General features: G+C 41.9%; 228 protein-coding genes, 10 tRNA genes, 1 pseudogene and 1 riboswitch (2 of these 240 only partly in view). Of the genes and pseudogenes, 143 read left to right on the plus strand and 96 right to left on the minus strand.

The window, feature by feature from the left end:
• From feoB to ftsW, 4 genes are all read left to right on the plus strand, one after another.
• Positions 1-271, plus strand: partial view of a ferrous iron transport protein B gene (gene feoB / locus AC25JC_RS02160; protein ID WP_180093144.1) — the end only. 1,592 nt of this gene lie to the left of the window's left edge; 271 of the gene's 1,863 nt are visible here — the last part of the coding sequence; its start codon lies beyond the left edge, outside the window; the stop codon is at positions 269-271.
• Positions 272-310: 39 nt separating this feature from the next.
• Positions 311-562 (plus strand): DUF6587 family protein, encoded by a 252-nt coding sequence (locus AC25JC_RS02165; protein WP_180039944.1) that lies wholly within the window; start codon positions 311-313, stop codon positions 560-562.
• A gap of 159 nt (positions 563-721) precedes the next feature.
• The gene (gene murD, locus AC25JC_RS02170) at positions 722-2,068 is read left to right on the plus strand and encodes a UDP-N-acetylmuramoyl-L-alanine--D-glutamate ligase (RefSeq protein ID WP_486923377.1); all 1,347 of its coding nucleotides are present in this window, start codon (positions 722-724) and stop codon (positions 2,066-2,068) included.
• A gap of 21 nt (positions 2,069-2,089) precedes the next feature.
• The gene (gene ftsW, locus AC25JC_RS02175) at positions 2,090-3,286 is read left to right on the plus strand and encodes a putative lipid II flippase FtsW (RefSeq protein WP_486923378.1); all 1,197 of its coding nucleotides are present in this window, start codon (positions 2,090-2,092) and stop codon (positions 3,284-3,286) included.
• Here the strand turns inward: ftsW and AC25JC_RS02180 are convergent.
• The 7 genes from AC25JC_RS02180 to AC25JC_RS02210 form a co-directional block, all read right to left on the minus strand.
• Positions 3,275-3,535 carry a zinc-ribbon domain-containing protein gene (locus AC25JC_RS02180; RefSeq protein ID WP_078189439.1) on the minus strand — a complete coding sequence of 87 codons (261 nt, stop codon included), beginning with the start codon at positions 3,533-3,535 and terminating at the stop codon, positions 3,275-3,277. The genes ftsW and AC25JC_RS02180 overlap by 12 nt on opposite strands.
• Positions 3,536-3,620: 85 nt before the next feature.
• A complete protein-coding gene (gene gluQRS, locus AC25JC_RS02185; RefSeq protein ID WP_486923379.1) occupies positions 3,621-4,538 on the minus strand; it encodes a tRNA glutamyl-Q(34) synthetase GluQRS in 918 nt (305 codons plus the stop codon).
• Between the two features lie 4 nt (positions 4,539-4,542).
• Positions 4,543-5,070 (minus strand): RNA polymerase-binding protein DksA, encoded by a 528-nt coding sequence (gene dksA, locus AC25JC_RS02190; protein ID WP_078189438.1) that lies wholly within the window; start codon positions 5,068-5,070, stop codon positions 4,543-4,545.
• A 209-nt stretch (positions 5,071-5,279) separates the two neighbouring features.
• Positions 5,280-6,083, minus strand: coding sequence for a 3',5'-cyclic-AMP phosphodiesterase (gene cpdA / locus AC25JC_RS02195; protein WP_078192576.1), 804 nt, complete (start codon positions 6,081-6,083; stop codon positions 5,280-5,282).
• Between the two features lie 10 nt (positions 6,084-6,093).
• On the minus strand, positions 6,094-6,714 hold the full coding sequence (locus AC25JC_RS02200; protein WP_180156699.1) for an NUDIX domain-containing protein: 621 nt from the start codon (positions 6,712-6,714) through the stop codon (positions 6,094-6,096).
• A gap of 76 nt (positions 6,715-6,790) precedes the next feature.
• Positions 6,791-8,686 (minus strand): phosphomethylpyrimidine synthase ThiC, encoded by a 1,896-nt coding sequence (thiC, locus tag AC25JC_RS02205; RefSeq protein WP_486923380.1) that lies wholly within the window; start codon positions 8,684-8,686, stop codon positions 6,791-6,793.
• A 116-nt stretch (positions 8,687-8,802) separates the two neighbouring features.
• Positions 8,803-8,929: riboswitch (TPP riboswitch) on the minus strand.
• Between the two features lie 102 nt (positions 8,930-9,031).
• Positions 9,032-10,018, minus strand: coding sequence for a hypothetical protein (locus AC25JC_RS02210; RefSeq protein ID WP_486923449.1), 987 nt, complete (start codon positions 10,016-10,018; stop codon positions 9,032-9,034).
• A gap of 314 nt (positions 10,019-10,332) precedes the next feature.
• Here AC25JC_RS02210 and abuO point away from each other — a divergent pair, with 314 nt between their 5' ends.
• The gene (abuO, locus tag AC25JC_RS02215; RefSeq protein ID WP_180116046.1) at positions 10,333-11,688 is read left to right on the plus strand and encodes a multidrug efflux outer membrane protein AbuO; all 1,356 of its coding nucleotides are present in this window, start codon (positions 10,333-10,335) and stop codon (positions 11,686-11,688) included.
• Between the two features lie 83 nt (positions 11,689-11,771).
• The gene (phoU, locus tag AC25JC_RS02220) at positions 11,772-12,488 is read left to right on the plus strand and encodes a phosphate signaling complex protein PhoU (protein ID WP_078189433.1); all 717 of its coding nucleotides are present in this window, start codon (positions 11,772-11,774) and stop codon (positions 12,486-12,488) included.
• 58 nt (positions 12,489-12,546) lie between these two features.
• Here the strand turns inward: phoU and AC25JC_RS02225 are convergent, their stop codons facing one another.
• Positions 12,547-14,343 (minus strand): ABC transporter ATP-binding protein, encoded by a 1,797-nt coding sequence (locus AC25JC_RS02225; protein ID WP_078189432.1) that lies wholly within the window; start codon positions 14,341-14,343, stop codon positions 12,547-12,549.
• Positions 14,344-14,515: 172 nt separating this feature from the next.
• Here AC25JC_RS02225 and AC25JC_RS02230 point away from each other — a divergent pair, with 172 nt between their 5' ends.
• A complete protein-coding gene (locus AC25JC_RS02230; RefSeq protein WP_249680000.1) occupies positions 14,516-15,142 on the plus strand; it encodes an alpha-ketoglutarate-dependent dioxygenase AlkB family protein in 627 nt (208 codons plus the stop codon).
• Between the two features lie 230 nt (positions 15,143-15,372).
• On the opposite strand, the gene AC25JC_RS02235 is transcribed toward AC25JC_RS02230, so the two are convergent.
• Positions 15,373-16,149, minus strand: a complete 777-nt coding sequence (locus tag AC25JC_RS02235; protein ID WP_180062785.1) for an IclR family transcriptional regulator — start codon at positions 16,147-16,149, stop codon at positions 15,373-15,375.
• A 464-nt stretch (positions 16,150-16,613) separates the two neighbouring features.
• Here AC25JC_RS02235 and AC25JC_RS02240 point away from each other — a divergent pair, with 464 nt between their 5' ends.
• Genes AC25JC_RS02240 through AC25JC_RS02250 form a run of 3 tightly spaced genes read left to right on the plus strand, consistent with a single transcriptional unit; the run spans position 16,614 to position 19,950 of the window.
• Positions 16,614-18,713, plus strand: coding sequence for an FUSC family protein (locus AC25JC_RS02240; protein WP_486923381.1), 2,100 nt, complete (start codon positions 16,614-16,616; stop codon positions 18,711-18,713).
• A complete protein-coding gene (locus AC25JC_RS02245) occupies positions 18,706-18,912 on the plus strand; it encodes a DUF1656 domain-containing protein (RefSeq protein ID WP_078189428.1) in 207 nt (68 codons plus the stop codon). Before AC25JC_RS02240 ends, AC25JC_RS02245 begins: the two co-directional genes overlap by 8 nt.
• A gap of 33 nt (positions 18,913-18,945) precedes the next feature.
• Positions 18,946-19,950, plus strand: coding sequence for an HlyD family secretion protein (locus AC25JC_RS02250; protein ID WP_486923382.1), 1,005 nt, complete (start codon positions 18,946-18,948; stop codon positions 19,948-19,950).
• 105 nt (positions 19,951-20,055) lie between these two features.
• Here the strand turns inward: AC25JC_RS02250 and ruvX are convergent, their stop codons facing one another.
• On the minus strand, positions 20,056-20,499 hold the full coding sequence (ruvX, locus tag AC25JC_RS02255; RefSeq protein WP_180049834.1) for a Holliday junction resolvase RuvX: 444 nt from the start codon (positions 20,497-20,499) through the stop codon (positions 20,056-20,058).
• Positions 20,492-21,046, minus strand: a complete 555-nt coding sequence (locus AC25JC_RS02260; RefSeq protein WP_180022050.1) for a YqgE/AlgH family protein — start codon at positions 21,044-21,046, stop codon at positions 20,492-20,494. The genes ruvX and AC25JC_RS02260 overlap by 8 nt, the downstream gene beginning before the upstream one ends.
• A 308-nt stretch (positions 21,047-21,354) precedes the next feature.
• On the opposite strand from AC25JC_RS02260, the gene AC25JC_RS02265 reads away from it, so the two are divergent.
• Positions 21,355-22,080, plus strand: coding sequence for a hypothetical protein (locus AC25JC_RS02265; protein ID WP_486923383.1), 726 nt, complete (start codon positions 21,355-21,357; stop codon positions 22,078-22,080).
• Positions 22,081-22,174: 94 nt separating this feature from the next.
• Here AC25JC_RS02265 and recN read toward each other — a convergent pair whose 3' ends face one another.
• On the minus strand, positions 22,175-23,836 hold the full coding sequence (recN, locus tag AC25JC_RS02270; protein WP_180133251.1) for a DNA repair protein RecN: 1,662 nt from the start codon (positions 23,834-23,836) through the stop codon (positions 22,175-22,177).
• A 599-nt stretch (positions 23,837-24,435) separates the two neighbouring features.
• Between recN and ppnP the strand changes: the two genes are divergently transcribed.
• The 3 genes from ppnP to AC25JC_RS02285 all read left to right on the plus strand — a co-directional run bounded on the left by ppnP (position 24,436) and on the right by AC25JC_RS02285 (position 26,622).
• Entirely contained in the window at positions 24,436-24,759 is a 324-nt protein-coding gene (ppnP, locus tag AC25JC_RS02275; protein WP_067763086.1) for a pyrimidine/purine nucleoside phosphorylase, read from the plus strand.
• Positions 24,760-24,934: 175 nt separating this feature from the next.
• Positions 24,935-25,693, plus strand: a complete 759-nt coding sequence (rlmB, locus tag AC25JC_RS02280; protein WP_111884878.1) for a 23S rRNA (guanosine(2251)-2'-O)-methyltransferase RlmB — start codon at positions 24,935-24,937, stop codon at positions 25,691-25,693.
• Between the two features lie 8 nt (positions 25,694-25,701).
• Positions 25,702-26,622, plus strand: a complete 921-nt coding sequence (locus AC25JC_RS02285) for a DMT family transporter (protein ID WP_486923450.1) — start codon at positions 25,702-25,704, stop codon at positions 26,620-26,622.
• Positions 26,623-26,636: 14 nt separating this feature from the next.
• Here AC25JC_RS02285 and coaE read toward each other — a convergent pair whose 3' ends face one another.
• From coaE to pilB, 4 genes are all read right to left on the minus strand, one after another.
• On the minus strand, positions 26,637-27,239 hold the full coding sequence (gene coaE, locus AC25JC_RS02290) for a dephospho-CoA kinase (protein ID WP_486923384.1): 603 nt from the start codon (positions 27,237-27,239) through the stop codon (positions 26,637-26,639).
• Between the two features lie 9 nt (positions 27,240-27,248).
• The gene (locus tag AC25JC_RS02295) at positions 27,249-28,067 is read right to left on the minus strand and encodes a prepilin peptidase (protein ID WP_180116089.1); all 819 of its coding nucleotides are present in this window, start codon (positions 28,065-28,067) and stop codon (positions 27,249-27,251) included.
• 65 nt (positions 28,068-28,132) lie between these two features.
• A complete protein-coding gene (locus AC25JC_RS02300) occupies positions 28,133-29,362 on the minus strand; it encodes a type II secretion system F family protein (RefSeq protein ID WP_078189420.1) in 1,230 nt (409 codons plus the stop codon).
• 32 nt (positions 29,363-29,394) lie between these two features.
• Positions 29,395-31,104, minus strand: a complete 1,710-nt coding sequence (gene pilB, locus AC25JC_RS02305) for a type IV-A pilus assembly ATPase PilB (protein ID WP_180116037.1) — start codon at positions 31,102-31,104, stop codon at positions 29,395-29,397.
• A 275-nt stretch (positions 31,105-31,379) separates the two neighbouring features.
• Between pilB and tpiA the strand changes: the two genes are divergently transcribed.
• The 12 genes from tpiA to AC25JC_RS02365 all read left to right on the plus strand — a co-directional run bounded on the left by tpiA (position 31,380) and on the right by AC25JC_RS02365 (position 39,653).
• Positions 31,380-32,171, plus strand: coding sequence for a triose-phosphate isomerase (gene tpiA / locus AC25JC_RS02310; protein WP_078192561.1), 792 nt, complete (start codon positions 31,380-31,382; stop codon positions 32,169-32,171).
• A 13-nt stretch (positions 32,172-32,184) separates the two neighbouring features.
• Positions 32,185-32,514, plus strand: a complete 330-nt coding sequence (gene secG, locus AC25JC_RS02315) for a preprotein translocase subunit SecG (protein ID WP_180156717.1) — start codon at positions 32,185-32,187, stop codon at positions 32,512-32,514.
• 52 nt (positions 32,515-32,566) lie between these two features.
• Positions 32,567-32,651, plus strand: a tRNA-Leu gene (locus AC25JC_RS02320).
• A gap of 48 nt (positions 32,652-32,699) precedes the next feature.
• A tRNA-Met gene (locus tag AC25JC_RS02325) sits at positions 32,700-32,776 on the plus strand.
• A 73-nt stretch (positions 32,777-32,849) separates the two neighbouring features.
• A tRNA-Met gene (locus AC25JC_RS02330) sits at positions 32,850-32,926 on the plus strand.
• A 58-nt stretch (positions 32,927-32,984) separates the two neighbouring features.
• Positions 32,985-33,061, plus strand: a tRNA-Met gene (locus AC25JC_RS02335).
• 90 nt (positions 33,062-33,151) lie between these two features.
• A tRNA-Met gene (locus AC25JC_RS02340) sits at positions 33,152-33,228 on the plus strand.
• Between the two features lie 216 nt (positions 33,229-33,444).
• Positions 33,445-33,969, plus strand: a complete 525-nt coding sequence (gene rimP, locus AC25JC_RS02345; protein WP_078192559.1) for a ribosome maturation factor RimP — start codon at positions 33,445-33,447, stop codon at positions 33,967-33,969.
• A 35-nt stretch (positions 33,970-34,004) separates the two neighbouring features.
• A complete protein-coding gene (nusA, locus tag AC25JC_RS02350) occupies positions 34,005-35,489 on the plus strand; it encodes a transcription termination factor NusA (RefSeq protein WP_078192558.1) in 1,485 nt (494 codons plus the stop codon).
• Positions 35,490-35,499: 10 nt separating this feature from the next.
• The gene (infB, locus tag AC25JC_RS02355) at positions 35,500-38,193 is read left to right on the plus strand and encodes a translation initiation factor IF-2 (RefSeq protein WP_078192557.1); all 2,694 of its coding nucleotides are present in this window, start codon (positions 35,500-35,502) and stop codon (positions 38,191-38,193) included.
• Positions 38,193-38,600, plus strand: a complete 408-nt coding sequence (locus AC25JC_RS02360) for a ribosome-binding factor A (RefSeq protein ID WP_078189413.1) — start codon at positions 38,193-38,195, stop codon at positions 38,598-38,600. The genes infB and AC25JC_RS02360 overlap by 1 nt, the downstream gene beginning before the upstream one ends.
• A 93-nt stretch (positions 38,601-38,693) precedes the next feature.
• Positions 38,694-39,653 (plus strand): tetratricopeptide repeat protein, encoded by a 960-nt coding sequence (locus AC25JC_RS02365; RefSeq protein ID WP_486923385.1) that lies wholly within the window; start codon positions 38,694-38,696, stop codon positions 39,651-39,653.
• On the opposite strand, the gene AC25JC_RS02370 is transcribed toward AC25JC_RS02365, so the two are convergent.
• The 12 genes from AC25JC_RS02370 to AC25JC_RS02425 form a co-directional block, all read right to left on the minus strand.
• A complete protein-coding gene (locus AC25JC_RS02370) occupies positions 39,619-40,020 on the minus strand; it encodes a Na+/H+ antiporter subunit G (protein ID WP_111884120.1) in 402 nt (133 codons plus the stop codon). The genes AC25JC_RS02365 and AC25JC_RS02370 overlap by 35 nt on opposite strands.
• Positions 40,021-40,032: 12 nt before the next feature.
• Complete coding sequence (locus AC25JC_RS02375) at positions 40,033-40,308, minus strand: monovalent cation/H+ antiporter subunit F (protein WP_078192553.1); 276 nt, start codon at positions 40,306-40,308, stop codon at positions 40,033-40,035.
• A complete protein-coding gene (locus tag AC25JC_RS02380; protein WP_180084543.1) occupies positions 40,305-40,826 on the minus strand; it encodes a Na+/H+ antiporter subunit E in 522 nt (173 codons plus the stop codon). Before AC25JC_RS02380 ends, AC25JC_RS02375 begins: the two co-directional genes overlap by 4 nt.
• A 1-nt stretch (position 40,827) precedes the next feature.
• Complete coding sequence (locus AC25JC_RS02385; RefSeq protein WP_180093109.1) at positions 40,828-42,636, minus strand: monovalent cation/H+ antiporter subunit D; 1,809 nt, start codon at positions 42,634-42,636, stop codon at positions 40,828-40,830.
• Complete coding sequence (locus AC25JC_RS02390; RefSeq protein ID WP_078189407.1) at positions 42,636-43,001, minus strand: Na+/H+ antiporter subunit C; 366 nt, start codon at positions 42,999-43,001, stop codon at positions 42,636-42,638. The genes AC25JC_RS02385 and AC25JC_RS02390 overlap by 1 nt, the downstream gene beginning before the upstream one ends.
• Before the next feature lies 1 nt (position 43,002).
• Positions 43,003-45,843 carry a monovalent cation/H+ antiporter subunit A gene (locus tag AC25JC_RS02395; protein ID WP_486923451.1) on the minus strand — a complete coding sequence of 947 codons (2,841 nt, stop codon included), beginning with the start codon at positions 45,841-45,843 and terminating at the stop codon, positions 43,003-43,005.
• Positions 45,844-46,186: 343 nt separating this feature from the next.
• Positions 46,187-47,590, minus strand: coding sequence for an ATP-binding protein (locus tag AC25JC_RS02400; RefSeq protein ID WP_486923386.1), 1,404 nt, complete (start codon positions 47,588-47,590; stop codon positions 46,187-46,189).
• Positions 47,591-47,636: 46 nt separating this feature from the next.
• A complete protein-coding gene (locus AC25JC_RS02405; RefSeq protein WP_111884125.1) occupies positions 47,637-49,139 on the minus strand; it encodes a UvrD-helicase domain-containing protein in 1,503 nt (500 codons plus the stop codon).
• A gap of 9 nt (positions 49,140-49,148) precedes the next feature.
• Positions 49,149-49,931 carry a bifunctional phosphoribosyl-AMP cyclohydrolase/phosphoribosyl-ATP diphosphatase HisIE gene (gene hisIE / locus AC25JC_RS02410; protein ID WP_078189402.1) on the minus strand — a complete coding sequence of 261 codons (783 nt, stop codon included), beginning with the start codon at positions 49,929-49,931 and terminating at the stop codon, positions 49,149-49,151.
• 96 nt (positions 49,932-50,027) lie between these two features.
• A complete protein-coding gene (locus tag AC25JC_RS02415) occupies positions 50,028-51,329 on the minus strand; it encodes an FAD-dependent oxidoreductase (protein WP_486923387.1) in 1,302 nt (433 codons plus the stop codon).
• A gap of 103 nt (positions 51,330-51,432) precedes the next feature.
• Positions 51,433-52,320: an SDR family NAD(P)-dependent oxidoreductase gene (locus tag AC25JC_RS02420; protein WP_180024275.1), complete on the minus strand. Its 888-nt coding sequence runs from the start codon at positions 52,318-52,320 to the stop codon at positions 51,433-51,435.
• Between the two features lie 401 nt (positions 52,321-52,721).
• Complete coding sequence (locus tag AC25JC_RS02425; RefSeq protein WP_486923388.1) at positions 52,722-53,999, minus strand: O-acetylhomoserine aminocarboxypropyltransferase/cysteine synthase family protein; 1,278 nt, start codon at positions 53,997-53,999, stop codon at positions 52,722-52,724.
• A 319-nt stretch (positions 54,000-54,318) separates the two neighbouring features.
• Between AC25JC_RS02425 and ettA the strand changes: the two genes are divergently transcribed.
• Complete coding sequence (gene ettA, locus AC25JC_RS02430; protein WP_078192544.1) at positions 54,319-55,980, plus strand: energy-dependent translational throttle protein EttA; 1,662 nt, start codon at positions 54,319-54,321, stop codon at positions 55,978-55,980.
• A gap of 64 nt (positions 55,981-56,044) precedes the next feature.
• Here ettA and AC25JC_RS02435 read toward each other — a convergent pair whose 3' ends face one another.
• Positions 56,045-56,455 carry an SEL1-like repeat protein gene (locus tag AC25JC_RS02435; protein WP_180026118.1) on the minus strand — a complete coding sequence of 137 codons (411 nt, stop codon included), beginning with the start codon at positions 56,453-56,455 and terminating at the stop codon, positions 56,045-56,047.
• Between the two features lie 355 nt (positions 56,456-56,810).
• On the opposite strand from AC25JC_RS02435, the gene AC25JC_RS02440 reads away from it, so the two are divergent.
• Positions 56,811-57,782, plus strand: coding sequence for a cation diffusion facilitator family transporter (locus AC25JC_RS02440; protein ID WP_486923389.1), 972 nt, complete (start codon positions 56,811-56,813; stop codon positions 57,780-57,782).
• 25 nt (positions 57,783-57,807) lie between these two features.
• Here the strand turns inward: AC25JC_RS02440 and AC25JC_RS02445 are convergent, their stop codons facing one another.
• From AC25JC_RS02445 to AC25JC_RS02460, 4 genes are all read right to left on the minus strand, one after another.
• Positions 57,808-58,149 (minus strand): zinc-ribbon domain-containing protein, encoded by a 342-nt coding sequence (locus AC25JC_RS02445; protein ID WP_078189395.1) that lies wholly within the window; start codon positions 58,147-58,149, stop codon positions 57,808-57,810.
• Positions 58,150-58,303: 154 nt separating this feature from the next.
• Positions 58,304-58,379: transfer RNA gene (locus AC25JC_RS02450), tRNA-Glu, on the minus strand.
• Positions 58,380-58,470: 91 nt separating this feature from the next.
• Positions 58,471-59,979, minus strand: coding sequence for a glutamate--tRNA ligase (gene gltX, locus AC25JC_RS02455; RefSeq protein ID WP_168378189.1), 1,509 nt, complete (start codon positions 59,977-59,979; stop codon positions 58,471-58,473).
• A 168-nt stretch (positions 59,980-60,147) separates the two neighbouring features.
• Entirely contained in the window at positions 60,148-60,441 is a 294-nt protein-coding gene (locus AC25JC_RS02460) for a hypothetical protein (RefSeq protein ID WP_486923390.1), read from the minus strand.
• A 381-nt stretch (positions 60,442-60,822) separates the two neighbouring features.
• On the opposite strand from AC25JC_RS02460, the gene AC25JC_RS02465 reads away from it, so the two are divergent.
• The 9 genes from AC25JC_RS02465 to AC25JC_RS02505 all read left to right on the plus strand — a co-directional run bounded on the left by AC25JC_RS02465 (position 60,823) and on the right by AC25JC_RS02505 (position 71,300).
• On the plus strand, positions 60,823-61,830 hold the full coding sequence (locus AC25JC_RS02465; protein ID WP_078189392.1) for a sulfate ABC transporter substrate-binding protein: 1,008 nt from the start codon (positions 60,823-60,825) through the stop codon (positions 61,828-61,830).
• 248 nt (positions 61,831-62,078) lie between these two features.
• Entirely contained in the window at positions 62,079-63,095 is a 1,017-nt protein-coding gene (locus tag AC25JC_RS02470; protein WP_486923391.1) for a sulfate ABC transporter substrate-binding protein, read from the plus strand.
• A gap of 186 nt (positions 63,096-63,281) precedes the next feature.
• Complete coding sequence (rsmH, locus tag AC25JC_RS02475) at positions 63,282-64,193, plus strand: 16S rRNA (cytosine(1402)-N(4))-methyltransferase RsmH (protein WP_180011304.1); 912 nt, start codon at positions 63,282-63,284, stop codon at positions 64,191-64,193.
• A gap of 10 nt (positions 64,194-64,203) precedes the next feature.
• Complete coding sequence (gene ftsL, locus AC25JC_RS02480; RefSeq protein ID WP_078189390.1) at positions 64,204-64,536, plus strand: cell division protein FtsL; 333 nt, start codon at positions 64,204-64,206, stop codon at positions 64,534-64,536.
• Between the two features lie 12 nt (positions 64,537-64,548).
• Positions 64,549-66,375: a penicillin-binding protein PBP3 gene (gene ftsI / locus AC25JC_RS02485; RefSeq protein WP_486923392.1), complete on the plus strand. Its 1,827-nt coding sequence runs from the start codon at positions 64,549-64,551 to the stop codon at positions 66,373-66,375.
• Between the two features lie 10 nt (positions 66,376-66,385).
• Complete coding sequence (locus AC25JC_RS02490) at positions 66,386-67,882, plus strand: UDP-N-acetylmuramoyl-L-alanyl-D-glutamate--2,6-diaminopimelate ligase (protein ID WP_486923393.1); 1,497 nt, start codon at positions 66,386-66,388, stop codon at positions 67,880-67,882.
• A gap of 9 nt (positions 67,883-67,891) precedes the next feature.
• Positions 67,892-69,301: a UDP-N-acetylmuramoyl-tripeptide--D-alanyl-D-alanine ligase gene (locus AC25JC_RS02495; protein ID WP_486923394.1), complete on the plus strand. Its 1,410-nt coding sequence runs from the start codon at positions 67,892-67,894 to the stop codon at positions 69,299-69,301.
• Positions 69,301-70,419: a phospho-N-acetylmuramoyl-pentapeptide-transferase gene (gene mraY / locus AC25JC_RS02500; RefSeq protein ID WP_180024283.1), complete on the plus strand. Its 1,119-nt coding sequence runs from the start codon at positions 69,301-69,303 to the stop codon at positions 70,417-70,419. The genes AC25JC_RS02495 and mraY overlap by 1 nt, the downstream gene beginning before the upstream one ends.
• Before the next feature lie 77 nt (positions 70,420-70,496).
• The gene (locus tag AC25JC_RS02505; protein ID WP_486923452.1) at positions 70,497-71,300 is read left to right on the plus strand and encodes a putative RNA methyltransferase; all 804 of its coding nucleotides are present in this window, start codon (positions 70,497-70,499) and stop codon (positions 71,298-71,300) included.
• A gap of 56 nt (positions 71,301-71,356) precedes the next feature.
• Here the strand turns inward: AC25JC_RS02505 and ponA are convergent, their stop codons facing one another.
• Positions 71,357-73,897 carry a penicillin-binding protein PBP1a gene (ponA, locus tag AC25JC_RS02510; protein WP_486923395.1) on the minus strand — a complete coding sequence of 847 codons (2,541 nt, stop codon included), beginning with the start codon at positions 73,895-73,897 and terminating at the stop codon, positions 71,357-71,359.
• A 165-nt stretch (positions 73,898-74,062) separates the two neighbouring features.
• On the opposite strand from ponA, the gene AC25JC_RS02515 reads away from it, so the two are divergent.
• The 18 genes from AC25JC_RS02515 (at position 74,063) to AC25JC_RS02600 (ending at position 96,289) form a co-directional block, all read left to right on the plus strand.
• The gene (locus AC25JC_RS02515) at positions 74,063-75,121 is read left to right on the plus strand and encodes a pilus assembly protein PilM (protein ID WP_078192532.1); all 1,059 of its coding nucleotides are present in this window, start codon (positions 74,063-74,065) and stop codon (positions 75,119-75,121) included.
• A complete protein-coding gene (locus AC25JC_RS02520; protein ID WP_180093087.1) occupies positions 75,121-75,807 on the plus strand; it encodes a PilN domain-containing protein in 687 nt (228 codons plus the stop codon). Before AC25JC_RS02515 ends, AC25JC_RS02520 begins: the two co-directional genes overlap by 1 nt.
• On the plus strand, positions 75,804-76,577 hold the full coding sequence (locus AC25JC_RS02525; protein WP_486923396.1) for a type IV pilus inner membrane component PilO: 774 nt from the start codon (positions 75,804-75,806) through the stop codon (positions 76,575-76,577). The genes AC25JC_RS02520 and AC25JC_RS02525 overlap by 4 nt, the downstream gene beginning before the upstream one ends.
• Entirely contained in the window at positions 76,577-77,104 is a 528-nt protein-coding gene (locus tag AC25JC_RS02530) for a pilus assembly protein PilP (protein WP_111884140.1), read from the plus strand. Before AC25JC_RS02525 ends, AC25JC_RS02530 begins: the two co-directional genes overlap by 1 nt.
• Before the next feature lie 61 nt (positions 77,105-77,165).
• The gene (locus AC25JC_RS02535) at positions 77,166-79,280 is read left to right on the plus strand and encodes a type IV pilus secretin PilQ (RefSeq protein ID WP_180116088.1); all 2,115 of its coding nucleotides are present in this window, start codon (positions 77,166-77,168) and stop codon (positions 79,278-79,280) included.
• A 36-nt stretch (positions 79,281-79,316) separates the two neighbouring features.
• Positions 79,317-79,862, plus strand: a complete 546-nt coding sequence (gene aroK / locus AC25JC_RS02540) for a shikimate kinase AroK (RefSeq protein ID WP_078189378.1) — start codon at positions 79,317-79,319, stop codon at positions 79,860-79,862.
• A gap of 14 nt (positions 79,863-79,876) precedes the next feature.
• Positions 79,877-80,959 (plus strand): 3-dehydroquinate synthase, encoded by a 1,083-nt coding sequence (gene aroB, locus AC25JC_RS02545; RefSeq protein WP_078192528.1) that lies wholly within the window; start codon positions 79,877-79,879, stop codon positions 80,957-80,959.
• A 7-nt stretch (positions 80,960-80,966) separates the two neighbouring features.
• Positions 80,967-81,806, plus strand: a complete 840-nt coding sequence (locus AC25JC_RS02550; RefSeq protein ID WP_486923397.1) for a hypothetical protein — start codon at positions 80,967-80,969, stop codon at positions 81,804-81,806.
• A 445-nt stretch (positions 81,807-82,251) separates the two neighbouring features.
• A complete protein-coding gene (gene gltB / locus AC25JC_RS02555; protein WP_486923453.1) occupies positions 82,252-86,727 on the plus strand; it encodes a glutamate synthase large subunit in 4,476 nt (1,491 codons plus the stop codon).
• Positions 86,728-86,796: 69 nt separating this feature from the next.
• Positions 86,797-88,218 carry an FAD-dependent oxidoreductase gene (locus AC25JC_RS02560; RefSeq protein WP_486923398.1) on the plus strand — a complete coding sequence of 474 codons (1,422 nt, stop codon included), beginning with the start codon at positions 86,797-86,799 and terminating at the stop codon, positions 88,216-88,218.
• 240 nt (positions 88,219-88,458) lie between these two features.
• Entirely contained in the window at positions 88,459-89,343 is an 885-nt protein-coding gene (locus tag AC25JC_RS02565) for a metal-dependent hydrolase (RefSeq protein ID WP_486923399.1), read from the plus strand.
• A 162-nt stretch (positions 89,344-89,505) separates the two neighbouring features.
• Positions 89,506-90,096: a LemA family protein gene (locus tag AC25JC_RS02570; protein WP_078189372.1), complete on the plus strand. Its 591-nt coding sequence runs from the start codon at positions 89,506-89,508 to the stop codon at positions 90,094-90,096.
• Between the two features lie 29 nt (positions 90,097-90,125).
• Positions 90,126-91,193 (plus strand): TPM domain-containing protein, encoded by a 1,068-nt coding sequence (locus AC25JC_RS02575; RefSeq protein ID WP_486923400.1) that lies wholly within the window; start codon positions 90,126-90,128, stop codon positions 91,191-91,193.
• The gene (locus tag AC25JC_RS02580) at positions 91,187-91,747 is read left to right on the plus strand and encodes a TPM domain-containing protein (RefSeq protein WP_486923401.1); all 561 of its coding nucleotides are present in this window, start codon (positions 91,187-91,189) and stop codon (positions 91,745-91,747) included. The genes AC25JC_RS02575 and AC25JC_RS02580 overlap by 7 nt, the downstream gene beginning before the upstream one ends.
• Before the next feature lie 204 nt (positions 91,748-91,951).
• A complete protein-coding gene (locus tag AC25JC_RS02585; RefSeq protein ID WP_180116019.1) occupies positions 91,952-92,461 on the plus strand; it encodes a pilin in 510 nt (169 codons plus the stop codon).
• A gap of 40 nt (positions 92,462-92,501) precedes the next feature.
• Positions 92,502-93,851 (plus strand): sulfatase-like hydrolase/transferase, encoded by a 1,350-nt coding sequence (locus AC25JC_RS02590; RefSeq protein WP_180116018.1) that lies wholly within the window; start codon positions 92,502-92,504, stop codon positions 93,849-93,851.
• Between the two features lie 16 nt (positions 93,852-93,867).
• Positions 93,868-94,578 carry a TfpX/TfpZ family type IV pilin accessory protein gene (gene tfpZ, locus AC25JC_RS02595; RefSeq protein WP_180116017.1) on the plus strand — a complete coding sequence of 237 codons (711 nt, stop codon included), beginning with the start codon at positions 93,868-93,870 and terminating at the stop codon, positions 94,576-94,578.
• A gap of 73 nt (positions 94,579-94,651) precedes the next feature.
• Positions 94,652-96,289, plus strand: a complete 1,638-nt coding sequence (locus tag AC25JC_RS02600; protein ID WP_486923402.1) for a PglL family O-oligosaccharyltransferase — start codon at positions 94,652-94,654, stop codon at positions 96,287-96,289.
• 108 nt (positions 96,290-96,397) lie between these two features.
• Here AC25JC_RS02600 and bfr read toward each other — a convergent pair whose 3' ends face one another.
• The 6 genes from bfr to gmk form a co-directional block, all read right to left on the minus strand.
• On the minus strand, positions 96,398-96,862 hold the full coding sequence (gene bfr / locus AC25JC_RS02605) for a heteropolymeric bacterioferritin subunit Bfr (RefSeq protein WP_180116015.1): 465 nt from the start codon (positions 96,860-96,862) through the stop codon (positions 96,398-96,400).
• Between the two features lie 257 nt (positions 96,863-97,119).
• A complete protein-coding gene (locus AC25JC_RS02610; protein ID WP_078192519.1) occupies positions 97,120-97,314 on the minus strand; it encodes a bacterioferritin-associated ferredoxin in 195 nt (64 codons plus the stop codon).
• A 218-nt stretch (positions 97,315-97,532) separates the two neighbouring features.
• The gene (locus tag AC25JC_RS02615) at positions 97,533-97,916 is read right to left on the minus strand and encodes a RidA family protein (protein ID WP_180024298.1); all 384 of its coding nucleotides are present in this window, start codon (positions 97,914-97,916) and stop codon (positions 97,533-97,535) included.
• A 54-nt stretch (positions 97,917-97,970) separates the two neighbouring features.
• Positions 97,971-100,076 carry a RelA/SpoT family protein gene (locus AC25JC_RS02620; protein WP_180116014.1) on the minus strand — a complete coding sequence of 702 codons (2,106 nt, stop codon included), beginning with the start codon at positions 100,074-100,076 and terminating at the stop codon, positions 97,971-97,973.
• 218 nt (positions 100,077-100,294) lie between these two features.
• Complete coding sequence (rpoZ, locus tag AC25JC_RS02625) at positions 100,295-100,576, minus strand: DNA-directed RNA polymerase subunit omega (protein WP_067762989.1); 282 nt, start codon at positions 100,574-100,576, stop codon at positions 100,295-100,297.
• A 76-nt stretch (positions 100,577-100,652) separates the two neighbouring features.
• Positions 100,653-101,276: a guanylate kinase gene (gene gmk, locus AC25JC_RS02630; RefSeq protein WP_078192517.1), complete on the minus strand. Its 624-nt coding sequence runs from the start codon at positions 101,274-101,276 to the stop codon at positions 100,653-100,655.
• A 133-nt stretch (positions 101,277-101,409) separates the two neighbouring features.
• Between gmk and ispH the strand changes: the two genes are divergently transcribed.
• The 12 genes from ispH (at position 101,410) to rplS (ending at position 112,528) form a co-directional block, all read left to right on the plus strand.
• Complete coding sequence (gene ispH, locus AC25JC_RS02635; protein ID WP_180116013.1) at positions 101,410-102,360, plus strand: 4-hydroxy-3-methylbut-2-enyl diphosphate reductase; 951 nt, start codon at positions 101,410-101,412, stop codon at positions 102,358-102,360.
• Between the two features lie 164 nt (positions 102,361-102,524).
• Positions 102,525-103,013: a GspH/FimT family pseudopilin gene (locus AC25JC_RS02640; protein WP_180116012.1), complete on the plus strand. Its 489-nt coding sequence runs from the start codon at positions 102,525-102,527 to the stop codon at positions 103,011-103,013.
• The gene (pilV, locus tag AC25JC_RS02645) at positions 103,013-103,519 is read left to right on the plus strand and encodes a type IV pilus modification protein PilV (protein WP_180116011.1); all 507 of its coding nucleotides are present in this window, start codon (positions 103,013-103,015) and stop codon (positions 103,517-103,519) included. The genes AC25JC_RS02640 and pilV overlap by 1 nt, the downstream gene beginning before the upstream one ends.
• Before the next feature lie 2 nt (positions 103,520-103,521).
• A complete protein-coding gene (locus AC25JC_RS02650; RefSeq protein ID WP_180116010.1) occupies positions 103,522-104,535 on the plus strand; it encodes a PilW family protein in 1,014 nt (337 codons plus the stop codon).
• A complete protein-coding gene (locus AC25JC_RS02655) occupies positions 104,532-105,293 on the plus strand; it encodes a pilus assembly PilX family protein (protein ID WP_180102362.1) in 762 nt (253 codons plus the stop codon). The genes AC25JC_RS02650 and AC25JC_RS02655 overlap by 4 nt, the downstream gene beginning before the upstream one ends.
• Positions 105,294-105,311: 18 nt before the next feature.
• Positions 105,312-109,313 (plus strand): pilus assembly protein, encoded by a 4,002-nt coding sequence (locus AC25JC_RS02660; RefSeq protein ID WP_257223772.1) that lies wholly within the window; start codon positions 105,312-105,314, stop codon positions 109,311-109,313.
• Positions 109,314-109,322: 9 nt separating this feature from the next.
• Positions 109,323-109,784 (plus strand): type IV pilin protein, encoded by a 462-nt coding sequence (locus AC25JC_RS02665; RefSeq protein ID WP_286396274.1) that lies wholly within the window; start codon positions 109,323-109,325, stop codon positions 109,782-109,784.
• Positions 109,778-110,266, plus strand: a complete 489-nt coding sequence (locus AC25JC_RS02670; protein WP_180116009.1) for a type IV pilin protein — start codon at positions 109,778-109,780, stop codon at positions 110,264-110,266. Before AC25JC_RS02665 ends, AC25JC_RS02670 begins: the two co-directional genes overlap by 7 nt.
• Positions 110,267-110,410: 144 nt before the next feature.
• The gene (rpsP, locus tag AC25JC_RS02675; RefSeq protein ID WP_078189354.1) at positions 110,411-110,668 is read left to right on the plus strand and encodes a 30S ribosomal protein S16; all 258 of its coding nucleotides are present in this window, start codon (positions 110,411-110,413) and stop codon (positions 110,666-110,668) included.
• A gap of 17 nt (positions 110,669-110,685) precedes the next feature.
• A complete protein-coding gene (rimM, locus tag AC25JC_RS02680) occupies positions 110,686-111,234 on the plus strand; it encodes a ribosome maturation factor RimM (RefSeq protein WP_078189353.1) in 549 nt (182 codons plus the stop codon).
• A gap of 42 nt (positions 111,235-111,276) precedes the next feature.
• Entirely contained in the window at positions 111,277-112,017 is a 741-nt protein-coding gene (trmD, locus tag AC25JC_RS02685; protein ID WP_180024307.1) for a tRNA (guanosine(37)-N1)-methyltransferase TrmD, read from the plus strand.
• A gap of 139 nt (positions 112,018-112,156) precedes the next feature.
• Positions 112,157-112,528, plus strand: a complete 372-nt coding sequence (rplS, locus tag AC25JC_RS02690) for a 50S ribosomal protein L19 (protein WP_078189351.1) — start codon at positions 112,157-112,159, stop codon at positions 112,526-112,528.
• Positions 112,529-112,591: 63 nt separating this feature from the next.
• Here rplS and AC25JC_RS02695 read toward each other — a convergent pair whose 3' ends face one another.
• From AC25JC_RS02695 to AC25JC_RS02715, 5 genes are all read right to left on the minus strand, one after another.
• On the minus strand, positions 112,592-113,551 hold the full coding sequence (locus tag AC25JC_RS02695; RefSeq protein WP_486923403.1) for an esterase/lipase family protein: 960 nt from the start codon (positions 113,549-113,551) through the stop codon (positions 112,592-112,594).
• A 224-nt stretch (positions 113,552-113,775) separates the two neighbouring features.
• The gene (locus AC25JC_RS02700; protein ID WP_486923404.1) at positions 113,776-114,741 is read right to left on the minus strand and encodes an esterase/lipase family protein; all 966 of its coding nucleotides are present in this window, start codon (positions 114,739-114,741) and stop codon (positions 113,776-113,778) included.
• Between the two features lie 202 nt (positions 114,742-114,943).
• Entirely contained in the window at positions 114,944-115,954 is a 1,011-nt protein-coding gene (locus tag AC25JC_RS02705; RefSeq protein WP_486923405.1) for a lipase family alpha/beta hydrolase, read from the minus strand.
• 366 nt (positions 115,955-116,320) lie between these two features.
• On the minus strand, positions 116,321-117,301 hold the full coding sequence (locus tag AC25JC_RS02710) for a lipase family alpha/beta hydrolase (RefSeq protein ID WP_373685868.1): 981 nt from the start codon (positions 117,299-117,301) through the stop codon (positions 116,321-116,323).
• 42 nt (positions 117,302-117,343) lie between these two features.
• Positions 117,344-118,372: a lipase secretion chaperone gene (locus AC25JC_RS02715; protein WP_486923406.1), complete on the minus strand. Its 1,029-nt coding sequence runs from the start codon at positions 118,370-118,372 to the stop codon at positions 117,344-117,346.
• A gap of 153 nt (positions 118,373-118,525) precedes the next feature.
• On the opposite strand from AC25JC_RS02715, the gene truB reads away from it, so the two are divergent.
• The 3 genes from truB (at position 118,526) to AC25JC_RS02730 (ending at position 120,831) form a co-directional block, all read left to right on the plus strand.
• Positions 118,526-119,434, plus strand: coding sequence for a tRNA pseudouridine(55) synthase TruB (gene truB / locus AC25JC_RS02720; protein WP_486923407.1), 909 nt, complete (start codon positions 118,526-118,528; stop codon positions 119,432-119,434).
• Between the two features lie 26 nt (positions 119,435-119,460).
• Complete coding sequence (locus AC25JC_RS02725) at positions 119,461-120,234, plus strand: sulfite exporter TauE/SafE family protein (protein WP_180111790.1); 774 nt, start codon at positions 119,461-119,463, stop codon at positions 120,232-120,234.
• A gap of 135 nt (positions 120,235-120,369) precedes the next feature.
• Positions 120,370-120,831, plus strand: a complete 462-nt coding sequence (locus tag AC25JC_RS02730) for a hemerythrin domain-containing protein (protein WP_078192502.1) — start codon at positions 120,370-120,372, stop codon at positions 120,829-120,831.
• A gap of 82 nt (positions 120,832-120,913) precedes the next feature.
• On the opposite strand, the gene AC25JC_RS02735 is transcribed toward AC25JC_RS02730, so the two are convergent.
• The 3 genes from AC25JC_RS02735 to serA all read right to left on the minus strand — a co-directional run bounded on the left by AC25JC_RS02735 (position 120,914) and on the right by serA (position 124,129).
• Positions 120,914-121,792: an EamA family transporter gene (locus AC25JC_RS02735; RefSeq protein WP_486923408.1), complete on the minus strand. Its 879-nt coding sequence runs from the start codon at positions 121,790-121,792 to the stop codon at positions 120,914-120,916.
• Positions 121,793-121,909: 117 nt separating this feature from the next.
• The gene (locus AC25JC_RS02740) at positions 121,910-122,779 is read right to left on the minus strand and encodes an EamA family transporter (protein ID WP_486923409.1); all 870 of its coding nucleotides are present in this window, start codon (positions 122,777-122,779) and stop codon (positions 121,910-121,912) included.
• 117 nt (positions 122,780-122,896) lie between these two features.
• Positions 122,897-124,129 carry a phosphoglycerate dehydrogenase gene (gene serA / locus AC25JC_RS02745; protein ID WP_078192852.1) on the minus strand — a complete coding sequence of 411 codons (1,233 nt, stop codon included), beginning with the start codon at positions 124,127-124,129 and terminating at the stop codon, positions 122,897-122,899.
• 373 nt (positions 124,130-124,502) lie between these two features.
• Here serA and AC25JC_RS02750 point away from each other — a divergent pair, with 373 nt between their 5' ends.
• The 4 genes from AC25JC_RS02750 (at position 124,503) to craA (ending at position 129,180) form a co-directional block, all read left to right on the plus strand.
• On the plus strand, positions 124,503-125,912 hold the full coding sequence (locus AC25JC_RS02750; protein ID WP_067762968.1) for an FAD-binding oxidoreductase: 1,410 nt from the start codon (positions 124,503-124,505) through the stop codon (positions 125,910-125,912).
• Positions 125,913-126,102: 190 nt separating this feature from the next.
• Positions 126,103-126,474, plus strand: coding sequence for a hypothetical protein (locus AC25JC_RS02755; RefSeq protein ID WP_180004761.1), 372 nt, complete (start codon positions 126,103-126,105; stop codon positions 126,472-126,474).
• Positions 126,475-126,818: 344 nt separating this feature from the next.
• Positions 126,819-127,700: a pirin family protein gene (locus tag AC25JC_RS02760; protein WP_486923454.1), complete on the plus strand. Its 882-nt coding sequence runs from the start codon at positions 126,819-126,821 to the stop codon at positions 127,698-127,700.
• Between the two features lie 250 nt (positions 127,701-127,950).
• Positions 127,951-129,180 (plus strand): chloramphenicol efflux MFS transporter CraA, encoded by a 1,230-nt coding sequence (gene craA, locus AC25JC_RS02765; RefSeq protein WP_486923410.1) that lies wholly within the window; start codon positions 127,951-127,953, stop codon positions 129,178-129,180.
• A 79-nt stretch (positions 129,181-129,259) separates the two neighbouring features.
• Here craA and AC25JC_RS02770 read toward each other — a convergent pair whose 3' ends face one another.
• From AC25JC_RS02770 to AC25JC_RS02795, 6 genes are all read right to left on the minus strand, one after another.
• On the minus strand, positions 129,260-129,559 hold the full coding sequence (locus AC25JC_RS02770; RefSeq protein ID WP_078189335.1) for a DUF3817 domain-containing protein: 300 nt from the start codon (positions 129,557-129,559) through the stop codon (positions 129,260-129,262).
• 142 nt (positions 129,560-129,701) lie between these two features.
• Positions 129,702-130,271, minus strand: coding sequence for a hypothetical protein (locus tag AC25JC_RS02775; protein WP_486923411.1), 570 nt, complete (start codon positions 130,269-130,271; stop codon positions 129,702-129,704).
• A 15-nt stretch (positions 130,272-130,286) separates the two neighbouring features.
• Positions 130,287-132,437 carry a YccS family putative transporter gene (gene yccS, locus AC25JC_RS02780; protein WP_486923412.1) on the minus strand — a complete coding sequence of 717 codons (2,151 nt, stop codon included), beginning with the start codon at positions 132,435-132,437 and terminating at the stop codon, positions 130,287-130,289.
• A gap of 124 nt (positions 132,438-132,561) precedes the next feature.
• A complete protein-coding gene (gene sodC / locus AC25JC_RS02785) occupies positions 132,562-133,110 on the minus strand; it encodes a superoxide dismutase [Cu-Zn] SodC (protein WP_486923413.1) in 549 nt (182 codons plus the stop codon).
• 116 nt (positions 133,111-133,226) lie between these two features.
• Positions 133,227-134,348 carry an AI-2E family transporter gene (locus AC25JC_RS02790; protein ID WP_180162909.1) on the minus strand — a complete coding sequence of 374 codons (1,122 nt, stop codon included), beginning with the start codon at positions 134,346-134,348 and terminating at the stop codon, positions 133,227-133,229.
• Positions 134,349-134,498: 150 nt separating this feature from the next.
• Positions 134,499-135,143 carry a ParA family protein gene (locus AC25JC_RS02795; RefSeq protein WP_180035641.1) on the minus strand — a complete coding sequence of 215 codons (645 nt, stop codon included), beginning with the start codon at positions 135,141-135,143 and terminating at the stop codon, positions 134,499-134,501.
• 132 nt (positions 135,144-135,275) lie between these two features.
• Between AC25JC_RS02795 and AC25JC_RS02800 the strand changes: the two genes are divergently transcribed.
• Both AC25JC_RS02800 and AC25JC_RS02805 read left to right on the plus strand, forming a co-directional pair.
• Positions 135,276-135,746, plus strand: coding sequence for a Holliday junction resolvase-like protein (locus AC25JC_RS02800; protein ID WP_078192492.1), 471 nt, complete (start codon positions 135,276-135,278; stop codon positions 135,744-135,746).
• 55 nt (positions 135,747-135,801) lie between these two features.
• Positions 135,802-136,395, plus strand: a complete 594-nt coding sequence (locus AC25JC_RS02805) for a hypothetical protein (RefSeq protein WP_486923414.1) — start codon at positions 135,802-135,804, stop codon at positions 136,393-136,395.
• A gap of 47 nt (positions 136,396-136,442) precedes the next feature.
• Here the strand turns inward: AC25JC_RS02805 and AC25JC_RS02810 are convergent, their stop codons facing one another.
• A complete protein-coding gene (locus AC25JC_RS02810) occupies positions 136,443-137,069 on the minus strand; it encodes a class I SAM-dependent methyltransferase (protein ID WP_486923415.1) in 627 nt (208 codons plus the stop codon).
• 304 nt (positions 137,070-137,373) lie between these two features.
• Between AC25JC_RS02810 and AC25JC_RS02815 the strand changes: the two genes are divergently transcribed.
• Both AC25JC_RS02815 and AC25JC_RS02820 read left to right on the plus strand, forming a co-directional pair.
• Positions 137,374-137,934, plus strand: a complete 561-nt coding sequence (locus AC25JC_RS02815) for a hypothetical protein (RefSeq protein WP_111884184.1) — start codon at positions 137,374-137,376, stop codon at positions 137,932-137,934.
• 72 nt (positions 137,935-138,006) lie between these two features.
• Positions 138,007-138,432: a protease inhibitor I42 family protein gene (locus AC25JC_RS02820; RefSeq protein WP_257225876.1), complete on the plus strand. Its 426-nt coding sequence runs from the start codon at positions 138,007-138,009 to the stop codon at positions 138,430-138,432.
• 89 nt (positions 138,433-138,521) lie between these two features.
• On the opposite strand, the gene AC25JC_RS02825 is transcribed toward AC25JC_RS02820, so the two are convergent.
• Entirely contained in the window at positions 138,522-138,854 is a 333-nt protein-coding gene (locus AC25JC_RS02825; RefSeq protein WP_078192490.1) for a HopJ type III effector protein, read from the minus strand.
• A 168-nt stretch (positions 138,855-139,022) separates the two neighbouring features.
• Here AC25JC_RS02825 and crcB point away from each other — a divergent pair, with 168 nt between their 5' ends.
• Positions 139,023-139,406, plus strand: a complete 384-nt coding sequence (crcB, locus tag AC25JC_RS02830; RefSeq protein WP_078192489.1) for a fluoride efflux transporter CrcB — start codon at positions 139,023-139,025, stop codon at positions 139,404-139,406.
• 121 nt (positions 139,407-139,527) lie between these two features.
• On the opposite strand, the gene AC25JC_RS02835 is transcribed toward crcB, so the two are convergent.
• Together AC25JC_RS02835 and AC25JC_RS02840 are read right to left on the minus strand one after the other, a co-directional pair.
• Positions 139,528-139,782 carry a type B 50S ribosomal protein L31 gene (locus tag AC25JC_RS02835; RefSeq protein WP_486923416.1) on the minus strand — a complete coding sequence of 85 codons (255 nt, stop codon included), beginning with the start codon at positions 139,780-139,782 and terminating at the stop codon, positions 139,528-139,530.
• A 107-nt stretch (positions 139,783-139,889) separates the two neighbouring features.
• On the minus strand, positions 139,890-141,188 hold the full coding sequence (locus tag AC25JC_RS02840) for an ABC1 kinase family protein (protein WP_111884186.1): 1,299 nt from the start codon (positions 141,186-141,188) through the stop codon (positions 139,890-139,892).
• Between the two features lie 201 nt (positions 141,189-141,389).
• Here AC25JC_RS02840 and AC25JC_RS02845 point away from each other — a divergent pair, with 201 nt between their 5' ends.
• Positions 141,390-141,602 (plus strand): DUF1737 domain-containing protein, encoded by a 213-nt coding sequence (locus AC25JC_RS02845; protein WP_180024326.1) that lies wholly within the window; start codon positions 141,390-141,392, stop codon positions 141,600-141,602.
• A 361-nt stretch (positions 141,603-141,963) separates the two neighbouring features.
• Here the strand turns inward: AC25JC_RS02845 and AC25JC_RS02850 are convergent, their stop codons facing one another.
• From AC25JC_RS02850 to AC25JC_RS02860, 3 genes are all read right to left on the minus strand, one after another.
• Entirely contained in the window at positions 141,964-142,389 is a 426-nt protein-coding gene (locus tag AC25JC_RS02850) for a hypothetical protein (RefSeq protein WP_486923417.1), read from the minus strand.
• Between the two features lie 124 nt (positions 142,390-142,513).
• A complete protein-coding gene (locus tag AC25JC_RS02855; RefSeq protein WP_486923418.1) occupies positions 142,514-143,872 on the minus strand; it encodes an MATE family efflux transporter in 1,359 nt (452 codons plus the stop codon).
• Positions 143,873-143,913: 41 nt separating this feature from the next.
• Entirely contained in the window at positions 143,914-144,372 is a 459-nt protein-coding gene (locus tag AC25JC_RS02860; RefSeq protein WP_180084595.1) for a DMT family transporter, read from the minus strand.
• 124 nt (positions 144,373-144,496) lie between these two features.
• On the opposite strand from AC25JC_RS02860, the gene hemW reads away from it, so the two are divergent.
• A complete protein-coding gene (hemW, locus tag AC25JC_RS02865) occupies positions 144,497-145,651 on the plus strand; it encodes a radical SAM family heme chaperone HemW (protein WP_180115996.1) in 1,155 nt (384 codons plus the stop codon).
• A 135-nt stretch (positions 145,652-145,786) separates the two neighbouring features.
• A complete protein-coding gene (locus AC25JC_RS02870) occupies positions 145,787-146,194 on the plus strand; it encodes a hypothetical protein (protein ID WP_180115995.1) in 408 nt (135 codons plus the stop codon).
• A gap of 43 nt (positions 146,195-146,237) precedes the next feature.
• Here the strand turns inward: AC25JC_RS02870 and AC25JC_RS02875 are convergent, their stop codons facing one another.
• The gene (locus tag AC25JC_RS02875) at positions 146,238-146,540 is read right to left on the minus strand and encodes a hypothetical protein (protein WP_180115994.1); all 303 of its coding nucleotides are present in this window, start codon (positions 146,538-146,540) and stop codon (positions 146,238-146,240) included.
• Positions 146,541-146,882: 342 nt separating this feature from the next.
• Positions 146,883-148,706, minus strand: coding sequence for an acyl-CoA dehydrogenase C-terminal domain-containing protein (locus AC25JC_RS02880; RefSeq protein ID WP_486923419.1), 1,824 nt, complete (start codon positions 148,704-148,706; stop codon positions 146,883-146,885).
• Between the two features lie 230 nt (positions 148,707-148,936).
• Here AC25JC_RS02880 and AC25JC_RS02885 point away from each other — a divergent pair, with 230 nt between their 5' ends.
• Positions 148,937-151,447, plus strand: a complete 2,511-nt coding sequence (locus tag AC25JC_RS02885) for a hypothetical protein (RefSeq protein ID WP_180115992.1) — start codon at positions 148,937-148,939, stop codon at positions 151,445-151,447.
• Positions 151,448-151,533: 86 nt separating this feature from the next.
• Here the strand turns inward: AC25JC_RS02885 and aroE are convergent, their stop codons facing one another.
• The 3 genes from aroE to hemF all read right to left on the minus strand — a co-directional run bounded on the left by aroE (position 151,534) and on the right by hemF (position 153,819).
• Positions 151,534-152,322, minus strand: coding sequence for a shikimate dehydrogenase (gene aroE / locus AC25JC_RS02890; protein WP_180115991.1), 789 nt, complete (start codon positions 152,320-152,322; stop codon positions 151,534-151,536).
• 102 nt (positions 152,323-152,424) lie between these two features.
• Positions 152,425-152,646: a hypothetical protein gene (locus AC25JC_RS02895; RefSeq protein ID WP_078189308.1), complete on the minus strand. Its 222-nt coding sequence runs from the start codon at positions 152,644-152,646 to the stop codon at positions 152,425-152,427.
• Positions 152,647-152,877: 231 nt separating this feature from the next.
• Positions 152,878-153,819 (minus strand): oxygen-dependent coproporphyrinogen oxidase, encoded by a 942-nt coding sequence (gene hemF, locus AC25JC_RS02900; RefSeq protein ID WP_180115990.1) that lies wholly within the window; start codon positions 153,817-153,819, stop codon positions 152,878-152,880.
• A gap of 277 nt (positions 153,820-154,096) precedes the next feature.
• On the opposite strand from hemF, the gene hemN reads away from it, so the two are divergent.
• On the plus strand, positions 154,097-155,470 hold the full coding sequence (hemN, locus tag AC25JC_RS02905; protein WP_180115989.1) for an oxygen-independent coproporphyrinogen III oxidase: 1,374 nt from the start codon (positions 154,097-154,099) through the stop codon (positions 155,468-155,470).
• A 95-nt stretch (positions 155,471-155,565) separates the two neighbouring features.
• Here hemN and ribA read toward each other — a convergent pair whose 3' ends face one another.
• Positions 155,566-156,168: a GTP cyclohydrolase II gene (ribA, locus tag AC25JC_RS02910; protein ID WP_168379100.1), complete on the minus strand. Its 603-nt coding sequence runs from the start codon at positions 156,166-156,168 to the stop codon at positions 155,566-155,568.
• 311 nt (positions 156,169-156,479) lie between these two features.
• Between ribA and dxs the strand changes: the two genes are divergently transcribed.
• From dxs to AC25JC_RS02950, 8 genes are all read left to right on the plus strand, one after another.
• Positions 156,480-158,390, plus strand: a complete 1,911-nt coding sequence (gene dxs / locus AC25JC_RS02915; protein WP_486923420.1) for a 1-deoxy-D-xylulose-5-phosphate synthase — start codon at positions 156,480-156,482, stop codon at positions 158,388-158,390.
• Between the two features lie 112 nt (positions 158,391-158,502).
• Positions 158,503-159,333: an inositol monophosphatase family protein gene (locus AC25JC_RS02920; protein WP_078189303.1), complete on the plus strand. Its 831-nt coding sequence runs from the start codon at positions 158,503-158,505 to the stop codon at positions 159,331-159,333.
• A 457-nt stretch (positions 159,334-159,790) separates the two neighbouring features.
• On the plus strand, positions 159,791-161,602 hold the full coding sequence (locus AC25JC_RS02925; RefSeq protein ID WP_078189302.1) for a DEAD/DEAH box helicase: 1,812 nt from the start codon (positions 159,791-159,793) through the stop codon (positions 161,600-161,602).
• Between the two features lie 407 nt (positions 161,603-162,009).
• Positions 162,010-162,828, plus strand: a complete 819-nt coding sequence (locus AC25JC_RS02930) for an ABC transporter ATP-binding protein (protein ID WP_078192847.1) — start codon at positions 162,010-162,012, stop codon at positions 162,826-162,828.
• On the plus strand, positions 162,825-163,604 hold the full coding sequence (gene mlaE, locus AC25JC_RS02935; protein WP_078189301.1) for a lipid asymmetry maintenance ABC transporter permease subunit MlaE: 780 nt from the start codon (positions 162,825-162,827) through the stop codon (positions 163,602-163,604). Before AC25JC_RS02930 ends, mlaE begins: the two co-directional genes overlap by 4 nt.
• Entirely contained in the window at positions 163,604-164,284 is a 681-nt protein-coding gene (gene mlaD / locus AC25JC_RS02940; protein ID WP_180093012.1) for an outer membrane lipid asymmetry maintenance protein MlaD, read from the plus strand. Before mlaE ends, mlaD begins: the two co-directional genes overlap by 1 nt.
• A gap of 17 nt (positions 164,285-164,301) precedes the next feature.
• Positions 164,302-164,937: an MlaC/ttg2D family ABC transporter substrate-binding protein gene (locus AC25JC_RS02945; protein WP_078189299.1), complete on the plus strand. Its 636-nt coding sequence runs from the start codon at positions 164,302-164,304 to the stop codon at positions 164,935-164,937.
• A 39-nt stretch (positions 164,938-164,976) separates the two neighbouring features.
• A complete protein-coding gene (locus tag AC25JC_RS02950) occupies positions 164,977-165,237 on the plus strand; it encodes an STAS domain-containing protein (RefSeq protein WP_218945760.1) in 261 nt (86 codons plus the stop codon).
• A 78-nt stretch (positions 165,238-165,315) separates the two neighbouring features.
• On the opposite strand, the gene AC25JC_RS02955 is transcribed toward AC25JC_RS02950, so the two are convergent.
• Complete coding sequence (locus tag AC25JC_RS02955; protein ID WP_078189297.1) at positions 165,316-166,329, minus strand: CorA family divalent cation transporter; 1,014 nt, start codon at positions 166,327-166,329, stop codon at positions 165,316-165,318.
• Positions 166,330-166,484: 155 nt separating this feature from the next.
• Between AC25JC_RS02955 and AC25JC_RS02960 the strand changes: the two genes are divergently transcribed.
• Together AC25JC_RS02960 and AC25JC_RS02965 are read left to right on the plus strand one after the other, a co-directional pair.
• Positions 166,485-167,093: an LOG family protein gene (locus AC25JC_RS02960; protein WP_180035650.1), complete on the plus strand. Its 609-nt coding sequence runs from the start codon at positions 166,485-166,487 to the stop codon at positions 167,091-167,093.
• Positions 167,090-167,497 carry an NUDIX hydrolase gene (locus AC25JC_RS02965; protein WP_180173244.1) on the plus strand — a complete coding sequence of 136 codons (408 nt, stop codon included), beginning with the start codon at positions 167,090-167,092 and terminating at the stop codon, positions 167,495-167,497. The genes AC25JC_RS02960 and AC25JC_RS02965 overlap by 4 nt, the downstream gene beginning before the upstream one ends.
• Positions 167,498-167,540: 43 nt before the next feature.
• Here the strand turns inward: AC25JC_RS02965 and AC25JC_RS02970 are convergent, their stop codons facing one another.
• Together AC25JC_RS02970 and recG are read right to left on the minus strand one after the other, a co-directional pair.
• A complete protein-coding gene (locus AC25JC_RS02970) occupies positions 167,541-168,173 on the minus strand; it encodes a ComF family protein (protein ID WP_486923421.1) in 633 nt (210 codons plus the stop codon).
• 146 nt (positions 168,174-168,319) lie between these two features.
• On the minus strand, positions 168,320-170,365 hold the full coding sequence (gene recG, locus AC25JC_RS02975; RefSeq protein WP_486923422.1) for an ATP-dependent DNA helicase RecG: 2,046 nt from the start codon (positions 170,363-170,365) through the stop codon (positions 168,320-168,322).
• Between the two features lie 59 nt (positions 170,366-170,424).
• On the opposite strand from recG, the gene AC25JC_RS02980 reads away from it, so the two are divergent.
• Positions 170,425-171,204, plus strand: a complete 780-nt coding sequence (locus tag AC25JC_RS02980; protein ID WP_486923423.1) for an NAD-dependent epimerase/dehydratase family protein — start codon at positions 170,425-170,427, stop codon at positions 171,202-171,204.
• A gap of 215 nt (positions 171,205-171,419) precedes the next feature.
• Positions 171,420-171,764: a class I SAM-dependent methyltransferase gene (locus AC25JC_RS02985; protein WP_486923424.1), complete on the plus strand. Its 345-nt coding sequence runs from the start codon at positions 171,420-171,422 to the stop codon at positions 171,762-171,764.
• A 275-nt stretch (positions 171,765-172,039) separates the two neighbouring features.
• Here AC25JC_RS02985 and plsB read toward each other — a convergent pair whose 3' ends face one another.
• Complete coding sequence (plsB, locus tag AC25JC_RS02990; protein WP_078192465.1) at positions 172,040-174,613, minus strand: glycerol-3-phosphate 1-O-acyltransferase PlsB; 2,574 nt, start codon at positions 174,611-174,613, stop codon at positions 172,040-172,042.
• 287 nt (positions 174,614-174,900) lie between these two features.
• On the opposite strand from plsB, the gene AC25JC_RS02995 reads away from it, so the two are divergent.
• On the plus strand, positions 174,901-175,773 hold the full coding sequence (locus tag AC25JC_RS02995; protein WP_486923425.1) for an acyl-CoA thioesterase: 873 nt from the start codon (positions 174,901-174,903) through the stop codon (positions 175,771-175,773).
• A gap of 250 nt (positions 175,774-176,023) precedes the next feature.
• Entirely contained in the window at positions 176,024-177,283 is a 1,260-nt protein-coding gene (locus tag AC25JC_RS03000) for a dicarboxylate/amino acid:cation symporter (RefSeq protein ID WP_171525930.1), read from the plus strand.
• Here the strand turns inward: AC25JC_RS03000 and AC25JC_RS03005 are convergent.
• The 7 genes from AC25JC_RS03005 to AC25JC_RS03035 form a co-directional block, all read right to left on the minus strand.
• Positions 177,280-177,705: a VOC family protein gene (locus tag AC25JC_RS03005; protein ID WP_486923455.1), complete on the minus strand. Its 426-nt coding sequence runs from the start codon at positions 177,703-177,705 to the stop codon at positions 177,280-177,282. The two genes, AC25JC_RS03000 and AC25JC_RS03005, sit on opposite strands and share 4 nt — an antisense overlap.
• Before the next feature lie 220 nt (positions 177,706-177,925).
• Positions 177,926-178,870 (minus strand): metal-dependent hydrolase, encoded by a 945-nt coding sequence (locus tag AC25JC_RS03010; RefSeq protein WP_486923426.1) that lies wholly within the window; start codon positions 178,868-178,870, stop codon positions 177,926-177,928.
• A 157-nt stretch (positions 178,871-179,027) separates the two neighbouring features.
• Positions 179,028-179,888 (minus strand): ribosome biogenesis GTP-binding protein YihA/YsxC, encoded by an 861-nt coding sequence (yihA, locus tag AC25JC_RS03015; protein ID WP_180084610.1) that lies wholly within the window; start codon positions 179,886-179,888, stop codon positions 179,028-179,030.
• Positions 179,889-179,973: 85 nt separating this feature from the next.
• Complete coding sequence (locus tag AC25JC_RS03020; protein ID WP_486923427.1) at positions 179,974-180,417, minus strand: RrF2 family transcriptional regulator; 444 nt, start codon at positions 180,415-180,417, stop codon at positions 179,974-179,976.
• Between the two features lie 86 nt (positions 180,418-180,503).
• A complete protein-coding gene (gene hmpA / locus AC25JC_RS03025) occupies positions 180,504-181,712 on the minus strand; it encodes an NO-inducible flavohemoprotein (protein WP_486923428.1) in 1,209 nt (402 codons plus the stop codon).
• A 150-nt stretch (positions 181,713-181,862) separates the two neighbouring features.
• Positions 181,863-183,446 carry a helicase HerA-like domain-containing protein gene (locus AC25JC_RS03030; protein WP_486923429.1) on the minus strand — a complete coding sequence of 528 codons (1,584 nt, stop codon included), beginning with the start codon at positions 183,444-183,446 and terminating at the stop codon, positions 181,863-181,865.
• Positions 183,447-183,460: 14 nt separating this feature from the next.
• Positions 183,461-184,663: a PLP-dependent transferase gene (locus AC25JC_RS03035; RefSeq protein ID WP_486923430.1), complete on the minus strand. Its 1,203-nt coding sequence runs from the start codon at positions 184,661-184,663 to the stop codon at positions 183,461-183,463.
• A gap of 158 nt (positions 184,664-184,821) precedes the next feature.
• Between AC25JC_RS03035 and AC25JC_RS03040 the strand changes: the two genes are divergently transcribed.
• The 31 genes and pseudogenes from AC25JC_RS03040 to AC25JC_RS03190 all read left to right on the plus strand — a co-directional run bounded on the left by AC25JC_RS03040 (position 184,822) and on the right by AC25JC_RS03190 (position 202,019).
• Entirely contained in the window at positions 184,822-185,559 is a 738-nt protein-coding gene (locus AC25JC_RS03040) for a type 1 glutamine amidotransferase (RefSeq protein WP_486923431.1), read from the plus strand.
• A 268-nt stretch (positions 185,560-185,827) separates the two neighbouring features.
• A complete protein-coding gene (rpsJ, locus tag AC25JC_RS03045) occupies positions 185,828-186,139 on the plus strand; it encodes a 30S ribosomal protein S10 (protein ID WP_000070912.1) in 312 nt (103 codons plus the stop codon).
• Between the two features lie 59 nt (positions 186,140-186,198).
• On the plus strand, positions 186,199-186,837 hold the full coding sequence (gene rplC, locus AC25JC_RS03050) for a 50S ribosomal protein L3 (protein WP_486923432.1): 639 nt from the start codon (positions 186,199-186,201) through the stop codon (positions 186,835-186,837).
• Positions 186,838-186,848: 11 nt separating this feature from the next.
• On the plus strand, positions 186,849-187,451 hold the full coding sequence (gene rplD, locus AC25JC_RS03055; protein WP_078189279.1) for a 50S ribosomal protein L4: 603 nt from the start codon (positions 186,849-186,851) through the stop codon (positions 187,449-187,451).
• Positions 187,448-187,768 carry a 50S ribosomal protein L23 gene (gene rplW / locus AC25JC_RS03060; protein WP_005012992.1) on the plus strand — a complete coding sequence of 107 codons (321 nt, stop codon included), beginning with the start codon at positions 187,448-187,450 and terminating at the stop codon, positions 187,766-187,768. The genes rplD and rplW overlap by 4 nt, the downstream gene beginning before the upstream one ends.
• 11 nt (positions 187,769-187,779) lie before the next feature.
• Entirely contained in the window at positions 187,780-188,604 is an 825-nt protein-coding gene (gene rplB, locus AC25JC_RS03065; protein ID WP_078189278.1) for a 50S ribosomal protein L2, read from the plus strand.
• Between the two features lie 19 nt (positions 188,605-188,623).
• Entirely contained in the window at positions 188,624-188,899 is a 276-nt protein-coding gene (rpsS, locus tag AC25JC_RS03070) for a 30S ribosomal protein S19 (protein ID WP_004281508.1), read from the plus strand.
• A gap of 11 nt (positions 188,900-188,910) precedes the next feature.
• Positions 188,911-189,240: a 50S ribosomal protein L22 gene (gene rplV, locus AC25JC_RS03075; protein ID WP_035265103.1), complete on the plus strand. Its 330-nt coding sequence runs from the start codon at positions 188,911-188,913 to the stop codon at positions 189,238-189,240.
• A gap of 1 nt (position 189,241) precedes the next feature.
• Positions 189,242-190,058, plus strand: a pseudogene (rpsC, locus tag AC25JC_RS03080) (30S ribosomal protein S3).
• Positions 189,998-190,411, plus strand: a complete 414-nt coding sequence (gene rplP, locus AC25JC_RS03085) for a 50S ribosomal protein L16 (RefSeq protein WP_068909575.1) — start codon at positions 189,998-190,000, stop codon at positions 190,409-190,411. Before rpsC ends, rplP begins: the two are co-directional and overlap by 61 nt.
• A complete protein-coding gene (rpmC, locus tag AC25JC_RS03090; protein ID WP_005012982.1) occupies positions 190,411-190,608 on the plus strand; it encodes a 50S ribosomal protein L29 in 198 nt (65 codons plus the stop codon). The genes rplP and rpmC overlap by 1 nt, the downstream gene beginning before the upstream one ends.
• Positions 190,605-190,862, plus strand: coding sequence for a 30S ribosomal protein S17 (rpsQ, locus tag AC25JC_RS03095; RefSeq protein WP_078192456.1), 258 nt, complete (start codon positions 190,605-190,607; stop codon positions 190,860-190,862). Before rpmC ends, rpsQ begins: the two co-directional genes overlap by 4 nt.
• Positions 190,863-190,951: 89 nt before the next feature.
• Positions 190,952-191,320, plus strand: coding sequence for a 50S ribosomal protein L14 (gene rplN, locus AC25JC_RS03100; protein WP_005012978.1), 369 nt, complete (start codon positions 190,952-190,954; stop codon positions 191,318-191,320).
• A 9-nt stretch (positions 191,321-191,329) separates the two neighbouring features.
• Positions 191,330-191,647, plus strand: coding sequence for a 50S ribosomal protein L24 (rplX, locus tag AC25JC_RS03105; RefSeq protein ID WP_078189274.1), 318 nt, complete (start codon positions 191,330-191,332; stop codon positions 191,645-191,647).
• Between the two features lie 15 nt (positions 191,648-191,662).
• A complete protein-coding gene (rplE, locus tag AC25JC_RS03110) occupies positions 191,663-192,199 on the plus strand; it encodes a 50S ribosomal protein L5 (protein ID WP_067762907.1) in 537 nt (178 codons plus the stop codon).
• Positions 192,200-192,208: 9 nt separating this feature from the next.
• The gene (gene rpsN, locus AC25JC_RS03115) at positions 192,209-192,514 is read left to right on the plus strand and encodes a 30S ribosomal protein S14 (protein ID WP_067762906.1); all 306 of its coding nucleotides are present in this window, start codon (positions 192,209-192,211) and stop codon (positions 192,512-192,514) included.
• A gap of 12 nt (positions 192,515-192,526) precedes the next feature.
• A complete protein-coding gene (gene rpsH, locus AC25JC_RS03120; protein WP_078189273.1) occupies positions 192,527-192,922 on the plus strand; it encodes a 30S ribosomal protein S8 in 396 nt (131 codons plus the stop codon).
• 13 nt (positions 192,923-192,935) lie between these two features.
• The gene (gene rplF / locus AC25JC_RS03125; RefSeq protein WP_078189272.1) at positions 192,936-193,469 is read left to right on the plus strand and encodes a 50S ribosomal protein L6; all 534 of its coding nucleotides are present in this window, start codon (positions 192,936-192,938) and stop codon (positions 193,467-193,469) included.
• Between the two features lie 14 nt (positions 193,470-193,483).
• On the plus strand, positions 193,484-193,834 hold the full coding sequence (gene rplR / locus AC25JC_RS03130; protein WP_067762903.1) for a 50S ribosomal protein L18: 351 nt from the start codon (positions 193,484-193,486) through the stop codon (positions 193,832-193,834).
• A gap of 2 nt (positions 193,835-193,836) precedes the next feature.
• Complete coding sequence (gene rpsE, locus AC25JC_RS03135) at positions 193,837-194,334, plus strand: 30S ribosomal protein S5 (protein WP_067762902.1); 498 nt, start codon at positions 193,837-193,839, stop codon at positions 194,332-194,334.
• Between the two features lie 6 nt (positions 194,335-194,340).
• Entirely contained in the window at positions 194,341-194,517 is a 177-nt protein-coding gene (gene rpmD / locus AC25JC_RS03140) for a 50S ribosomal protein L30 (protein ID WP_005012961.1), read from the plus strand.
• Between the two features lie 3 nt (positions 194,518-194,520).
• Positions 194,521-194,961 carry a 50S ribosomal protein L15 gene (rplO, locus tag AC25JC_RS03145; RefSeq protein WP_078189271.1) on the plus strand — a complete coding sequence of 147 codons (441 nt, stop codon included), beginning with the start codon at positions 194,521-194,523 and terminating at the stop codon, positions 194,959-194,961.
• Positions 194,962-195,006: 45 nt separating this feature from the next.
• Positions 195,007-196,326: a preprotein translocase subunit SecY gene (gene secY, locus AC25JC_RS03150; protein ID WP_171263746.1), complete on the plus strand. Its 1,320-nt coding sequence runs from the start codon at positions 195,007-195,009 to the stop codon at positions 196,324-196,326.
• Between the two features lie 20 nt (positions 196,327-196,346).
• Positions 196,347-196,463, plus strand: coding sequence for a 50S ribosomal protein L36 (rpmJ, locus tag AC25JC_RS03155; protein ID WP_000867907.1), 117 nt, complete (start codon positions 196,347-196,349; stop codon positions 196,461-196,463).
• A 107-nt stretch (positions 196,464-196,570) separates the two neighbouring features.
• The gene (rpsM, locus tag AC25JC_RS03160; RefSeq protein ID WP_078189269.1) at positions 196,571-196,927 is read left to right on the plus strand and encodes a 30S ribosomal protein S13; all 357 of its coding nucleotides are present in this window, start codon (positions 196,571-196,573) and stop codon (positions 196,925-196,927) included.
• A 19-nt stretch (positions 196,928-196,946) separates the two neighbouring features.
• Positions 196,947-197,333 (plus strand): 30S ribosomal protein S11, encoded by a 387-nt coding sequence (rpsK, locus tag AC25JC_RS03165; RefSeq protein WP_001040166.1) that lies wholly within the window; start codon positions 196,947-196,949, stop codon positions 197,331-197,333.
• 12 nt (positions 197,334-197,345) lie between these two features.
• On the plus strand, positions 197,346-197,972 hold the full coding sequence (gene rpsD, locus AC25JC_RS03170; protein ID WP_078192454.1) for a 30S ribosomal protein S4: 627 nt from the start codon (positions 197,346-197,348) through the stop codon (positions 197,970-197,972).
• A 17-nt stretch (positions 197,973-197,989) separates the two neighbouring features.
• Positions 197,990-198,997: a DNA-directed RNA polymerase subunit alpha gene (locus AC25JC_RS03175; protein WP_004650465.1), complete on the plus strand. Its 1,008-nt coding sequence runs from the start codon at positions 197,990-197,992 to the stop codon at positions 198,995-198,997.
• A gap of 18 nt (positions 198,998-199,015) precedes the next feature.
• Complete coding sequence (gene rplQ, locus AC25JC_RS03180) at positions 199,016-199,381, plus strand: 50S ribosomal protein L17 (protein ID WP_005012953.1); 366 nt, start codon at positions 199,016-199,018, stop codon at positions 199,379-199,381.
• Between the two features lie 214 nt (positions 199,382-199,595).
• Complete coding sequence (locus tag AC25JC_RS03185; protein ID WP_486923433.1) at positions 199,596-201,086, plus strand: flavin-containing monooxygenase; 1,491 nt, start codon at positions 199,596-199,598, stop codon at positions 201,084-201,086.
• Between the two features lie 135 nt (positions 201,087-201,221).
• Positions 201,222-202,019 carry an alpha/beta fold hydrolase gene (locus AC25JC_RS03190; RefSeq protein ID WP_486923434.1) on the plus strand — a complete coding sequence of 266 codons (798 nt, stop codon included), beginning with the start codon at positions 201,222-201,224 and terminating at the stop codon, positions 202,017-202,019.
• A gap of 44 nt (positions 202,020-202,063) precedes the next feature.
• On the opposite strand, the gene AC25JC_RS03195 is transcribed toward AC25JC_RS03190, so the two are convergent.
• The gene (locus AC25JC_RS03195; RefSeq protein ID WP_486923435.1) at positions 202,064-203,236 is read right to left on the minus strand and encodes an acyl-CoA dehydrogenase family protein; all 1,173 of its coding nucleotides are present in this window, start codon (positions 203,234-203,236) and stop codon (positions 202,064-202,066) included.
• 181 nt (positions 203,237-203,417) lie between these two features.
• On the opposite strand from AC25JC_RS03195, the gene AC25JC_RS03200 reads away from it, so the two are divergent.
• From AC25JC_RS03200 to AC25JC_RS03220, 5 genes are all read left to right on the plus strand, one after another.
• On the plus strand, positions 203,418-203,675 hold the full coding sequence (locus tag AC25JC_RS03200) for an FAD assembly factor SdhE (protein ID WP_078189264.1): 258 nt from the start codon (positions 203,418-203,420) through the stop codon (positions 203,673-203,675).
• Positions 203,668-204,054 carry a hypothetical protein gene (locus AC25JC_RS03205; protein WP_111885419.1) on the plus strand — a complete coding sequence of 129 codons (387 nt, stop codon included), beginning with the start codon at positions 203,668-203,670 and terminating at the stop codon, positions 204,052-204,054. Before AC25JC_RS03200 ends, AC25JC_RS03205 begins: the two co-directional genes overlap by 8 nt.
• A gap of 519 nt (positions 204,055-204,573) precedes the next feature.
• Positions 204,574-205,656, plus strand: coding sequence for a hypothetical protein (locus AC25JC_RS03210; protein WP_180123908.1), 1,083 nt, complete (start codon positions 204,574-204,576; stop codon positions 205,654-205,656).
• Between the two features lie 41 nt (positions 205,657-205,697).
• Positions 205,698-206,270, plus strand: coding sequence for a rhombosortase (gene rrtA, locus AC25JC_RS03215; protein WP_078189261.1), 573 nt, complete (start codon positions 205,698-205,700; stop codon positions 206,268-206,270).
• Between the two features lie 191 nt (positions 206,271-206,461).
• Positions 206,462-208,663, plus strand: coding sequence for a TRAP transporter large permease subunit (locus AC25JC_RS03220; protein WP_486923436.1), 2,202 nt, complete (start codon positions 206,462-206,464; stop codon positions 208,661-208,663).
• A gap of 86 nt (positions 208,664-208,749) precedes the next feature.
• Here AC25JC_RS03220 and AC25JC_RS03225 read toward each other — a convergent pair whose 3' ends face one another.
• The 5 genes from AC25JC_RS03225 to rnr form a co-directional block, all read right to left on the minus strand.
• A complete protein-coding gene (locus tag AC25JC_RS03225) occupies positions 208,750-209,625 on the minus strand; it encodes a DMT family transporter (protein WP_180024356.1) in 876 nt (291 codons plus the stop codon).
• Positions 209,626-209,691: 66 nt separating this feature from the next.
• Positions 209,692-210,129 (minus strand): hypothetical protein, encoded by a 438-nt coding sequence (locus tag AC25JC_RS03230; protein WP_486923437.1) that lies wholly within the window; start codon positions 210,127-210,129, stop codon positions 209,692-209,694.
• A 16-nt stretch (positions 210,130-210,145) separates the two neighbouring features.
• Complete coding sequence (locus tag AC25JC_RS03235; protein WP_486923456.1) at positions 210,146-210,355, minus strand: YheV family putative zinc ribbon protein; 210 nt, start codon at positions 210,353-210,355, stop codon at positions 210,146-210,148.
• Positions 210,356-210,395: 40 nt separating this feature from the next.
• Positions 210,396-212,435, minus strand: a complete 2,040-nt coding sequence (locus AC25JC_RS03240; protein WP_486923438.1) for a M3 family metallopeptidase — start codon at positions 212,433-212,435, stop codon at positions 210,396-210,398.
• Between the two features lie 160 nt (positions 212,436-212,595).
• Entirely contained in the window at positions 212,596-215,016 is a 2,421-nt protein-coding gene (rnr, locus tag AC25JC_RS03245; RefSeq protein WP_486923457.1) for a ribonuclease R, read from the minus strand.
• Positions 215,017-215,282: 266 nt separating this feature from the next.
• Here rnr and AC25JC_RS03250 point away from each other — a divergent pair.
• The 4 genes from AC25JC_RS03250 (at position 215,283) to AC25JC_RS03265 (ending at position 216,205) form a co-directional block, all read left to right on the plus strand.
• Positions 215,283-215,372: transfer RNA gene (locus AC25JC_RS03250), tRNA-Ser, on the plus strand.
• A 15-nt stretch (positions 215,373-215,387) separates the two neighbouring features.
• Positions 215,388-215,464, plus strand: a tRNA-Arg gene (locus tag AC25JC_RS03255).
• A 45-nt stretch (positions 215,465-215,509) separates the two neighbouring features.
• Positions 215,510-215,586 (plus strand) — tRNA-Arg (locus AC25JC_RS03260).
• A gap of 542 nt (positions 215,587-216,128) precedes the next feature.
• Positions 216,129-216,205, plus strand: a tRNA-Arg gene (locus AC25JC_RS03265).
• A 93-nt stretch (positions 216,206-216,298) separates the two neighbouring features.
• Here AC25JC_RS03265 and AC25JC_RS03270 read toward each other — a convergent pair.
• Positions 216,299-217,603, minus strand: coding sequence for an SRPBCC family protein (locus AC25JC_RS03270; RefSeq protein ID WP_486923439.1), 1,305 nt, complete (start codon positions 217,601-217,603; stop codon positions 216,299-216,301).
• A gap of 163 nt (positions 217,604-217,766) precedes the next feature.
• Here AC25JC_RS03270 and AC25JC_RS03275 point away from each other — a divergent pair, with 163 nt between their 5' ends.
• The gene (locus AC25JC_RS03275) at positions 217,767-218,264 is read left to right on the plus strand and encodes a YcxB family protein (protein ID WP_180024361.1); all 498 of its coding nucleotides are present in this window, start codon (positions 217,767-217,769) and stop codon (positions 218,262-218,264) included.
• Positions 218,265-218,296: 32 nt separating this feature from the next.
• Entirely contained in the window at positions 218,297-218,938 is a 642-nt protein-coding gene (locus AC25JC_RS03280; protein ID WP_486923440.1) for a fumarylacetoacetate hydrolase family protein, read from the plus strand.
• Between the two features lie 53 nt (positions 218,939-218,991).
• Here AC25JC_RS03280 and AC25JC_RS03285 read toward each other — a convergent pair whose 3' ends face one another.
• On the minus strand, positions 218,992-219,765 hold the full coding sequence (locus AC25JC_RS03285) for a tetratricopeptide repeat protein (protein WP_486923441.1): 774 nt from the start codon (positions 219,763-219,765) through the stop codon (positions 218,992-218,994).
• A gap of 95 nt (positions 219,766-219,860) precedes the next feature.
• A complete protein-coding gene (locus AC25JC_RS03290) occupies positions 219,861-220,676 on the minus strand; it encodes a helix-turn-helix domain-containing protein (protein WP_486923442.1) in 816 nt (271 codons plus the stop codon).
• A 103-nt stretch (positions 220,677-220,779) separates the two neighbouring features.
• Here AC25JC_RS03290 and AC25JC_RS03295 point away from each other — a divergent pair, with 103 nt between their 5' ends.
• Positions 220,780-221,709: a DMT family transporter gene (locus tag AC25JC_RS03295; protein ID WP_249680097.1), complete on the plus strand. Its 930-nt coding sequence runs from the start codon at positions 220,780-220,782 to the stop codon at positions 221,707-221,709.
• A 51-nt stretch (positions 221,710-221,760) separates the two neighbouring features.
• Here the strand turns inward: AC25JC_RS03295 and AC25JC_RS03300 are convergent, their stop codons facing one another.
• Positions 221,761-223,008: a YihY family inner membrane protein gene (locus AC25JC_RS03300; RefSeq protein ID WP_180131864.1), complete on the minus strand. Its 1,248-nt coding sequence runs from the start codon at positions 223,006-223,008 to the stop codon at positions 221,761-221,763.
• 112 nt (positions 223,009-223,120) lie between these two features.
• Between AC25JC_RS03300 and wrbA the strand changes: the two genes are divergently transcribed.
• The gene (gene wrbA / locus AC25JC_RS03305; protein WP_180115965.1) at positions 223,121-223,714 is read left to right on the plus strand and encodes an NAD(P)H:quinone oxidoreductase; all 594 of its coding nucleotides are present in this window, start codon (positions 223,121-223,123) and stop codon (positions 223,712-223,714) included.
• A gap of 611 nt (positions 223,715-224,325) precedes the next feature.
• On the opposite strand, the gene AC25JC_RS03310 is transcribed toward wrbA, so the two are convergent.
• The 4 genes from AC25JC_RS03310 to AC25JC_RS03325 form a co-directional block, all read right to left on the minus strand.
• Positions 224,326-224,724, minus strand: coding sequence for a hypothetical protein (locus AC25JC_RS03310; protein ID WP_143221573.1), 399 nt, complete (start codon positions 224,722-224,724; stop codon positions 224,326-224,328).
• A 269-nt stretch (positions 224,725-224,993) separates the two neighbouring features.
• On the minus strand, positions 224,994-225,569 hold the full coding sequence (locus AC25JC_RS03315) for a xanthine phosphoribosyltransferase (protein ID WP_078189246.1): 576 nt from the start codon (positions 225,567-225,569) through the stop codon (positions 224,994-224,996).
• 91 nt (positions 225,570-225,660) lie between these two features.
• Positions 225,661-226,374: a DUF3108 domain-containing protein gene (locus AC25JC_RS03320; RefSeq protein WP_486923443.1), complete on the minus strand. Its 714-nt coding sequence runs from the start codon at positions 226,372-226,374 to the stop codon at positions 225,661-225,663.
• Between the two features lie 157 nt (positions 226,375-226,531).
• Positions 226,532-227,215 (minus strand): hypothetical protein, encoded by a 684-nt coding sequence (locus AC25JC_RS03325; RefSeq protein ID WP_486923444.1) that lies wholly within the window; start codon positions 227,213-227,215, stop codon positions 226,532-226,534.
• A gap of 258 nt (positions 227,216-227,473) precedes the next feature.
• Here AC25JC_RS03325 and AC25JC_RS03330 point away from each other — a divergent pair, with 258 nt between their 5' ends.
• On the plus strand, positions 227,474-228,331 hold the full coding sequence (locus tag AC25JC_RS03330; protein ID WP_213032932.1) for an energy transducer TonB: 858 nt from the start codon (positions 227,474-227,476) through the stop codon (positions 228,329-228,331).
• Here the strand turns inward: AC25JC_RS03330 and AC25JC_RS03335 are convergent, their stop codons facing one another.
• The 4 genes from AC25JC_RS03335 to miaB form a co-directional block, all read right to left on the minus strand.
• A complete protein-coding gene (locus AC25JC_RS03335) occupies positions 228,332-228,622 on the minus strand; it encodes an antibiotic biosynthesis monooxygenase family protein (RefSeq protein WP_180152950.1) in 291 nt (96 codons plus the stop codon).
• 63 nt (positions 228,623-228,685) lie between these two features.
• Entirely contained in the window at positions 228,686-229,168 is a 483-nt protein-coding gene (gene ybeY / locus AC25JC_RS03340) for an rRNA maturation RNase YbeY (RefSeq protein ID WP_078192431.1), read from the minus strand.
• 9 nt (positions 229,169-229,177) lie between these two features.
• Entirely contained in the window at positions 229,178-230,269 is a 1,092-nt protein-coding gene (locus AC25JC_RS03345) for a PhoH family protein (RefSeq protein WP_111885944.1), read from the minus strand.
• A 38-nt stretch (positions 230,270-230,307) separates the two neighbouring features.
• Positions 230,308-230,686: the 3' portion of a tRNA (N6-isopentenyl adenosine(37)-C2)-methylthiotransferase MiaB gene (miaB, locus tag AC25JC_RS03350; RefSeq protein WP_180106954.1), read on the minus strand. The gene runs 1,079 nt beyond the window's last position; only the last 379 of its 1,458 coding nucleotides appear in the window; its start codon lies beyond the right edge, outside the window; its stop codon occupies positions 230,308-230,310.

Consider the following 230,686-nt stretch of genomic DNA (forward strand, 5'->3'; position numbering starts at 1 on the left):
GTATGCCTTGTCTGCAACAGATGAAGATGCCATGTCTCAAGGTCTGGCAAATTTAATTAGTAGCGATGGGTCATTGGGTTGGTCATTGGCAACCGGTCTATCATTATTGGTGTGGTTTATTTATGCGCCACATTGCTTGGCGACACTGGCGACAGTTAAACGTGAAACTGGCTCCTTGAAGACGGTGAGTTTCATGACCATCTATTTATTTGGTTTGGCTTATTTAATGGCATTCATCACGTATCAAATTGCAACACGCTATTTTGGATAGTGAATCTTGAATGGCAAAAGCTGAACAAAGGAGAGAGACATGCTTGAATCAATAATTATTGCGGTATTGGTGATTTGGAGTGCTGTCGTGGTGTTTAAGAAGGTATTTCCAAAAACATCAAACTCAGTCTTCACAACTTTATCTGAGCACTGTGCAAACCGTGGTTGGAACAGTTTAGCCAAATGGTTAAAGCCCAAAATGGTCGCAGGCTGTGCGGGCGGTTGTGGATGTTCAGCTTCGGATAATCCATCTGCAAAAAAAGCTGAAGTACAAGCGGTGAAATGGAAATAAACTCACCGTCAATTGCTTGAAGAAACCGCCCAAGATGGGCGGTTTTTTTACGAGCGGACACAAAAAAACTGCGAGAAAGTGAAAACATAAAAAGCATTCAAAACAGCAAAGTGCTAACATTTTGTCAGATTTAAAAACCGACCAAAAAATGGGGCGAAAATGTTAATACAGCGTGGTGGATTGAAGGTTGTTGCCGGATTAGGGATTTCTGGTGTTTCTGCAGTGAATTTCTTACATAGCCATGGCTACCGCGTTGCAGTCACCGATTCACGAGCAGTCCCACCGGGTCATGATCAAATTCCAAGTGATGTACAAACCAGTTTTGGTCAGTTGGATCAAGATTTATTACTCCAAGCAGAAGAAATTATTATCAGCCCGGGGCTAGATCCAAAATTACCGCAAATTCAGGCGGCCATTGCAGCCAACATTCCTGTGGTTTCAGAAATTCAAATTTTACGTCGTGCGACAGATAAGCCGATTGTCGCAATTACAGGTTCGAATGCGAAAAGTACCGTAACAACTTTATTTGGTCTTATGGCAGCAGATGCAGGCAAAAAAGTGGCAGTGGGTGGCAACTTGGGTCGTCCAGCTTTGGATCTCACCAAAGATGATCCTGAGCTTTATGTTTTAGAGCTTTCAAGTTTTCAATTAGAAACCACGTCGAACTTGGCAGCAGAAGTGGCTGTGGTGTTGAACATGAGTGAAGACCATTTGGACCGTCATGGCGATATGATGGGCTATCACACTGCGAAGCATCGTATTTTCCAAGCGGTGAAAAAAGTGGTGTATAACCGTGATGATTCATTAACACGTCCATTGGTTCCAGATGTCACCCCAATGCAAAGCTTTGGCTTAAATGCACCCGATATAAATCAATTCGGTATTTTACGCGATACTGATGGCACAATTTGGTTGGCACGTGGTCGTGAGCGTTTACTGAAAAGTGCAGACATGTATATTCAAGGGACACATAATGTGGCAAACGCCTTGGCATGTTTAGCTTTGGGTGAAGCGATTGGTTTGCCACTAGAGGGCATGTTGGAAACTTTGAAAACATTTAAAGGTTTAGAGCACCGCTGTGAATTTGTCAAAGAAGTGCATGGTGTTCGTTATTATAATGACTCTAAAGGCACCAATATTGGTGCGACTTTAGCTGCGATTGATGGTCTAGGTGCTGCGATTGAAGCCAAAGGCGGTAAAGTGGCGATTATTTTAGGTGGTCAAGGCAAAGGGCAGGACTTTACTGCGCTGCGTGATTCACTTTCAAAATATGCCAAAGTTGCGGTATTGATTGGTGAAGATCGTCCAATTATTGAAAAAGCGATTGAAGGGACAACCACGCTGATTCATGCTGAAAGTTTGAAACAAGCGGTTGAGCTGTGCCAACAAAATGCGGTAGCCAATGATGTGGTGTTATTGTCTCCAGCGTGCGCAAGTTTTGATATGTTTAAAGGCTACAGTGAGCGTGGACACCAATTTGTTGATTGTGTGAATGCACTCGTTTAAAAGAACGATAAGGAAAGTTGTATGGCTGGGTTGGCTCAGACGACCATAAATAGAATAAATGAAGTTGTAGAGCGTTGGCTTCCTCGGTTATCTGCCGAGGTCAACGTGCGCAATGTTCTGGTGTTCTGTGTTTTGGCATTGTTGTGTATTGGTTCGATCATGGTGGCATCTGCATCGATGCCTTATGCAGAACGCATGCATGAAAATGCCTTTCATTACATTTCACGACACGGTATTTCGATTGCCGCCGCCGCCGCCGCCGCCTATATCGCCTATAAAGTGCCGTTGAATGTTTGGTTTAATAACACTTTCTTTTTATGGATTATCACGATTATCTTACTGGCTGCTGTATTGGCTGTCGGGACAGAAGTCAATGGTTCTAAACGTTGGATTCGGATCGCTGGTTTCACCTTACAGGCTTCGGAAGTTGCCAAAGTCATGATGGCGATATTTACCGCAGACTATGTGGTACGGCGTGCCGAAGAAGTCCGTAATAACATCAAAGGCTTGGTGCGTTTGGCAGTGATTATGGCTGCAACTGTCGGTTTGGTCATGGCTGAGCCCGATTTAGGGGCGACGGTGGTGATTGCCTTAACTATGCTAGGGGTATTCTTCCTCGCAGGAGCACCGTTGATTCAGTTCGCGATTGCTTTTGGTGCCATTATCATGGCTTTTGTGTTCTTGATTTTATTCGAACCTTACCGTTTAGAACGTTTGATGTCATTCTCTAATCCATGGAATGATCCATTGGGAGCGGGCTATCAGTTATCCAATGCCTTAATGGCTTTTGGTCGCGGTGAATGGTTTGGTGTCGGCTTGGGTCATAGTATTCAAAAAATGTCGTATTTACCTGAGGCCCATACCGACTTCATGTTGGCGGTTTTGGGTGAAGAATTTGGCTTCTTTGGGATTTTGACCGTATTGACGCTGTCATTTGTGATGTTGATCTGCTGTATTCGCATTGGTCATCGTGCTTTACGTCATCAATACTTACGTGCAGGCTACTTGGCTTATGGCATTAGTATTATCTTCTTGCTGCAAATTTTGGTGAATGCCGGCATGAACATGGGCATGCTTCCTACCAAGGGTTTGACCTTACCGTTTATTAGTTATGGGGGGTCTTCTCTGATTATCTGTGCGGTTATGGTGAGTCTGATCTTAAAGATCGATGCGACGACCAAAGAAGTAAACCCAAGTAAAGAAGAATCAAGCTTCTAAATTAGTATCTCGTTGCGGATCGGGAGATGCATGGTGGAGGACACTGGCTGGCATCTCCGTTCCACAATGGAGACATTTGACCAAGCTCGCCTTGGCTTTAGAAAGGGGAATCAATGGGATAAAAAATAAAGAAAAATAATTACGTTGCTGTTTTAACTCATACTGAGTTCTGCTTCGGCAGACAGGGCAAGTAAATTGGCTCTTTTCAATGACTTTGGTTTTCGGACCAACTCCAAAAATAAAAAACATTAGGCTCTCCAATGGTCGATTGATCACTTTATTAAAGCATAATTCAATTGAAAATCGAGTGATTGGCTTAGATCAATATTTGGGTTTATTGATAGATTTGAGGCAATGCTGTGCCATGGGGAATTTGTTGAATATCCCACTGCGCAATCGCCTGTTGTAGCATAATACGTGGCGTATCCAAGTCGACTGGCGGTTGGTGTAGGGCTTGCAATGCTTGTTGTAATAAAGGTGCCGCTTGGCTTAAATCAAGAGCTTGAGCCATATTCTGTTTTGACAGTTTTTGTCCCTGATTATTCATTGCCAATGGCAAGTGCATGTATTCAAGGCGCGGATAGCCCAAAACCTGTCCGAGCCAAATTTGACGTTCGGTATTGTCCAAAAGATCAGCCCCACGTACAACATGGGTCATCCCTTGTCGGTAGTCATCCACCACGACAGCAAGTTGATAATTGATAATGCCATCACGGCGTTTTAAGACAAAGTCACCCAAATCCTGTTGCAGATTGGAGCAATGCATCCCTTGTAAGCGGTCGGTAAAACAAATGTTCTGTGCATCGACTTTGATTCGAATAGCCTGATCCTGAAGAGGAAGGCCAAGATTACGACATGTACCTTGATAGATATGATTCGAACCAAGCATTTTTCGGGTGCATTGACAGGCATAGACCAAGCCTTGTGCATGCAAATGCGTAATGACTTGCTCATAAATTTCGAGGCGGTCTTTTTGGAAAATGATCTCGGCATCTGGTTCGAATTGAAATGCATCAATACAACGTAAGATGTGTTCTTCGCTGCCGGGAAATATACGTGGAATGTCGGTATCTTCGATACGAACGACCCATTGCCCCTGATGGGCACGGGCATCGCAGTAGCTTGCGACTGCTGTAATTAAAGAGCCAAAATGCAAAGGGCCGGTTGGCGATGGCGCAAACCGACCCACGTAATGCTCTGCAGCTTTCCCTCCCTTATCTAAAGGGAGGGCTAGAGAGGAATTACTCAACACAGAATTAACCGTTATTTTGCTTCTCTTTGATCTCTGCAAGTGTTTTGCAGTCGATACATAAAGTCGCTGTTGGACGCGCTTCTAGGCGACGTAAGCCAATTTCGATACCACACGTTTCACAGAAGCCGTAGTCATCATTTTTGATCGCTTCAATTGATTGTTCAATTTTACGGATCAGTTTACGTTCACGGTCACGTGTACGAAGTTCAATCGCAAATTCTTCTTCTTGCGTTGCACGGTCGTTCACATCTGGAAGCGCAGTATTTTCGTCTTGCATGGTATTCAAAGTACGATCTACTTCAGACATTAACTCAGCTTTCCACGCCAATAGGATGTGACGGAAATGCTCAAGTTGCCCTTCAGACATGTATTCTTCATTCTTTTTAGGCTGATAAGGTTCAATACCAAATAAGCTTGCAGTAGAACCACCTTCAGTCGCCTTTGGCTTTGATTTGCGCACGCGTTTGGTAGACTTTTCGTCTACTACATCAGTTTGTTCGTCTAAGACTTGATTTTGGTTGTCATTCGCCATGTAGGGCATTCCTCATCATATGCATATATCTATACGCAAAAAATATGGTGATATGCAAGTTTTTTATCCACCCAACACAGAGTTTCCTTCTGTGGGGGTCGTCATCATATAGACTTTTTCTGCTTATTGATAGTCTTTGATGTTTGGATTCTAACTATCACTTTTCCTTTAGAAGCCATAAAGTAAAGCAAAAAAATCAAATTGAAAAGTTAATAACCTGAAATTTCAACATTAATTTGAGGTTGTTTCAATTTGACCCGAACAACTTCAGTTTTAAATTCACCATTATCATTCAGATAGAGTGCACGATACCCTGGTAAAGCCTCATCTAAGGCAAAATTTTCACTATGTGGTTTGAACTGAACACTGGTCGAAGGCGTCGATAAAAACTGAATATTGCGCCATTGATTAGACGAGTCTTGATGTACGTGTCCGCATAGTACAATTTTGACATTGTCATGGCGTGAAAGCACATCTATGAGATGTTCAGCGTTCTTTAGTTTATGCTGATCTATCCAATGCGATTGCATGGCAAAAGGGTGGTGGTGGCATGCCACAATGATGTGTTGCTGTGGGTGTGCTGTGAGTAACTGATCTAATTGTTCCAACTGCTGTTGTGATACCCAACCATCCACTTTTCCTTTAACCGCACTGTTCAGTAAAATCAGACACCAATTGCCTAATGCGATGCAGTGAGCACGATCTTCCTGTTGATGAAATGGGAAGCAAGACGCTTCGTCATGGTTCCCCGGAATCTGATAAAACGGAAACGGCTGCTGTTGCATATATTCGAGATAACGCGCATAGGTACGCTCTACCGGCACTTGTGCAAGATCGCCAGTATGGACAAGCGTATCGATGTGATGATGGTTCAACTGAATTTGTTGAATCACATCGTGAAAACTCTGCTCTGGATTCATGCGGACAAATTCAAGATCTTCCTGATCCATTAAATGTGTGTCCGAGATCTGGATCAGTGTCCAGTCGTATTGTGGTGTATCCCTTAAAGTCATGTCCTTCCCCTTAGACATTCCTTGTAGTATGTATTTGTTGTTGTAACCATTGCAAGGCCATAATGACAGGTGCGTTTTTTAGCCGACCATTGGTTAATAATTCAGGAATATCAGTATAGTTTAAGATATGCAATTGAATATTCTCTCCTTCATCAGGCATGCCAAAGACTCCTCCATGTTCAGGCAGTTCTGCTTCAGCACTATAAAGGTGGAATAATTCCGCGCAGGCACCCGCAGAGGGATAAAAACTAAATAAATGCTGTAGTGCATCTAATTCACAGCCTGATTCTTCCAAACTTTCACGGCGGATGCAGCTTTCAGCAGATTCATCACCATCGAGCACGCCGGCAATAATCTCTAGTTGCCATGGCGAAGTTTCATCATCAATCGCCCCAATGCGGAATTGTTCAATTAAGGCAAATTTTTGTTGTTGATGACTATAGATCAGCACACCTGCTGCTTCAGGACGATGAATCAATTCACGCTGAATGGTTGGAATCATGCTGTCTTGATGGAATAAGCGGTGTCGAAGCTGAACTTTTTCAACTTGAATAAAGCCTTTATAAAGATGTTCACGCCCTTCAATGCTGTAATCTTTTTTGTTATATGTGGCCTGTTTAATAATATTCATAAGCGCTAATTAGGATGAAATCTTCCATTTCATCCTAACCGAGATTTTGTTGAATACAAAAGATTTTTTTTAAGCTTTACACTTTGTGGTACAACTTTTGACCATGTTCATGATAGGCCGCTTTCATGCTTTGTAAACCCGTTTCAATTTCAGGATTAGATTCTGAAGAAAGCTGCATATCTTGCTGATTTTTTGCATAATCTCTCACATTTTGTGTGATTTTCATCGAGCAAAATTTAGGTCCACACATTGAACAAAAATGGGCCGATTTATGTGCTTCTTTCGGCATAGTTTCATCATGCATGCTACGCGCTGTATCAGGGTCTAAGCTCAGATTAAATTGGTCTTCCCAGCGGAATTCAAAGCGTGCTTTCGATAATGCATTATCACGAGCCTGCGCACCGGGATGACCTTTGGCAAGGTCCGCGGCATGGGCTGCAATTTTGTAGGTGATAATGCCGTCTTTGACGTCTTTTTTATCTGGTAGACCAAGATGCTCTTTCGGGGTCACATAACACAGCATGGCGGTGCCATACCAACCAATCATTGCCGCACCAATGGCAGAGGTAATGTGGTCATAGCCCGGGGCAATATCGGTGGTGAGTGGTCCAAGGGTATAGAAAGGTGCTTCTTTGCAAACCGCGAGTTGCAGATCCATATTTTCTTTGATCATGTGCATTGGTACATGGCCTGGGCCTTCAATCATGACTTGTACATCATGCTCCCATGCCCGGTGAGTCAATTCACCTAAGGTGCGTAATTCACTAAATTGAGCTTCATCGTTAGCATCTTGAATACACCCTGGACGTAAACCATCACCTAAACTGAATGACACATCATAGGCTTTCATGATTTCGCAGATTTCATCAAAATGCGTATACAGGAAGTTTTCTTCATGATGCGCTAAGCACCACTGCGCCATGATGGATCCGCCACGTGACACAATCCCTGTTAAACGGTTGGCGGTGAGTGGAACATAACGAAGCAACACGCCTGCGTGAATCGTAAAGTAATCGACACCTTGCTCGGCTTGTTCAATCAGTGTGTCTTTGAAAATTTCCCAGGTTAAGTCCTCTGCGACACCATCAACTTTTTCTAAAGCTTGGTAAATTGGCACGGTGCCAATCGGTACAGGGGAGTTGCGAATAATCCATTCGCGGGTTTCATGGATATTTTTACCTGTCGATAAATCCATGATGGTGTCAGCGCCCCAACGAGTTGCCCAAGTCATTTTTGCCACTTCTTCATCGATGCTTGAACCAAGTGCTGAGTTACCAATGTTGGCATTGATTTTCACCAAAAAGTTACGACCAATAATCATCGGTTCACATTCAGGGTGGTTAATGTTGGCAGGGATAATGGCACGACCTTCAGCCACTTCTTGACGTACAAATTCTGGGGTGATTTCAGTTAAATTGCGTGCGCCAAAATTTTGACCGGCATGTTGGCGCATATCAACACCTTCACGCTGGCGCTGATTTTCACGAATCGCAATGTATTCCATTTCAGGGGTGATGATGCCTTGTTTGGCATAGTGCATTTGAGACACATTGTGTCCACGACGAGCGCGACGGGGTTTTGAAATATGTGCAAAACGAATCTCTGCAGTACGAATATCTCGAAGACGCTCTTGTCCAAATTTTGAAGTTAAGGTATCGAGTATTTCCGTATCATTTCGAGACTCAATCCAAGATTCACGGACATTAGGTAGACCTTGATTCAGGTCAATTTGAATATTGGGGTCGGTATAAGCACCAGAGGTGTCATAGACCATAATCGGTAGATTTTTTTCTCCACCCAGACCTGTAGGCGTATCTGTAAGACTGATTTCACGCATTGGTACGCGAATATCTGGACGTGAGCCTTGGATATAGACTTTTTTTGACGCGGGGAGAATACGGGTGAGATCTTTAGCATCTTGTTCATGCTGAGCAGCGCGATCTGAAGCGGTGAGATTCGTTAATTGGTTCATTGCAATGATCCTTATGAATGACATCAACGAATCAAGCACGACCAAAAACGTGGCAGTTTATCTGATGGATTCACCTGAAAATAAAGGCGTAAAACCAAGAGATAAGAAGGGCTTAAGTTTTTAGATGGCTTGATTCCTACGCAGGTATTAACCTGATCAGGTTCAACGGTACTCATCCTTAAATTTAGCGAACTAAATTTAGATGATCTCAGCAGGAAATTACCTGCGCTCCGTCAAGCTTTGTGCGGATATTAGCATGAAGGCTGTTTTAAAACAGTGTTATTTTTCATCGATTTTGCAGTGCAGAATTTTGGCTAGGCCCATGTGCAATTGAACTTGCATTGGCTAAGTAGAGGACTGATTTACACAGATGGCGTCACTAAAACAGTCTTTCTTATAATGTGGATCAGGATTGCGGACACCAATGAAATTTAACAGCTGCGCTTCTGATCGCTGATTAGATGCAGCAGTATTTTGATCTAATAATTTTAAAAATAAACGCGCCTGATCTGCCAATTTGGAGTTTTTTAGTTGAGCCAAGCGTTCAATTTCTTCTAAAGAACTGGCTTGAATACTGAGGCGGTCTGAAAAATCATTAGAAACGGGACTATGCGCTGAACCAATAAACAGCAACTGGCTGTATTGGTACAGCAATTGTTGTGCATCTTTTTTGTAGGGGCTATCTGGATATTGTTTCAGATAGTCTTCCCAAAAAATGGCACGTGTCGCAATCTCTTGTGGCTCAATGGCTAAACTTTTTTGTAGCAAGGCGGGTTGTGCATTTTGTTCAGCCAGTTTTTCAATAAAGACTTGCTCAGATTCTTCCATATAAGGCGCAAAAATTTTGGCTAAATATTCAGGACTACGGCGATAGCGTAACTGTCCTTCACCTGCATCGAACAATTCCACATAGGCTTGGCCTTTATGTTTCAGTAAGTATTGATCTCGGGCAGTGAGCTGCTCATAATGATTTTGTTGAATGGTGGGATGCTGAGCCATATCAAAGGCAAATTGTTCGAACGCCATTTGCTGTTGAGCTGTACGTTCAACATGTAAAAAGTTGCGATACATTTGATTGGACAAACGCAGTAATTTTTTTTGTTCGTCCGCTTTTAATAGCGGTAAGCAGACTTTGAGATCTTGGTTGATTTGTTCTAAAGCGAAAGTTGTTCGTTGATCGTCTATTTCCAGCATGTTTTTTTCAAGTTTTTTGCACAGCAAAGACAAATCGACTGCTTCTTTTTGAACAGTCTTATTGTTGGGAAACTCTGGTGCAGGTTGAGGTTCAGGCTGTTGTTGGCATCCATTCAACATACTGAAACATAAAAACATTGCACTAAACTTTGCAGGCAGCTGAAAAAATTTTGACACAGGAACTCGATGCGCTATAGAAGTGGTATTGTCCGATGGAATGTCGACTATTTTATAGATGAAACACGTGCAATATGTGTACTATTGTACAGTTCTTTGTTATAGCGTTGTGAGTAGTGTCCGAAAACGACTGAAATTATCCGGTTTTGTCGCATTTGATATAAAAAATTAATAAAAATCATACGGAAATTTGCAAGGATATGATTAGTATCTGCTTAGTTTTAGGCTTGAATATTCAATCTCGGGCATTTGAATATTAGGAATTTACAAAAAAAATGAACAAAAAAGTTGTGGTGGGTCTTTGTTTGCTTTTCACGAGTCAATGGGCGTGTGCGCTAGATCTTGTGCAAGCTTATGAACGTGCAAAACAAGAAGACCCCAATTGGCAAGCCAATAAACTACAATATGAAGCAGATAAATTGAATTTGGGGATTGCCAATGGGAACTTACTCCCGACGGTAACAATCTCCGGAAATGTGACTCGAAAAAATCAAAATTCCAACCAAAGCGGCGCTCAAGCCGGGCTGATCATGCCAGACAGCACCACAACAAGACAAATTGCGCTCACTGCTCGTCAGCCCATTTTTCGTTGGGATGCATGGGAAGGGCTTAAGCAAGTCAAGACCTCGATTAATTTAAGTGAAATCAATCTGCGGATTCAAAAACAAGATCATATTTTAAATGTCTCTGAAGCTTATTTTAATGTCCTACGCCAACAGGCATTAACGGTTGCCAACCTACAAGAAGAACAGGCGCTATCGGAACAGCTGCGCATGATGAATGCTAAATTAAAAGAAGGTTTGGTGGCAAAAAGTGATGTCAGCGAAGCCAATGCTCAATATCAAAATGCACGGGCAAACCGTATGGCGACTAATGTTCAATTGGTTTTGGCGCAGGAACAATTACAACAGTTGATTGGGCCATATCGAGAAAATTTGGCGGTGTTACGTGAAGATTTTCAGTTTGAAAAACCGATTCCAAACAATGTACAAGCGTGGGAAGAACTGGCTCAGGAGCAGAACCTAGGCATTTTACAAGCGCGTATGCAACAACGTTATGCGGAAGATGGCAAACGCGTCGAAAAAGCTGCCTTATATCCTCAGATTGAAGCGGTAGGGACCTATGGGTATAACAAGCAAAGTCCACAATCCATCATGTCGCAAGATGGTCAATTTGATCAGGTGGGGATTGAAATGAACTGGAATGTGTTTAATGGTGGACGGACACAGAAATCCATTAAGCAAGCGGCGATCAATGTTGAAAAAAGCCAAGCACAGGTGGATGCAGCGATTCGAAAAGCACAAACCGATGTAAAAAAATCATATATGCAAGTCGAAACGGATCAAAGTAAATTACAGGCACGTAAAGCCGCGATGGATTCTTCCGCGCAAGTGTCTTTGGCCTCACAAGCCCAGTACCAAGAAGGTCTGAAAACTATGGTTGATGTGCTACTGGCACAGCGTAATGCCTTTTCAGCCCGTCAAGATTATCTGAATTCTAAGTACGATTATTTAATACATGTACTGCAACTCAAAGCCTCCGTTGGGAAATTAACGGAAGCTGATTTAGTGGAAATGAATGCATGGTTGGTCGATCAGAAAAATCAGCCATCGATCCTACTAAAGAAATAGGCCATGGTCATAAAAGTTTCACAATCAATATGCTTTAATATGGCACTAAAATCTGCCGATTCACGTTGTAGTGGAGACTCGCTTTGCCTAATAATCCTGTTTTAAACCATCATATTTCTTCGCAATTCAATGAAGAATTGCAGGATGTGCATACCAAATTTATGACCATGGGTGGTTTGGTGGAGCAGCAGGTTGCAAATGCCATTCATGCCTTATTGGATACGGATGCAACGATGGCGATCGATGTTCAATTTCAAGACAATACGGTGAACCGTATGGAAACTGAAATTGATGAAGCGCTTACCCTAATTTTGGCGCGCCGTCATCCTGCTGCGATTGATCTACGCATGGTGATTGCGATGTCGAAAGCCAACACCGATTTAGAACGGATTGGTGATGAAGCGGCAAAAATTGCCCGTATTGCACAAAGCTTGTGTGAAGAGGGTGGTTCACCGCGTGGTTATATGGAAACACGGCATATTGGCAACCAAGTCCGGGTGATGATTCATGATGCGCTCGATGCCTTTGCACGTTTGGATGTAGATCAGGCTTTACGTGTCCTTTTGGCCGATGCTGATATTGACCGCGAGTACCAATCGGCAACCCGTACCCTCATGACGTATATGATAGAAGATCCACGGCACATTACTCGGGTCATGAATGTACTTTGGGTGCTGCGTTCACTTGAACGTATTGGTGACCATGCTCGAAATATCTCTGAACAAGTGATTTATATGGTGAAAGGTCTAGATGTCCGTCACACCAGTGTTGAAGAAATTGAGCAAAAAGTTCAGCGTTAATTGAATAAAACAAATATGAACGAAGCCCATCAAACGATGGGCTTTTTTCGGTCTAAAATTAACTATGTGTTTCTTCGTCTTCCTCAAAAGTCCGGGCAATTTTGTCAATATTTAAACTTTTCGCCATCGCATCGAAGATTTGCTTATAAGCACCTTCTTGATGGTACAAATCATGATGCTCCCCGTGTTCTACGATTTGTCCGTCTTTCATCACATAGGTGTAATCGGCATCGATAATTTGCGACAAACTATGTGAAATCATGATGACGGTACGCCCTTGTTTAATTTGATCCAGACTATTTTTAATTTGTTCAGCAGCGATCGCATCTAAACTTGCAGTCGGTTCGTCCAAGAAAATAATCGGCGGATTTTTCAGGAACATACGTGCCAAGGCAATACGCTGTTGCTGTCCACCTGAGAGCAGCAAGGCATCGGCTTCATAGGCATGCGGCAGTTTTAAGATCTGATCATGGATCGAGGCTTTCCGTGCTGCATCGAAGACTTCTTGCTCTGTAGCTGTACTTTTTCCATAGCGAATATTTTCAAAAATTGAACCTGGGAAAATATGATTTTTTTGCAATACCAAACCAATATTTTCACGTAAATACTGTGTATCAATCTGTTCTAAATCGATGCCATCGAGTTTGATATTGCCCGCTTGAGGATGATAAAACTTATCCAGTAAGCTAATTAATGTCGATTTACCAGCCCCAGATAAACCAACCAAGGCGGTGATTTTGTTCGGTTGGATGGTCATGTTGATGCGGTGCAATGCCTGAAAGCCATTGGGATAGCTAAAGTCGACATTGCTCAATTCAAATTGACCTTGAATCGGAGGCTGGGCAGTGCCACTGGTTTCAATTTCATGATCCGCTTCTAAGATGTTAAAGAAGCTTTCTGAATAAATCATCGCAGAGTTAATTTCATCATAGATACGATGTAGCGAGCGAATCGGGGCAGAGACATTATTAAATAACAACACGTGATACATAATCATCCCGATACTCATTTGCCCATCCAAAACAAAATAGGCTGTCAGAATGATGATCAGTACCACACCGACCTGTTCAATAAAGGTTTTGAGTCCGTCAAAGATATAACTGGTTTGCCGTGTCTGCATCTGGTTTTCAGTCAGCGACTTTTGCAGATTTAATTGTTTTTTCGATTCGACGGCTTCTTTGTTAAAAGATTTAATGACCGTTATCGAGTTGATAATACTCAGAATACCCTGATTTTTCTTTTCAAAATTATCGCGTAGGGCACGGCGTTTGCCTGCCAGTTTTTGTGATTGTTTGAAAGTTAGCCAAAAATAAATCGGCACAATAATTGTGGCCACCACGCCAACCCAAACATTGGCATAATACATTAAGCCCAGTGCAATAATAGCACTGGTAAATAACGGTAAAATATCAATAAAAAAGATTTGAACCAGTCGTGTGAGCGAGCTAACCCCCCGATCAATTCGAGTTTGGAGTTTGCCTGCTTGGTTGTCTTGTTGATCGAAGAATGCCAATCGATAGGTGATAAATTTTTCAATAATGCCTTGGGACAAATCCTGAGAAATTAAAATACGTAACTTTTCACCAAACGATTTTTGTCCAAATTGCACGATGGCATTGATGACTTCTTTTCCCAATAAGACTACGGTGATGGTGATTAATATATGCCAACCATTGGCTAGACCGAGGCCTTGTTGTAAAAGCTGATTGATGCTGTCTACGGCATATTTGAGTGTCAGGGCATTCACCTGTGCCGTGAGTGAGCCAATTAAGGTCAAGATCAGCGTCACGACCACCAGCCAGCGGTATGGCTGTACAAATGGACGTAATTTTTGGAAAAGCTGCCACAGGTTCATAAGCAATTATTTTTATTGTGAATATGAGCTTTAGTCTAAGACTGAAAATTCTATGCGACAAGTAATGACAATGTTTTGATTTGTGACGAGAGTTTTTCGGCTAAGATATTTTTTAAATGTGCTCACGACATCAGCATTACGCTGCTGTGCCAAACAGTGTTGAGTTGAACCGATGAATTTTGAATTATTTACGCCTGAACCGCATGCAAATCTGTTGCCCTATGATGGTGAAGTTGAAGATTATGGATTGATCTTCAATGCTGAAGACAGTGAAAAATATTTACACTATTTCCTCACGCAGTTGGCTTGGCAGCATGATGAAGTCATTTTGCATGGACAGTATTTTCAAACGGAACGAAAAGTGGTTTGGTATGGAGATGCTCATTATGAGTATCACTATTCAGGCATGCAAAAGCAGGCATTGATCTGGAATCCAGCTTTACTGCGCTTAAAGAAATATATTGAGCAACGGGTGGGTCAGACGTTTAATTCCTGTTTGGCCAATTTATACGAAAATGGTACGCAAGCGGTGGGGTGGCATAGTGATGATGAGCCATCTTTGCTTTCACCCACACAGCAGGTGGTGATCGCATCTTTGAGTTTTGGTGCAAGCCGAAAGTTTTGCTTTAAACATAAAAGCACTCAAGAGAAAGTACAGCTTTTACTGCAAAGTGGACAGTTGATTGTGATGCGTGGGAAAACCCAACGGTATTGGAAACATGCCCTAATGAAGTCGATGAAAGTGACCGAGCCGAGGGTGAATTTAACCTTTCGTTATTTCTATGATCAACAGCCGTAAAAAAAGCCCATATCTAGATGAGCTTTTTTCTTTCTCTGAGGAAGAGTATAGCGACAATCAACTGAAATCATGGAACACATGGTTGAGATGACTGCTAAAGAACAATAATCATATTATGATAATTTATCCAATATTTATAATTAATAAATTCAATTAATAATATGGGTTTATCAGATTAATTAAATATCATCTTTACAACATCGCATCAGTTGTGCGCAATCTGATCAGATTTAAATGGCGTCCGATTCTTCCATCATACTACTGTATTTTTTCTCAATACGCGCTGTACAGTCTTGCATCATTTCTACGACTTTTTGAAAATTCATAAATTCAAAACGATTTTTAGACGCCAATAGGGTCAAAGCAAGCGGGGGTTCTTTACTGGAAAATTTAATCGGAATCGATAGGCTCGACATATTCGGGTCAACTTCACCATTGGAAAAATAATAACCCTGCTTTTTAATCTTTTTCATTTGCAGCATAAATTCTTCTTCATTATGCGCAAAACCAACTTGAGATAACTCGTCAGCAAAACGGTGGTAATAATCTAAAATCCGTTGCTTGGGTAACTGGGACAAAATCACTTTAGATGATGAGCCTTTATACATCGGACGCGGGCTACCTCGACCATAAGCCAAGGCAGTATAGTCTTTGTAAAGTTCATGATGCACATCAATACAAGAGTCGATATTCAGATGCGTCAATAAGCAACAAGACTCTGTGCGTTCCACAATTTCTTTCATGAAGGGAATGCTAATTTGCACCAATGGATCGGTGGTGCGAGAAATAAAATCAAGCACAGCAATTTTTGAACCCAGTGTGTAATCGCCAGAAGTCCCACTGAGGCGCTGCAATAATTCAGCAGAAACCAGTTCTTTTAAATAGCGATAGCTCGTTGGTTTAGATAAGCCTAATTCTTCACTAATAATGTCGACATTGATGATGGGACGAGCAACTGAAAATAAGTCGAGTACGGTGAGAATTTTACCAAAACTGGAAAGCGCCATAAGAACCTGCTTGGTCACAATAAAAAATGAATCGTTAAGTTACTTTATAACAAATTGCTCGGCCTGATGTTGCGATTTTCTACACTGGAAATGAAACAAATCTGAAATATCACAGGGTTTCTTGGGTCATCCTGATAAAAGCATAGTAAAAACCTGAAATACTCATTTAAAATATAGTTGAATTATCAAAATAAGATATTTTTATTGACTTCGGTTTGTTTTTTTAGCAAAATTGCTATGAAAATATCCTATATTGAATAAATATTGCCCATCTGTTCGATGCGCAGGCAATGTTGCACATTACTTTTTGTATTCAAATGGTTTGAAATACGATTTGAATCGCTTCTTTACTTATTGAAATTTCTAGTCATTCCTGTGCCGTGATACAGGTTGTGCTGTCGAATGTTTAAGCATTCGATACGAGGTCGTTTTCACTAAAAAGAAGCAAACCACCGAGATCCATCATGCTGCTGACGAAACAAATACTCGCTTTTCGGCCCAATAAAATGGACTGGATTTTTGCGACCAAAACGTTCATCGCGGGCATGTTGGCATTGTATGTGGCCTTTGTACTGAATTTGGCTTATCCGATTTGGGCGATTGGCACCGTTTTCGTGATCGCGAATCCATATTCAGGGATGACGTCTTCAAAAAGTTTGTATCGTGTATTAGGGACGTTCTTAGGGGCGGCCGTGTCGGTGGTGGCACTGCCACATCTCATTCACATGCCTGTACTGTTTACGGTGTTTTTAGCGGTTTGGGTTGGGTTTTGCCTGTATTTGTCACTGCTAGACCGTACGCCTCGTAGTTATGTTTCCATGTTGGCGGGTTATACCACGGTCATTATCTGTTTTAACGTGGTGTATTTTATTGATACCGCTTCGATCTTCGATATGGCCTTGGGGCGTTTTCTGGAAATTACGGTGGGTGTGGTCTGTAGTGCCATCGTGACCACGACATTATTTCCAATGCATATTGGCCCTGCCGTCGAAACACGGGTGAGCAAAACCTTTGCCGATACCAAAGAAATTTTTGATCAGATTTTATTAGAGCCTGCCGAGCTAAAAAATTATTCTAAAAATCTCGGCAATATTGCACGAGATATCGCCGATATACATGTCATGGCGGTGCATTTGTCTTATGAAAAATCCACCTTAAAAGGCATGACACGTCCGTTGCAGGAAATCTTGCATCAGTTGAGTTTGTTGGTCAGCAACTTGGTGGCCATGTCTGAACGGATGAAACAATTAGACGGTTTAGACACACATTATCGGACGGCACTCAAGCAAGCCCATGAACATATTGCCGCGTTTTTATTAGATCAACATCAGATTGAGGAAAGTGAACTCAATCAATTGCCTGAACAGTTTGAGCAAGATTTTCAACACATTCAGGCACAGGCATTGCCATCACAACAGGTGATTTTAGGTAGTCTAAAAATGGATATTCAGCATTTTATTCAGAATATTCGTGCGATTCGCTTGCTTTGGCAGCGGGTACAGCAAGGCGACTCCACTTTACCTGCCACACTGACCGCCTTGGGCAATAGTCATTATCCGACTTTGCATCGAGATGCGGGGGTTGCCATTCGTGGCGGAGTGTCTGCGTGTTTGATTATCTTAATTTCCACGGGGTTTTGGATTGTCAGTGGTTGGAAAGCTGGATTTATGATGGCCGAAATGGCTGCGATCAGTGCTTGTATTTTAACTGCGATGGATAACCCCGTTCCTGCATTGAAAATGTTTATTCGCGCCAATATGTATGCGGCGTTCATGGTGTTTATCTACGCCTATGGCATTTTCCCGCATGTGACCGCTTTTTGGCAGTTGATCGTGGTGTTAGCACCATTTGTGATGTTCTGTTTGATGCTGTTTTTACATCCGCCTTTGATTGGGATCAGCTTGCCGCTTTTGATGGGCACCATCATGGGACTGAATTTTCAAAACCGCTTTAGCCTCGATCAGGTGTTTTTCTTTGATGCATCGATTGGGACGGTTTTGGGACCCATTATTTCAGTGTTTATTATTCATTTAGTGCGTGCAATGTCACCAGATATGACGGCCCAACGCATACTTTCACAGCACTATAAGGCACTGCGTCAGGCTTTATATCTGCCGTATGGCTTACCGTTTCGGGTGCATTTACGCAGTATGTTGGACCGAATCGGCATCCTAAACAGCAAAATGGTGCAATCAGGGAACTTGAAACAACAGATCGAGTGGGCTTTGGTGGAAGCCAGTGCGGTGATTGATTTGACCCGCTTGCAAGAACTCATGAATAAACTCGATCCGAATGAAGCACTGGTCAGCGAACTCGAAGAGTTACAACAGGATTTAGATGACTATTTTCGGGCCATGGAACAAGGGCAAAAAAATGGGTTTATGAGCTTGAAACAGCAAATTGTAGAGCGAATTCAACGATTGAATCAGGCCGTTCAGGGTGTTGAAAACGACGATGTTATGCATCGAATTCAGTATTCACTGAACAATATTCAAAGCAGTTTGTGTCATGTCCTAACACAGCAGATTCCAAATCATTTACAGGTCGAGGCACAACATGGGTGAGCTAAATGTATATGGCGTCTATGTGCCCATTCTATTGATTCAAGCGGTATTGGCCTATCTGTTATTGCGGGTCATCATGCGTTTGCTTGACCGATGGATGGCGCCAGATTGGGTGCCGATGCCCAATATTTTTTATTTGGGTGTATTTGTGATGTTGCTTTGGCTGGTGCATGAAATCTTTATTTTTTGCCAGTTCTAAGCCCCTAAAAAATGAAATGATTGAGGTAATCGTATGACCAATTTGAATGTCCGAAAATATGTTCGGCCTGTATTGTTGATAATCGTGCTATGTGGTGCATTACTTGCGCTAAAACATATTTGGGACTATTACAATTCGGAACCTTGGACGCGTGATGGGCGGGTACGTGGTGACGTGATTCAAGTGTCATCGGATGTTTCAGGTTTGGTCACAGACGTTTTAGTTCAAGACAACCAACAAGTGAAAAAAGGCCAAGTGTTATTTCGTATAGATGCGGCACGTCAAGCGTTGGATGTTGAGCAAGCCAAATCTGACTTGGCGAAAGCCAAAGCAGGATTAGCAGGGGCTGAAGCACAGCTTGCTGAAGCCAAAGCGAATTTAGTGAAGTCGCAAGCCAATATTAATCTTGCAGATAAAAATGCAAATCGTTATGCAAGTTTGATGGACGGTGCGATTTCAAAACAAGAACAAGATCAAATGTTTGCAGTACGTGATCAATCACATGCAGAGCATGAGCAAACTCAGGCAGCGATTGAACAAGCCAAAGCCAGTGTGGTGCAGCAAAAAGCCCTAATTGAAGCGGCCAATAGCAGTTTACATTTGGCAGAATTGAATTTAAAACGTTCGGAAGTGGTTGCACCGACTGATGGAACATTGTCTAACTTTGAACTCAAAGCAGGGAATTACGTCAAAGTAGGCCAAGCCGTAGCGGCCTTAATTGACCGTCAACAATTGTATGTTGTGGGATATTTTGAAGAAACCAAACTAGATAAAATCTATGTTGGCGCACCTGCAACAATCCAACTGATGGGAAGTTCTGAAGTTTATAAAGGCCATGTACAAGGCGTTGCAACAGGGATTGAAGACCGTGAACGTACCTCGACTGATGGCTTACTGGCCAATGTCAATCCAACCTTTAGTTGGGTCCGTTTAGCACAGCGTGTACCAGTGAAAATTGTACTGGATGAAGTGCCGCATGATCAGTTGGCTTTTGTCGCGGGTCGAACCACCACGATTCATATTGTGGATAAAAACTAAGTTATCCCCAATCATTTCATTTGCGCAGCATTGAGTGATCAATCTTGCGCATAAAAAAGCATCCTCTTTTGGATGCTTTTTTATTTGCCTGTTTGTTGAAAGCGCTTAAGGTTTTAGCCCGACTGGATTTCGATACCAACTTTCAATAAACAATGCTGCAGCAAGGCTGTCGGCAGAAAGATTCTTCGCACGGCCTTGGGATTGATAGTGATCTAATTCATCACGCGCTTCACGTGTCGTTAATCGTTCATCGACCATCAAAGTTTCAATATTGGTTTGGTGGCGAAGGCGTCGTGCAAATTTACGCGCACGTGTGGAGAGTTCAGATTCGCTATCATCCATATTGAGCGGTAGACCCACGATGAACAAATCCGGCTGATACTGTTTCACAATCTTGAGTAGATTATCCCAATTGGGAATGCCATCTTTCATGGGAAAGAGTGGCAGGGGATTTGCACTTTCAATCAGGGCTTGTCCCACAGCCATTCCTGTTTTTTGTGTGCCAAAGTCAAAGGCCATAATCATTTGATATTGTGGTAAATCAGGCATGTCCAATCTCAGATGATAACCACGTGCGGTCTACGCCCATTTTTTTATAGGCAGCATCCCAGCGGTCGTCATAAGGTAAGTTAAATATTAAATCCATGTCTGAGTCACAAATGAGCCAATCACCCCGAGCAATTTCTTCTTCTAATTGGCTTTTACCCCAACTGGCATAGCCTAGAGCCACCTGATAACGACCCACACCTTCATTGTGTGCAATCGCATCTAAAATATCTTTAGACGTGGTAATGCAGACATTTTCACCTACAGCAATAGACGAATGCCATGTCGGTTGACCGGTATGAAGAACAAAACCTGCCTCTGGGCGCAAAGGACCACCTTGCAACACTTCATGAGGATGCACATTATCTGCCTCAATTTCCAAATCATTCAATAGTTCTTTGATCTGCAAGCCAGAAGGACGATTAATAATGATGCCTTGAGCGCCATCTTCATCATGTCGCGCTAAATAAATCACCGTATTGGCAAAGAATTCATCGTTCATTTCGGGTGGAGCAATCAGGCAGCGGTGTGTGAGGTATTGTTTAGTCACCTAATGGCTTCTCCTTATTGGGGTAAGTTTCATTCTTGGGGTGAATTGCATTCGAATAACGTTGTATTTATCAACATACTAGACTCACAAGTTTTCAACAATGAGTTTTTCTGCAAATTCAATATTTGTCATACACGACCGGTGAGGGGCATGATAAATATCTTCATCGTGCAGGCAGGTCTACAATACGGTGAATTGTAAAGCGATGACAGGTGATTTGAACAACAGCAGTACAAAAGCGAGGAGAAGATACACGTGATTGATGATAAGGATTGCTTAAAATAGCAGGATAAACTGAGGGTAAAACAATGACACATTATTCAAAAATAATAGGGGTGGCACTCTGTGTAAGCCTACCTATTTCGGGCTTTGCAGGAATTGCTGACTTACAAAAACATGAATCTCAAGTAATTAAAAAATATAAAAACTTAAATTTTTATGAGGTCAATGGTGATATAGAAAGTGCAGTTGTAGACATTATTTCAGCTGATCAGAGCAGTTTTAATTATGATTTTCCTCTGTTGACCGAGCAAGGCTATGTACGTATCCAATATTCGCCTGACAAAAAACTGAAGTTTTATACATTTGATGTTTCGGGTGGCGGCACTATGGGGGAGTGGGATAGCTATGTGCAATATGCAACGGGAAAAACGCAACATTTAGATCAATTTGACTCAGGCTATATCAATCAAATTTTGCCGGTCAACATCCAAAATAAAACCGTATATTTGGTGAAGAGTTATTATAAAGGTGATAATTGCAGTGGACTACATCATCTAAGAGCTGTTGAAGTTGGACCAAAACAGTTACTTAAATATTATGTATTTCAAACTAAGCAAAAGAAACTAGATCAAATCTCGGTAGATTATGACTGCCATTATGAAACCGATCGTCGTAGCGGTAATGAATATCTCAAAATCAGTCCGAAACACGTGGATGTTATGTTACTCAATCAACAACATCAGCCGCAGTATAAATATTTACGCTATAGCTTGGGCTCAAAAGGCTTTGTCTATCAAGGCATTATTAAATAGAAGTCGTAATTAAATAGAAGTTGTATCACAAGTGATAAAAAAAGCCTTAGTCAAAGTGAACTAAGGCTTTTTTATTTAAGACATTTACGGTGATTTAGCTGTGCTGAAACTTTAATTGTCGTAATTGTTTTGCGTGTTGTAAGGTCGTTTGACTAATCTCCACACCACCAGTCATTCGAGCCAGCTCTTGAATCCGATCATCTTCTTCTAATTCGATAATGGTACTACTTGCAGGATCCGTTTGACGTTTTTTCACCAACAAGTGCTGATCGGATTGTGCTGCAACTTGCGCTTGATGCGTGATACATAGAATTTGAACATGCTGCGCCAAATCAGCCAACAAACGCCCCACAATTTCTGCCGTTCCGCCACTGATCCCGACATCAATTTCATCAAAGACTAACACTTCGGATTCGGTTTTTTCAGCATTCATCACTTGCATGACTAAGGCGATACGTGACAATTCACCCCCCGATGCCACGCGTGCTAGAGGCTGAGCAGGAATCCCTTTGTTTGCGGTGAACAGCAGTTGAATAAAGCTCAAACCTTCACTTGAAGCTTGTTCTAGAGGCTCAAATTTAAATTCAAAATGAGCCTCTGGGAGCGCGAGCTGTTTCACTTGTTCAGTCAACTGCTTCGCCAATGGGGTAGACGCTTCACGACGAATATCATCCAAATGCTGTGCTTTAGTTAAAAAGTCTTGATGAGACACTTCCACTTGTTCAGCTAAGGTTTCAGGATCCTCAAGCTGATGCAGTTGCTCTAACTCAAGTTGCCACGCTTCGTATTCTTGTTTTAAATCTTCAGGCTGAGTACGATATTTACGCGCTAAGCGATGAAAAACTTCCAGTTTGGTATTTAATTCGTCCATACGTTCAGGATCGAAACTTTGACGATCAATAAACTGACGTAAATTTGCGGTGGCATCTTCAATTTCACTTTGAGCGTTCAGTAGCGACGTATAAATTTCAGAAAGTTGTTCACTACGTCCTGCATGCGATTCAATTCGACGAATGATCGCGCCCATTTCTTGATTGATATTTTGCTCGGCGTCATCGAGGGCATTTAGACCATAGCTACAATCCTGCATGATATGTTCATGATGACTGAGACGGTCAAATTCTTGCTCGATTTCTTTGTAGTCCGTTTGCACAAGGTCTTCAAGTTCTTCCAATTGAAGTTCAAGCGTTTCTATCCGTTGCTTACGTGTGGCTTGGGCGTCGAGTGCTGCTTGGTGCTGTCGAATGTCCTTTTGCCACTTGCTATAGGCATCACGAACGGCTTGAGCCGGCTGATAAAAATTGTAATAGCGATCTAGCCAATGTTTTGGATAGGGCGGTTCTAAGAGTTGTTGTTGGCTGTGTTGGCTATAGAGTTGTACCAATAAGCGGCCAATTTCTTTTAACTCAGATAAGCTGCTCGGACGTCCATTAATCCATGCTTTGCTGCGACCTGTTGCAAAAATCACGCGACGTAAATGAATTTCTCCAGACTCATCATCCAGCTCATGTTCTTTGAGCCACAGTGCTTCAGGACTGTACTCTTGGTAGCTAAAGGTCGCTGTCACATCGGCTTTGTCTGATCCATAGCGCACATAGTTGGTGTCTGTTCGTTCACCTAAGCAAGCTGATAGTGCGTCTAGCAGCAAAGATTTACCAGCACCTGTTTCACCCGTCAGGACGTTAAAGCCTTGTTCAATGTCGATGGCTAAATGGTCGGCTAATGCAAAATTGATCAGAGTTAAATGTGTCAGCATAAACGCATCCGAGCTGCGAAAAGTTCTAGTTAAAGATAATTAAGTTTTGTTTTGGTCACAAGATAAGTTTTATTTTAAGATGACGAAAAACCTCATAATTCTATCCTAAATTTCAGTTTAATAAGAAATTAGTTTCGTATCTGCCGTAAGCACGCAGTGTAGTGATGCAAAGAGTAAATGATCTTGCATAACGTGAGCTTAAACCATCCAACATTTTGCTAAGTTCTCACAAAACACGTTTGTGTATGTATTCTTGTATCTAATCTAAAGTGTTATTGCCTTAAAACGTCATGATTTGGTCTCTTAAATCCGTCCATATAATTCATTATCCATGTATATCTGTGAAATGATTTTGCAGCGTTTCTATAGACCCTAACTAGGACTTTAGTGGATGAAATAAAAAAAGTATTTTGTACAAAAGTACAGTTTGTTTTAGATTCTTAATGTCAAGATAGTGGGATGGTATTGGGACATATCCACTTCTCAGATTTTTGTAATTATCTATCTCAAAGTTTTCAACACTGATTGATTAGTTTTTGCAGCACAATTAAACTACTTCGATCAAAATATTATAAATATGCTTTATCTGGAGAAAACGCATGTCAGCACAGTTTGATCATGTATCAGTCATCAAAAAATCAAATGTTTATTTTGGCGGTCTATGTATCAGCCACACTGTGCAATTTGAAGATGGAACCAAGAAAACACTGGGTGTGTTGCTTCCAACTGAACAAGCGCTGACTTTTGAAACTCATGTACCTGAACGTATGGAAATTATTTCAGGTGAATGTCGTGTTCAAATTGCTGATAGCGAAGAAAGCGAACTATTCCGTGCGGGTCAATCGTTCTACGTGCCAGGTAATAGCCGATTTAAAATTGAAACAGATGAAGTCTTGGATTATGTGTGCCACTTAGAAGGCTAATAATTCAATCCATTTAGGCACAGTTTTTTAACTTCAAATCGGTTAAACTATGTGTCATAGCATAAATCCTGTAAAGCTTGCTTTGCAGGATTTTTCTTTTTGATAACCTAAGCTGTGCGCTGGGTGATCATACCCTGTTTAAAAGTTTTCGAAGTTTGCAAATTAGAGGTCGTTCATGGCGAAACCGGAATATTATTATGGCGTTCATTCAGTGGAGTCATTACTGGAACTTGAGCCAGAACGCGTATTAACTTTATTTGCGTTAAAAGGACGTGATGATCAGCGTTTAAAACGTATTTTTGAGTTGGCAGAACCGTTTGGTGTCAGCATTCAAAAAGCTAGCCGTGATAGTTTGGAAAAACTTGCGGGACAACCGTTCCATCAAGGTGTGGTCGCGGCTGTACGCCCCCATCCAATCTTAAACGAAAAAGATTTAGAGGCTTTATTACAAGCCAATCCCAATGCGTTGCTATTGGCTTTAGATCATATTACAGACCCACATAACCTTGGTGCATGTATCCGTACAGCGGCAGCTATGGGCGTTGAAGCCGTGATTGCACCGCGTGATCGTTCAGCGACGCTTACCCCAACAGCCCGCAAAGTTGCTGCTGGTGGTGCTGAAAAAGTGAAGTTTATTCAGGTGACCAACTTAGCACGTACATTGGCTCAAATCAAAGAAGATTTTAACGTGCGTGTGGTCGGCACCATGCTAGATGAAAAAGCTTTGCCGATTCAAAAATTTGACTTTACTGGTACGGGTGTATGTGTGGTGATGGGCGCTGAAGATACAGGTTTGCGTCCTATTACGCAGGCGCAATGTGATCAAACTGTTTACATCCCAATGGCTGGTAACTTGCAAAGCTTAAATGTCAGTGTCGCAACCGGTATGGCATTGTATGAAGCATGTCGTCAACGTAATAATGAATTGAAATAGAAGTGATGATGTCTCCCCAAAAGCAAGGTTATTTATATGTCTTCATTACCATGTGTATTTGGGGCGGATTCACCTTAACAGCACGTTTAAGCGCCAATTGGGGAATCAGTGCTTGGGACATTACCGCACTTCGGTTTGCTTTGGCATTTTGTATATTAATGCCAATTTTGATTTATAAAAAAGATACGGCTTTTTTATGGAAGAAAGAGCCTTTTATCCTTGCCATGCTCGGCGGGGTGACCTATTGCTTAACGGCCTATAGTGCGTTTCATTATGCTCCTGCGGCCCATGCTGCAATTTTTCTCAATGGTTGTATTCCCTTATGTACAGCCATAGCCGCGTTTCTGATCTTCAAACAGCCGATCGATAAGCATACGTGGATCAGTGTGGTGATTATGGTCTCTGCCATTAGCTTAATGAGCTATTTAATGTACGTCGAGACTGGTGTGGCATTTGGTTTAGGTGATTTGCTATTTTTTATCAGTGCCATTTGGTGGGGGATATTTACGGTATTGCTTAAGCAATGGAGGCTCTCTGCTTGGCATGCCATGGCGGGGGTTGCGGTTTGGTCTGCCGTGGTATTCGTGCCTATTTATCTACTATTTTTCCCTAAATATTGGTCTGACCCAGAGCCATTGCAACTCATTGGACAAGTTATCTTTCACGGTATTTTTGTGGTGATTATTGCGACTTTAACGTATGTAGAGGCGATCAAGCGTCTGGGTGCATTTAAAGCCGGAAGTATCGTAACTTTGGCACCTTTTATTGCTGCAATTTTAGCGGTACCGCTGCTGAATGAACCCTTAAGTTTTGCAATTGTGTGTGGATTGGTCGGGATGGGGATTGGAGCGATTCAACCGTGGAAATGGTTGGGACGAAAGGACAGTCTAGAGCAGCAACTCGAACAACAAAAAAAGCAGTCTGAGTAAGACTGCTTTTTTATTTAGCTTTTTTCAGCGTGCGCTAAGTACTTGAGATGCAACGGCCGAAGCTGTGCATAAAGATGATCTAAATGACCATCATTCAGCACGATATCATCTGCAATTTTTTGCTTTTCCTGACGCGACATTTGCACTTGAATGATTTTTTGGATTTGCTCGATATTTTGACCATCGCGCTGTGATGCACGCTGAATTTGCAATTGTTCCGTGGCATCAATCAGCAAGGTGTGATTGGTCAATTCATGTTGATTGGTTTCAAATAACAGTGGTGAAACCAAGATGACATAGGGGCTAGTGGCTTCGTTTAATTGTTGGATAATGGACTGGCGTATTGCAGGATGGGTAATGGCTTCAAGTGTTTGACGTGCTGTAGGATCTTTAAAGATATGCTCACGTAATGCACGCCGATTTAACTCACCATTCGCAAGTAAAACCCAATCACCAAATTGTTGTTGAATCTGAATCAGTGCGGGTTGCCCCGGTTCGACAACCTCGCGAGCAACGATATCAGCATCGACGACTTGAATGCCTTGGAGTTCAAACCAATTGCTTGCAGCAGATTTACCGCTACCAATACCACCTGTTAAACCCAAGACAAATGTCATACAACGACCTTACTGACCCAAATAAATTTTCATAATTTGATCACCCCATAAAAAGGCGATCCATCCAGCGATGGCAATATAGGGACCAAATGCAAAAGGTTGGTTTTCTTTACGAACTTTGAGCAAAATAATGCCAATGATTGCACCTACCAGTGAAGAGAGTAATACAATCAGTGGGAGCAGGAAAGGGCCCATCCATGCACCCAACGCAGCTAAAAGTTTAAAGTCACCATAGCCCATGCCTTCTTTGCCAGTGATGATTTTAAATAAATAGTAAACAATCCATAGGCATAAGAACCCGATGATATACCCCCAAATGGCTGAGGTTGCAGAGGTATAAATGGCATAGCTATTCACGCCAAGCCCGAGTGCAGCCAAAGGAAGGGTATAGCGGTCAGGTAAAAGTTGGGTGTCAAAATCAATAAATGTTAAGGCAATCAATACATAAGTCAGCACCAAACCAAACAGCATCTGGATGGTTGGACCAAAAACTGCAACAACAATCAGCGCACAGATCATGGTGAGTAATTCGATCAGTGGATAACGGCTACTGATCGGGTTTTTGCAACTTCCACATTTTCCGCGTAACACGATCCAACTGATGACTGGAATGTTTTGATACCAACGAATTGGCGTTTTACATTTTGGACAGGTTGAAGCAGGGGTACTTAGGGTAATCTTTGTTTCATCAATAATCGGTTGGTCTGGATGTAAAAACAGTTGGCAATCCGTGCGCCATTCTTGTTCCATCATCTTCGGCGTGCGGTAAATCGCCACATTCAAAAAACTGCCGATGCAAAGACTAAAAATCCCAACTGCGATATACATCGCAGTTGGGTTGTTGATTAAGTAGCTAAAAAAATCAGTAAACAAAATATTTCCCTTTCTTGGTTTTAACCAACCACTGAACCCATTTGGAAGATTGGGAGGTACATTGCGACAACAAGCCCCCCTACTAAAATCCCGAGAATAGCCATAATTAAGGGTTCCATCATCGAGGTTAAGCCATCAACGGCATTATCTACTTCATTCTCATAATGTGTCGCCACTTTATCTAGCATGGCATCTAAAGCGCCAGACTCTTCACCAATAGCGACCATTTGGACTGCCATAGGTGGAAATTTATCGGTAACACGCATGGCGAATTGCAATTGCTGACCAGTCGCGACATCTTCACGAATTTTCATGACCGCTGTTTCATAGACCACGTTGTTGGTTGCACCTGCAGTTGATTCTAGTGCATCGATTAAAGGTACACCTGCGGCAAAGGTGGTTGCCAAGGTGCGGCTATAGCGGGCAATAATCGCTTTATAAACCAAATCACCAAAAATTGGTGCTTTTAGTGCAGCTTTGTCTAAGAAGTCTCGGAAAGCTTTGCTACGTTTTTTTGCTTCTAGAAACCCACCAATTAATATTGCAATAACCACAAGCATGATAAACCAATAATCTTTAGTCCAATTTGACATATTGACAACCATCTTAGTAAAAGCTGGCAGTTCTGCACCAAATGAACTGAAAAGGCCTTCAAATACGGGTACAACTTTCACCATCAAAATAATGGTCACAATTATCGCGACCACAATAACTGTGGCTGGGTACTTCATGGCCTTTTTGATTTTTTGCTTAAGCAATTCACTTTTTTCTTTATAAATGGCAACACGATCCAGCATGGTTTCAAGTGCACCCGATTGTTCGCCTGATTCAACCAAAGAGCAAAATAGGTTGTCGAAATACTGCGGATATTTACGGAGTGCACCTGCAAAGGTATTGCCGCCTTCAACTTCACCTTTAATCCCCAAAACCACTTCACGCATGGCTGGGTTTTCTAAGCCTTCTGCCACGATCTCAAAGCCCTGAACGAGCGGTACCCCGGCTTTCATCATGGTTGCAAGTTGGCGCGTGAATACCGTGATATCCAAAGTGGATACTTTCTTTTTCATCAAGCCTTCGAGAATGTTTTTACGTTTTTCTCGAATGGTTCGGATGGTAATGCCTTGCTTACGTAAAGTGACTTTGGCTAAAGCCATATTACGCGAAGGCATTTCCCCTTTGATTTTCGCCCCTTTGCGATCCACGCCTTCATAACTGAAGGTTGGCATCATCTGCGCTTTTTTTACAGCCATGAATTTATCCTTATTTTTAAATACTAATTCACTTACTCACTGGTCACACGATTGACTTCTTGAAGTGAAGTCACCCCCTGCATGACCTTAATTAAGCCTGAACGGCGTAAATTGTTAAAACCTGCTTGATTGGAAGCTTCGGCAATTTGTAAGGCATTGCCGTCTTCCATAATAATTCTTGAAATTTCAGGTGTCACTTTCATGACTTCGTAAATACCCACACGACCTTTATAGCCTTCACGGCATTCGGCACAACCCACAGGCTGGTATATTTGGAATTCTGGTGTATTTAAATCATCTTCGGTAAAACCAAGCTCCAATAGACTTTGTTTTGGTACGTCTACTGTTTCTTTACATTGTGAACATAGGCGACGTGCAAGTCGCTGCGCAATGACAAGGTTCACGGATGTCGCGATGTTAAATGAAGGCACGCCCATATTGCGTAAGCGTGTCAGTGTTTCAGGTGCACTATTGGTATGCAGTGTAGACATCACCATGTGACCTGTTTGAGCCGCTTTAATGGCAATTTCAGCCGTTTCTAAATCTCGAATCTCACCGACCATCACAATATCAGGGTCTTGACGTAAGAATGATTTTAAGGCTGCAGAGAAGGTGAGGCCGACTTTATTATTTACGTTGACCTGATTGATCCCTTCTAAGTTAATTTCCACAGGGTCTTCGGCCGTTGAAATATTGGTATCTTCACGGTTGAGAATATTTAAACCTGTATATAAAGATACGGTTTTACCGGAACCCGTTGGGCCGGTAATGAGCAGCATGCCTTGTGGTTTTTCTAAAGCCTGCATGAACAGTTCTTTTTGATCCGGTTCATAACCCAACGCATCAATCCCTAGCATCGCACTAGATGGATCAAGGATACGCAGTACAAGTTTTTCACCAAACAAGGTCGGTAAAGAGTTCACACGGAAGTCGATAGCTTTGTTCTTTGACAGCTTTAACTTGATACGACCGTCTTGAGGTATACGTTTTTCCGAGATGTCCATTTGTGACATGACTTTTAAACGCGAAGCAAGTCGAGTCGCGAGCTGCAATGGCGGATTAGTAATTGTTCTTAACACGCCATCGACACGGTAGCGGACACGGTAAGACTTTTCATAGGGTTCGAAATGTAAGTCGGATGCACCCATGCGAATGGCGTCGACTAGCAGCTTATTGATGTACTTAACAATCGGTGCTTCATCACCCGTTGCCTCATCTTCATCTTCTTGAGATGGATCAGGTGTTTCACTATCTAAATCAAGATCAAAGTCATCATCAAAGTCAAAAGTACTTTCTTCAGCAAAGTTCTGTTCAATTAACTTTTCAAGTTTGTCATGTTCAACAATAATTGTTTCAGTATTCAGCTTACTACCAAATCGAATGGCATCCACTGCTTCAATATTGGTGGGATTACTGATCGCAACGAATAATAAATTGCCACGTTTAAAAATAGGCAAAATACGATGCTTGGTAATGAGTTTATCTTCAAATTCATCACGTATAATTAAAGACGTATCATAAGTTGAAATATCAAAAACCGGTTCACCGAACTCTATCGAGATGGTTTCTGCGATCAGGCGTGCTGAAAGGTGATATTCCTGAATCAAATGCGGCACGATATCTTGATGAGCCTTTTTTGAATTTTGCAGCGCTGCTTGCATTTTTTCGGCAGACAGATGCCCTTCGTCAACTAAGCGACGAATAAACCCCGTAAATCTTGAAGAACCTTGAACTGCTGTCATGCTTTTACTTGCCTATGCTTCAGTCTGTTTATAATTGGTATAGCAAAATTATACTTTTGTTGCACAAAAATACCATATCTTAAAGTGTTGTCACTAGCTAAGAATTGGTAAAAAGCATGAACCAGTCCTTAAATCTGCTTAATTTTTTTACAGAAAAGTGAAGATCTTGGAATGACTGGTGTGCTTCGAAGATGCAAATGTGTTGAAATTTATCTTCAAAATTATGAATTACGTGTAGAATGTGCCCGATTTCATCTTTGTCATGTGGGATAAATATGTCGGGTTCGACGATTACGCCTTGGGTAGTGGGTAACTGGAAAATGAACCCATTGCAAGCCGATGCTGGCGCACTTCTTAAGAATTTTAAGCAATTATTAGATGAACAAAATATTGCTGAAGCGGCATGTCATATTGGGGTTGCACCAACAGCTATTGCTCTGACCACGGTGCAAAATGAATTAACACAAGCTAGCCGTAACATCATAACCGTTGCACAAGACGTTTCTCGCGTTGCAGGTACAGGTGCATATACGGGTGAACTCAGTGCTGAGCTATTAAAAGATTATGGTGTTGAATTTGTACTGATTGGTCATTCGGAACGCCGTGAAATATTCGCTGATCAACCGCATATCATTAATGAAAAAGTAAAAAATGCATTAAACGCAGGTTTGACTGTGATTTATTGTGTGGGTGAAAGCTTAGAACAACGTGAAAGCGGCCAAGCAGAACAGATTGTGTTACAACAAATATGTGATATTGCTGCTGTTGTACAAGCAGAGCAGTGGAAACAAATTGTGGTAGCTTATGAGCCAATTTGGGCTATTGGCACAGGTAAAACAGCGTCACCTGAAGATGCGCAAGCGATGCACGCTAAAATTCGTGAAGGTTTAAGCCAAATCACCCCAATGGGACTTCATACTGCGATTCTTTATGGTGGTAGTGTAAAACCTGAAAATGCAGTAGAGTTGGCAGCCTGTCCGGATATCAATGGTGCGCTGGTCGGTGGTGCATCATTAAATGCAGAGTCGTTTTATAAAATTGCTCAAGCATTTGCAAATACAAAATAATTAGGAGTTCAGCATGCATACGTTTGTGCTGGTGGTACATATTATCTTAGCGATTTTAATGATCGTGCTGATTTTAGTTCAGCATGGTAAAGGCGCAGATGCGGGTGCATCTTTTGGTGGCGGCGGTGCTGCAACTGTATTTGGTGCATCGGGTTCGGGTAACTTTATGACCCGTTTGACTGCGATTTTAACGGCTTTGTTCTTCGTTACGAGCTTGACACTTGCTGTGTTTGCAAAGAAACAAACGACAGATGTTTATAGTCTGAATGCGATTTCTTCAGTACCGACTGCGCCTGCAAAATCGGCTGAAACTTCGCCAACTGCACCAAAAAGCGCTGAATAATTTATTTAGCACTTTCTTTTTTGACGTGTTGCGACTAGAATGCGTCACAGCTGCGGTGGTGGTGGAATTGGTAGACACGCTACCTTGAGGTGGTAGTGCTTTCGGGCGTGGGGGTTCAAGTCCCCCCTTCCGCACCAACTTATAATCCAGAACATAAGTTGGTGTATGCAGCAAAACTCTGTTGATGCGGGATGGAGCAGTCTGGTAGCTCGTCGGGCTCATAACCCGAAGGTCGTTGGTTCAAATCCAGCTCCCGCTACCAATCAATTCTATTTTTAAGATGCAAACTTTTAAATGGACAGCTTTTAAAGCTGAGAAAACTATTTGCATATTGATGCGGGGTGGAGCAGTCTGGTAGCTCGTCGGGCTCATAACCCGAAGGTCGTTGGTTCAAATCCAGCCCCCGCTACCAATCTTATATAGCACACAATCTATATAAGCAGTTTATCTGAAAGTCATTGTGATGTTGATGCGGGATGGAGCAGTCTGGTAGCTCGTCGGGCTCATAACCCGAAGGTCGTTGGTTCAAATCCAGCTCCCGCTACCAATCCTCTGAGATGCAACTCAGTAGGGCAATTCTTCAGGTTGTTTTAGATTGAAAATGACCAAGAAATTGTATATAATTTTTGCATGTTGATGCGGGATGGAGCAGTCTGGTAGCTCGTCGGGCTCATAACCCGAAGGTCGTTGGTTCAAATCCAGCTCCCGCTACCAAGTTTCTAAAAGAGGCTCACAACTAGGTGGGCCTTTTTGCACAGTGGACTATGGTTTTCTGTGTAATAATGGGGCGATTTACGCCCTTTTTTATTGGCTATCGTGTAGTGTCGACAGTATTTTGGTCAAACCGTCATGTTTCACTACTACTATAGTTTCGCATTGGTCTGTAGTGGTCATTTCGACCATCGAATCGCACAAATTTGACGAGAGTAAATGAAGCTATCAAATAAAACTCAAGCACTTCAGGACTTAATTGCCCCAGCGGTGCAAGCATGTGATGTAGAACTTTGGGGGATTGATTTCCAACCTCAAGGAAAACGTTCACTGTTACGTATTTATATCGACCGTGAAGTTGATGAAAATGCAGAACCTGTCATCAATGAAGATGGCGAAGTTGAGCAAGGCCGTGGTATCGGCGTGCAGGACTGTGTTCGTGTCACTCAGCAAGTGGGTGCGATGTTGGATGTACATGATCCAATTTCAGGCGAATATGCATTAGAAGTGTCATCTCCAGGTTGGGATCGTCAGTTCTTTAAATTGGAACAAATGACGGCATACATTGGTCAGCAAGTCGCTTTGCGTTTGATCAGTGCTGTAGATAATCGTCGTAAATTCCAAGCCAAACTTGTAAACGTAGACCTTGAGAACGAAATGATTCAGGTTGAAGTTGAAAAGCAACAAGTGTTGGATATTGACAGCCACAATATTGATAAAGCAAATCTGGTTTTCCAAGATTAATTTAATAAATAAGAATCTGAACGAATAGGTGACTTATGGCTCGTGAAATTCTTACCGTAGTAGAAACGGTTAGTAACGAAAAAGGTGTAAGTCGTGATGCAATTTTTGAAGCGCTTGAACAAGCTTTAGTTGCAGCGACTAAGAAGAAATTCTACGAGGGAACTCACTCGGAAGAAGCTCGTCTACGTGTAGAAATCGACCGTCGTACTGGTGATTACCGTACTTTCCGTCAATGGGAAGTGGTTGCCGACGAAGATCACGAAATGCCAGCATGCCAAGATGCGATCTCTGATGTAGATCCTGCAAAATGGGCAATTGGTGATATTCGTGAACTTGAAGTTGAATCGATTGATTTCGGTCGTATTGCGGCACAAATTGCGAAACAAGTGATTGTTCAAAAAATTCGTGAAGCAGAGCGAGCGCTAATTGCAGATGCTTACGAATCTAAAGTTGGTGAACTCATCTACGGTGAAGTGAAAAAACAAACCAAAGATGGCTTTATCATTGATTTAGGTGACAATGCAGAAGCATATCTTGCGCGTGAAGAAATGATCGCTAAAGAAATTCTACGTCCTAAACAACGTGTAAACGCGATTTTGTTTAACGTAAATCGTGAAGGCCGTGGTGCTCAGTTATTACTTTCTCGTTCTAAACCAGAAATGCTCATTGCATTGATGAAGAAAGAAATTCCTGAAATTGCTGAAGAAATCATTGAGATTAAGGCTGCTGCACGTCAACCTGGCGTTCGTGCTAAAATCGCTGTGAAAACAAACGATCACCGTATTGATCCTGTAGGTGCATGTATTGGTATGCGTGGTACACGTATCCAAGCAGTTCAATCAGAGTTAAATGGTGAGCGTATTGATGTAGTCGTTTGGTCTGATGACGCGGCACAGTACATTGCAAGTGCTCTAGAGCCTGCTGATGTATCAGGTATCGTGATTGATGAAGAAGAACGTACTGCAGATATTATTTTTGCAACGAGTGATCAGTTAGCACGTGCAATTGGCTCTCAAGGTCAAAACGTACGCTTAGCATCTGAATTGACGGGTTACAAGCTCAATATGATGCTTGAAGAAGAATATCACGCACGCCAACAAAACGAAGCGCAACAATATTTAGATATGTTTGTTACACGTCTAGATATTGATGAAGACTTAGCGATGGCGTTAGTTGAAATGGGTTTCACATCATTAGAAGAAATCGCGTATGTTCCTGCGGAAACATTCGATGAGATCGAACTTGATGCTGAAACTGTTGAAATGCTACAAGGTCGTGCAAAAGAAATCGCATTGGCTGATGCATTGAAGCAACAAGAAAACATCCAAGAGCCAAGCGAAGAGCTTGCTGCAATGGAAGGCGTGACTAAAGAAATCGCATATGCGCTTGCCGCTCGCGGTGTGGTAACTGTAGATGATCTTGCGGATCAAGCCACTGACGATATCTCTGATATCGAAGGTTTAGGTGCTGAAAAAGCAGGTCAACTTATTATGAAAGCGCGCGAATCATGGTTTAACTAGGAGGTAATATATGACGGACAAGTCGATTAAGGAGTTAGCTCTCAGCGTGGGTCGTCCAGTTGAGAAGCTGCTGGAACAGGTTCGTGATGCGGGTTTACCACAAACTAAACCTGACGATATTATCTCCACTGAACAACAAAATGCCCTCGTTAACCATTTGAAAAAAGTTCATGGTCAGGATGCGGGCAATGCAGGACAAATCACGTTGAAACGTAAAACTACCAGTACTGCTAAAGTGGCGAGTACATCGGGCAAGGCAAAAACGATTAATGTAGAAGTTCGTAAGAAACATACATTTGTTAAACCGGATCCTGAGCAAATTAAAGCTGAAGCATTAGCGAAAGCACAAGCTGACCAACAAGCACGTAAACAGGAACCTAAGGTTGAAGCGAAAGCTGAAGAACCGAAGCAACAACCAGTATCTAAAGCGAAACAAGCTTTAGAAGCAATGCGCGCTGCTGCGAAGCAAGAACATGCGAAGCAAGAAACACCGAAAGCTGCGGTTGTTGTAAAACGTAAGTCAAACAACAAGCCAATTACAAAACCTGTTGAAACTCTAGAACAGAAAAAAGCACGTGAAGCTCAAGCAGCACAATTGAAAGCTGTAGAAGAAGCGGCGCGTCGTAAAGCCGCTGAAGAAGCGCAACAACGTACGCTTGAGCAAATGCGTCAAATGGCGTCTAAGTATTCTAACGAAGACACTACTGCGACCATTCGTGTTGTAGATGATTCTCCGCTTGCTGCCGGCCTTGTAGGTCAGGCATATGAAGATTCATTTGCGAAAGAAGACCGTGAAATTAAACGTGGTACCAATACCAACAATTCACGTTCACCTAAAAAAGGTGGTCGTCGTGGCGAAGAGCAATCTTTCCGTGATAACTCACATAAACGTGGTTTAAAAACAAGTCAAGCGAACAAGCATGGCTTTGAAAAACCAGTTAAAAAACAAGTTTATGATGTTGAAATTGGTGAAACGATTGTTGTTGCTGACTTGGCTGCGAAAATGGCGGTTAAAGTTCGCGAAGTTATCAAATCACTCATGAAAATGGGGGAATTGGTTACTCAAAACCAAGCGATTGATCAAGAAATTGCAGCACTTGTTGTTGAAGAAATGGGTCACAATCCAGTACTTGTTTCGGATACACAAGCAGAAGACAACTTACTTGAAGCAGCTGAAGAAGCGCGTGGTGTCCAAACCACTCGTCCGCCAGTTGTGACAATTATGGGTCACGTTGACCATGGTAAAACATCACTTCTTGACCGTATTCGTCGCTCTAAAGTGGCTGCAGGTGAAGCAGGTGGTATCACACAGCATATTGGTGCTTACCATGTGAAAACTGAAAAAGGTATTATTACTTTCTTAGATACACCGGGACACGCAGCATTTACTGCAATGCGTTCACGTGGTGCGAAATCTACAGATATCGTAGTGTTGGTTGTTGCAGCAGATGATGGTGTTATGCCACAAACTGCGGAAGCGATTGACCATGCACGTGCAGCAGGTACGCCAATTATTGTTGCTATCAACAAAATGGATAAAGAGTCTGCTGATCCAGATCGCGTATTGAATGAGTTGACGACGAAAGAAATTGTACCTGAGCAATGGGGCGGTGACGTTCCAGTGGCAATGGTTTCTGCGCACACCGGTGCAGGTATCGACGAACTTCTTGACTTGATCTCAATTCAAGCCGAACTTCTTGAGCTTAAAGCATCTGAAGAGGGTGCGGCACAAGGTGTTGTAATTGAAGCACGTGTAGACAAAGGGCGTGGTGCGGTAACATCGATTCTTGTTCAAAACGGTACATTGAAAGTGGGTGACCTTGTTCTTGCAGGTTCGTCATACGGTCGTGTACGTGCAATGACAGATGAAAATGGTCAACGTATTAAATCTGCTGGTCCTTCGATTCCTGTGGAAATCTTGGGTCTACCAGAAGCGCCAATGGCGGGTGATGAAGTTCTTGTTGTAAATGACGAGAAAAAAGCACGTGAAGTTGCTGATGCGCGTATGGATCGTGAACGTCAAAAACGTCTTGAGCGTCAATCTGCGATGCGTCTTGAAAATATCATGGCGTCTATGGGTAAGAAAGATGTGCCTATTGTCAACGTGGTATTGAAAACAGACGTACGTGGTACTTTAGAAGCATTACACGTTGCACTTGCTGAACTTGCAACTGATGAAGTGAAAGTACGTATTATTGGTTCAGGTGTTGGTGCGATCACTGAGTCTGACGTAACACTTGCTGAATCATCAGAAGCGGTTCTTCTCGGCTTTAACGTACGTGCTGATAATACTGCACGTCAAAAAGCTGATGCTGATGGTATCGACATTCGTTACTACTCGATCATCTATCAATTAATTGATGATGTGAAAGATGCGATGAGCGGTAAATTGGCGCCTGAACACCGTGAAACAATTCTGGGTGTTGCTGAAGTACGTGAAGTGTTCCACTCAAGTAAATTCGGTGCTGCTGCAGGTTGTATGGTACTTGAAGGTACATTACACCGTAATAAACCGATTCGCGTATTACGTGATGACGTGGTGGTATTCCAAGGTGAGCTTGAATCTCTTCGTCGCTACAAAGATGTGGTTGAAGAAGTTCGTGCCGGTATGGAATGTGGTCTTGCGGTGAAAGGTTATAAAGACATCAAAGCACAAGATAAGATTGAAGTGTACGATGTTCAATTAATTAAACGGAGTCTTTAATGGCGGGTAGTCAACGTCTGAAGCGTATGGCGGATACAGTACAACGTGAGTTGTCAGAACTGATCCGTCAGGAGCTGAAAGATCCACGCTTAGGTGGTCTCGTGACCATCTCTGCCGTGAAGGTGAGCCCAGACTTAGGATATGCCGAAGTTTATGTGACTGTAATGGGTCGTGAGCTAGGCGATGAGCAAAGTGAAGCCGCAAATAAAGAGACTTTAGATGTCTTGAATAAAGCATCTGGTTTCTTGCGTCATGAACTAAGCCGTCGTATCAAAACACGTATTACGCCACGTTTGCGTTTCCATTACGACAAAACAAATGCTTATGGCAACTATATGTTTGGTCTAATTGCGGAAGCGGTCAAGGACTTACCTCCTACTGACGAAGCAAAAAAAGATGATGAATAATTCAGTTCGCTGAATGAAAAAAGCCACCTTTGGGTGGCTTTTTTATGTTTGAATAACGGTAATTTAAAAACTCAATCACTTTAAAATTATAATATGCCAATGAAAGACAGGTCGAACATGATATTTAATCCGCCAATCTGTAAAAATAATGAATTGAAAAAAATAATCCTTTTGAGTAGCGCATTATTTATTACTATGCCAAGTTGGGCATGTTTAAATACCTATGTAGAAGATTTTTATACATCTGATTCACAAAAAGAAAGTCAACGCGAAGAACATCATGACGAGAAATTGAATAACTTTGTATCAAGGCATCCTAGCCCAATAGACTATCAGGCAGAAAATGATTATGCCGTACATCAGATTTATGCAGGTAAATACGATTTAGCCATTATGGTTTTAAATGAAATTGAAAAAGAGCATCCAGGTTTACCAAAGACTGCAGTGAATTTAGGTACTGCATATGAGTTGATTGGCAATATTCCACAGGCCAAAAGATGGATTGCTGAAGGTATGAAACGTGATCCAACGATTCACCTTGGAAGTGAATGGATTCATCTGAATATTTTAGAAGCCAAAACCAAGCGCGCGACACCAAAATATTTTCATGAATATCCATTGTTAAATGTACATTATGGAACAGGCTATGTTCCTGATGGACATTGGAGTGATCAGCGCAAACCCACAACAGCGGAATACAATGCCATACGAGAACAGGTCAGCTTACAAATCAGTGAGCGGAAGAATTTTGTTTCAAGACAGGATGCCGTGATGGCACAGCTGTTTTATGAATTGGCGAATCTTGAGATGAGCCAGAATCAGCCTGGCTGGTATAACAATTTTCAAAGTAGTTTTGAGACTAACTTACTGATTGATTTAGCTAGGCAGTATGGTTTAAAAAAAACACCTTATAACCAAAAACGTTTGCAATATATGGCTCAAGGGAATGTAATTGAGAAATTATGGATGAAAATTAAAGACTTTTGGGCTATAAGGGATAATCAAACTGGATCTAGATTTAATCCAGATCCTCCGGTTTTGAATGGCGTTTAGAGTGAAATGCACGGCGCCGAGTTCGCTGCCAAGGAAGAGGGCGATTAAGCGCTTCTGGTGCATCACCACTCATCGAGCGCAGTCGTAAATGTAATGCCGCTTGTGCCATGAGGTTTGCAGAAACCGGTGCAGTAATAAAAGCAAAAAGCGTGATCAGGATTTCTGCAAATCCAAAACGGCCTTGAAATGCTGCATAAATAATTGCAGCAATTAGAAAACTTCCTAAACCTAAGGTGCTTGATTTAGTCGGTGCGTGCAGTCGCATAAATAAGTCAGGTAGGCGAACCATGCCAATACCGCCGACCAACATGAAAAAAGCGCCAATCACCAAAAAAATCGAGACCAAAATTTCCATGACTAATTGCATATTAAAGGACTCCTAGTCGATGACGTGGCCAGTAGTGAAATAACGCGCTAAAGCAGCTGTAGATACAAACCCCAGCATGGCAACCAATAAAGCCCCTTCAAACATTGATGTACTTGCCCAATAAATACCTAAAATGACGATTAAGCAGGTGGCATTTAAGAACAAAGTATCTAAAGCAAGTAATCGGTCCACAACTGAGGGTCCCATCACCAAGCGGATGAGGCACAGTAACATTGAGATCGTCACCGCAACTAAACAAATGCCAAGCGCATAAGGTAAAATTGTCATGCAGACTCTCCTGTATCAGCGCCAAAAATAAGGATGAGAGGGCGCTCATAGCGCTCTTTAATGGTTTGAATTTCTGCTTCAGGATCATCCGTGCTCAGCGCATGGACCAAAATATCACCACGGTCTTGGTCAATCCCAGCAGACACCGTACCGGGTGTCGTGGTGATGATCATCGCAAGCAGAGAATTGACTTCTTCATGCTGTGTATCGAGAGGAACACGGAACCATTTCGGATGCAATTTATGTGTCGGACCAAGGACTAGTTTTGCAACATGGATATTACTGACAATAATATCCCATAACACCACAAAGAATAATTTACATGCTGCCAGCCAGTTGATATTCGGTGTTCGATCAATAAAAGGGCGAACCAATCGCGGAATAACAATGGCTAAAACCAAGGCCATGCATAGTGTGGCCGCATCTAAACTGTGCGCTAACATCACCCAGCTCAGACCAACCATGACTGATACCAATGGATGCGGAAACCAGCGATTAAATAAAGATAGTGTCGCCATGTTAAGGTACCTCCATCGGTTTCAGCTGGGTCTCTTCAGGCAATTTTTCTTCTTGTTGCTGTCCCTGAATTTGGCGTCGCTTATATTCAGAAATATGTTCGCCATTTAGGGTTTCAGGCGCAATCAATGCAGGGATGAGGTGTGCATTTGGATCCGCTGATTCGCCACCATATTTGGTTTCAGGTAAATTTTCAGGATCATAAGGTTGAACACTGATAATTTGACCTTCTTTATCCTTTTTCAATAGCAACGATTCATATAATGGGTTGTCTTGAATTTGCTGCGCAGTCTTGTAGGTATAGTCATAGATTGGTGCAGCAAAGACCATATATCCCACAAGCGCTGTTAATAGTAGATAAATGGTCTTGTCATTGCGTAGCGGAGCCTTATTCGGCAAAGCCTGATAACGTTGATATTCTTCAGTATCAATATCATCTTCTGGACGAGATGAACGCCAGAAAAGTACAAAACCAGCGCGGGTAAATGCCATGATACTGAGTAAACTCACCAACAAAACAATTAAAATAATCATGATTTGGTAAGGTGAATTGGCTGTTGCTTGTAAGATAAATACTTTACCCAAAAAGCCGCTAAATGGTGGTAGACCAGCCATCATCAACGCAATGATGAAATAGCAGACAGCAACTGTATTATGCTGTTTCATGCGGGGCGCAATTTTAAAATGATCTTTAAATTCGCCGCGTTGTGAGGTAATCCAACCCGATAGAATATAAAAAGCTGCACCAATAATGGTACTGTGAATCAGGTAATAAAGTCCTGCAGCCCATGCATCCGTATTAAAGAGTGAAATCGCAACCAATATTGTACCGATAGAAGACAAAATCATAAAACCGACAAAACGACGTAAACGATCCGTTCCGATTGCACCATAAGCACCATAGAGCGACGTCACTAAACCAATCGGTAATAGCCACTGCTGTAAGATTTCACGGCTAATCCCATCGTCAAACACAGTGCCATTAACACGGAGAATGGCATAGATGCCGACCTTGGTCATAATGGTGAACAAGGCTGCGACAGGAGTGGTTGCCACAGCATAGGTCTTTGGTAACCAGAACCCTACAGGCAGCATTGCTGCCTTGATGCCAAAGACGGTAAACAGTAACAATGCACCAGCTACAGCAATACGATGTTGATCCGCTTCAAGCAAAGGCATAAGTCGTGCAACATCTGCCATATTTAAGCTACCTACACTGCCATAAATCATCCCGAGTCCGATCAGGAAGAGAGCAGAGGCAAATAGGTTAATGGTGACGTAATGAATACCCAATTGAAAACGTGCTTTGCCTTGGCCGTGTAAGAGCAAAACGTACGATGCCATCAACAGGATTTCAAAGAAGACAAATAGGTTAAATAAATCGCCTGTTAGGAATGCACCACACAAACCCATCAGTAAGAAATGGCACATGGCATGGAAATAACGACCACGCTCATCCCATTCTTTGCTGGCAAACCACATCACTGGCACAGCAAGACCATAAGTCAGCACCAACATGAATGCTGAGAGTCGATCTAGAACTAAGACAATACCAAACGGTGCGGCCCATTCACTCAGGTTATAAACCAAGACTTGGCCAGAGCTGGCGATCATCAAATAACTGATAGATGTGATCAGCCCAAGGATGCCAGAAACATAGCTGATTCCACGACGCCAAGGTTGTCGCCAGTCATGTGCCAACGAGCCAGAGCCGGGGTTGCCCAACAGAACTAAAATAAATGCAGTAATTGCTGGAATTAAAATACTGAAAATCGGGCTATGCGTAGTCCAAAATTGGATGAAGTCATGCATTATGGCTCATCCTCCCGCGGGTCAATTTGCGGTATTTCTTCTTTGGAGTCCACATGATCTGTTCCGGTTTCATAGCGGCTACGCAGAGCCAATTGTACGATAAACGCAGTGGTCGCAAAGCCAATCACAATGGCGGTTAGGACCAAGGCTTGTGGTAAAGGATCGGTCGCTTTGGTTGTTTCCGTTAACACAGCCGGTGCGTTGACATGAATACGTCCCATGACAAATAAAAATAAGTTCACAGCATAGCCAATCATGGCTAAACCCAGCACGACAGGAAAGGTACGTGCCCGCAAAATCAGGTATACCCCTGTTGCGGTCAGTAAGCCAATGGCTGAAGCGAGTAAAAATTCTAAACTAATCATCTTATTCGCCTCTTGGAACTGGACCAGACATACTCGAGTGACGCGAGTCGCCTAAGACGGAAATCATTAACATCGTCGCACCCACAACAGTGATGTAGACACCTGTGTCGAAGAGGGCAGCGGAGGCAAGGTGCATTTCACCTAAAATGGGTGGTGAGACATAGATATGAGCACTGGTCAGGAATGGGCGGCCCCATAGCCAAGCAGCGATCCCTGTCAAACCCGCAATGGTTAAACCAATACCAATCCACACTTCATATAAGCGACCTGATTTTGCACCAATCAATTGTTCAGCACGGTCTTGACCGAGCGCGATATATTGAATCACTAAGGCTAAAGAGGTAATTAAACCTGCAATAAAGCCACCGCCAGGTAAGTTATGACCCCGTAGGAAAATATACAGACTGATCACCAAGGCCAAAGGCAAAATCCAAGATGAGGTAATACGGAACATCAGTGGCGACGGATTAAAACGATAGGTCAGACCTTGCGTAATGGTGGTGCCATGAGCACGCATACCATCCATCATGCATAGCGTACCAATTGCAGCAATTCCCAGTACGGTAATTTCACCAAAGGTATCGAAACCACGGAAGTCCACCAAGATCACGTTGACCACATTGGTACCACCACCAAGTGGGATAGACTGCTGCATGAAGAACCATGAAATGGAGTTATGATCACGGGTCATGATCAACCATGAAATCCATGCGATCCCTAGACCTGCAATAATCGCAATCAATGCATCTCGCCAACGACGTGACACACTCGACTCATAAGGGGTGAGCTGTGGTAATAACGATAAGCTCATAAGTAAGAGCACGGTGGTCACCACGTCAACAGTAATCTGTGTTAACGCCAAATCGGGAGCGGAGAAACAGATAAACACCATGGTCACAACCAGACCGACTGCACCACTGATGAGGACGGCTTTAATCCGTTCATGGTGGAACCAAAGCATCATCCAACATGCAGAGAATAATAATAGCCACAGAACGATCGCGATGACCGGTGCATGTACCAGTTCACGACTGCCTGTGCCGATGCCTTGCAGCCAAAATGGAACGATGACGATGGCTACACTAAAGATTAAAATCCACAATACATAGCTTTGTAATTTGCCGTTTTCAGTAAAGCGACGAAATTTTCTTGAGCTGAGTAAAAGATATTTTAAAAATAAGTCGAACAGCACTTTACCTTGCAAACGACCCAAAAATGGATCTAAGTCGATCCGGCGTAATTTGCCGCCCTTTGCCAATGCGAAGTAGAAAATTAAACCACCCAAGAGTGCTATTACACTCATCAAAAGCGGTGCATTTAAACCATGCCAAATCGCTAAATGTGCACCTTCAAACGTTAGGTTTTGAATACTCGCACGTGCTGTGCTGTTGACTATATGCTCAACTAATAGGGCAGGGAATAATCCAACTAAAATACATAAAGCAGCCAGTAATGTTGCTGGTGCGCGCATACCAAACGGTGGTTCATGTGCTTCTTTATTGGGAATTTCTTTCCCCAGTGGACCATCAAAAAACACCCCGTGAACTAAACGTACTGAATACGCGACAGCAAAGATACCGGCAAAGGTGGCAATGATGGCTGATACGATCATCACAGGCCCAGTCAGATTGGCTAAAAGCTCAGTAAAGAACATCTCTTTAGAGAGGAAACCATTGGTTAATGGGACACCTGCCATAGAGGCCGCAGTGATCATGGTTAGCGTTGCGGTAAACGGAAGTAATTGCCATAAACCAGAGAGTTTTCGTAAATCGCGTGTACCTGATTCGTGGTCAATAATCCCTGCGATCATAAACAAGGCTGCTTTGAAGGTTGCATGGTTAATGATATGGAAAATGGCAGCCGCAACTGCGAGGGGAGATCCGATCCCGAGTAGGCAAACAATCAGACCTAAATGGCTGATGGTGGAATAGGCCAAAAGCCCTTTTAAATCTTCTTTGAAAATGGCAAAAAAGGCCGCCATACATAAGGTAAATAAGCCAATAAAGGTGACCAAGTTGTGATATAACGCAGCGCCTGCAAAAATCGGTAATAAGCGTGCAAGCAGAAAAATTCCGGCTTTCACCATCGTGGCAGAGTGTAAATAAGCCGAGACGGGGGTCGGTGCCGCCATAGCATTTGGCAACCAAAAATGGAAAGGGAACTGCGCACTTTTAGTAAATGCTCCCATTAATATTAATAGCAGTGTGGGTACAAAAAGCGAGTGCTGCTGAATTTGGCTACTCATCGTTAGGATTTGATCAATCTGATAGGTGCCCGTGATTTGCGCCAACAGAACAAAACCACCCAGCATACATAAACCACCCATACCTGTAATGGTCAAAGCCATTCGAGAGCCACGCTGAGCTGCGTCGTAATTGCTCCAATAACCAACCAAAAGGAAAGATGAAATGCTGGTAAGTTCCCAGAAAATAAGCAATAAAATTAAATTATTAGACAATGAAATGCCGAGCATGGCAGCCATGAACAGCATCAATAAAACATACAGTTTACTGAGCGAATTCTTTGGACTTAAATAATAGTAGGCATAGATATAAATTAAGGTGCCGATCCCGGTAATGAGCAGGGAAAACAATAAGCCCAGTGCATCGAGGCGGAAACTGAAATCAATGCCAACTTGAGTGAGCCATGGCCATGTTTGAATGACGGTTTTGCCATTAAATACATTTTGAGCCTGACTCAATAATAAAACTAAACTGCTGAGGCTGACGCCAATCGCCCCTAAAGCTGTTACCCCGCGAGAGAATTGCTTCAACCACGAGACAAGTGTTGTGCCTAGTATTAACGGTAACAATATAATAATCGGTAGCACACTCGTATCCATTGTCATGATTAGGCGGTGAAACCTAGGTGTATTTCATCTTTCAAGGATTACAGGACAGCAAAGAGCAGTCCAAAAATTCAATCTTGAAAGCCATGTGTGTCAAAAAAAATTAAAAACAAGCTGTGTTGCGCAACTCGTGAAGCGATAGCAATTTCCGATGTTACTATGAAAATTGCAAATAAAACCGATCATATTACATGCGTAAAACAACATCAATCTTTTTTATGAACCACTTACATATTATACGCCTGACGAAACTGTCTAGACATCTATTGCGGCCTTGTTGCTGAATATTTAAACATCGAGTCGGTGTATTATACTCAGCCAATCAGCCTCAGTATTTTTAACTCAGTGGTTGGATTGTAACGTCCTGATCACCTCGCTGTGATAAAGCCCTAACCAATTCTTGTTGCTGTTGCTCGGTCAGTTGTGTCTGAATTAATTGCAACATGTGCTGGATGGTATCCGGATGGCTCAGCGGCTCATTTAATTCAGTCTCTTCAGTTTTAGGTGGAAGCGATGGTTTAGATCCGAGTTGCAACTGCTGATAAATTTGATCATAGGTTTCTTGTAGTTTTTCAGGCTGAATCTCACTGAGCTTTTTATTCTGTAATTGTAAGCACTGAAAACGAGAAGCTTGTTCCATCAGTTCAGGACGGTTGCCGCTGGCAATGATTTGGAGTCGTGGAAACGCTTGATTTAAACGGGTCAAAATCACTTGAGTCATGTTTTGATCGAGTTGGTGGTCTATGGCGTCGATCAATAAAATCCCGTCACCTTCTTGGCAAGGATATAAGCTATGAGGATTGAGTAGACACAGGCGACGCACAATATCACCAATTAAGGCCACAAGGTTGCGTACACTATTTGATAGCTGTTGGAACAACATATCTTTGCCTTGATAGCAGACCATTAACTGTAATTTGGGGTGATATTGCAGATAAATATTGGTCACATCGGGCAACACGGTCTCTAAGGCTTGTTTTAATGATCTGAGTGACGGCGCGTGTAGATCGGCCTGAGCTTGCGCCAGTTTTTGTCCAAAAAGTGGCGTGTCAGATGCGTTGGGTATATCGGCTTGGGTTTTAGGATGTAATAAATTTTGAATTAATTCGGCACTTTGCGCATTTTCAATGTCGGATATTTCTCGAAACCACTCAAAAAAACGAATAAACGTGGTAAAGGGAATGGCCGATATTTCATAAGCATACGAAGGCTGAAAAATAGCAGGATTATTTTTATTGAGAATATTCACATCGTTGACGAAACGTTCAGCAGGGTAATAGGCAATGAGTGGCAACCCTTGTAACGGATCGGCTTTGAGGGCTTTTTGATACAGCGCAACCATCGATTCTAATTGCTGTGTTTCGGCCTTACTGAGGCCGACGCCTTGACTGTTTAAGGTTTTGTACAATTGCCATGAACAACATTGTGGGTCTTGGTCTTGTTGATCACTTGAAAGCTGAAATGAGCCAATGTCTTCGGGAAAACTGACTTGAATATCAAGTTTCGATTGCAGGCGATTTAACATGATGTCTTGATCGAGCATCACCACGCCTGCGGTGCGTAAATCTTTATAACGTGCAGCGAACCAAGTGAGGGCCTGATAACTAAAGCGTAGTAGGGAGGTTTTTCCAGAACTTTGATCACCCAAAATTAAGGTGATCGGCAGATCGTGGTAATTAAAATTGAGGGTGATATCAGTAAAATGAAGGGTGTGCTTGAGTTGGATCGATTGTAATTTCATGGTGCACCTTTTACTGATTTATTGTTTATTCACCTTTTTCATCATACTAGCTGACCGCTTGTGCCAAAGATTTGGGCATTTGACGTTTTAAGTGCTGCATCAAGTCATAAATATGATGGATATTTAAACTTACTTTAGCACGTGTGCAAGCCACGTAAAGTAACCGTAACTCTTCGTCACTAATTTTATAATCTTTATCGTTGAGCTTAAATTGGTAGTCATCTTCAATATGTACCCGATCCCATTCTAAACCTTTGGCTTTATGGGCGGTCGAGATGATGTAGTCGGCTTGATCAATTGGGGTGATTTTCGCCAGCGCCTTTTTCAGTGGGTCAGTACCGTGGTCATCGACCAACTTCACTAGCGGTTTAATATCGCTGCCGTCATTGGTTTCACAATATTCATGCACATCATGCCATGAGTTAAACCACGCAAGCTCTGGGACATCGACTACGCGCTTGCCTTGCTTGAGCATGGCTGCAGCATCGACAAAACGATTGAGTCGCGCATGATCTGCTTGCAGGCTAACTTTTTCGCCCTTAACCAAACCCGCCAATAACAGTTCCATCGCACGTGCATTGGTACGACATAAAATGGCATCCCGCATCTTAGTATGTGGCTTATTGACCACTTTAGAGTTGAGCTGCGGATTACCCAATAAAGGCACGGTTTCGTTCAATGCGCCCAGTAGAGCATTGGCGTTCAAGGCAATTTCTTCACCAAAACGGAAAGACGTGGTTAAACGGGATTCGGGTAAAGGGAGTTGCTGCATGGCATTGACTGCGCCACGCCATGCATAAATTTGTTGATGCGCATCGCCAACATAGATGACTTGGGTATTCCGCTGTTTCAGTAAAATCCCTAGCATTAGCGGGTCAGCATCTTGAGCTTCATCGAACAGCACATAATCCGCAGGAATATTCGGTTCAGACAAAGCCCAAAGTTTTAAATAAATATCGTGTCCAATCCCTGCTGCATGGTTCGGATCAATCGACTCTAACCAACGACGTTCAATGGCAGGATACAAATGCTTTTGTAAGCTTTCGATATCGTCCGGATGCAGCCAACTCGGTGCTTGTAGATGTCGTGGGGCAGGGTACTGTGAACTGGTCGAACAGAAATAACTGACAGCGTTTGCCACCAGACTTGCCAAACGCGAAGGCATGAGTACATATTTTTCATAACGACCGCCCATCATACGACGTAAGGTGATCGGTTCTAGTCGATATTCTTTGGCAATAAAACTCGGACTTAAACGTGGTAGACGCAGTTTGTCAGTCACTCCACGTGGAACACTACGATAAGCCAATGAGTGGAAGGTTCGACAGTCGACATTTTGATGAAAACGATTCTGTGCTTCGGTGGCAATGGCTTTGTTAAAGGCCAAGTACATGCCACGCCGCTGAGGCATGGCATCACTGATCATTTGCAGTGTGGTTGTTTTACCTGTGCCAGCATAGGCAATCACTTTAAATGATTTACCAAGACGTGCGTTATCTATGGCGGTGGCCTGCTCATAGGTCGCGGTCGGTTTTTTAAGATCTGGCACGGTTGCGTCTTAGTGCTGACGGTTGGCTTTTTCAACCAAACCGGAAAGGCCTTGACGACGAGCGAGTTCGTTAAGTACCAATTGAGGATCAATATCGAAATAACCCAACATCACAATGGTATGGAACCAAAGGTCTGCTACTTCGTAAATCAAATCGTTTTTGTTGTCTTCATTGGCTTCGATTTTGAAATCTTTAGCGGCAATGATGGTTTCAACACTTTCTTCACCGATTTTTTCTAAAATTTTGTTGAGGCCTTTATGGTAAAGCTTTGCCACATAAGAGGACTCAGGATCAGCTTGTTTGCGTTCAGCCATCATTTTACCTAAGTAGTCGAGTACTTCGACTTGCTCAGATTGCGCATTGGATGCATTCATCGCAAGAGTATGTGGATTTGCTGATTTTGCACCATAAATTGCAGCCGGATCTTTTAATTGCGCATCGACAATTTCCCAGCCATTGGCAGTAAGCTTGCGGTAGAAGCATGACTCACGGCCGGTATGGCAGGCAATGCCGCCATGCTGTTCAATTTGTAGCACAATCACGTCAGCATCACAGTCCAAACGGATTTCATGTACGGTTTGGAAATGGCCAGATTCTTCACCTTTGTGCCATAGCTTATTGCGTGAACGTGAAAAGTACACCGCCTGATTTTTTTCTGCAGTTTGCGCCAACGCTTCACGGTTCATCCATGCCACCATCAATACGCGCCCGCTTTGATGATGCTGTGCAATAGCAGGCACTAAGCCTTGTTCGTTAAATTTTACTTCATCGAGCCATTGCAGGTTGTTCATGAGGATTTCACCAATTCAAAAATCAAAAAATAAATGCCGCAGCATTTGAGCAGCACTATAGTGTAAGCCATCAAGAGAATGATGGGGAGTTAATTCTTAATCAAATTTTAAATTGCGCAGTTCAGCCGCAGAATCATCTGCAGGCTTTCGGGCAATGTCAGCATAATTCATGTGCCCAAATGCACCCGTTTTTAAGCCGGAAATCGTAATCGCCATTTCTTTGCGGAAAAACGGCAGCTGATACATAGCACGAAATGAAAAATCACGGAGCGGTGCTGTCCAGCGATGATGTGATTGATAAAAAGGAGTCAGCAAGCGACTAAAAAATTGGTAAAATCGCACGGAGGACAACCGTAGCTGATGATACTCCTGCCAGAGGTTTTGCAGTGAGGAGTCCTGTTGATATTGAAGCAGAGCTTGACTGATGGCCCATGCATCGAGCAAAGCCATGTTGGCGCCTTGTCCAAGCTGTGGACTCATGGCATGAGCAGCATCGCCTAATATGCCGATACGACCTTCACCAAGTTTGCTCAGCACCACATCACGATAATTGGCAGATAGCCATTGCTGCGGATCATCTGGATGTGGAATCACATGCGCTAACCATTCTGCAATACTCGGCCAGCGTTTTGAAACTTCAAGCAACCATTGCTGCTGTGCGTTCTTTGTTTTTAAGAATTCCTCTAAATCTTCTGTGGGCAAACTCCAGAAAATGCTCGAAAGGCGCTGTTCAGGCTGTGTTGGAATTGCTCCCGTAGGCATCACACCCATCATGATGTTGGAGCGGTCATAGAATTGGTGCAAGATTTGTGGATTGAGCACTTCGCATTCAGGCACGATGATCCACTTTGCACCCCAAGGATAGGCTTGGTTGAGCTTTTCCCACGCTTTAGGGCGTAAATGGCTGCGTGCGCCATTGGCGATCAACACGAGATCAAACTGACGTTGAAAAGATTGATCTGCGGACTGCCCAATCACGTTTATACCCTCACTGGACTCTTGAAGTTCATGTACCTCATGCGCCATGCACCACTCAACGTGTTGAGGATATTCACGGACTTTGGATGCGAGGACATGACAGAGCGCGGCACGGTGAATGCCGAGTGCATATGAACGTTCATCAGCTTGTCGATAATGACTGTTAATCAGCAAGTCGCCGCCAGCCAGTTGACCTTCCAGACCTGTTACCACAGCACCTAGGCTTAAGGCATGTTCCAAAATGCCTAAATGTTCGAAAACCGCAAGCCCGGCGGGTTGTAATAATAATCCTGCGCCCACAGGTTCAAGTTGTGAGACTTTTTCATATAAGCTGATTTGATGGCCTTGATTAGCAAGCATTGCTGCAGCAGCCAATCCTGCCGTACCTGCACCGACGATGGCAATGTTTTGAGTTTTCATTGTTATAAAAGTTGATTTTATCTCAGCCCAATGTAGCAAAATTGCCGCATAAAACCCAATAAAAAAAGCCCTCAAAAGGGCTTTTTAAAGGGTGAGTCAGGTCTTACCAATGTTCACCAGGGAATAGGCGAGCATATGCTTTTTGTACCCAATTGAGTTTTTCTTGCTTACCAATAGACGCTGAAGAGCTTGGGAACAGGTTATAACCAATCGACATGAGTTTATTGTTAATGTCAGGAGCAATGGAGTAGGTGATCGAAGCCAAACGGCCCAAATTGGTTGCGACTTTCTTCGGACGTTTCACGATGGCATAGGCAATCAGGTCAGTTGCTTGTTCTGGAGAAAGCGTTGGAACATATTTATAAATTTTGGTTGGGGCGATCATTGGCGTGCGCACCAATGGCATGTAGACCGACGTGATGGCAATATTATGCGAGTGAACTTCAGCACTTAGGCAACGGCTGAAAGCATCTAATGCGGCTTTAGATGCAACATACGCAGAGAAGCGCGTTGCATTGGCCAATACACCAATCGAACTGATGTTAATGATATGACCTTCACGGCGAATCATCATTTTCGGCAGTAAATTCATCACCAAACGTACCGCGCCAAAATAGTTCAACTGCATAGTACGTTCAAAATCATGGAAACGATCAGTTGATTCATGCACGGCACGGCGAATAGAACGGCCAGCGTTATTAATTAAAATGTCAATATGATCGACGGAAGCGAGAATTTGTTGTGCCACAGCATCAATGGATTCCATATCATTGAGGTCACATGGGAAAACATCAGCTTTACCGCCAGTGGCTTCAATTTCAGCTTTTACGGCATCAAGCGTTTCTTTGGTACGTGCAACCAATAGAACATGTGCGCCTGCGTTGGCAAGGCGATGCGCTGTGGTTAAACCGATACCACTTGATGCACCGGTGATTAAAATGGTCTTGCCGTTGACACGGTCAACGAAACGTTTCTCAAGTCTTGAATTCACGATGAGGTTCCCTGTTAAATCAGTTTTATTGTATTCATTTATCGGCCCGACAATGCTATGTGCAGGGCTGTTTTAAGTCAGCGGTATGATAGCGTTTTATTAAAAAAAAGCCATATGATAAGTAATTGATAATAAAATAATATTTAGAGTTTTTACTCTAAATTAAAATCCCTATTTACTCATTTTTTAACACATAAATATGTGAAAGAGAAGTGCTTTTATCCACATCGTTGCAACGTAAAAAAGTCGATTTTCAAAATAAATAAAATTGTAAATAAATATAGAAACAGGGCCATAGATGCGCAAAATTGAAAGGCGGATAATGTGGGGGTGGTTATTTAAATGAAATGGAAATAAAAACAGGCCTTAAAAATAAGACCTGTGGATTGTGCACTTGTGGTTTAAACAGCAGCTAAGGCTTGCTCTAAGTCGGCAATCAAGTCATCTGCATGCTCGATTCCAATCGATAAACGAACCATATCAATGCTGACACCGGCTGCTTTGAGTTCATCTTCATTGAGCTGACGATGTGTCGTGGTCGCAGGATGGCAAGCTAAACTTTTGGCATCACCAATATTCACAAGGCGAGTAAATAACTGCAACGCATCGATGAAACGTGTGCCACCTGCAAGGCCGTCTTGAACCCCAAAGGAAAGAATCGCAGATGGTTTGCCTTTGACATATTTTTGCGCCAAAGCATGCTGAGGATGGTCTTTTAGGCCAGCGTAGTTGACCCATTTTACTTTTGGATGCGCTTGTAAATATTCCGCCACTTTTTGCGCATTTTCAGTATGACGCTCCATGCGCAGGCTTAAGGTTTCCAAACCTTGTAAGATTAAGAATACACTATGCGGGCTGATCGCAGCGCCTGTATTACGCAGAGGGACCACGCGCGCACGGGCAATGTAGGCTGCGTCACCTAAGGCTTCGACATAATTGACCCCGTGGTAGCTTGGATCAGGGGTGTTGAGTGATTTAAAGCGTTCAGGGTATTTGCCCCAAGGAAATTTGCCGCTATCGACGATGATGCCACCGATCGAATTACCATGACCGCCAATATATTTTGTGAGTGAGTGCACCACGATGTCGGCACCAAATTCAAATGATTTTTGCAGAACAGGTGTGGCCACAGTATTGTCTACGACTACAGGTATGCCAAATTCATGCGCAATTTTCGAAATTGCTTCGAGGTCAATAATATTGCCCAATGGGTTACCAATAGATTCGACAAAGACCAACTTGGTCCTGTCATCGATGAGGCTGCGCAGCGCTTCGGGGTTTTGATAATCAAAGAAGCGAACTTCAATGCCTTGTTTCGGCAGGGTGTGGGCAAACAGATTATATGTGCCGCCATATAGGGTCGAAACGGAAGCGATATTGTCGCCCGCTTCAGCAATGGTTTGAATCGCATATGTAATGGCAGCCATACCAGAGGCTAAGGCCAAAGCGCCTATACCGCCTTCGAGCGCTGCAACACGCTGTTCAAGTACCGCCGTGGTTGGATTCATAATGCGGGTATAAATATTACCTTGAACTTTTAAGTCAAATAAATCAGCACCATGCTGCGTGTTATCAAACGAATATGATGTTGTTTGATAGATCGGAACTGCAACAGCTTTGGTGGTTGCTTCCGGGGTATACCCCGCGTGAATTGCTAAAGTTTCGTCTTTATATGTCATGATTACATCATCTAAGTGAGCTAATTTTTTAAATAGTCTATCATTTATATATATGAATAAAAGTGCTTTATTTATAAAATGAATATCATAATTATTCATATTGTTGAAAAATTTTCAGCTAAAGATGAGCGAAATCATGCTTAAAAACGCATGTTTAAATTTTGTTCGCCATTAAACTTGTAACAATGCATTGAAGGCGTGTGCGAAACCTTATTTTTTCACGACTTTATGCGTATAATAGCCGATTATTTTTTCGCTCAATTGAGCAGGGACAACTTTGTGTTGTTCCTTATATGTTTTGACTATTGAGGAGTCCTAAGTGGCCCAATATATTTACACGATGAACCGTGTGTCGAAGATGGTTCCGCCTAAGCGCGAAATCCTGAAAGACATCTCTTTATCATTTTTCCCAGGCGCAAAAATTGGTGTGCTTGGTCTAAACGGTGCAGGTAAATCTACCTTGCTTCGTATTATGGCGGGCGTAGATAAAGATTTCTCAGGTGAAGCACGTGCTCAACCGGGTATCAAAATTGGTTACCTTGAACAAGAGCCGCCATTGGATGAAAGCAAAGACGTTCGTGGTAACGTTGAAGACGGTTTACGTGAGCCGTTAGATGCTTTGGCGCGTCTTGATGAAGTGTTTGCAGAATATGCAGCAGAAGATGCTGACTTTGACGCACTTGCAAAAGAACAAGAGAAGTTAGAAGCCATTATTCATTCATGGGATGCACATAATATTGTGAACCAAATGGATCAGGCTGCTGCAGCGTTGAACCTTCCAGCTTGGGATGCAGATGTATCTAAGTTGTCTGGTGGTGAGCGCCGTCGTGTTGCACTTTGCCGTTTGTTATTGTCTAAACCAGACATGTTACTTCTAGATGAACCAACGAACCATTTGGATGCTTCATCAGTATCATGGTTGGAACGTTTCTTGAAAGACTTCCCAGGTACGATCGTTGCGATTACCCATGACCGTTACTTCTTGGATAACGTGGCAGAGTGGATTCTTGAGCTTGACCGCGGCATGGGTATTCCATACCAAGGCAACTACTCTTCTTGGTTAGAGCAGAAAAATGCCCGTTTAGAGCAAGAGCAGAAGCAAGAAGAATCTTTTGCTAAAGCATTGAAAAAAGAACTTGAATGGGTTCGTTCAAATGCCAAAGGTCAGCAAAAGAAAAACAAAGCGCGTATGGAGCGTTTTGAAGAGCTTAACTCACGCGAATTCCAACAGCGTAATGAAACGTCTGAAATCTATATTCCACCTGGTCCACGTCTAGGTAATAAAGTTGTAGAAGTTGAAGGTATTAGTAAATCCTTTGGTGACCGTACACTTTATAAAGATTTATCGTTCGTTGTACCACCTGCTGCAATTGTAGGTATCGTGGGCGAAAACGGTGCGGGTAAAACCACATTATTCCGTATGATGACAGGCGAACAACAACCAGATACAGGTACAATTACACTCGGTGAGTCTGTTAAAGTGGCTTATGTTGGTCAGATTCGTGACACCTTAGATGACAACAAAACTGTTTGGGAAGAAGTTTCTGGCGGTTTAGATATCTTGAAAATTGGTGAATACGAAATCGCATCTCGTGCGTATATCGGTCGCTTTAACTTCAAAGGTCAAGATCAGCAAAAACGTGTAGGTCAATTGTCAGGTGGTGAACGTAACCGTTTACAACTTGCGAAAATCCTGCAAATGGGTGCAAACGTCATCTTACTCGATGAACCGTCAAACGACTTGGATATTGAAACTTTACGTGCGCTTGAAGATGCCATTTTAGTATTCCCGGGTACTGTAATGGTGATCTCGCATGACCGTTGGTTCCTCGACCGTATTGCAACGCACATCTTGTCATTTGAAGGTGAAACCCCTGAATTCTTCACGGGTAACTACCATGAATTTGAAGAATACCGTCGTAAACGTGATGGTGATGACCTTGTTGCAAAGCGTCAAAAATACCGCAAAATTGGCAACTAAGTTCCAGTTTTAAAATAAAAAAACCAGCCTGCGGGCTGGTTTTTTATTACTTAGGATGCAATGACTATACGATAATGTCTTCATAGGCATGATGTAAGACGTAGTCTGCTTGTTCATGGCCTTGTGCAGCCGCTTTACTGAGCCAAAGCTCTGCAAGTTCATAATTGCGGTCTAAGCCGAGTTCTCCACGTAAATAACCGAGACCTAAGCGATATTGGGCATCTTTATGACCTTTTAATGCGGCACTTAAAAAATTCCACATGGCATTGCGATAGTCAGTAGGGGATTGGTCTGCTGAATCCATAGTATGGTGACTGAGAAAGTCTTGATGGTGTTGAGCCGCAAGAATTTCAAAATAAGTCCCTTGGGCGTAATCACCTTCGGCTTCTGGAATCGAAAGGTGCATTCCTTGCAACTTTGGATTCATCTGTTGTGACAACAGTGCATAGATTTTTTTCAGAGCTTGTATCATCATTGTTAAACTCCTTGTTTCTAAATATAACCACTTGATTAATAAAAATATTAATTGCAGTCATTCGTGCGCTGCGATGAATGATTTAATTGTTTTAAACAGATCACACTTAAGATGAAAATTAGCATGCTTGTCATGATATGTGAATAGGTATTGAAAAATATTTATAAGTAATTTCAGTCATCTAGATCGCGAAAAATTATTTTTAATAAATTGAAAGTAGATGCTGAAAAAAGTAGTTTTAAAGTTTGAAGGTAAAACGTAGTACTGAAGGTTGAATCATGTAATTTTATTACGTTTACTGCACCTGTTAAGCTTCAAGACTTAAGAACATATAATTTATAAAGGTCAGAAAATAATGAGTGAGCATCATGGGCATGACCACAGCCATGCCGTTGTGACGGAAGGGAATGTCAAAAAATTAAGTTTTGCCTTAGCACTGACCACGACGTTTTTGATTATTGAAGTCATTGCTGGATTTGTGACACAAAGTTTGGCGTTATTGTCAGATGCGGCACATATGTTCACCGATGCTGCAGCCCTTGCCATAGCATTGGTCGCGATCAAAATTGGCAAGCTTCCTGCTGACAACAAACGCACCTTTGGCTATCAGCGTTTTGAGATTTTAGCTGCCTTGTTTAATGCCTTGATGTTATTTGTAGTTGCAATATATATCTTGTATGAGGCCTATCAGCGCTTTTCAACGCCGCCGGAAATTCAAAGTATGGGCATGATGATTGTCGCCGTTATTGGTTTGATCATTAACTTAATCTCGATGCGTATTTTATTTTCCAGTTCACAAGAAAGCTTGAATGTGAAGGGGGCGTATCTAGAAGTGTTGAGTGATGCCCTAGGTTCTGTTGGTGTAATTATTGGTGCAGCGATTATTTATTTTACGGGCTGGATGTGGGTCGATACACTAATTGCGGTGCTCATTGGCTTTTGGGTTTTACCAAGGACTTGGATTTTACTCAAACAAAGTATCAATATTTTATTAGAAGGCGTGCCTGAAGAAATTGACATAGAAAAGTTACGCAATGATTTATTGGCACTCAATGGGGTAGAGAGTATTCACCAGTTAAAGGTCTGGGCAATAACATCAAAGAATGTGCAGTTGACAGTTCATCTCTTTGCACCTGAAGCCGATCGTAATGCCTTGTATTTTGAGGCGATTGAAATGTTGCAACATGAACATGGAATCACGGAGATGACATTACAAATCGAAGAAGATGAATGTGTGGTACACCAACATACCCAAAATTCTGATTATGCACATGGGCATCATCAAGATGATCACGCGCATTCTCATGATGAATCACATCAGCACTAATGCTGATGTAATTTAAATGGTCGGCTTAGATTTCCCACTCATGATTACATTCGCGGCATTTCCATTTTTTCTGTGATTGCATAAAACCTTGCATTGAAATTTTGAAATCTGGCAGGTCGCGATAGAACATGAAGCCAGCAATCAAGCAAGCAATAAATACAACAACAGTTGCAGTTTGTAATGTAGTGCCTGCACCGTCACCAAAAATCCACATTGCGATGCTGATAATCACCAACAGTAAAAGAATAAATACCGCAGGGATGAGGATAATCAGGCTTTTAGGCACGACAGGACGAGCAACAGGCTGGCCTGCTTGCGCAAGAGGCATAATTTTAGGGCTTTGACATTTAGGACAACGGTATTGCATTGCAACTCCATAATTTTAATCTATGGTTTATTTTAATCAGAATGACGCAGAAAGCAAAAATACCGTAAATTTAAATCAGATAAAATTTAGGCAATAAAAAACCCAAGTCATAATGCTTGGGTTTTTTATAAGATGATTTGCATCACCTTGAATATGGCGTCCCTACGGGGATTCGAACCCCGGTTACCGCCGTGAAAGGGCGATGTCCTAGGCCTCTAGACGATAGGGACAATTTGAGGCAACTTAGAGTTGGTTGACACCATCTCTCGGTATGGGCGCTATATTAGGGGGATAACGCCCATCCGTCAACTAAAAAATCAATTAAGCTTCATCAACTGCATCATTTTTCGGCAGTTTTAAGCTTTCATTGAGCTTTTCCCATGCTTTTGTTTCTTTTTTACTCGGGCCGCCCACAATTTCAAGTGCATGACGTAAGCGAGCAAAGGTTAAATCAGGACCAATGGTTACCATCGATTGCATAACCGGTGTCGAAGATGTCGAACCAGCAATAGCAATAAAGAAGGTTGGCATGAAGTCACGAAGTTTAATGTCCATTTGGTTCGCCAAATCCATAAGCGTTTGGCTGACGGTGTCATTGTTCCAAGTGAACATGCTTTCTAGACGCCAAATGGCAAATTGAAGGCTTTGACGCACTTGTTCTTCAGTCAATTTTTTGCTTTCAAACTGTTCTTTGCTGAGTGTTGGGAATTGGTTGAAATAAAAACCTGCCCAATTCACTGCTTCAGATAATAAATTAATACGCGGTTGAATCGCAGCAGCAATTTCTTCCAAGGTATTACGATCTGATTTCCAAGCCAGCAGGGTGTCGAGCAATTGACCTGGTGTTAAACCTTTAATCCATTGACCATTTAACCAGTTTAGCTTTTCAACATCAAAGATCGGACCGCCTAGTGATACACGTTGAATGTCAAAGTGTTCAATCATTTCAGCCAAAGTGAATTTTTCACTTTCATCTGGCATTGACCAGCCCATACGGCCTAAGTAGTTCAATAATGCTTCAGGTAAAACGCCGATGTCTTTGTAGTAGTTAATTGACGTTGGGTTTTTACGTTTAGACAGTTTTGATTTATCTGGGTTACGTAACAGCGGCATGTGGCAAAGTACAGGCATGTCCCAACCAAAATATTTGTACAATAATTGGTGTTTAGGCGCAGATGGAATCCATTCTTCACCACGAATCACGTGAGTGATTTCCATTAAATGGTCATCAACCACGTTTGCCAAGTGATACGTCGGTAAACCATCGGTTTTCAGTAGAATTTGCATGTCGACTTGCGCCCAAGGAATTTCGACTTCACCACGTAGTAAGTCGTTAAATTTACAAATCCCTTCTTCAGGTACTTTCATACGAATGACATGCGGTTCACCAGCAGCCAAACGCTGTGCCACTTCTTCTGCAGTGTGTTTTAAGCCACGACCGTCATAACGCGGTGATTCACCACGTGCTTGTTGTTCCGCACGCATTTGATCGAGTTCTTCTGCTGTTGCGAAGCAGTAGAATGCATGACCTTTTTCAACCAGTTCCAAAGCATATTGTTTATAAATGTCCATACGTTCAGATTGGCGGTATGGCGCATGAGGGCCACCCACATCTGGACCTTCTGACCAGTTCAAACCTAACCAACGCAATGAATCTAAAATCATTTTTTCAGATTCTGGGGTAGAGCGAAGTTGGTCTGTATCTTCAATACGAAGAATAAATTCACCGCCATGTTGCTTCGCAAAACATAAGTTAAACAATGCAATATAAGCAGTCCCAACATGCGGGAAACCAGTAGGAGAAGGTGCGATACGAGTACGAACAGTCATAATCAGCTTTTAATCAGAATGTAAATTGGGATCTATTATAACGAAAAAGCCTGATCACTTAATGCTTAATTCAACATTGAATGATCAGGCGTTTTTAGTGTTTTTTAGACGACAGTGGGGGAACTGGTCTAAAACAATAGCTTGGGCAGCATCAATATACTGATGGCGTTATGAGTTGCTACCAGAGAAAATGGCTTGAACAAAACGAGAAAAACTTTGGTTTTGTGATGCAAAGAAACTTTGAGTCGGTGCAGCTTTAATAGATGTAAGTACTTTTAAATTATCGTCTGTACGGCCTTTGCCTTCAGATTTTTGCTGATTAATCGCTTTTTCGATCAATGAGGTACGTTCAGCAGGCATCGTAAGTTTGTTATTCGATGCGGTGCTGGTTGCAGCACAAAAAGCAGTCTGTGTAGTCACGCTTAAACTTAAGCCTAGGCATAGTGCGTATGAAAATTTCATGTCCAAATCTCCCCCTAGTTTTGGTGATGGAACTTTTTATTTGCAAAATAGTTTTAATATTTAGACTACGATTTAACCATCTTTCGTAATTAAAAAGTAGAACTACGTCACAATTTTTACAAAAAAACTAAAAAAGTCTGTACTAGGATTACCTAAATAGACTGTTTTCTCCAGATTTTCGGATGTTTTAGCAAATAACTATGAAGATAGCATGGAGATTGCTTCTGATTGTTGCTGTATTAGCAGAATTAAAGCTTTAAATACGTTATTTTTAGATATCTTTAAAAAAGAAATAGATTTGAATTTATATTATAGATAGCTGATTGTTAAAGTTATTTTTGATTTATATAGTGCTCTCAAGATCAATTTGAGTTTGAGCAGATGAAAAAAATAATAGCATCGGGCATTTTCGCTTTGTTGGGTGGAGTGGCGGTACAGGTGTATGCCGCAAAAGATTTCTTAAATGTCTCATATGACCCAACACGTGAGTTTTATCAGGAATATAACCAAGAATTTGGACAATATTGGAAAAAACGTACAGGACAAGAGATTAATTTTAAACAATCTCACGGTGGTTCTGGCAAACAAGCTCGTGCAGTAGCAACGGGTTTACAAGCAGACGTTGTCACTTTGGCATTGGCCAACGATATTGATGAAATTGTGGCGACCGGACAAATCAATAAAAATTGGCAAAAACAATTTCCACATAATTCTGCTCCGTATACCTCAACCATCGTATTTTTGGTGCGTAAGGGCAACCCGAAAAAAATTAAAGATTGGAATGACCTGACCAAACCGGGCGTTGAAATTATTACGCCAAATCCAAAAACAGGTGGGGCACCGCGTTGGATCTATTTATCAGCTTGGGGATATGCTTTAAAACAACCGGGTGGAAATGATGCCAAAGCCAAAGAATTGGTGAAAAAACTCTATAGCAATGTCAAAGTATTGGATTCTGGTGCACGTGGTTCACTCACGACCTTTGCTGAGCGTGGCATTGGAGATGTCTTACTATCTTGGGAAAATGAGGCACTATTAGCGACTCAGGGCCTAGGCAAAGATAAATATGACATTGTTTATCCTTCTATTTCGATTTTAGCTGAACCTTCGGTGGCTGTGGTAGATAAAACCGTCGATAAAAATGGTAATCGAAATTTAGCGAAGGGTTATTTAAACTATCTATATTCACCTAAGGGCCAAGAGCTAGCAGGTAAATATTTCTTCCGCCCTCGCGATGCAAAAGCCACTGCAAAATATGCTGCTCAGTTCCCGAAAGTTCAAACCTTTACCATTGATAAAGTGTTTGGCGGTTGGGCCAAAGCGCAAAAGACACATTTTGTGAATGGTGCGATTTTTGATCAAATTTATAGTGAAAAGAATAAAGAGTAAAACGACCCACTATAATGTGCGCTGTAAAAACGGATAATCTGGATTATCCGTTTTTCGCATATGTAATGCATAAAAATCTATATATAGAGAGTAAGTAGATTGTTTTTGTGTATTTTAATATGAAAAACAAACAATTAAATTCGCTGCGTTAGCTGTATCCAGCAAGACGTTTAAACACGCTGCAATTGCGATTTATGACTTTATTTCATATATTTAGCAGTATTGAATATAACTTTATGCTGGCTGTTATGAAAACTCAATTTAAGGCGTGGCTTAGTGCTGCGTTGCTTGCCACTGGTGTTGCTTTCTCAGCGTCTGCTCAGGCCGCTGATCGTGAATTTTTAAACGTTTCTTATGATGCAACGCGTGAATTTTATGACGAATTTAATAAGTCATTTGGTGCATATTGGAAAGAGCGTACCGGTAAAACGGTTGCATTTAAACAATCACATGGTGGTTCAGGTAAGCAAGCCCGTTCCGTGGTTGATGGTTTAAAAGGTGATGTCGTGACTTTGGCCTTGGCCAATGATATCGAAGAAATTGTGAAGTCTGGTCAGATTCAGCCGGGTTGGCAAAAAGAGTTTCCATATAACTCAGCGCCATATACGTCAACGATTGTCTTCATGGTGCGTAAGGGCAACCCGAAACATATTAAAGATTGGTCTGATTTAACCAAACCGGGCGTACAAATTATTACCCCGAACCCGAAAACAGGCGGTCTCCCACGTTGGGTTTACTTGTCAGCTTGGGGTTATGCTTTGAAACAGCCGGGTGGTAATGAAGCGAAAGCCAAAGATTTTGTGGGTAAGATGTACCATAACGTAAAAGTAATGGACTCTGCGGCACGTGCATCAATGACTACATTTGCAGAACGTGGTATTGGTGATGTGTTATTGACTTGGGAAAACGAAGCTTTAGTTACTCAAAAAACTTTGGGTAAAAATAAATTTGATATCGTGTATCCATCGATGTCGATTTTGACTGAGCCTTCAGTGGCGATCGTGGACAAAACTGTCGAAAAAAATGGTAATAAATGGTTAGCTCAAGGCTATATCAATTATCTTTATTCTCCATTAGGTCAAGAGATGGCTGCTCGTCATTTCTATCGTCCACGTAATGCAGCAGTTTTAGCAAAATATAAATCACAGTTCCCGCCATTAAAAACCTTTACCATCGATGAAGTGTTTGGTGGTTGGGCAAAAGCTCAACAAACACATTTTGTGAATGGTGCGATCTTCGATCAGATCTACAATAATAAGCGTTAATACATCGAAATCTATGATTTGAGATGTTCAGAGACCTCCTTCGGGAGGTTTTTTAATGGATGGCAAAAAAATAAAAACGGTTTTCTCTATGGAAAGTAATATTTCTGTACAAAAAGACGTTTGGAGCTTTGCTAAAACAAGGTAATAATGTGCAGTTACATTTTTAGCTGTGTTGAACGAACCCTTATGTCGCATATTTCTGTATTACTTCATGAAACTGTTGATGCTTTACTGGCAGATCGCAATACAGGAATTTTCGTAGATGGCACATTTGGGCGTGGTGGTCATACGCGTTTATTACTGTCTAAATTAGATGAAAACGCACGTGTTTATGCCTTTGATAAAGATCCGCAAGCGTTGGCTGTTGCAGCAGAATTAGAACAAGAAGATGCGCGTTTTAAAATTATTCACGCTAGTTTTGCCGATTTAAAAGAGGAACTGCGTAGTCGTGGTATCGACTTGGTAGACGGTATTATGGCGGATTTAGGGGTGTCATCTCCGCAGCTAGACCAAGCAGAGCGTGGCTTTAGCTTTATGAAAGATGGCCCACTTGATATGCGTATGGACAATTCACAAGGTCCAACAGCCGCAGAGTGGTTGGTTGATATTGAAGAAGAAGATTTGGCCAATATTATTTTTAAATATGGTGAAGAGCGTTATAGCCGCCGTATTGCCAAAGCGATTAAAGCGGCAGGGTATATTGAAACCACAGCTCAATTGGCCGAAATCGTGAAAGTTGCCCACCCGAAATGGGAAAAAAATAAACATGCAGCGACACGAACTTTCCAAGCAATTCGTATTGCTATTAACAAAGAACTCGACGATATTGATATCTTCTTACCTCAAGCGGTGGAGATGCTGAAACCTGAAGGCACTCTGGCAGTGATCAGTTTCCACTCTTTAGAGGATCGTTTAATTAAACAATTTATTCAAAAAGAATCTACACTTGCAGAAGACACAGGCTGGGGTTTACCACAAAAACGCGAAGATACCCGCCGCTTAAAAAAAGTGTCACGAATTAAAGCAAGTGAAGAAGAAGTTAAAGCCAATCCACGATCTCGTAGTGCTTGGCTTCGTGTGGCAGAGCGTTTAGCTTAAAAGGCAAAGAATGAAAACCGAAGCAATCGAAAAAAACTCTGATCAATCGCAGTCAAAGAAAATCATTACATACGGCATTTTATTGCTCTTGGTTTTTGTGAGTGCGATTATGGTGGTGTTTCAAGTCTTTGAATATCGCCAAGATTATCGTCAATTGAGTACCTATATGCGTGAAAGGGATGACCTCAATGCAGAATGGGGACGTTTGCTGATCGAACAACAAACTTTTGGTGCAACAGCCCAAATTGGGACACGTGCAGTTACCCAATTACGGATGTATTCGCCTCCTATTGCACAAACCGTTGTTATTTCATTGCCACAAACTCCAGAACAGAAAAAATAGGCTGCCGGTCACATGGTTGAAAAGAGAAACAAACAAACTCCGCGTAAAAAACAGCAGTCTGTTACTGGTCGTACAGCCATTTCGGTGGAGATGTGGCGCTATCACTTGATGTGGGCGGTGGTTTTACTGTGCTTTATTGCATTGGTCGGGCGGGCTTTTTATGTACAAATCATCAATAAAGACTTTTTACAAAATAAAGCCAATGCCAAAATTTTAAGAACTGAAACCTTAAAAGCCATGCGCGGTGTAATCTATGACCGTCACGGCGTTCCTTTAGCCATTAGTACTCCGATCATGAAAATCGTGATCGATCCACGTGATTATTTTGACAATAAAAAACTCTTTGAAGAAATTACGGCCGAATTGGCTAAAGATCCAAACAACCGTAAGTTAAAACGTCAATTACCGGATAAAAATCTGAATTTAGATGAACTTGCTGATGCTGTAGGGATGGATCGTACTGAACTGAGACGCAAAATGAATGAGCGTCCACGTTCTCGTTATTTAGTTTTAAAGAAAGAAGTGCCACCACAACAAGCTGAATTGATCATGAAACGTGACTTTCAGGGAGTGTATACAGAGAAAAACTATAAGCGCTACTATCCACAGCCTCAGCCAAACTCACAAATTATTGGTTTAACCAATAGTGAGGGTATGGGCATCGAAGGTTTAGAGATGCAATTGAATGAACGTCTTGCAGGCGTAGATGGTGCGCAGCAAATTGTCCGTGATAAAAAGGGCAACCGCGTTAAAGACCCTGAGATCGTGAAAGAAGTTGAGTCGGGTGAAAATATCACGCTGAGTATTGATTCACGTTTGCAATACATTATGTATCGTGAGTTGACTGCAGCCGGCGTAGCCAATAACGCACGTTCTGCCACAGCGATTGCTGTCGATGTCAAAACGGGTGAAATTTTAGCGATGACCTCTTGGCCGTCTTACAACCCAAATGATAAAAAAGGTGTCTTAAATAAAGATGCCATGCGTAACCGTGGTGCAATTGACTCATTTGAGCCGGGTTCAACTATGAAGCCATTGACCGTGGCAATGGCATTGGAAAGCGGTAAATACACGGCAAATACCGTTGTAAATACCACACCCGGTTCTATGCGTGTAGGGAATCATACTATCCGAGATACGCATAACTATGGCCCTCTGACTTTGGGCGGCATTATTCAAAAATCGTCTAACGTCGGTGTGGCAAAAATCGCTTTATCTCTCCCTTATGAAACATTGCCGACCTTCTATCAACGTCTTGGCTTTGGTCAACGTTCAGCGGTGAAATTCCCCGGTGAAAGTGCTGGTCTGATTTTGCCGAAGAGCAAATGGAATGTGTCTGAAGTAGCAACCATGGCGTATGGTTATGGTTTGAACGCTACAGTGCTCCAACTGGCTGATGCATATGCCATGATTGCCAATAAGGGCGTCAAAATGCCACTGAGCTTGTACAAGCTTGAGGAAAAGCCGAAAGGTGAGCAGATGGTTGACCCTAAAATTGCTGATCAAGTGCTTTTAATGATGGAAGCGGTGACCTTACCGGGTGGTACGGCACGTCAAGCCAATATTCCGGGTTATCGCGTGGCGGGTAAAACTGGTACAGCACATAAATTACGTGCAGACCGTAAAGGCTATTCGACTTCAGAATATCGTGCACTCTTTGCTGGTGTCGCACCAGTGAGTGATCCACGTTTGGCCATGATTGTTGTGGTGGAAAACCCAACAGGCCAGTATTACGGTGGTCTGGTGGCTGCACCCGTTTTTGCTCGTGTAATGCAAGAATCTTTACGTTTAATGAACGTACCTTTAGATAAACCTTTAGACACTCCTAAGATCCAGTAATAGGTGATGAATGAAAATTACGTTTCAAGATCTATACACCGTTGAACAGCCCGCTGAATGGATGTCGCAATCCTTTCAGGGCTTCAATCTGGATAGTCGCAAAGTTACAGCAGGGCAAATATTTATTGCCCTGACTTCGTTTTCGCAACCTGAAAAAACAGCACAATTTGCACGTGCAGCGTTAGAGAATGGCGCGTTGGCTGTCATTTCAGAAACTGATTTGGGCTTGGATCAAAGTGTCGTGATCGCGGATGTGCGTCAATTGATGGGGCAGTGGCAAAAGCAATATTTACAGGCGACTCAACCAGCTCAAGCTGTACGGATTTTGGCTGTGACGGGTACCAATGGTAAAACCACGATCTCACGCTTAATCGCTGAATTACTCATGCTGCAAGGCAAAAAATGTGCAGTGATGGGAACCACTGGAAACGGGATTTTACCGAATTTAGAAGCCTCTTCTCACACCACTTTAGATGCGTTACATATGCAAAATGCGTTGCATACCTATGCACTTGAAGGTGCAGAGTTTGCTGCCATTGAGGCAAGTTCGCATGGCTTAGAACAAGGTCGATTAAATGGCTGTGCAATTGAAATTGCCGCTTATAGCAATTTAAGTCGTGACCATTTGGATTATCATAAAACCCTTGAAGCCTATGCTGAAGCGAAATCACGTTTGTTTCAGTTTCCATCGCTCAAAGTTGCAGTCATCAATCTCGATGATGAACATGCAGAAGTGATGCTGAATGCTGCACGTCAAAATCCGGCTCAGCCTAAAATTTTGACCTATTCAACGCGTCAGGCTGCGGATTATCAAGTGACCGATATTCAATACAGCTTAACGGGCGCACAATTTAAATTGCGTACTGCTCAAGCTGAATTTGTGGTGCAAAGTCCATTATTGGGGCACTTCAATATTGAAAATATTGTGGCGAGCTTAATTTCAGCGGAGCAAGCAGGTTTTGACTTATCTGCCTTGATCGCAACTGCGCCCGAGTTAAAAGGTGCACCGGGTCGTATGCAAGTGATTCGTGATGATGAACGCCTGTTTGTGGTGGATTATGCACATACACCAGATGCTTTAGTTCAAGTGTTACAGACCTTAAAACGTCATGTATCGCAACAGTTATGGGCAGTGTTTGGCTGTGGTGGTGATCGTGACCGTGGTAAGCGTCCATTGATGACACAAGCGGCATTAAACCATGCAGATGTTGCGTTGATTACCTCGGATAATCCACGTACTGAAAACCCAGAACAAATTTTTGCAGATATGAAGGCTGGTATTGATTTTACTGGAAAAACTGTCCATGAAATCCATGACCGCCGTGAAGCGATTAAATTTGCAGTCAACCATGCGCAAGCGGGTGATATTGTGGTGATTGCTGGTAAAGGCCATGAAAACTATCAAGAAATTGATGGTGTTCGACATTGGTTTGATGATGTGGTGGAAGTGAAATCAGCAATTGATTCACAGCATCACAACACTGACTCTGCTTATCCAGCGCAATAGGAAACAGATATGCATACTTCAACGACCAGTACGGTTCCGTTAGAACCATGGACTGCCGAACAGTTGGTTCAAGCGACACAAGGTCACTGGCATAACAATCAAGCGCCGACAGGTTCTGTAAAACGAATTTTGACCGACTCACGTCATGCAGAGCAAGGTGACGCTTTTCTTGCCCTGAAAGGTGAACGCTTTGATGCGCATGACTTCCTTGCTCAAGTGGCTGAAAAGGGTTGTGAAATTGCCATTGTGAGTCATCCGGTCGATGTGGATATTTGTCAGTTGGTGGTTGCAGATACACGTTTGGCGCTTGGACATTTGGGTGCATTTCGTCGTGCCCAAAACCCAGCTTTAAAAGTCATTGCCTTGACAGGAAGCAGTGGTAAAACCACAACCAAAGAGATGCTCGGGAGTATCCTTTCTCGTCTTGCACCAACATTAATTACGCGCGGTAATTTAAATAATGACCTTGGCGTACCGATGATGTTACTTGAGTTGCGTCCAGAACATCAGTATGCCGTGATGGAGCTTGGTGCCAGTCATAAGGGTGAAATTGATTACACCTCAAATTTGGTACAGCCTCAGGTTGCCGGTATTTTAAATATTGGCACTGCTCATATGGGTGAATTTGGTGGGCGTGATGGCATTTGTCGTGCCAAGTCTGAAATTTATGCACATATAGCGAAAACAGGAACTTCGATTGTGCCTGCGGCAGATGATTTTACAGATGCCATTCGTCAAGCTGTGCAAACTGAGCAATTAATGAGTTTTGGTCAGGGCGGGGATGTCTTTGCGACTGAGACGGAGCTTCAGGCTCAATCTTCACGTTTTATCTTAAATACGCCACAAGGTGCACGTCCTGTTCAACTGCCATTTGCTGGTGAACATAATGTGCAAAATGCCACTGCAGCCGCAGCTTTCGCGTTGTCGATTGGTGTGAGTTTAGATGATATCGTTGTGGGGCTTGAACATGCGACAGGTGCCAAAGGCCGTCTAAACTTTATTCAATATAAAGATTATTTGTTTATTGATGATACTTACAATGCAAATCCAACCTCAATGCGTGCTGCTGCTGATGTACTTGCGCAGCAAGATGGCATCAAAGTCATGGTCATTGGGGATATTGGTGAGTTAGGTTCATCTGCTGCACAGCAGCACTACATGTTGGGACGTGACCTTGTGTCACACTCCGGTCTTCAATTTGTTGTTGCTGTCGGTGAGTTTTCACCTGCTGTGCAAGAAGGCGCGCGCAGTACCCAATATGGTAAAAAATTACAGGCCTTTCTATCTCAAGAACAGGCCTTACCGTTATTAATTAGTCTAGTCAAAACACATCAGCCTCAGTCCATGAGTTTCCTGTTTAAAGGTTCTCGTTATACCCACATGGAAACTTTGATGGCTGAATTGATGGAGAAACTTTAATGCTGTTATGGTTATTTGAGCAGCTTGCGGGTTATCACAGCTCGTTTCAGGTTGTTCGTTATTTAACGCTTCGTTCGCTACTCAGTGTCTTAACGGCATTGGCCATTGGTCTGTTGCTTGGACCTGTGATGATCCGCAAATTGCAAGCTCTCAAATATGGTCAGGCAGTCAGTTCATTTGCACCTGAAAATCATGCCAAAAAAATGGGCACACCGACTATGGGCGGTGTGTTGATTTTACTGTCTATTGGGATTTCAACCTTACTTTGGGCCGATCTTTCAAACCCTTATGTATGGATTGTACTTGGCGTGATGGTGATCTTTGGTGCTGTGGGTTGGGCAGATGACTGGATTAAAATCCGTTATAAAGACAATGCCGGTCTGCCTGCGAAGAAGAAATTCTTTTGGACTTCTGTGGCATCGTTAGGCGCCGGTATTGCGCTCTATGTGATTGCGACACAGCAAGCAAACCCAGTACATACCTCAAATATGTTGGATCTGCTGATTCCATTCTTTAAAGAAATTAGCATTCCGTTGTCTATTATTCCACTCGGTATTGGCTTTATTGTCTTTACTTATTTGGTGATTAACGGTGCATCTAATGCGGTGAACTTAACCGATGGTTTAGATGGTCTGGCGATTATGCCGATCGTTTTGGTTGCCGCAGGTTTAGGTGTATTTGCTTATCTGGCTGGTGATGTTCGTTTTGCCGATTATTTACATATTCCTTATGTGAAATATGCATCTGAACTGGTCGTGATCTGTGCGGCAATAATCGGTGCTGGTTTGGCATTCTTATGGTTTAATGCGCATCCTGCTCAAGTGTTTATGGGTGATGTCGGTGCCTTATCTCTAGGTGCGATGCTCGGTACGATCGCAGTCATGGTTCGTCAAGAAATCGTTTTTGCCATTATGGGCGGTGTCTTTGTGGTTGAAGCTATTTCTGTTTTCTTGCAAATTGGCTCACTGCGTATGCGGAACAAGCGTGTATTCTTAATGGCACCGCTGCACCATCACTATGAGAAAAAGGGATGGCGTGAAACTCAGGTGGTGATTCGTTTTTGGATTATCACAATTATGCTGGTAGTTTTGGGTCTAATGACTTTAAAATTACGTTAAGCAAATAAATAAACGAAACCGGCATTTGCTCCCACAGATGCCGGTTTTTTTATTTCAAAAATATAGTGGAGTAAATGATGAACCTGTTGATGTGTCCTGTATGCCGTGAAGCATTGAAACTCACAGAGCGGACATGGCGCTGTGAAAATAATCATAGCTATGATGTTGCAAAACAAGGCTATGTCAATTTACATGTGGTTCAACATAAACACAGTAAAAACCCGGGTGATACGCCTGAATCTGTACAGGCGCGTCGAGCATTTTTAAGTGCAGGTCACTATGCACCTTTGCAACAGACAGTAGTGGCTTTGATTCAAAAGTTACGTGTTGAAAACTTATTGGATATTGGCTGTGGTGAAGGCTATTACACCAATGCGATGCAAGCTGAAGTATTACAGTGTGTGGGTGTCGATATCGCTAAAAATGCAGTACAAGTGGCCGCTAAACAGAATAAAGAGGTGACTTGGGTGGTTGGGACAGGGGCAACCTTACCTGTATTAGATCATTCGATTGACTTGTGTACGAGTTTATTTAGTCCTATTCCTCAAGAAGAAATCCTTCGTGTGTTAAAGCCTGAGGGGCACTTGATGGTGGTTACACCTGCGCCAGAGCATCTTTATGCAATGCGTGAAGCCCTGTTTGAAGAAGTAAAACTACATGAACCGCATAAATTTGTGGAACAACTGGCGAATGATTTTGAATTGGAAAGTGAGCAAGTGGTACAAGCGAAAATGTCACTTTCTCAGCAGGATCTCAAAAACTTAATTGCAATGACGCCTTATGCCTATAAAGTGAAAGCTGAGCGTCGAGAAGCTCTAGAAAAAAATGAACAATTTGAGTTGCAAGCGCAGTATCAAATTTATCTCTTTAAAAAGAAATAATGCATTGGAAGTGATAAAAAAAGCCCTCGTTTGAGGGCTTTTTTTATGCAGCTTATTTACTGAACTTGATCGATGAGATGATCAAGTGCGTCAGTTTTATGCTCTGTACCTTGTGGTTTAGGCTGCATTGGTGGTGGCGCAGTCCGAGTAGGTGCAAGATTGGTTTCAGCAGCCCCTGGAAGATCTTCAAAATCATTTTGCGTAGCCTGTGGTTTTGGTACAACAGGAGCAGGACGATACAGCGGTTGAGCCATCGGCGGCGTTGCTGCACGATCTTGTTCAGGTTGACCTTGAGTCGCTTTAGCTGAATTGCGATTGATTGGATTTTTGGCATGAGTGTCTAAACGCACCCAAGCTTCAGGTGTGCCTTTAAGTGATTTCGCCATAAAATCTGACCAAATCGGCAGAGCTGCAACACCACCATATTCACGACGACCTAAGGTAGAGGGTTGGTCAAAACCGACCCAAGCCACAGTGACTAATTTTCCATTAAATCCAGCAAACCACGCGTCTTTTGCATCATTGGTTGTACCGGTTTTACCACCTAAATCACCGCGACCAATTTTTAATGCCGCACGACCTGTACCGTGTTGGATCACGTCACGCAAGATGTTCGCCATATCAAAGGCCGAACTTGACTTCAAAATTCGCTGAGCTTGTTTATAGTTTGCTGCTTCAGTATCTGAAATTTTCGATTCAGCAGGTTTATTATCCTGATTAGTGACTTCAATCACTTCATCATCCGGCGTGGTCGGATCTGCAGATTCAACTTCGTCCTTTTGATTGATACATTGAATACATGCATATTCAGGATTGGCTTGATAGATCACTTTGCCATAAGCATCTTCAATACGACTAATAAAGTGCGGTTGAATACGATATCCACCGTTGGCAAAAGTCGCATAACCTGTCGCCATTTGAATCGGCAACACCTGTGGGGTACCTAAAGCAATGGTGTAGTTACGTGGAATTTGGTTTTCTTGTAAGCCAAAATCCATAAATAATTGGCGAGTACGTTCAATTCCGACGACTTGTAATAAGCGAACAGAGACCGTGTTACGTGATAAATATAGGGCACGGCGTAGAGGAATCATCCCTAAATACCGACCGTCAGAATTTTTAGGCGTCCACTTGCCAATCGTAATTGGATTGTCATTGACCATGGAGTATGGAGTCATACCGCGTTCAAGTGCTAAAGCATAAACAAAGGGTTTAATGGTTGAACCCGGCTGACGCCAGCCTTGTAGAGCACGGTTAAATTTAGATTGATAAAAATTATAACCACCGACAATGGCTTCAATGCCACCATTATTGGGGTTGAGTGCGATTAATTGACCTTGCGCTTTTGGAATTTGCACCAAAGCCCATGAGCTTTTATCAGCATTCGGACGTAGGCGAATAATATCTTTTACTTTAACAATTTGTGAGGCTTTGCTTGGCGCATTGCCTACACTATTGGCATTGCGATAGGGACGTGCCCAAGACAGACCTGACCATGGAACAGTCACACTACTGCCGTCTTGCATCAACACTTCGATACTGGTGTTGTTGACTTTAGTGACTTCGGCAGGATAAGTGTTAGCATATGGGATAAAGTTTTTTAATGGCTCATCATGTGCTTCTGCACCACGCCAACCATGTCGTCTATCGTAAGCTTCAAGACCATCTTGCACAGCTTGCTCAGCATAGGCTTGGCGTTGGCTGTTGATGGTGGTATAGACTTTATAGCCAGAATCTGTCGCTTGTTCGCCAAACTTTTCTACAAGCTCAGAGCGAACCATTTCCCCGACATAGGGGAATTTGTTGCTGACTCCGCGGTCAGGCATATCGAGATTAATCGGTTCAGCAATTGCTTTTTGATATTCCGATTGATTGATATAACCCAATTGCAACATACGTCCTAAAATCCAATTACGACGCTCTAAAGCACGTTTTGGATTGGCTACAGGATTATATTTTGATGGTGCTTTGGGTAAGCCTGAAATCATTGCCATTTGAGCCAAGCTCAAATCTTGCAAGCTCTTGTTATAATAAATTTTTGCTGCTGCTGCGATCCCGTATGCATTTTTGCCCAAAAAGATTTTGTTAACATACAGCGTTAAAATTTCTTCCTTACTTAGATTTTGTTCAATTTTTCGAGCAAGGAAAACTTCGGTTAGTTTACGTTTTAAAGTACGCTCTGGAGTCAGATAATAGTTTTTTGCAACCTGCATGGTAATGGTTGAACCACCCGTTTGCACATCTGAGCCCGTAATACTTTCACTGACGGCACGCCCCAATCCTTTGAAACTAATTCCGCTGTGTTCAAAGAACGAAGAATCTTCCGCAGCTAAAAAGCCATGAATGAAATGAGACGGGATTTGGTCGTACTCTACAGGAACCGAAAGTTTGCCACCATATTCTGCAATCAGCTCATTATCAGCACTATAAACTTGCAATGGTTTTAATAATGGAGCCTTTTTTAAGATGGACATTTCAGGCAAAGACGGGGCAATATAGAGATACATGCCATAGAAACCCATTGGAATTGCGACCAAAACAATAATAATGGCCAAAAAAAATGGATGAACAAGGCCTGAACAAGATAGCTTTTTCATAACAAGTAAGTTTTAATAAGAGCTAATGGCAAACTAATTGGTGGTCAGTATATCCTTTCGATATACGGATTGTTAGATGAGTTATTGTATCTGTATAAAATTATAGACCAATGCTAATTAGTGGGTTAATTTTTTTGGGGATAAAAAAATAATAGGAATTATATTGTGCTCAGGTTATATCGTAAGCCAAATAAGGGGTTAATAGGAGTAGATATTAGTTCGACTTCTGTTAAGGTTTTGGAACTTTCTGTAAAGAGTGGGCGGTATTGGGTAGAAAGCTATGCTTTGGTGCCATTACCAGAAGGAAGTGTTGTTGAAAAGAACATATTGAATCCGGAAGCTGTCGGTGACTGTTTAGAGCGCGCAATTAATTTGGCCAATACGCAGACCACTAATGCAGCTTTGGCGGTTCCAACGTCGATGGTGATTACAAAAATCATCGAAATGGACGCAGATATGAACGATGATGAACGTGAAATTCAGATTCGTGATGATGCTGAGCAATACATTCCGTTCCCACTTGATGAAGCGAGCCTTGATTTTGAGGTCTTGCCAGATCGTCTGTCCAACCCAAATCGTGTCAATGTTTTGCTTGTCGCTACGCGTATTGAAAATGTCGAAGCGCGTGCGGAAGTCATTCAGCTTGCTGGTCTTACACCAAAAATTGGTGATGTAGAAAGCTTTGCAATTGAAAATGCATTTAAAGTTTTCTCAGATACTTTGCCAATGGGTGTGAATACCGTGGGTATTTTAGATATTGGTCATAGTATGACGACCTTATCTGTCATGCAGAATAACAAAGTGATTTATACCCGTGAGCAAGTGTTTGGTGGCAAACAATTGACACAGGAAATTCAAAATCGCTATGCATTGTCTTTCGAAGAAGCAGGTCGAGCGAAAAAAACACGTGCCTTGCCAGATGATTATGATATCGAAGTCTTAGAACCCTTCTTAGAAGCTGTCGTTCAACAAGCAGCACGTTCTTTACAGTTCTTTTTCTCATCTTCACAGTTCAACGAAATTGACCATATTTTATTGGCAGGGGGGAATGCCAATATTCCGGGGCTTGCAAAATTACTTCAACAAAAATTGGGTTACCGCGTCACGATTGCCAATCCATTCTTACAAATGGGTTTTTCACCTCAAATTGATATTAAAAAAATTGAAAATGATGCCTCATCACTCATGGTGGCATGCGGTCTAGCATTGAGGAGTTTTGATTAATGGCAAAAATTAACTTGCTCCCTTGGCGTGATGAGCTAAGAGAGAAACGAAAAAAAGAATTTATTGCACTTTGTATTGGGGCTTTCTTAATTGGGGTAATTGGGGTTGGTTTAACATGGTTGTACTTTGATCACAAATTAAAAGATCAAGAACAAGCGAACCAATTGATTATCAGTCATAACCAAAACTTAGATGTTCAATTAAAGTCTTTGGATGGTTTACAAGAACAGCGTAATGCCATTATTGAACGAATGAAGTTGATTCAAGGCTTACAAGGTCAACGTCCAATCGCTGTACATCTTGTAGATGAATTGGTTCGTGTGACACCTGCCAATATGTACATCACAAAATTTGAACGTAATGGCGACAAATTTATGATCGAAGGGCGTGCGGAAAGTCCAAACACTGTTGCAGATCTACTGCGTAATTTGGAAGCATCACCTTGGTATCGTAATGCCTTCATGAGCTCATTCCTCGTGGCGGAAGAGAAAAAAGACAAAGCGCCGACGTCAGTGGTTCCTCGCGTAGAAGAATCTTATGGTGCATTTACTGTGACTGCTGATTTGGAGCAAATTGCGCAGCCGACCATTAATGATCCAGCAGCAAATGCAGGACAGTTAGCTTCATCGGCGCAAACATCTGACGCACAAACTGCAGCAACACCAACTCCGGAGGCTGCAAAATGAGTCGTGATGAATTTGAACAATTGAATCAAGATGCTGTGGTCATTCCGAAAAAGAAAATGACTTTTGATAAGTTTGTACAGCAGTTCAATACGCTAGATCCGAATAACTATGGTAGTTGGCCAATTTCAGTCAAAATTACATGTTGGATTTTTATCATTATCCTTGTGGCAATTTTGGGCTATTTCTTGGCGATTAAAGGCAAGATTGAAGCTATTTCAAGTGCCAATGCACAAGAACAAAATTTGTTAAATGAGTTTCGTGAAAAAGATTCAAAACTACGTAATTTGCAACAATATCAATTGCAGTTGCAGGATATGGAAGCACGTTTTAATCAACAGTTAGAACAATTGCCGAAAGAAACTGAAATTCCAGGTTTGGTTGAAGATATCAACTTAACAGGCGTGAATTCTGGATTGAAATTTAAAATTATTCGTCTTGAGCCTGAAGTGAAGCAAGAATTCTTTACGGAACAGCCAATTCGTATTGAAGCAACAGGTGATTACCATGCCTTTGGTTCATTTGTAAGTGGTATTGCAGGGCTTTCACGGATTGTGACATTGCATAATTTAACGATTACAGCAACTGAAAATAAAGAAAAGAACTCAGATATTCCAAAAATTGACTATGTTATTTCTGCAAAAACATATCGTTATGAAGGGAATGCTGAGCAGTCATCTAATACTGAAGCAAATAGCACCGATGGGAAAGGCACTCAGGATAGTAAAAATAAATCTATGAATAATTCAAAGAAAAGTAAGGGGGCTAAGTAATGAAAATAACTAAGTTTACATTTGCTTCTCTTGCTGTTTTCTTTTTAGCAGGTTGTGAATCACGTATCGATGTAGTCAATCAAGAGATGGCAAATATACGCAATCAAGCTCCACTAGCGATTGAACCTGCGCCAGATTTTGTACCTGTCGAAACTTTTAATTATGCGGCGCATTCTTTAAAAAGTCCGTTCTTGCCAAGTTCCTTGGCAGCAGAACTTAAAATCATGGCAGGCAAGCGTGTTTATCCAAACTTGAGTCGTCAGCCTCAACCTTTGGAGAGTTATGCACTCGAAACCCTGAATATGAAGGGTAGTATGCGTAACCAATCTGGGCAAATATTAGCCTTGATTCAGACACCTGATGGTGAAGTTGAGCGTATTCAACGTGGAAGTTATATGGGGCTCAATCATGGTCGAGTGGTAAATATTACCCCGACTCAAATTGATTTGATTGAGATTATTCCGGATGGGCGAGAAGGATATGTAGAGCGTCCTAGAAGTCTCATATTAATTGGACCAGCACCTTAAGCTTAAAGGAATAAAAATGAAGAATAGTGTACAAGATTTTATTTTTGGGGATGGCAATACAATGAATCATGTGTTTCGTCAGTTTTCGATGGGGGCTGTTGCAATGGCGATGATGCAAGTTGCCAATGCTCAGGTGAGTGTAACCAATGTGGTACCAATGCAAATTCCAGGTCAAGGGACTGAAATTCGCGTGATGTTTAATGGCTTGCCGCCGCAACCACAAGCTTATCAACTCGATCAACCATCACGATTGGTTTTAGACTTTGATAAAGCACAACAAAATTTAAAACAAAGTTCAATTCCTGTTGCAACGGCTGAAGCGAGCACTGTGGATGTGAGTTCGGATGCACAACGTGCGCGCTTAACTGTGAATTTAGCCAATGCTGGCGCTTTTACCACGCGTGTTGAAGGTAATACCTTTATTTTAAAAATCAACTCTGCACAAGCTGCAAATTATGTACAGCCTGTAGCACAACGTCAGCAACAGGGCATCTCAAATATTGGTTTCCACCGTGGTTCTAATGGTGAAGGTCAAGTTGTTGTTGATTTACTCGGTGGAAATACTCCCGTTGATGTTCAACAGCAAGGCAGTAAAGTGGTGATCCGTACTTTAGGCAATAAAGTACCTGCACATTTGACTCGCCGTTTAAATGTCAATGATTTTGCAACACCTGTTGCAACGGTAGATGCACATAATGATGGCGGTAATGGTGTGATTACCATTCAGTCGACGGGCAGCTATGAATATATGGCGTACCAAACTGATAATAAATTAACGGTAAGTTTGAAACGTCCGGAAGATAAGAATCCATTACGTCCTAAAGCTGCCAATCATTATACCGGTAAGAAGATTTCATTAGACTTCCAAGATATTGAAGTACGTCGTGTGCTGCAACTTTTGGCTGATTTCACTGAAATCAATATGGTTGCTGCTGATACGGTTCAAGGAAATATTACACTTCGCTTAAAAGATGTGCCTTGGGATCAAGCACTAGATATCGTATTGAAAACCAAGAATTTGGACAAACGTCGTAATGGTAATGTGATTTGGATTGCGCCTGTGTCTGAGTTGATTAAAGCGGAAGAAGAAGAAGCAAAAGCCTTACGTCAAAGTATGAAGTTGGCACCATTACAGACTGAATATTTAACGTTAAGCTATGCAAAAGCTGCTGAGATAGAGAAGCTGATTACGCAGTCTAAAACTGCGGGTAATAGCGGTTCGTCAAATAATAGTAATAATGCTGATGATGATCGGGGTAATTTGTTAAGTCCACGCGGAACGATTTCTGCAGATACGCGTACAAATACACTGATTATTAATGATACCGCGCAAAACATTGATCAGATTCGTAAGATGGTGGATTTGCTTGATGTATCAGTCAAGCAGGTCATGGTCGAAGCACGTATTGTAAAAGCTTCTACCGACTTTACCAAAGAAATGGGTGTGAAATGGGGTCTCTTGTCTCAAGGGATTAACCAAAATGACCATTTATTGGTGGGTGGTAGTGATACTACGCTTTGGGACTTAAAAACACCGGATGATGATGGTAAATATACGATTCAACGTCCAAGTAACTTAAACGTGGACTTAGGTGTGACTACTGCAGGTGCCAGTCGAATTGCGTTCGGCTTAATTAGTCTTTCTGATTTTATGTTGGATTTAGAGCTTTCTGCTTTACAAGCGGATGGTTATGGTGAAGTCATTTCTACACCTAAGGTACTGACAGCGGATAAACAACCTGCCAAAGTTGCATCAGGTCAAGAAATTCCGTATCAAACCACAACGGGTACAGGTTCAAATGCAACTTCTTCTACCGAGTTTAAAGAAGCTTTATTAAGTTTGGATGTCACGCCTAGCATTACTCCAGATGGTAAAGTGCAAATGAAGCTGAATATCAAGAGCGACTCACCAGCAGGATATGCACAAAATGGTGAAATTATCCTGAATAAAAATGAAATTAATACCGATGTCTTAGTCAACAATGGTGAAACTGTTGTGCTCGGCGGTATTTTTAATCAGGAAACACAAAGTAAGCAAATTAAAGTACCGTTCTTAGGTGATATTCCTTATGTAGGTCGCTTATTCCGTAAAGATTTGAAAAGCGATGCAAAAAATGAGTTACTGATTTTTGTTACTCCGCGAATTGTTAATGACAGTGTTACCAGAAATCATTAATATATTTTCAATTTAACAAAAGAAATAGGTGACTCCTTGCCAAGCAAAGAGTTTGAAACCCTACCAAATATCTATTTGGTAGGGCCGATGGGGGCAGGAAAAACAACCGTAGGGCGACATTTAGCAGAATTGTTAGGACGTGAATTTCTAGACAGTGATCATGAAATTGAACGTAAAACAGGTGCGACTATTCCTTGGATTTTTGAAAAGGAAGGGGAAAAAGGCTTTAGAAGTCGTGAAACGAATGTCATTGATGAGTTAACTGCAAAGAAACAACTGGTCTTGGCGACTGGCGGTGGTGCTGTGACTCAGCCCCCAAATCGTGAATTTTTAAAACAACGTGGTATTGTTGTTTATCTATATACTCCGGTGGAAATTCAGTTACAACGAACCTACCGCGACAAAAATCGCCCACTTCTTCAAGTGGAAAATCCAGAGCAAAAGCTACGAGATTTATTGGCTGCCCGTGATCCTCTTTATCGTGAAGTCGCGCACTATATTATTGAAACCAATCAAGGTGCCGCGAGAGATCTTGCGCAAAAAATTTTTAATTTAATTGTTTCACAAAATATATCTCGTTAAAAAAGGTTAAATTCATGCAAACCTTACATGTTGAACTTGGTGATCGTCGCTACCCTATTTTTATTGGTAGTGACCTTAATCCACAAACTTTACTTGAGCCTTATGTTCAGGGTAAACAAGTGATGATTGTCTCTAATACCACAGTTGCACCGCTCTATTTAAAACATTATGTAGAAGCAATTGAGGCATTAGGGAAAACTGTTGCGACATGTATTTTGCCTGATGGTGAAAAGTATAAAAATTTAGACCATTTGAATTTAATTTTTGATGCCTTGCTTGAAGCAGGCTTTAACCGCGATTGTACGGTTTTGGCATTAGGTGGTGGTGTTATTGGAGATATGACCGGTTTTGCCTCTGCATGCTATCAACGCGGTGTGTATTTTATTCAAGTGCCGACGACTTTACTTTCTCAAGTGGATTCAAGTGTTGGTGGCAAAACAGGGATTAACCATCCACTAGGTAAAAACATGATTGGTGCCTTTCAGCAACCCCAAGTGGTCCTTGCGGATATGGCGCAATTAAAAACTTTGCCAGCGCGTGAACTTTCTGCAGGTTTGGCTGAAGTGATCAAATATGCGTTGTTGGGTGATGTTGAATTCTTAACTTGGCTTGAACAGCATATGGATGCTTTAGTTGCAGGTGATGCAACTTTGTTGGCTGAAGCGGTTTATCGTTCATGTGCCCATAAAGCGCGTATTGTGGCCAATGATGAAAAAGAACAAGGTGAGCGTGCGTTATTAAACTTGGGTCATACCTTTGGCCATGCGATTGAATCGTACTTGGGGTATGGTGAATGGTTACATGGCGAAGCCGTTGCAACAGGGATGGTGATGGCTGCAGATTTGTCCCATCGTATGGGCTGGATCACAGTTGAAGATTTAGAGCGTACAAAAAAAATCATTTTACGTGCACAATTACCGATAGTTTGTCCTAAAATTCCGCTAGAGGAATTTTTGGCGTATATGTCCCATGATAAAAAAGTATTGAATGGGCAATTACGACTTATTTTACTGAAATCATTAGGTCAGGCCATCATCACCAAAGAGTTTGATGTCGAATTAATGAAACAGGCAATTTTGGCAAATCAGGCAGAGTAGGTACATCATGGCAGCGCGGCAGTCTCAATGGCAAAAAGTTCATCACTACACATGGTTGGTGGGTGGAGCTGTGTGTCTGTTCGCTGCATTGGTTTTTTGGGCGATTACAGATACCAAAGAATTGGTTGAAGTTGAAAAACAAGCGGAAACCGAAGTCGATTTACAAATTCAGCCAGAGAAAGTGGCAGCAATGTCCCATCTTGGTGCATTAAATGACGAAGTGCGTCCGCTTGATATGACGACCCGTGTGGTTGCTACGGCTCAACATGAACCAGAATTTCGCGGCACTAAATTTATCAATGATTCTGTCAAGCTTTATGGTATTGAATTGTTTAGGGTTTCTGAAGAAGATATTTTAAAAAGCTTCTTACGCAAGCAGCCTGAGCGTCACAAATTTATTTATCTACGTCTTTCTGGTGAAGATCATCCTGAGCAATACGTCATTTTAACAGGACCATATTCGTCTCAAAATGATGCGAAAACTGCAATGTCGAGCCTCAATATTGCTTTGCCTGCATCAATTAAACCTAAGGTTGTGGAATTTAAACAATATCAAGCATATGTGAATGACTTAGGCGCGGAAGAAATGTCGTCGAGTCAAAAGTTATATGCTGTTAAATTAAAGTCTGTGCCTTTACCGAAAATTGATGAAGCTCAAATCGCAGCACGAAAAGCAGCGGCTGCAGCGACAGTAACAACTCCAGCTAATGCAACAACAAGTACTACGGTGACTCGCCGTGATGCTGAAGGGAATGTGATTGATGTGCAAAAATCACAAAGTAGTGTAGATGCACCACGTCCAAAACCTACACCGGTAGAGCAAGAAGTAACCGATCCATTCAATTAGTTCTAAAATAGCGCAAGATGTCTTAGGAAAAGTCTAAACTGCACAGAAAAAGTGCATAAAATTATAAAAGAACAATTTAAATTATTTGTTATAACCAAAAAATGTTTGTAATCAGCCATCTTAGGAGAAAACGCATCAAGTTGGCATGTAAATTGCTTAATTGGTGCGTAAATTGAACTTTTCTCCCTGTTTTGGCGCGAAAATGATTCGATAAAAGTGCGAAGTCATTAATCCAGTCGTTATCCCTGATCTGAACTGCAAAAGCAGAAAATTTGACTTTTATTCATGCATCTAAGGTGAATTCGGTTTATCTTAAGGGTGTGAATAAGAAATAATTTTGCTCGACAGAACAATTCATGTGAGTAAGTTAAGACGAATCGCAACAAGAAATTAGTTTGTTAAGTGCTCGAAAGAGCTGTAAAGAAAAGAAGGGTACGCTATGCACATGCCATCGCCTAATACTGTAGCTCCCGCTCAAGGTTTATACCAACCGGATGAGTTTAAAGATAACTGTGGTTTCGGTTTAATCGCCCATATGCAGGGTGATGCAAGCCATGATCTCGTCAAAACCGCAATGCATAGTTTAAGTTGTATGACCCACCGTGGTGGTATTGCCGCAGATGGCAAAACCGGTGACGGCTGTGGTCTACTCCTTGCTATGCCAAAAGAATTTTTCCGTGAAGAAGCGAAAAAACTCAGTGACATTACATTGAGTGAAATCTTTGCTGTGGGTACGGTATTTCTAAATCTAGACCCTGCATTAGCCGCACATGCAAAACAAATTTTAACCAAAGAAATCGAAGACGAAGGCTGTAAAGTCATCGCTTGGCGTGTTGTGCCAACCAATAACGATGCGTTGGGTTCAATCGCGATGCAGTCATTACCTGCCTTTGAACAAATTATAGTGAATTGCCCAATGGGTGTTTCAGAGGTTGAATTCAACCGTAAGTTGGTGATGGCACGTCGTCGTGCAGAACAACAGCTGACTGCTGACCCATACTTCTATGTAACCACTTTATGCTCAACTGTGATCAGCTATAAAGGTTTGATGATGCCAGCAGCCATTGCTGACTTCTATACCGATCTTGCTGATGAGCGTTTAAAGTCACACATCGTAGTATTCCATCAGCGTTTCTCAACCAATACCTTGCCGCGTTGGCCTTTGGCACAGCCGTTCCGTTACTTGGCGCACAATGGTGAAATTAACACCATTACTGCTAACCGTAACTGGGCAATGGCACGTACACCAAAATTTGAAAACCCATTATTGCCGGGTTTAACTGAGCTGAATCCAATTGTAAACCGTACAGGTTCGGATTCTTCAAGCTTAGATAATATGCTGGAAATCCTTGTTGGTGGCGGTATGGACTTGTTCCGTGCGCTACGTATGTTGGTTCCACCAGCGTGGCAAAACGTTGAAACTTTAGATGCTGACTTACGTGCATTCTACGAATTCAACTCGAAACATATGGAAGCTTGGGATGGTCCAGCAGGTCTGGTAATTCAAGATGGTCGTCATGCGATTTGTATGCTTGACCGTAATGGTTTACGTCCAGCACGTTGGGTGATTACCAAAAATGGTTACATCACCTTGGCATCAGAAATTGGTGTTTGGGGTTATGAACCTGAAGACGTTGTGTCTAAAGGTCGTGTCGGTCCGGGTCAAATTTTGGTAATCGATACCTTTACTGGCAAAATGCTCGATACTCAAGATGTGAGTAATCACCTCAAACGTATGCGTCCGTACCGTCAGTGGTTACGTGAAAACTCAGTACGTGTACAAGGTAGTCCAGAGCTGGAAGAATATTTATGTGAACAAGGCTTAAAAGGCGATGACCTGAAAGCTTCACAAAAAATGTTCATGGTTACTTTTGAAGAGCGTGACCAATTGCTTCGTCCAATCGCTGAAAGCGGTCAAGAAGCTGTGGGTTCAATGGGTGACGATACGCCAATGGCAGTATTGTCTCGTCAAGTGCGCCATGTGTCTGACTACTTCCGTCAGCAGTTCGCTCAGGTTACGAATCCGCCAATCGATCCATTACGTGAATCGATCGTAATGTCGTTAGAGACATGTCTCGGCCGTGAACAAAATGTATTTGAACAAGGTCCAGAGCATGCAGATCGTCTGATCATTTCAAGCCCAGTACTGTCAAATTCGAAAATGCATCAAATTCGTACCCTTGGTCGTAAAGGTTATGAAATTGCAGACATCGATCTGAACTATGCAGAAGATGAAGGTTTGGAAGCTGCTATCGCGCGTATTTGTGAAGAATCTGCACAAGCGATTCGCGATGGAAAAACTTTACTTGTATTGTCTGATAAGAAAATCCGTCAAGGTTTCTTACCTGCAAATGCATTGATGGCAACAGGCGCGGTTCACCACTATTTAATCAATGTAGGTCTACGTACAGATGCCAACATCATTGTGGAAACTGGTTTGGCGCGTGATGCACATCAGTTTGCGGTGATTCTTGGTTTCGGTGCGACTGCGATTTATCCGTACCTAGCTTATGACGTGATCAATGACTTGATCGCCAAAGGTGAGTTGTTGGGTGACCCAATCCATGCGCAAGCTAACTTCCGTAAAGGCATTGAAAAAGGCTTATTGAAAGTCCTTTCTAAGATGGGTATTTCTACTGTTGCCTCTTACCGTGGCGGTCAGTTGTTTGAAGCGGTCGGCCTCTCTGATGAAGTGGTTGCAAAATGCTTTACTGGCGTACCGAGCCGTATTAAAGGCGCAACATTCTCTGATCTAGAAAATGACTTGAAAAAATTGGCAGATTTGGCGTGGAAATCACGTAAGCCAATCGATCAAGGCGGTATGCTGAAATTTGTATTCGGTAAGGAATATCACGCATTTAACCCAGACGTGATCAATGCGCTGCATAAATCTGTACGCTCTGGTAACTATGCAGACTTTAAAGAATACGCAGAGCTAGTGAATAACCGTCCAATTGCGACGATTCGTGACTTATTCAAGCTGAAAACAGATCAATCGATTGCACTCGATCAAGTTGAATCCGTGGAAGAAATTCTGCCACGTTTTGACTCGGCTGGGATGTCTTTAGGCGCATTATCACCTGAAGCACACGAAGCTATTGCAATCGCAATGAATACCATTGGTGGTCGCTCGAACTCAGGTGAGGGCGGCGAAGACCCAGCGCGTTACGGCACTATCCGTAACTCGAAAATCAAACAAATTGCATCTGGCCGTTTTGGTGTGACCCCTGCATATCTAACTTCTGCAGAAGTCCTTCAAATTAAAGTGGCGCAAGGTGCAAAACCAGGTGAAGGTGGTCAGTTGCCGGGCGGTAAAGTGAATGGCTTAATTGCACGTTTACGTTACTCAGTACCGGGTGTGACATTAATTTCTCCGCCACCGCATCACGACATCTACTCAATCGAAGATTTATCACAGTTAATTTTCGATTTAAAACAGGTTAACCCACAGGCGATGGTGTCCGTTAAGCTGGTTTCTGAGCCGGGTGTTGGTACGATTGCGGCTGGTGTAGCAAAAGCATACGCAGACTTCATTACCATTTCTGGTTATGATGGCGGTACAGCGGCTTCTCCACTTTCTTCAATTCACCATGCAGGTTCTCCATGGGAGCTTGGCCTATCTGAGGCGCATCAGGCGCTACGTGTGAATGACCTGCGTGGCAAAGTCCGTGTACAAACTGATGGCGGCTTGAAAACAGGTCTAGACGTTGTGAAAGCGGCGATTCTAGGGGCAGAAAGTTTCGGTTTCGGTTCTACACCGATGATCGCATTAGGTTGTAAATACCTACGTATTTGCCATTTAAACAACTGTGCGACCGGTGTTGCAACACAACAAGATCATTTACGTCAGGAACACTATATCGGTGAGCCTGAAATGCTGATCAATTTCTTCCACTTTATTGCGGAAGAAACACGTGAATGGTTAGCAGCGCTAGGCGTTTCAAGTCTGAAAGATTTGATTGGCCGTACAGATTTACTGGAAATGCTTCCGGGTGAAACTGAAAAGCATGCACACCTTGATTTGAGCGCATTACTCCAATCGCATCCTGCGGCAGAAGGTAAAGCACAGTACTGTGAAGTACAAGGCAATGCACCATTTGATAAAGGTCTCTTGGCTGAAAAAATGGTGGCGGAAATGCTGCCAGCGATTGAAGCAGGTACAGGCGGTGAATACGGTTTCACTATTGGTAACTGTGACCGTTCAATTGGCGCGCGTATTTCAGGTGAGATTGCAAAACGTTATGGCAACCTCAGCATGGAAGCGCATCCTGTTAAAGTTAAATTAACAGGGACTGCAGGTCAGTCATTGGGTGTTTGGAACGCCGGTGGTTTACACATCAGCCTAGAAGGCGATGCGAATGACTACGTGGGTAAAGGTATGGCTGGTGGTCGTATCTCGATCTTCCCACCGAAAGGTTCACCGTTCCAAACGCAAAACACGGCGATTATTGGTAACACCTGTTTGTATGGTGCAACAGGCGGTAAATTGTTTGCTGCAGGTACAGCAGGCGAGCGTTTTGCTGTACGTAACTCGGGTGCGTTTGCCGTGATTGAAGGTGCAGGCGACCACTGCTGTGAATACATGACGGGTGGTATCGTGACTGTATTGGGTAAAGTGGGTCATAACTTTGGTGCGGGTATGACAGGCGGTTTCGCTTATGTGCTCGACCTCGACAATGACTTTGTTGACCACTACAACCACGAACTGATTGAATTGAACCGTATCTCTACAGAATCGATGGAAGAACACAAAGAGTTCTTGTGCCGTATCTTAGATGAACATATTAAAGAAACAGGTAGTGCTTGGGCGTATAAGATCCGCAACGAGTTTGACTTCTATAGCCGCAAATTCTGGCTTGTGAAACCAAAAGCTGCTAATTTGCAGACTTTGTTGAAAACAACTCAAGCTGATCCACAATAATTCCACTACTGCAGATTTGATAGGCAGGTGTAAGTCCAAACATGCTTACACCTACCCACGGAGAGAGACATGGCAGAGCGCCTAAATAATGACTTTCAGTTCCTGGATGTAGCACGCCAAGATCCAGAGAAAAAAGATCTAGTTGTCCGCAAAGCAGAATTTGTGGAAATCTATAAACCGTTTACAGCTGAAGTTGCAAAAAACCAAACACACCGCTGCTTAGGTTGCGGTAACCCGTATTGTGAATGGAAATGTCCAGTACATAACTACATTCCAAACTGGCTAAAACTGATTGCAGAAGGTCGCATTTTCCAAGCGGCAGAATTGTGTCATCAAACCAACACCTTGCCTGAAGTTTGTGGTCGTGTGTGCCCGCAAGACCGTTTATGTGAAGGCGCGTGTACGCTAAATGACGGCTTTGGTGCAGTCACCATTGGTAATGCTGAAAAATACATTAACGATACGGCTTTTGCATTGGGCTGGCGTCCAGATATGTCACACGTTAAGTGGACAGACAAGAAAGTTGCGATTATTGGTGCAGGTCCTGCTGGCCTTGGCTGTGCAGATATTCTTGTACGTAATGGTGTGAAGCCAGTTGTATTCGATAAACGCCCTGAAATTGGTGGTTTGCTGACATTTGGTATTCCAGAATTCAAAATGGAAAAAGATGTGATGAAACGTCGCCGTGAGATTTTCTCTGGCATGGGCGTTGAATTCCGTCTAAATACTGAAATTGGTAAAGATGTGACGATTGATCAGCTTTTGGCTGATTACGACGCTGTATTCATGGGTATGGGAACCTATACTTACATGAAGGGTGGTTTTGCGGGTGAAGATCTTGTTGGTGTTCATGATGCACTGGATTTCTTGATTGCCAATGTCAACCGTACGCAAGGTTGGGAAAAAGATCCATCTGAATACATCAGCATGGAAGGCAAAAAAGTGATTGTTCTCGGTGGTGGTGATACCGCGATGGACTGTAACCGTACCTCGATCCGTCAAGGTGCCGAATCCGTTGTCTGTGCCTACCGTCGTGATGAAGAAAACATGCCGGGTTCACGTCGTGAAGTGAAAAATGCGCGTGAAGAAGGTGTGGATTTCCAATTTAATCGTCAGCCGATTGAAATTGTAGGTGAAAATGGCAAAGTGACGGGTGTTAAAGTAGTGACTACACAGCTAGGTGCACCTGATAGTCGCGGTCGTCGAAGCCCTGAACCAGTTCCGGGTTCAGAAGAAATTTTACCAGCAGATGCAGTATTGCTTGCCTTCGGTTTCCGTACCAGCCCTGCAGATTGGTTTACTACATCAAACATCAATATGGATGGCTCAGGTCGTGTAATCGCTACTGAACAGCAAGAATTTAAGTTTCAAACATCGAATCCGAAAATTTTTGCCGGCGGTGATATGGTCCGTGGATCTGACCTTGTGGTAACCGCAATCTGGGAAGGTCGCCAAGCTGCAGAAGGTATTCTTGACTATTTAGATGTTTAAGTCATGACATGCCAGTGATTGAACTGGATTCATTCAAAAAACTCGCTTCGGCGGGTTTTTTATTTTTTGGAATTTACCTCAAATGACACGTGAATGGATTTTGCAGATAAATACGCTGAAAAGTTGTCAGACAGCGCTTTAGAATGGTGAATTATGCAAGTGTGCTAGCACATTTTGCCATGTGTGAAAGAGCTTAGGAATTACATACTGCGATCATGATCTAAATTTTAGGAAGCGACCATGACGCAAGTGACGACACAAAAAACATATCTAAATCGTCCTAAAGCCATTGGCATTACGGTACGTCGAGCACAATTCAATCCTAAAGCGATTCGCCGGCATTATTTTGCCAACTCACCGGTGATGTCGCATTTGTTGACGGCATTGTCATCGACCTTTCCCATTGGTGAGCAATTCTTTGTGCATAGCGTGCGTAATGTACGCGATCAAGTCAGTGATGAAAAGTTACAAGCTGAGATCGCAGCATTCATTGGGCAAGAAGCGATGCATTCCAAAGCCCATGCTGAATTTAACGATGCTTGGCGCAGTGAAAGCTATAATTTAGATCGTTTCCAGGCATGGTTGGCACGTAAAGACAGTTATGTAAAAAACTTACATCCAAAAATACAGTTGGCAATTACCTGTGCATTTGAACATTTTACTGCTTTACTTGGCGGCTATATTTTAAGACATCCTGAAGTGCTGAGTACTTTAGATGATGATGCAGTGAAACTTTGGGTGTGGCATGCGATTGAAGAGATTGAGCATCGTGCAGTGGCATTTGATGTATATCAGCATGTCTATGGTGATGACAAAATACGTCGCATGATTATGCGCAGTGTGACCACGGGTTTTGCAAGTCTTACGTTTTATTCTGCAACTAAGCTATTTATGCAGGATAAGAAAAAAAGTTTACCGAAGGTGGGCGGAAATATTTTCGGGGCGTATTTATTGGCAAAAATGTTTATTCAACTGGCGCCAGAATATTTGTCATATTACAAAGCAGAATTCCATCCGAGTGACATTGATTACAGTCAGATCGTGAAATATTGGAAAGAACGTCTCGCTGATGAATATCAAATGGAAAGTTTTCAGACTGAAATTACGCCGCAATTGTATAGTTAATTCAACATGATAAAAAAAGCCCGAGTTGTGGGCTTTTTTTCATGCTCAATATTTTTTGAGTGGATCAGTTTAATCACAAAGAAAATACATAATTCATTCGAAAAATAGGGTTAGAATGAATTTATTTAAACAATTACAAATAAATACTTGAGGTTAAGGGTTATGAATTCAATGAAAAAAAGCATGCTCGCAATCGCATTAGTCAGTACATTGACCCTCAGTGGTTGTGGCTATAACACATTACAAGTCAAAGATGAGGCCGTTACAGCAGCATGGTCTGAGGTGCAAAACCAATATCAACGGCGTGCAGATTTGGTACCTAACCTTGTCAATGTGGTGAAAGGTTACGCGAAACATGAGGAACAAGTGCTGACTGAAGTGACTCAAGCACGTGCCAATGTTGCAGGCTTAAAAGTGGATAAGGAAGTTTTGGAAGATCCAGCACTGTTCCAAAAATATCAAGAAGCTCAAGCGCAGATGACCAGCGCACTTTCTCGTTTAATTGCAGTCTCGGAAAATTATCCAGACTTAAAAGCCAATGAGCAATTCCGTGATTTACAGGTTCAGTTAGAAGGCACTGAAAACAGGATCGCTGTCGCACGTAATCGCTACATTACTACGGTACAAGACTTTAATGGCTATGCACGCCAGTTCCCGCAAGTGATGACAGCTAAAGTCATCGGTATGGATACCAAGCCTAACTTTAGCGCAGAGCAAAGTGCACAAACTGCACCAAAAGTTGATTTTAATTAATTGGCATCACTGCATTGTGAGGTGGGCTGATGGTGGATTTTGAGCTAAAACATACAGGTTTGTTGTGGTTGCAGCGCATGGTTTTAGCATGCTTATTGTGTGTGGTGGGTTTCACACATGCAGAAACTGCCACCGCTACAGATGTAGATGCTGAAACAGTTGTTGTCGGTAAAATATTAAAAGATCAGCAGTCAGCTACGCAAAAAGATACAACAGCACAGCCTGAAATCAAAATTCAGCAGCCGAATATCGCCAATGATATGGCAGATGGCGAGTCGATTCGTGGCTTGCCGACGCTCAATGAGCCTGTAGTTGATCAGGCAAACTTACTTTCCGCTGCTGAAAAGCAAGCCATAAGCCAGAAAATTCTACAGTTACACGAACAAGGCAAGGCACAAATTGGTGTCGTGATTGTGCCAACCACAGGTCAAGAAGATATTTTTGATTATGCCATGCGTGTTGCTGAGAAATGGCAACTCGGTTCAGCAAAACGTGACAACGGGATATTGATGGCAATCGCCGTGAACGACCGTAGAATTCAAATCCTTACGGGTTATGGATTAGAAGGAATCATGCCCGATATCATTGTCAGTCGCATTATTCGAAATCAAATCACACCGTACTTTAAGCAAGCCCAATATGCCCAAGGCATTGATGCTGGCTTAACGGAAATAACCCAAATTTTAAATCAAGACCCTGAAGTTGCAGCTCAAGCAGCCCAAGAGCTGAAAGAACGTCAGGAACAAGCCTTACACGAGCAACAAGCCAAAGAGAAAACGTTTACAACGGTTCTCATCATTTTGGTGATTGGTATTTTTGCATCATTTATAGTGGGTAAGCGCTTAAGTGCCTCAACTGCTGCTGTTGCAGGTACCGTTGCGGGTTTGGTCAACGGTGCAGGTCTACTCACCAGTCTGTTGATGGGTGGAGCAATTTTCTTTCTACTGATTACTGCTATTGCTCAAACCATTTTTCAAATGTTCCTTGCTGGTGGTGGAGGCGGAGGTGGTCGCAGCGGAGGTGGTGGCTTTGGTGGCGGTGGCTATAGCGGAGGCGGTGGTGGCTTCGGCGGCGGGGGAGCATCAGGTTCATGGTAACGAAAACAGAAACAACAGAAATTGTCACCTGTCCTAAAACACAGGAAATACAGCAACCAAGTTTTAAACGCTGGTTGAAGCACTTCTTTTATATGCCTGCAGCAAACCGGTTTTTTAATAAGCAAGATCAGCAGGCCATTGCGCAAGCGGTGACAGAAGCTGAGCATGGCCATGTAGGTGAAATACAGGTGGTGATCGAAGGGCATATTCCTTCGAACCAAGCCTATTATCAAAATACCCGTGCACGTGCTGAACAGCTCTTTGCTGAACTGGGTGTGTGGGATACAGAATTTAATAGTGGTGTTTTGCTTTATTTAAACTTATGTGAACGTCAGGTTGAAATTGTCATTGATCGCGGGATGAGACAGGCAACCGATGCCCAAGTGTGGCAGGATATTTGCGCGCGAATTATCCAACACATGCAAAATAAACAATACCGAATAGCTTTGACGGCAGGCGTAAAAGAGATTGGTGAAGTGATGGATCACTTTTACGCAGGGAAGTCTGTAGATAAAGCTAATGAAATCGAAAATGAGCCCATTATTTTGCGCTAAAAAACGGTGATAAAGTGACACAAATCGTCACTTTTAAACACAAAAAGAGACGTAATGATTACAAAAAATAAAAATATTTTTTTAAAGTGCTGTTTTTTCTGTCATTTTCACTATAATAAATCTTGGCACGCTCTGTGCTATTTATAAAACAAGCTACATAGCTTTATTAAATAATTAAATTAAAAAACATTTGTGGAGAATGTTATGAACGCTCAAAAAGGTTTTACCCTTATTGAATTAATGATCGTTGTTGCGATCATTGGTATTTTGGCTGCAATTGCGATTCCGCAATACCAAAACTATATTGCTAAGTCACAAGTTAGCCGTGTAATGTCTGAAACTGGTGGTTTAAAAACTGTTGTTGAAAACTGTGTAAATGAAGGCCGTACGGCTGCCTTTATTACAAACATTGCTGCTACTGGTACAGTAGCTGCGGATGACTGTGAACTTGGCGCAACAGCTTCTACACTTCTAGTAGGTGCTGGTCAAACTCCAGCTGTAGCTGCAGTAACTGGTCAAAATGGTTATCCTGAAGTAGAGTTCGATGCCGGTGTTGCAACTATTACTGGTACTTTTGGTAGTGGTGCTGCTGCAACTATTTCTACTGCTGGTACTAATGAGCTAATTTGGACTCGTTCAGCTGAAGGTACTTGGACTTGTACTACAACTGTTCCATCTAAATTCCGTCCAAATGGCTGTACAGCTTCTAGCTAATTGCTAAATAAAAAAAGCTCTCTTTATGAGGGCTTTTTTTATGGAAATGAAAATATTGAAAACATTACTGTTAATTTTTCTGACAAACTTTTTAATTTATATGTTCTGTCTGATTTTCAATTTAGATAGAACTATTTTAAATATAGATTATCTGTTTGTTGCAGGGTTAATATTATTCCATTACAAAAAAATGGCACATGCTTTGTGGTGCTTAGTTTTTATATCTGATGTCTTGCTATGCATCCATCAAATTTTTCCATTTTTTCGTTTGGAGGATATTCTCTATATTTCTAAATTTATTTGGATTTCTTCAATTTATTATCAGATCGCATGTATTGGATTTTTAGGTTATGCAATATTGCATTGTGTATTGCAGGAAAAAATCAAAATAAATAAGCAGGCTTATTTAAGTATATTTATTTTAACGAGTTTTTTTTATATTTCGCAAACGATATATTTGACCATATATCCTTTAAAAAAAATTAATTTTATATCAAGCCAAACATTAGAGTTTATTAATTTTCAGTTTTATAGCTTTCAGCAATCCTTAAGGGATGAAAGAAAATCTTTAGTACCGTTTTCGCAGTCTCCTAAAGCCACAGAGCAATTAAGAGTAAATTTGGCTGGGTATTCACAGCCAAAAAATGATGTCTTAGTTATTATTGTGGAATCACTAGGTGTACCAAAAAATAAATCAGTGCTGAAAGAAATTATTGCTCCATTAATAAACCATACAGAATTAAGAAACTTTAAAATTAATTCTCAGACCTATGTCGCACCTACTGTTCATGCTGAATTACGTGAACTATGTAAAGTACAAGCACAGAACTTAAATCTAAAAAAATTAGAAAATGGTTTTGAACAATGCTTGCCACATAAATTTAAAAAATTAGGGTATGAAACTACGGCCATGCATGGTGCTTTAGGGCTGATGTATGATCGAAAATATTGGTATCCTAGGGCAGGTTTTGACAATATTATATTTCAAGAAACTAAGCTATGGAAAACACGGTGCTATTCGTTTCCTGGTGTATGTGATGAAGAATTAATACTAGAAATACCTAAACAGTTTTCAAGAACTAAACCGCAGTTTTTTTATTGGTTAACTTTAAATAGTCATGCAATTTATGATTCAAGGGATATCAAAATAGATCAATTTGATTGTATTAAATTTAATATAAAACCCAATTTAGAAAGTTGTCGTAATTTAAAACTTCAAGCGCAATTTTTCTTTCATTTAGCAAAAGTTTTGAAACAACCTCAAATGCGAGGTGTAGATGTAATTGTTGTGGGGGATCATACCCCAGCAATTTTAAACCAAAGTGAAAAAGAGGAAATTTTTGATGGAAATAATGTCCTTATTCTAAATTTCACAGTATCAAACCCTTAATTTCAGAGGAGTATTTATGAAGTTATCTAAGAGGATACGATATTTTTTCGTACATTTAGCCTGTTCATTACTGGTTGGTGTTGCATTACTTACACTTGTATTCTTGGTTTGGTATCCAGCACCTTTGGCTTCGGCAGAGGGCGTAACGACTATTTTTTTAATGCTACTTGTTATTGATGTAATTCTTGGCCCATTATTAAGCTTATTGGTTTATAAAGAAGGTAAAAAAAACCTAAAAATGGACTTGAGTATTATTGTGCTCATTCAAGTTGTAGCCATGGGTTATGGCATATATGCAATTGCACAATCAAGACCTGCATGGATTGTGCAAGCAGGTTGGTTGTTTGAGATTGTACCTGCAAATGTTGTGGATACTAAAGATCAGAAACAAGCAGACCCAGCATATCAACATAATAGTTGGCTACAGCCAAAATGGGTAGCAGTTGATGATGCAAAGAATCCAAATAATCTATTTGCTGCGCCACAATTGATGCCAACAACTTATAATGACTTAAGTTATGCAGATCAACGTTTAAAACAACATGCCCAAACCTTAGCATCTTTACAGCAATTTAATACAGAAACTGATATTCAAAACGTTTTAAAAGATTATCCGACAGCAAAATATTGGATGCCACTAAGAGCGACAGGTGTTGGCTTAACGGTGTTACTCGATTCAGAGTACAAAGTTATTCAAGCAGTGGATTTAAGACCGTGGCGAGAATAATATTCAAAAAGCAGATTACCTTTTAATCTGTTTTTTGAATATCATAGCTCATCTTTTTCTCAACTGTTGCAGCATGAAATTTTTCCTCTTGCTTCTAGCCAGTATCTTTATCTCCCTCGCCTGGCTGCTTCCTATCCATTACCGTCCTTGGGTCACCTATACCGGTGAGCTATATGCCTTCTTTGCATTGTTCGCTTTGGCTGCCATTTTCTTAAAAGAAAAACTACTTATCCCAAAAATCAGCCTGCCTTTACTGGCCTTAACCGCTGTCCCATTTATCCAATGGGCCTGTGATTTGCTGTTCTTTTTTGATAAAGCGCTATTTAGCAGCCTGTATATCTTTGGCTTTTGGTTGGCGATTGTACTGGGCTATAACCTGACCCTAGATGCTGCGCAGCGAGAAAAAATATTTACAGGTTTCAGTTTTGTCTTTTTAGGCGTTGGCACCCTAACTGGTCTTAGGGCCATTTGCCAATGGCTCACCATCGACCAGTATTTACCGTTTATGGTGGATATTCGTACCGGCCAGCGTCCTTATGCCAACTTTGCCCAGCCGAACAATATGGTGACCTTTCTGGTCATGTCCTTAATGGCCTGTTTATATCTATATGAAAAGCAGAAACTGAAAACAGCACTTTTGGTTACAGCTGGTTTGGTGATCTTAAGCGGGGTGGTGCTGAGTCAATCGCGTACCTCTTGGGTCGCCTCGCTGTGTATTTTGGCCTATCTCGGTTATCAGCAGTACCAAGGCTATATCCGCCTGAAATGGTGCTATAGCAAGCTCTGGTTTGCCACTTTTGTTGGTTTGATCTTTATTACTCCTTCCGTAAGTCAGCTACTCTCTCAAAGCGCAGATATAGCGGTACAGTCTCGTGATGTGGTACAGCGCGCTACCGGTGATATGTCACGGCTGGCAATCTGGGAGCAAATGCTGCATGCCATTGCCCATCAGCCCTGGTTTGGTTATGGCTGGCATCAGACCAGTGTTGCTTACACCACGATTAGCGAATTTTTCCAGGGGCCAGTATGGATTCGTAGTGCTCACAATGTGGTGCTCGATCTACTACTCTGGAATGGTCTGCTGATTGGCTTGCCTTTGTTGGCTTATCTGGCCTATTGGGGCTATCAATTACATCGGCAGGTGAATTCAACCATTTCGGTGATTGGCCTGTTGATGCTGGGTGCCTTCCTGATTCATGCCATGCTGGAATTCCCGCAGAACTATGCCTATTTTCTACTGCCCGCCGGTTTTATTTTGGGGATTGTGCAGTCGCAACGTCCAAATGCTGGCGTGCAGTTATCGCCAATATTCATGCGGGTTAGTTTCGGTTTAGGCTTAGTTCTGCTGCTAATTTATCGTGATTATGAAGTGATGGTGCCAAAGCTGAATCAATCGGTGCGTTATGAAAAGACACCGGAAAAAATCACCAATCAGGATCAGACTTATCTGCTCGAGGAGTTTAACCGCCGCATTGCCTGGATTCGTCTGAATCCGTATAGCCAGCAAAGCCCAGAGCAATTACAGCAGATTCATGAGATTGTGCTGAATTATCCAACCCAGTATGACCTGCTTAAATATGCCCGAGTGCTGGCCTTTAATGGCTATGAAGCCGAAGCCAAACAGCAGCTGGAGCTGTTAAAGATCTTGCGAAAGGTCGAGGTAGATTACGATAGCTTGCTGGATGGAGCAGAAATCAGACCAGAACCATAAATCATCTTCTGATTTTTAAGGCTGCTGTTTGGGATTTTAAAGAAATCCAAGAAATAAAAAAGACCGGATTTCCGGTCTTTTTTGTACGCTTCATCTTTTTAATTGAACTTAGAGCTGACTCTGAATATAGTTTTCAATACCGACAGATTCAGTTAAATCCAGTTGCGTGGTCGCCCAGTCCAGATATTCTTCTTCTTTTTCTAAAATCTCTTGAACCAGATCTCGAGTGACATAATCTAACTGCTCTTCTGCTAGTTTAACTGCAGTTTGAATGGCTTCAATGTTCTCTTTGACTTTACGTACATCACAATTTAAAACTTCAACGGTATGCTGACCGATATAGAGCTTACCTAGGTGTTGTAAGTTAGGTAAACCTTCTAAAAACAAAATTCGCTCAATAATTTTATCGGCATGCTTCATTTGACGAATTGACTCTTTATATTCTGCAGAACCGAGTTGCTCAATGCCCCAATCGTTAAACATCCGTGAATGAAGAAAATATTGGTTAATTGCAGTTAAATGATGATAAAGCACCTGATTTAACTGATTAATTACATCACGATTGCCTTTCATGTCTGACTCCTTAACTGCAATAAAGCTCGAACTAAGCAATATAAATTTGATATTAGAATAGAAATATCTTAAACAACAAAGTGTAATTTAGCGAGTGTTTTATAGAACAGCAAATGAAAATCACAATCAAAACAAGGCGCTAATTTTTAGATCTTTAATAAATAAAAACCCGCTTAGAGTCAGAAGCGGGGGAGGAGGAATGGTCTGAGACCATTGGTTTTATAATTATGATTGTTGAGAAAATTTAAAAGCTTGGTTTATGCGGCAATTGCGATACGGGCTGCAATTTGTGCAACTTCATCACTGATGATCATACGTGCTTCAGGAGCACAGCGACCGCAACAGGTGCCTAAATCAAGCATATCACGAACTTCACGATAGCTTTCTGCGCCATTGGCAATTGCATCTTTAATGTCTTGATCAGTAATACCACGGCACAAACAAACGTACATGAAATCAAACCAAGTGAATAAATGGGATAAGTAATATTATTGATAATTATTATCGTTTGTCAATAAAAATCATTTAAAAATGCTTTTAAAGTGATTGAGTTTTTGAATAAAAACTGTCATTTAAGCGGAAATCTGAGTAATGCTCAGATTTCCATGTGAGGCTTTTTGTTCTTTTGGAATATGATATTTAGTGAAAGGCTTAATCGGTGTTTACTAACTTATTGATTAATAATCACCACGCCATCCATTTCAACTAGTGCACCTTTTGGTAGGCTAGCAACACCGAGTGCTGCGCGTGCAGGGTAGGGTTGAGCAAAGTATTCGCCCATAATTTGGTTGACCAATTGGAAGTTAGAAAGGTCGGTAAGGAAAATATTCAGCTTAGCGATATCTGCTAGCGAACCACCTGCAGCTTCACATACCGCTTTTAAGTTGTCGAATACACGGCGAATTTGAGCTTCAATGCCTTCTACCAGCTCCATGCTATATGGATCTAAGCCAATTTGACCTGATAAATACAAAGTGTCGCCCACTAAAATGGCTTGTGAGTAAGTACCAATTGCAGCGGGTGCATTTTCAGTATGGATTACCTGGCGGGACATCTATTTCTCCTATTATCATCACAGACACATCACATATAAATATGTGGTGTCAGGTTAGCTGGCAACTTTCGCAGGCTCAGCAATGGCAACAGGTTGTGCCAAACGACTGATGCGTGGGAAGCCAAAATGCATTCTTAAATTACGGATAATTTCGGCAATTTGTTTACGATTGTGTACAACAATATTCACATAGGTTTTTTCTTCATGTGAACGGACAGTTTCTACACCGACTTTTTCTTTACGGCATAGATAGATCAGTTCTGAAATTTGCTCATCATTTAACAGCATGTTTAAGCATAAATAGGCTGTAAAACTAATGTCCTCACTGTCTTCTGTAGTCCAGTGTAAAGGCATGATATTTTCAGGATGTAAATGTTGTTCATGCAATAAATTATGACAACGTGAACGGTGCACAATCAAACCACGACGTGATAAATGCCCTTGTATTGGATCGCCTAAAACAGGGTTACAGCAGTGCGCATATTTAACGTCGACACCGTCAGTACCCAAGATTAAGCGTGCAGAGTTTGAAGTCTGAATGGTATCTTGAGCATATAAATGATTAGCAACCAATTGCGGTAATAAGTCACCCACGGCAATCTGTTCAAATAATTGTTCTTTATCATTTAAATGCCGCCAATTCAGCACATTTTCCCAATCAGCTAATGTTAAATCACTCATAGAACGATTAAAAAGTTTTAATGCGCGATTTAAAGCTTGCTGACCAACTAAACGTTGTTCATCTTGGTCTTGGTCACGGAGGATATTTTGTAATGCGCGGCGGGCTTTTTGGGTATTAATAAAGCTTAGCCAGTCAGGGTTTGGTGTTGCAAGAACATCAGTGATAATTTCAATCACTTGACCACTCAGTAATGGTGTTGAAAGGGGCTTGGTTTCCCCATCAATTTTTGCACCAACGGCATGGTTGCCCAAAAATAAGCTTGCTGAATAAGCGAAATCAACAGCTGTGGCACCCTGAGGGAGTTCATGCAAATGACCGTGTGGGGTGTAGACCCAAATTTTTTCTTGATGTAGATAATCGAGTAATTCACTAAATGTGGTCTTTGCACATGCGCCATCGACTAACACGTTTAAATTTTGCATGGAGGCTTGGATCGCTGAACGACAAGCTTGTGGTGCATTTTCACCGAGGACCACACCAAATCGCGCTGCTTTACGCATCAACTCTGTTTGGATGGTCAGAGATAAAATGGTCTTTTCACCTTTTAAGCGCATCATCAGTGACTGGTTACCACCAGGGAGTGGGCGACGAATATGATCGGCGTAATTTAAAACTTTAAAGCTTTCTTTGAGGATGTCTGCAAGTCGGTCACAGTCTGCGATGCTTTGTAAAATAATTTCAAATGCATGACTATGGGTGAGCTCTTGCAGATCGATATCGTTTTTTACAAAGTGGCGAAGTAATTCAATATTATTATTCTTCTTTTTAATTCGACCTGAAATATGGTGTTGTTCTAGTAAGGCGGTGAGGTTATTTTCCCACTTGGTTTGGTATTCGCAGCGTTTCGGTTTGGTTTGTAATAAAGCTTCTTGAACATTGTTATACATATCTAAGTCGAGATTTTGATAACACAAATGTTCAAGGTTGTCGGCCATTTCATTCATACCGACGAGGCGTGCCATAGGCACAAAAATTTCAAAAGTTTCTTGGGCAATACGAGCACGTTTGTCAGGGCGTAAAGCACCTAGTGTGGTCATATTATGATAGCGATCTGCCAGTTTAATAATAATGACACGTGGGTCTTGTAGTGTGGCTTGCAGAATTTTACGGAAAGATGCTGCCTTATTATATTCTTTATCACTAGAGTGGCTGAGTTTTGTGACGCCGTCGACGAGTTCAGCAACGGTCAGACCAAATTTTTCAGTAATATCTTGTTTGGTAAATTCAGTATCTTCGATGACATCATGTAGTAAAGCGGCCATCAAAGTTTCCGCATCAAGACGCATATGCGCCAAAATACAGCTCACCGCAATTGGGTGAAGGATGTAGGGTTCGCCACTTTTACGTGTAATGCCATCATGGGCAATATCCGCATAGTCGCAAGCTTCAAGCACGCGTTCGACATCACTTACTGAAAGGTAAGCGTCGATTATCACATTTAACTGTTGCTTGGCTTGGCTGACCATTGGGCCTGGCATAGAACACCCTTTTACTACTGATTTACAAATGAAACGGTTAATACTTTAATGAAATGCATATTGCATGACTTGTCAATTTTTTAGTTTAAAAAAATGAAAATCTTTTTCGCCTGCTTTGCACTTCTTAAGCTTATGTTATAACTGTTCTGAGTAAAATATTAAAGAGAATCCATAAAAAAAGCCTAGTTAAAAACTAGGCTTTTAAGGTCAGGTTTATCTTATTGGAAAGAAAAACCGTCTAAGTTTAGGTTATTTGCAGAAAGTGCAAGGTCTAAACTTGAAGTTTGGTAGTCTTGTTCACGTTGTTTCAAAATGTCTTTAGAAACGTGACCCGCTGCGATTTCACGAAGAGCAACAACGGTTGGTTTGTCATTGTCCCACTCAACAGTAGGTTCGATACCTTGACGTGCCAATTGACGCGCGCGTTTGCTTGCCACTAGTACAAGCTCAAAGCGGTTGTCTACATGGTCTAAACAATCTTCAACGGTTACGCGTGCCATAAGAATTCTCGTTTGAATATAAATTTTTAACAGACTGTGCAGTATAAGGTGCTTTGTCTATAGACTCAAGTTTTAATCACTGTTCCGTAGGGGTGATTAATTTCTCAATCAGTTTTTCATGGCGCATAGCTTGTTGTTTTAAAACAAGACGATTGGCAATAATAACGGACTCTAAGTCATGCAGTGCTTTATTAAAGTCATCATTAATAATGATATAGTCAAAATTAACGTATTGCTGCATATCTTCTACGGCACAGCTGAGACGATGTTCAATCACTTCAACAGAGTCTGTACCACGATTGGATAAACGTTGACGTAAATCGAACTGACTCGGAGGAAGAATAAAAATTTGTCTAGATTCAGGAAAAAGTTTACGAACCTGTTCAGCACCTTGCCAGTCAATTTCAAGTAAAACGTCATGACCTTTGGCCAATTGTTCTTTTACTGTGCGCTGTGCAGTACCGTAATAATTACCAAAAACTTCTGCATATTCAATGAAGCCGCCTTCATTTACCAAAGATAGAAAATCTTCTTTTTTAGCAAAATGGTAATGTACGCCGTCTAATTCGCCAGGACGCTGACCACGAGTGGTATGAGAAACAGAGACATGTAAATTGTTTACACGTTCAAGCAGGGCTTTAACGAGGGATGTTTTGCCCGTTCCCGAAGCAGCAGAAACGACAAACAAGAGACCCGACATGATATTTTTCCTGATATGATAAAATATCTTCTCTATTTTAGAGTAGACGCGCGCCAAACAAAATAGTCAGACGTCTATTGTTTACATTTATTTCAAGTGATACCCGTAAAATTGAGTGGGCATTGAGGATTCTATGGAAATTGTTTTAGCTAATCCACGCGGTTTCTGTGCAGGTGTTGATCGCGCCATCGCGATTGTGAACCGTGCACTGGAATGCTTTAATCCCCCAATATATGTGCGTCATGAAGTAGTACACAATAAATTTGTGGTGGACGACTTACGTCAACGCGGTGCGATATTTGTGGATGAACTGGATGAAGTACCTGATGACAATATTGTGATCTTCAGTGCGCATGGTGTATCTAAAGCGGTACAACAAGAAGCTGAACGCCGTGGGCTAAAAGTTTTTGATGCGACCTGCCCTTTGGTGACCAAGGTGCATATAGAAGTGACCAAGTACGCTCGTGAAGGTGTGGAAGCGATTTTGATTGGTCATGAAGGTCACCCAGAAGTTGAAGGGACAATGGGTCAATATGACACTAAAAATGGTGGTTCGATTTATTTGGTTGAAGATGAACAAGATGTTGCTGATCTAAAAGTGGTGCATCCGGAAAAAGTAGCGTTTGTAACGCAAACTACGCTTTCTATAGATGACACAGCAAAAGTGATTGATGCTCTACGTCAGAAGTTTCCTGAAATTCAGGGGCCGCGCAAAGATGATATTTGTTATGCCACTCAAAACCGCCAAGATGCCGTACGTGATCTGGCTGAGCAATGTGATGTTGTTTTGGTTGTGGGTTCACCGAACTCTTCGAACTCGAATCGATTACGTGAATTGGCAGAACGTATGGGTAAGCGTGCGTATTTGGTGGACAATGCCGATCAGTTGCAGCAAGAATGGTTTAATGAGCACACAAAAATTGGTGTAACTGCAGGAGCATCGGCACCTGAAATTTTAATTAAACAAGTAATTCAGCGCCTACAAGATTGGGGGGCGAAAGCACCGCAAGAGTTAGATGGTCGTGAAGAAAATATTACATTTAGTTTGCCAAAAGAGTTACGTATTCCTGTAACTCAGGCATAAAGTGTTAATGACTTAACATTCTGAATTTTTTAAGAATTGACAGATAATTGCTTTTTGGCAATTATCTGTTTTTTTATGCCTTTTATCCTTATTTGTGTTTGTTTTGTAATTTAATTGGATATTATTTTTAATAGGGTAAATTTTGGCGCGCCTTGGGGGGGAGTATGCAGAAAAATAATGGATTTACGTTAATTGAGTTACTGGTGACGATTGCAGTACTAGGGATTATTGCAACGATCGCTGCGCCTTCTTTCAATAGTTTAATTCGGAATCAAAATTTAACAAAAAGCACTCGTGATTTATATGGCTTAATTATGGAAGCACGTGCCCAAGCAGTTTTAGTTCGTCAGGATGTAAAGTTAGAAATCGTAGAAGATCAGGAAAAGTTGATTGAACGTTCTGATGAAATTGCTGCGGATGCTACCTTAAAAAAGCAGAGAGAAAGTAAGCTTTTATATCTTTGGGGGCCAACTGGAAAGTCGATATTGTCCGGGATAGAAACTTCAATTACGTTTGAAATGACTGGAAAAGTGAAAGGTGCAAGTTCAGATACAACAATTGTAATCTGCGATGAAGCAGATGGTAATAAATCAAAAACAATCACAATAACGAAAATGGGTTCACTTCAACCAATTAGCGAGGGAGATTGCTAATGCGCTATACAAAACATCAATTAGGTGTTGGATTGATGGAAATATTAGTAGCTCTTCTGATTCTCGCATTGGGTGTATTGGGATTTATTGCTCTGCAATATAGGGCAGTTGAGGCAACTTCTGAAGGGAGTTATCGAGTTCAGGCAATTAATTTATCGCGAGATTTTGCTGAAAGAATTAGGGTAAATCGTGGCGCTTTGGATGATTATGTGGATGAAATAGCAGATGCTGATGCTCAAGCTGAATATAGTAAAAACTGTTCAGCAGAAGAGTGTTCAACAGGTGAAATGGCAGATTATGATGTAGCGCAGGTTGTGCAGCGTGCTAACTCGGTAGGGATGACAGTCAACTTGTTAGATTGTCAAGGTAATAGTGATGATCGTAAATGTATCTATGTTGCTTGGGGAAATACAGCAGCAACAGACGGACAAGAAGATGCAGGAAATTGTACAACAGGGACAGTTTATGATCCCTCATCAACCTGTTTGATTATGGAGGTATATTAAAAATGCCATTAAGTTCATATAAACAGACAGGTTTTACCTTAATTGAGTTAATGATATCGCTGGCTCTAGGGTTGATTATAATGGCTGCAGCGATCATGTTATTTATAACAGGTCAAAAAAGCAGTGCATTACAACAAGGGGTTGCAAATATTCAGGATGATGCGAACTTTGGATTGGGATACATAGCACAGGATATCAGACATACAAATCTTAATAGTCTAAATTCTGGAATTAATGATCGGACGATTCAAGGTGGGATTGTACTTACTTCTAGTGCTAATGGTTTTAAAGACACGACGGTTACACCGAATGTTACTTATAGTAATTTACCAGAAAACTTAATAGGAACAACGGTAGCAACGAACTTATTGTCAAGTGGAGCTACGGGTTTGTCTAATGTGCAAGGGGAAAGTAGTGATCAATTGGTCATTCAATATAGACCTCAATATACAAGAGTTGGAAGTAATTGGGTTGGGGGTTTTGATTGTGAAGGGGAAGAAATCAAGTTCCCTGTAATGACCGGTGGGGTTGAAACACCATTGCGCATAATCGTACAGCGTTATTTTCTAAGGGAAGATACTAATAAAGATAGCAAGGAGCCAAATACTGCTTTGGCCTTGGCGTGTGATGCTGGGTGGTACAGTGAATCGGGTACTCCGCTACCAGATAAAATCGAGTCTTTTGGTAATAATGGCGAAGTTATTATGAAGCGAGTCGATTATTTTCATGTCATGCTGGGTATCCAGAATGGTGAAAAGCTTCGATATATTTCTATTAATGATTATATGGCACTTAGTGCTCCGCGACCACGTATCTTATCTGTTCAATTAGGAGCATTAGTTCGTTCTGTACAAGGTGTGGGGAATGAACCAATGATTAAAGATGATCAAGAGTTTCAAGTACTCGATAAAAAAGTAACAGTGAAAGTACCGACTAATACAACAAGCAAATATGTCCGTCAGGTGGTTTCTCAAACAGTTGCGCTGCGTAATACTTTTGGGGAGAGAGGACAATGAATAAAAGTCAGCGAGGAGCAACTTTAATTGTTGTTCTTATTCTACTTGTTGCTATTACGGTTATAGGAACATTGGCAATCCGTCAAAGTATGGTGACTTTAAATATTGCAACAAATAGTCAGGCCACTCAATTGATGCTCCAGAACGCAGATGCTGCATTTTTTAATGTGGAGAAAGAAAATAATATTATTCAGTCATTAAGCAGTAGCGGAATGTTTGGGTATATTGATGGTGCAGTGAATAAAGATAAAGAACTTGTATTTTGTTTTCGTGGTGCGGATCAAGCTAATTTTTTCGATATTACTCTTGCCAGCATCATTGAATGGAATGCGCCTGATGTAAAACCTAAAAATGATAGCTTTGGTAAAGATGGATATTGTAAAACGAATGTAAGTGGAACAAATTTTTTTACGAGTGGTCGTAAGGCTGTCATGACTCAAGTTGCTGTTAAATATTCATCAGAAGCAGAGAAAGATGCATTTTATGGGCAAATTTTAGGAACAGATGATAATACTGTGAAATTGCAACGAAGTAAGCCAGTTAAAGTTTTTGCCGTTTCAATCATGCCGGCCTTAACTACTGCAGATAAAACAAAAATTGATGAATGTCTTGACTCTCACATGAATGAGGTTGTTATTCCGAGTGGTGTAACTCCATCTACAGGGGCGGATAAAAGTGTAACTCAGTGTTTGTCAGAACTAAATGTACCTTTTGAATCGACAGTCACTGAATATGTAATTGCTCAAGATTTCGTGTAATAGGGGAAGTAAGAAAAGATGAAAACGATGCAAAATAAAAATCATACTTCTTATCGTCATAAGCTGCTTGTTGCCAGTATTGCTGCATTATCTACTGTGATGATTACAGGTACAACCACGCAAGCTAGTGACATAGATATTTATCAACAAGCCCGTTCAGGTAATATTACTTTAATGATGTTATTTGATATTTCAGGAAGTATGGGGGCTCCACAGCTTACAAATAATAGAGATGCTTGTGATGTCCCAAGTCACATTAGTATGGGGTCATCTGGTACGGAAACATCAACAAATGGTTCACCAACTTATACTAGATATTACTGTCAGGTGACTGCACGAGCTTATAAATATAGATCATGGCGTAATGGTGGAGGATATGGTACCCATAACCGTTGGCAAAAATGTGAAAATGATGCTGAAACTAAAGAAGGGTGTACTTGGGGGGACGTACTAACCACAATACCATCGGATCATAATAGTTATACTAATGAAAATGGCTCTGGGGGGTATAACTATCGATATGAAGGTGAACAGCGTCACTATTATGATCGTTTGACTCGGATTAAAGATGCTATGTTCGATTTGTTACATGGCAATACAAGTAAAGGAATTACAGCAGTAACTGATGATAAGATTATTGGGTTATCAGCTTATTCTTTCAATGGAACAGGTAGTAACGGTTATATATTGGTACCAGCACGACGTTTAGATGAAAATGTCACAATAAATGGTGTAACAAAAACACAGCGTGCTTGGTTACTAGAGGCTGTAGCGACCAAATTATATGCTCGTGGTGGTACTCCAACAGCAAATGCTTATGCTGAAGCTGCTGCATACATGATGGGCACTAAAACTTTTAATGATACTGAGTTATATAGTGGAACTACCGGTAAGCAAGTATTCTTTACCTATAATGATGGAGGCCTGAAATATACTCAATGTATGAGCTGGGATACAAACGGTGTTTGTAATTACTGGCCTTCAACAAGTCACTCTAATACAGCAGCACGAGATTTTAACTTCCTACCTATTGATTTGACTAAATATACGGCGTCATCATGTACAGTAGGAGTTAAAAGTAGTGCTACAGGCAGCACCTCTAATAAGACAGGTACTTGTTATATTTATACAGGGCCAGTTGTTCGTGATAGTTCACTTGAAAATGGTTTTAACTATTCAATCAGTTCAGCTAAAGTTAGTAATGCTACTAAATACGAGATGCCTTCATCTCTAAGTCAAACTCCCGAAGAAAAGCAATGCAGTGGACAAGGAATTTATGTACTGACGGACGGTGAGCCAAGTGGCCAGTCTAATGAACAAAAAGCAATGAGAAACGCTCTTAATGATAATAGTTTCTCTTGTACTCAAAGTGCAGACGGTACTAACTGTGTTTTAAACTTTAGTAATCGTTTATTAAGTAATAACCCGACATCATTACAAATTAAAACAGCAGTTGTAGGCTTTGGTAATTCTTTTAATAGTATTCCATCATTTGACCGTAATAAAACACGTGAACAGAATTTAGCTGCATTAGGTAGTATTAATACGGCAACTAAAAGAGCCGCAGAATGGGGAATCCGTGGAGGTGGTGGATGGTATTCAGGCTCAAGTTCAAAAGATGTTGTGGATAGTGTCAATCACTTTATTAATGATTTAACCACAGAAATTCCTTCAGTTACCACCGGTTCGCCAACTATTCCTAAGGATGCATTAAATCCGGCTGTATTACAGGATGATGCTTATTATCAACAGTTCCAGCCAACGCCAGATAAAACATTCCAATTATGGACGGGTAACTTAAAGAAATATTTAGTAGATGAAAATGGGGTATTAAAAGGCAAGAATGGCAACAAAATAGTCGATGATGATGGAAAGATCCTTGATAATTTTGATTATTGGGCTGAGTCAATAACACCGGCTAATGTTGATATGGATGAAAATACTCTGGGAAGTACAAAATTTGCTTTACGTGGTGGATTCTGGTCTAAATTGGCTTTAAGAACAGATCCATTAAACAATCCAAGTACTGGAACGATAAAGCGTAAAGTTTTTACTGATCGTAAATATTCTTCTGGCTCTGCTGGAGATTCTATATTTTCTGGAATTTCTAGCGGCGATTTAAGACAAGTTAAACCTACTGATTTGACTGATAATGTATACAAGTATGACCAGTATAGAGGATATCTAATACGGTCATTAGGATATAACATTGATGCAGCAAATCCGCCAACTGATTTAAATGCTTTGATTTTAGAGCCAGAATTTCGTCAAACTGGTGCAGTCATGCATTCATATCCACTTATGTTAACAAATAAGGGGAAGCTTGCTTTCAATACAACAGACAAGAGAATGGATTCAACAAATCGTGAAGACTACATCTTGTTTGGTACCACACAGGGTATGTTGCATGTGGTGAAAGCAGGAGAGTCTGGTAAAGCGGGTGGAGGTGAAGAGGTCTTTACATTTATACCAAATGAGATGCTAGAAAAACAAAGAAAGGCACTTGATGTACCTGAAGCAACTAATGGCGGGTTAAATAATCTGTTTTATGGTATAGATGGACCTTGGACTGCATATACTGAATATGTTATTGATGATTCTGGTAATTTAACAGTTGGAACGGGTAAAGGCGGTCAGAAGGGAGTACAGGATGTCTATGGCGGTTTACGCATGGGTGGCAAAAGTTACTATGCGTTGAATCTTCAGAATATTAATAATCCTAAACTCAAGTTTCATATAGATCCATCTGGAAATTGTAGTAATTCGAATCCTTTGGGTTGTATGGGACAAAGCTGGTCAAAGCCCACTATTGGTTTTGTGAATTGGGCTGGAAAACGTACGCGTGTGATGTTTGTTGGTGGTGGTTATGATATGGGGTATGAAGACCCTGATTATAATCAAACGAACAAAGAGGGTGCGGGTGTGTATATGTTTGCTGCTGAAGATATAGGCTCGACCAAAGCAGGAGATTTATTGTGGTGGGGTAGTGCCAATGCTACATCAAGTGCAAATACAACAACTAGTGGGGTAGTTGGTACTCACCACTCAGAAATGCAATATAGTGTAGTCAGTGAAATTCGAAGTGTAGATCGTAATGGCGATGATTTGATAGATCATATTTATTTCGGTGATCTCGGTGGGCAAATTTTCCGTGTAGATTTTGATAATACGCAATCTACAATCGGTAAGGTTGTAAAAGCCCCGGTTCGTTTATTTAATGGTCATGCAAGTGGAGGCAAAAGCCCTCGTTTTTATGATATGCCAGCTTTTTCACTCTATAGTAATAATGGCAATATTTTCGCACTAATTTCTCAGGGTAGTGGTAACCGTAGTAAACCATTATTTGCAGATAGTAGTTATGAATACGATGCAATTTATAATATTTATGATAAAGACGTATCCCACAAAGATTTATTTGGAGCGACATCTTGGTTAACTCAAGATATTGAAGTCTCAGAATTAATTAAACTTACTGATGATGATCGTAAAAATGACACTACAATCAAAGCACCTGCTAGTTCTGACGGTTGGTACTATGAGTTTACCAACTGTCTAACAGGGCATGGTGATTGTGATGATTATACCAAGCAGACAGAAAAGGTTTTTGGAACCCCAGTTGCTTTAAATAATAAATTATTTGTTTCAACATTTGATGCAAGTAAAGATGGTCTGTCTGGCGACTGCGGTGCAGGTGTGAAAGGGGCAAGTTTGATGACCACTTTCTGCTTGCCTTATGGACAGTGTAAGAGTTCAGACCCTACAGGTTCGGGACGTTCATTTATTGGTGCAGGCATTCACACCATTACTGTCGGTAACGACAATATAAAAGGCGGTGGTTCCGGTGGTAGTTCTGGCGGTGGTTCCGGTGGTGGCTCTGGTGATGAGCGACCAACAAGTGCTTCAAATTACTGTATTTCAACTGGTGGGCGTATGACAATTACAGTAACAGGAGCAGGTGGTGCAAGCGAAGAAACACAAATGTGCTTAATTCCTCAACGCTGGTACCAAAAATTTCGTTAAGGTGAGTTTATGAATAAAATGAATAAATTTGCTGAACGAGGTTTTACTCTGATAGAACTTATGGTCGTGGTAGTAATTGTGGCAATTTTTGCTGCAATTGCTATCCCGAGTTATCAGAATTATGTTCGGCGTGCAGAGGCATCCCAAGTGCAACAAGAAATTCAAAGATTAGCCAGTGAATTGTCTAAGTGGAAGTCTCGGAATTTCAGTTATCAAGGATTTAATTTAACGCCACAAACCATAAGAAATTACACTATTGAAATCAAAGATGGAACCGATACTGCTTTTAAACTAGATGATAAAGATGGTACTGAATACAAGGCTAATGGCCAGCAATGGGTAATTAAAGCAATTCATGCAGATGGAACGAATGTCTCTTTCTTGCAAACCAGTACAGGATTAAAGTGTAAAAATAAAGCAAAGGCAAATATTACCTATAGCAGCTGTGGTACAGGGGGTGAAGAATGGTGATTAGAAACCGACAGACAGGCTTCACTTTGATTGAGTTAATGATAGTTGTTGCTATTATTGGCATTCTGGCTGCAATTGCTTATCCCTCCTATCAACAACACGTGCGTAAAACAAAAAGAACGGATATGCAGGCAAGTATGCTGCAGATTGCTTCCCAGATACAGCGTTATAAAATTGCAAATTTTAAGGTAAAAGGTGCAGTTGCTAATGATTTTGGGATTAAAGCAGCCTATCCGGAACAAGGGACTCCTCTTTATACAGTAGCTTTAAAATGGATTGATACAGATGGGAGTGTAAAAGATACGACACCTTTAGGTTCTGAAAGATGGGTCTTGATTGCAACACCAATTTCGACTGCAACACAATATCGTGATGGCCATATTGGTTTGAATTTTAAAGGTGAGCGTTGTTGGACCCAAGGTACAGATAATTCTGGTACAGCATGTACTCCATCTGCCACCTCAAACTGGGACGGCAAATAACCTCAAATTCAAAATTGTGGATAAACACTTTTTGATCTTTCATTCAGGGCAAATTTCACGTAAAATATTGCCCTCTATGAAAGGGGTTTGAAATGTATCGATGGTCGGTACAGGGATAATCCGTAAAAACTATAAGGTTCTATCATGGTTGTTATTCGTCTTGCACGCGGTGGTGCTAAAAAACGTCCGTTCTATCAAATCATTGTGACTGATAGCCGTAATGCACGTGACGGTCGTTTCATCGAACGTATCGGTTTCTTCAACCCTACAGCTCAAGGTAAAGCAGAAAAACTTCGTTTAGATGCTGACCGTTTTGCTCACTGGGTTTCACAAGGTGCTCAACCTTCAGAACGTGTTGCTTCTTTAGCTGCTGAAGCTAAGAAAGCTGCAGCTACTGCTTAATTAGTAGTAGGTTACCCATGACACCAACACAGAATGTTCCCGAAGATCGTATTCAGATTGGACAGCTACGTTCAGCATATGGATTAAATGGGTGGCTCTGGGTCTATTCCAATACAGAACCTATGAGCAATATTTTTGACTACCTCCCTTGGTACATTGAGACCAAAGCAGGTTGGCAAACAGTAGATGTAAAACGTTGGAAACCACATGGCAAAGGCTTGGTTGTTTCGCTAAAAGGTGTGAGTGATCGTACCGCAGCAGATAACTTGGTTGGCGCAAATATCTGGATTTCTAAATCGCAACTGCCTCAAGCAGGCGTGGACGAGTATTACTGGTCAGATTTGAAGGGCTTAACAGTGTTAGGTCTTGGAGAAGATGAACAAGAAGTCAACCTCGGTCAAATCCACGAATTGTTTGAAACAGGTGCTAACGACGTGATGGTAGTTCGCGCTACTGCTGACAGTGTCGATAGCGAAGAGCGAATGATTCCATGGCATAAAGATGTAGTACAGCGTGTTGATCTCGAAGCTGGTCGTATCTACGTAAATTGGGGCGTAGATTATTAATCCTTTAAGGATTGACGCAGCAGGAAAATAGAGGAGTCTGCGATGTTTTTTGCAGTCATTACGCTTTTTCCTGAAATGTTTGAAGCGATTACAGCCTACGGTATTAGCGGGCGCGCAGCAAAACGTGACATTGTGCAAGTTCATTGTATCAATCCACGCGAATTTGCTGAGGGCAACTACAAAAGAGTGGATGAACGTCCATTTGGTGGTGGTCCAGGTATGGTGATGATGGCTGAGCCATTAGCGAAAGCAATTCATCGTGCCAAAGAGCTTGCCAAGCAAGCGGGTGCTGTTCATGTCCCTGTGGTGTATATGTCGCCGCAAGGAAAGACCTTAAATGAACCTGCAGTACAAGATTTCGTCAAATATGATGGATTAATTGTATTGTGTGGTCGTTATGAAGGAGTTGATGAGCGTTTGATCCAACAATATGTTGATCAGGAATGGTCAATAGGCGATTACGTTTTATCTGGTGGTGAACTCCCTGCGATGGTTTTATTGGATAGTGTGATTCGGAGACTTCCGGGTGCAATGTCTGATGAGCAATCACATGTGCAAGACTCATTTGTGGATGGTCTTTTAGATTGCCCACAATATACCAAGCCAGACCATTTTGAAGGTTTAGATGTTCCTGAAGTATTAAAATCGGGACATCATGCCAATATTGAGAAGTGGCGGTTTTTGCAGCGATATCAACGCACTTTAGAACGCCGACCTGAGTTGGTTGAAAAAGTTGAATTGACCAAGCAGCAAAAGAAATGGCTAAAAGATTCCCAGGTTTAAATTTTTTAAATCTTATATTAGGCTCTTTATGCATTGAAGCGGTCAAGCATAAAGGGAAAGTCAATCGGGTCTATGCGCTTTAGCCTCTAGCCCCAGCGATGATTAGACCTCTTCTAACTCGCATAATTGGAGATACCCCATGAGCGGTAAACATCCTTTAGTACAAGCTGTTGAAAATGCACAGTTGAAACAAGACATCCCTGCTTTTGCTCCTGGTGACACAGTAGTTGTTCAAGTTAAAGTAAAAGAAGGTGAGCGTGAACGTCTTCAGGCATTTGAAGGTGTTGTAATTGCTAAGAAAAACCGTGGTTTGAACTCTGCGTTCACAGTACGTAAAATTTCTAGCGGTTTCGGTGTTGAGCGTGTATTCCAAACTCACTCACCAATCGTTGCTGGTATCGAAGTGAAACGTCGTGGTGACGTTCGTCGTGCTAAACTTTACTACCTACGTGAATTGTCTGGTAAAGCTGCACGTATTCGTGAAAAATTACCAGCTCGTAAAGCAAAATAATTTGTTTTACAACGCTGTAAAAAAATGCGCCTTTTGGCGCATTTTTTTATGCATGAAAGAAAGTTATAAACCTTGAAGTTTCAAACGATTGGCATGTTGACGGTAGACTGAAACAGGGTCTGGTGCAAATAGTCCCTTCAAGCCCAATACTTGATTGACTTCATCGAAATGGTTCCATTTGTAATTATCACGGACGGTTTTACCTAATTTACTGCTGCATTGGCTCACTAAGCCGTCGTTCGGTTGTCCGCTAAATGCAATTGGCCCCATTGCAGTAAAGATCGTATCTGGATCAAGTAAGTTGGTGGTGTTAGATATACCTGTCCATGAATAGAAGCTAATGCCATTGGCAACACTTGGGCCATCAGCACATTTAGTTGCAGGCATACCGAGTAGAAATTTTGCATTAAAGGCTTTCACACCCGGTTGAGACATACTGTAGATCGAAGCTTTAAAATTTGAAGGCAGATTGGACTGCTGGGCGAAGTTAATCACTGGGGTCATTAATGCATCCATAACAGTCGCTAATACGCCATTTAAAATCGGTACGCTCTGTACTAAATCTGCCATAGGTGAACCGTCATTGGTGCCTGCAACTGTACTGACAGAGGCAACCAAATCAGGTCGTACACCAGCAATATATCGAGCCGTAGGGCCACCATGTGAGTGACCAATTAAATTCACTTTAGGTTTGCCAGTAATTGCAATCACTTGTTCAACTTGGTCTAACAGTTGTTCTCCACGAACTTCAATGGATTCCAACGGGGAGATTTGTGTAGCAAAGGCCGTAGCTTTATGGCTTGCCAAATCGGGAAGAACTTGATACCAATAATCTAGACCAAAAACGGCACCGCCTAAGCGATTAAAACCAAACATCCCGTGTACAAAAACTAGGGGGTATTGGGTTTCAGCATAATTGTCGATGACTTTTTTAGTGGTCGCTTGTTGTATACCCAATGCAGCATGCGTTTGGGTCACTGCCATACTTGCAAGGAGCGTGGCGCAGAGCAATTTTCCTTTCATTTTTCATTCCTTTCTTTTTGTTTTGGTTTTCAAACTGTGATTCAGTTCAGTTTGGAAATAGACAAACGCGTCTATTTGAAAATTTTTATTGTCATTAAGGATTATAAAAAAAGGAAAGTAAAATGTGAGAACTAATCGATAGAATGAAAGATATTTTGTAAATTGATTAATGAAAATATCATTAAACCCTGAATTTACAGGGTTTAATGTATAGCTTTACTAAATTATAAACCTTGAAGTTTTAAACGATTGGCATGTTGACGATAAACGGCGACAGGATCTGGTGCGAACAACGCTTTGAGACCAAGCACTTGGTTGACTTCATCTAAATGGTTCCAGTTGTAGTTATCACGAATGGTTTTACCAAATTTGGCACTACAGCGTGATACGAGGCCATCATTGTCTTTTCCGCCATCGATCAGTAATGCGGTCACTTTTAGTGCTGAGTCTAAATCTAAAATATTGGTGATTTGGCCCACACCTGTAAATGAATAGTTATAAATGCCTTTTTCCACGCTATTGCCATCAGCACAATTGGATTTAGGCAAGCCCAGAGGGAATGCGGCATTGTACTTTGCAGAACCCGCTAGCGTTAAACTTGAACCACCTGCCAATGCATCATGAGGGTAAGTCTTTGGATCTAGACCTTGCGCCCAAACGATGGCTTTAGAGACAAAATTCACAGCTCCAACCAAGGGTGCTTCGACAGCGGTGCCTTCAGCTTTTAAAATTAAGTCTGCAACAGGGGAGCCTTGATGAGGTCCTGCAACACTGGTTAATGAAGCCACGACATCTGGGCGAACACCGGCAACATAACGAATCGTTGGTCCACCATGACTATGTCCAATTAAATTCACTTTATCCGCACCTGTGAGTGCTTGGATTTCAAGAACTTGTTGTAGAAGCTGTTCGCCACGCACTTCGGTAGAGTTAAAAGGCGATACGCGAGTTGCCCAAACATTTGCACCATTTCGGGCAAGATCAGGAAGGATTTGATACCAATAGTCGAGTCCAAATGAGTCCGTACCAACGGTAATGAAACCACCCATACCATGGTTGAATACGATTGGATATTTGGTCTTTGCATAGCTGGAACTAGCTTTGGCAGTGACTTGGGTTGCTTGCGATGCAGATACATTACCGATGAATGTAGCTGCAATTAAACCTGCTAAAAATGATCCGTATTTCATGAGCGATCCTCAATGTATTATTGTTTTATGACAATATTTATTGTCATTTCTAATAAAGCAATAAAGACCACCTGTTGCAAATTGAAAGAGATTAACTGTGACGCTAAATGTAACAAAATAAACGATCATGAATTTTCAGATCTATAAAAGTAAATAAGAGGGCCGAAGCCCCCTTATTGCATTTAAACTTCAACGATAAGAATTAAAGTCCTTGCAGTTTTAAACGGTTTGCATGTTGACGGTACAGCGCCACAGGATCTTGTGCAAATAGCCCTGTTAAGCCGAACATCATATTGGCTAAATCGGTATGGTTAAGTTTGTAACTGTCATTAATGACTTTACCGATATAAGCACTACAACGTGCAACCATACCGTCATTGTCTTTATTGCCGTAAGACAATGGTCCGAGTTGCATCAGGATCGTATCGATATCAAGTAGATTTGTGGTTTGCGCAACACCAGTCCATGAATAGTACTGAATGCCTTTGCTGTCGACTTGCTTTAAGTTCTTACTGCAATTTTCTGAAGATGCCAAAACACCGTCAGCTACAGCAGATTTTGCAACCGTACTGTTAAATGCAGCAGAACCTGTTTGTGATAATGATTTCATAGAAGCATCGAAATCAATTTCAAGCTCAGGTTTTGCCTGACCTAAAGCAATCAGTGGGCCGACAATATAATCACCTAAAATATTGAAGGCAGTACGAGAAAGTGAGTTACCTTGAATATCATCCGCTACTTTAGAGCCGTGATAGGTACCTGCAACACCTGTAATAGACGCAATGTACTGTGGTTTTGTTTGAGCAACATACAATACAGTTGGGCCGCCATGAGAGTGACCGATTAAGTTAAGTTTTGGCTTCCCTGTAATAGCCAAAACATCTTCAACTTGTGCAATTAACTGCTCACCACGATGTGCTGTGGTATTTGCAGGAGATAATTGCGCTGCGAATACGGTTGAGCCATTTCGTGCCATATCAGGCAAGATTTGGTACCAATAATCTAGTCCGATGGTGTCAGTGCCGATACGTGACCAACCGAGCCAACCATGCACCATTAAAATTGGATATTTGGTTTTTGCGTAGTCAGATTTTGCCGTTTCCTTCACCTGGAGGACGCTATGCGCAGCTTGAGTGCTTGCCGATATACTCATCGCTAAGCCAGCAACTGCAGCTACAGAGGCCATCTTGGCCGTGTTTACTAAAGATCGCATAAATGTTCCTTGATCTGATGTTGTTTTTATTACTTTTTAATAATGAAAATACTCTCTGTTTTTAAGCAACATCTTTGTGATTGGCCAAGCCATATCTTTGATTTTAGAGAGTTTGAATAGACAAAGATGCCTTGTCATTTTTTCATGCTCGGTTTGAAATTCCATGTCATTTTAGGACATGGACGGCATTGAGGTGATAAGTACATTTATATACATTCGTCTTTTATTTTTGCTATTTATTTTAGTTGTTATCATTTAATAACTTATTGAATTAAATTGTTTAATGCGTACAAACAAAAAAATTGTAAACAAAAAAGGACGTCCAAAGACGTCCTTTTCAGTGCTGAAAGGGAACTAACTTTTGAGTTAAAGTCCCTGTAATTTTAAACGATTGGCATGTTGGCGATAGAGCGCAACTGGGTCAGGTGAAAATAGGCTGCGTAGGCCAAAGATCATATTCACTTCATCTAAGTGGTTGTGATTGTAGTCATCACGGATTACTTGTCCGATGTGGGTGCTACAGCGTCCAACCAAACCGTCATTGTCACGATTTCCATAGGCCAAAGGGGCAAGCTGACTAATCACTGTATCTAGTACATCTAATACATTCGTGGTTTGTGCTGTACCTGTCCATGAGTAGTAATACACACCATTGTCGACTTTGGCACCCGACTGATTACAGTTCGCCGCTAGTGCTGCGGTTGGAAATTTTGCATTAAATTCAGCCGAACCTTTTTCACTGATTGCGGTAAGTGATGCATCAACACTGTTGGGTAGACTCGAGTTGCCTTCAGCCCAAGTAATAATCGGTGCTAAGAGTTGATCACCAAGTACCCCAAAGACTGAATTAATGGTTTTATTCGCTTGGATTTTATCTGCGACTAGAGAGCCACGATAAGTGCCTGCAACCCCAGTCACCGAAGCCACATATTCAGGTTTGATCGCTGCAATGTAGCGAGTTGTCGGTCCACCATGTGAATGACCAATGAGGTTCACTTTGGGTTGGCCGGTCAGAGCAAGAACTTCTTCGACTTGAGAGAGCAATTGCTCACCACGGACTTCTGTCGACTCTAGCGGAGAAACTTGGGCAGCAAAGGTATTGGCCCCATTACGAGCTAAATCTGGCAAAATTTGATAAAAATAATCCATGCCAAAGCTGTCAAAACCAATGCGAGTAAACCCGAACATACCATGGGTAAACACAATCGGATATTTGGTCTTGGCATAGTTTGCCGAGCTGTTGGCGGTGACATGTTGGAGTCCTGCCGCCGCTTGGGATTGTGTGCTGGCGATCACTGCTGATGCAGCGATGATTGCGCATAAAAGAGCTTGTGGTTTTTTCATCATTTCATCCTGAAATTGAGGTTGTTTTTAAATTGTTGTTTGCTGTTATTCTGCGAAAGGTAATTTTCCACCTTGATCATGTACAGATTCAAAGGTACTGACGCGGAGCTGATCTTCCTTGGATTTAAAATGTTGATTACGGAGTTGCTGCACCGCTTGTTGTTTAGCACTGTCACTCATATTGCTTTTCACAATGCTGTCACGCTCTGTGAGGTATTGATTTACGCTAGATTTCCAAGAGCTGCGCTGGCTGTCTAGATTTTCAAGGCGCTGAGTAGCTTCTGGACCCACTAAATTTAACCGCATTTGATGGATTTCTTCGCTTGAACCACCACGGGCTTTAATGTCTGCTGTGAGCTTACGTAAATCTTCAAGTTTATTGATTTGTTCCAGATTTTCTTTCCAATCTTCTGGGAGTTCATCAAACAGGGCTTTTAGTTTTTTGGCTTTTTCTGATTCAGACAGTTTTTTGTCATTTACTACTTCCATGCGATTTAGCGTGTATTCGTGATAAGTATTTTCCTTGCCAAATAAACCTTCAATTTCATAATCAGAAAAGAACTGTTTTCTTAAATTCTGGGTGCTGCTGTAGATCGAGCGATAATATTGTGGTGATTCTTTGTCGTCGCTTGGTGGCTGTAAATGACCTAACTGTTCACGATATTTCATATAACGATCCCACAAATCATAAATTTGGGACAGCGCCGGCTCTTTATGACCTTGTGCAATGTAGGTTTTAAAGTCCTTTTTGATTTGATCAATCGATTTTTCACCATATTGAGTGATGAAATATTCAAAACAATTCCGTGTTTGTTCGTTCACGATCAGACGGTTTGAACCATCCATACTGATTTGACAGTTAACTTCCGTGTCTTGTTGACTTGGACTGAGCAGTGAAGAACCGCTTGTGGCTTGAGCCGTAGCGCTTTCGCCCTGAGCTAAAGGCGTATTTTGTTGTTGAATCGATTGATCTGAAGGATCATTTTGTGATGCTTTTGGCGCCAGCCAAAATATAAATACAGCAACTGCGATAACGACCAAGGCAATGATGAGCCAAAGTTTATTTTTTTGCATATCCCAATGCACCTTTATTCCGTTTTTAATTGTTTTAGAGTTCTAAATGCGAACTCAATATGACATAAAATGCAGATAAAAACATAGAAGAGTTGTAAACGTTAGATGTGGGTTGTTACCATTGCGCTGTTCCTGTATTAGCCAAATTTTGACATGAAAAAAGCCTCTCCTAAGATCCAACGTCGTCCTGTACATGGTGTATTTCTTTTGAATAAGCCATTAGGTATTAGCTCGAATGCAGCCTTACAGAAGGTGCGTTGGTTGTTTCGTGCACAAAAAGCAGGGCATACTGGTGCGCTTGATCCGCTGGCTTCAGGTTTATTGCCGATTTGTTTGGGTGAAGCGACCAAGTTTTCACATTTCTTGCTCGACTCGACCAAGCGTTATCAAACCACGGTCTTTTTAGGACACAGCACCACGACGGGTGATGTGGAAGGTGAAATACTATTAGAGCAAGCTGTTCCAACATTGACTGAAGAAAATATTCAAAATGTCTTGGCGCAATTTGTAGGGGATATTCAACAAATTCCACCGATGTATTCTGCGCTGAAAAAAGAAGGTCGCCCGCTGTACGAGTTGGCGCGTAAAGGCATAGAAATAGAGCGTGAAGCACGTCCAATTTCGATTTATGCCATCGAGTTATTATCATTTAATGAGAATAGTATTACACTCGACATCACCTGTTCCAAAGGCACATATATTCGTGTTTTAGGCGAAGATATTGCCAAAGCATTGGGTACTTTTGGACATTTAACCTATCTACACCGTATTCAAACGGGTCATTTTGATCTTAACCCAAGCTTTACCATTGAATATTTAGAGAGTCTGTCCGAAGCTGAGCGTGAAGCATTATTGCTGCCGGTGTATTCCCCTGTCGATCATTTCTGCAAAGTGCAAGCGCCGGAAGGTCGAGCTGAATATTTTAGTCGTGGAATGGAAAGTAATATTGAGCATGCTGCGGAAGCGCAGGTTTTGGTATTTGATGGGGAACGTTGCTTAGGTCTAGCGGAAATTACCGATCGTAAGCGCTTAGTACCAAAACGTGTATTAAATCTTGAATAGTCATCAACAGCCACTGAAGCCAAATTATGGAAATTGAAATCATCTTAAGCCTCTTATTTTTTGCATTTTTTGCCGGTGCAATTGATGCAGCAGTGGGGGGCGGAGGATTAATTCAAATTCCAGCCATTATGAATGCCATGCCGCACTTATCTCCGGCGACGGTGTTTGGCACCAATAAGTTGTCTTCGATTTTTGGTACAGCGTCAGCTTCCTATTCTTTTTTACGCCAAGTCAAACTCCGTTGGAAATTACTTGCGGTCATTGCAAGCTGTGCATTTGTTGCTTCTTTTGTGGGAGCAGCCTGTGTATCAATGATTCCTAAAGAAGTCTTACGTCCTTTTGTTTTGGTCATGTTGATCGTGATTGCGATCTATACCTTTGCCAAAAAACAATTTGGTCAGATGCATGTACGCCAAGAACTGACCCCTAAAATTCTCGGTCTTGCCGCTCTTGGTAGTCTGGTAATTGGTTTTTATGACGGTATCTTTGGGCCTGGCACGGGCAGTTTCTTTATCTTCTTTTTTATTCGTTATCTACAAGCAGACTTTTTGCATGCCTCTGCTTTGTCAAAAGTCGCCAACTTAACCACCAACCTTGCAGCACTGAGTTTTTTTGCGCCCACTGGCCATGTGTTATTTGCGATAGGCTTAATGATGGCTGTAGCAAATATTTTAGGCTCGATCGTTGGTGTACGTGCGGCAATTAAATACGGTAGTGGCTTTATTCGAATTCTATTTTTGATTTTGGTGAGTATTTTGATTGTACGGTTGGGTTATCAAACCTTTACGGGACAAGCTTAAAACAAATCTTAACAGAGCGTTGCTGAATTCTGTCGCTGAAATGATTAGTATGAAAATAAGCGACTCGTTTGAGTTGTGGATAATAATTAAATTTCATAATACACAATTAGCTAAGCATCAGAGGTCATCACTACAATGAATATATTTGAAGCTTTACGCCAAAGTCATGAAAAGCAACGTGAACTTGCTGAAAAACTCATTCAAACATCAGGGGATACACCTGAGCGTCGAGATTTATTTGAGCTGCTCAAAAATGAGTTATTTGCTCATGCTGTTGGCGAAGATCGTTATTTTTACATCCCGTTAATGATGACTGATTCAGGCTTAAACATCACCCGTCATGCATTGGCGGAACATCATGAGATGGATGAATTATTAGAGCAACTGACGGAAACTGAATTTAGTAATCCAGGTTGGTTGGCAATTGCGAAAAAGTTATCTGAAACGGTACATCATCATTTGCAGGAAGAAGAACATGGCTTTTTTCAGCAAGCGGGTAAAATCTTAGATGAAAAACAAAAGGAAAGTTTAGCCAAACAATATTTGGCAGAATATAAAAAATACAAGAAGGCGGATAAAGACAGTTTGACGGGATAAATATTAGTGAGTTTTGAGGACAAATTCCAAATTAAAAAAGACGGCAGAGGCCGTCTTTTTATTTCAGCGATAAAGATGAAAATTAGTTTGATCCGCTAGTCGTTGTAGTGCGAGAGGAGCGCATTGTCACCCCGACCGAGGCAAGCATAATACACACCAAAGCAAGCCATTGCCCTATATTAATGCGTTCCCCCAATACCACCATACCCGTAATGGCTGCCAAAGCAGGTGAGATACTCGACAATGTGCCATAACTCAGTTTGCTTAGAATCTTCAACGCTTTGAGGTCAAGGGCATAAGGTATGGCTGTAGCTAAAATCGCAATCAACAAGGCTTTAGGCCAATATTGGGTATCGAGTAGGGCGGGTGCATTGTTATATAGTCCAATCGGGAGCAAGGTCAGTGCGGACAGTGTGATGGCAATCGTTAGCGCATGCATACCAATATTTTGGTGTACCACTTTTTGTCCAAAGTAAATATAGAATGCCCAACATAGCCCCGCAGTTAAGGCACACGCCGCACCAATCAGTGAGAAATTACCACTCTGGGCTTGTCCCCAAGGCACCATCAACGCAATCCCTAAGATCGCCAAAAACACCCAAATATAGTCACTACGATTTTTAATAGATAATAATGCCAGACCCAAAGGGCCAATAAACTCGAGTCCTACGGCAATGCCTTGAGGGAGTTTGCCTAGTGACATATAGAACAAGACATTCATGAGGCACAGTGCTGCGCTATAGCAGAGCAGATCGCGCCATTTTAAAAACGACAGCCGTTTTAAAATGTGCCATGAGCGGAACATTAAACAAATAATAATTGAAGCAAAACAGAGTCGTAAAATGGTCACACTGAGTGGATCAAGCACCAAAAATAATTGTTTGGCGAATGATGCACTGATCTGATAGGAAATCATGGAGAGCACCATGAAAACAACAGCGAGAAGTTGTGAATTTGGCATGCGGCACACAGTTGTTGGGCGGTGTTGAGCCCTATTTTTGAGTCAGTACAGTATAGCGGTTAATGCTAACAATTGAGTGAATTTTAACATTTGACCAAATCATGATGGATTTTGAATTTAAATGACTTTGGCTTTTTGCGTGGTATAGGTACACCCAATCGATGCACAGATGATGACAGCAAGGGCTAACCACTGGGTCCACAGCAATTGTTCATTTAAGAAAACAAAACCAGAGAGTGCTGCAATTGCAGGTTCTAGGCTCATGAGCGTTCCGAAACTGAGCGCCGTTAAATTGCGGAGCGCAATCATTTCTAGAGTAAAAGGTAAAGCACTGGCTAGGGTCGCAAGTGCAATAAAGTACAGCAGACTACTTGGCTCAAACGCCTGTACGGGCATACCTGCAAAAAGTGCGATGGGCATCAAAACACACATGCCGACGAACATGCCTAAGCAAACGGTATGATTGCCTGAGACCCCTGATGGTTTTTGACCTGCCACGATATAGAGTGCCCAACACGCACCTGCACCGAGGGCAAGTAAGATCCCAATTGGGTCAAGACGTTGTGCTGCTTGATCAAATGGAAACAGCAAAATTAGGCCTAGAATTGCAAGGCCGACCCAGACGAAGTCGAATTTTCGTCTTGCTGCCAATAATGCAACACTTAAAGGGCCAATAAATTCAAAAGACACGGCAATGCCGAGAGGTAGGCGATCAATGGACAAGTAAAACAGCATATTCATGCCTGCAAGAGCACAGCCATAACTTATAATCGCTGACCATTTGACTTGTTTAAAATTGATTTGCCAAATTTTAAAGATGATCGCCAAGATTAATGCACCGAGCAGTAAACGCATCGCGGACACGGTCAGGATGGGAAACTGACCAAACAGGTATTTGGCGAAAGAACCACTGCTTTGCATACTGATCATTGCAATAAGCAAGATCAGTGGTGCTTGTAGGGCAGGGGTAATTTTAAAATTTGGCATAGACTAAATTTGTTTCGATGACTCGAATAGCGGGAGATTGGCAAAAGCCAGATTTTAAAAGTCTACTACAATAAAAAAACCACAGCCCGAAGGCTGTGGCTTCAGTGTCTAATTAAATTAGAACAATACGCGAACGCGGATGGTACCTTCAACTTCGTGAAGTGTATCCAACGCTTCTTTAGATGCAGTTGCATCAACGTCCATCACAAGATAACCCACATCACCTTTAGTCATTAAAGACTGACCAGAGATGTTGATACCGTGTTCAGCAAACAAGTTGTTGATTTTTGAAAGAACGCCTGGCACGTTTTTGTGGATATGAAGTAAACGGTGTTTGCCTTCAGTCAACGGTAACGCGATTTCTGGGAAGTTCACTGCAGATAAAGTCATACCTTTATCAGAGTAAGCAACGAATTTTTCAGCCACTTCTAGACCGATGTTCGCTTGTGCTTCCATTGTTGAACCACCCACGTGAGGAGTCAAAATCACGTTGTCTAAGCCACGAAGTGGAGAAACGAATTCTTCACCGTTTGCTTTCGGTTCTTTAGGGAATACGTCTACAGCAGCACCAGCAATATGACCAGATTTGATTGCATCAGCAAGATCTTCAATGATGACACATGTACCACGTGCAGCATTGAGGAAGATTGCGCCTTCTTTCATTTGAGCAAATTGATCTTTGCCGAAGAAGTTGCGAGTTGATGGAACGTCTGGAACGTGTAGAGATACGACGTCTGCATTGGCAAGAAGTTCACCCATAGAACCGACTTGACGTGCATTACCCATTGGAAGTTTAGTTACAGCATCGTAATAAATTACGTGCATACCTAAACTTTCAGCAAGTACAGAAAGTTGCGAGCCAATCGAACCGTAACCAACAATACCTAAAGTTTTACCACGAGTTTCAAATGAACCAACTGCAGACTTGTTCCAACCACCACGGTGAGTTGAAGCAGATTTTGCAGGAACACCACGAAGTAATAGAATCGCTTCAGCAAGAACTAATTCAGCAACTGAACGAGTATTTGAGTATGGTGCGTTAAATACTGGAATACCGCGAATCATTGCAGCATTTAAGTTCACTTGGTTTGTACCGATACAGAAACAACCCACAGCAATCAGTTTGTTCGCCGCTTCAAAAACTTCTTCAGTTAATTGAGTACGTGAACGAATACCAATGAAGTGAGCATCTTTAACCGCTTCTTTCAACGCTTCACCCTCAAGCGCAGTTTTACGGTAGTCAATGTTGGTGTATCCAGCAGCATTTAGAGTGTCGATTGCGTTTTGGTGAACGCCTTCTAACAACAAGAAACGAATTTTATCTTTAGGTAAAGAAAGATGTTGGCTCATTACGGCTCCGCTACAAAGGCCAAATTTAGTGCGCATATAATAGCATAGGAAGTCGCCTGATATACATTTCCTTTATGACCGACGTCATGGCTATTTTGGCGAATGATGAGTCAATATTTTTTAGATTTGGTCTAATTAACTTGGTCATATTCCTCGTGACATTTTGAAATCACGTTTTTCTTTGTGTTTTGTCAAAAAAAGCCCAGTTATAGCTTATAATGGTGCCGCTCAAAATCATCATGACCAATTCCCTGACATTTTGATGCGCTCTGTTTCAGGCTTTTTCCCTTGAAATATGCGTTACTGCAGTTTTGACTGAATGAAGTCTGGACCTTTAAAAAAACTTGTTTACTTCTTGCAAGGTCTGAAAACGATGAATGCTCCAGTCGCTTTAACCCCAGAGTTATTGACCCAATTGACCGCTATTGTTGGCGAAAGCCGAATTAAAACCGATGCGGATAGTCTCCAAAATTGGGGTCGTGACCATACTAAGCACTTCGATCCAAACCCGTCGGTCGTCGTTTTCCCTTCAAGCACAGAACAAGTTCAACAAATTGTAAAACTTGCGAACCAATTTAATGTAGCGATCACACCAAGTGGCGGTCGTACAGGTTTGTCTGCGGGTGCTGTGGCTGCTAACGGTGAAATCGTGGTAAGCATGGACAAGATGAACCAAATCTTGGAATTCTTTCCAGCTGACCGTATGGTTCGCGTACAAGCAGGTGTAGTGACTGAACAACTTCAGAACTATGCTGAAGAACAAGGCATGTACTATCCAGTTGATTTTGCATCTTCAGGTTCATCTCAAATTGGCGGCAACATTGGTACCAATGCGGGTGGTATTAAAGTGATTAAATACGGCATGACTCGTAACTGGGTGTTGGGCATGACTGTGGTTACTGGTAAAGGTGACATCCTGCGCTTGAACAAAGGCATGATCAAAAATGCGACTGGTTATGCACTTCAACACTTATTTATTGGTGGTGAAGGTACTTTAGGCCTCGTGACGGAAGCTGAAATCAAACTTGAACGCCAACCCCATGACTTACAAGTATTGGTTCTCGGTGTGCCTGATTTTGATGCGATTATGCCTGTTCTACATGCCTTCCAAAAGAAAATCGACCTGACTGCATTTGAGTTCTTTGGTGAACTTGCGATGCAAAAAGTATTGGACAATGGCCATGTACAACGTCCGTTTGAAACACCATGTCCGTTCTATGTTTTACTTGAGTTTGAAGCACCATTTGAACCGATCATGGATGCGGCAATGGAAATCTTTGAACATTGCATGGAACAAGGTTGGGTACTGGATGGCGTAATGAGCCAAAGCTTAGACCAAGTACATAATTTATGGCGTTTACGTGAAGACATTTCTGAGTCAATCGCACCGTTCACTCCATACAAAAATGACATTTCAGTACTGATTACGCATGTACCTGCATTTATTAAAGAAATTGATGCAATTGTGGAAGCGAACTACCCAGACTTTGAAATTTGCTGGTTCGGTCATATTGGTGACGGTAACTTGCACCTAAATATTTTGAAACCTGCGGATTTAAGTAAAGATGAATTCTTTGCAAAATGCCAAGTGGTGAACAAATACGTATTTGAAACTGTGAAAAAATATGACGGTTCAATTTCTGCAGAACATGGCGTGGGTATGACTAAGAAGCCTTACCTCGATTACACACGTTCAGCAGAAGAAATCGAATATATGAAAGCATTGAAAAAAGTATTCGATCCAAATGCAATTATGAACCCAGGTAAATTGTTCGATCTTTAATTTTTTAAAGACGATTGGAAACGCATCTTCGGATGCGTTTTTTATGGCTATAGCATGCTTTTTAGCCGCCTATGGATGAGAAACAGCACGGTGATTTTGTGGACTGGACTACTTCTTTTACATTGCTTAAATAGTGTTTTGGACAAATGTTCGGCATGATAGGTCTGAATAATAAATTTGAGTTGCTTCTATGTATCGTTTAATTGCTGTGTCTGCATTGTGTGTGGGGATGTTGGCGGGTTGTGCGACAACGCAGAAAATTGTGTCTAAAGTCGGTTCTTCTGCTACGCCACTCGATCAGGTATTAAAAGAACGTCCTGATTTACGTAAAGAGCTGTCGACTGTGGAAATTCGTCAGTACTTTAACCGTGTCGAGTCGCCAAATGCGGGGCAGGTGAAAGTGACGGAAACGGGTTTGATGGACGATTCGGTGAAATCGGTTCGTACCATTTATAGTTTTAGATTGGTGGATGGTGACTGGCAGCGTGTAAATACACAAAAGGAATATCAGTGCCAACGTGGTAAAAATACTAAGACTTTCCAATCGGCGAAGTGTCCTTAAATTATAAAAAGTTAAGGTCTAAATTTCTTATTAAATATTCAGCATGACGGGGTCCTTTCATTTTAAATTCGATGATTGGAGCTCGTATCTACTTTTGTTTCGGCAAAAGTAGCAAAACCATCTTTCATCCGCAAAACTCGTCAAATACCATCTTCAATTGTGTAGGTCGCAGAAACTTTACATATTGAATGTGTCCTGACTCGGACAGTTGCGGATGAGTTTCCGCGTATCTTAATTTTCATCCTAAACATAGAATATTCAATCCTAAAAATTTTCTCGTGAGTTCGTATAGTTTTTAATAATATAAAACCGAATTCAAATCATGATCAGATTTCAAATTTATGATGAAAACCCTAGCCTTCATCCACGTCAATGACTCAGGTTCACCCATTGGTGACTTTGCTCCGGTCACATCAGTATTTTCCCATTATGAATTGGGAAATACGGTCTCGCCTTTTTTACTGCTCGACCATTTAGGGCCTGGGGTGCTGAAACCAACCAAACTGAAAAAAGGCGTGTTAGAGCACCCACATCGAGGCTTTGAAACCGTCACATTGGTGTTTAAAGGTGAACTTGAACATCATGATACGACTGGCGGCGGTGGAGTCATTGGTGAGGGAGATGTACAGTGGATGACTGCTGCTTCAGGCATACAACACGAAGAAGTTTTTAGCCAAGCCTTTGCACAGCGGGGCGGCGCATTTGAAATCTTGCAACTTTGGGTCAACCTGCCTGCCAAAGATAAAATGAATCCTGCACGCTATCAGAGCTTAGCCAAAGCCAGTATTCCTGTAGTGGATTTAGCAGATAATGCAGGTTATGTACGGGTCATTGCAGGGCATTATTTAACAGCCGACGGCCCTGCAGAAACACATACGCCTATGCAAGTATTTGATGTCTTTGTCAGTGCCAATCAAAGCATCATACTACCTGCACAAGAAGGGCATACCACGCTGGTATATTTACGCTCAGGCAAATTGAAATTTACTGAAACAGATGAACCGTTAATTGCACAGCATATGGCAGTCATGTCGAGCCAAGGTGAAAATGTCGAATTGACGGCAGTTGAAGATAGCCACATGTTGTATTTATCGGCGCAGCCTTTAAATGAACCCATCTATGGGCGAGGTTATTTTGTGATGAATCATTTTGCAGAAGTCATGCAAGCCTATGAAGACCTAAAACAAGGTCGCTTTATCCAAAAAGCAGACAATGAAAAACCATAAAAGCGGTAGTTTAAAAAGACCAATACAACGCCAGCAAACACTGTTAAAATAGTCGGACTCAAACCGACAGATCGGTTCGTTGAAGTTCATTTTATCTCTATCTAGCGTCTTGTGAATACGACGCACATATGGCGGATATGCCGCAAATTCATTTTTAAAATTAATATTACAGTGCTCGTCATTGGGCTGAAGTGTCTCTCCCTATTTGTCATTTCAAGCTCGACAGCACACATTTGATATGTAGATAACAATGCAAAACGTACAAACCACAAAATTAAGTCGTGCCACCTTAATGTTTCCCTTAGCACTGGTTTTATTTGAATTTTCTGTCTATATCGGAAACGACTTAGTCCAACCCGCCATGCTTGCGATTACCCAAGAGTTTGGCGTGAGTAGTGCATGGGCACCCTCGTCGATGTCATTTTACTTATTGGGAGGTGCTTGTGTCGCTGCGATTTTAGGACCTTTGTCAGATCGATTAGGCCGTAAAAAAGTCCTGTTGGGTGGTGTGGCATTCTTTAGCTTATGCTGTCTAGCGATATTGCTCACGCATAATATCGAAAGCTTTTTAACGTTGCGTTTTTTACAAGGTTTCGGTTTATCGGTTATTTCTGCCGTGGGCTATGCTGCTGTTCAGGAAACTTTTGAAGAGCGAGATGCCATCAAAGTCATGGCGATCATGGCGAATATTTCACTACTGGCGCCACTGATCGGTCCCGTCCTCGGTGCCTTTATGATTGATCACGTGTCATGGCATTGGGGCTTTATAGGAATTGCATTTCTATCTTTTCTGAGTTGGTTTGGTTTAAAAGCCAAGATGCCGACTCAGCACATCAGCATTCCAAAGCAACCGGTGGGCTATATCATTGATGACTTTAAACAGGTGTTCAAAAACAAACGCTTTTTGGCGTTGACACTGGGCCTACCGATGGTGGCAATGCCACTGATGCTCTGGATTGCGCTATCTCCAGTCATATTGGTGGAGCAGCTTGGACTGAGTAGTATGCAATACGGCATGGCACAGTTTCCTGTTTTGGGCGGGCTGATCATCGGTAATATTGTCCTGATTAAAATCATCGACAAATTGCCTCTAGGTCAGTCTGTGATGATCGGGCTACCGCTGATGTTACTCGGAACGAGCCTCGTGGTGATTGGGACGATGACTGAAAGTTATTTTCTGACATTGCTCATTCTTGGTATGAGTTTGGTCAGTTTTGGTGAAGGGATTAGCTTTTCTGTGCTCTATCGATTTGCCTTAATGTCGTCTGAAATGTCGAAGGGCACAGTGGCTGCGGCAGTGTCTGTAATCATGATGCTGACGTTCTTTGCCGTGATCGAAATTGTTCGCGTGCTGTATGAAAACTTCGGCCTTTGGGCCTATAGTTTGGCAGGCTTTACCCTCATTATCTTGTGGTTCAGCCTACCACGCTTGGTGGTGCGAGATATTATGCGACAACGTAAATTGACGGGTGAATTTTAAATTCGAGTTCATGCCATCATAGAAAAAGCCCAATGCTGTGTAGAACAATATTGGGCTTTTTTATTTGCTGTATACTGTCTTAATTTGATGTTGCAGGTTGTTCTGCATTTTTTAATTTGCGATCGAAAATGAACGGGCCAAAAGGCAAAATTGATGCAATCAGGCCCATTAGAAATACGCTGAGTGACCATTTTTGCTTTTCACAGACCACAAATAGCACCACCAAGAAGGCAATAAACAAGACGCCATGTCCCATACCGACGTATTTGACCAATATTGGATTATCCATCAGGTACTTCATTGGCATAGCAATGAACAACAATAATAAAAAGGAGATGCCTTCGAGTAGGCCCACAAAGCGTAAGGTCTTGATATTCATGCGAAGTTTAAATTCAAAGTGATTTCAGCCTTGAGTGTACCTGAAAGCACAGCAGGAACGAAGCGTTCATGTTGAAATAATTGATTCGCATATTGAATCTAAGTAAATGTTTTTTAAGTTAATTCTGAGTTATCTGCTCGGATTAATCTTCTAGATCCGCTAAGGCGTCTTCAATCGAACCTTGATCAAATTCATAGTTACAGCCGAATAATATCATCGGGCTTTTTCCGGTCATTTCAGACAGGCTCAGTTTGTGATTGATGGCATGTAGATCATCTGTTTCGGCTTCCGTACGTAGGATTTTTTCACCACGGAAAAATGGCATATCGGCAAACATCGGATGTTGTTCAATACCATATTTTTGGGCAAGTTCTTTCACATCGGCTTGGCGATAGATCGCGAATACTGCATTGGAAGACAGGCCAATTTCTTGGGTCGGCATGCCAAAAAATTCAACAGCTTGCGTATTTTTATAGATATAAATAAACGGTTGATGTGGGTCATCATGGCGTTTCCAGCCCAATTGCCCCAGAGCCTTTTCATAATCGAGCAAAGTGTCATGATAAGTGTCGTAATCGGCCTGACATTCCAAAATACGCTTCAAATCTTGTGCTGTCGGTGCTGCAAAAACAGAAGACGCAGCTAAACATGAGGTCGCCACAATCGTAGGTAATATGAGGCGTCTAAAACCTAAACTAAGCATTTTCATCATGAGTCTCGAATGATTTTATTTAATTTCCGCCTGAATCAGCTGTGTTCGAAGCTGAATCAGTTCGGCTAATGTTTCTAATAATAAACTGATTTGCTTGAGCACCAGTTGTAGGTGATTAGACCGCATTTCTTCAGTGCTGAGTGTTTTAATTTCAAAGAGTTTTTGCTGAATTTTCTCAGGGTTAAGCGGTTTTTGCTGAATTAAGACTTCGTCTAAGGTGCTTTGACACCATTGCAGCAGTTCAAGGACTTGTTGGTCTTGTACCTGTTCACGGTGGCTCCCCAATGCCGAAATATAACTGAGCTGACTATGGCTATAGACCAAATAGCGAAAAGCATGTTGAATCAAAGTTTGGTCGGGTTCAGGCTCGGTACTTAAACTAGAAATCATGCTCGACAGTTCAGTTTGAGCATTATGGGCTGAACGACGGGCACGCCGATAAGCAATGCTATTGGTTTTCCCATGGAGATATTGCTCAACTACGGCATCAAAATAATGCAGGGTCGCAGCAGAGCTTTTTTGAATGGTCTTGGAAATATTGCGAAAATCCCAATCTGGCCAGATGACATTCACCGCGAACCATGCAATAAAACAGCCGAGTAGGGTATCAACGATACGCGGTAAAATGACCGCATAACCTGCGCCTTTTAAATTAAAAATCAGCAAGACCATTAAGGTTGCCATGAGGGTCGCCATGGCATATTTTTTGGCACTCAGATAGAAAAAGCATACGCCAAAAATAATCGTTAGCAGCAATTGACCTTCGACACTCGGCACAAAATACAAAATAGGAATGCCAAGTAAGACCCCTAATATGGTTCCTAAAGTCCGCATTTTTAAACGACTTTTGGTCGCAAAATAACGCATCTGACAGACAAATAAACTGGTCAATAATATCCAGTAGCCATTTTTGGCAAAGGGCAGTAGCGAAATGGCGTAGCCCATCGCAAAGACAAAAGCGATGCGAACGGCATGGCGAAATAAGGCAGATTCGGGACTCAAATGCTGTTTCAGTTTAAGCCATAAATCATGCCAGCCATGAATATCGTCATCGAGTAAATTGAGGTTGTCGATATGCTGCTGATAGGCCTGTTGCTGTGAATGATCTAAATCCTGAACATGCGAAAAGCGTTCTTGTACACTGTCCAAATTACTCAAGATCAGCTGTAGGTTTTTCACTTCTATATTTTGCGGATTATTCGCCATCCACTCCTGCAAAGAGGCATGCAAATGTGCCAGTGCTTGCGCGGTAATGGGATCAGGCTGATAGGGCTGTCGATGCAAAATACAATAGGCCAACTGTTGGCAAGCCTGTGCTTGTAATCGAATATTTTTTTGAAAACGAAAAATTAAATCGGTACGGCTAAAATTTTGATGAATTTGTTCGTAGTGTAAATAATTCGCACTGGCCTGTTCGTGAATATCTTGTGCCAAGAAATATAAATTCAGCCAGTAGATGGTGTTTTTATTTGCTCTTGAGGCTTTTAAACGGGTGAGTAAAGAAGCTTTGGTCGTGTTTAAACTCGGGATGACATCACTGTTTTTGAGTGATAATTCATATAGTAAGTGTTCCACATTGTTGACATTATCTGGGTCAAATAAGCGTGCTTTTGCATTCAGTACTTCGGCGATTTGTAAAAAACAACGCGAGAGATTGTCCTGTACGGGGAGGGTGGGTTTAATCAAGTAAAAGAGAATTGAGGTCAGGCCATACCATAAGGCCCCTAGAACAAAGCAGCTGGGTTGAAAATACCAGGTGTCATATTCGCCCAAGCCGAACATGGTATAAATCGATAGTAAAATCGTGCCAAAAGATATCGTGGCATAGCGTTGCCCCAAAGCTCCTAATAAAATAAATCCTGCACTGGACAGTGAAAGATATAAGATAAACAGCAGCTTATAGGGATAGAGAAAATCTAAAATACTACTGACACTAAAGAAGAGTACGCAGACATAGAGCAAATTACGCAGTCGGATGCTGAGTCGGTCGTCAAAGTCCGTGAGCGCGGTGGCAATCGCACCTAAGGTGACGGGCACAATAACACTATGAAAACCGAGAAAATATAATCCGAGCGTGGTGCCACTCAAAACAATACAAATTTGCAGGCAATACATAATGATTGCACTGGATTGAAACTGTTGAAACCAAGAGAGTCGCGTGTTCACAGAGTTATGAAGTATTCGAATGATTTTGTAAATTAGACTGAGCTTTTTTCTGTGAACTGTCAATTTTTATTCAATAGAAAAGCGGACTTAAAGTCCGCTTGTTCAAATCTATGCATAAGGTCGATTATTGAATCACACCACAGGCAATACGGTCACCGCCACCGCCTAGAGGTTTAGGGTCGTCAGAGTAATTATCACCACCAGCATGGATCATGATGGCTAAGCCTTGTACATCCGCCAATTTCAAACGTGGTGCAATTAAATTCACTTTTGCTGTGCCATCGGTTTGAACTTGAAGGATCGGTAAGTCACCCAAGTGACCTGTTAGCGGCGTACCGTGGTTAGGTGCAGCTTTAGGGTTAAAGTGACCACCTGCAGCAAGAGCAGCACCCGCTTTTCCATCTTTTTCAGCTGGGGCACAAGAGCCTTTTTCATGAATATGGAAACCGTGTGGACCCGGAGGAAGCTGGGTTAAATTGGTATGAATAACCAAGCCAGCAGGGCTATCAACCAAGTTAATTTGACCGATGCTTTGACCAATACCTTGAGCAGTCACGGCATTGACCGTCACGGTTTTTGCATTCAGACCTGTTGAAGTCGAGGTAATCACACAGCCTGTAAACATCAGGGCACTGACCGCAGCAAGCGCACCGAATTTAAATAGTGAAGACATGTTTGGCATCCTGTCTGTTTTTATGGAGTTTCAACCATTGAAACAGATGCGGATACAGGATGACAGATAATTTAAGTATTTGATTGTAATATTTGTTTAATGAATTCAAGCCTGAATTAAGGTTGTTCAGGCTTATCATCTATATTGTCTAAGTTATGTGCCAACGTTGCTTTGGGCATCATGACGGCTTCAATTTGGGTTTCATGCAACCATTCACGCCAAATGGCTAACAATACTGCCAAAATCACTGGGCCGATAAATAAACCGACAAGACCGAAACTGGCGATCCCACCCAAAACACCAAACATGATTAATAAGAATGGAATCTGCGTTGCCCCTGAAATCACTAAAGGACGAATCACGTTATCGGCTGTACTCACGATACATACACCCCAAGCCATGACGCCAATGGCTTCAATGGTTTGACCTTGTGAAAATAACCACAACGACACAGCGGTATATGAAATTGGTGGACCAAACGGAATCAGTGCCAACATGAAGGTAATGATGGTTAATAACATCGGGTTAGGCACATCGGCGACAAAATAGCTCACACCGGCAAGTAAAGCTTGGGCAATGGCGGTAAGACCGATGCCATATACTACGGCACGTGTGGTATCCGAGATGGTGGCAAGATAATGATGAATACGAGGCCCAATGACCATTTCGAGGGCTTTACTGACCTGACTTAAAATGGTTTGACCGTCACGATAGAAGAAAAATAAAGACATCACGGCAAAACACAGCTTAAAGATATTTTTACTGACTTCGCCGACCAAAACTTTACCGTAGTTCAAATGCCCCTGAATCCAAATTTGTACCGATTGAATAATACTGTTTGGGTCATTGTTCAGCTCATGCAGGGTACGACTGACTTCTTTACCAATAAACGGCAGTTGGCGAATAAAATCAGGCACATTGACATGACCAGAGAAAACTTGCTTTTGTAATTCAAAATACAAGTTACGGCCTTCATGTTGTAGCAAGAAGATCGCAAAAATCACCGGCAGACCTACCACGAGCACCACCAGTAAGATCATCAGCGCCGCACTTAGATTTGCACGATTGCCACAAAAACGATGCACCGATTGATACAGCGGCCAAGTCATATAGGCAATAATCGCTGCCCAAACAACGGGCACAATAAAGTATTTGAGTACGCTAAAGCTCAAAAAAATCAGGATAAAAAATAATCCGAACAATAAGACTTTTTGTAATGTAGGTGCGAACGTTGGCAATGCGTGCTCTGATTTTTTCATCATGTTGTGTTCAATCTTAACCGAAAAAAAAGCTCCCGAAAACGAGAGCTTGTTAACTTATGGTGAATATCTTTCAGGCTAGATCCTTGCAAGATTGGCCTTTATATCAACAAAATGTGGAATGATGGGTTAGAACCACTCGGCTTCGTCTTCAATAATGGCATTGAGCACAGGTTGCCATTGTTGTTGCATACCGAGGTACAATTTTTGCGTTTTGTCAAAAACCGAAAGACCTTGCATGGCAAGTTGACCATAAGCGGTACGTTCAGAAATCCAAGCAACGGGTTGTTGTTCAACTTTATTGAAAAAATCTTGAATTTCTTTGGAATGAGCAGAATTGGGTTTGACACGATTGGCCAGTAATAGGATTTGGACTTTACCTTTACGAATCCGTTTAATTTCTTGCAAATGCTTTAAAAAACGACGGGTCGAGTCGATGTCGAAGAAAGATGGTTGTAGCGGGGTAACGATGGCGTGAGCTTCACTGACCAACTGATCTGCATGTTCACCCGATAACGCACCCGGAGCATCGATAATTAGATATTCAATCCCTTTCGGCACATCACCAATCGACTTTTCATGACGCCAATCTAGGCTCTGAATTGGGGCGGCAGTCTCTGGGCGCTGTTTGAGCCATTGACGTGCAGACTTTTGATTGTCAGCATCTGCCAAGGCCACTTTATAACCTTTTTGCGCAAGTGCAGAGGCTAAACTGATTGCTGTGATGGTTTTGCCACAACCACCTTTTTGATTGGCAATTAATATCGTTTTCATCGACCTAAATAGATTTTATTCTGCTCATCCCTAGCATATCATTGTTTAATGCGGGGAATATGACAAAGAACCAAAGTCTAAGTTTTTTCTATACGTTTCGCTGTAATATATTAAAAAGATTAGGAATTTTAAATGTCTGTCTGGATGGCCATGCTCATTGGCGCGTGTATTGGGATTGTACTGACCACCTTAATTTTAAGTGGCAGTCGCAATGGAAGGATTAAGGCAGAATACGAGCAATATATTGCAGAACTAGAATTGGAACATCAGCAGGCCTTGGCCCATGCACAAAAACGCAGTGTAAATACCAGTCGTGCTGTTTTAAAAGGCAAAATGGCCGAACAAATGGCGCCGATCATGCCTGAATTTCAGTATTTACCTAGCGATGCAAAGTTTCTCGGTGACCCGATCGATTATGTGGTTTTTGATGGCTATACCGACTTTCGTGATGGTGATGGACTCGCTGAAGACATCGAAGTGGTGCTGATTGATATTAAAAGTGGTGGCGCACGTTTGACCAAAGGGCAACAAGCGATTGCTCAAGCCATTGCCGAAGGGCGAGTACGTTTTGAAACCATCCGAATTGATTTTGAGCATATTTAAGCTCGCGTGACTCAGCCTCAGAACCGTCGAAAAGTAATAAGGACAGAATATCCACATGGAAAAACTCTTAGCGACTGCAGCCGTTTTTGCGCTCATGCTGTGGATATGGTCTGAATATTTTCGTGCCATTCCACATTTAGAGCAAACTGGTGTGCTGAAAAATTTTCAGGTCACACCGACTCAGGCATTTTCCGGTGAATATTTGCTGTTGGATAAACGCTACTACAGTGCCAGTAGTCGTACATTACATCCGGCAGCACCGACCGTGGTGGGTGGCTTTCAAGACTTGGCCTATGTCAGCAATATTGATTTGCTACTGGGTTCAGGCGCAAATGATTTCCAGTCTTTAAAATATCATCTTGAATGGTCGCAGCAGAACCGCTGTTTTAACGTACAAGCGAAAAATGTACCCTCGACACAAGTTGAACAGCTCAAGTCTGAATTGCAAAATGTCAGTGTGATTGCTCAATCCGAAGACGTTGCAAATCGTATTCGTCGTTTAAAATCAGGGGATCGTGTGGAGATTTTGGGTGCATGGGTGGATGTACATTCCATCAAAACAGGGAAGTCGTATCACACCTATAATGTGTTGAATAAAAAGCCCTGTCATATCCTAAAAATTAATGCCATTCGATTAATCAAAGACTAGGTATTTTTATCTAGATTTGATTGTGCTTAAACATGGCCTTGGAAGCTTTAACTCAACTTCCGTGCGCGGGCGAGCAACATGCGCTGTCCAATTTTTGGAATGCCTTCAGCATCAAAATACTGCGTTTCAAAACATTCAAACTGGGCATCTTCAAGCAACTTTTGCATATTACGATCCAGATGACAGCCATCCGCGACTTTCTTTTGAATGGGCGTGAGTAAATGCTGTAACTGCTTAATTTTTCGATTTTCATTGTGTTGTACATGCTCAACCAAATGAAATGTCCCTGTTGGTTTAAGGACACGGTAGATTTCTTCAAGCGCAGTTTTAATATCGGCAATGCTGCATAAGGTCCATGTACTCACGACATGATCTAGACTTTCATCTGCAAAGGGTAATTTTTCAGCACCAGCTAAAATATGCTGTACCTCAAAAGGTGCTGCATGTACACGTTCAGCAGCTAAATGAAAAATATCGGGATTGGGCTCAAGGGCAAAAACCGTATCGACATTTTGATAAAACGCTAAATTCAAACCTGTACCAAAGCCAATTTCGAGCACCTCACCAGATACGGCTAACAGGAGTTCGCGTCGTTTATCCATCAAGCTTGGTACTTGCATGACTTGATTTAAAAGATGCGGAAAAATGTGTTGTTGATAAAATTTATAAATCATAGCGAGTATTGTTGTTGGCTTTTTTTAAAGTGTAAATCATGTCTTTTTAATTTTAAATCATGTGCTAGGGCGTGGATATGGGCCAATTGACTGAATAACAGCATTTTGTTACCAAGTTCATAAGGTTTATGCAGACTGTGTGCGTAATATAGAGTTACAACTAGTAAAAACGACATTCATCACGCTCAACCTACGGGATTTTAAGCTCATGTTCAGGTTGGGGCATTATGTATAGATGAAGTCGGCTCAATTGCAGAATGAAAATTGAGTAATGTGAAGTATTACAGGGTAAGAGGATAACGCGATGATCAAGCGAATTGCATTAAGTACTGTGCTTGCAGGCTTTTTATTGAATGTCGGTGTCCAAGCGTCTTCAGATTATAATATTGCCAAAGGCTTAGCACCTGTTGCCAAAGGCCAGTCAATTTCTACCTTGAAAGAATTTAAAGGTGATTTCCGAATTTTAGGTTCAAAAACCTATCAAACAGATGAACAAGCAAAATTTTCTCCGATTGATTATGCGGTCAGTTGGGGCTTATTTGCAGAGCCAGAAATTGCTCGTACGATTTCAGTCAATCAATATGACCGTTTCTTAAACTGGAAAATGGATCGTGTTCCTGTACCGCAAAAGCAAGCGATGATGATGGTGTCGAATATGCACATCATTCCTGCAAACCCGCAAATTGCTAAACAAATTACTCAAGTAAAACGTGGCGATCTTGTGCGTTTAAAAGGGGATTTGGTTGAGGTGAAAGACAAAGATTTGGTTTGGACTTCATCTTTGACCCCAACAGATACGGGTGATGGGGCTTGTGAAGTTTTTCGTGTCAGTTCGATTCAGTGGATTGAAAAAGTCAAAGGCTAAACTTCGATTACATCGAGATCGTATTGAAATCGGTGTGCATTAGATTCAAGGTAAAATAATTTGATGATGAAAATGACGATAAAGAAACAGCTTATTTTGAGTCTAATGTTGGCGAGTGGTTTGGCGCTTGGTGGATGTACCAGTATGAGTTCAACTGTAGATGGGAAAACCCATGTATTTACTGAACAGCAAAGTTGTCCGACCTTGCTTGAGATGGATCGTGGACAGACTTTGGAAGTACTGTTAAACGAAAATCCAAGTACCGGATATGTATGGTCTTTGGCTGAGCAACCGAAACTTTTTAAAGTTGAAGAAGTGTTTCAGTCAGCTCAACAACAAGCTGCTGCGGATACGACACCAGTACTAGGCGCAGGCGGTCAAAAAACTTATCGTTTTACCGCAACGACTGCGGGTGAAGAATTACTACATTTGAAGCATGCACGAGCTTGGGAAAAAACCGCGATGGCTGAATGGACTTGCAGAGTTCGAGTATCTTGATTTGAACCACTGATGAAAAGATAAAAAAGCCAGTATTTATACTGGCTTTTTTATGGCAGACGAACTGATTTAGAACGTCCACGTATGCATTATTTCGCGCTGAGCGCTTGACCGTCAAATTGAATACCTTCCCAACCATTTTGCATAAATTGGCGAATGTTTTGGTGGTCAGTTGCGTCTGGTGTTGCCAATACAGCAGCATAATGTTCAGCAAAAAGACTTAAGGTTTCAGCTTGGTTTAGACCATTCAATTGGGCAAAAGAAAATACTTTGGCACTGCCTTGGTTTTCAGTCGCTGCATTGGCTTGTTTGCCATTGGTAAAAGCGGTTGGTGTGTGGTTATAACGCGCTTCAATAAATGCAATCACATCTGAAAATTTCGCAGTCCCTGCTTGAAGTTGATCTAATAATTCCTGAGCCATAATGTCCTCTTTCAATAAAAAATACCGCAAAGTGTTGCAGACTATAGCAAGCTTTGCCCCAAACATTTAACACTATTTGCGTAAATTAAATGCGTGTATATTGAAGGGCGACCTTAGGCAGTCTGTTGCCTAAATTGTAGATACCAATGATGTTGAAGTAGGACAACTATGAACTGGCTTTTGGTCGCATGTGGCGGCGCAATTGGAGCAACACTTCGCTATGCAGCAGGACTGTTATTGGCCAAGCCAACAGTACTCTTTCCATGGGCTACATGGTGGGTGAATATTTTAGGTTGCTTTTGTGCAGGTGTGTTGTTTGCATTTAGCCAAAAATATCCCGTTCTACAAAATGAAGCACGCTTATTGCTTATGGTCGGGATCTTAGGTGGCTTTACCACATTTTCCAGTTTCGGCTTAGAAACCTTTCAACTGCTCAGACAAGGGCAAAGTGGGCTGGCATTTAGTTATGCCATTTCCAGTGTGGTGATTGGTGTCATCGTATTGGGGCTGGGATATTACTTATTTCATTCGATTTTAAAAATAGATGTTTAAAACAACGCTTGAAAACCACAAAATTTCAGACATAAAAAAAAGAAGCTCAGGCTGGAGGAGGGGAACCCTGAACTTCTTTAATGTTTTAATTTTAAAAGAAAAAACTTAATCTAAACTGAACTTATTGTGAGCGTTTGAAACGCGCAAAGCGTTTATTAAAGTTCGCAATACGTCCTTCGTTATTCACTTGACGTTGTTCACCTGTATAAAAAGGATGTGATGCACTTGAAATATCGAGTGTCACATAGGGAGAGGTCTTGCCTTCAAACTCTTTGGTTTGATTGGTGCTTAAGGTACTGCCAATCACAAAAAAGGCATTGGCATTGGTGTCATGAAAGAGCACTTCACGGTATTCGGGATGGATGTTGGCACGCATTCTTCTGTTCCTTAAATTTATTGATTAAAGAAATGTTATAACATAACAATTAAAAATGCAAATATTGCCCGAAATTCATCGGGCAATCATCAGCACTTTACGCTCCCTTAAGCGCTAGGTGGGACCAACTCATCAAAGAGATCATTGAGATTGTCATTCACTTTCAAATGAATCAAATTCCAATAATGCCCTGAAACAGTCCGGTTCACCATCAGGGTGTCTGGCGACGGTTTAAACACATCCCAGTATTTAAGAGATGGCTTAATTAATTCTACCCCGTCATGGTGTGCTGAGTTTTCAGCAAAGTCGTATTGTGTGGTCAGTGGACGCATCAGCACTTCTAGCCATTGTTCATACAACTCCGCAGGAAATTTACCGAGTTCATTGAGGGAATGTAGGGCATCGAGTTGCTGTTCCATCAGTGGAATATCGTGCTTGCGTGCAGCATTGATCAATTGCTTAAAGTGCGACACGATTTCAGGAGATAGGGTTTTCACACCGCCGTAGTCATATACGATGACTGAACCATCTTCACGAAAGGCGAAGTTGCCCGGATGCGGGTCACAGTGGAAACGTTTAAGGAAGAAAATTTCACGGCCTATAGCACGGAATAAGCGTCTTCCCAAGGCATTTCGGGTTTCTTGTGACCACGTACTGGCAGTTTCTATACTGTCGCCAAGCTCTAGACTTAGAGTCAAAATATGACGTGAAGAATAATCTTTATAGACCTGTGGAATAATGATTTTGTCATCCAGCGCACTATGAAAAGCACGGGCTACATCTAAGTTTTGCGCTTCAATTTCATAGTTCAATTCGTTGTCTAAACTGTCCTGAATTTCACGAAATAGCTTGTCTTGTAACTTCCGATCAATTTTCAATACGCCCATCAAACGAAGTGCAAGGCGAACTTGTTTTAAGTCACTTTCACAGGCTTCTTCGACACCCGGATATTGCACTTTCACCACCACCTGCTGACCATTAGGTAACACGGCTTTATGCACCTGCCCAATGGATGCAGCGGCAAAAGGTTGTTCTTCAAAACTTTTAAAAATCTGCGCGAGGGGCTTGCCGAGTTCTTGTTCTACTTGGGCCTTAATTTCAGCAAAAGGCATGGCTGGCGCTTGGCGTTGTAATTTACTAATGGCTTTTGCGACTTCAGGTGGAAAAATGTCTTTGTACTGCGAGGCAATTTGTCCGACTTTCATCACCGCACCTTTCATTTCACCCAAAGTGTCTGCAATTTGCAGACCGATGTCCTGAAAAAGTTTACTGCGAGATGCATTTTTCTGTTCTTCATCGGCAGTGATATTGCGGATGGAATTGGAAACGGTTTTAGTAGCAATGCTTGCCGTCATACTGGCAAGTTTCATAAAGCGACGACCCGGTGTGCTAGCCGTTTTTGCCATGTGATGTTCCTCAAGATCATCATTTATTATCTAATACCGATCATAGGCGACAAAACACAAACTGCCTACTTTAAATTGTTAAGACTTTATTTGCATTGATAAAATGATGGGCAAAAATGTAAATACTGAAAATAATTCAGGCAAATTTAAGCCACGTGCTGAATGGTTTAAAATATCGCGTCGCTAGAAGAGAACTGAACGATGAAAGTGTATCGCTATTTAACCGGTAAAGATGATGTCAATTTCTGTGCCCGTGTGACCAAAGCTTTAAATGAAGGCTATGAATTGTATGGATCACCGACCATGAGTTTTAATGGGACAGAGGTGATTGTCGGGCAGGCGATCGTGAAAGACGTAGAGGACGACAGCCAAGTGCCACAAGGTTTAAAAAATGCCATCGAGGCGCTTAATTAGTTGGTTTTGGTGCTTTGCTTGCTTCACTGATGTTATGCATGTAAAAGTATTTACGCATTTAAAAAAAGATTTTCAATTCTATTCTGTAGAGTCTTTCATCCAGGGATTGAATAAAGGGATTAGCCTTCAGCTGGAGGTACTCTTACGAAACGTTGTTTCTCATTCGGCAAAATGAGAAGCGTGCTTCGCAAGGAAACCATCTTGCGGTGCAATGCACCTCACCGACAAAACTCGTTCGCTAGCGTCTAATTATTTAAAGTATCGCAAAAACATTTTTGATTAGAACTAGTCCTGTCTCAAACAATTGCAGATGACTTTTTCGTGTATCGTTCTTTTTTTGAATCAAATTGAGCAACTGATGTCACTCCGTAACATCAGTTGCTTCAGTTTTTTCCAGTTCTAAATGTGGACTGAGATATTTGATGCATTGATTATGGTGTAAATTTTCATTCAAGGTGATGAGGTTTTGCGTCACGATAAAATCCTGATCATCCGCAGAGGCAAACTTTTGATTGGCCTTGATGAAGTCCTGATAGGTATATGCCATACCAGACTGCTGACAACTTAACTTTAAACGTGCGGTATATGAGTCTGCTTGTTGTTCATGATAAAAGCGAAAGGCTGTCCAAAGTGCTTGATTGATGTAATCAAATTCGGGTTGTGATTGGACTTTGATGGGTGCGTGATATAAAGGAAATTCATGTCGGTTGATCGTTTGTTCAGCTTGTAGTGACATGGAAAAGCCTAAGCTCAGACAGAGACTGATCGAGCGAAATACATGGGACATGTTTATTTTCCTCTTCTTCGTGCTTTTTATTTATGGCGTTGCTATGCAGCGTGTTAATTTGCATTAATCTTCTGCATAGCCTAGCCGTCTTTTTTGAGTAACTTTTTAGATGATTTTTAAGGGCTTATCCCGCTTGAGCTAAACGCTTATTCATCATAAATAAACGTGTAAGTAGCAGTATACAGGCGACAGTCAGACCCACAATTAGGCCAATCCAAACGCCTGCAGCACCAGTCGTGGTGAAGCGTGCAAGATAGATCCCGACAGGGAAGGCAATGATCCAATACGCGATCATGGTGATCCACATCGGCCCTTTAGTGTCTTGCATACCGCGTAAACACCCTGCGGCACTGACTTGCCATGCGTCCATCAACTGATAGGCAATCGCGAACAAGACCAAATATACTGCAAGCTGAGTCACATCATAGTGATTGGTATACAGTGACACAATTTCATTACGTAAAAGCCAAAGCAGCAACATGGTAATCAGGGCAAATACCGTCCCTGTCAACATACCGACTTTTTGGACTTTTCGCATCGCTAGCCAGTTCTTCTCCCCATAATAGGTACCGACCCGAATGGTCAGCGCAATCGCTAGTGACATGGGAATCATAAACAATTGCGAGGTAATCGAAATGGCGACTTGATGCGCGGCAATGGTGACTTCGCCTAAAGGACTCAAAACAATAGCGGCTGTACTAAAAATACTGACTTCAAAGAAAATGGCTAAGCCAATGGGAAAGCCAAGTTTTAAGATACGTTTGATCCATTCACTGTTCATTTTTTCAAAAGCAGCGAAAGGTTGGGTTTTTTGATAGGCCGATCCTTTGAAAACGTACATCGCCAAAGCAAAGAACATTAACCATTGCAAAATCGCGGTGGCAAAACCACATCCTGCAGAACCTAATTCGGGGACTGGGCCTAAACCATACATAAAAATAAAGTTCAGTGGAATTAACACCAATAAGGCCAGCAGACTCAGCACAGTGACTGGACGCGGATGCCCCAATGCTTCTGAGTAACCACGTAAAGCTGCGTACATGGTGACAGCAGGCATACCTAAACTAATGGCGTGTAAGAATAAGCTCGCCTTCGGAAGTAATACTTCAGGGACACCCAATAACGGTAAAAGCAGCGGCATAGTTTGTAAGACTAATGCGGCAATGATCCCTAAAAATAATGCGACCCACAAAGACTGACGGGCGATGGTGGCAATTTTTTCAGGCGTGCGAGCACCATTGGCTTCTGCCACTAATGGAGTGGTTGCAATCATAATGCCGCTGAACAGCAGCATGACCGGTATCCATAAACCGACCCCGACCGCAATGGCTGCAAGGTCATTGGCGGACATGTGTCCAGCCATGATGGTATCAATGAGACCAAATCCCGCTTGCGCAAACTGCGTGATCAATATCGGGATCATTAAATGAAACAGTTGTTTTAATTCATACTTGCTGCTTGTTACAGCCGTGACAGTAGACACAGAATGTACTCATTTCTTGTGAGGTGCTTAGGAATGAGGTCTTAGCGTTGGAAAGTGAGAAGCACACCAATAAAAATCACCACGCCACCCAATAAGCGTTGCCAGTTAATCGGGGTTTTTTCAGTGCCGAGCAAGCCAAAATGGTCAAATACCATCGACATTAAGATCTGTCCAAAAATAATCAGACCGGAGAGGGATAAAAAACCCAGTTTCGGTGCGGTATAAATACTGATACTGATGGCATAAACACCCAAACATCCCCCCAGCCATAAATACCAAGGGATTTGAGCAAAACTTGCAAAGTCCGGTTTTTCGGCCGATTGAAAAAACACCATAAAGGCGAGGACTATTGTACCAATCAAAAAAGAAAAAAGGGCAGCTTGCAGCGGTGAATATAAATATTCACGCAATTGGCTGTTGATCGCTGTTTGAATGGTCATAGCGATACCAACACCCATCGCGAGCGGCAGTAAGTACAATAAATGGCTGCTTATTTTCATCTTCTAATCATCTAATTCTTCTTAAATTTATTAGTCTACTGTATTGTGGATGAGATTTCATAAGCGCTCTGATGCAGTCATGTTAAAATGCGCTTACTTCTTTTTTTCCTTTTGAGCATTTTCCTTGGTTGAATTAAATCCTGCAGTTGTTCCGTTATCTTTATACATTCACATGCCGTGGTGTGTGCGCAAATGTCCATACTGTGACTTTAATTCGCATGCAGTGCCGAATGGTGAATTGTCTTTAGACTTAGAACAAGAATATTTACAGGCGTTGGTTGAAGACTTTAAAACCCAAGTCGATTTTGCTCAGGGTCGCCTGATTCATAGTGTATTTATTGGTGGGGGTACACCATCGCTCATTTCATCCAAAGGCTATCAATGGTTATTTGCTCAACTCAAAGCGTTAGTGCCATTTGAAGCGGACTGTGAAATCACCTTGGAAGCCAATCCCGGTACGGTTGAGCACGATCCTTTTGCCGGTTATTTAGAGGCAGGGATCAATCGTTTATCCATTGGGGTGCAAAGTTTTAATACTGAGCAGCTGAAAAAACTGGGGCGGATTCACTCGAATGATGATGCGATTTCTGCCATTCAGCATGCACGGGAAGCAGGTTTTGAACGGGTGAATGTCGATTTGATGCATGGCCTGCCTGAACAAACCATTGAGCAAGCGCTTTTGGATTTGAAATTGGCTGTGGAAAATGGCGCAACGCATGTGTCGTGGTATCAGTTGACGATTGAGCCGAATACGGTCTTTTTCCGCACCCAGCCGATTCTGCCTGTCGATGATGTGCTTGAAGAGATTCAAGCACAGGGCGAAGCCTATTTAACAGCACAAGGCTTTATCAATTATGAAGTGTCGGCATGGCGTAAAGAAAAGCCGTCTGCACATAATTTAAATTACTGGCAGTTTGGCGATTATTTGGCGATTGGTGCAGGCGCACATGGCAAAGTGACCCAGCCTGATGGGGTGTATCGTTTCCAAAAAACCCGCCTGCCAAAAGACTATTTAGCCAAAGTCCCAGCGGAGAATCTTCAGTTTAAACGCATTGAGTCAGAAGATATGCCTTTTGAATTTATGATGAATGCTTTACGGCTAAATCATGGTGTAGATGCAAGTTTGTATACGCAGAGAACGGGTGAGAGTTTAGCGCCAATCTCTGAATTATTGGCTTCATTACGTCAGCGTCAATTGATGGTGAATGATCCTGCGCGTTTGTCTTGTACTGAACAGGGGCATATCTTTTTAAACTCAGTGTTGGAAGAGTTTTTGTAATGAATGCTATTGAAAAATTGTTTTTTTAATTTAAAAAGCACGTAAATTTTTATATTTCTAATGTAGTTTGCGTCCAATTTGTAAAATTAGACCTGTAATAATCCAATACATATTACAAGAAGGACTATCCTAAAAATGAAATATATTTTAAGTGCTGCAGTATTCAGTTTAGCTTTGATTGGTTGTGCAGATAAAAAGGCTACAGTAGAAAACACGGTATCAACTGAACCAGCGTCAGCAACTACTCCGTCGAATGACATTGCTATTGCTCAGGACGAGCAAGTTATTCATTTTACTGGGCCGCAAGATCTGACGATTGAGCTAAAAACCAAAGATAATTTTGAAACTGCACAATTGACGGATAATTCTGATCGGGTTTATGAGTTGAAACGAGCGGTTTCTGGAAGTGGTGTACGACTTGCCAATGAACAAGGCGTTTCTATTCATTTTAAAAACTTTAATGGTGTGAATGAAGGGACAGTTGAGTTGGTGAAAGATAAACCCATAGAGATCAAAGAATTTATTGCTGATAAAGCAAAGTAAAGATTAAAAAAGACCGCATTCGCGGTCTTTTTTTGAGTTTAACTTAACGATGTTTCGGTGGCATAGGGGGTAATTTATGCTGCGGTACAGGTTTGTGTTGATTGGCTTTAAATGCTGTGGCCTTATGGTTTTGTTTGGCAAATTTCGCATGAGCTTGTTGATGTTCTTTGTTCACCATGTGGGGCCCAGCAGATTTGTGATGTGTTGCTTTAGGTGGCACAGGTTTTTTATCAAAGTGTGCAGCAGGTGGTGGATTTTTATGATCGAATGCATGCGCTGCCATTGCAGACATTGTCGCAGTTGTTGCAATCAGACCAATCATCAATGAAGACATCAATTTTTTCATGGTTACGCTCTCTATGAATCAATGAAGTCATCATAGGGGGAGGCAGTGGAGAAGATATGAAGTTGTATGAGATACAAATGTAAAGCTAAAATTATGGAGTAAAATTTACTTTAAGTATTTAATATTTATTAAATAAAATTATGTTTTAGCGATAAGGTGTTCTATTTTTGTTGAAAAATACAACAATATTTCTCCATATAAAGTCCATCGTTATACATTGTTGTTACCTCATGAAGAAATTAAGAATACTACTCGTAATTCCTATAGATCAAAATTAAAAGAGAAGACAAAAAAGACCGCCGAAGCGGTCTTTTTATAGAGTCATTTAACTCGGTTTAAAGCTTAGTAGTCAAAGCTAAAGTGTTCAGGAGCCAAAGAAGTCATGGTCTTCGATGGGTTAACCATTGCTTCAGCGTGACCTTGTGAGCGTGGTAATAGACGTTCAAAGTAGAAGTCAGCCACTTTGATTTTTGCTTTATAGAACTCAGGAACTTCTGCACCATTGCCTTCTGCTAATTTTTCAGAAGCAACCGCAGCTTGTTGTGCCCAGAAGTAAGCCATCATCACGTAACCAGAGAACATCAAGAAATCGACAGAAGCAGAAGACACGATGTCACGGTCTTTACGTGCTGCAAGCATGATACGAACAGTTAAAGCATTCCACTGTGCGCAAAGCTTGGTTAAGTCCCACGCAAAACGACGCATATATTTATTACGAGCATGTTGACCACAGAACTTCAAGATTTCAGCTGTATAGTCACGGATCACTTTACCTTTAGAAGTAAGTAGAACTTTACGGCCAATCAGGTCTAGTGCTTGAACGCCAGTTGTACCTTCGTAAAGGGTAGAGATACGTGAGTCACGAACGATTTGTTCCATGCCCCATTCTTTAATATAACCATGACCGCCGTATACTTGCATACCGTGGTTCGCAGCTTCATAACCCAATTCAGTCAAGAAACCTTTAAGAATCGGGGTGTAGAAACCTAAGTGGTCATCATGTGCTTCAAACGCTGCTGTATCACCGCGGGTTAGAGCATCAGTCATTTTATCCGCAATTTGAGCCGCATAGTAAATCATTGAACGGCCGCCTTCAGCGATCGCTTTTTGAGTTAAAAGCATACGACGTACGTCTGCATGGTGAATAATCGCATCGGCTACTTTTTCAGGATCTTTTTTACCTGAAAGTGCGCGCATAGACATACGTTCTTTGGCATATGGAAGAGCGCCTTGGAATGCCAATTCCGCATGTGCAATGCCTTGGATCGCTGTACCAATACGTGCAGTGTTCATAAAGGTGAACATTGCGTGTAGGCCTTTGTGTTTTTCACCGATCAAGTAACCAATGGCATTGTCAAAGTTCAACACAGCTGTTGCTGAAGCACGGATCCCCATTTTGTGTTCAATCGAACCACAAGTCACTGGGTTGCGTTCGCCCACTGAACCGTCTGCTTTCACAAGGAATTTTGGAACGATGAACAATGAAATCCCTTTAGTACCTGCAGGAGCATCTGGAAGACGAGCAAGTACGATATGCACGATGTTATCTGTTAAATCATGCTCACCCGCAGAGATGAAGATTTTTGTACCAGAAATTGCATAGCTACCGTCAGCTTGAGGTTCCGCTTTGGTTTTTACCTGACCTAAGTCGGTACCGCATTGAGGTTCAGTTAAGCACATGGTGCCTGACCAAGTTCCAGCAACAAGGTTCGGTAAATATTGGTTTTTCTGTTCTTCTGAACCAAATTGAAGAATGGTGTTGATACAACCTACGCTGAGACCTGGATACATTTGGAATGACCAGTTCGCTGTACCCATCATTTCAGATTTGATGAGATTCAACGACTGTGGCAAGTTTTGACCGCCGAATTCTTCAGGGAAAGACAGACCTTGCCAGCCACCCTGTACAAATTGGTCATAGGCTTCTTTAAACCCTTTTGGTGTTTTCACATCACCATTTTCAAAATGACAGCCTTCTTCATCACCCGTTTGGTTTAAAGGTGAAAGGATGTTTTCACAAAAATCCGCTGCACCTTCTAAAATCATGTCGACAGTGTCTGCATCAGCAGCTTCACCATTAGACAAAGTTTTGTAGTGTGCTGGGTAATCGAGCACTTCATTCATTAAGAAACGAATATCGTGTAAAGGCGCTTTATATGCAGGCATAGTCTTAATCCTAATATCTAAATTTTTTTGGATTATCTGTATTGATGATTTGATTATTCATAATTTCATCCAAAAAACATTGATGAATACGCCCTTAAAAAATGTCAGAAAGGCGAATTGTAATATTTAACCAACATGTGAAAAGTAAACTTCTGATAGACTGGGTGTTGATCTTTTGATCATTTTTTTCTTTTAATAAATCATAAAGAACTTAGGTCTTTCGTACAATTATGCGATTAAAATATATAACACTTTGTTTACTGGGTTTGAGCATTACTGGGTGTGCTCAACATGTCATAAAAACCAATTCAACGGAGCAGTCTCTCGGGCAACAAGCCACTCAAGGCTTAAACGCAATGTTTGAAAATGCCAGTTATGACATGAAAGGGCAATTTTCAATTCAGACCGATATTCAGTTCGATGAAAAAAAGCCTGAAACCAAGTCAAAACCTGCGATAAGCACACAGCCAGAGCTGGATCCTAAACTTAAAAAACAACTGGATCAGTTGATTAAAACCCAAAATATTCCATTTAGCCAAAAAGAAAAGAAACAGCTCTATCAAGCGATTGCCAATGAATCGATCCCACCATCAGCGCGTTATAGCGATGAAGAGGATGGCGTTTCTCCGCAATCTAAAATTGCTCAATCACTGCTGAATGTGTTGAATGATTTACAGTTTAGCTATAGCGGTTCAGTACATTTTAGAGAAAAACTTGCTGCCTTAACCTTGCAATTGAGTTATCAAAAACCGACTTTGCAGGTCAATGCACAGTTGCCGATGATCATTGATTTTAATCAACATAAATTTTATACCAACTACTTTGCGTTCATGCCGTTTATGGTAAATCGTGAAAGCCAAAGCAGCTTGGCTTATGTGGATTTTTCAAAACATAAAGACACGATTGCTCAGTACGATTTGAAAAAATTTGCTGACTATTTAAAACAAATGAATGCATTGCCTTATGTCTTGGCAGAGCCGAATCAAGTGCAAAATATTGCTTTAACACGTGATGAAAAAAATGCAGGGCTGACTAAAAAAATCCGCTATGTGGGTGATCTTAATGCGCTATACACCCAGCTTGAACTTTTCGATTTTGTGAATGCCAACTATTACACCACGCAAATCAAAGGTCAGCGTAATAGTGACGCCGAGCAAGATGAATCTGTGGACGCTGCTGTGCATCACAGTGCTTCCGAAGAGGCGATGGCTGCGGCTGAAGCGGCGGGAGGGACTGCAGTAGCGGCAGCAGTTGAGGATGAAGACTTTGATGAGGCTTATGCATCTGTAGAACGTGTGAATGAGCTGCTCAATGCGAAAATGCATGGCCTGATGTATCACCAACATGAAACGGAAGAAGAACAAACGTCTTCTGCCGCTGAATCTGCTGAATACGCGATTGATACTGCAAGTGCATATGCGGAGGCGACCGCGGGTGATGACGAAGAAACCTATAGTTCGGATACTGAAGTAACCGAAGCTTATGCGGCTTCAGAAGAAGATGATGAAACAGCGAATTTATCTGAGGAAGTCTGTCAGGCCTTGATGAACACCAAACAGGTGCCGATTGGTAAAGTCACACTGTGTCAGGATTATCAAGATGTTCGGGTGATACCGCTGCAAGAAGATTCTGTACCATCGGCCTCTGCTGCGGACGCATCCAATACAGATTCAGAGATTTCGGATGCTGTTGAGCAATTAAAACCAGTATTCCAGCAATATCAAAGTGAACAACTTATCGATGTAAAACAATTCCAGCAATTATGGCAAAAGCATCAAGCTGAAATTGCGCAGGTGCTGAATACACAGGATAAATCATCTTCGAATGTCGTGATGGATGTAGGCTTAGATCATAAAGGCCGAGTCCAAGTAATGGACTATCAATTGGACTTTAATGAGCCACGTTTAGGTCAATTAAAGCTGAAAAGTAGCAACCAAATTTTGAATTATGGCAATGCGACTAAAATTGATCGTCAAGCCATGAAACAGGCAAAATCCATTGAGGAAGTCAGTAAAGATTCACTCTTTGAAAATATGTTGAAAGGCCTGCTTGCGCCAATCACGGGAAATGATCCTCTGCTTGTTGAAGCAGAAACTGCATCGGTTGATGATGTCCGTGCTGCAAATGAAGAAATCGAACTTCCTGAATATCTAAGTACTGTGGCTTTGCAAAGTTATAAGCGCCATCAATCTGAAGTGAAAGCCTATCAAGCGGCATTTGTCGTGGCATTTGCTAACTATCGCGCTCAGTATGTGCGTTATTACTCGGCCAATGATTTGAATGAAATTGCAGAAGTTTATGCATATCGATTTGTTGATGGCTTAAAAGAGCCAACAGGCAATGCGCTGAAACGTTTAAATCAATTACGTGATAAGCATGCTTTGCATCGCTATCAAGACTTTGATGACTTAGGTTCTTCAGTCAATCATTATGTGCAGTCGGGGATTGGTGAGTACAAAGCTCAGGTTGAGTGGAAACAATTGCAAAAAACCTATAAGACTGATCAGGCGATTTTTGCACATTTATATCAACAAAACTTTTTAGCTAGCTATGAACTGGAAGGAACTGAAAAAGCGCATTTGGTGAAAGCATCAAAAATCTATGCGCAAGCCTTTGCTGATGATATCAAAGGAAAATTATCAGAAGCGTCATTGCAAGGCCTAGCAGCAGAACACGAAGAGTTGTTCAGCCAATCGGCTTATTATGAGACCTATAAGGCGATACAAAAACACAAGAACTAAGTTGGATCAAAAAAAGAACCTCAATTGAGGTTCTTTTTTTAGGTGTTTCGACTGCTTTGAAAGTAAATTGAGCAAATCATTTTGAATTATAGAAAGTCTTTTAGATCAGGTTTGACGCCATTCCAAATGGAAAAAGATTCAATCGCTTGACCAACCAACATGCCAAAACCTTCTGAGGTTGGAACGTGGCGTGCTTTGGCTTGATCCAAAAATGTCGATGGTTTGCCATAGGCCATTTCATAGGCGTGCGTGAATTGTAAAGCTTCAGGCAAAATTAGCGGATCACCCGTTAAGCTGGCCGATGTGGCATTAATCACCAGATCAAATTGACCAGCTAAGTCGGTGAGGGCAATGGCTGCAAGTTCGGCATTCGGTACGGCAGTTTTTAAGTCAGCGACCAATTGTTCAGCACGTGCTAAAGTCCGGTTGGCAATGACGATTTTTTTCGCACCTGCCTGAACCAATGGATAAATCACGCCACGTGTTGCGCCACCTGCACCAATGATTAAAATATCCGTATTTTTGAGCGACCAGTCTAAGGCATGAATGGCATTCACCAAGCCTTGACCATCAGTATTATCACCGTGTAATTGACCATCTTGCATCCATAATGTATTGACCGCACCTGCAATTTTGGCACGTTCAGTAAGGACGGCACATTGTGCATAGGCTTGTTCTTTAAATGGAACAGTAACATTCATACCGATGCCACCTTCGGCAAAGAAGGATTCGATACTGTGCTGAAAACCATCGAGTGGCGCAAGTCGTTTGCTGTACTGAATGTCGAGGCCTGTTTTTTCAGCGAAGGCATGATGAAGTTCAGGTGAGCGTGATTGTTCAATCGGGTTGCCAATCACTGCAAATTGTTTGCTCATTGCACAGCGTCCATGTAGATGTGAAAGAGCAGACAATATACGCCAAATGTGATGATGGCTAAAGTTCGGGCAGTCTTAAAATCGTGAAATAAAGGAGGAAAATTAAGGATTACAAATATCTAAGACGCTTTGAATCAAGATGCTGGCAGCACTGATGACTAAACCAATCAAGGCAACCACCATGAAGCCAATAGCCAAATTGTCATTCAAAGACGTTTCGGAAAAAATATTAGTACTGATAGCGCTGATCAGCACAACAGCAAAGCTCCAAAACACCAAGGCAGTAAGACTGACTGCTTTTTTATTGAGTGTTTGATGTGTCATGTGCGTTGTACTCCGTACAAGAAAGTTACAGCCATGAGTTTATTGACACATTGTGCAATGACATAGCGTAAAGCTGTTTAAAAGATGTGTCATTGTTGAGCAATATGATTACAAAGTAAATGCTTAAAAAATTTATTTATGCATCAAGATATTACCTAGAAATATAAATACTTTAATTAAAAGGCAATGAAAAGCCCCTGATGGACAGAGGCAAATACATGTCTATCTATTTTATTTCAATATATTAAGCCAATCATGCGGTTTTAAATAAAAGTCGGTGAGCTTTTTCTCGGCAGAATTTTCTTCCCATTCAGGACGATACGACCAGCCCGCCAAAGGTGGCATACTTACTAAAATGGATTCAATACGCCCACCAGTTTGTAAACCAAATAAGGTGCCACGGTCATACACTAGGTTATATTCAACGTAACGACCACGACGGTAAAGTTGGAAGTCTCGTTGTACTTCGGTATAGGCTTTGTCTTGGTTTCTTTGGAAGATCGGTAAAATTGCCTCTAAATAACCATTACCCACGGCCTGCATATATTTGAAACAGGTTTCAAAGTCCCATTGGTTGAGATCATCAAAGAATAAACCACCCACACCACGTTGTTCATCACGGTGTTTGAGATAAAAATAGTCATCACACCATTTCTTATGTTCATCATAGAGTGTATCGCTAAATGGGGCACAAAGATCATGGGCAGTTTGATGCCAAGACAAGACATCTTCATCATTTGGATAAAATGGAGTGAGGTCAAAACCACCGCCAAACCACCAAATCGGATCTTGGCCTTCTTTTTCGGCGACAAATAAACGCACATTGGCATGTGAGGTTGGGACGTTGGGGTTTTTCGGGTGAATTACCAACGACACGCCCATGGCTTGTGCTTTTGCACCTGCAATAGCGGGATGGCGTTCAGTCGCAGAGGCGGGTAATTTTGAAATATTGATGTGCGAGAACATCACACCGCCTTTTTCAATCACCGTTCCATTTTGAAGAACACGTGAGCGACCACCACCACCTTCAGGGCGTTCCCAGTCATCGATCGCAAATTCGGCACTTCCGCCACCAGCACGTTCTTGCTGTTCCAATGCGGCACAAATCCGTGCCTGTAAATCGCGAAGGAATTCATCTACACGTTGAATATCGGCTGAAGTTGGATTCTGCATGGTGACCTTTATTAAAATAATTTAAAGATAAGTGTCATCAAAGCATAAATTACGTGAAAACTTAAGGCATTTTTCCCGATACTCAGCATCGGCTCTTTACTTTAAATCTGGAAATCTAGTGATTAAACCAAAAGATCATGCAAAGTTAGCAGCAATTGCTCAGACTCAAATTGGGCTTATTCCGACAAATTTGCTAGGTTGAATTCACTTCTGAAGCTCAGCACAATAATCATCAGGTAGATTTAAATTGAATCTCATTGATTGAAATGGTGCATCGATGTCTCAGCAGGCGAATTCTTTAATTCAAAAATACAATGTACCAGGTCCACGCTATACCAGTTATCCAACCGTGCCGTATTGGGAGGAAGCTGAGTTTTCATTGCAACAGTGGAAACAGGGATTGAAGCGTTCATTTGATGAGACCAATCACAGCGAAGGCATCAGTCTGTACATCCATCTACCATTTTGTGAAAGCTTATGTACGTTTTGTGGTTGCCATAAAAAAGTCACAAAAAAACATGAGATGGAGCTGCCTTATATTCAGGCGGTGCTGAAAGAATGGGACTTATATTGTCAACTCTTGGTTGATCGGCCAATAATTAAAGAAATTCATTTGGGCGGTGGAACGCCTACTTTCTTTTCTCCTGAGCATCTCACCCAGTTGATTCAAGGCATTCTAGTGCATGCTGATATTGCCGATACACATGAATTTAGCTTTGAAGGGCATCCGAACAATACCACACGTGAGCATTTACAAGCTTTGTATGATGTTGGTTTTCGACGCGTAAGTTATGGAGTGCAGGATTATAATGAGAAGGTGCAAAAAGCCATCCACCGTATTCAGCCCTTTGCACATGTTGAACAAGTGACACAGTGGGCACGTGATATTGGCTATACCTCTATTTCGCATGACTTGGTTTTTGGTTTGCCATTTCAGGATTTAAACGACGTGTTGCATACCATTGAACAGACCAATCGTTTGATGCCAGATCGTCTAGCCTTTTATAGCTATGCACATGTACCATGGATTAAGGGCAATGGTCAGCGTGGTTTTAAAGATGCCGATGTCCCGAAAGATGATTTAAAGCGTCAATGCTATGAAGAAGGTAAAAAACAGCTACTGGCGCAGGGCTATCATGAAATTGGGATGGATCATTTTGCATTAACCCAAGATCCGATGTATCAAGCTTTTCAGCAGGGCAGTTTGCACCGTAATTTTATGGGCTATACCGCATCGAAAACCCAACTGATGATTGGTCTCGGCTTATCTTCGATCAGTGATAGTTGGTACAGCTTTGCACAAAATGAAAAGAAAATTGAAGACTATTATGCACGTTTAGAGCAAAACCAAATTCCTGTTTATCGAGGTCATGTGCTGACTGAAGAAGACTTGATTATCCGTAAACATATTCTGAATTTGATGTGTACATTCCATACTTCGTGGGCAAATACAGACATGCAATTTCCAGAAATTGATGAAGTGGTTGCACAATTAACAGAAATGCAGGCGGATGAATTATTAGAGTTGGGTGATCAGAGCATCCAAATTACCGAAAAAGGCAAACCTTTTGTACGTAATATCTGCATGGCTTTTGACTTAAGGTTAAAACGCCGTGTGCCGGAAAATCGTATTTTTTCGATGACGATTTGAATTTCCCCTAACCCCTCTTTAAATAAAGAGGGGAAAGCCTCCCTTTACAAAAGGGAGGTTTGGAGGGATTTATAGATGGAGAATTTAAAGGACTTTTAAAAATCGTCCTTTTGATACATATGCGACATACGATCATGTTTGGTTTTTAAATATTGTTCGTTAAAGGGATTTAAACCCACAGTCAGCGGAACACGATCAACGACATTCACACCTTGCTCTTGGAGCGCTTCAATTTTTAATGGGTTATTAGTAATGAGACGCACAGCCGTAATGTTGAGATGATTCAACATGATAGGGCACATATCATAACGACGTGCATCGGCAGGAAGATCCAATAATAAATTGGCATCCACTGTGTCATGGCCTTGGTCTTGTAGGGCGTAAGCACGGATTTTATTGGTTAAACCAATACCGCGACCTTCTTGACGTAAATATAAAATCACCCCTTGACCCGCTTCATTAATTAATTTTTGGGTGGCTTGAAGTTGTGGGCCGCAGTCACATTTGAGTGAAGCGAAGGCATCACCTGTCAGGCATTCGGAGTGGATACGAACTAAAACAGGTTCAGTGGGAGCTTGTTCTAGTCCTTTAGAGAGTGCGACGTGTTCTTCACCGGTTTCAGGATCCTGAAAAACCGTAATATTGAATTCACCAAAAGCGGTCGGTAATCTTGACGTTGCGACAAATTCTATAGGCACTGCTTAACCCGTTTATTCGATTATAAATTGGCTAAAGTATAGCGTAATGCTTGGACATTGGTAGAATTGCAACGACGAATTTATGCAGAACATTTTCTTTTTTGTATAAAGCGAACGATAATAGTTGATAAATAGGAAGATTATTCAGGATAATCTGACTCATTCAAAATCTCCCCAACGAGATCATTGCTAAAAATTACATCGCTACAAGTTTGGCTGATTGTAAGGTGATACAATTCGACGATATGATCGAGTTACCCATTTAGACCGAGCTTAGGAATTTGCCAGGCTTTAGAAGGCTTTGCCACATTATGCTGTATAAAGAAATACCATTTCAACGCCCTGTAACACCGTTGCTGGATACGATTAACCATCCTCAACAACTTCGTTTACTCGAGCGCAGCCAATTAGAGCAAGTGGCGGATGAGTTACGTCAATTTATTTTGTATGCGGCCGGACAAAGTGGTGGGCATTTTGGTGCCAATCTTGGGGTGATCGAATTAACCGTGGCATTGCATTACTGTTTTGATACGCCACGTGATCGTCTGATTTGGGATGTGGGTCATCAAGCCTATCCGCATAAAGCCTTAACTGGTCGTCGTGAACAATTAGTGACGATTCGTGCCAAAGATGGTTTGGCTGCGTTTCCTGCCCGTGAAGAATCTGAATTTGACACCTTCGGTGTAGGCCATTCATCAACCGCGATTTCTGCTGGTCTTGGGATGTCATTGGCACGTCGCTTCAAGCAAGATCCCTGTCATGTGGTTGCAATCGTGGGTGATGGCGCGATGACAGCGGGCATGGCTTTTGAAGCCATGAACGATGCGGTGGCACACAATGCTGACCTCATGGTGGTATTGAACGACAACGATATGTCGATCTCATGCAGTACAGGTGGTTTTGCTAAGCATTTGGCTGCGATTTGGGAAAGTGGTCAATCGGTGAATATTTCTGAAAATGGCGAAGCTTATATTCAACCTCATCCTGAATGGGCGTATAACTCACGCCTACATTGTGCTGCGACCGATGCTGCAGATAATCTATTTAAAGCCATTGGTTTTGACTACTTTGGTCCTTTTGATGGGCACGATGTTGAACAATTAACACATGTGTTTGAAGCCTTAAAAAAACGCAAAGGCCCACGTTTAGTGCATGTCTATACCAAAAAAGGTAAAGGCTTTGCACCTGCCGAAGCAGATCAAATTAAATACCATGCCATCAGTAAACTGAATGCACCTGCTGCTGTGGCAACTGCACCGAAATATTCAGATGTTTTTGGTCAGTGGTTATGTGATGAAGCTGCACAGGATGATCGTTTATTAGCGATTACTCCTGCGATGTGTGAAGGCTCAGGCATGGTGCAATTTGCAAAGCAGTTCCCTGAGCGTTTTTTTGATGTTGCTATTGCAGAACAACATGCGGTGACTTTGGCTGCGGGTATGGCCTGTGAAGGGGTAAAACCGGTTGTTGCAATCTATTCAACCTTCTTACAACGTGGTTATGATCAACTGATTCATGACGTCGCTTTGCAAAATCTTGATGTGACATTTGGTATCGACCGTGCAGGTTTGGTTGGTGAAGATGGTCCAACGCATGCCGGTGCTTATGATTATGCCTTTATGCGTACTGTGCCAAACATGGTGATCATGGCGCCGAAAGACGAAAATGAATGTCGTCAAATGTTGCATACGGCTTATTTGTATAAAGGCCCAGCGGCAGTACGTTACCCACGAGGTAATGGACTAGGTGTTGAGATTCAGCAAGAGATGACCGAGCTTGAAATTGGCCGTGGTGAAGTTCTTGCAAACTTCAATGTTCAGCAAGATGCAACAATTTCGATTTTAGCATTTGGTAGCCGTGTTCAGGCAGCGGTTGAGGCGGCTGAAGTATTGGCTGAAAAACTGGATGTTGCAGTTCGTGTGCTAAATATGCGTTTTGTAAAACCATTAGATACACAGTTGATCGATCAAATCGCGGCAAGCACGCAACTATTTGTGACAGTTGAAGAGCATGCAGTGATGGCGGGTGCGGGTAGTGCGGTAAATGAATATTTAGCGCAGGCTAGTATTGTTAAACCGATGCTGAATTTAGGTTTGTCAGATGAATTTATGCATCAGGCGACACATGCTCAAATGCTACAACAAGCTGGACTAGATGCTGAAGGCATTATCACTTCTGTGACACAAAGCTGGATAAAGCATAAGTCAACTGTAGTTTGCTGAATTTCTAATTTTTAGAAACATTTTTTCCCTAAAAGCCCTTATATTTGATAAGATATAAGGGCTTTTATGCATTATTCTTTATCAGTATCTTCAAATTTGTAGTGGGTGTTCAATGGAACCTATGGTGGTTATGGCTGCGCGTGCGGCTCAATTAGTTGGTCAAGAGCTTTTAAAAGCGCATCAAAATCGTCATAAACTCGATCTACAAGTCGAAGAAAAAGGAATTGATGGACCAGTAACGCGTGTAGACCGTTATTTGGAACAATTGACTATCGATACCCTACGTAAAAGCTATAAAAATCACAGTTTCCTAGGCGAAGAGTTTGGTCTTCAAGAAGGTAAAGGTCATGACGCTGATTGGTGTTGGATCATCGACCCACTTGATGGCACATTAAACTTCGTTAATGGTGTTCCACATTTCTGCATCTCTATCGCAGTTCAACATAAAGGTGTAACTCAGCACGGTGTTATTTATGACCCTGTGAAAGATGAGTTGTTCTCTGCAAGCCGTGGTCGCGGTGCGATGATGAACCAACGCCGTATTCGTGTAAATGTAAAAGACAGCTTAGAAAACACTTTCCTTTCAGTGGGTCATGCGTATCGTAAAATTCGTAATGGCGAAGTGGTTTCTTATGCGAAAAACCATTTCAACTCATTGTTAAATGTGACTGAAGCCGGTGCTCAATACCGTCGTTCAGGTTCTGCTGCTCTTGATCTAGCATATGTTGCTGCAGGTCGTTTCGATGGTTATTTCGAACTTGGTTTGAAACCATGGGACATCGCTGCGGGTGAACTTATTGTAAAAGAAGCGGGTGGTACTGTGGTTGATGCTCGTGGTGGTAACGACTCAATGGACAATGGTCAAGTACTTGCATGTTCTATGAAAATGCTTAAACCACTTATGCAAGCTGTTGTTCCAGCTTGGGGTGAAGCAGCTAAATAATAGAACACTTAGTTCGAGTTTATTGACAGAATAATGAAATAAAGCCCTCTTTATGAGGGCTTTATTTTTGTCTAATCGGTCAAAAATAAAGGCTTAAACACCTATAATTTAAAGCTTCTTACAAAAAATATTCTGAAGTTGACTAAAACAGGTGACATTTAAAAACTTTCTGCTATAATCCCCGCACGCACTAAATTTCGTTCATTACCTGAACATTCTCTTCTATCATTGTGTATGCGCGTTCCGGTCCAAAGAGAGGACGATATTTCGCGCCCCACCCAATCGCTAAGCGATTCCTTCAGGTTGCGGCTGTAATCATGTGTGCGTTATACACATCGTCGTTCTCGGATCGCCGCTGATTCTATATTTTCAGCGTTTTTTGCTGTGCCGCTTTTTGCCGATGTCCATCTGAATTTATATTTTTAATGGAGCACCCATTTTTGGGGTGAAATACTCTATGAGCAAAACTTTTGCTGATTTTCCTTTACATGAGTCGTTACAACTAGCATTACAAGGTCTAGGTTTTACTACTCCGACTCCAGTGCAAGAACAATCAATTCCAGCTGCATTAGAAGGTAAAGACCTTCTTGTATCAAGCCAAACTGGTTCTGGTAAAACTGCTGCATTCTTACTCCCAACTGTGAATGCTTTGGCTGGTCAAGACACTTTGATGTCTTTCAAAGAGCGCATGAAAGCGGTAACTGCACCGTCTATTCTTGTACTTTGCCCTACACGTGAATTGGCTCAACAGGTGAGCCAAGACGCAATTGCTTTAGTACGTCATATGAAAGGTGTTCGTATTGCTGCAATTATGGGTGGTATGCCTTTCGGTAAACAAATTCAACAGCTTAAAGGTGCACAAGTTGTCGTAGCGACTCCAGGTCGTTTACTTGACTTGGTTAACCGTCGTCAAATTAAACTAGACAACGTTGATGCGTTAATCGTTGACGAAGCTGACCGTATGCTTGACTTAGGTTTCTCTGAAGACCTAGAAGCGATCAGCGACTTGGCTGCTAACCGTAAACAAACATTAATGTTCTCTGCAACATTTGCGCCGCGTATCATTACACTTGCAGAACGCATGATGAATGATCCACAGCGTATTGCGATTGAAACTGGTCACTCTACAAATACTGACATTACTCAGACTCTTCATTGGACTGACGGTTTCGAACACAAGAAAAAACTTTTGACTCACTGGTTATCTGATGAGTCTGTAGATCAAGCAGTTGTATTCGCATCTACTCAAGAAGATACAGATATGTTGGCTGAAGAACTTGCAGAAGCAGGTCACTCAGTTGTCGCTCTTCACGGTGCAATGCCACAAACTGTACGTAACCGTCGTTTACGCAGCATTCGTGAAGGTCGTGCAAAAATCTTAGTTGCGACTGACGTTGCTGCACGTGGTCTAGACGTACCAACAATTTCTCACGTAATTAACTTCGGTCTTCCAATGAAGAACGAAGACTATGTACACCGTATCGGTCGTACAGGTCGTGCGGGCCGTACTGGTAACGCGATTACTTTAGCGACTTACCGTGAACGCGGTAAAATCCGTGCTTTAGAAGACTTCTTAGATGCACGTTTAAATGTATCTGAAATTGAAGGTCTTGAGCCATCTCCACCTCCTGCACGCGGTAGCCGTGATGGTGGTCGTGGTCGTCGTGATGGCGGTCGCGGTGGTCGTGGTGGTTTCGGTGGCGGTCGTCGTTTTGAAGGTGAGTCAAACTTCAAACGTCGTGAAGGCAACCGTGATGGCGAACGTCGTTCATTCGGTGGCGAAGATCGTCCACGTCGCGAATACAACAACGATCGTCCACGTCGTGAAGGCGGTTTCGAAGATCGTCCACGTCGCGAATTTAACAACGATCGTCCACGTCGTGAAGGCGGTTTCGAAGATCGTCCACGTCGTGAATTTAACAACGATCGTCCACGTCGTGAAGGCGGTTTTGAAGATCGTCCACGTCGCGAATTTAACAGCGATCGTCCACGTCGTGAAGGTGGTTTTGACCGTCGTTCTAACGATGACAACCGTGGTAACCGTGTAGATTACAAACCAGCTCGTGAAGGTTATGGCGATCGTCCAAAACGTTCATTTGGTGAAGATCGTCCACGTCGTGAATTCAACGGTGACCGTCCTCAACGTTCATTTGGTGAAGATCGTCCAAAACGTTTCGGCGATGACCGTCCAAAACGTTTCGGTGATGATAAACCACGTGGTGAACGCACTTTCGGTGAAGACCGTCCACGTCGTAAATTCAATGACTAATTGAATTTCGAAAGAAATATCGAAAAAACCGGTGGAAACACCGGTTTTTTTTATGGATTTAAATTAGCTTTTTAATCAGAAAAATGTATACTTGATCAAACTTTATGTGTTTAATGATAATTAATATGAACGGAAACGCGTTGGCAAATATGCGTACAGTGATGATCGAGGTACTTATGCCTTATATCGGTTTGACACTCTTATTGTGTAATATCGTTTACTATATATACAATTATTTTAACTAAATTCTTCTATTGGGTTGAAAACACCCTCTATAAAATCGCATTAATAATAAAAAACAATTTACCTGATGGAATGCAGAGATATGCGCTCATGCAATGGTAACATTTTAAACTTCAATCCTTTATAGTATGCATGCTGAAAAAAATGCAGGAAAATCCTCAGCTATGAATAATCAAACGTCTTCTCAGACTCAGGCACTGATCGAAGTGAAAAACCTGAGTTTTAAGCGAGGAGAGCGCGTCATTTATGACAATGTCAGTTTAAAAATTCGTCGTGGTCAGATCACTGCAATTATGGGTCCATCTGGTACAGGTAAAACGACTTTACTACGTTTAATTGGTGGTCAATTGACTCCCGATAATGGAGAGGTGTTGCTTGATGGGCAAAACATTGCACAAATGTCACGTCAGGAGCTCTTCACTGCGCGTGCACGTATGGGGATGTTGTTCCAGAGCGGCGCATTATTTACGGATATGTCGGTATACGAAAACGTAGCCTTTCCAATTCGTGCGCATACCAAGTTGCCAGAGCATTTGATTGCTGAAATTGTGGCGTTGAAATTAGAGTCTGTTGGTTTACGTGGTGCAGAACAAATGATGCCCTCTGAACTTTCAGGTGGTATGAATCGTCGTGTGGCTTTGGCTCGTGCTATTGCACTCGATCCTGAGTTAATCATGTATGACGAACCCTTTGCAGGGCAAGACCCGATTGTGATGGGGGTTTTAACTCGTTTGATTCGTTCGCTACGTGAAGCTTTAGATTTAACCACGATTATTGTCTCGCATGATGTGGCTGAAACATTATCAATTGCAGATTACATCTATGTGGTGGCTGAAGGGAAAGTGCAGGGCGAGGGAACGCCTGAGCAGTTAAAAGCACATGCCTCGCCGTTTGTGAAGCAGTTCTTGACGGGTTCGGTAGAAGGTCCGGTCGATTATCAATTCAGTCATCAGCCCTATTTAAATCATGAGGTTCGTTCATGAATGCTATTGCCGCATTAGGTAGACGCGTCATTGAACGTGTTCGAGGAATCGGCGTAGCAACCATTATGTTGCTGCAGATTCTTTTTTCCATGCCGACTTTACTTGGCGTGAAATTGTTTATTTATCAGATGTACCGTGTTGGTGTGCTTTCATTACTGATTATTGTGGTATCTGGCTTATTTATTGGCTCGGTACTGGGTTTGCAAATGTATAGCATTCTGTCGACCTTTGGTAGTGAAGCAATGCTCGGTACCGCCGTTGCACTGACGTTACTGCGTGAACTTGCACCTGTGGTGGCGGCTTTACTCTTTGCAGGTCGTGCAGGCTCTGCTTTGACGGCTGAAATTGGTTTGATGAAAGCCACTGAGCAGTTGTCGAGTATGGAAATGATCGGGGTCGATCCATTAAAACGAGTGATCTCGCCTCGACTTTGGGCCGGTATTTTTAGCTTGCCAATGTTGTCGGTGATTTTCGCTGCGGTCGGCATCATGGGCGGTAAATTGGTGGGTGTTGATTTTCTGGGTGCAGATGAAGGCTCTTATTGGAGTGGCATCGAGAACAGTGTGCAATTCTTTAAAGACGTCTTTAATGGCACCATCATCAAAAGTTTTGTTTTTGCATTAATTTGTACTTGGATTGCGGTCTATCAGGGTTATGCCTGTGTCCCAACTTCAGAAGGTATTGCAACGTCGACCACACGTACTGTCGTGTATTCTTCGTTGTGTGTTTTAGGTTCAGATTTCGTGTTGACTGCGGTCATGTTCGGAGGTATTTAATGAAATCACGTACGAGTGAACTGGCCGTCGGTTTTTTTGTCATTCTGTTTGCTATCGCTATTTTCTTCTTGGCGATGCGTGTGAGTGGTTTGGTCGGCAATAACATCGAAGACAGTTATGAATTGACCGCGACATTTGAAAATGTAAACGGGATTAAACCCCGTGCCAAAGTCACCTTAAGTGGTGTCAAAGTTGGTCAAGTGGAATCATTGAAACTCGATCCTGTGACGCGCTTAGTGACAGCACATCTGATTATGGATGGCTCATTAACCTCTTATAACGCAGAACAGTTAAAAGAAGTGCAAAAGAATGCACTCGAAGAACTGCGTTACACATCAGACTATGAAGCAGCAACACCTGCGAAACAAAAAGAAATGGAACAGCAACTGATTGCTAACATGAAATCCATCACCAATATCGATGAAGATGCTTACATTATGGTGGCAACCAATGGTTTATTGGGCGAGAAATATTTGAAAATTGTACCGGGTGGTGGTGTCAACTTCTTAAAACGTGGTGACCAAATTGGTAATACCCAAGGTACGATGGAAATCGAAGATTTGGTGTCTAAATTTGTGACCGGTGGTGCAGGGAACAAATCTGACAACACAGCAGATGCTGAACAAAAAACAGAAGCTGCTGACACAACAACGGCAGACGAACCTGCATTTGTTGAATAATTTTTAGGAGAAATTAAGTGAACACATTGTTAAAACATACGCTTACAGCAAGTATCTTATCAACTATGATGGCAGGTACAGCTTTTGCTGCTCCAAGCGAAGCACCACCTGCATTTGTAAAAAAAGTGGCTGATGGCCTCATTACACGTTTAAAAGCAGACCACGCAAAACTACAAAATAACCCTGCGGCTGTGAAAACGATTGTTCGTCAAAACTTAGACCCGTATATCGATTCACAAGCGTTCACACGTATCGTGATGGGTACGTATGCAACGAATCAATACAGCTCAGCGGCTCAACGTGCGCAGTTTGAACGTAACTTCCGTGCAACACTGATCGAAAACTATGGTTCAGCTTTTGCCAAGTTTAGTAACCAAACATATAGTATGCGTCCATATAAAGCATCGAACAGTAAGAACCCTGTTGTAACGATTGATTTCCATAACAACGGTGAAAAAATTCCAGTTTCTTTCCAGTTGGCGGATAAAGGTTCACAATGGAAAATCCGTAATATCAATGTTTCGGGTATTGACCTAGGCTTACAATTCCGTAATCAGTTTGCGGCGACTGTAAAACGTAATGGCGGTAACATTGATAAAGCAATTGCGAACTTCAAACCTGATGCTGATGCAGCATTAGACAAGAAAAAATAAAATAGGTGATGTGTGATTAAACTTCATCAACAAGAATTGATGGTTTCAGGCAAAATCGATTACAACAATGCCGAATTGTATTATCAAGACGGCTTGAAATTGATTCAACAACAGCAAGCTTTTCCCTTAGTGGTCAATCTTGCTGAGCTTGAGCATGGCAGTACTTTGGCTTTAGCTGTTTTGGTCCGTTGGTTACGTCAAACGCCAAAAGCGCAAGGTTTACAGTTTAAAGCAGTCCCTGAAAAAATGATGAAGATTATTCAAGCCTGTCATCTTGAGCATGACTTGCAATTGATCTAAATAAAAAAAGCACCATAAGGTGCTTTTTTTATTTTAGCGGGATAAGAAACTCTCGCAAGTCTACGCAATAGGAACGGATTAAATCCATTTCTTCCAGCGGAAGTACATCAATGGGCCAATAAAGAATGCCACGATGATTAAGCTGACCACGATAAAACTGGTTGTACCATGCGCGAATGGCAGTACATCGGTGTTCATTCCATAGACGCTAGCTACTAACATCGGTGGCGCAAGCATACTTGGTAAAATCGAGAATCGACGAATTGTATCGTTCTGTTCGGTGTTAATGAACCCAGAAGTGGTATCCAGTAAGAATCGAACCTTTTGGAACAAGAAGGCATCATGCTCAACAAGAGAGCGCACGTCTTCACTGAGTTCTCGGATGTCGGCATCATAAATATGACTGCCCAAGGCGCGAGGACGTGATAGGAAGGTGAGAACACGACGTAAATCGATCAGACACAGCTGAGCTTTCCCGAGCATATCTTCTAAATGCGCAAGTCGGGTAATCATGTCATCTAAGTCTAAAATCATCTCACGATGACGGTTATTCAGTACTTCTGTGGAATACTTTTCTAAGTCCTTGTGGATATCTTCCAAGATATCCGCAAGTTCATCGAGTTTGGCTTCTAAAAGACCCAATAAAATCCAAGTTGGATCTTTATAGTCAATTTCATAATCGTTACGACGCGCGCGGGCACGAAAGGCACGGAAAGCCACCAGCTTTTCACCCCGTAAAGTGAATAAGCGCTCTTTATGCAAAATAAAGGCAACTGTCTGCACGGTAGCTAAGGTGCTAGCATTTTCTTCGGGTTCGCCATCGACCTGAAAATTTTTATTTTTCGTTAAAAAATAGGTGCTGATGTGCAAAATACCGTCGTCATCACGGTAGAATCGTGCACTCGACGAAATATCTTCTAATGATTTTAATGTGGGTAAATTTTGATCATAGGCATCCATAATCCATTGCTGTTCTTCCTGAGACGGGGCAATGAGATCGAGCCAGACTAAATCCTGATGTAAATCGAAGTCACCATTGATGGTGACATCTTCTAAGCTACCGCGCTCTGTCGCGTAAAAGGCTTCAAGCATGTTGTCTTTTCCCCTTACGCAGTAAGTTAAAAATGAATGGGTGTATTTTAGACAAGGATTTGCTGAAAAACACTGTTCTAATGCTTAATTTATGAAAAAATCTGTTTAAAGTTGATTTTTCCAGCATAGCGTTCCTGATCTGATGGTGATTATAAATGAAATCTATCGCAATTTTCTGTGGTTCCGCCCTTGGTAACAATCCTGCCTATTTACAGGTGGCTGAAAAAGTCGGTCGTCATTTAGCGGCCCAAGGTATTACATTAGTCTATGGTGGTGGTCGTTCAGGTTTGATGGGGGTTGTGGCAGATAGTGCTTTGCATGCAGGCGGGCAAGTCATTGGGGTGATTCCAAAAGTCCTGGTCGATAAAGAATTGGCACATCCAGATTTAACCGAATTGCATGTGGTAGAAAATATGCAACAACGGAAAACTAAAATGTCTGAACTCTCGGATGGTTTTGTGGCGATTCCAGGTGGAGCAGGGACTTTAGAGGAAATTTTTGAGCAGTGGACGTGGGCGCAATTGGGCATTCATTTAAAGCCATGTGCCTTTCTCAATGTAGATGGTTTTTATGACGATTTATTGAATTTTCTGAAAACAACTGCAGAAAAAGGCTTTACCCATCCACGTTTTATCGAAGGCTTAATTGCAGAAGATAATATTGAAACGATTGTTGAGCAGTTTCAACATTTCACTGCGCCAGAGCCGAAATGGGGCATGGTTGAACGTACAGCCTTTATCGCCGATTTGGAACAAGATAGATGAAAATTATCACTGTTGCCGCAGCCATTATTTTAAATGAACAGCATGAACTTTTAGTGGTTCGTAAAAAACACACGGCATTCTTTATGCAAGTAGGTGGAAAATTAGAACCCCATGAAGCTCCTGAAATCACCATGCTACGTGAAATTCAGGAAGAAATTGGCTGCGCTGCGCAGATTGAACAATTCATTGGCCGTTTTGAAACGGCCGCTGCGAACGAAGCAGATCATCTACTGGTGAGTTATGTCTATCTGGTCCAGTTGCAAGGTGAACCGAAAATTGATGCGGAAATTGCAGCGATGCAATGGGTCAGCTTGGATGATACACAAACAAAACTCGCCCCTTTAACACGTGAGGTGGTGATTCCTTGGGTGAAGCAGCAGACTCGATCTCTTGCTGAAAGCTAAACCGCTTCGCTTGTTCATTTTCTTTAGAGGTTGATGTTTGAAACTAAGGCTGTGCCGCAGCAATGCATGCGGCATATACCTGCGTGCAATGTAGCTGATGTAACAGCTTGCTTAATGCATGGATTGAACTCCCTGTGGTGACTACATCATCGATAATGAGGACTTTACGGAAACGGCGTTTTTCAGTTGGGTTGATAATAAATTGCTGTTCGATATTTTCTAGGCGTTCTAGCCGACTTAAACCTTTTTGAGCGTGCTGTGCTTGACGAATCACTGGTTGCCAAACAGGGATGCGCAATTGCTTTGCCATCATGTGTGCAACGAGCAGCATTTGGTTGTATCCACGGTCCTTGAGGCGTTCAACTGAAATAGGCATGGGAACAATGGCCTGAACTCGAGCTAAGCGCATGCTTAAAAGGCTCTGTGCCAGTACATTTTGATAGTGCAATTGTTGCTCATACTTATAGCTTTGGATGATGCGATCTATTGGAAAATCATAGTGAAAGGCACAAGAGATGCTGTGTTCATGGCGATTAACCATTTGTTTAAACCAAGGCAGTTGTGCCCAGCAGTCGGTACAAAGCGAATGATGTTGTTGTCGATCGATACCGCAGAGCAGGCAAGGGGAAACGTTCTGTATTCCTTTTTGGATGAAGTGTTGGATAGATTGGAGCATGTTTTTATTCTAATCATTCTTTTTTGAGTATTTTGCACAGTTCGTGGTGAAGTGCAATCACAACACCACAGCAACCTGTTCGACAAGCTTATTGGTTCAAGCCAATCTGTATAATTAGGATGATCGATCTGTCATCCTAATAATTATTATACATAGGCGTATCGAGGAGCTTCCGGCAGCCATCGTTTTAAAAGCGCTTGAGCCTGTGCAGGATAGTCATTCAGGACTTGTTGAGCCACATAGTGAGCCTGATTGAGTAAATGGTCATCTCGCTCTAATTTTGCTACACGAAAGCCCATATCGCCCGTTTGTTTAGTGCCGAGGAGTTCACCGGGGCCGCGAATTTCCAAATCTTTTTCAGCAATAATAAAGCCGTCATTGGTCTCGCGCATGATACGTAAACGCTCTTGCCCATTTTGCGATAAGGGATTTTTATACAGCAAGGCACAGAAACTGGCTTTGGCACCACGTCCTACACGACCACGTAGCTGATGCAATTGTGAAAGCCCTAAACGCTCTGCATTTTCAATTACCATGATTGAGGCATTCGGGACGTCAACACCAACTTCAATCACTGTGGTTGCAATCAGTAATTGCAATTCATTATTTTTAAATTGCTGCATCACTGCTTGTTTTTCATCGGCCTTCATTTTGCCGTGAACAAGACCAATATTGAGGTCTGGAAAGCGTTCTTTAATTTCATTAAAAGTCGCTTCAGCGGCCTGAGCATCTAAAGTTTCTGATTGTTCAACTAAGGTACAGACCCAATAGGCTTGTTTACCTTCAGCACAATTGCTGGCAATCCGCTGTAGCACTTCTTCACGACGGTCAAGTGGAATAGTGACTGTTTGAATCGGTGTACGACCGGGTGGCAGTTCATCAATGACGGAGGTATCTAAATCGCCATAAGCCGACATGGCCAAGGTACGAGGAATAGGGGTTGCTGTCATCACCAGTTGATGCGGTGTCATGCCATTGATACCTTTGTTTCGAAGTGCTAAACGCTGATCGACACCAAAACGGTGTTGTTCATCAATAATCACTAAACCCAATTTGGCAAATTGAACATTGTCTTGAAATAAAGCATGCGTGCCGACCACTAAATTGGCTGAACCATCTTGAATACTTTGTTCTGCCGCAGCTCGAGCTTTACCTTTTTGCTTGCCTGAAAGCCAAGACACGGTCAGCCCCATCGGCTCAAACCATTTTTTGAAATTTAGATAATGTTGTTCGGCCAAAATTTCTGTCGGCGCCATCATGGCCACTTGCCAACCTTCCTCAAGCGCATGACAGGCTGCAACGCCTGCAACCAATGTTTTACCTGCACCTACATCGCCTTGTACGAGTCGCAGCATAGGTTTGTTCTTTTTCAGATCGACCGCAATTTCTTTGGACACACGTTTTTGTGCGCCGGTCATTTCAAATGGCAGCGTACTTAAAAGTTGTTTGGTGAAGTTCTTACTTGCAGAGAAAGACGGTGCTTCGATTTGTTGAATATAAGCACGGCGGCTAAGCAAACTGACCTGATGGGCAACCAATTCTTCGAAAATTAAACGTTGCTGTGCAGGATGAGAACCTTGGCTCAGTTGCAACATATTGGCATCGACAGGGGGATGATGAATATAGTCCAAAGCCTGTTTTAGTGCATAGCCATTGGTGAATTTTTCTGGCAATAATTCAGGTAAGTCATCACTATATAACTGTAGTGCTTGTTTGACATATTCACGCAGTTTGGACTGCGTTAAGCCTTCGGTTGCGGGGTAAATCGCAGTGAGTTGGGTTTGTGGTAAAGGTGTGTGTTCAGTAATCACCTGTAGTTCAGGATGATACATTTCTAAGCCACGAGCACCAACACGGACTTCACCAAAAATCCGTAAACGATTCCCTGGTTTCACCCGATCAGTAATGCCTTTGTAAATATGGTAAAAACGTAAAGTAACTTTGCCACAATCGTCATCCAGTAGGGCAGCCATCGATTTACGCTTTCCGGGTGGAAAGTCGATACTTTTGACCGTGCCTTCTAGTAAATAACTTCGACCCACGGTCAATTGGTTCATGGGGATGATCGTGCTACGATCTTCATAGTCGCGTGGCAGATGAAACAAAAGATCATCTGTCGTGAAAATATTTAGTTTTTCAAGTAAAGCAGCGGCGGCATTGCCAACCCCTTGCAATTGATGGACGGCAGCCATGTCCCCTCAACTTCGGTTTATATGATCTAAATGGATCAGTTCTGAGAATAGGTCGTTTGATGCATATTCTATTTATCGGTTATGGTAAAACATCGCAACGTGTTGCTAAACAATTATTTCAGCAAGGTCACCAAATTACCACAGTGAGTCGTAGTGCGAAAGAGGATGATTTTGCAGAACATTTAATCCAAGATGTTCACCAACTGGATTTATCGCAGGTTCAACCGATTGATGCTGTCTATGTTCTTTTGGCTCCTGCACGTCATGCTCAATTCAATGCTGTGGATGCTTATCGATACACTTATGTCGATTCTGTACAGCCGATTGTTCAAGCATTAGCAAGTCATCCAATACAACGTTTAATCGTGGTGTCGTCCACTCGTGTCTATGGTGAGCATGCGGGGGAGCGCATTGATGATGACACTGTGCCACAACCGATCGATGAGCAGGGGATGTTGTTACTTGAAATGGAGCATCACTACTCACAAGCATTTCCTACCGAATGCGTGATCGTACGTCCATCTGGGATTTATGGCACATCGACAACACGAATGCAGAAACTGGCAGAAACGACTCATCACTATCCAAATATCCATTGGTCAAATCGAATACATATCGATGATTTGGCAAAATTTCTGTGTCATCTACTTCACGTGGAACATCATGAAAAATCATATATTTGTACTAATAACCAACCTCAACCTTTGCATGAGCGAATCTTGGATTTGCAAAGAGCTATGCATTTACCCGAATTGGTTTTAGAGAGTGAAGTAGAAACAGGTAAAAAAATTTATGCAATGCGGATGATGGAGAGTGGTTTTAAGTTAGCGCACGATTGATTGTGATGTGTACTGTAAAATTGGGGGGATGTATAAAATTCAGTGTAGCTTGGTGAGTATTAAAAGAAATTCTATAAATGAATAAAATAGGTCTTTTACAACATGTATTGTTCAAATTTTCGAATGGATCTCAAAGGATAAAATTTAAATAATGACAAAATCATTTGCTGAACTTACTCAGAATCTACCCCCATAAACCGATTTTGGAAAAAGCTTTGAGTTATTTTGAGAATTTACCAAAGATCGCGATTGATTGTGGTTGTGGTGCAGGAAATGAATCATCATTTCTACTCCGTCATCATTTTAAAGTATATGCATTTGATCCATCTGTTGACGCTAAAAATATCTGTCTAAGTAAATTTAAAGACAATAAGAATTTTTTATTTTCTAATCAGGCCTTTGAAGACTATAGCTTTCCTAAAGCTAGTTTAATTATTGCTTTATTCAGTTTATTTTTTTGTTCTACGGATTCGCTTGAAAGTGTTTTAAAGAAAATGCAGGAATCCTTAAGTGAGCAAGGCATCTTACTCATACAACTGTTAGGGAAAGATGATGATTGAGTAAATAATTTTTCTGAAAAATTTATAGGTTTTGAACAGGAAGAACTTAAACAATTGTTTGATGCGGACTTTGATATTATTTATATCAATGAATTTAAAGGCAATAAACCGCTAGCCAATGGAACTCCAAAATTTTGGAATGTACATACCTTAATTTTAAAAAAGAAAATATTAAATACTTTTGTATAGTCCAAAAAAAAGAGACAAGCTTTTTACAACTTGTCCCTGATTTTGCTCATCTTCTTCCGCTTTTATGGCGAAAAAATCAGAACGGTTTATTTTTTCTTACGTTTCAAACGTTTTTTAGCTTGTTCAGCAGCCACTTTATCAAGTGCTTCTTTTAACTCTTCATCACTAAAGGTTGTAATGTGCTGCAACATTTGCAGGGTCACATCATCCAAAACGAGGTTGGCATATTGCGCAACATTTTGGAAATTTTCATCAAACACAATGGCATTGTTTTCATTGGTGCTGATATAACCTTGTTGGGTTAAGACTTTAATAAAGCTTTGGAATAAGGCCTTATCAAAGAACTCTGGCGAGTTAAATTCATACAACACAGATAGACGTTGACCAACCAAGTGACTGAGTTCTTCAACCTGACGCGTCGAGATATTGCCTGAACCACGTTGTGTGATTAAAGCCAAAGTCATGTAGTAACGTTCTAGACTTTGCATCACAGGTGCAGCCAAGACCACTAACTGATTGTGCTGCTCTGAGTTAGGCGCAGGGGAGATCAGGTTGCCTTCTGCATCTTCAGAAATTAGCTTGGCTTTGATCAGTACTTCTGCATACGCACAGATCTGATCTTTAATCTCTTCATCATTCCACTTGAGGAATAACTCAGCTTTTAAGAACGGATACAGTGTACGAATGACATTAATCAAATCACCACGGCGAATAGAACCATTATGTTCAACCAAAGCGGCAATGAGTGATGGCAAAATAAATGCGTGCAGGATGTTGTTACGGAAGTAGGTTAACAGCACCGCTTGATTATCAGCAATGGCAATAATATCGCCAAGGACATGATTAACACGTTTGATCAGCTTGAGTTTTAAACCATAAGCAATGATTTCTTTACCTGACAGCGGTGTCACTTGCATGCGCTCATCGTAAGGTAAGGCAGTTAAAAGATCGCGATAGGTATCTAACTGCTTAATGCAAATCTCTTCATCTAAAGTATGTTTAGATGTTGCCAATAAAATCAGTGAAAGCAATGAAACTGGGTTCACCACTGCTGCACGGTTAATATTTTCTAAAATCACGTGTGCAGAACTGTTAATGGCATCCGAAACTTCTGGCGGAATTGGGTCGTCATTTTTCTCGATTTTGATGTTGCTTGCATTATGCTGTTTCAACATATCATCAAGGAAAACCGGCTCACCAAAATTCAAATGAACTTTACCGAAAATACGTTCAATCTTACGCAGGGTTTTCATAATCCCGATGATTGATTCGCCTTCTTTTGGCTTACCATTCATTTCACCAACGTAGGTCGCACCTTCCATTAAACGCTCATAACCAATATAGGTCGGTAAGAACACGATCGGTTTGGCTGGATTACGTAAATGACCATGGACAGTCATGGCGAGCATGCCGGTCTTCGGTGGTAATAAACGACCGGTACGTGAACGCCCACCTTCGATGAAGTATTCCAGCGGCGTATTACGCGCCAAAATACTGTAGAGGTATTCTTTAAATACGGTGGTGTAGAGACCATTGCCACGGAATGAACGACGAATAAAGAACGCGCCGCCGCCACGTAAAATTTGCCCGACAAATGGCATGTTTAAGTTATCGCCCGCAGCAATGTACGGCACCATCAAGCCACGTTTATAGATCACATATGACAATAATAAATAGTCGATATGACTACGATGGCATGGGGTGTAAATGATCTCGTAGTCTTTGGCCAGTTCACGAACGGTACTGAAGTTATGCACTTCGACGCCATCATAAAGCTGTGTCCACAGACGAGTCAGTGCTAAGTCAGCAAAACGTACTGTTGATGCAGAATAGTCAGAAACGATTTCATTTAAATAACCAATCGCACGACGTTCAGCTTCAACCATACTGATTTTACTGCGAATGCTTTCACGACGAATCGCATCTTGCACATCCGTAGATTTGATCAGGCCGTGCATCACATTACGACGGTCAGATAAATCCGGCCCCAAAACCACTTCACGCTGTGCATCTAAATAATCATTCAGTGTGCTGACAATATAAGTCGCAGGTGACAGGTTCGGATGTGTAGTTTTGGCATATTCAACCAAACGACGCAAAGACTGTGGTTCATGGAATTCAAGGTACGATTGACGACCGTGCAAACCAATATTGACCAGCTGCTTCACTTTGCTTGGTGTAGACCATGTATCGGTAAATAATAATTTAAACCAAGAATCTTCTTTATCGGGTTCACGGCCCCACAGCACGGTTACAGGAACGAGCTCAACATCCGCATCAGGATTTTTTTCCAAAACCTCAATTAAACGTAATAAACGAGGTGGAAAGGCATGTGGCGGTGGATTGAGTAAATTGTCTTCATCATGATGTTGTAAAAACACCACAGAGGCTTTTTCTGTTTGCGTACCCACTGTCATTGGGTCGAGTGCAGGGTGTAGCTTTAAACGACGGGTTTCACCGTCGACAATTAAAGCATTACTCCGTGAATGATTTTGCAGAACGTAGCAGGTAATTTTCGTTGTCTGTACGCCGGTATCTGTATCGGTTTCAGTCACTACAGGTTCTACAGGGACTTCACCTAAAACATGCGGTGTTACCACAAGGTCAAGCAGTTTACTCGAAAGCTTTCGATACATCTGACCAAAGCCGCTCTTGGACATACAAACTCCTACTTTTCATGACCAAACCACAGAGATTCTGAGGGGAATCTATTCTGCGTAATTGTACTTAAAAACTGTATGTCATTTTCTGACAAATTGCATAGATATTGTAAGATTTTATCGTTAAAAAACGTATTTTTAGCAGTTATATTGCATCAGCAAGGTGACAGATCAGTCAGCGAATCTTTAGGGTTTTAGTCTGGATTTATGGCAAAATGGAAAATATATTTAAACATCTGTTGATGTTGCCTGCATTAGCTTAATCCCGAATGATAGATAGGTTTGTTATGAATGCCTTAACACAAGAGTTGGTTGATTTACTCAGTCTTGAAAAATTAGAAGAAAATATTTTTCGTGGGCAAAGCCGAAATTTGGTCGGGAAACGTGTCTTTGGCGGACAGGTTTTAGGTCAGGCGCTACGTGCGGCATCTTATACGACAGATCGACCTGCTCATTCTTTACATGCCTATTTCTTATTTGGCGGTGATATCAATGCACCAATCGTTTATGAAGTGGATCGTATTCGCGATGGACGAAGTTTTGTGAGTCGTCAGGTTCGTGCGATTCAACATGGTAAAACCATTTTTATGTGTATGGTGTCATTTGCAGAGCAAGAAGAAGGGTTGAACTACCAAGTTGCAGAGCCAGAATATCCAGCTGTAGAGGATTTAAAATCTGAAGCTGAGCTAAAACGAATGATGGTGGAGTTTGTCCCTGAAAACGTCCGTGCGTCTTTTATGCGCGACCGTCACGTAGAAATTCGCCCGATTGATCCACAAAACCCGTACCAACCGCAGCCTGCTGCGCCATCGTATGCACACTATATTCGTACCCATGATACGATTGCTGCCGATGTTGATGACATCTCTTTACATCAGGCTATTGCGGCATTCTATTCAGACTTTACGCTGATGACGACTGCACTACGTCCACATGGTTTAAGTTATTTATCACCAAGTTTGCAGTGTGCGAGTATTGACCATGCCATGTATTTCCATAAGCCATTCCGTGTGGATGAGTGGATGCTTTATGACATGGATGCCACCGTCAGTGCCAGTTCACGTGGTCTAAATTTCGGTCGCATGTGGCAAAACGGTGAGTTGGTCTGTAGTACGACACAAGAAGGCTTGATCCGTTTACGCGAAATTGAAACCCAATAAGTTTTGAGCACTATGTGTTAAGTCGTAAAAGCTGAATACTGGAAAAAACCGAATCTTCTGATTCGGTTTTTTTATGTCCGTCAATTTTGGGTTATGCAACTACTCACGGAATCGAGTTATCTTATTAGGGTGCAGTACTAATTGAATTGGGTTGAATACATGCTTTGCAGAATTGTAGCAGTACATGTGACAAAAAATTCCTCGATTCTCAATGGGTCGCATGGCATAGTGCCTGAATAAAGGATGATAAATGCAAGGCACAATGAGCTTAAATACGCAGATTTTAATTGCCGCAATATTGGGTGTGGCATTTGGCTTTTTATTAATTCAGTTTCCAGAGACGCAGTTTTTGTCTGCCAGCCTGTATGGCTTGGGGATTGCCAGTAGTATTTTTATTGGCTTGCTGAAAATGATCTTGGTTCCGTTGATCTTTAGTTCGATTGTGGTAGGGGTATCGAATTTACAAGCGGGTGGTCAGCTGAGTCGAACGTGGAAAATTACCTTAGCGTGCTGCGTCACTACCACAACTTTGGCACTGATCTTGGGTCTAGCATGCGCGCATATTTTTAAAGTCGGGCAGGGCGTGGACATCGTCATGTTCCAAGATGCAATGCAACAGCATCAGAGCCCTGACACCCTCACAGCAGGTTCATTCTTTACCAATTTTATTCAAAATACACTGATTAATCCGTTTAAAGCCTTTAGTGATGGCAACGTACTCGCAGTTGTGGTGTTTTCACTATTTCTCGGTGTGGCCTTGGTTAAAGGCGGTGAAAAATTTCGAAGTGTGAGAAAGCTCAGTCAGCAATTTTTTGACATCATGATGATGATTATCGGCTGGGTGATGAAGCTTGCACCGATTGGTATTTTTGCATTATTGGCTAAATTGATTGCTACAGAAGATATTTCGGTGTTGAGTCGCCTCGCGGAGTTTGCTGCCGTAGTCACAGGGACGACGATTTTCCATGGGGCAGTGGTGTTACCTCTGCTGCTTTGGATCTTTGGGAAAATGAGCCCACTGACATTTTTTAGAGGAACACGAGCTGCCTTAATCACTGCTTTTGCAACCAGTTCAAGTTCAGCAACGATGCCACTCTCGATGAAATGTGCGCAGGAAAATTTAGGTGTCCGTCCTCAAACAGCAGGTTTTGTAATTCCTTTGGGCACGCAGTTGAATATGGATGGTACGGCGCTGTATGAAGCTGCTGCTGCCTTGTTTATTGCCAACTTGATGGGCTTGGATTTAACCTTGGGTCAGCAGTTAATTGTTTGTGCAACCGCCATGATTGCGTCACTCGGCGCACCGGGCATTCCAAGCGCTGGAATGGTGACAATGATTATGGTTTTACAATCAGTCGGACTCCCTGCAGAAGCGATTGCGATTTTACTGCCGATAGATCGACTCTTAGATACGGTACGGACTGTGGTGAACGTACAGGGCGATATGATGATTAGTGTAGTGGTTGATCGTCATACGCGAGATGTAGATGAACCAGCGTTGTCGAATTAAGCACATAAAGAGCTAAAATGTGGGGTGTAGACGATCTCGCACAGATGCCCGTCTAAGTCTTGAAAATAGCCTGCATAACCACCGTAAAACGTGGGCTGTGCGGGGTTAATTGTTTTTGCACCTGCGCGTTGGGCTTGGTGCATGATTTGATCGATGGCTGCGGGACTGTTGACGTTATGACCAAGAGACATTTGAGTTGGACAAAATACTGATGTATTGATGTCTGTGTCATGACTAAGGCTATCTTGCGGCCAGAGTGCGAGCTTTAAACCGTGTTGTAAATCAAAAAATGCCACAGCGCCATGTTCAAATTCAGTCCCAATAATCCCTGCGCTATTTAGACCTAAACCCTCCTGATAAAACGCAAATGCAGAATGTAAATCATTCACGGCCAGTGTAATGACGGAGATGTGAGCGTGCAGGGAGATGCTCCTGAACGATGTATTTTTATTTTAGGATGAGGCTGAATATAAATGCATTTTAAAGAGAATAGGGAGTTCGGAAGAACTATACTTTAAACCTCGAACTTACGATCCTATCCATCTTGAGTGTGTTGATTGCGCAATAAAAAAAATGGAGCGTAATGGAAGTGAGCACTAAAAAGCAGGGCGAACCCTGCTTAATACAGATTTTAAATGGTGTTTATGCAACTTTCAGTGCGGCACGTTTTGCAGCAGGAGAGTTGTCGAGGTATGCAATAGCATCTTCAGTTTTTGCTTCATGTACAGGATCGTACCAAGGCATTAAATACCCCAATTGCTGTGACACTAACCAAAGTGGATGTGGCAATAAGCGATTGTCTTTTTGCGCGATACGCGCCCATTCACGCCAAATCCACGGTTTATATACGGCAGGTTTAATCGATGCATAGCGCGAGTCTTGCTGCATGATATGTGCTGCACCATCGACCCATAGACCAAGTACGGCTGCAATCACGATCACACTTTGATAATAGCGAGAAATATAGCCCCCACCGAGATGACGATACAAATCAAAAGCCACGGTACGATGTTCTATTTCCTCTGCACCATGCCATTTTACTAGATCGAGCATATTCGGATCAGCGCCTAGTCGTTCCCACTCTTTGTTGTATAAAGCATATTTGCCTAGTACACAGGTCATGTGCTCAACTGTTGCAATCACCCCTAAACGAAAGAGATCCCATTGATGATCCAAGGCTTTGGGTACGTTGAGCCCTAGAGGTTGGTCCGCAAGCAGTTTGCCAAAGAGAAAGTCCATGATCTCAAGGTTGCGTTGAATACTGATATTACGCTGAGATAAGTATTCTTTATTAGCAGAGTTATGTGCCTGAGCATGCATGGCTTCTTGGCGGATAAATGCTTTAACGTCCTCTACTAATTTTTCATCTCTAATTTGTGGCAATACTTTGTTATACAGACGGCAAAACCAAAATTCACCTGCCGGTAAGATCATATTAATTTCATTAATAAAATAGCTGACAAAAGGTTGGTTAGGCACCCAGTCAACTTGAGTATCTTGCCACTCAAATTTCACTTTACGTGGCTTAATTTTATATTCGATTGATGATCCAAGTTTTGTGTTTTTCAAGCGGGAGAGTAATTTCATGACCTATCCTTGTTTTTATGTGATCGAGTACACATCTGATTTATTCAGTATCCAAAAAAAATCCTGCATTGTGATTAGCAATACAGGACATTTCATTATCTTCAGATGATACTTTTTGTCAGACAATCATCCTTGCGCTGACTTTAAAAATAATGGATTAGTGGTCTGATTTTTTGTCTTCAGCTTGGGGTAAATCTTCAGATGTAGTGTGGAAGTCATTGAATGCTTCCGCGTCCACATCGATTTCAATATCATCTTCCGATGCTTCAGGTATGCTGTCGAGATCAAACTCTGTGGATTGCTCTAGAGTGAAGTTTAGACGACCCGCCATGACACTCGCTAACTCTTCTAAACCTTGTTTATTCAATGATGAGAACAATTGGATAGAGAAGTTCAGCTTCATTTTTTTCAATGCCGCTTTCACTTCTTGTAGTGCTTTAGAGGCTGGGCCACGGTTTAATTTATCTGATTTGGTGAGCAGTACATGCACGAACAATTTACGTGAATGTGCCCATTCCAACATCATGACGTCAAAATGTTGTAGTGGATGACGGATATCCATCAACAGAACAAGACCTTGTAAACTTTCACGGTGTATTAGATAGTTTTCTAACTCTTTTTGCCACACGATTTTCATCGCTTCAGGTACAGCGGCATAGCCATAACCCGGTAAGTCGACCAAACGTTGATCAGGATTTCCTAGACTGAAAAAGTTGATCATTTGGGTACGACCCGGTTTTTTCGACGCACGTGCCAATTGTTTTTGGTTGGTGAGCGCATTAATGGCACTTGACTTACCCGCATTAGAGCGGCCAGCAAAGGCAATTTCATAGCCGGTATCTTCAACGCAGAGGTTGAGTTTAGGCGCACTCATTAAGAACTCAGCTTTGCGTAGCCAGTTGAGCGAGCGCACAGCATATTCAGTAATCGCAGAGTCTACTTTTTTCTCATAAGTAATCTTTTGCTTCGGCGCATTGGCCGCTTTACTGTTTCGTGATTTTCCTCTGTGCTGATGCATAACCCAACTTCAATAACTGATTTAACAACACGCATTATAAAGGAAGTCGGGCAGGCAAGCGAATTTTGTCGCAGGCAAAGTGAAATTAGAGATTGATCATTTGAATTGGAGATTGTGTTGTAAATTTAGATGAGCTACTTGGTTGCAAGACATCGGCAAGTTTGTACTGATCGAGACTTTGATAAAACTGTTCTAAAGCTTGGTCTAAGATGCTTTTTAAACCACACTGACTGCGCAGTACGCAGGGTGGGTCATTGCATTCAACAATCTGGTGATTACCTTGCAAAATCCGTACGATTTGACCGAGCTGAGCCTCAAGTGCTTCAGGGTTAAGGCGGATGCCGCCACCTTTGCCGCGGCTGGTGATTAACCAGTTTTGCTTTGCCATAAAATGCACAATTTTCACCAAGTGATTACGCGAAACGTGCAGGTCTTCTGCAATTTCAGCAATGTTATAAGGCACATCACGAGGACGTGCGATATAGAGCAAAATGCGTAATGCATAATCGGTGAATTTATTGAGTTGCATGATAATACTGTGAATCTGAGAGAAATAAATAAGGGCTAGTCTAGCATAACTAAACTAACCCTTTGTATTTCAGGTGAATAGCTTAGTTAGTGTTTTACACCACCAGTGCCGAAAGCTTCGCTGTGAATATTGCTAGCAGGAATACCACGAGCAATTAAAGCTTTGTGTTGTTCAGCCATAAATGGCATTGGACCGCAAAGGTAATAATCCGCATTGATCGGTAACAGTGCAGTATCCATGCTGCCTAAGTCTAGACGACCAGCAGCATCATAATCTTCACCTAATTTATCATTAGCATGAGGGAACTCATACGCTGTAAAAGTGCTAAGACGTGGGTATTTTGCTTCCAAATCCTGAATGTGTTTATGCATTGCATGCACTTGTTTGCTACGGCAGGCATGGATAAAGGTTACAGGTTGTGGCATGTCTAAAGTCACCAACTGATTCAGCATCGCAATCATTGGTGTTAGACCTACACCACCACTGATAAAGACATTGCGTTTTTGTGAATCAATCAGGAAGAAATTACCTGTTGGTGCAGACACTTCGATTTCTGAACCGATCTCCAAGCCATGCAGTGTATTTGATACCCAACCTGGAACCAAGTCACCTTTCTGATCTTCACGTTTTACAGAGATACGTAAGTAGTTGTCTTGTGGGCTGGTAGACAGTGTATATTGACGTGGTTGTTTTAGACCCAGCTCATCGACCAATACACGTACAGAGATGTACTGACCTGCTTCATATTTTGGTAAATCATCACCATCAGAAGGCTCAAGGTAGAATGAGGTGATTTCATCACTTTCAGCCACTTTTTTCGCGATTTTGAAATTACGCCAACCTAACCAACTGCCTTTAGTTTGCTGATGTTGCTCATAAATCGCTTTTTCAGTGCTGATAAACAAGTCTGCCAATTGTCCATATGCTGCTGCCCAAGCTGCAATCAGTGGATCTTCCATTGAAATGCTTAATACTTCACTGATCGAGTGCAGCAAATTTTCGCCGACAATATTATAGTCTGGAGCTTGAATGTTAAGACTCACATGTTTATGCGCAATTAATTCTACAACTGGTAAAAGTACAGATGGGTCCTCAATATTTTCAGCATAAGCCAATACAGCACCCGCCAAAGCTTGTGCCTGAGCACCGCTGCGCTGATGTCCCATGTTAAAGGTTTCTTTGAGGTCAGGGTTATTGCCCAACATACGATTATAGAAGTAACCAGTCAGCGCGACACCATTTTCACGTAGAACAGGAACAGTAGCTTTTACTAGGTCAATTTGCTGCGGAGTCATAGCTGATCTCTCATGGCTGTTATTTATAAGATGTATTTAAAATACATTTTTAAATACATCCGCGCAATACATGTTTTAGTAAAAACCATAAAAAAAATATGGGATATTAAAATATCCCATAAATTCAGCATAGATAATCGTAATGGCGAATTATTTTTTACCAAACAGTGAACCTAGCAAACCGCGTACGATTTTCTGACCTGTCGACCCACCCAAGCTGCGTGCAGCACTTTTTGCAAAAGTTCCTACCGTGTCTTGAATCAGTTTTTCACGTTGTTTGGCTGAACGCTCAGCTTCTTTTTGTTGTTCGCGCGCAAGGCGTTCTTGTTCACGTGCTTGCTGTTTGGCGAGTGCATCTGCTTCTTTTGCTTGTTGTTTGGCCAACGCTTCTTGTTCTTTGGCTTCTATTTTATCTTGTTCCGCTTGGATGGCTTGTTGTTGGCGCTCCGCCACTTTATTTTGTAAAAGTTCATAGGCACTTTCACGATCTGCTTCGGTGTCATACACACCTGCGACAATACTATTTGCCATCAGAGCTTTGCGTTCTTCTACAGCAATTGGGCTAAATGAAGAGTAGGGTGGCATCACCCAAGCACGTTCAACAATTTGAGGTGTGCCTTGTTCATCTAGACAGCTAATCAGTGCTTCACCTACAGCCAGTTCCGTAATCACTTGATCGACTTTAAACGCAGGATTGGCTCGAAAAGTATCTGCTGCCGTCTTGACCGCTTTCTGATCTTTCGGGGTAAATGCACGTAGCGCATGTTGAACACGGTTACCCAGTTGTCCTAAAACACTCTCAGGTAGGTCAAGTGGATTTTGCGTTACAAAGTAAATGCCGACCCCTTTAGAGCGAATCAGACGAACCACTTGTTCAATCTTTTCTTGTAAAGCAGGGCTGGCATTATCAAACAATAAATGCGCTTCATCGAAGAAGAACACTAGTTTGGGTTTATCCATATCTCCAACTTCGGGCAATTGTTCAAACAGTTCTGACAGCATCCAAAGTAAGAAAGTCGCATAGAGCTTAGGGGTATTCATTAACTTGTCGGCTGCGAGCAGGTTGATGTTGCCACGACCTTGTGTATCCGTTTGGATAAAGTCCATGATATTGAGCGCAGGCTCACCAAAAAACTTGTCACCCCCTTGATCTGCCAATGCGAGCAAATTACGTTGAATTGCACCTAAGCTTGCAGGTGATAAATTGCCATATTCATTTTTAAATTCGGATGCATGTTCACTGACGTAGCTGATCATGGCTTTTAAGTCTTTAAAATCGATGAGCAATAAGCCCTGATCATCGGCAATACGAAAGACCGCAGATAACACACCTTCTTGCGTGTCATTTAAGTTGAGAATTCGGGCAAGGAGCAGTGGGCCAATTTCAGAAATGGTGGTGCGAATGGGATGTCCTTGTTCACCGAACAAATCCCAAAACACCACAGGGGAGGCAGCAAAAGGAATGCTCTCGATATTTAAACTTTTAATTCGTTCGTCAAACTTAGGATTACTTTCACCTGCTTTGGCAAGGCTAGAAACATCCCCTTTGGCATCAGCTAAAAATACAGGTACACCCAGCCGAGAAAAACTTTCTGCCAACACCTTCAACGTCACCGTCTTACCAGTACCTGTGGCCCCAGCAATCAAACCATGGCGGTTTGCAAATTGTGAATGAAGCACCACATCTTGTGTGGTGTCTTGTGTCTTTTTGCCAATAATAATTGGTGTACCCATAGATGTTCCTGTATTTATTCGAGTTGCTGTTTATTTAAATGTTGTAGTGCGTTTTCTATATCTTGTATTAAATCTGCAGGATGTTCTAGTCCTATACAAAAGCGAACCAGTAAGCCGGTTTGAATATGTGAATGTTCGAGTACACGCATATCTTTTAAGTTATATAGCATGACTAAACTGACTGGGCCACCCCAGCTAAAACCGAGTTTAAATAGTTTCAGCGCATCGCAAAAACGGCGTACATCCTGCAAACTATATTTTTCATTAAATATCACGCTGACCAAGCCGGCACTGTTTTGTTCTGTACAAATTTCTTTCCAATACTGATGTCCTGCGGAAGCTTCATCAGCAGGATGTAAAACCTGTACAAAGGCTGGCTGCTGTTTTAGCCAATTTAATAAAGTTAAAGCACTTTGTGACTGGTGTTCATAGCGCAGGCGCATAGAAGCCAGACTGCGTTGTATTTGCGCGGCATCATCACCAGAGATGCTAATGCCTTGAATGGCGTGCGCACGAAACAGTTTGTGATGAAGCTTTTTATCTCGTGTAATTACCGAGCCCATTAAAATATCGCCACCGCCACTTGGGTATTTGGTCAAGGCATGCACACTGATATCGACACCCAGGTGCTCAGCACTAAAATCAAAAGCATTAAAGGCAAGTCCTGCGCCCCACGTATTGTCCAGTGCAGTGAGAATGTTCTGCGCTTGAGCTTTTTTGACCAAGCCGACTAAATCTGGAAACTCTAAAGTGACAGAACCCGCCGCTTCTAACCAGATAAGCTTGGCTTGCGCTGAAGGGCTAAATGAATCGACATCAATAGGGTTATAAACCTTGACCACGATGCCATAGCGGGTTTCTAAATTGCGTAAATGGTCCATATTTGGGCCATAGATATTATCTGCGACCCAAACTTCATCCCCTTGACTTAAAAAACATGAATTGACCAAATTAATTGCAGACAAACCGCTTGGTGCGAATAAGTGATACAAGCCACCTTCAATCTGAGCAAGCTGATCGCCTAGGGTAAATGTCGTGGGTGTGCCATGTGTTCCATAGCTATAGTCATAATCATCAGTCCAATGGCGATTAAATAGCGCATCTGTATTTTCGAAAATTATAGTGGATGCACGAAACAGGGGAGGTTGAACACTATTGATGTATTGCGGTGCCTTTCTTGGTGCATGAATGAGTTCGGTTTGAGGATTCTTTTTCACGTGGCGCTCTGAAATGATCAAAATAATAATGAATGTTCAAAAGAATACGACTAAAACGCATGGATTTACGATGTTTTTGTATAGAAAATTAAGTGAAAAGCAAAGTTGGCTTCATTCTTGCAAAACCGATATCAGAGCAACAACAATAGGTTTAGCGCATGAAGTCGCATTTAAAAGTACATTATTTTCAGCATATTGCTGGCGAAGGGTTCGGCAGTTGTTATGAATTTTTAAAACAGCATCAGGCCAAAATTACGGCCACAGAATTCTTTGCATTACCTGTCGATCAAGCCTTAGATCTCGAGGCTTTGCCGCATGTTGAAGATGTCGATTTACTTATCATTATGGGTGGAACCATGAGCGTAAATGATGAGGCAAATTTCCCATGGTTAAAAATAGAAAAACGATGGCTGCGACGCTATTTAGCACTCGGCAAACCCGCAATCGGGCTTTGTTTAGGTGGGCAATTGATTGCCAATGCTTTGGGCGGTGCAGTGAGTCGAAATGCACAACAAGAATTGGGTTGGACGACCATCCGTAAGGTCGCTAACGTACCGCATGACTGTTTTAAACTACCTGAAGAGTTTAAAGTCATGCAGTGGCACAGTGAAACATTTGAAATTCCCAAAGGAGCGGTATTACTGGCGGAAAATGATGCATGTCGTAATCAAATGTATCAAATTGGACAAAATGTTTTGGGCTTTCAATTTCATCCTGAAATTACCCCTGAAGTACTCGATTTATTTTTGGAAAATGATGAAGAGGTGGCATTTTTTTCAGGAACACATGTACAGCCAGTACATGATCTGCGGAAAAGCGCAAAAAACAAATTTATTGAGGGAAATCAAATACTAAAACAAGCAATAGAGTATGTATTAAGAAAAAATGCCAGTTGATTAAAAGTTAAGCAATTGATCTTGCATAAAAAATGAAAAATATAAGAAAAACAGCAAAAGGGATTTGCTTATGCATTAAACAATAGCTATAATAAGCGACCCTTTGATGAAGGGGGTTAGCTACGAATAAAGTAGTTAACATCGTGACAGTCACGGCATCGATCGTGACCTTAGTGATATTTCACTGCTCTTGACACTTGCCTCTTTTAAAGTGGGGTGAGATGCGTCAAGGGTGATTCTTTATATATTTGGCTTGGAGTTAACTGGTATGTCTAACCAGAGAATTCGTATCCGTCTTAAGTCTTTTGATCACCGTTTAATTGATCAATCAGCTCAAGAAATCGTAGAAACAGCAAAACGTACTGGTGCACAAGTTTGTGGTCCAATCCCGATGCCTACACGTATCGAACGTTTTAACGTTTTAACATCACCACACGTTAACAAAGATGCGCGTGACCAATACGAGATCCGCACTTACAAACGTTTGATCGACATCGTTCAACCTACAGATAAAACTGTTGATGCATTGATGAAGTTAGATCTTGCAGCTGGTGTTGATGTTCAGATCGCTTTGGGTTAAGGCTTTCGGTTAATTAACGCTCTAAGTTAATTAGGCCGCTTTTTTAGAGGTTTATGCACATGGCTATTGGTTTAGTCGGTCGCAAGTGCGGTATGACACGTATCTTTACAGATGCTGGTGTTTCTGTACCTGTAACAGTGATTGAGGTTGATCCTAACCGCATCACACAAATCAAAACGCTTGAAACTGATGGTTATCAAGCGATTCAAATCACTACTGGTGAACGTCGCGAATCTCGCGTAACTAATGCTCAGAAAGGTCACTTTGCGAAAGCTGGTGTTGCTGCTGGTCGTCTAGTTCAAGAATTTCGCGCTACAGAAGCTGATCTTGAAGGTCGTGAAGTTGGCGGAACTATCGGTGTAGATGTGTTTGCAGTGGGTCAAATTGTTGACGTTACTGGTACATCTAAAGGTAAAGGTTTCCAAGGTGGTGTTAAGCGTTGGAACTTCCGTACTCAAGACGCTACACATGGTAACTCTGTATCTCACCGTGTTATCGGTTCTACAGGTCAAAACCAGACTCCTGGTCGCGTGTTCAAAGGCAAAAAAATGCCTGGTCACTTAGGTGCTGAACGTGTAACTACACAGGGTCTTGAAATCGTTGCTATCGACGCAGAACGTTCAGTTCTAGTTGTTAAAGGCGCGGTTCCTGGTGCTACTGGTGGCGACGTTACTGTTCGTCCTACTATCAAGGCCTGAGGGGAAATAACGTGAATTTAAATACTGTTTCCGGCTCTGCTGTTGAGTTATCTGAAGTTGCGTTTGGTCGTGATTTTAACGAAGCTCTTGTACACCAAGTTGTTACAGCTTACTTAGCTGGTGGTCGTCAAGGTTCTAAAGCGCAAAAATCACGTGCTGACGTTTCTGGCGGTGGTAAAAAACCTTTCCGTCAAAAAGGTACTGGCCGCGCTCGTGCTGGTTCTATTCGTAGCCCAATCTGGGTTGGCGGTGGTAAAACTTTTGCTGCTCGTCCACAAGACTGGTCTCAAAAAGTAAACCGTAAAATGTATCGCGGTGCTATGCAATGCATCCTGGCTGAGCTTGTTCGTCAAGATCGCCTTGTTTTAGTTGAAGAGATTGCTGTTGCAGCTCCAAAAACTAAAGAATTGCTTGCAAAACTTAACGACTTGAATGCACCTCGTGCATTAATCGTTACAGATGCTGTTGATGAGAACTTGTATCTTGCTGCTCGCAACATTCCACACGTTGATGTGGTTGATGCTGCTGCAATCGATCCTGTTAGCTTGATCGCGTTCGATAAAGTTGTTATGTCTGTTGCTGCTGCTAAGAAAATTGAGGTAGAACTCGGATGAACAACGAACGTATCTATCAAGTCCTACAAGGACCTGTATTCTCAGAAAAAGCACAAGTTTTAGGCGAAACTGCTGGTGTTCAAGTGTTCAAAGTTGCACTAGATGCAAACAAACTTGAAATCAAAAAAGCTGTTGAGCAACTATTTGGTGTTCAAGTTGTTAAAGTTAACACAACGATCACTAAAGGTAAGACTAAACGCTTTGGTAAAACATTAGGACGTCGTTCTGATGTTAAAAAAGCATACGTCACCCTGAAAGCTGGCCAAGATGTTGAAATGGCTGACTTGGGCGATACCGCTGAAAACGCAGCGGAATAAGGACGAAAATTATGCCGATTCAAAAATGTAAGCCAACGTCTCCAGGACGTCGCTTTGTAGAGAAAGTGGTTCATAACCACCTTCACAAAGGCGCGCCATATGCTCCGTTGGTTGAAGCTAAAAAACGTACTGGCGGTCGTAATAACAACGGTCACATTACAACTCGTCACGTTGGTGGTGGTCATAAACAGCACTACCGTATCGTAGACTTCAAACGTAACAAAGACAGCATCCCTGCTGTAGTTGAGCGTATTGAATACGATCCAAACCGTACAGCTCATATTGCTTTATTGAAATATGCTGACGGTGAACGTCGCTATATTATTGCACCTAAAGGCCTTCGCGCTGGTGATCAAGTTCAGTCTGGTAACGATGCTCCAATCCGTCCAGGTAACTGCTTGCCACTTCGCAACATGCCTATCGGTTCTACTCTTCACAACATCGAGCTTAAAATCGGTAAAGGCGCACAATTAGTACGTTCTGCTGGTACATCTGCTCAATTGTTGGGTCGTGACGGTTCTTACGCTATCATTCGTCTTCGTTCAGGCGAAATGCGTAAAGTACACGTTGAATGCCGTGCTGTGTTAGGTGAAGTTTCTAACTCAGAAAGCAACCTTCGTTCACTTGGTAAAGCAGGTGCATCACGCTGGCGTGGCGTTCGTCCTACCGTACGTGGTATGGCGATGAACCCAGTAGACCATCCACATGGTGGTGGTGAAGGACGTAACAAAGGTATTCAACCTGTAAGTCCATGGGGTCAAAAAGCTAAAGGGTACAAAACACGTACCAACAAGCGTACGACTAAGATGATCATTCGCGACCGTCGCGTTAAGTAACAAGTAAAGGAATCTGACAATGCCTCGTTCTCTGAAAAAAGGCCCATTCGTCGATGCGCACTTGTTCGCTAAGGTTGAAGCGGCTATCGCGGCTAATAACCGTAAGCCGATCAAAACTTGGTCGCGTCGTTCGATGATCTTACCGGATTTTGTTGGTCTAACAATTTCTGTACACAATGGCCGTAACCATGTTCCAGTGATTGTATCTGAGCATATGGTTGGTCATAAATTAGGTGAATTCGCGCCAACTCGTACCTATCGTGGTCACGGTGTTGACAAGAAGTCTAAACGTTAATAGGTGCTATGATGGAAGTAACTGCTAAATTACGCGGTGCCGCTATCTCGGCACAAAAAGCACGTTTGGTTGCAGACCTAATTCGCGGCAAATCTGTTGCGCATGCTTTAAATATCTTAAACTTCAGCAACAAAAAAGCTGCAGTTTTGGTTAAAAAAGCATTGGAATCTGCGATTGCAAACGCTGAACACAATAACAGTTTAGATGTAGACGACCTTAAAGTTTCTACGATCTACGTTGATGAAGGCATGAGCCTGAAACGTATTTTGCCACGTGCTAAAGGCCGTGCAGATCGTATTACTAAGCGTACTTGTCACATTACCGTTAAGGTAGGGGTTTGATATGGGTCAGAAGGTTCATCCAATCGGTATCCGCCTAGGTGTTGTGAAACGTCATAACGCTAACTGGTATGCGAATCCGAAACAATATGCTGAATATTTGCTAAAAGATCTTCAAGTTCGTGAGTTTTTAACTAAAAAACTTAAGAATGCGATGGTAAGCAATATTCTTATCGAACGCCCTACAGGCGCAGCTAAAGTAACTATTAGCACTGCACGTCCTGGTATCGTGATCGGTAAAAAAGGCGAAGACATTGAGAAATTACAACGCGAATTAACAGCCATTATGGGTGTTCCTGCGCAAGTAAGTATCAACGAAATCGATCGCCCAGATTTAGACGCTCGTTTAGTTGCTGAGGCAATCGCTTCTCAATTAGAAAAACGTGTAATGTTCCGTCGTGCTATGAAGCGTGCGGTTCAAAACTCTATGCGTGCTGGTGCTAAAGGTATCAAAGTAGAAGTTTCAGGCCGTCTAGGTGGTGCTGAGATTGCTCGTACTGAATGGTATCGTGAAGGTCGTGTACCTCTTCATACTCTTCGTGCTGACATCGACTATGCTACTATGCGTGCTGAGACTACTTACGGTACGATCGGCGTTAAAGTATGGATCTTCCGTGGTGAGATCTTGGGCGGCATGAAACAAGTCATGAACCCAGCTCCAGCTGAAGAACGTCCAGCTAAACGTGGCCGTGGTCGTGGTGAAGGTCAAGAGCGTCGTGGTCGTCGCAATGATCGTTCTGCTGAAAAAGGAGAATAATCCATGTTACAACCTAAACGTACTAAATTCCGTAAAGTGCAAAAAGGCCGTAACACTGGTCTAGCACATCGCGGTAGCTCAGTATCTTTTGGTACTATTGCACTTAAATCAGTTGAACGTGGTCAAATGACAGCACGTCAAATTGAAGCAGCGCGTCGTACAATCAGCCGTCGTATTAAACGTGGTGGTAAGATCTTTATCCGTGTTTTCCCAGACAAACCAATTACTGAAAAACCATTAGAAGTTCGTATGGGTAAAGGTAAAGGTTCTGTGGAATACTGGGTTTGCCAAATCAAACCAGGTAAAGTCTTGTACGAAATTGATGGTGTTAACGAAGAACTTGCTCGCGAAGCGTTTACGCTTGCTGCTGCAAAACTTCCGTTTAAAACCACTATCGTGACTCGGACGGTAATGTAATGAAAACTAATGATCTACGTGAAAAGTCGGTAGAAGAGTTGACAGCTTTGCTTGATGAGCAACAGCTTAACCAATTCCGTCTTCGTATGGCAAAAGCAACTGGTCAATTGGGTAAATCGCACGAAGTTGCGCTTACTCGTAAGACAATTGCTCGTATTAAGACCCTCCTTACCGAAAAACAGGGGAACGGACAATGAGTGAACAAACAGTTCGCACGTTAACCGGTAAAGTAGTTAGCGACAAGATGGACAAGTCTATCGTTGTTCTTATCGAACGCCGCGTTCAACACCCGTTGTATGGCAAATTAATCCGCCGTTCAACTAAATTACACGCTCATGATGAAAACAATGTTGCTAAAGTTGGCGACGTAGTAAGCATCAAAGAAAGCCGCCCAATGTCTAAAACTAAGTCTTGGACTTTAGTTGAAGTTGTTGAAGCTGCTGCTGAGTAATTAAACGTTCTTGCATCATCGGTCAATTTCGAGTACTCTTTGAGCCTTTCGAAATTGCGACCGGTGATGCTCGGTTTTGGAGTAGGGCAATGATTCAAACCGAAAGTATGCTCGACGTAGCAGACAACAGTGGTGCTCGCCGCGTACAATGTATTAAAGTACTTGGTGGTTCACATCGTCGTTATGCTTCTGTTGGCGACATTATTAAAGTTACTGTAAAAGAAGCTATTCCACGCGCACGTGTTAAAAAAGGTGACGTGATGAATGCTGTAGTTGTACGTACAAAATTCGGCATCCGTCGTGCAGATGGTTCAGTTATTCGTTTCGACGATAACGCAGCTGTTATTTTGAACAACAACAAAGCGCCGATTGCAACTCGTATTTTCGGACCAGTGACTCGTGAACTTCGTACTGAACAGTTCATGAAAATTATTTCATTGGCTCCTGAAGTTCTATAAGAGGCACTCATGGCTAAGATTAAAAAGGGCGATCAAGTAATTGTGATCGCAGGTAAAGAAAAAGGCAAACAAGGTACTGTTTTGTCTGTTTCAAATGACCGTGTTAAGGTTGAAGGCCTTAACTTGGTAACGAAGCATCAAAAGCCTAACCGAGCTACTGGCGCTGAAGGCGGCATCGTAACTCAAGAAGCTGAGCTTCATATCTCTAACGTGGCAATTTTTAATGCTACAACCCAAAAGGCTGACCGTGTTGGTTACCAAGTGATTGAAGGCGTGAAAACTCGCGTATTCAAATCTAATGGTGAATCAGTGGCGGTAGCGAAGTAATAGGTTGACTAGGCAATGGCCAGACTTAAAACGCGTTACAACGACGAACTTAAGGCTCAATTAAAAGAAACATTGGGCGTTAAGAATGTGATGGATATCCCTCGCATTACAAAAATTACCATCAACATGGGTGTTGGTGCTGCATCAGCTGACAAGAAATTGTTAGATGGCGCTCTTTCTGATATGCAAGCAATTGCTGGTCAAAAACCAGTACTTACTTTAGCTCGTAAATCTATCGCTGGTTTCAAAATCCGTGATGGTTGGCCGATCGGCTGTAAAGTTACTTTACGTGGCGAACGTATGTACGAATTCTTAGACCGTTTGATCTCTATCGCGATCCCTCGTATCCGTGACTTCCGTGGTTTCTCTGCGAAATCATTTGATGGTCGTGGTAACTACTCAATGGGTCTTAAGGAACAAATCATGTTCCCTGAAATCGATTTTGATAAGATTGATCGTATTCGTGGTATGGACATTACCATCACTACGACTGCTCGCACCGATGACGAAGGCCGTGCGCTTATGCGTGCATTCGGCTTCCCGTTCAAATAAGAGGTCGATATGGCTAAGAAAGGTATGATTAATCGCGAATTGAAACGCGAAGCTACTGTTGCTAAATACGCTGCGAAACGTGCTGAATTAAAAGCAATTATCGCAAACGTAAATGCATCAGACGAAGAACGTTTCGAAGCGATGATGAAATTTCAAGCATTACCACGTAATGCGTCTCCAGTACGTCTACGTAACCGTTGTGGTTTAACTGGTCGTCCTCATGGTTACTTCCGTAAGTTCGGTTTAAGCCGTAACAAATTACGTGAAACAGTAATGCAAGGTGATGTACCGGGCGTTGTTAAGGCAAGCTGGTAAGGAGCACTATAAATGAGTATGCAAGATACCGTTGCCGACATGCTAACACGTGTTCGTAACGCACAAATGGCAAAGAAACAAACTGTTTCTATGCCAAACTCAAAGTTGAAAGTTGCGATTGCTAACGTACTTCAACAAGAAGGTTATATCGCTGATGTAGCTGTTGCTGATAATGAAGGCAAAGCGACTTTAACGATTACTTTAAAATATTTCGAAGGCAAACCAGTTATCGATACTGTGAAACGCGTAAGCCGTCCTGGTCTACGTCAATATCGCGGTAAAGATGCACTTCCTAGCGTTAAGCAAGGTTTAGGTATTGCAATTGTTTCTACAAGCAAAGGCATCATGACTGATCGCGCTGCACGTGCTGCAGGTATCGGTGGTGAAGTTATTGCTTTTGTTTCTTAATAGGTGATTCCTCATGTCTCGTGTGGCTAAAGCCCCAGTAACTGTACCTAACGGTGTTACAGTTACTCAGAACGGCCGGCAGGTCGAAGTGAAAGGCAGCAAAGGTACATTGTCTTTCAACCTGCATGCGCTGGTCGAGCTAAAACAGGAAGACGGTACTCTAGTTATTGCTCCTAAAGCTGAATCTAAAGATGCTTGGATGCAAGCTGGTACTGCTCGCGCTGTGCTTAACAACCTTGTAAAAGGTGTTAACGAAGGTTTCGAACGTAAGTTACAACTGATTGGTGTTGGTTATAAAGCTGCGGTTAAAGGTAACATTGTTAACCTTAACCTTGGTTTCTCTCACCCGATCGACTACAACCTTCCTGAAGGTGTAACTGCAGAAACTCCTACTGCAACTGAAATTGTACTTAAATCAGCAGATAAAGCTAAATTAGGTCAAGTTGCTGCAGAAATCCGTGGTTACCGTCCGCCAGAGCCTTATAAAGGTAAAGGTGTTCGTTATTCTGACGAAGTTGTACTTCGTAAAGAAGCTAAGAAGAAATAAGGCGCGAGGTTCTTATGAACGAAAAGAAACAATCCCGTTTGCGTCGTGCGAAAAGCACACGCTTGCACATCCGTGCATTGGGTGCGACTCGTTTGTGTGTAAACCGCACTCCGCGTCACATCTATGCTCAAGTTATCTCTGCAGATGGTGGCAAAGTATTAGCGCAAGCTTCTACTTTAGACGCTACTCTACGTGCTGGTACTACTGGTAACGTTGAATCGGCTCAGAAAGTTGGTGCTTTAATTGCAGAACGTGCTAAAGCGGCTGGTGTAACTAAAGTTGCATTTGACCGTTCTGGTTTCAAATATCATGGTCGTATCAAAGCCTTGGCTGATGCTGCTCGTGAAAACGGCTTGGAGTTCTAATCATGGCTAAAGTTGAACAAAACGAAGGTCTTGTTGAAAAGCTGGTTGCCGTTGATCGTGTAGCCAAAGTTGTTAAGGGTGGTCGTATCTTCTCTTTCACAGCATTAACTGTTGTGGGTGATGGTAATGGTCGCGTAGGTTTTGGTCGTGGTAAAGCACGTGAAGTTCCAGCTGCTATTTCTAAAGCACTTGAAGCTGCTCGTCGCAACATGATTACTGTTGACCTTGTTGACGGTACTGTTCAGCACCCTATCAATGCTCGTCACGGTGCAAGCCGCGTTTACATGCAACCTGCTTCTGAAGGTACTGGTGTAATTGCTGGTGGCGCTATGCGTGCAGTTTTAGAAGCTGTAGGTGTACGTAACGTATTAACTAAGTGTTATGGTTCTACTAACGCTGCTAACGTAGTAAACGCAACTTTTAACGGTTTGCGTGATATGACTTCTCCTGAGAAAGTTGCTGCGAAACGTGGTTTATCAGTAGCACAAATTCAAGGGTAATCAATCATGAAAACGATTAAAGTTACCCAGACTAAATCTTCATCGCATCGCTTGAAAAATCACAAGCTTAGCCTTAAAGGTTTAGGTCTGCGTCGTATTGGTCATACAGTTGAAGTGCAAGATACGCCTTCTAACCGTGGTATGATCAACCAAGTTTACTATATGGTTAGTGTAGAGGAATAAGCCATGACTCTGCGTTTAAATACAATTGCACCTGCAGAAGGTGCTAAGCGTGACAACCTACGTTTAGGCCGTGGTATCGGCTCTGGCGTTGGTAAGACTGGTGGCCGTGGTGTCAAAGGTCAAAACTCACGTAAGAGCGGTGGTACACGTCCTGGTTTCGAAGGTGGTCAAACTGCGTTATATCGTCGTTTACCTAAATTCGGTTTCACTAGCCAAATGGCTTTGAAAACTGCTGAAGTACGTTTATCAGAACTCGCTAAAGTTGAAGGCGACATCGTGTCTCTTGAAACTTTAAAAGCTGCTAACGTTGTACGTAAAGATATGTTACGTGCACGTATCGTACTTTCTGGTGAAATTACTCGTGCGTTCACTGTTCAAGGTGTTGCATTGACTAAAGGCGCTAAAGCTGCTGTTGAAGCTGCTGGCGGTAAAGTCGAGGAGTAATCCCCAGTGTCTATGACTCCTAGTTCGACAGGTCATGTTAACATGATGAAAGGCCAGCCTTTTCATGTGAAATATCGTGAAATTATCCGCCGTATGATGTTCCTCATCGGGGCGTTGTTGGTTTTTCGACTGGGAGCACATATTCCAGTACCGGGCATTAACAATGCCGCACTAGAGAATCTGTTTAATGCAAACCAAGGTACGATCCTTGGTTTGTTTAACATGTTCTCAGGTGGTGCATTAGAGCGTATGTCAATTCTTGCTCTTGGGATTATGCCGTATATCTCTGCATCGATTATTGTGCAGTTAATGTCTACGGTTGTTCCTTCGCTGGAAGCTTTAAAGAAAGAAGGCGAACAAGGTAAGCGTAAGATCAATCAATATACGCGACAAGGCACATTGTTTCTTGCACTTGTGCAAGCTGTTGGGATGTGTGCAGGTCTGATTAGTCAAAATATTACTTTGACTAGTGGACTTGCTTTTTACGTTCCTGCTGTAACTTCTCTGGTTGCAGGTACAATGTTCCTGATGTGGTTAGGTGAGCAAATTACAGAGCGTGGAGTGGGGAATGGTATTTCCATGATCATCTTCGCTGGTATTGTTGCTGGTTTGCCGAACTTGGTTCTGCAATCTTTAACCTCAGTAGATAATGGCCAATCAAGCTTAATTGGTCTTGCAATTTTTGCATTGCTGTCTGTTGCAGTGTTAGCAGCAATTGTGTTTATTGAGAAGGCGCAGCGTCGTATTCCGGTAAACTATGCTCAAAAACAACAAGGTCGTCGTGTATTTACCGCTCAGCAAACACATTTGCCATTAAAAATTAATATGGCGGGTGTGATTCCTGCAATTTTTGCAAGTTCATTGCTATTGTTCCCAGCGAGCTTAGGGCAATGGGTAGGCAGCGCAGATCCAAATGCTGGCGTGATTAAACGTGGCCTACAAGATTTGGCACTCGTATTGTCGCCGGGTCAACCGATGTATTTGGTGCTATTTGGCGCATTAATTATCTTCTTCTGTTACTTCTATACTGCGCTAGTATTTAGCCCGAAAGAAGTGTCAGAGAATTTAAAACGTAGTGGTGCTTATGTACCGGGTATTCGTCCTGGTGAGCAAACTGCACGCTATTTAGATCATATTTTGAATCGTTTGACTTTTATTGGCGCGGTTTATATCACAATCATCTGTTTAATGCCGATGATTCTACAAAGTTCATTTGGTATTCCATTTAGCTTAGGTGGTACGTCTTTACTGATCGTAGTGGTGGTGGTGATGGACTTTATGGCTCAGCTTCAAGCTCATCTCACATCGCATCAATATGACAATCAATCGTTAATGCGTAAAACGACTGCTCATCCGAAAGGATAAGCGCACTTAGAGGTTTCATTATGAAAGTTCAAGCTTCTGTAAAGAAAATTTGTGGTAGCTGTAAAGTTATCCGTCGTAATGGGGTTATTCGCGTAATTTGCAGCGCAGAACCTCGTCATAAGCAGCGTCAAGGTTAATCTGATCAAGACCTGTTGATTTCAGTAGGCTAATTAGGTTATTATCCGCCCCTCAAAGATTTTGTCGGGCGGTTGATTATCTTAACTGCCTTTTTGGAGAAAATTGAATGGCTCGTATTGCCGGTGTAAACATTCCGGATAACAAGCATGCTGTTATCTCTCTAACGTACATTTTTGGTATTGGTCGCCACACTGCAAAAGCTATCTTAGCTGCTGCTGGTATTGCACCAACAACTAAAATTCGTGAATTAGATGACGCTCAGCTTGATGCGATTCGTGCAGAAGTTACTAAGGTTCCTACCGAAGGTGATTTACGTCGCGAAATTTCCATGAACATTAAACGTTTAATGGATTTAGGCTGCTACCGCGGTCTTCGTCATCGTCGCAGCTTGCCTGTCCGTGGTCAACGCACCAAAACTAACGCACGTACCCGTAAAGGTCCGCGCAAACCTATTAAGAAATAAGATTTCTGGAAGCTAAAAGATGGCTAAAGATACTCGCACACGCAAGAAGGTCACTCGTACCGTCTCTGAAGGTGTTGCACACATTCACGCTTCTTTTAATAACACCATTGTGACTATTACCGATCGTCAAGGTAATGCACTGGCTTGGGCTACCTCTGGTGGACAAGGCTTCCGTGGATCACGTAAATCAACTCCGTTTGCTGCTCAGGTAGCTGCTGAGGTTGCTGGTAAAGCTGCTTTAGATTACGGTTTGAAAAACTTGGACGTCCTTGTAAAAGGTCCTGGTCCAGGTCGTGAATCTGCGGTTCGTGCTTTAGGTGCAGTGGGTTATAAAATTAACAGCATTACCGATGTGACGCCAATCCCGCACAACGGTTGCCGTCCACCTAAAAAACGTCGCGTGTAAGGAGAAACATTCATGGCTCGTTATATTGGTCCAAAATGCAAACTCTCTCGCCGCGAAGGGACAGACCTGCAATTAAAATCTGGCGTTAAACCATTTGACGTCAAAACAAAAAAAGCTGCTAAAGCACCTGGCCAACATGGTGGCGCTCGTGGCGGCAAACAATCTGAGTACTCACTACAATTACGTGAAAAACAAAAAGTACGTCGTATGTACGGTGTTTTAGAGCGTCAATTTAGTAACTACTACAAAGAAGCTGCTCGTGTTAAAGGCGCAACAGGTGAAAACTTGTTGAAACTTCTTGAAAGCCGTCTAGATAACGTTGTTTATCGCATGGGTTTTGGTTCTACACGTGCAGAAGCTCGTCAGCTTGTATCTCACCGTTCAATCACTTTAAATGGTCGTCGTGTTAATATCGCGTCTATCCAAGTTAAAGCTGGTGACGTTGTTGCAGTTCACGAAGGCGCTAAACAACAATTGCGTATTAAAAACGCAGTTGAGTTAGCGACTCAACGTGGCATTCCATCTTGGATTGAAATTGATCATTCTAAATTGGAAGGTACATTCAAAGCTGCACCAGATCGCTCTGATTTACCTGCTGAAATCAACGAAAGCTTGATTGTAGAATTGTATTCTAAATAATCCTTGAGGTAGCAATAATGACGCGTACTGCAAATGAGTTTCTAACTCCGCAAGCGATTAAGGTCGAAGCGGCAAGCGGGACCTCGGCAAAAGTTATTCTAGAACCATTAGAGCGTGGCTTTGGTCATACTCTTGGTAATGCTTTACGTCGTATCCTTTTGTCTTCTTTACCTGGCGCAGCCGTGGTTGAAGTAGAGATTGAAGGTGTCGAGCACGAGTACAGTACTTTGGAAGGCTTGCAGCAGGACATCGTCGAGCTCTTGCTGAACCTAAAAGGATTGTCTATTAAGCTGTTCGATCAAAATGAAGCTTATCTGACATTGGAAAAACAAGGTCCTGGCGACGTTACAGCCGCTGACCTTCGTTTACCACACAATGTTGAAGTGGTTAACCCTGAACATTTGATCGGTACTTTAAGTGCTTCTGGCTCATTAAAAATGCGCCTGAAAGTTTCTCAAGGTCGTGGTTATGAGACTTCTGATTCACGCTTCCCTGAGGGTGAAACTCGCCCAGTGGGTCGTTTGCAATTAGATGCTTCTTACAGCCCAATCAAACGTGTGTCTTACACAGTGGAAAACGCTCGTGTAGAACAACGTACTGACCTTGATAAATTGATCATTGATCTTGAAACCAACGGTACTGTTGATCCTGAAGAAGCAATCCGCAAAGCGGCAACAATCTTGCAACAACAAATTGCAATTTTTGTTGATCTTCAGAAAGATCAAGCACCAGTTGCTCAAGAGCCTCGTGAAGAAGTTGATCCGATTTTGCTTCGTCCAGTAGATGATCTAGAGCTTACTGTTCGTTCTGCTAACTGTTTGAAAGCAGAAAATATTTACTACATTGGCGATCTTGTTCAACGTACTGAAGTTGAGTTGCTTAAAACTCCTAACTTAGGTAAAAAATCGTTGACTGAGATTAAAGATGTTCTGGCATCGAAAGGCTTGCAATTGGGCATGCGTTTAGAGAACTGGCCACCGGCTAGCCTCCGCATGGACGATCGCTTTGCTTATCGTAGCCGTTAATTAAGTAGGACTATCACCATGCGTCATCGTAATAGTGGTGTGAAATTAGGCCGTACAAGCAGTCATCGTAAAGCGATGTTCCAAAACATGGCTAATTCTTTGTTCGAACACGAGTTAATTAAAACTACTGTTCCTAAAGCAAAAGAATTACGTCGTGTTGCTGAGCCTTTAATCACTTTAGCTAAAGTCGATTCTGTAGCAAACCGCCGTTTAGCGTTTGCTCGTACTCGTTCAGCTGCAACTGTTGGTAAATTATTTACCGTTCTTGGCCCTCGTTACAAAGAACGTAACGGCGGTTATCTACGTGTTCTTAAAGCGGGCTTCCGTGCAGGTGATGCTGCACCGATGGCTTACGTTGAGCTAGTAGATCGCGAAGTTAACTAATTTCGTGAAGAGCAGCGTACGTTGTTCTAAAAAAGGTCGGTTTAACCGACCTTTTTTAATGCCTGCAGTTTTGTGTTGGCTGTATATTGTTAGACAATAATTCAATTTGTCCTTAAAAGATAAAAATAAATCGCCTTTTGCTTAAACTTGACATTGTGCATTGTCAAAAATGTGATTTAATAAATATAAATCTAAGATAGGTTAAAAGAACAACATGGAAAAACAAGTTGATATTCTCATTGTAGGTGCAGGGATCTCCGGTGTAGGTTTGGCTGCGCATCTTTCAAAAAAATGTCCAAATCGTTCATTTGAAATTATTGAACGTCGTGAAAGTTTCGGTGGTACATGGGATCTTTTTAAATATCCGGGTATTCGTTCTGATTCGGACATGTCAACTTTTGGCTTTAATTTTAAGCCGTGGAAAAAATCTAGTGTGCTTGCTGATGGGTCTTCGATTAAAGGCTACCTTTCTGAAGTGATTGACGAATATAAGATCAAAGAAAAAATTCATTTTCAACATCGTGTTGTGAGTGCAAATTACGACTCACAAACTCGTAAATGGTCTGTTGTTATTGAAGATGCGAAGAAGAAACAACAAACCTGGGTTGCAAATTTCGTCTTTGGCTGTACGGGTTATTATAATTATGACCAAGGGTTCCAACCTGAGTTCGCAGGGCAGGAAAATTTCAAAGGTACTTTTATTCATCCACAGCATTGGCCTGAAAATTTTAATTATGCAGGCAAAAAAGTGGTGATTATTGGTAGTGGCGCAACAGCGATTACACTGGTACCAGCTATGGCAAAAGGCGGTGCAGGGCATGTGACTATGCTACAGCGTTCTCCAACCTATATTGCCTCAGTACCTTCTATTGACATCATTTACGACAAAATGCGTAAAGTATTACCTGAAGATGTTGCTTATAAACTTACCCGTGCACGAAATATCGGTGTCCAACGGGCTGTTTATGCTGTTGCACAAAAGCAACCTAAATTACTCCGTAAGTTTTTATTAAAATCAATTGAGTTACAATTGAAAGGTAAAGTGGATATGAAGCACTTTACCCCAGATTATAATCCTTGGGATCAACGCCTTTGTGTGGTGCCAGATGGTGATTTGTTTAAAATTTTACGTGAAGGCCGTGCATCTGTTGAAACTGATCAAATTGAAAGTTTTACTGAAAATGGCATTCAATTGAAATCAGGTAAACATCTTGATGCAGACGTGGTGATTTCAGCGACAGGTCTCAACATTCAAATTCTAGGCGGCATCAGTGCCACAATCGATGGACAGCCATTAAATACCTCTAAACATATGTTATATCGTGGTGTTATGGTCAGTGATGTACCCAATATGGCGATGATTATTGGCTATATTAATGCTTCATGGACTTTAAAAGTCGATATTGCTTCTGAATACATCTGTAAATTGATTAACTATATGGATCAAAATCGTTATAACCAAGTGATTCCACAAGGTGATGCGACCGAGTTGTTAGAAGATACGGTGATGGGCAGTTTGACCTCAGGCTATATTGCACGTGCAGCAGATGTGATGCCAAAACAGGGTAAACATGCACCGTGGAAAGTCAGCAATAACTATTTGGCAGATCGTAAAGAATTAAAGCATGCTTCATTTGAAGATGGAGTGCTGAAATTTGAAAAAAAGTCTGATCAAGTGGCTGCTAAACCCAGATTAGTTTCTTAAGTCTATTACATAAAAAAGGAGCATGATGCTCCTTTTTTTTTACTTCAGATGTGTGACTTTAGGGTTTTATTTGATGCGTATTATTTGTCGAAAAATATATCATGTTGAAAATAAGGAAAAACACACAGGGTTAATGTGAATATTCAAGAACATTCAGAATTTATAAAATTAAATGATTATGAGCTATATACCCAAGCTTGGCAGCCTGAAACAGCAGATAAAGATGTAACTTTGGCTCCGATTATATTGATGCATGATTCACTGGGGAGTGTGGATTTGTGGCGTGATTTTCCTGCGCAATTGGCTTCTGCGTCTGGCAGAAAGGTCATTGCTTATGATCGGTTGGGTTTTGGTCGTTCGTCAGCAAATCCTGATGTATTAAGTACTGATTTTGTCTATGCCGAAGCACAGCAGGGCTTTAAGGCGCTACTTCAACATTATTCCATTCAACAGTTTATCGTGATGGGACATAGTGTCGGTGGGGGAATGTCTGTCGTGATTGCCAGTGAATATACTGAACAATGTCGAGGTCTGATCTCCATAGCAGCACAGTATGAAGTGGAAGAACTGACATTATCGGGTATACGTGAAGCCAAAATAGGGTTTGCGCAGCTGGGACAACTTGAACGCTTGGCTAAATATCATGGGGATAAAGCCCAATGGGTTTTGGATGCTTGGACTGAAACTTGGCTCTCACCGAGTTTTCGTCAATGGAACCTCGAGCAATATGTTGGAAAAGTACGGTGTCCAAGCTTGATCATCCATGGAGAACTGGATGAATACGGGACGACAGCACAAGCTCAGAAACTTTTTTCGGGTATACAAGGTGATGCTGAACTAGAGATTTTGGAAGGGCTTCATCACATGCCGCATAAAGAGCAACCCGCATTGGTCACTGCACTGATCTGTGATTTTGTGAATGATTTAAGTTGATATCGAAAGAATGAAAAAAGCCCATCAGATGATGGGCTTTGTTGTTATAAAGAGCGGGAAATCAGCTCTTTCATAATTTCATTGGTACCTGCATAAATACGATTGGCTCGATTGTCGATATAAGCCCGTGCAATTGGATATTCAAGCATATAGCCATATCCACCATGCAACTGCAGACATTCATCCACGACTTTGGAAAACATTTCTGAAATTTTGTATTTAGCAGCGGCTGCAGCGTCAATACCGAGCTGTTCCTCAAGTTGTAGTTCCATACAGCGATCTAGATAAGCTCGACAAAAATCGATCTCAGTACGTAGTTCTGCCAATTTAAAACGGGTGTTTTGGAAACTTGATACGGTCTTGCCAAATGCCTTACGTTCTTTGGTGTATTGAACTGTGTGCGCAAAGGCTGCTTCTGCACCTGCTTGGCAAATAATCGCAACCAACATGCGCTCCCAAGCCAATTCCTTCATCAGCATCATAAAGCCCATACCTTGCATGCCGAGTAAGTTGCTTTTAGGGACGCGGACATTATCAAAGAACAGTTCACAGGTATCCTGACCTTTCATGCCAATTTTGTTTAAAGGTTTGCCTTTACTAAAACCGACGCGATCTGCCTCGACGATAATTAGCGATAAATTAGCTGAGCCTTTTTCACTATTGCCTGTCTTACAGACCACAATCGCCATGTCACATAAATAGCCATTGGTGATAAAGATTTTTGACCCATTAATAATATAGTCATCACCATCTTCTGTAGCGGTTGTGCGTACGGCTTGTAGGTCTGAACCTGTGCCCGGTTCGGTCATTGCAATGGCAGTCACGGTTTCGCCAGATGCCATTTTCGGCAGCCAATGCAGCTTTTGTTCTTCATTGCCAAAGTTATGAATATAATTGGCCACGATGTCGGAATGCAGTGAAAAGCCGGTAGAGGAGTCCATGGCATATGCCTGCTCTTCAATCAGAATCATGCTATAAAGCCGGTCTACACCATAGCCGCCATAAGCTTCGGGCATTGTTGGACAAAGCAAGCCCATGGCACCGGCTTTATTCCATAAGTCACGGTCAACATGTTGTTGTTTTTCATATTTTTCGATATTGGACACAACTTCTTTTTCATAAAATTTTCGTACTGTTTCACGAAATGCATCATGTTCTGCATTAAATAATTGACGTGGCAGCATGTTGTTGAGAGGGCGAATCGCTCCAGATTGCATTTTGAATATCCTATTCATTTTTATGGCTTTGTCTCAACTTATAAGATGCAGCGTGTGACTACAATGTGCAGAACATTCAAAAGCAAGAATTGCGATGAAGGATTCGGTCAATCTTTGAAAACACTCCACTTCAATGGGGTGGATGAGTTACACTAGACGGGTTCAACGATTGGGGAAGACAATGACTGATGAAATCAGCTTAGAAGAGCGTAAAGTGATCTACCGTGCACGTCGTGGTTTAAAAGAGATTGATGTTTATTTTGATCCCTACGTCAAAAATTACTATTTACAAGCCGATGCAGCTGAAAAAGACATGTTTGCAGAACTCGTTGCTGCAGAAGATCCAGATTTGTTGGATTGGTTTATGGAAGTTAGTGAACCGCCACGTCCTGAATTAAAAACGTTTATTCAAAAATTAAAACATTACGTTCATGGATAATCGGCAATTCAAACTGAAACGCAGTTTTTTATCGCATGCGTTTCAGTTTTTTATTTTTGCGGTATTGATGACGCTGCTTTATCAGTTACTAACACCCATGCTTTGGGGGATATTTTTCCTCATCGGGCTAGTGGTTTATGTTCTGTTTTTCCGTAAGCATTTACACGTCACCAGTCTAGAATATTTGGATGGAACTGATTGGTCTTTGCAACGACTCAACCGCCCAGTACAACGTGTTCAAATTAGCCATATTTTGGATCATCAAATGTATATTGTGGTGTACTTTATGCATGCACGTGCAAAACCAGTGATTATTTGGCGCGATCAATTGTCATTGAAACAGTGGAAATCACTCAAAGTATTGGCCAAAATGATCTAATTGTTAGACAGCCTTGTTTTTTCAAATTCAATAAAATGCACATATTTCATTATCTTATTTTGTAGGTAAAATAATCTTGTCTGACAGGATTGAAATTTATTGGCAAAATATTTAAATTGTCTGACAATTTTAAGCTGTGCGGTGATTCTCCGTCTATATATTAGCCTTACCAACAGCCGTTAAAGGAAATCATCATGATGATGCCAACTTGGATGTTTCTGGTAATAGCGATTGTGTTAGCAATTGTTATAGGACGACTGGGAACAGTGCTGAAGGAACAGTTAACTCAAAAATAAGCAGTCAAACGCTTTCACAGTTAATAAGTAGCATGTGCCGAACCGTCGCTATGCTACTTTTTTTTGCCTAAAATTTAGTCTTTGTAAAAAATCAGTCAATTGCATTCAGCGTGATTCGTGGCACATTGTGTCGTTCAAATTAGAGCAAATACTCTTTTATTCAATTTTTGCTTCTGATATGTTTGTCGTGATGGACATAAACACAATTATAGAGGACAGGAAAATGTCGAGCGTCCAAAAAATATGCCAGGGTGTGGCAGTTGTAGCAATAACAAGTACATTATTCGCGGGTTGTTCGCAGGTTGTAAAAACCGGTGCTAATGTCGCACTCGGATTTACTGAAAAACATATTGTGCCACCCATTTTAGCCATGGAAGATGCTGAAATGGTGTGTAATTCAGGTAATTCATTAACTCCAGCAATTATGGCCACCAAAGATATGGGCGCAGATCCAACACGTGTGGCTGTGTTGATGTATTCAGCAGCAGGGATTTGTGCAGAACAAAAAGCCTTGGACGCAGAGTTACGTTATTTACGTGCATCTAAAGCCAACCAAGTGACTGAAGCACAGGATGCCCGTGTTGAGCAAAAACGTTGGGCGGCACTTGCGGCACAGCGTCAATATACCGGCTATCAATTATTTCAAGATCGTTTTGAAAAGAAGTATAAGAAAAGTCTAGGTGAAGGCTGTCCAAAAATGAACAGCGACATTGACCAAACAGTGTATATGTTGGGAATGTTAAGTGGCTTACAGGCCATGACCAATGATATTAACTCAGGTGGGGCGGTAAACGTTCCTAAAGACATTGCTGCGATCGTTGAACGCGGTATGGTGTGTCTGAATAATGAAAAATTCTGGGGCGCACCAAATGCAACCCGCGCTGTGATCTGGACGTTATTGCCGGGTGCAGGAGATGGAAAACCTGATCCATACCAAACCTTAAAACAATCGGCGCAAATTGGTGAGCAAAAAGGCGTAAGACTGTCACATGCGTTATATGCAGTTGCTGCACAAGCCAGTGGCGATGATGCGAAAATCCGTGATGCCTTACGTACTTTTGCACAGGCACGTAGCGATGAAAAACCTGTTAACCCGCAATTTAAGCTCATCGATAGTATGGCTGAAAGCATGGTGAAGGGGATTTCAGATCGTTATTGGACTGAACATACAGGCGTTCGTACCGGTGATGATGGTATGGAACATTTCTGGGATGAAAGTGCCAATAGTTCAGAACTCGATGATTTGTTTAGTGGCGATGCTGAAACCAGTGGTGCTACAGAAACGAGTGGCGCTGCAACAAATTAATAAAGCATGTAGTCCAAATGTGAGGTACAGGAGGAGCGAAAATGAAAACACAATTTTTAATTCCGAAAATTGTCTTTCTTGCCGTATTCGTTTCGATCTGTGCCTCGCTACAGGTATTTAAAGACTATTTTATCTACTGGCAAGATGACTTATTTCATGACTTTTGGCGCTTATGGACCGCGCATTGGGTTCACGTCGGTTGGATTCATTTTGCTTTAAATATGTTGGCCTTTATCTGCTTACCGTTTATTTTTCCAAGAGTTTCGACGTGGCATTTTGTTGCCATCTTATTGATTTTATCCCCTTTAATCAGTCTAAGTTTCTATTTTTTCCTTCCCGATATTGAAGCCTATGCAGGATTATCTGGTGTCTTGCATGGCGCCTATGTTGCGGTCGCTTGCGTACATTTAATGTATAAGCGGGAGCGAAATTTTGCAGCCTTTGTCCTCTTGCTGATTTTGGCAAAATTGGTGTGGGAAAATACCGTAGGGAATACCGGAACGGCAGAATTAATAGGAAGCCCCGTTTTAGTCGAAGCCCATTTATTGGGGGTGATTTGGGGCATTGTCATCGCCGTGTTTTATCTTATTGGTAATTATTTCTGGGATCGCTAACGCACTTTAGGTGATTGGGTTGACAAAAAAAACCGAAAAGAAAATACATATTGTCATTTTAATGTTTTGAATATTGATGCAAATTTAAACGTAATAATAAAACAGTTAGGTCAGGGAAAGGAACTTCTCGAGCCGATAAGGAAAAGGATGCTTGGCCCCGCTAGGCTCCAAAATAAAAAATAGGAAGACTCATGCAAAATGATACACAAAACAGATCCGGCATCGTCGGGCTGTTAAGGTATGTCTGGACAGAATGGATTTCGACTCTAGTCGTGTTGATCTTGCTTCTGCTTACATTGATTATCGGGACAGGGGAGATGATTCATGGTCAGCTTCTGCGTACTGGTGAGCGTTTGTATGGTAATGAAAGCATTGGGATGCAGTATTCATTTTTACGTGCAGAACCGACCAAGCCAGATTGTGACCGCCACCCAGATGTAGATAAAATGGTGCAAACGCAAATGAAAGCCAATGCGGCTGACGAATTTGCAGATATTTTTGGTACAGCATCTGAATCCGATGTACGTGCATCAGTCATGGCAGGTGTACAGCAATGTGAAGAAAAATTCCAATTTTATGACAAAGCAAAAGCTTATTTAGATGAGCATCCAAGTATTCGTACTTATCGTGCGATTGAGACGACATTCTTTGGCATCTTTAAATTTGGTTCTGAAAACCGTGTATTGATTCTTTTATTGATGGTCTTGGTATCTGCCATTACCGCTTCAGTGAAGTTCCATCATATTGGTCTACGTGCGCCAACTACACGCTTGGATTATAAAGTTTATGCTTTATTCATGGCGATTGGTAATGGTCTATTAACTTTCTCGGTGTATAGCCAATTTAATTCAGTCCTGAATTCTGGGGTGAAATCGACCACGGAAACCTTGGCGGTATATTGGTTGTGGCTAGCCCTGTTTGGTATTGTCACCTTCATCAGTATTTATCAGTTCTTTAAACCACCTGCGGCGAAAGAGCCGGGTCCGGGGAATATTGGTTTTGCGCTATTGAGTGTACCGCTGTATGCCTTTATGGCGATTATTACGGGTGTGGCGTTTACCTTCTTTATGGACTATCCAATGGGTCAGGGGATTTACCTTGGGCAATTGGTCGAGTTCTCTGGGATTTTCCTAAACCTTGCACTGTTTATTTGGGCCGGAATGTTATTGACCCAAACGCGCGTAATGGATTTGTTCTTGGGGATTTTACGTCCATGGAACTTAGCACCTGAGACCTTGACGTGGTTAATTCTGATTGCCGCGGCGATTCCAACCGCTTATACCGGTGCTTCGGGGATCTTTGTTGTAGCAGCAGGTGCAATTATTTATAAAGAAGTGTGGAACTCCGGCTCTCGTCGTCAGTTTGCACTGGCTGTATCGGCAATGTCAGGTTCCTTAGGTGTGGTCATTCGTCCGTGTCTATTGATTATCTTGATTTCGATGCTTGATAGCCGCCATGTCACCTCAGATGAGCTATTTGATCACGGTATCTATGTGTTCTGGCTCACGGCATTCTTGTTCTTGGGTATTTCACTGTTCTTGGCAGAAACACGTTTCCGTGTGGCATCGCCGAAAGTGGCTATTCCGGGCATGCTGAAAGCGTTCATTCCTGTGATTCCGTATATCGTACTGACACTGCTTGTCATTGCTTTCTACAAGTACGGTTTAGATACACAAATGGATGAGTTCACCGCGCCTGTGGTTCTACCGATCATTCTGATTGTTTACATTATGTTTGACCGTTGGTTTGCAGATCGTTTTACTTCGCAAACTGTAGATGCACATGAACAACTCAGCTTACAACATGAGCAAAGTTCTGAGTTCATGCGTGAACATGGTGGACATGGGGCTAACCGTCGTGGTTTCGGTAGTTCAATTTGGTTTGCTTCTTCAGAAACGGTTGGACACATTGGCGCATTAATTATCTTAATGGCCTTGTCGGCAAGTGTCGGCGGTTTGATTGAACGGACAGAAATCGTTGAATTATTACCAACGCATTTGGGCAATATCTATATTTCATTGGCCTTTATCGCATTGTTATTGGCGATTATTGGTATGACGACAGATCCATTCGGGGCAGTAATTTTGGTTGCAGCAACGATTGCACCAGTAGCCTACGAAAATGGTATCCATCCGATTCACTTCTGGATGATCGTTTTGGTTGCCTTTGAGCTCGGTTATGTTTCGCCACCTGTAGCGCTGAATCACTTGCTGACACGACTCTCCGTCGGGGATGAAGAGGTACGGGCAGCAGATGCAGAAGCAAAAGCCCAATACACCAATTTCTATTATCGCTATGAACGTTGGATTTTACCGATCCTTGTATTGTTCCCAGCTTTGGTGATCGTGACTTATGCTCCTTATATTCTGAAACTATTTGGTTGGTACCAATAAATTCGCAGTGAGTTATAAAAAAGCACCTTCAGGTGCTTTTTTATTGAATAAGGGGCTGTGCGATTGATGGTAAATGAATGAGACGATTATGACTCTTTAAATTTATTTTGTAGGATCGGACTACAAAGCAAAATCGCTAAAAATATAAAAGCAAAGCCGAATAGGCTGTAAATGTCTGGCAATTCTTGCCACAGGGCAAAGCCCCAAATACCGGCAAAAATAATCGCTATATAGTTGACGGGGCCAATTTGACCTGCGGGTGCAAGCTTATAGGCATTGGACATAAAAATTTGACTGATATTGGCCAAAAGTCCCGCTGTAATCAGAAAAGCTAACTCCTTTAAACTATAAGGACGCCAGAGCCAGAGCATCGGGATCATCGATATGAGCGTGCCAAAAAAGCAGAAATAAAACACGATGCGTTCAGGTGGTTCAGTTGCTGTAAGGGCACGGACAGTGACAAATGCCATGGCTGCCAAGAAGCTTGCGGTTAGTCCGATGAGTGATAACTGATTGAACATTCCTGCATCGGGCTTTGCGACGAAGAGCACGCCGATTAAACCAATGACGGCGGCAATGAGCATACTCAGGGTCATTTTTTCTTTTAAAAATAACCATGCAATTAAGGGGATGAAGATCGGCGAGGAATAGGTGAAGACCATGGCATTGGAGAGTTTTAAGTGTGCGATGGCATAAAAAAAACCATACATTGCCACCAAGCCCACGATTGAACGCCAGGTATGCATCCACAGTTTTTCAGTTCTAAAAAACGTGCTGCCTTTTTGCAAAATCAGGGGTAAAAAGATCAATAAGCCAACCGCATTGCGAAAAAATACGATGGTGGCATTATCTACCGTGTGAGATGCATAGCGTATACAAACCCCCATGATGGAAAAAAGCAGCGCTGATAGCATAAGAAAGCCAATTGCTTTGGGGATATTTTGTGGTGTAGTAGTGGACATAACAAAAAGGCTAGAAAATCTGATGATATTCTAGCCTATAAGTACACATGGTGTAGCAGAAGTCGGTTATTTTGCTCGTTGTGCTAACTGTGCTTCGAGTAATTTAATTTGTTCTTCTTTCAGTTTAATCAGCTCATCTGCATCTGAATGTTGCTGTTTTAAGCTTTGCTCCTGATCATTCAATTGTTGTTGAATGTCATCTAATTTGGCAATTTCCTCTTTGGCTAAAGAGGCATTTTCAGGCACAGCTGCATCTAAAATGTCTTCTTCGACCAATTTAATGGTGTCAGTCTCTGCGGTAGGGACTGATGCTTCAGTTTCAGATTGGACAGGGACTGCAACAGGCGGTTTAGCCGGTGCAGCGACCATTTCTTCTTGAAGTTCAGATTTATCTGCCGTACTGCTGCTTAACCATTGATATGCAAAAAAGATAGCAATCAATAACGTTAAGCCCCCAATGATTCCAACTAACAATTTTGGATTATGTCTTTGATCTTCTGTCATTGCTTGACCTTAATTTTTATTTAGGCTGACGTGGCTTAAATTGGATCACACCGATATCGTCTGGCACGGCGGGTTGTTCAGGTTGATCGACATGAGTCGGTCGATTTTCACTGTAACCACAATCAATGCATTCGATCCATTCGTCTTTGCCAGAGGTCAGCATGACAACCCGGTCCATCGCTTGGCATTTTGGACATTTTGCACCTGCAATGAAGCGTCGTTTAATGGTCATCATACTTACCTTGAATCTAACTAAGGTCCCTAGTTTAAGCGTTTTTAGATGCGTTCGTCCAACCTTGATGACGCAGCAAAGCATCTATTTTTGGCTCGCGTCCGCGGAAATTGATAAATGCGTCAAGTGCCGTATCTTTTCCGCCAACTGCTAGAATAAATTGTCTAAACGACTTGCCAGTCGAAGTATTAAAAATTCCTTCATTTTCGAATCGGTCGAAGGCATCACTTGCCAAAACCTCTGCCCATTTGTATGAATAATAACCAGCAGCGTAACCACCTGCAAAGATATGACTGAAACCATGTTGGAAACGGTTGTACGAAGTAGTGGGTGCAACTGCATATTTTTGACGAATATCATCTAAGGTTTGTTGGATGCCTGTAGCGTCCAAAGCAGGGTTGGCCTTATGGATATTTAAGTCAAACATGGCAAATTCAATTTGACGTAAAGTTTGCATCCCAGACTGGAAGAAACGTGCATCTTGCAGTGCTTTTAGCAGATCGGCTGGTAAAGTTTGTTTTGATTCGATATGTTCACTGAGTAAATCTAAACTTTCTTGATCCCAAGTCCAAAATTCCATGAATTGACTTGGTAGCTCTACTGCATCCCACGCCACGCCATGTGTACCAGCCACAGCAATATTATCGACTTCAGTGAGCATGTGATGTAAGCCATGACCAAATTCGTGGAACAACGTCGTTACTTCATCATGGGTAAGTAAAGCAGCTTGCTCACCGACAGGTGGGGTAAAGTTGCAGACCATGTAGCAAATTGGTTTTTGCAGACCATTTTCAGTTTGCATGCGTGAACGGAAGCCGCTCATCCATGCGCCGCCACGTTTACCGCTTCGTGCATACAGGTCAAAGTAAAAACCGCCAATCACGCTGCCTTGATCTTCAAGTTCAAAATAACGTGCATCAGGATGCCAAACAGGCGCTTCACGCTCGATTACATTGATGCCATAGAGACGATTTACAATGCTGAACAAGCCTTGAATAATTTTAGGTGCAGGGAAGTAGGGCTTCAGGTCTTCTTGTGACAAATTAAACTGTTGAACTTTGAGTTTTTCTGAATAGAAAGTGGCATCCCACGGTTGCAACTCAGTGATACCGTCTTGCGCTGCAATGGCTTTCAGTTCAGCGATTTCTTTCTCTGCTGGCGCACGCGCATGTTCTGCCAGTTCAATCAGGAACTGATCTACAGTGGCCACATCGGGTGCCATTTTGCTTGCTAAAGACAATTCGGCGTAGTTGTTAAAACCAAGCAGGCTAGCCATTTCCTGACGTAGTTTCAAGATTTCTTCCATGACCGCTGTATTATCAAATTCAGCAGCGTCTGCCTGATCAGAAGCACGTGTGGTATAGGCTTTATAGAGCGCTTCACGTACTTCGCGGTCTTCTGCATAGGTCATAATGGCAATATAAGACGGGAAGTCGAGTGTGGCTACAGCCTGTTCGAGTTCGCGTTGCTGACCATATTGTTTCAGAAGTTCAATACTGCCTTGAGGTAGTCCTTTGAGTTGCGCTTCAGTTAAAGGTTTGAAGTAGGCTTGGGTGGCATCCAATACGTGATTGGAAAAGTCTGATGATAATTGTGAAAGGCGTGCAGAGATTTCTGCATAGCGTTTTTTCGCTTCACCTTCTAAGGCAACGCCTGAAAGTTTAAAATCTCGTAACGCAAGTTTAATCGCGCTTTGCTGTGCTGCAGGAAGCGTGTCAAATACACTGTTGTCATGTACATGCTGATAGGTTTGATACAACACTGTATGTTGACCTAGCTGCGTATAGTACTCACTCAGGCTGGGTAATAAAGATTGGTAGAGCTCTCGAGTTTCAGCATTATTCATCACGGCATTTAGATGCGACAGCACGCCCCAAGCTTCACTCATATTATTTTCAAGATCATCGACCTGTTCTAACGTATTTAGTTGTTTTTGTACCGAATCTGGAACAACTGTCAGTTCATTTAGAAATTGTTGACCGTGTTGAATCGCATTTTGAATTTTTTCTTTGAGTTGATCTAAGGTCATTTGATCAAATTGAGGAACGGGCAAAGTTGCCTTTTCTAAAGTCATATTTTCTACTTCATATAAATCCTGAGTTATTTATAGATGTAGGGTTTGTTGCGGGTTAAATCAAGACTAAATCAGGAATTATTCATCTTCTGCAGAGGTCGCGAAGTCTGCACTGACCTGAAGAATCAAAAAGAGCGCCGAAGCGCTCTTGATTTAAACCTTAATCCGCAGATGATTTTGCATTGGATTTTTTCTTTTTCGGTTTAGATTTTTTCTTCACTTTATCTTTAGCCTTCGCTTCAGATTTGCCTGCAGATTTTTTAGCAGGCTTTTTACCGAATGAACTGGGCTTAGATTTCGACTTTTTGCGTCGTATGGGCTGTTCTCCATCTTCAGCAGCGTTGGTTTTACGTTCTGAAAAGACTTCTTCTTTGGCTGTAGGTTTTGCAACACGAGGGGCACGTGCGCGAATAGCGCGACCTGCATGGCTCAATTGTTGAATCAATTCAAAGTCGATTTTGCGCTCTTCTAGATTTACACCAGCGACTTTAATTTTTACTTCATCGCCGAGACTGAAAACTTGACCTCGAGATTGACCAATTAAGCTCTGACTCGGTTGGTCATAGACAAAGAAGTCATCGCCCAATTGGCTGACGTGGATCATGCCATCAACATATAAGTCTTTGAGCGTTACAAACAGGCCAAATTCAGCAGTTGCACTGATGGTACCGACAAACTCTTCACCCAAATGTTGCTGCATGTAATGGCACTTCAACCATGTAGTAACAGAACGTGATGCTTCATCTGCACGGCGTTCAGTCGCAGAGAAGTGTTCACCAGCATCATCCAGCGAAGCGCCAGAAATTGGGTAAGGCTTTTTCTTCAATTGTGCTTTGATGGCACGGTGAAGTAACAAATCTGGATAACGACGGATTGGAGATGTGAAATGCGTATACGCTTCATAAGCCAAGCCAAAGTGACCTGCATTGTTCGCGCCATAATAAGCTTGCATCATTGAACGGAGTAAAACGGCATGAATACTTGGAGCATCAATACGGTCTTTGGTGGCATCAATCACGGCTTGATAGTCAGCTTGAGTCGGCTGTTCAGGGAATGGCAGCCCCAATAACTTCACAAAATCACGAACCTTTTGAATGCGTGAAAACTCAGGTGGCTCATGCACACGGTACAGCATTGGAATTTCATTTTTTAATGCATATTCTGCCGCTGCGACGTTTGCCAACAACATACATTCTTCAATTAGCTTATGTGCATCATTACGGCTGCGCGGTAGGATTTCATTAATACCGCCTAGCTCATCAAAGGTCATATAAGTTTCAACGGTTTCAAATTCCATCGCGTGGCGTTCAGCACGTAAGCCTTTCAACACTTGATACAATTGGAATAAGGTATTGACCGATTTACGCACATCACGGTCTTCAGGAATGGCTTGACTATTACCCTCAAAATATTCGGCCACTTGAGTATAGGTCAAACGAGCTTTTGAATGCATTACACCTGGGTAGAATTCAAACTTAGTAACACGACCCGCGCGAGATAAGTTTAAATCACAGACCATACATAAACGGTCTACGTGTGGGTTCAAAGAACATAAACCATTCGACAGCGCCTCAGGCAACATCGGCAATACAAAATGAGGGAAGTACACCGATGTACCGCGCTCTTGAGCTTCGTCATCGAGCGGTTTACCCGGACGTACATAATGGCTGACATCGGCAATTGCCACGACAACACGATAACCACCACCCGGACGTTTTTCCGCATACACGGCATCATCGAAGTCGCGGGCATCTTCACCATCAATGGTGACAAGCGCTAAATCACGTAAGTCGACACGATCTTCACGATCTTGTTCTGATGGCTCTTTAAAGCTGTTGGCTTCTTGTTGTACCGCTTCAGGGAATTCGTAAGGTAAACCAAATTCTAAAATGGTTTGTGGAATAATAATTTCAGTGTCTGCTTTATCTGCCATCGACTGAACAATATGACCTGTCGCAAATTCTTCTTTGGTTGGGTAGCTGTCAATCGCAATACGCACAGAGTCGCCGAGTTTGACTTTGGCATGCTCGATTAATTCTCTTTCTAACGTAATCGGTTGGTGTGCATTGGGATTTGCCGGCTGAATAAAATATTCACCTTCATACTCAGATACTTTACCGATAATTTCTTTGACACGATGCTGTAGAACTTCAGTAATAAAGCCCCATGCTTTACCTTTACGGTCTACCGAAGTTTGGCGGACTTTAACACGGTCACCATTAAACACCTGACGTAACTCACGCTCAGGAAGTAAAAGGTCATCTTCACCGCTAATATTGGCTGTGCCTAAACCTTTTGAGTTGATATAAACCGTTGCTTCATGAGTCGGTTGCTCAGCTGCAAGCTGGAACTTAAATCCATCTTTCATCAACTGACCATCTCGAACCATCGCAATCAGACGATGACTCAGTGCATCAATACTTTTTTGATCGGCAATTTCAAAATGTTCTACAAGATCGGCATGCGACATTGCAGTTTTCAGTTGTTCAATCGTCTCTTGAATCAGAGTACGGCTTGGAATTGGATTGTCATAACGTTCGGCTTCAGCTTTTGCTTCAGGGTCGACCCAGTTTTTCATAATGTATTTGGCTTCAAATCAGAAGATTAGGATTAGCATAAGTCATGCAAGCAGATACTGCACGCAATTGATTGCAATAAAGTGTTTTATGCCGATATTTTATAATGTTTAAAGCTGAAATGTAGGGGACAGCAGTGTGTGCTGAACTAATTTTGCACTAATTTTTTGAAAATCGTTTAAAAAATATCTAATTGAGTAAAAAAATGAAAAAAATATAACGACTGTGCTTGCAGTCGTATCATGATCTTTGTATTATGGCGGCACGTTACGGTGAGATGGGTGAGTGGCTGAAACCACATCCCTGCTAAGGATGCATACGGGCAACTGTATCGAGGGTTCGAATCCCTCTCTCACCGCCACGATTTACTTATGTCGCGCTCATAGCTCAGCTGGATAGAGCACTTGGCTACGAACTAAGGGGTCGGGAGTTCGAATCTCTCTGAGCGCACCAATAAGTAAATCTGAAAACGTAGTCTTTTAAGACGACACAAGTTACGCGCTCATAGCTCAGCTGGATAGAGCACTTGGCTACGAACTAAGGGGTCGGGAGTTCGAATCTCTCTGAGCGCACCAACTTGAACAAATTACCGCACATGTTGCGGTTTTTTTGTGCCTGTGATTTATCGTTTTGATGCAGCCTGTCTTTTGTCTTTTGTCTTTTGTCTTTTGTCTTTTGTCTTTTGTCTTTTGTCTTTTGTCTTTTGTCTTTTGTCTTTTGTCTTTTGTCTTTTGTCTTTTGCTTAGATTGTATAAAGCGTTCTATTTCATAAGACGACCCATCAGTAAATTTGATTTTGCTTTCTTTGGTAGATAAAACCTTATTTCAGATGTTCATGGTCATGCAATTTTTTAAATCAAAGTTAAAGAAAAGTTGGGTGGGTTAAAGCAGAGATTCAATATAGGAAGATTTGATATCTATCTTGAGCATTTATATGTGAGTACAGCTAACTTTAGATTCCAAACTTGTGATGCAAAAGCCATTAAAAAGTAAATCGCGCTGATTTTTAGCGTGTTTAAAGAGCAATTGTTTATTTGCTGTGCGTTTGGTTAAATTTATATGAAAAAGCTCTTAACAAAAAATAAAAATCACGTATAATGAGCCTTATCAAGACGTCGCGCTCATAGCTCAGCTGGATAGAGCACTTGGCTACGAACTAAGGGGTCGGGAGTTCGAATCTCTCTGAGCGCACCAACTTGATCAAGATTGAAAAAACCGCATATGTTGCGGTTTTTTTGTGTCTGAAATATAGCTAAAAACAATAAATTCAGCTCATCATTCAAGGTTCTAACTTAACTTCTGTTTAACTTTGAGTGCAAAGACCGTATTTCCGCCTAAAGCCGGCAACATGTCGTGATACGGCATACTGCGCATAGCACGAAGTAAAAACGGTGCTTTGTCATCAATCTTCATCGCACTGGTCAATTGTAATAACGACCCTTGTTGTAAGGGGCGAATATGCATGGCACCTCGGACAAACTTTAAGTCCCCACCTGTCGCGGTGTATTGATTTTGCAGTAAGTCTGGGTAGTTAAAACGCATTTTAAAATCAAAGGGAATATTGATCACGCCTAAACCCACCGAAATTTTATAGTCGGCATCCATGAGGTGCGGATTAATTTTCTGCACTTGCATATGTTTAACTTGTCTTGGAAATAAGTGCTTGAACGAAGACACATTAATCCAGCGCTGTAAGCTCGAAGGCTCTTGTGCATAATATTGAAAACTGGTGCTAAAGCGCATCAATTCATAATTTTGCCCAAAGGGAACGCGTTGCGCTGTCAAAATAAAGGACACAGGTTCTTTCGAGCTTTGACTTAATTGAGTGACCTTGTCGATTTGAGAGGCATTTAATTTGAGTTCAGGTAATTGATTTGCAGCGAGAGTTTCACTGCTAAAGGTTTTAAATCGGCGCTGTAACGATTCGAGTAAAAAACCATTGGTTCCCGCAGGAATCCCTAATTTGGCATCGGGTAAGGCATTTAATATTTTGCTAAACAAAAAACCTTTGGGCTGATTTAAATCGCCCCATTGGGTCACACTAATCAAGGTGTGTTGTGCATCGATCTCAAACCATTCAATTTTCCCTGCACCAAAGGGCACCGGTGCTTGTAGAACCAAACTATTAATGCTGTTGTGATCAATTTGGTGCTGCATGACCACGGTTTCTTTAAAGTTTAAAACCGGAATTGGTGTCGGGATATGGATGCGATATTCAACTTGGCTGGTTGAACCTTGTTGTTGCAAAACCTCAGCAGATTTTAGCGTGGGAAATAAGCCTGCATAGTTTGGATAATTACTGAGTAATCTCGCCACATTTTTGCTGTTGGTTGGGACAACCACAGCGGCACTTTGAAATTTACCAACGACTTTTTGACCTGCTTTCATCGTGGGCAAACTAATCTGTTGTGAGGGATGCGCAAAAATCACGATGTGATCACCGGCAAGATTGGCCAAGGCTTTGGCATTGCCATTAAACAAGTCCAAACTACTAGGAATTTGGGGTTGCCATTGAACGAATTTGGCCCAACTGGTCGATATGCTCAGTCCACTCAGAAACACCAGTACCATGATTATTTTTGTTATCTGCATGTCACATCCTGCGTATGCAATCTTTTATTTGTTGCTGTTTTTAACGTATTTCTAGAGGGAAGGGAAGTAGTGAAGTGTTACAACCGACCATTAAAAAGCATGAAGCAAGTTTGAATTGTGGTGTAGTATTTAGCGCAATTCATTTTTAAATATTCATACGCTTATGTCTGAGAATCTACCTGCATTATCGTTGCGCTATTTTTTAAATCTAGAAGAATCACAGGATGGTTTTGCACTAGCAACTTTTGGCAAAAAGCAATTTACGCGTTTTTTAACGCCAGCGATTAGCCTTGGGATTATCATCTGGGGTTTTTACTTGGGTGTAGATGGTGTTGGTGCCTACTATGTTGGGCTGGGCGCTTTCTTTTTACTTCTTCAAGGCATCATGCGTTATTGGTTTTTACCGATGATGTTTAAACGCCAGTTTGTAAAATACCAATTGGGCAAAAGTGAACAAGGTATTGATTTATTTCAAGACTATGCAGAAATTCATGCCAATGGGCGTAAGAATGTCTTTCATTATGCTGAAGTGGCAAATTTTGCTGAAGGCAAATTGACCTATATGCTTGAGCTGAAAAATAAAACCGTGATTATTGTGCCGAAAAGTGCATTTAAAAATACTGCGGACCAAGCGACTTTTAGCAATACTTTTCAACACTAAGACAATCTATTCATAACAAAAGAGGGAGTAGTATGCAGTCACGTCCATCTAAAATTGTTTGCATCGGTCGTAGTTATGCAGATCATGCCAAAGAATTAGGCAATGCAATTCCTGACCGTCCTGTACTTTTTATGAAGCCGCCAAGTGCATTAACCGCATTAGACCAAGGCATCTCATGGAATCCTGCATGGGGCAGTTGCCACTATGAATGCGAATTAAGTTTACGTATTGATCGACCTTTATCGGCTGAAACTGATCCACGCAAAGCCTTAGAAGCAGTCGGAGCTGTGACTTTGGGGCTAGACCTGACCTTGCGTGATCTACAAGATGACTTAAAGAAAAAAGGTCAGCCGTGGGAACGTGCCAAAGCTTATGATGGTTCTTGCATCCTTGCAGATTGGGTCGATGTCCAAGAGGTGGTTCAAGATTGGAAAGATGTGCATTATACCTTGCATGTCAATGATGAACTGCGTCAGAACGGTGATACTGCATTGCTGATTTTTGATGTGGGTACATTACTGGCCGATATTAGCCAAGTATTTAGTCTTGAAGTGGGTGATGTGGTCATGACGGGTACGCCTGCGGGTGTTGCGGCACTACAGTCAGGTGAGCAGTTGAAAATGACCCTGAAAGGCAAAAATCAGGATTTTGTTTGGACAACTTTTGTCAAATAATCTGTGAACGAAATACAAAAAAGGCTGCTTAATGCAGCCTTTTTTTGATTGATCTATTCAGTGCTGCTTGATTGCGGTGGCTCATTCGGTTGTAAAGGGCCGGTGTCTTTCCATGTTTCATAGGTCTCGGCCATATGCTGTGAGTCGGTGTCTCCCAATGCACCTGCTTTGGCATACCATTGTCGCGCTTTTTCACTATCTCGAATATCATAATGATAATAATGTGCCATTTTCATCGCCGCGTCAGCATCTTGCCCTTGTTCTGCGGCATAGCTTAAATATTCAGCTGCTTTGTCGGGTGTAGACGAAGGATGTTCAGAAAAATAATGTTGATTTCCCAAGACTTTGATCGCTTCGACATTCTTTTGTTTGGCAGCTTTTTCATACCAAATTTGCGCTTGGTGCTTATCTTGAATTAAGCCTTTTCCCGTGTCGTACATCCAACCAACGGTATATTCAGCAGCAGGATCATGAGTCTTTTTTGCAAGGTCTAGCACCCAGTGTGCAAGGAAAATATTGCCATCTTGCTGCATCTTTCGAATCACTTGATCTGCATGTGGGTTGCCTTGATAGGCTTGAGTCATTAACCATTCGAATGCGTCCGTAGTGCCTTGATCCGCAGCAGCTTTGTACCAATATACACTTTGTTCGATATTTTGTTCTGTGCCCGTTCCAGTGAGGTATAAATCACCCACTTTCATTTGCGCAGTCGCATCACCACTTTGAGCTATTTTGAGTGCAGATTTAAATTCACGCTGTTCTTTGGAACTACAAGCCGTTAAAAATACGGCAGATAAACACAGCGCTAAAATGGTTTTTTTATTCATTTGAAATGGAATTATTATCATTTTCGTAGATTTTTTGATCTTAGCGGATTGTTGAATCACTTTATAGAGATCCTTATAGCTAAATTTAAACACATTTAGGGCTTTAAGGTAGATTTCCTAAACTGATCTGGGGTGCAAAGCATCCATTTTTTAAACATATTAATAAACGTCGAGGCATTGGCATAACCGAGTTCTAAGGCAATATTTTCGACCGTTTGGCCTGCGTTGAGCATCGACATGGCTTTCATGACTTTAAGACGTTGTCGCCATTCATGCAGTGACATCCCGAGTTCTTTTTGACAATATCGCGCCAGAGTACGTTCCGTCATATTTATCCGCTTTGCCAATTGCTCAAGCGCGCTCTGATCCGCAGGATGTTGATGTAAATAATCAAGCAGTTGTTTGAGGGCAGGGTGATCCGAATGCGGTAAATAACTACTGACCAGTTTGGCTTGATGCAGTTGATCTAAGATCACATGGAGTAAGCGTTGATATTCGGCCGTATTTTCCATGAGGTCGGCTTGTTGATGCAACAGACGCAAATGGCTGAATATCGCGGTGACTAAGGGGGAACTGAGTAAAATCCCCGGTTGTTTCGGCAAGTGGGTACATAGTGATTCATGTACATATAAGGTTCCATGTGAAACCGCAGTACGATTTAAACCACTGTGTTCTAAGTGTGGGGGAAGCCAAATGCCATAAGGTGGAGGGGTAATATAGTCTATCTGGTTGATGTTCACTTCCATTACGCCATTAAAGGCATAGACAAATTCACCCCAAGCATGTCCATGAACGGGATAAACAGACAGTGCAGGATCGTCACGAAAACTGATCCACAGCGCTGCTTGAATTTCATCGTTGGTGGGAAGTTGTTGCAACTGCGTATGATCTGCACGAGCTTTATGACGCATGAGAAATTTTGCCTGAATAAGAAGATCACTTGTCTATTTTGAAGTATATATTTTATTTCTGACAGTTCTATAGTGTTGCTTATCGTATTGTCGAGTAAATAGTGTGGAACAGCGTAAGGCGCTAGATGCAAAAGCTTCTGGTTTGATGATTATTTTGTGCATGATTTTAGGGATTCAACAGGTCATTTTGAAATTGGCCGCGGTTGATATTGCGCCGATCATGCAAATTGCCATCCGATCGGGTTTGGCTGCGCTGTTGGTCTTTCCACTGATTCGTCTTAAGCCGGGGACACATTTATATACTCGAGAATACTTGCTGCCGGGTATCTGGTTGGCGTTTTTATTTTCAGCCGAATTTATTTTAGTGGCAGAATCCCTGCGCTATACCTCTGCATCACATACCGTTGTCTTGCTCTATACCGCACCGATATTCGTGGCACTAGGTTTACATTGGAAGTTGCCAGAAGAAAAGCTTACAGCGATCCAATGGGTCGGTATTTTTATTGCCTTTTCAGGAATAGTACTGTCGTTTATGGGACGTGAAAGTAGTACTACAGTCAACACTCAAGCCCTGTTGGGTGATGCGATGGCATTACTTGCTGGGGTGATGTGGGCCTTGACCACTATTTCATTAAGACTCACCAAACTCTCTGATGCACCTCCGACTCAGACCTTGTTTTATCAGTTGGTTGGTGGTTGTGTATTTTTATTACCCGTGGCGTGGCTGACAGGACAAATGACTGTACATTGGACCGTATTGTCCATCAGCAGTATGATTTTTCATGTGCTCATTATTTCATTTTTTAGCCTGATGCTTTGGTTTTGGCTGTTAAGTAAATATCTGGCCAATGGTCTGGGCGTTTTTTCATTCCTTACCCCAATCTTTGGACTGGTCTTTGGCGTATTGATCTTAAACGAAACGATTGAACTGAATTTTATCTTGGGGACGGCCTTAGTAATGGTCGGAGTGATGACGGTAACCTTGCATCGGTGGTTAGCTAAATTGATGGGACGTCAGTGCACAGCGATCTAAGAACATGTATAAATAAAAAAGGAGAGCTACGGCTCTCCCTTTTATGTACGGTTATTTTTCTTCAAAAATAGTCGCAAGCGGAATCGAGAGTTTGGCCGCAAGATAATCATCCGATTCGACCAGTTGCGGTCCAATTTTTTCCATCCAAACATCATCTGGATCGACGCGACCTAAATCTTGCCGTTTAGGGAGCGGATAGGGCAGCTTACTGTAAAAACTCCAAAAGTCCACTTGGGTTAAATTACGAACTAAAACATAATGATCATCATCTGTACGTTTAATCAGGTGTTGCTCTTCAAACAATAAAATATAGCTTGGCAGGCGGCCGATTTCATCACGCCCTAAAACCTCAAGCGCTTCTTTTTCTGTCACGCTCTGACCGAGTTTTTGCTTTTTATAAAATAATTCAAGCAAATCCATCAACATAATCACAGGATGACGTTTTTGGTCGTTGCCCGAATTGAAAGCTGTCAGTGCATAACTAATTTCTACCCCAATCAGTACGATATTCCATGAAAGGAATATCCAAAGCAGGAAAATTGGCACCGCAGCAAATGCACCATAAACGATTTGATAACTGGTGAAATTTGACATGACAAAGCCAAAGAGGTTTTTGAGCAGTTCAAAGACCACAGCACTAAAGACACCCGCGATCAGCGCGGCCTTAATCGGCACACTGCGGTTGGGAATCGTCCAATACAGAATGAAAAAACCTAAAATGGTCAATGAAAAAGACAAGATCCACAGCAGAAAAGCTCCATCTAGTTCATAGCCGGCAAAATTATTGCTGAGGACATTCATCGAGGCCACAGTGGATGACACAACAAATGCACTACCCAGTAAGATTGGGCCTAAAGAGATAATAGTCCAATAGCGCATAAAGCCAATAATGCCGCCACGTGTCTCACGCACCCGCCAAATTCGGTTAAATACTGTCTCAATGCTAGTCAGCATCATAACTGTGGTAATGAATAAAAACAGCACACCTATCACGGTCAAGTTACTGGATTTATCGGTGAAGGCATTTAGCGCTTTATCGAAAGCAATCGTCGTTTTCGGTAGGAAATTACTATAAATCAATTGTTGAAGCTGTTGACGAGCAGGTTCTAAAGCTTTAATTGAGGAGATGATGACCAAGAATACGGTCAACATGGGTACCACTGCAAACAAGGTGGTATAGGTTAATGATCCTGCTTGTTCACGGCAGCGATCGGCTTCAAAACGTCGAATGACAAATAAAACAAACTGAAACCATTTCTTGTCGTAAAAGGGAAGTTTTTTTAAAAATGCTTCGATCATTCGTTCAAGTCTCGAGTTATTTTAGTCATGTTTATGCAATTTTCATCACTTAGCTTAACCAAAAAATAGGAAAAATACCGTATAGTTTTCTTTTTTCATTGAATTTATAAAAATGACGCAAGCTTATGTACTAGTGTTGTATTACAGCAAATATGGTTCAACACGTGAGATGGCACATTTAATTGCCAATGGAATTGAAGCTTCTGGGATAGCGGTAAAAATACGTACCGTTCCAAATTTATCCACCGTGGTGACTGACGTACAGCCCAGTATTCCTGCCGAAGGCGATATTTACTGTAGCTTAGATGACTTAGCGCATTGTTCAGGTTTAGCCCTTGGTTCACCGACACGTTTTGGCAATATGGCGTCGGAAATGAAATATTTCTGGGATCAAACCACAGCGCTTTGGCTCAATGGCGCATTGCATGGTAAACCTGCCTGTGTGTTTACCAGTTCAGGTTCAATGCATGGCGGACAGGAAAGTACTTTGCTGACCATGCTGCCGCCTTTGTTCCATCATGGAATGATGGTTATGGGTTTAAGTAATGCCCATCCTGCATTATCGAATACCAAAACGGGTGGTACGCCCTATGGTGCAAGCCATGTCAGTGGTCCGCGCCATGATCAGTCATTGAGTCAAGATGAGCGAAACTTATGTGAAGAGCAGGGTAAACGCCTAGGCGAAGTGGTCAAAAAGTTGATTTGATACTTACTTGTTCTAGGAAGTTACGCAGACTTTGTAGCGAACGAGCAAGAAAAGGTTTAAATATTGCACTTTTCTTGCTTTATTTACGTGTGACGTCTTTTTATTTATGACGTTGTATACCGCCCAAAATATAAAAATAAATCTGTCGAACCATTCCTGAAATATTAAAAATAAATGATATCAACAATATATTGAAAGTTTTTAAATACAGCCTGCTCAGTGATGGCCTTGAATCGATTTTTGCTGTCTCTTTGGGCGCGTTATTTTTATTTTTTGATTACATGATTTGTATTTAAATTTCTTCTTAGGGGTGTGATGTCTATTATTAATTTTATAATGACTTTCTTATGTTCCGTATTGGTTGCATCTTCCTTGTGTACGGCAATGCCAGTTTATACATTATGGATTTCCCGCAAGAGAAAAAGCCGAAGAAAAAGAATTTTTAGCGAAACAAGATCAAGTTAAAGTGGACTCAAAATAATTAACTGATGTTTCAAAATAATTGATTCGCCATGGTTTTCGAATAGCATTTCAATAGACTAGAAATACATATTAGAAAAACAATAACCTATAAAAAAAGAGCGCTGATGCGCTCTTTTTTTATATCCAAATTAGTCTTGATCCGAAGTCTTTGCAGCGTCTTCAGGCTGTTGCTCAACTTCAAAGCGCTGTTTGCAATCTAAACATTGGTAGTCGAGAAAAATATTTTGATCGACGATCACGCCGGCTTTTTTACCAAAACGGTGTCCTAGAAAACCGCCTGTGATACCGACGCTAATCGCACCGACAAAAGTCCCGATGGTTCCGCCCATAATCACGCCAAGTGGGCCTGCAGTCACACCACCAATCGCAGCACCAATAGATGCGCCAGATGCCGCACCACCAACAGTCCCTGCAGCAGTTCCTGCACCACTGAGTAAGACCCCACCAATTTTTTGTAAGTTTTGTTCATGGTTACGCTTTTCAATATGGGTTGATCCACATTTTGGACATTTAACTGTCGGTTCCATGTTTTGATCTTCTGTATTCATAACTTTCCGTAGCCTTAAAAAAATAAAGTGGCCGAATTTATGGTGCAGCATAAAGTAATTTGACAGATGAGTAGTTGACCCATTCGATCAAATGCAACGATTTTCCTGAATTTTATCGAGTTTTGCACACCGATGTTTTGTCTGCTTGTAACTAAGGCGTTAAAAAGTGCGCTTTATGTCACCTTAATCGCAAATTTTTAGTAAAAAAAAGAACACCTGATGTGTTCTTTTTTCTTTTGAACGCAAACTTAGTCACGAACAAATTCAACTGTACCATTCGCCAGTGATTTCACACGTGCCAATGATTCAACGCGATAGCCTTTTTCAAGCAAAATATCACGACCAGGTTGGAATGATTTTTCAATCACGATACCGATACCCAATACTTCAGCACTTGCTTGATGAATAAGATCTGCAAGACCTAAAGCCGCTTGACCATTGGCCAAAAAGTCATCAATCACTAAAACTTTATCTTCAGCATTGATGTGCTTTTTAGAAATCGCGATAGTGCTTTCAGTTTGTTTTGTGAAAGAAAACACTTTTGAGCGATACAAATCATCTTTTAACGTCAAAGATTGATATTTACGTGCAAAAATCACAGGAACACCAAGTTCAAGACCAGCCATTACCGCAGGTGCAATACCTGATGCTTCAATCGTAATGATTTTTGTGATGCCAGCATCTTTAAAAAGACGGGCAAATTCTTGACCAATTTGTTGCATCATCACAGGGTCAATTTGGTGGTTCAGGAAAGAATCGACTTTCAGAACTTCTTCAGAGAGAACGATACCTTCAGCTAAGATTTTCTGTTCCAGAGCGTGCACGGGAGAATCCTCGAGGGGGCAGGTGCTTTTTAAAGCAAAAGCGTATTTTAAAAAGCACCGTGAAAAATGCAAGCGAAATTGATCAAATCAATTAATTTGTTGCACCTTTATAGCCCGTTAACAATAAACCGTAAGAGGTTTTATTGTCTTGGTGGGAAACTTTGACAGGTAGATAATCTAGTTTTGGTGCTAACCAGAAGGTGGTTTGACGGCCAGGTTTGTCATGGCGCATCACGACTTTCACGGTGTCAAAAGTTCCATAAGTGGTTTTCACTTTTTCAGTGCCTTGTTTCACGAACTTACGAGCTTCAACCTCTTTGGCATCGGCAATGTAGTAATTCGATTTCAAACTACCATTTTTTAAATCTTCACGAATTTGCAATTCAGCATTGAGTTCATCTAACACACCTGATTTCCACGCAAATGAACGCGCTTTATCATCTTTTTTGGTATTAATGGTTTTTGCGCCAGCATTAAAATTAATATTCATGGTGTTGTTGTGCACCAAAATTTTGCTGCTGCGGCTAAAGCTGTTCGAGTGAATTTGGCTGCCATTTAAACTAAAACGACTGGTTTCAGTTGCAGAGGCCATCGCACCAGCTTTTGCTGCGAAAACATAGGTCCAGTTATTCCCAGATTGTTTTAGGGTACGTGTTGCAGAACCCAAGTTTTTGCCGTTGTAGTTAAATTGGTAGTTGGCTTGGAATGGACTCATGGCAAATGACTGACTTGAGAAACCAGTCAAAAGCAGTGTAGTCGATACCCCAGCAACAAGACCTAAATTTTTCAAAAGTGAATGTGCCATAAGTATGGTTTTCCTATTCAATAGAAGTGCGGTGGGCTAAACCACCTGATATGTTTATTATGCGGCTGGATTGTGGAGAATCACGTCACAAATCCGTGCCTAATGTATATGTTGTGTAGCGTTTTATAGGCTCAAGATATCTAAGTACAGGATAAGTCTAGCTTTCCTTTTGCTTAATTGGCGTGACTTCATCGTCTTTTAAATTTGAATCATCCCAGTCTTCAATCCGTTCTTGCGACATCTTGGTGAACAATGCGGTTAAATTAACATTACCAATCACCACCAATTCGACCTCACGTAAAACAGCATGGTTGACATGGACTTTGCCCAGTGTGTCGATAATTGATCGACTTTTACCGAGCCAGCGATTCAGGTCTAAATACAGTAAATCATCTTTAACTTTGATCACATTGAGCTTTTCCAAAATCATACCCAATGGATCTTGGTTGAGTACTTTTTGATAGAACCATAAGGCCATGCGCACGCCCATCTTATACAGAACATTTGGATACTTCGCTTCAATCACTTGTGTATCACTAATTTGTTCAAATACGATCAATTGGGTTTGTTTGTTGAGTTCCATCTGTACCAGTTTTAAATCAACAGAGAGTGTTATGATCAGCCCGTTATAATCCAATGTAGCATACAGTCGAAGCCAGTCATCATGCAGGTCAGCATGCAAGTCTTTGAGCATTTTCACATTATCGGTCACAAAGCGCTGAAATGTCGCATTTAAAAACACTTGAGACATTGGGAATTCACGCTCATCTTCAATAAATCCTTCAGCTTTTTGGTACACTTGGCGTATACGTTTAGCGATATTGGAAACTAGCGTTTGCATAAGAAGTGCATCCTGACAAATTATGTTTTTTAACGATGTGTATCTTGTCGATTTCTATAAAAACACAAGGTTTTGATCTTGCAGTTTAGCAAAATAAATTGCACCATTTTCATGATTTTAATTGTGCATTATCGATGTGTTGATGGATTTCTCGTTTTCATCAAAAAATGAATACGAGTTTTATTTTATACTGTTTTAAGCAGTTTGGGGAATGCGGCAAATTGTCGGTTTAATGTGATGCTGAAAAAAATAACGTTCATGCCCTTGATGAAAGAGTGGTGGAAAGATCCCATATTTGCAACTGCATTGGCGTTTGCTGCTGTGTTGCATTTGGCATTTTTAACCATGCAATTTTCCATGCCCCAAGAGGCGGATTATAACACCAAAGAAATTGCAGTTTCTTTACGTTCTACGACGGAAAAAATTGAACATGCAGACTTTTTAGCACAAGCCGATCAGCAGGGCTCAGGGACATTCCGTGAGTCACATCGTATGTCGAGTGACATGCCTGCACCGATGATCGAACAAAAAGCCGGGGAGCAAAAAAGCGAAGCTTTAGAACAACTGCAACAAAAGAAAGAGCTGAGCTTTGAAGACAAAGTGTTGATGACAACCTTGAGTTGGCAAAAACAAGCGGAAGAAAACAGTCGTAAAAAAGCCGTTGAGGAGTTGAATAGTCAGTTTCAGGCCAAGGCTGCGATGGTGGCGAGTATCGAAGCTCAATATTTACAACGTCAGCAAAACTTTAGCCGTCAGCAAAAAATTAAAACCATTGATGGTATTCAAGCCAAGCAAGATGTTTCTGCTGCTTACATGGAAAAATTTCGCGAAAAAGTCGAATTTTACGGTAACCGTTATTATCCTGAAGCGGCAAAACAGCAACAGCTACGCGGTGAAGTACGTTTAATGGTTATTTTGAACAGTAATGGCGGGATTCGTGCCATTCGTTTGATCGAAAGTTCAGGTTCAAGCTTATTGGATGAAGCAGCAAAAACCTCTGTGCGTAAGGCGGCACCTTTTGGTTTGTTTGATGCCAAAATGAAAGACATCTCAGAACTTCGTATTGTGCGTACTTGGCGCTTTGATCCTGCAGAAGCAGAGTTTGAGGTGCGTTAATCAGTTGTGATAGCGTCGCAAAACTTTGCAGATTTCGACGCTAAAACTCGCATACCATTGGTTTTTCCCCAATTGCTGCGCGACCAGATGTTGTGCATCTTGTTGCCAAGCTCGAATGTCTTCTAATGTATTCCAGTAGGAAAGGGCGATTTCATGCTCACCCTCTGTCAGCGCTTCAAAATGTTGACAGTTAAAGTGTGTCAAGGCTTTGTCTCTAAGCTGCTGTGCAGTCGAAAAATACAGCTCATCAAGCGTACGAATGCGTGCTTTAAAAATCACGACATATTGCATATCTTTCCTTCCTTGGTTTTTATGACGATAAAAAAAGCGAGCCGTAGCTCGCTTTTTTTGTTCTTAATCTCTTTCCAGATAAGGGTTATCAAACCCCAATTTGGCTAAAATCTCGATTTCCAATGCTTCCATTTCTTCAGCATCTTCATCAGAGGTTTCATGGTCATAGCCCATCAGGTGCAACGTACCGTGTACCAGCATATGCGTAAAGTGGGTCAGGGGTGCTTTGCTTTGTTCTTGTGCTTCTCGAAGAACTACAGGAATACAAATCACCAAGTCGCCAATCGGAAATGAGTCTAAAACTGCCGCCATTTCATCCGGGAGATCGCTCGGAAAAGACAACACATTGGTCGGTTTGTCTTTACCACGATATTCCAAGTTCAATTTGTGGCTTTCGTCATTGTCCACACATGCAATACCGATCTCACAATCACTTTGTGTATCGATATGACGTAAAGCCGTTTCCACGACTTTTTTGATATGCGCACGTTTCACCACCAATTCAGGTGACTGAAAATTTTGCTGCAAGGAGAGATTAAGTTTCAAAATGAATCCTTAAATGTTTTCGTCTTGATGCTGCCCATCAGCTTTAGCATCATTGTCCGCCACCAAGGCTTCCTGACGTGCTTTACGTTCTGCACGTTGTTCAGCTGTAAGGCGATGTTGTTCGCTGTCCCATCCCTCATAGGCTTCAACAATTTTTTGAACCAATTGATGACGTACCACGTCACGAGAGTGGAAGCGAGTAATATGAATTTCTTTGATTTTTTCAATCACACGTAAGGCATGTGCCAAACCAGATTGTTGACCACGAGGTAAATCGACCTGTGTAATGTCGCCAGTGATTACTGCACGAGAACCAAAACCTAAACGGGTGAGGAACATTTTCATTTGTTCAGGGGTCGTGTTTTGTGCTTCATCTAAAATCACAAAAGAATGATTTAAGGTACGACCACGCATGTAGGCCAGTGGTGCAACTTCAATCACTTGACGTTCAATTAGTTTAGCGACTTTTTCAAAACCGAGCATTTCATACAAAGCGTCGTAGAGAGGACGTAAGTAAGGGTCAATTTTTTGGCTCAAATCACCGGGTAAAAAACCCAGTTTTTCACCTGCTTCAACCGCAGGGCGAACCAATAAAATACGCTGAATTTCATTACGTTCTAGCATATCTACAGCAGCGGCGACCGCGAGATAAGTTTTACCTGTACCCGCTGGGCCGATACCAAATGAAATATCGCTTTGTAAAATACGCTGTACATAGCGTTTTTGATTGGCACCACGTGGATTGATCCGACCTTTACGGGTTTGTAGATAAACATTGTCTAAACCGGTATGCTCATTTTCAGAAAAATCTTCCTGAATTTCGCGGTCAGTCTGACTGCCTTGAATCATCATGTGTAAAATGTCCGCACTAATCTGTGGATTGGTTTCGGACTCTTCATAAAGACGGTGAAGGAGACTTTCGGCTCTCTCTACCGCATCGATTTCCCCATCGACAAAAAAAGCATCTGCACGATGAGAAATTTTGACATCTAAACGTTGTTCAATTTGTTTGAGATGACCGTTATAGGCACCGAGCATGCTTTGTAAACGGTCAAGTGGAATACCAGCAAAAGTTACAGTACGTCGAATCGCTGCAGTCAAGAGAATTCCTTTAAATTGGTCTGACGATTAAGCTTACATTACGCCACGTCAGGCTCAAGATTCAAGAGTTCACCGTAAACAAACTTCAAAGTTTTAATATCTGTCACTTCAATCTCTGCAAAACGCCCAACCCATGCAGGATCACCGATAAAGCTAACCAAACGTGTATTGTCTGCAGTACCAATCAGCAAGTTCGGATCTTTGTCTGAAACAGACTCAATCAAGACACGTTGAATGGTCCCTAGCATTGCATCAGTTTTATCGATACTGGATTGTTTAATCCATTGTTGAACTTTTGCAAGACGTTCTTTTTTCACATCTTCAGGGGTCGTGTCTTCAAGTTCTGAAGCAGGAGTACCTGGACGTTTTGAGTAGATGAAACTGTATGAATGATCGAAATCCATATCTTGGATAAAT

This window comes from Acinetobacter sp. P37, from assembly GCF_057480965.1.

What these genes read in the sequence shown, in the direction of transcription:
- abuO (WP_180116046.1), top strand. Translation starts at nt 10,333, where the DNA reads ATGAACAAAAAAGTTGTGGTGGGTCTTTGTTTGCTTTTCACGAGTCAA.
- rrtA (WP_078189261.1), top strand. Translation starts at nt 205,698, where the DNA reads ATGAAAACACAATTTTTAATTCCGAAAATTGTCTTTCTTGCCGTATTC.
- AC25JC_RS02770 (WP_078189335.1), bottom strand. Translation starts at nt 129,559, where the DNA reads ATGAATATCAAGACCTTACGCTTTGTGGGCCTACTCGAAGGCATCTCC.
- gmk (WP_078192517.1), bottom strand. Translation starts at nt 101,276, where the DNA reads ATGTCGGGTCTCTTGTTTGTCGTTTCTGCTGCTTCGGGAACGGGCAAA.
- AC25JC_RS02960 (WP_180035650.1), top strand. Translation starts at nt 166,485, where the DNA reads ATGAAATCTATCGCAATTTTCTGTGGTTCCGCCCTTGGTAACAATCCT.
- AC25JC_RS02995 (WP_486923425.1), top strand. Translation starts at nt 174,901, where the DNA reads ATGAATGCCTTAACACAAGAGTTGGTTGATTTACTCAGTCTTGAAAAA.
- AC25JC_RS02700 (WP_486923404.1), bottom strand. Translation starts at nt 114,741, where the DNA reads ATGAAATACGGATCATTTTTAGCAGGTTTAATTGCAGCTACATTCATC.
- AC25JC_RS02425 (WP_486923388.1), bottom strand. Translation starts at nt 53,999, where the DNA reads ATGACATATAAAGACGAAACTTTAGCAATTCACGCGGGGTATACCCCG.
- AC25JC_RS02845 (WP_180024326.1), top strand. Translation starts at nt 141,390, where the DNA reads ATGAAAGTGTATCGCTATTTAACCGGTAAAGATGATGTCAATTTCTGT.
- AC25JC_RS02470 (WP_486923391.1), top strand. Translation starts at nt 62,079, where the DNA reads ATGAAAACTCAATTTAAGGCGTGGCTTAGTGCTGCGTTGCTTGCCACT.
- rimP (WP_078192559.1), top strand. Translation starts at nt 33,445, where the DNA reads ATGAAGCTATCAAATAAAACTCAAGCACTTCAGGACTTAATTGCCCCA.
- AC25JC_RS03300 (WP_180131864.1), bottom strand. Translation starts at nt 223,008, where the DNA reads ATGATCGAAGCATTTTTAAAAAAACTTCCCTTTTACGACAAGAAATGG.
- AC25JC_RS02620 (WP_180116014.1), bottom strand. Translation starts at nt 100,076, where the DNA reads ATGCCAGGCCCAATGGTCAGCCAAGCCAAGCAACAGTTAAATGTGATA.
- thiC (WP_486923380.1), bottom strand. Translation starts at nt 8,686, where the DNA reads ATGAACCAATTAACGAATCTCACCGCTTCAGATCGCGCTGCTCAGCAT.
- AC25JC_RS02670 (WP_180116009.1), top strand. Translation starts at nt 109,778, where the DNA reads ATGGTGATTAGAAACCGACAGACAGGCTTCACTTTGATTGAGTTAATG.
- AC25JC_RS03205 (WP_111885419.1), top strand. Translation starts at nt 203,668, where the DNA reads ATGGATAATCGGCAATTCAAACTGAAACGCAGTTTTTTATCGCATGCG.
- ftsW (WP_486923378.1), top strand. Translation starts at nt 2,090, where the DNA reads ATGGCTGGGTTGGCTCAGACGACCATAAATAGAATAAATGAAGTTGTA.
- AC25JC_RS02880 (WP_486923419.1), bottom strand. Translation starts at nt 148,706, where the DNA reads ATGCCTGCATATAAAGCGCCTTTACACGATATTCGTTTCTTAATGAAT.
- AC25JC_RS02240 (WP_486923381.1), top strand. Translation starts at nt 16,614, where the DNA reads ATGCTGCTGACGAAACAAATACTCGCTTTTCGGCCCAATAAAATGGAC.
- AC25JC_RS02385 (WP_180093109.1), bottom strand. Translation starts at nt 42,636, where the DNA reads ATGCATGACTTCATCCAATTTTGGACTACGCATAGCCCGATTTTCAGT.
- AC25JC_RS03280 (WP_486923440.1), top strand. Translation starts at nt 218,297, where the DNA reads ATGCAGTCACGTCCATCTAAAATTGTTTGCATCGGTCGTAGTTATGCA.
- hemN (WP_180115989.1), top strand. Translation starts at nt 154,097, where the DNA reads ATGTCTCAGCAGGCGAATTCTTTAATTCAAAAATACAATGTACCAGGT.
- rpsN (WP_067762906.1), top strand. Translation starts at nt 192,209, where the DNA reads ATGGCTAAGAAAGGTATGATTAATCGCGAATTGAAACGCGAAGCTACT.
- yihA (WP_180084610.1), bottom strand. Translation starts at nt 179,888, where the DNA reads ATGCATCAGCACAGAGGAAAATCACGAAACAGTAAAGCGGCCAATGCG.
- AC25JC_RS02300 (WP_078189420.1), bottom strand. Translation starts at nt 29,362, where the DNA reads ATGGCTGTAAAAAAAGCGCAGATGATGCCAACCTTCAGTTATGAAGGC.
- rplX (WP_078189274.1), top strand. Translation starts at nt 191,330, where the DNA reads ATGGCTAAGATTAAAAAGGGCGATCAAGTAATTGTGATCGCAGGTAAA.
- mraY (WP_180024283.1), top strand. Translation starts at nt 69,301, where the DNA reads ATGCTGTTATGGTTATTTGAGCAGCTTGCGGGTTATCACAGCTCGTTT.
- AC25JC_RS02580 (WP_486923401.1), top strand. Translation starts at nt 91,187, where the DNA reads ATGGTAACGAAAACAGAAACAACAGAAATTGTCACCTGTCCTAAAACA.
- aroB (WP_078192528.1), top strand. Translation starts at nt 79,877, where the DNA reads ATGCAAACCTTACATGTTGAACTTGGTGATCGTCGCTACCCTATTTTT.
- rplV (WP_035265103.1), top strand. Translation starts at nt 188,911, where the DNA reads ATGGAAGTAACTGCTAAATTACGCGGTGCCGCTATCTCGGCACAAAAA.
- pilV (WP_180116011.1), top strand. Translation starts at nt 103,013, where the DNA reads ATGCGCTATACAAAACATCAATTAGGTGTTGGATTGATGGAAATATTA.
- AC25JC_RS02820 (WP_257225876.1), top strand. Translation starts at nt 138,007, where the DNA reads ATGACGATAAAGAAACAGCTTATTTTGAGTCTAATGTTGGCGAGTGGT.
- pilB (WP_180116037.1), bottom strand. Translation starts at nt 31,104, where the DNA reads ATGACAGCAGTTCAAGGTTCTTCAAGATTTACGGGGTTTATTCGTCGC.
- mlaD (WP_180093012.1), top strand. Translation starts at nt 163,604, where the DNA reads ATGAAATCACGTACGAGTGAACTGGCCGTCGGTTTTTTTGTCATTCTG.
- AC25JC_RS02380 (WP_180084543.1), bottom strand. Translation starts at nt 40,826, where the DNA reads ATGGCGACACTATCTTTATTTAATCGCTGGTTTCCGCATCCATTGGTA.
- AC25JC_RS02440 (WP_486923389.1), top strand. Translation starts at nt 56,811, where the DNA reads ATGAGTGAGCATCATGGGCATGACCACAGCCATGCCGTTGTGACGGAA.
- AC25JC_RS03020 (WP_486923427.1), bottom strand. Translation starts at nt 180,417, where the DNA reads ATGCAACTCAATAAATTCACCGATTATGCATTACGCATTTTGCTCTAT.
- AC25JC_RS03270 (WP_486923439.1), bottom strand. Translation starts at nt 217,603, where the DNA reads ATGCAGATAACAAAAATAATCATGGTACTGGTGTTTCTGAGTGGACTG.
- AC25JC_RS02615 (WP_180024298.1), bottom strand. Translation starts at nt 97,916, where the DNA reads ATGTCCCGCCAGGTAATCCATACTGAAAATGCACCCGCTGCAATTGGT.
- rplF (WP_078189272.1), top strand. Translation starts at nt 192,936, where the DNA reads ATGTCTCGTGTGGCTAAAGCCCCAGTAACTGTACCTAACGGTGTTACA.
- AC25JC_RS02815 (WP_111884184.1), top strand. Translation starts at nt 137,374, where the DNA reads ATGATCAAGCGAATTGCATTAAGTACTGTGCTTGCAGGCTTTTTATTG.
- AC25JC_RS02400 (WP_486923386.1), bottom strand. Translation starts at nt 47,590, where the DNA reads ATGAAATTACAATCGATCCAACTCAAGCACACCCTTCATTTTACTGAT.
- AC25JC_RS02650 (WP_180116010.1), top strand. Translation starts at nt 103,522, where the DNA reads ATGCCATTAAGTTCATATAAACAGACAGGTTTTACCTTAATTGAGTTA.
- AC25JC_RS03230 (WP_486923437.1), bottom strand. Translation starts at nt 210,129, where the DNA reads ATGACAGAAGATCAAAGACATAATCCAAAATTGTTAGTTGGAATCATT.
- AC25JC_RS02970 (WP_486923421.1), bottom strand. Translation starts at nt 168,173, where the DNA reads ATGCTCCAATCTATCCAACACTTCATCCAAAAAGGAATACAGAACGTT.
- rpsP (WP_078189354.1), top strand. Translation starts at nt 110,411, where the DNA reads ATGGTTGTTATTCGTCTTGCACGCGGTGGTGCTAAAAAACGTCCGTTC.
- AC25JC_RS02285 (WP_486923450.1), top strand. Translation starts at nt 25,702, where the DNA reads ATGTCTCCCCAAAAGCAAGGTTATTTATATGTCTTCATTACCATGTGT.
- AC25JC_RS02920 (WP_078189303.1), top strand. Translation starts at nt 158,503, where the DNA reads ATGGAACCTATGGTGGTTATGGCTGCGCGTGCGGCTCAATTAGTTGGT.
- AC25JC_RS02245 (WP_078189428.1), top strand. Translation starts at nt 18,706, where the DNA reads ATGGGTGAGCTAAATGTATATGGCGTCTATGTGCCCATTCTATTGATT.
- AC25JC_RS02825 (WP_078192490.1), bottom strand. Translation starts at nt 138,854, where the DNA reads ATGGCTCAGGAATTATTAGATCAACTTCAAGCAGGGACTGCGAAATTT.
- AC25JC_RS02165 (WP_180039944.1), top strand. Translation starts at nt 311, where the DNA reads ATGCTTGAATCAATAATTATTGCGGTATTGGTGATTTGGAGTGCTGTC.
- ppnP (WP_067763086.1), top strand. Translation starts at nt 24,436, where the DNA reads ATGTCAGCACAGTTTGATCATGTATCAGTCATCAAAAAATCAAATGTT.
- rpsQ (WP_078192456.1), top strand. Translation starts at nt 190,605, where the DNA reads ATGAGTGAACAAACAGTTCGCACGTTAACCGGTAAAGTAGTTAGCGAC.
- AC25JC_RS03175 (WP_004650465.1), top strand. Translation starts at nt 197,990, where the DNA reads ATGACGCGTACTGCAAATGAGTTTCTAACTCCGCAAGCGATTAAGGTC.
- rplO (WP_078189271.1), top strand. Translation starts at nt 194,521, where the DNA reads ATGACTCTGCGTTTAAATACAATTGCACCTGCAGAAGGTGCTAAGCGT.
- secY (WP_171263746.1), top strand. Translation starts at nt 195,007, where the DNA reads ATGAAAGGCCAGCCTTTTCATGTGAAATATCGTGAAATTATCCGCCGT.
- AC25JC_RS02575 (WP_486923400.1), top strand. Translation starts at nt 90,126, where the DNA reads ATGGTGGATTTTGAGCTAAAACATACAGGTTTGTTGTGGTTGCAGCGC.
- rsmH (WP_180011304.1), top strand. Translation starts at nt 63,282, where the DNA reads ATGTCGCATATTTCTGTATTACTTCATGAAACTGTTGATGCTTTACTG.
- wrbA (WP_180115965.1), top strand. Translation starts at nt 223,121, where the DNA reads ATGACGCAAGCTTATGTACTAGTGTTGTATTACAGCAAATATGGTTCA.
- AC25JC_RS02800 (WP_078192492.1), top strand. Translation starts at nt 135,276, where the DNA reads ATGTCTGTCTGGATGGCCATGCTCATTGGCGCGTGTATTGGGATTGTA.
- AC25JC_RS02460 (WP_486923390.1), bottom strand. Translation starts at nt 60,441, where the DNA reads ATGAAATTTTCATACGCACTATGCCTAGGCTTAAGTTTAAGCGTGACT.
- rplW (WP_005012992.1), top strand. Translation starts at nt 187,448, where the DNA reads ATGAACAACGAACGTATCTATCAAGTCCTACAAGGACCTGTATTCTCA.
- AC25JC_RS02725 (WP_180111790.1), top strand. Translation starts at nt 119,461, where the DNA reads ATGGAAATTGAAATCATCTTAAGCCTCTTATTTTTTGCATTTTTTGCC.
- AC25JC_RS03220 (WP_486923436.1), top strand. Translation starts at nt 206,462, where the DNA reads ATGCAAAATGATACACAAAACAGATCCGGCATCGTCGGGCTGTTAAGG.
- AC25JC_RS02850 (WP_486923417.1), bottom strand. Translation starts at nt 142,389, where the DNA reads ATGTCCCATGTATTTCGCTCGATCAGTCTCTGTCTGAGCTTAGGCTTT.
- hisIE (WP_078189402.1), bottom strand. Translation starts at nt 49,931, where the DNA reads ATGAACAACCTGCAATGGCTCGATGAAGTAAAATTTAACGAACAAGGC.
- sodC (WP_486923413.1), bottom strand. Translation starts at nt 133,110, where the DNA reads ATGTCTTCACTATTTAAATTCGGTGCGCTTGCTGCGGTCAGTGCCCTG.
- AC25JC_RS02655 (WP_180102362.1), top strand. Translation starts at nt 104,532, where the DNA reads ATGAATAAAAGTCAGCGAGGAGCAACTTTAATTGTTGTTCTTATTCTA.
- AC25JC_RS02265 (WP_486923383.1), top strand. Translation starts at nt 21,355, where the DNA reads ATGACACATTATTCAAAAATAATAGGGGTGGCACTCTGTGTAAGCCTA.
- AC25JC_RS03285 (WP_486923441.1), bottom strand. Translation starts at nt 219,765, where the DNA reads ATGAATAAAAAAACCATTTTAGCGCTGTGTTTATCTGCCGTATTTTTA.
- AC25JC_RS02530 (WP_111884140.1), top strand. Translation starts at nt 76,577, where the DNA reads ATGAAAATAACTAAGTTTACATTTGCTTCTCTTGCTGTTTTCTTTTTA.
- AC25JC_RS03320 (WP_486923443.1), bottom strand. Translation starts at nt 226,374, where the DNA reads ATGGCACATTCACTTTTGAAAAATTTAGGTCTTGTTGCTGGGGTATCG.
- AC25JC_RS02370 (WP_111884120.1), bottom strand. Translation starts at nt 40,020, where the DNA reads ATGCAATTAGTCATGGAAATTTTGGTCTCGATTTTTTTGGTGATTGGC.
- AC25JC_RS02760 (WP_486923454.1), top strand. Translation starts at nt 126,819, where the DNA reads ATGAAAACCCTAGCCTTCATCCACGTCAATGACTCAGGTTCACCCATT.
- AC25JC_RS03225 (WP_180024356.1), bottom strand. Translation starts at nt 209,625, where the DNA reads ATGTCCACTACTACACCACAAAATATCCCCAAAGCAATTGGCTTTCTT.
- AC25JC_RS02735 (WP_486923408.1), bottom strand. Translation starts at nt 121,792, where the DNA reads ATGCCAAATTCACAACTTCTCGCTGTTGTTTTCATGGTGCTCTCCATG.
- AC25JC_RS02600 (WP_486923402.1), top strand. Translation starts at nt 94,652, where the DNA reads ATGAAATTTTTCCTCTTGCTTCTAGCCAGTATCTTTATCTCCCTCGCC.
- ruvX (WP_180049834.1), bottom strand. Translation starts at nt 20,499, where the DNA reads ATGCCTGATTTACCACAATATCAAATGATTATGGCCTTTGACTTTGGC.
- AC25JC_RS02715 (WP_486923406.1), bottom strand. Translation starts at nt 118,372, where the DNA reads ATGCAAAAAAATAAACTTTGGCTCATCATTGCCTTGGTCGTTATCGCA.
- AC25JC_RS02980 (WP_486923423.1), top strand. Translation starts at nt 170,425, where the DNA reads ATGCATATTCTATTTATCGGTTATGGTAAAACATCGCAACGTGTTGCT.
- AC25JC_RS03310 (WP_143221573.1), bottom strand. Translation starts at nt 224,724, where the DNA reads ATGGAACCGACAGTTAAATGTCCAAAATGTGGATCAACCCATATTGAA.
- AC25JC_RS02875 (WP_180115994.1), bottom strand. Translation starts at nt 146,540, where the DNA reads ATGAAAAAATTGATGTCTTCATTGATGATTGGTCTGATTGCAACAACT.
- AC25JC_RS02235 (WP_180062785.1), bottom strand. Translation starts at nt 16,149, where the DNA reads ATGGCGCTTTCCAGTTTTGGTAAAATTCTCACCGTACTCGACTTATTT.
- AC25JC_RS02560 (WP_486923398.1), top strand. Translation starts at nt 86,797, where the DNA reads ATGGCAGAGCGCCTAAATAATGACTTTCAGTTCCTGGATGTAGCACGC.
- AC25JC_RS03275 (WP_180024361.1), top strand. Translation starts at nt 217,767, where the DNA reads ATGTCTGAGAATCTACCTGCATTATCGTTGCGCTATTTTTTAAATCTA.
- gltX (WP_168378189.1), bottom strand. Translation starts at nt 59,979, where the DNA reads ATGACTGTTCGTACTCGTATCGCACCTTCTCCTACTGGTTTCCCGCAT.
- AC25JC_RS02210 (WP_486923449.1), bottom strand. Translation starts at nt 10,018, where the DNA reads ATGTTTTTATGTTTCAGTATGTTGAATGGATGCCAACAACAGCCTGAA.
- AC25JC_RS02415 (WP_486923387.1), bottom strand. Translation starts at nt 51,329, where the DNA reads ATGAAAACTCAAAACATTGCCATCGTCGGTGCAGGTACGGCAGGATTG.
- rplP (WP_068909575.1), top strand. Translation starts at nt 189,998, where the DNA reads ATGTTACAACCTAAACGTACTAAATTCCGTAAAGTGCAAAAAGGCCGT.
- infB (WP_078192557.1), top strand. Translation starts at nt 35,500, where the DNA reads ATGACGGACAAGTCGATTAAGGAGTTAGCTCTCAGCGTGGGTCGTCCA.
- tpiA (WP_078192561.1), top strand. Translation starts at nt 31,380, where the DNA reads ATGTCGGGTTCGACGATTACGCCTTGGGTAGTGGGTAACTGGAAAATG.
- serA (WP_078192852.1), bottom strand. Translation starts at nt 124,129, where the DNA reads ATGAGCCAACATCTTTCTTTACCTAAAGATAAAATTCGTTTCTTGTTG.
- AC25JC_RS02250 (WP_486923382.1), top strand. Translation starts at nt 18,946, where the DNA reads ATGACCAATTTGAATGTCCGAAAATATGTTCGGCCTGTATTGTTGATA.
- AC25JC_RS02955 (WP_078189297.1), bottom strand. Translation starts at nt 166,329, where the DNA reads ATGCTTGAAGCCTTTTACGCGACAGAGCGCGGTAGCTTAGAAGATGTC.
- AC25JC_RS02895 (WP_078189308.1), bottom strand. Translation starts at nt 152,646, where the DNA reads ATGACACATCAAACACTCAATAAAAAAGCAGTCAGTCTTACTGCCTTG.
- rpsD (WP_078192454.1), top strand. Translation starts at nt 197,346, where the DNA reads ATGGCTCGTTATATTGGTCCAAAATGCAAACTCTCTCGCCGCGAAGGG.
- rplQ (WP_005012953.1), top strand. Translation starts at nt 199,016, where the DNA reads ATGCGTCATCGTAATAGTGGTGTGAAATTAGGCCGTACAAGCAGTCAT.
- rpsS (WP_004281508.1), top strand. Translation starts at nt 188,624, where the DNA reads ATGCCTCGTTCTCTGAAAAAAGGCCCATTCGTCGATGCGCACTTGTTC.
- ftsL (WP_078189390.1), top strand. Translation starts at nt 64,204, where the DNA reads ATGAAAACCGAAGCAATCGAAAAAAACTCTGATCAATCGCAGTCAAAG.
- coaE (WP_486923384.1), bottom strand. Translation starts at nt 27,239, where the DNA reads ATGACATTTGTCTTGGGTTTAACAGGTGGTATTGGTAGCGGTAAATCT.
- craA (WP_486923410.1), top strand. Translation starts at nt 127,951, where the DNA reads ATGCAAAACGTACAAACCACAAAATTAAGTCGTGCCACCTTAATGTTT.
- rplB (WP_078189278.1), top strand. Translation starts at nt 187,780, where the DNA reads ATGCCGATTCAAAAATGTAAGCCAACGTCTCCAGGACGTCGCTTTGTA.
- AC25JC_RS02230 (WP_249680000.1), top strand. Translation starts at nt 14,516, where the DNA reads ATGAATTTTGAATTATTTACGCCTGAACCGCATGCAAATCTGTTGCCC.
- AC25JC_RS02435 (WP_180026118.1), bottom strand. Translation starts at nt 56,455, where the DNA reads ATGATGATACAAGCTCTGAAAAAAATCTATGCACTGTTGTCACAACAG.
- AC25JC_RS02535 (WP_180116088.1), top strand. Translation starts at nt 77,166, where the DNA reads ATGAATCATGTGTTTCGTCAGTTTTCGATGGGGGCTGTTGCAATGGCG.
- AC25JC_RS02750 (WP_067762968.1), top strand. Translation starts at nt 124,503, where the DNA reads ATGAATGCTCCAGTCGCTTTAACCCCAGAGTTATTGACCCAATTGACC.
- AC25JC_RS03240 (WP_486923438.1), bottom strand. Translation starts at nt 212,435, where the DNA reads ATGACTTTAGAAAAGGCAACTTTGCCCGTTCCTCAATTTGATCAAATG.
- AC25JC_RS03185 (WP_486923433.1), top strand. Translation starts at nt 199,596, where the DNA reads ATGGAAAAACAAGTTGATATTCTCATTGTAGGTGCAGGGATCTCCGGT.
- AC25JC_RS02810 (WP_486923415.1), bottom strand. Translation starts at nt 137,069, where the DNA reads ATGATTTATAAATTTTATCAACAACACATTTTTCCGCATCTTTTAAAT.
- ftsI (WP_486923392.1), top strand. Translation starts at nt 64,549, where the DNA reads ATGGTTGAAAAGAGAAACAAACAAACTCCGCGTAAAAAACAGCAGTCT.
- AC25JC_RS02390 (WP_078189407.1), bottom strand. Translation starts at nt 43,001, where the DNA reads ATGATTAGTTTAGAATTTTTACTCGCTTCAGCCATTGGCTTACTGACC.
- AC25JC_RS02465 (WP_078189392.1), top strand. Translation starts at nt 60,823, where the DNA reads ATGAAAAAAATAATAGCATCGGGCATTTTCGCTTTGTTGGGTGGAGTG.
- hemF (WP_180115990.1), bottom strand. Translation starts at nt 153,819, where the DNA reads ATGCAGAATCCAACTTCAGCCGATATTCAACGTGTAGATGAATTCCTT.
- AC25JC_RS02930 (WP_078192847.1), top strand. Translation starts at nt 162,010, where the DNA reads ATGAATAATCAAACGTCTTCTCAGACTCAGGCACTGATCGAAGTGAAA.
- AC25JC_RS03335 (WP_180152950.1), bottom strand. Translation starts at nt 228,622, where the DNA reads ATGCAATATGTCGTGATTTTTAAAGCACGCATTCGTACGCTTGATGAG.
- rplS (WP_078189351.1), top strand. Translation starts at nt 112,157, where the DNA reads ATGAGCGGTAAACATCCTTTAGTACAAGCTGTTGAAAATGCACAGTTG.
- AC25JC_RS02660 (WP_257223772.1), top strand. Translation starts at nt 105,312, where the DNA reads ATGAAAACGATGCAAAATAAAAATCATACTTCTTATCGTCATAAGCTG.
- AC25JC_RS02200 (WP_180156699.1), bottom strand. Translation starts at nt 6,714, where the DNA reads ATGAATATTATTAAACAGGCCACATATAACAAAAAAGATTACAGCATT.
- AC25JC_RS02585 (WP_180116019.1), top strand. Translation starts at nt 91,952, where the DNA reads ATGAACGCTCAAAAAGGTTTTACCCTTATTGAATTAATGATCGTTGTT.
- dxs (WP_486923420.1), top strand. Translation starts at nt 156,480, where the DNA reads ATGCTGTATAAAGAAATACCATTTCAACGCCCTGTAACACCGTTGCTG.
- plsB (WP_078192465.1), bottom strand. Translation starts at nt 174,613, where the DNA reads ATGTCCAAGAGCGGCTTTGGTCAGATGTATCGAAAGCTTTCGAGTAAA.
- AC25JC_RS03000 (WP_171525930.1), top strand. Translation starts at nt 176,024, where the DNA reads ATGCAAGGCACAATGAGCTTAAATACGCAGATTTTAATTGCCGCAATA.
- AC25JC_RS02490 (WP_486923393.1), top strand. Translation starts at nt 66,386, where the DNA reads ATGAAAATTACGTTTCAAGATCTATACACCGTTGAACAGCCCGCTGAA.
- AC25JC_RS02495 (WP_486923394.1), top strand. Translation starts at nt 67,892, where the DNA reads ATGCATACTTCAACGACCAGTACGGTTCCGTTAGAACCATGGACTGCC.
- AC25JC_RS03330 (WP_213032932.1), top strand. Translation starts at nt 227,474, where the DNA reads ATGCCCTTGATGAAAGAGTGGTGGAAAGATCCCATATTTGCAACTGCA.
- rimM (WP_078189353.1), top strand. Translation starts at nt 110,686, where the DNA reads ATGACACCAACACAGAATGTTCCCGAAGATCGTATTCAGATTGGACAG.
- AC25JC_RS03290 (WP_486923442.1), bottom strand. Translation starts at nt 220,676, where the DNA reads ATGCGTCATAAAGCTCGTGCAGATCATACGCAGTTGCAACAACTTCCC.
- nusA (WP_078192558.1), top strand. Translation starts at nt 34,005, where the DNA reads ATGGCTCGTGAAATTCTTACCGTAGTAGAAACGGTTAGTAACGAAAAA.
- AC25JC_RS02860 (WP_180084595.1), bottom strand. Translation starts at nt 144,372, where the DNA reads ATGAAAATAAGCAGCCATTTATTGTACTTACTGCCGCTCGCGATGGGT.
- recG (WP_486923422.1), bottom strand. Translation starts at nt 170,365, where the DNA reads ATGGCTGCCGTCCATCAATTGCAAGGGGTTGGCAATGCCGCCGCTGCT.
- aroE (WP_180115991.1), bottom strand. Translation starts at nt 152,322, where the DNA reads ATGAGCAAACAATTTGCAGTGATTGGCAACCCGATTGAACAATCACGC.
- AC25JC_RS02550 (WP_486923397.1), top strand. Translation starts at nt 80,967, where the DNA reads ATGGCAGCGCGGCAGTCTCAATGGCAAAAAGTTCATCACTACACATGG.
- AC25JC_RS02225 (WP_078189432.1), bottom strand. Translation starts at nt 14,343, where the DNA reads ATGAACCTGTGGCAGCTTTTCCAAAAATTACGTCCATTTGTACAGCCA.
- AC25JC_RS03200 (WP_078189264.1), top strand. Translation starts at nt 203,418, where the DNA reads ATGACTGATGAAATCAGCTTAGAAGAGCGTAAAGTGATCTACCGTGCA.
- cpdA (WP_078192576.1), bottom strand. Translation starts at nt 6,083, where the DNA reads ATGACTTTAAGGGATACACCACAATACGACTGGACACTGATCCAGATC.
- bfr (WP_180116015.1), bottom strand. Translation starts at nt 96,862, where the DNA reads ATGAAAGGCAATCGTGATGTAATTAATCAGTTAAATCAGGTGCTTTAT.
- hmpA (WP_486923428.1), bottom strand. Translation starts at nt 181,712, where the DNA reads ATGACTCCGCAGCAAATTGACCTAGTAAAAGCTACTGTTCCTGTTCTA.
- AC25JC_RS02925 (WP_078189302.1), top strand. Translation starts at nt 159,791, where the DNA reads ATGAGCAAAACTTTTGCTGATTTTCCTTTACATGAGTCGTTACAACTA.
- AC25JC_RS02525 (WP_486923396.1), top strand. Translation starts at nt 75,804, where the DNA reads ATGAGTCGTGATGAATTTGAACAATTGAATCAAGATGCTGTGGTCATT.
- AC25JC_RS02360 (WP_078189413.1), top strand. Translation starts at nt 38,193, where the DNA reads ATGGCGGGTAGTCAACGTCTGAAGCGTATGGCGGATACAGTACAACGT.
- AC25JC_RS02180 (WP_078189439.1), bottom strand. Translation starts at nt 3,535, where the DNA reads ATGTTTTTTATTTTTGGAGTTGGTCCGAAAACCAAAGTCATTGAAAAG.
- rpsM (WP_078189269.1), top strand. Translation starts at nt 196,571, where the DNA reads ATGGCTCGTATTGCCGGTGTAAACATTCCGGATAACAAGCATGCTGTT.
- AC25JC_RS03210 (WP_180123908.1), top strand. Translation starts at nt 204,574, where the DNA reads ATGTCGAGCGTCCAAAAAATATGCCAGGGTGTGGCAGTTGTAGCAATA.
- AC25JC_RS02755 (WP_180004761.1), top strand. Translation starts at nt 126,103, where the DNA reads ATGTATCGTTTAATTGCTGTGTCTGCATTGTGTGTGGGGATGTTGGCG.
- AC25JC_RS02740 (WP_486923409.1), bottom strand. Translation starts at nt 122,779, where the DNA reads ATGCCAAATTTTAAAATTACCCCTGCCCTACAAGCACCACTGATCTTG.
- rpsH (WP_078189273.1), top strand. Translation starts at nt 192,527, where the DNA reads ATGAGTATGCAAGATACCGTTGCCGACATGCTAACACGTGTTCGTAAC.
- trmD (WP_180024307.1), top strand. Translation starts at nt 111,277, where the DNA reads ATGTTTTTTGCAGTCATTACGCTTTTTCCTGAAATGTTTGAAGCGATT.
- AC25JC_RS02870 (WP_180115995.1), top strand. Translation starts at nt 145,787, where the DNA reads ATGAAATATATTTTAAGTGCTGCAGTATTCAGTTTAGCTTTGATTGGT.
- AC25JC_RS02590 (WP_180116018.1), top strand. Translation starts at nt 92,502, where the DNA reads ATGGAAATGAAAATATTGAAAACATTACTGTTAATTTTTCTGACAAAC.
- rpoZ (WP_067762989.1), bottom strand. Translation starts at nt 100,576, where the DNA reads ATGGCACGCGTAACCGTTGAAGATTGTTTAGACCATGTAGACAACCGC.
- ispH (WP_180116013.1), top strand. Translation starts at nt 101,410, where the DNA reads ATGGAAATTGTTTTAGCTAATCCACGCGGTTTCTGTGCAGGTGTTGAT.
- AC25JC_RS03325 (WP_486923444.1), bottom strand. Translation starts at nt 227,215, where the DNA reads ATGCAAACGCTAGTTTCCAATATCGCTAAACGTATACGCCAAGTGTAC.
- AC25JC_RS02730 (WP_078192502.1), top strand. Translation starts at nt 120,370, where the DNA reads ATGAATATATTTGAAGCTTTACGCCAAAGTCATGAAAAGCAACGTGAA.
- rplC (WP_486923432.1), top strand. Translation starts at nt 186,199, where the DNA reads ATGGCTATTGGTTTAGTCGGTCGCAAGTGCGGTATGACACGTATCTTT.
- AC25JC_RS03040 (WP_486923431.1), top strand. Translation starts at nt 184,822, where the DNA reads ATGAAGTCGCATTTAAAAGTACATTATTTTCAGCATATTGCTGGCGAA.
- murD (WP_486923377.1), top strand. Translation starts at nt 722, where the DNA reads ATGTTAATACAGCGTGGTGGATTGAAGGTTGTTGCCGGATTAGGGATT.
- AC25JC_RS02705 (WP_486923405.1), bottom strand. Translation starts at nt 115,954, where the DNA reads ATGCGATCTTTAGTAAACACGGCCAAGATGGCCTCTGTAGCTGCAGTT.
- AC25JC_RS02835 (WP_486923416.1), bottom strand. Translation starts at nt 139,782, where the DNA reads ATGCGTGCCAACATCCATCCCGAATACCGTGAAGTGCTCTTTCATGAC.
- AC25JC_RS02565 (WP_486923399.1), top strand. Translation starts at nt 88,459, where the DNA reads ATGACGCAAGTGACGACACAAAAAACATATCTAAATCGTCCTAAAGCC.
- AC25JC_RS02965 (WP_180173244.1), top strand. Translation starts at nt 167,090, where the DNA reads ATGAAAATTATCACTGTTGCCGCAGCCATTATTTTAAATGAACAGCAT.
- rplE (WP_067762907.1), top strand. Translation starts at nt 191,663, where the DNA reads ATGGCCAGACTTAAAACGCGTTACAACGACGAACTTAAGGCTCAATTA.
- rpmJ (WP_000867907.1), top strand. Translation starts at nt 196,347, where the DNA reads ATGAAAGTTCAAGCTTCTGTAAAGAAAATTTGTGGTAGCTGTAAAGTT.
- rpmD (WP_005012961.1), top strand. Translation starts at nt 194,341, where the DNA reads ATGAAAACGATTAAAGTTACCCAGACTAAATCTTCATCGCATCGCTTG.
- AC25JC_RS02695 (WP_486923403.1), bottom strand. Translation starts at nt 113,551, where the DNA reads ATGAAAGGAAAATTGCTCTGCGCCACGCTCCTTGCAAGTATGGCAGTG.
- AC25JC_RS02710 (WP_373685868.1), bottom strand. Translation starts at nt 117,301, where the DNA reads ATGATGAAAAAACCACAAGCTCTTTTATGCGCAATCATCGCTGCATCA.
- AC25JC_RS02805 (WP_486923414.1), top strand. Translation starts at nt 135,802, where the DNA reads ATGGAAAAACTCTTAGCGACTGCAGCCGTTTTTGCGCTCATGCTGTGG.
- rplN (WP_005012978.1), top strand. Translation starts at nt 190,952, where the DNA reads ATGATTCAAACCGAAAGTATGCTCGACGTAGCAGACAACAGTGGTGCT.
- AC25JC_RS02640 (WP_180116012.1), top strand. Translation starts at nt 102,525, where the DNA reads ATGCAGAAAAATAATGGATTTACGTTAATTGAGTTACTGGTGACGATT.
- rlmB (WP_111884878.1), top strand. Translation starts at nt 24,935, where the DNA reads ATGGCGAAACCGGAATATTATTATGGCGTTCATTCAGTGGAGTCATTA.
- AC25JC_RS02445 (WP_078189395.1), bottom strand. Translation starts at nt 58,149, where the DNA reads ATGCAATACCGTTGTCCTAAATGTCAAAGCCCTAAAATTATGCCTCTT.
- AC25JC_RS02840 (WP_111884186.1), bottom strand. Translation starts at nt 141,188, where the DNA reads ATGGCAAAAACGGCTAGCACACCGGGTCGTCGCTTTATGAAACTTGCC.
- rpsE (WP_067762902.1), top strand. Translation starts at nt 193,837, where the DNA reads ATGGCTAAAGTTGAACAAAACGAAGGTCTTGTTGAAAAGCTGGTTGCC.
- rplR (WP_067762903.1), top strand. Translation starts at nt 193,484, where the DNA reads ATGAACGAAAAGAAACAATCCCGTTTGCGTCGTGCGAAAAGCACACGC.
- AC25JC_RS02375 (WP_078192553.1), bottom strand. Translation starts at nt 40,308, where the DNA reads ATGACAATTTTACCTTATGCGCTTGGCATTTGTTTAGTTGCGGTGACG.
- mlaE (WP_078189301.1), top strand. Translation starts at nt 162,825, where the DNA reads ATGAATGCTATTGCCGCATTAGGTAGACGCGTCATTGAACGTGTTCGA.
- AC25JC_RS02520 (WP_180093087.1), top strand. Translation starts at nt 75,121, where the DNA reads ATGGCAAAAATTAACTTGCTCCCTTGGCGTGATGAGCTAAGAGAGAAA.
- crcB (WP_078192489.1), top strand. Translation starts at nt 139,023, where the DNA reads ATGAACTGGCTTTTGGTCGCATGTGGCGGCGCAATTGGAGCAACACTT.
- AC25JC_RS02570 (WP_078189372.1), top strand. Translation starts at nt 89,506, where the DNA reads ATGAATTCAATGAAAAAAAGCATGCTCGCAATCGCATTAGTCAGTACA.
- truB (WP_486923407.1), top strand. Translation starts at nt 118,526, where the DNA reads ATGAAAAAAGCCTCTCCTAAGATCCAACGTCGTCCTGTACATGGTGTA.
- AC25JC_RS03010 (WP_486923426.1), bottom strand. Translation starts at nt 178,870, where the DNA reads ATGAAATTACTCTCCCGCTTGAAAAACACAAAACTTGGATCATCAATC.
- rpsK (WP_001040166.1), top strand. Translation starts at nt 196,947, where the DNA reads ATGGCTAAAGATACTCGCACACGCAAGAAGGTCACTCGTACCGTCTCT.
- AC25JC_RS02505 (WP_486923452.1), top strand. Translation starts at nt 70,497, where the DNA reads ATGAACCTGTTGATGTGTCCTGTATGCCGTGAAGCATTGAAACTCACA.
- dksA (WP_078189438.1), bottom strand. Translation starts at nt 5,070, where the DNA reads ATGGCGAATGACAACCAAAATCAAGTCTTAGACGAACAAACTGATGTA.
- AC25JC_RS02795 (WP_180035641.1), bottom strand. Translation starts at nt 135,143, where the DNA reads ATGAAAACGATATTAATTGCCAATCAAAAAGGTGGTTGTGGCAAAACC.
- AC25JC_RS03195 (WP_486923435.1), bottom strand. Translation starts at nt 203,236, where the DNA reads ATGCAATCTGGAGCGATTCGCCCTCTCAACAACATGCTGCCACGTCAA.
- gltB (WP_486923453.1), top strand. Translation starts at nt 82,252, where the DNA reads ATGCCATCGCCTAATACTGTAGCTCCCGCTCAAGGTTTATACCAACCG.
- AC25JC_RS02665 (WP_286396274.1), top strand. Translation starts at nt 109,323, where the DNA reads ATGAATAAAATGAATAAATTTGCTGAACGAGGTTTTACTCTGATAGAA.
- tfpZ (WP_180116017.1), top strand. Translation starts at nt 93,868, where the DNA reads ATGAAGTTATCTAAGAGGATACGATATTTTTTCGTACATTTAGCCTGT.
- AC25JC_RS02610 (WP_078192519.1), bottom strand. Translation starts at nt 97,314, where the DNA reads ATGTACGTTTGTTTGTGCCGTGGTATTACTGATCAAGACATTAAAGAT.
- AC25JC_RS02395 (WP_486923451.1), bottom strand. Translation starts at nt 45,843, where the DNA reads ATGGATACGAGTGTGCTACCGATTATTATATTGTTACCGTTAATACTA.
- AC25JC_RS02775 (WP_486923411.1), bottom strand. Translation starts at nt 130,271, where the DNA reads ATGATGAAAATGCTTAGTTTAGGTTTTAGACGCCTCATATTACCTACG.
- AC25JC_RS02295 (WP_180116089.1), bottom strand. Translation starts at nt 28,067, where the DNA reads ATGTATATCGCAGTTGGGATTTTTAGTCTTTGCATCGGCAGTTTTTTG.
- AC25JC_RS03030 (WP_486923429.1), bottom strand. Translation starts at nt 183,446, where the DNA reads ATGGGTACACCAATTATTATTGGCAAAAAGACACAAGACACCACACAA.
- AC25JC_RS02950 (WP_218945760.1), top strand. Translation starts at nt 164,977, where the DNA reads ATGGTTTCAGGCAAAATCGATTACAACAATGCCGAATTGTATTATCAA.
- rpmC (WP_005012982.1), top strand. Translation starts at nt 190,411, where the DNA reads ATGAAAACTAATGATCTACGTGAAAAGTCGGTAGAAGAGTTGACAGCT.
- AC25JC_RS02885 (WP_180115992.1), top strand. Translation starts at nt 148,937, where the DNA reads ATGCGATTAAAATATATAACACTTTGTTTACTGGGTTTGAGCATTACT.
- ponA (WP_486923395.1), bottom strand. Translation starts at nt 73,897, where the DNA reads ATGAAAAAGCTATCTTGTTCAGGCCTTGTTCATCCATTTTTTTTGGCC.
- recN (WP_180133251.1), bottom strand. Translation starts at nt 23,836, where the DNA reads ATGCTGACACATTTAACTCTGATCAATTTTGCATTAGCCGACCATTTA.
- secG (WP_180156717.1), top strand. Translation starts at nt 32,185, where the DNA reads ATGCATACGTTTGTGCTGGTGGTACATATTATCTTAGCGATTTTAATG.
- AC25JC_RS02365 (WP_486923385.1), top strand. Translation starts at nt 38,694, where the DNA reads ATGCCAATGAAAGACAGGTCGAACATGATATTTAATCCGCCAATCTGT.
- rpsJ (WP_000070912.1), top strand. Translation starts at nt 185,828, where the DNA reads ATGTCTAACCAGAGAATTCGTATCCGTCTTAAGTCTTTTGATCACCGT.